A 216,862-nucleotide genomic window follows, 5' to 3' on the forward strand; every position below is an offset into this window, starting at 1 on the left:
CTTCCCGTGCCATAGAGGCTGAAGGGCAACGCGCCCCTGCCATCGTCGTTGACTTCGACCCCGAGCGTGCGCAGGGAATCGATCGTCGTGCGCATGGGGCGGCGTCGGGCCGATTCGTCGCCGTCGAACGCGACCGGCCCGAGCGCGAGGGCCGCGACGGGCGGGATGAATCGCATGACCGTGCCGGCGAGTCCGCAGTCGACGGATGCCCCGCCCTCGAGTTCACCCGGCGTGACCTGCAGGTCGGGGCCGAAGGGTCCCGGCTCGCCCTCGTCGATCTGCGCCCCCAGTGCGCGCAGCGCCTCGACCATGAGCGCGCTGTCGCGGGAGTGGAGGGGGCGGCGGAGCACGGAGGGACCGTCCGCGAGCGCGGAGAGGACGAGTTCGCGGTTCGTCAGGGACTTCGAACCGGGGATCGAGACGCGGGCCGCGAGCGGGCCCGTCGCGGTCGGCGCGATCCAGGGTCCGTCGTCGGGCTCGCCGAGGGACTCGCCCTGGTAGGGGTCGAAGTCCGGATTGGAATATTTCGAGATCAGCATCGTTGTCCAAGGGTATCGGCTGCCCGTCAGGAGCGGGCAGGGGTGCGAGCGCAAGGGAGGTCGTGTGACACAGACTCTGGAACGGGTACTCACATCCACCGATCTGTCGCGCGAACTAAGCTGGGCGGCGATGGCAACAGAGACCCCCGCGCACGACGACGACGCCCCTTCTGCCGAGGATGGCGGCGAGCGTTCTGCCGCCGAGCTTCGCGACCTCTTCGAGGAGCAGGCGATGCCCCTCATGGACCAGCTCTATGCAGCGGCCATGCGGATGACGCGTAACCCCGCGGATGCTTCGGACCTCGTGCAGGAGACCTTCGTCAAGGCCTTCGCGGCTTTCGCCCGCTTCGAGCAGGGCACCAACCTCAAGGCGTGGCTCTACCGCATCCTCACCAACACGTACATCAATACCTACCGCAAGCGGCAGCGTGAGCCTTTCCAGGGCACGATCGACGAGCTCGAGGACTGGCAGTTGGGCGGTGCGGAGTCGACGACCTCGACGTCGGCGCGGTCCGCCGAGGCGGAGGCGATCGATCACCTGCCCGACAGCGCCGTCAAGGATGCGCTTCAAGCGATTCCCGAGGACTTCCGCCTGGCCGTCTATCTGGCCGACGTGGAGGGTTTCGCCTATCAGGAGATCGCGGACATCATGAAGACCCCAGTCGGCACCGTCATGAGCCGACTGCACCGCGGCCGCCGCCTCTTGCGCGGCCTGCTCGCGGACTACGCACAGGGACGCGGCATCCAGCCCGCGCCGACTACCGGGAGCACGAAATGACCGACTGCGGTTGCGAGAAAGCGAAGGCAGAGCTCGAGGAGTATCTGCACAACGAGTTGCGGGCCGAAGACGCCCAGGACATCTGCGATCACATCGCGAACTGCCCCGACTGCGCAAATGAGGCACACGTGGGTCAGGTCCTGACACTCGCCGTGAAGCGTGCCTGCCGCGAGACGGCGCCCGAGGACCTCAGGGAGCAGGTGCTCGCGAAGCTGCGAGAGATCCAGGCCACCCACTAGCGCCTGACACACGCCCAGAGAGAGAAGGGGCGGGCATCCGATCGGATGCCAGCCCCTTCTCTATGCCGACGTCGCTAGAGCGGCGGCTCTCTTTAGCGCATCAACTTCCCTAGAGCGTCAGTGCCCGGTCAATGAGCTCGACCTGCTCCTGCGCGCTCCGCTTGGTCGACCCGGTCGCGGGCGACGCGGATGCGGGTCGGCAGGCGACCTTCATCTCCCGGTTCGGGAGGTTGCGCTTGAGCTCCATATAGATGAACGGCCAGGCGCCCTGGTTCTCCGGCTCCTCCTGCGCCCACATGAGCTCGGCGTTGGGGTACTGCGACAGCACCCCCGAGAGCTCACGGAGCGGCAGCGGGTAGTACTGCTCGACCCGCACGAGGGCGATGTCGTTGATCTCCCGCTTCTGCAGCTCGTTCTTGAGGTCGTAGTGCAGCTTGCCGGCGTGCAGGATGACCCGCTTCACCGCGCCCTTGTCGACGCTCGTGTCGTCGATGACGGGCTCGAAGCGGCCGCTCGTGAAGTCCGCGATCTCGCTCGTCGCGCCGCGAAGGCGCAGCATGGCCTTCGGGGTGAAGACCACGAGCGGTCGGCGCGGTCGGGCGTAGGCCTGACGGCGCAGCAGGTGGAAGTACGACGCGGGCGTCGAGGGCCGTGCCACCGTCATGTTGTTCTCGGCGCACAGCTGCAGGAAGCGCTCGATGCGGGCCGAGGAGTGGTCGGGTCCCTGTCCCTCGTAGCCGTGGGGGAGCAGCAGCACGACGCTGGAGCGCTGGCCCCACTTCTGCTCGGCGCTCGAGATGAACTCGTCGATGACCGTCTGGGCGCCGTTGGCGAAGTCGCCGAACTGTGCCTCCCAGGCCACGAGGGCGTCCGCCCGCTCGACCGAGTAGCCGTACTCGAAGCCCATGGCCGCGTACTCGCTCAGAAGCGAGTCGTAGATCCAGAAGCGGGCCTGGTTGTCGCTCAGGTTGAGGAGCGGCAGCCACTCCTGGCCGTTCTCACGGTCGTGGAGCACGGCGTGGCGCTGCACGAACGTGCCGCGGCGCGCATCCTGTCCCGCGAAGCGCACGGGCGTGCCCTCGAGCAGGAGTGACCCGAGCGCGATGAGCTCGCCGAAGCCCCAGTCGATCTGGCCGTTGCGGCTCATCTCGACCCGCTTCTTGAGCAGGGCGTCGAGCTTGGGGTGCACCGTGAAGCCGGCCGGCTTGTTGGCGTGGGCGTCGCCGATCGTCGTGATGACCGACTCGGCGACCGCGGTCGTCTCCGGCTCGCCCGCGCGGTCATCCTGCTGCGAGTCGGGACGCTCCAGGTCGTGCTCAGCGTGACCGTCCTGCGTCACGATCGGCGTGGAGTTCGTCTGTGCCGCGTGGGTCTCGGCGAATGCCCGCTCAAGCCGGTCCTGGAAGTCGGCCTGCGCGGCGGCGTACTCCTCCTCGGTGATGTCGCCGCGGCCCACGAGCGCCTCGCCGTAGAGCGTGCGGACGCTGCGCTTCGCCTCGATGAGGTTGTACATGAGCGGCTGCGTCATCGAGGGGTCGTCGCCCTCGTTGTGCCCGCGACGGCGGTAGCAGACGAGGTCGACGACGACGTCCTTGTGGAACTTCTGGCGGAACTCGAGAGCGAGCTGCGCGACGCGCACGACGGCCTCGGGGTCGTCGCCATTCACGTGGAAGATAGGCGCCTGGATCGTCTTCGCGACGTCGGTCGAGTAGACCGAGCTGCGGCCCTCGCCGGGGGGCGTCGTGAAGCCCACCTGGTTGTTGACGACCACGTGGATCGTGCCGCCCGTGCGGTAGCCGCGCAGCTGCGACATCTGCAGCACCTCGACCACGATGCCCTGACCGGCCATGGCGGCATCGCCGTGCACCATGATCGGCACGACCTGGAAGGTGCCGATGGGCTTGCGGTCCTGCTTGGCGCGGACGATGCCCTCGAGCACGCCGTCGACGGCCTCGAGGTGCGAGGGGTTCGCTGCGAGGTAGACGGGGATCTGCTCGCCGCCGAGCGCCGTGAAGGTGCCCTCCGTGCCCAGGTGGTACTTGACGTCACCGGAGCCCTGGACCGTGCGTGGGTCCTGAGTGCCCTCGAACTCGCGGAAGATCTGACCGTAGGTCTTGCCCGCGATGTTGGTGAGCACGTTGAGCCGGCCGCGGTGGGCCATGCCGATCGCGACCTCCTCGAGGCCCTCCTCGGCGGCTCCCTGCAGGATCGCGTCGAGGAGCGCGATGGTCGACTCGCCACCCTCGAGGCTGAAGCGCTTCTGGCCGACGTACTTCGTCTGCAGGAAGGTCTCGAATGCCTCGGCTTCGTTGAGCTTGGCGAGGATGCGCATCTGCTCGTCGTGCGTCGGCTTCTCGTAGGGCGCCTCGAGGCGCTCCTGCATCCACTTGCGCTCTTCGGGGTTCTGGATGTGCATGTACTCGACGCCGACCTTGCGCGAGTAGGCGTCGCGAAGGATCCCGAGGATGTCACGGAGCTTCGCGGTGCGCTTGCCTGCCAGGTTGCCCGTGACGAACTCGCGGTCGAGGTCCCAGAAGGTGAGTCCGTGGGTCTCGATCTCGAGGTCGGGGTGCGAGCGCTGCACGTACTCGAGGGGGTCGACATCGGCCATGAGGTGGCCGCGGACGCGGAAGGAGTTGATGAGCTCCTGCACGCGGGCGGTCTTGTCGATCGAGGAGGCGAGATCGACGTGGATGTCGGGCGCCCAACGGATGGGCGAGTAGGGGATGCGCAGGTCGGCGAAGATCTCCTCGTAGAAGTTGTGCTTGCCGATCAGGCGCTCGTGGATGAGCTTGAGGAACTCGCCCGAGCCCGCACCCTGGATGACCCGGTGGTCGTAGGTCGAGGTGAGGGTGATGGTTTTGCCGATGCCGAGGTTGGCGAGGGCTTCGGGCGAGGTGCCCTGGAACTCGGCCGGGTACTCGAGAGCGCCGGCTCCGATGATGCAGCCGGCTCCCTTCATGAGGCGCGGCACCGAGTGCACCGTGCCGATGCCGCCCGGGTTGGTGAGCGAGATCGTGTTGTTCTGGTAGTCGGCCATCGTGAGCTTGTTGTCACGACCCCGCTTGACGACATCCTCGTAGGCGGCGAGGAACTGCCCGAAGCTCATCGTCTCGGTGCGCTTGATGCCGGGCACGACGAGACTGCGCGAACCGTCGGGCTTGGGCAGGTCGATCGCGATACCGAGGTTGATGTGAGCCGGCGCGACGATAGCGGGCTTGCCGTCGATCTCGTCGTAGTAGACGTTCTGGCTGGGGAAGTCGCGGAGCGACTTGACCATCGCCCATGCGATGAGGTGCGTGAAGGAGACCTTGCCGCCGCGCGCCCGCTTGAGGTGGTTGTTGATGACGATGCGGTTGTCGATCATGAGCTTCGCGGGGATCGTGCGCACGCTCGTCGCGGTCGGCACCGTGAGGCTCTGGTCCATGTTGGTCGCAAGCGACTTCGCCATGCCCTTGAGAGTGGTCACGACATCCTGGGGCTCGCTCGGCTCTTCAGCCGCGGCGGGAGCGGCAGGCGCCTCGGCGGGAATCGGCTGCGGCTTCGCCTGAATGGAGGTGGTGCGCGCGATCGGCTGGCTGCCCGTCGTTGTGGCCGGCTCGCCCGTCGCCTGCGCCTTGGACGTCTCGCCCGTCACCTCGGTGGGGATCTGCGGCTGCTGGTCTTCGGCAGGACCGCTCGAGTCGCTCGGCGCCGAGTCTGCAGGAGAGGAGCCCTGAGTGCCCGACGAGGAGGCAGGGTTCGTGTGTGAGGCGGTGCCTGTCGCAGACGCAGGCTCGGGGTTCGAGACCGCGCCCTTCGTCTGGTGGTAGTTCTCGAGGATGGGCCACCAGGACCTGTCCACCGAATTCCTGTCGACCTTGAACTGCTCATACATTTCGTCGACGAGCCATTCATTGGCTCCGAATTCGCCTGAAGACCCCTCTTCAGGTGCGATGCCGGTCACTTGGCTAGACACAGCCGCCCACTCTCCGTTGTCACTGGTTGTTGTTCGGCGCGGAACTGTGCGCCGATGGCCACATACAAGGGTCAAGCTTAATCGCATTGGCTGAGCGCTGCCGCCGAGACGAGGGGAGGGCTACCCTTAAAAACATGAAGTTTTACGAGACGTCACCGCGTCACGACCTGACCTATTCCGACGTGTTCCTGGTGCCGAGTCGGTCGGGGGTCGGCAGCCGGCTCGATGTCTCCCTCGTGCCCACCGACGGCACGGGCGCCACGCTTCCTATCGTCTCGGCCAACATGAACTCGGTCACCGGCCCGCGGCTCGCCGCGACCCTCGCGCGCCGGGGTGGGCTCGGGGTGCTTCCCCAGGACCTGCCGCTTCAGGAGCTCGACTCCGCGATCCGCTGGGTCAAGGACCAGGCTCCCGGCTACGACACCCCGCTCGAGCTCTCCGTTGACGACTCCGTGGAGCACGCCCTCACGCTGGTACCGCCCGTCGCCGGTCACGGAATCGTCGTCCGCGACCAGGCGGGCGACTACATCGGATGTCTCCCCGCGACGCGTCTTGCCACGGCCCTGCCCGACGCACGCCTCGGCGATCTCATCCACGGCGAGCTCGCCTCGATCGACGTCGATGACGTGGACCGGCCGCGGGCGGCGTTTGACCTCATGGTTGCAGCCGATCTCGACTTCGCGCCCGTCATGCACCACGGCCAGGTTGTCGGCACGCTCAGCCGGCGCAGTGCGCTCCGCGGCACCCTCTACGACCCCGCGGTGGACGCATCGGGGCGTCTCCGCGTGGCGGCCGCCGTCGGCATCAACGGCGACGTGGCAGCGAAGGCGCGGGCGCTCGTGGATGCGGGCGTCGACGTGCTCGTGCTCGACACCGCGCACGGCCACCAGGAGGGCATGATCGCGGCTGTCGAGCGCGTGGCGGCCCTCGACCTCGGCGTGCCCCTCGTCGCCGGCAATGTCGTGACGGCGCAGGCCGTGCGCGACCTCGTCTCGGCCGGTGCCAACATCCTCAAGGTCGGGGTGGGCCCCGGCGCCATGTGCACGACGCGCATGATGACGGCGGTGGGGCGCCCCCAGTTCTCGGCTGTCCTCGAGACGGCGGATGTCGCGGCGGAGCTCGGCGCGCACGTGTGGGCCGATGGCGGGGTGCGGTACCCGCGCGACGTCGCGCTCGCGCTGGCGGCGGGTGCGGCATCCGTCATGATCGGCTCCTGGTTCGCGGGCACGATCGAGGCGCCGGGTCGTCTGCAGGCGGATGCCGACGGCCGGCTCTACAAGGAGAGCTGGGGGATGGCATCGACGAAGGCGGTGCACGCCCGCTTCGGCAGGCTCGACCCCTACGAGCTCGCACGGCGTGAGCTCTTCGCCGAGGGCATCTCGAGCTCGAGTATCTACCTCGACCCGCTGCGGCCCTCGCTCGAGGACCTTCTCGACATGATCACCTCGGGGGTGCGCAGCTCCTTCACCTATGCGGGGGCGCGCACGCTCGCCGAGTTCCATGAGCGGGCGCTCGTCGGCGTCCAGTCGGCGGCCGGCTACGAGGAGGGCAAGGCGCTGCCCGTCAGCTGGTAGCGGATCCTCGGGGCATTCCCCGGGACGGGCTGTGCGCCGTCGGCTATAGTGGGCCCAAATGGACGACCCCCCCTCTAGTTGCCCTGCCGGTGAGCGATGCACGAGCTGATCCTGCTCGCCATCGGCATTGTCCTCACGGTCGGCACCGGCCTCTTCGTGGCGTCGGAGTTCGCCCTCGTCAACCTCGACCGGCAAGAGCTCGAAGCCCGGCAGGCGAGGGGTGAACCCCGCCTGACCATGACGATCGCGGCGCTTCGGCGCACCTCCACGCATCTCTCGAGCGCCCAGCTGGGCATCACTCTCACGACGCTGCTCACGGGCTACACGCTCGAGCCTGCGTTCAGCGCGTTCCTCGCCGAACCGCTGTCGGTGTTCGGGCTGCCGGAGCCTGTGCAACGGGGCGTGGCCGCCGTGATCGCGGTGACGATCGCGACGCTGCTGTCGATGATCATCGGCGAGCTCGTGCCCAAGAACTTCGCCCTCGCGCTGCCGCTCGGCACCGCGAAGATCGTTGTTCCGTTCCAGCTGGCCTTCACCTGGGTGTTCCGACCGGCTGTCGCGCTGCTCAACAACTCCGCCAACGTCATCCTGAGGGGCATGGGTATCGAGCCCAAGGAGGAGCTCTCATCGGCACGAACGGCCGAGGAGCTCACCTCCCTGCTACGCCGCTCGGCCATGGAGGGCACGCTTGAGCTCGACACCGCGACCCTTCTCGCGCGAACCCTCTCCTTCAATGAGCATGCGGCGGGGGATGTCATGACACCCCGCCCTCGCGTCTCCAGCGTCGAACGCACCGACTCGGCCCAGGTCGTGATCGATCTCGCGAAGCGCACGGGCTACTCTCGCTTTCCCGTCGTGGATGAAGGCATCGACGACGTCGTGGGCCTCGTGCACGTCAAGCAGGCCGTCGCAGTGCCGCGTGAGAAGCGCGCCGACGTGCCCGTCTCGGCACTGCAGAGCGAGACTCTTCGCGTGCCGGAGACGATGCGGCTCGACTCACTTCTCGGTGAGCTTCGCCAGCGCGGCTACCAAATGGCCGTCGTGCTCGACGAGTATGGCGGCACGGCAGGTGTCGTCACGCTCGAGGATCTCGTGGAGGAGCTCGTCGGTGAGGTCGCCGACGAGCATGACCGCACCCGCGCTGGCGTCGTTCGCTCCCGCAACTGGCTCACGTTCCCGGGAATGCTCCGCCCCGACGAGCTCCTGGAGAGGGCGGATGTCGCAGTGCCCGAGGACGGCCCGTACGAGACCGTCGCGGGGTTCATCATGAGTGAGCTGGGTCGCCTCGCGAAGGTCGGCGACACGGTCGAGGTCGAGGCCGGCGAGTTCCGCGTCGAGCGGATGGACGGCCGCCGAATCGACCGCGTCCGCTTCACACCCAGGCCCGAGACATCCGTGGAGGACGAGCGATGAGCGACGTCTGGGGAATCGTCTGGCTCGTGGTGCTGCTCGCCGCGAACGCCTTCTTCGTCGGTGCCGAGTTCGCGGTCATCTCGGCTCGACGCTCGCAGATCGAACCGAGGGCCGAGGCCGGCTCGCGCGCGGCCAAGACGACGCTGTGGGCGATGGAGCACGCGACCCTCATGCTTGCGACCAGCCAGCTCGGGATCACGGTGTGCTCGCTGCTCATCCTGAACGTGTCCGAGCCCGCCATCCACCACCTGCTCGAGGTCCCGCTCGAGCTGACAGGATGGTCCGCCGACGTCATCAGTACCGTCGCGTTCATCATCGCGCTCGTGCTGGTGTCATTCCTCCACGTCGTACTGGGCGAGATGGTGCCGAAGAACCTGTCCTTCTCGCTGCCCGACCGGATGGCACTCATCCTTGCCCCGCCGCTCGTCTGGGTCTCGCGTGTCTTCAAATACGTGATCTGGTCGCTCAACGCGATCGCGAACGGCGTACTGCGACTCGTCGGTGTCGAGCCCAAGAGCGAGGCGACGAGCTCTTTCACCTTCGACGAGGTGGCCAACATCGTCGCGCACTCGACGCGCGAGGGCGTGCTCACCGACACGACGGGTGCCCTGTCCAACGCCTTCGAGTTCACCTCCAAGAAGGCGCGCGACATCGCGGTGAGCCTCGACTCGCTCATCGCAGTGTCGGAGGCCGCGACCCCCGCGGAGGTGGAGCGGGCCGTCGCACAGCACGGCTTCTCGCGCTACGTGCTCGTCGATGAGGAGGGGGAGCCGAGCGGCTACCTGCACCTCAAGGACGTCATCGACCTGGACGACGACGGTGAGTTCACGGAGCCTGTGCCGCCCAAGCGCATCCGGCATCTCATCTCGATCTTCGAGGACACCGACCTCGAGGATGCCCTCGCGACCATGCGCCGCTCGGGCGTGCACATCGCGAGGGTTTTCGACACGGAGGGTGCCACCAAGGGCGTGCTCTTCCTCGAGGACATCATCGAGGAGCTCGTGGGCGAAGTGCAGGACGCCACTCGACGCCTCTGAGTCTGTCGTCAGCTCACCAGCGGTCGAGCGGGGCGAGCGAGCGCGCGTAGGCGGGCGGCCAGGCATCCGTCTCGACGCCCAGCTCCAGCGCGGCCAGTCGCGGGTAGTGCGGGTCGCGCATGAGCTTGCGCCCCATCATGACGGCGTCGGCTCGGCCCTGCTCGATGATCTGGTTCGCCTGCTGTGCCGTCGTGATGAGGCCGACGGCACTCACAGGTGCACCGGTCGCGCTGCGGAGTCCCTCCGCGAAGCCCACCTGGTACCCCGGCTCGGCAGGGATGCTGGCGTGCGGCAGGTTGCCGCCGCTCGACACGTCGAAGAGGTCGACGCCCAGATCGACGAGCCAGCGCCCGACCGTCTCCATCTGCTCGGGGTCCCAGGACGGGCCCTGCTCAGGGCTCGCCCAGTCCGTTGCGGAGAAGCGCACAAAGAGGGGCAGGGCCTCGCCGATCGCGCCGCGCACCGCCTCGACGACGCGGAGCAGCAGCGCTGCACGTCCCTCGAGGTCGCCACCCCAGGCATCCGTGCGGCTGTTGCTGAGGGGCGAGAGGAACTCGTGCAGCAGGTAGCCGTGCGCCGCATGCACCTCGATGACATCGAAACCGGCATCGACGGCGCGACGGGCGGATGCCGCGAAACCGTCGATCACGCGATGGATGCCCTCCTCATCGAGCTCGACGGGCGAGGCGTAGTCGCCGAAGGCGAGGGGGGAGGGCGCGACGGTCTGCCAGCCGCCCGCGTCCTGCGGCCGGGTGATGCCGCCGCGGGGGCCCCACTCGCGGAACATGGAGCCCTTGCGCCCGGAGTGCGCAAGCTGGATGCCCGCGACGGCACCCTGGGAGTGGACGAATTCGACGATGCGAGCCCACGCCGACTGCTGCTCATCGGAATACAGGCCCGTGTCCTCGGCGGAGATTCGCCCCTCGGGGAGGACGGCGGTCGCCTCCGTCATGACGAGGCCGGCACCGCCGCGGGCGAGAGCACCAAGGTGCACGACGTGCCAGTCGGTGGGCACCCCGTCCTCCCGGTCGACAGAGTACTGGCACATGGGGGCGACCCAGAGCCGGTTGCGGAACTCGACCGTGCGCAGCTTCAGGGGGGTGAACAGGGGTGCCGTGGGGGTGACGCTCATTCCCCCAAACTATCGTGGAGTCATGAACGCTCCCGACGAGTGGACGCCCGAGCGTGCCGCGCGCATGATCGCCCGTCCCTCCGCCGAGTCCGACAAGTATTCGCGCGGCGTGCTCGGCATCGTGACCGGCTCCGACGAGTACCCCGGCGCAGCCGTGCTCGGCGTCTCGGCGGCGCTTGCGACGGGTGTCGGCATGGTGCGCTATCTCGGCCCGGAGCGGCCCGCCGGGCTCGTGCTCGCCGCGTGCCCGGAGGTGGTGACGGCGGCGGGACGGGTTCAGGCGTGGCTCGCCGGTTCCGGCATGAGCTCCGCGTCGTCCTCCTCCTCCACTTCCTCCTCGGCAGTCGAGCATCTCGTCGGCGACGGCCTCCCGGTCGTGCTCGACGCGGGTGCGCTTGATCTCGTTCACGACGTACGCAGCCGCGCCGTGTTGACCCCGCATCATCGCGAGTTCGCCCGCCTGCGCGATCTCGATCCCGCCGAGGTCACCGCCGATCCGGCACGCTGTGCGAGGGAGGGCGCAGCATCCCTCGGGGCCGTCGTGCTGCTCAAGGGGCACCGCACGCTCGTGGCAGCTCCCGACGGCCACCTGATCGAATGCCCGCCCGCGAGTCCGTGGCTCGCGACGGCGGGCACGGGAGATGTGCTCGCGGGCATCCTCGGGGCACTTCTCGCGACGCACTCGGAGGCGCTCGAGGCCGATGAGGGCGGACGGATGCTCGCGCAGCTTGCTGCGACGGCATCCGTCGTCCACGCCCTCGCCGCTGAGCGCGCATCGGCGGGCGGGCCCATGACGACGCGAGCCCTCATCGAGGCCATCCCGGCGACGATCGCCGGCCTGCTCGCGTGAGCCGCCGGGGCTCCGCGCGCACCTGGCTCTGGTGCGCCTTCCTCGCGGCGAATCTCTGGGTCGCGTGGCTTGCCTACACAGGCCCGGGCTACCCGCTTGGCGACGTCTACCTCTACCGCTGGTGGGTCGAGCTCGGGCTTGAGGGCGGACCGTGGGTCGGCATCGACACCTCGTGGGTCTACCCCGTGCTCGCCCTCGCGCCAATGGTGCTTCCGGCGGTCGGTGGCGAGCTCTACCCGCTCGCCTGGCTCGTGCTCGTGGGCATCCTCAACGTCCTCGCATTGCTCACCCTCGTGGGAGTGCGGGGTCGTCCGCGTTCGCTCGCGGCCGGCTGGTGGTGGACGGCGTTCCTCATCGCCCTCGGACCGATCGCGGTGGGGCGCATCGACTCCGTGACGGTTCCCCTCGCCATCATCGGCCTCGTTTTCCTCGCGCAGCGCCCCTTCGTGGCGGGAGCGCTCCTCGCCGGGGCCACGTGGATGAAGGTATGGCCTGCGGCCCTCATCGCAGCGGTCCTCGTGGTGGCCCGGTCCCGGTGGAGCGTGCTCTTGGGTGTCGTCACGACGACGGCCTTCGTCATGACGGCCAGCGTGTTGCTGGGCGGAGCCGCCGCCCTCTTCAGCTTCGTCTCAACGCAGTCCGACCGCGGACTCCAGATCGAGGCGCCCGCGAGTGCGCCGTGGCTGTGGCGGGCGGCAGCGGGGGACACCGCTTCCGGCCTGTACTACGACGACAGCATCCTGACCTATCAGGTGTTCGGCCCCGGCGTCGACCTGCTCGCGCGGATCATGACACCCCTGTTGGCCGCCGCCGCGGTCGCGCTCGTCACGATCGCGGTCTGGCTCCAGGGTCGGGGCGTGCGGTCGGAGGCCCTGCTGCCGCCCTTCGCTCTCGCGCTCGTCACGACCCTCATCGCGGTCAACAAGGTCGGTTCGCCGCAGTTCGTCACCTGGCTCGCCACCGTCGTCGTGTTCGGGATCGTCGCCTCCCGCTCGGGAGGGCCGTCCTTCCGGGGGCCTGCCGTGCTCACGCTCGTGATCGCGCTACTCACGCAGCTCGTCTACCCCGTGCTGTACGGCTACCTGCTCTCGCTCGAGCCCGTCATGCTCGTGATCCTGACGCTGCGCAACGCTCTCTACTTCGTGCTGCTGGGCTGGTCAGTGCGGGCGATGCTCCGCGCTCCCCGCGGACGCAGACGCGCGTAGTAGCGCCATCGAGCGTCAGAACTCGCGCGGGCCGTCACTGCGCAGCAGGATGCCGTCGGCGATCGCGCGCTTGCGGAGCGCGACCTTCGTGCCCACGTCGATGCCCGCGATGCGGTACTTCTCACGGATGCGCTTGAGGTAGGACTTGGCGGTCTCCTCCGAGATGCCGAGCTGGTAGGCGACCGCCTTGACGGGCTCGCCACCGCCGTAGAGGGCCATGACGCGGCGCTCCTGAGCGCTCAGCTTCGGGGCGCCGCCGACCTCGGTCTGGTTGATCGCGAGATCGAGCTCAGCCGAGATGAAGGACTCATCGTTGGAGGCGGCGCGGATCGCCTCGACGATCATGGAGGCATCTTCCGTCTTGACGAGATAGCCGAGGGCGCCAGCGGCGAGAGCCTCACGCACGACGTTGGGCTCCGAGTACGTGCTCATGAGCACGGTCTTGACGCCCGTCGTCTTGAGCGTCGAGATCTTGAGCGAGATCGGCAGGTTGTCCTTGAGGTCGAGGTCGAGCAGGACGACATCGACGGGAAACTGGGGATGCGTGAGAAGCTCGGGCCAACTCGACACCGCCGCGACGAGATTGATGTCGGGAGCGGCGGACCTGATCCACTCCGTCAATGCCCCGAGGAGCATCTTGTGATCGTCGACGATCGCGAGATTGAGCGGCTCTGAAGCACTGGACACTTGCATCCCCTTAGTTTGTCTTCGCCATTGAATGCTACTGGTCCGCCGGATTTTCCACGAGGCATCCGATTTCGACACGCAGGCTCGAGTCCTGGGTCGAGTCGGTGTAGTGGCCCACCTTACCGATCGCCTCCCAGGTCGCGGGGTCCACGCGATTGCGCGGGATGCCCGTCGTCGTGAGTGAGATCGGCACGCTTACCCGACCATCGGTGCGCTGCGGGGCGTTCGTTCCGGCGGGTCCGATCGTCACCTGGACGGTGACGGGCTTGGTGCCCCGATCGCTCACAAGAAGCCATACCGCAGAGAGCAGGCCGTCGCGCTGTCGTCGGTCGAGCAGCCCCGCGAGACTGCTGCGGTCACTCAGCGTCACAGAACGCCCGAGCACCTCCGACTCTGTGATGGCGTGGTAGAGCCAGGTTTCGCGGCGCCCCTCGATCAGGTGCAGTCTCAGCTCGGTCGCGAGGGAGGCGGCACGCGATGCCATACTCGCCTCAAGGGGGAGGCTGAGCCGGCCGGTCGCGACCGAGTCCAGCAACTCCTCCGCCGCGAGGTCGAGACGGGCGAGCTCCTCCGAGGCGAGCATTCCCACCGCGAAGCGAGGAGCTGACACCGTGCTCTGCACGAGCACGCGGTCGAGCTCCTTCTGCACGAGCCTGCGGAAGCGCCGCACGATGACAACTCCGAAGAGCGTGGGCAGCACGGCGAGCGAGATGAAGGTGAGCAGCGTCGGCACGGTCGCCGGCGTGATGGGGGAGCTCGCGAGCACGCCCCAGGTCAGCACGACCGCGACCACCAGAGTCGCCGCGAGGACCTCGCGCGCCCGCCGCAGAGTGATCGACACAAGAAGGCCCGTGGATGCGCACAGCGATGCCGTGCCCATGGCCGCCGTGTTGCCAAGCGGCCAGATCGCCACGAAGTCGAGCGCGATGACGCCGAAGATCGCGACGAGCACGAGGAGGAACAACCAGTCGGGCATGTTCTCGCCGCGGGTTGCGATCGAGACCGCGACGCCGCCCAGCATCGCCAGCAGAAGCAACCAAGCAAGGCTCACGGGCAGCGTGTCGGGGTAGAGCTCCCAGTTCCAGACGAGGAGCGTCAGGCCATAGAGCACGATGATGCCCGCGATGACCCCCGCACCAACGCCGAGGTATCCCGTGCCCAGGCTCGCGCCGAGGGCACGAGCCTGGCGCATCGCCCGAGTAGGGGCGCCAGGCTGGCCCTTTCGCTTGCCGAAGATGACGCCGAGGGTGTTCTCGCCCAGATCGCCGTAACTCACGTGCGCGGCACCTCCAGGACGACCGTCGTACCTGCGCCGGGGGCCGAGAAGAGGCGCGCATTGCCGCCGACCTCCTTGAGCCGGCCCACGATCGACTCCTTGAACCCGAGACTGCTCTCACCGACCTCGTCGAGCACAAAGCCGACGCCCTGGTCGGTCACCATAGCCCGCACGGTCGTCTCGTCCTCCGTGATCGTGACGTGAGCATTCGAGACGCCGGAATGGCGGCGTACGTTCTCGAGGCACTCCGAGAGAGCGAGCAGGAAGGCGTCGAGCACCTCGCTCGGCAGCAACACGTGACCCGTGCCGTGCCAGGCGACCTCGAGTCCCATCCGGCCGAAGCGCTGCTTGACCGACTCGAGAGTCGTGCCGAGCGGAGTCTCCGAGACGGGCTCGCTCGTGTACACGATGGGGGTCGCCTGTGGGCCCGCGACACCGAGTCGGAGCTGGCGCAGGAGTCGCGCATCATCCGCTGCCTGCTGCCGCATAGACTCCGCCGACACGCCCACGCCGGAGTGAGCGAGGAGAGTGAGCGTCGCCAACACGGTGTCGTGGAGAAGGCGGGCACCCTGCCGCCGCTGCGCCTCCGTCTCGCTCGCCCGCCGCTCCGCACGGTGCGCGCGACCAATGCTGCTGATGCGGCGGGCGGCACGGGGAACGCTCGCGCCCAGCCAGTAGGCGAAGACCGTGACGATTCCCCAGCCGAAGGTCACGACGATCGCGGCCCGGGCAGCCGCGTCGGGGTTCGGTGCGGCAAGGAGCATGAGTGTGAGGGATGCCGCGAAGCCGAGTCCCAGCACGACCGCCCGTGCGCGCTCCATCACGAGCACCATGGCGAAGGAGGAGAGGCCGGCCGCAGCAAGGGGTGCCATGGCGCCGCGGATCGCCGCGCTCGTCTCCTCGGCGACCGGCACCTGCACGACCGCCAGGATCGCGCAGCCTGCGATGAGCCCCGCCAGGACGAGGAGGATTGATTGCGAAGTGCCCACGAGGATTTGCACGACGATCAGCACAAGGAAGAGTGGGATCACCGCGACGAGGATGTCGGTCTCGAGCACGCCGGGAACGAGGAAGCAGGCGAGCGAGACGAGAGTGGAACCCAGACCTATCATGCGGGCGGACCGGCGGAGGAGCCGATCGCGTTCCCGAGTCAGAGCGTCCACGTATTCATCGTCACACACCGTCACCCGATCGGGGGGAGCAACACTCCACCGGGGCGCAAGGCCGGCCTCTGCCGGTGCGTCTACTCCGAATCGACCCAGCCCTCGCGGATCGCGTGGCGTCGCAGCAGAGGACGGGTGCCGAGATCGACGCCCATCGCGCGGTACTTGCGTCGAGCGCGCTTGAGGTACGACTTCACGGTCTCCTCGGTGGTCGACATGAGCTCGGCGACCTCCCGCACGGTGCGTCCCGTCGCGTAGAGCATGAGGGCGCGAAGCTCCTGACGGCCGAGTCCGGGAGCCGCCCCGGTTGCGCCCGTGCCCTCGGAACCGCCGGTGGAATCCGCACGGTAGCGAACGCCCTCGGCCGCCGAGCGGATGGCCTGCACGAGCTGAGCGGCGTCATCCGTCTTGGGCACGAAGGCGAGGGCTCCCGCCTGGATGGCGGACTGCGCGGAGATCGCACCGGCGTGCCGGCTCATCACGACCGAGCGCACGCCCGCTGTCGTGAGAGCGCGAATCTTCGTCTCGACCGCGATGTCGTCGCCCAGCCCCAGGTCGAGCACGACGACGTCGACGGGGAACTCGGGGTGCGACAGGAGACCGACCCAGCTCGTCTCCGTCGCGACGACCTGCAGGTCGGGATGGCGGAAACGCAGGTGGGCGGCGATGCCGTCGAGCACGAGCCGATGGTCGTCGACGACGGCGACACGGATGACGGGAGCGACCGCGAGCGGGCGGCGCGAGGCATCCGTGCCCGGAGTCATGACGCGAGAAGCCTCTCGAGGTGGGGGCCCACGAGGTCGTCCTCGATCAGGAAGCCGTCGTGGCCGAAACTCGAGGAGATGATGACGGCCTCATCGCCGTCGATGTTTCCCGCGAGACCCCGCGCGATCACCTGTTGGTCCGGCACAGGGAAGAGTCGATCCGTGTCGATGCCGAGCACGAGGGCCCTCGCGGTCGCCCGCGAGAGGGCGGCGTCGACACCTCCGCGGTCGCGCCCGATATCGTGCGAGTTCATCGCCTCGACCAGCGTGATGTAGGAGTTCGCGTCGAAGCGGCGCGTGAACTTGTTGCCATGAAAGTCGAGGTAGCTCTCGACCGCGAAGCGACCGCCGTCTCCCAGGGGGCTTATGTCACTCTGCCAACTGCGCTGGAAGCGGGCGTTCAGCTCATCCGGTGAACGGTAGTTGAGCAGGGCCATGCGCCGTGCGAGCGCCAGCCCCCGGTGCGGACCGTCGCCGTCGGCCGCGTCGTAGTAGTCGCCTCCGCGGAAGGCGGGGTCCATGCGGATCGCCTCGATCTGCACCGAATTGAGTGCGATCTGATCGGCGCTGCTCAGGGCAGGCGCGGCGAGCACCGCGACGCGTTCGAGACGTGACGGATGCCCGACCGCCCACTCGATCGCATGCATCCCGCCCATCGAGCCGCCGATGACCGCCGCCCAGCGGGCGATGCCGAGCGAGTCGCTGAAGAGCACCTGCGCCGCGACCTGATCACGGATCGTGAGAAAGGGGAAGCGGGCAGCCCATTCGATGCCCTCGGTCGTGTGGGAGGCGGGCCCCGTCGTCCCCTGGCAGCCCCCCAGCATGTTGGGCGCGACCACGAACCAGCGATCCGTGTCGAGGTACTTGCCGGGGCCGACGATTCCCGACCACCACCCCGTCGTCGGATGCCCCAGGGTGGGTGGGCCGGCCAGATGGCTGTCGCCCGTGAGGGCGTGCAAAACGAGGATCGCGTTTGACCCTTCATCGTTGAGCTCGCCCCAGGTCTCGAATGCCATCCGGACGCCGGGAAGGTGGCCCCCGCGCTCGAGGCGCAGCGGGCCGAGGTTGGCGAAGCGCCGACGCCCTGCGGGGTCGCCTTCCCGCCACGCGCCGCTAGCGGGAGGCTTGCCGATGAGCGCCCTGTTGTTGGCCTCCGTCACGAAGCTCGAGGGGACGCTGTCTTCGGGTGTCTGCCAATCCATGTCAACGCCCAGTATCCCCGAAAATGCGAAGGAGCCCGCGTCCTGTTACGCGGGCCCCTCTCGCCGAGTAGGGCACTCAGTGCTGTCGCGCGGCCTCTGCCACGGTGCGGGCCGCCTGCAGCCCCGCGTCGAGGTCTGCCTTGATGTCCTCGATGTTCTCGAGGCCGACCGAGAGGCGCACGAGCCCCGGCGTGACGCCCGCCGTCAGCTGCTGCTCCGGTGTGAGCTGCGAATGCGTCGTCGAGGCCGGGTGGATGACGAGGCTGCGCACGTCGCCGATGTTGGCGACGTGGCTGAACAGGGAGAGGCCGTTGACGAAGGCGCGGCCCGCGTCGACGCCGCCCTTGAGCTCGAACGACAGCACCGCTCCGACGCCCTTGGGTGCGTAGGAGTTCGCCGTCGCGTACCAGGGGCTCGTGGGCAGCCCCGCGTAGTAGACGGTGTCGACATCGGGGTGGTTGTCGAGCCACTCCGCGACATCCTGTGCATTCTGCACGTGACGTTCGATGCGCAGGCTCAGCGTCTCGATGCCCTGGATGAGCCCCCAGGCGTTGTCGGGGGAGATGGCGGGTCCGAGGTCGCGCAGCAGCTGCACGCGCGCCTTGATGACGAACGCGATCGCGTCGCCCACGGCACCCGTGTAGCTGGCCCCGTGGTAGCTCGGGTCCGGCTCGGTCAGGCCGGGGAACTTCTCCACGTTCTTCGACCACTCGAAGCGGCCGCCGTCGACGATCACACCGCCGAGCGCCGTGCCGTGACCGCCGAGGAACTTGGTGGCGGAGTGCACGACGATGTCGGCGCCGTGCTCGAAGGGACGGATGAGGTAGGGCGTCGCGATCGTGTTGTCGACGATGAGCGGGAGCCCGTGCTCGTGCGCGACGGCCGCGACCGACTTGATGTCGAGGATGTTGATCTTGGGATTGCCGATCGTCTCGCCGAAGAAGAGCTTGGTGTTGGGTCGCACGGCCGCCGCCCACTCGGCGGGGTCGTCCTGGTTCTCGACGAAGGTCGTCTCGACCCCGAGCTTGGCGAGCGTGTACTTGAAGAGGTTGTAGGTGCCGCCGTAGATCGAGGAGGAGGAGACGATGTGGTCGCCCGCCTGCGCGATGTTGAGCACCGCGAGGGAGGTGGCCGACTGGCCGGAGGCGAGAGCGAGGGCCGCCGAGCCACCCTCGAGCGCCGCGATGCGCTGCTCGACGACATCCTGCGTCGGGTTCTGGATGCGCGTGTAGATGTTGCCGAACTCGGCGAGGGCGAAGAGGTTCTGCGCGTGGTCGGCGTTGTTGAAGACGTAGGCCGTCGTGCGGTAGAGCGGCGTCGCGCGAGCGTTCGTCACGGGATCGGGAACCGCCCCGGCGTGGATCTGCTTGGTCTCGAACTTCCAGTCGTCGCTCACTGCGGTGCTCCTCGTCCTGCGGCCCCGTACCTCGGTGCCCCCGCGATGAGCATAGGAAGAACGACGGGCACGGTCAAAGGGCGTGACATACGCGGTAACCCGGGCTGCGGCATCCGCGCTCAGCCGCCGCGGGCACGCTCACGCGACGCATCGGGAACTGTGCGGAGCGAGCCCGTCGGGTCCACCTTGGAGGGCCCCGGTGCGCGTTCTTCGCCGCGCGCGAAGAGCCAGCGGGGTTTCGGCTCGATGAGGGGACGGAAGATGCGCCGGACGGGCCCCGACGCCAGCGCGATGCTGATGAGCACGCAGACGACGATCATGCCGATGAGCCAGGGCACGCTCGAGTGCTCCCGGAGGAAGGAGGTCTGGCGGATGGGGTAGAGCACGAAACTGTGGAGCAGGTAGATGTACATGGTCGCCTGGCCAAGATGCGTGAACCACGTTGAGCGACGCGGGATGAGCACGAAGAACGCTGCCGAGAGCACGACCGCCGCGACGATCAGGGCGAGTCGCACGAGCCCCGCCCACCAGAACGTGCCGCCCAGCTGCACATACGAGTCGTCGTAGAAGAACCAGTTCTTGAGGTTCATCTCGCGCCAGCCCTCGATCTGGGTCCACAGCACGGTCGCCGAGAGCGTGAAGACGAGCACGGCGCCGCCGCGGAACCACCACAGCGCACTGCCCGCGACCCGCCAGCGCTCGATGATGTTCCACTCGTGCAGCTTCCAGCCGAGCACGAAGAAGGGGAGGATGCCGATGGCTCGCGAGAGAGAGAAGGTGCTGTCGACGTTCATGAGGTAGCCGACCCCGACCGAGAGCAGCACCGCCCACATGAGCGGCCAGCGCAGCAGCGCGAGGTAGGGGAGGATCAAGCGGAAGAAACCGAGGGCGAGCAGGAACCACAGGGTCCAGGAGGGCTGCGTGGGGTTGAAGCCGTCAGGGCCCTCCGTGATGGCCTTCACCGCCGTCCAGATCGTCTCCATGATGAGGTAGGGCACGAGGATGTCGGTGATGACCTTCTGCATCTGCTTCGCGCTCGGCGAGCCCGGCTTGGAGAAGTAGCCGCTGATGATGGCGAACGCCGGCATGTGGAAGGCGTAGATGAAGAGATAGACCGTGAGGGCCACATCGTCCTCGAGGGCGAGCCTCTGAATGCCATGCCCGACCACGACGAGGGTCACGGCGATGAAGCGCGCGTTGTCCCACAGCGGCACGCGGATGCGCTGGCGCGTCGACGCGGCGCGCCCCTCCGCAGGGGCAGATCCCACCATGCTCACAGCATATGAGCGGGGCGATAGCGTTGACCTGTGAAAGCGAGACGAGTGGTCATCACGGGCGCGAGCTCGGGCATCGGGGCAGCGACCGTGCGGGAGTTCCGCAGGCTCGGCTGGGACGTCGTGGCGGTCGCCCGGCGTGAAGAGCGCCTCGCGGCGCTCGCTGGGGAGACCGGCGCCGAGGCAATCGTGGCGGACCTCACGCGCCAGGAGGACGTCGACGCCCTACGCGAGCGGATCGCCGCCTCCGGCCCCATTCACGCCCTCGTCAACAACGCGGGAGGGGCCTTCGGGGTCGCGACCGTCGAGGAGAGCGCGGTCGAGGACTGGGCGCGCATGTTCGACATCAACGTGCTCGCGGTCAAGCGCGTGACGGAGGCGCTCCTGCCGCTGCTGCGGGAGGGGGCTACGGATGCCGCGGCCGACGACATGCCGCACGCCGACATCCTCACCGTGACCTCGACGGCAGGCCTCGCCGCCTACGAGGGCGGCGGCGGATACAACGCCGCCAAGTTCGGCGCTCACGCCCTCGTGGCGGCCCTCCGGCTCGAACTCGCGGGGGAACCCATCCGCGTGCTCGAAGTCGCGCCCGGCATGGTGCACACGGAGGAGTTCAGCCTCAACCGGCTCGGGGGCGACCAGGCGGCGGCCGACGCCGTGTACACGGGGGTCGAGCATCCGCTCAGGGCAGAGGATGTCGCATCCGTCATCGCGGGCGTCATCGAGCTGCCCGGGCACGTCAACGTGGACCTCACGGTCGTGCGGCCCGTCGCGCAGGCGGCGCAGCACAAGCTCGTGCGAGGCCCGCTCACACCGAAGCGGTGACCGCCGCGACCTGCTCCTCGTCGTCTGGTTCGGCATCCGAGAATGCCTGCCGCGGCACCGCGAAGAGCAGTAGCGCCGCCACGAGGGCCCCGAGGCCGCACATCGACCAGACCACCATGTAGCCGAAGAGGCTGCTCGCGGTCGACCCCGCGACCTGCACGGCACCGATCGTCAGCACGATCGCGAAGACGGATGAGGCGAAGGAGCCGCCGATCGTCTTGGTCGTGTTGGTGAGCGCCGAGGCGATTCCTGTCTGCCCTCGCGGTGCGGCGGCGGCGGCCGCGGCGGGCATCGCACCCATGAGCACCCCAGAGCCGATTCCCGCAATCGACATGTTCATGAAGACGTGCCACACGGCGGAGTGGAGGGGGAGGAAGAGCAGGTAGCCGAGCGCGACGAGTGCGGCGGCGGCGATGAGAGCCGTGCGCGGTGAGAAGAGGCGCGAGGCGACGGGGAACAGGAGGGCGCCGACGATCATTGACAGCAGGTAGACGCCGATGAGGATCGAGATGCTGCCCGAGGCCAGGCCGAGGCCGTAGCCGACCTCGCCCGGGTCGGTGCCCGCGAAGGTCGAGAGTGGCGCCTGCGCCCCCAGGATGCTGATGCCGAGGAGGAAAGCGGTCACCTGCACGGGCCACATGTTCGGCTGCGCGAGTACGCGCAGGTCAATGGCCGGATCCTTCTGCCGCAGCTCGAAGCGTGTGAAGGGCACGAAGGTGAGCACGCCGAGGGCGATGACGACCCAGACCCACCAGGTTTGCGGCCCGTTGAACTTGAGGAAGGTGAGCCCCGAGGTGATGAGGAGCAGGCCGATCGTGAGGATCGAGAAGCCCGCCCAGTCGAGGGAGCGTCCGGGTAGCGGCTCCGACTCGGGCACGCCGAAGAGGATGATGAAGAAGACGAGGGTCACGGCAATCGCGGGCACCATGAGGGTCGGGGGGATCGAGGAGGAAAGGACGGCTTCACCTCCGAACGCGCCGAAGACGGCGCTGCCGCCGAGCGCGCCCGCGATCGCCCCCGCTTCGAGGCCCACGATGAGCATCGCCGCGGCCTTGCGCGTCGCCGATGCGGCATGGCCGGATCGCCGTCCCTTGTCGAAGATGAGCGCGACCTCGAGCGGTAGCCACACGACGTAGAAACCCTGCAGAGTCCAGGCGATGAGGAAGCTCGTGAAGTCTCCCGCGAAGGCGAGCCACCAGGTCGCCCCTGCCGTGAGCACGGTCGAGATGAGAAGGATGCGCTTGTGCCCGTACATGTCACCGAGCTTCGCGAGAATCGGCACGACGAGGGCCGAGAGCAGCAGTTGCGACCCTTCGAAGACGTTGAAGTCGGCGTCGATGATGCCGAGGTGGTCGACCAGGTCGGGGATGAGGGGCACGTAGTAGCCCTGCAGGATTCCGCTCACGAACTCGACGAAGAAGAGGAATCCGATGAGGCTCGCGGTGACGGCGCCGGCTCGGGCGGGCATGGTGCGCATTCGCCGAGCGTAGCGGCCACAATGGGGGTGGCAGTATTCCCCTTTCGAGTGGTGGTGGCGATGGCGGTAGGCGTGGGAGCGTGACGCGGCGCCCGCTTGAGGAGCTCATCGATCGGGGGTGGGCGCGGGCCCTCGCCCCTGTCGCGGGCGACATCGCAGCCCTGGGGGAACGACTTCGTGCGGATGTCGCGGCCGGGGGTCGCTACCTTCCCGCGGGTGAGCACGTGCTTCGGGCCTTCGCGACCCCGTTCGACGACGTGCGGGTGATCATCGTCGGTCAGGATCCGTACCCCACCCCGGGGCATCCGATCGGCCTCTCCTTCGCGGTCGAACGGCACGTGCGGCCGCTCCCGCGCAGTCTCGCCAACATCTATCGCGAGCTCGCGGACGATCTCGGCATCCCGCCAGCACCCCACGGCGACCTGACGGCGTGGAGCGGGCAGGGAGTGCTGCTGCTCAACCGCGTGCTGACGGTGCGGCCGGGAGAGGCGGGCTCGCACCGCGGTATCGGCTGGGAACGGGTGACGGATGCTGCCATCTCGGCGCTCGCTGCCCGGGGCGGGCCGCTCGTGGCGATCCTCTGGGGCAACCAGGCGGCGACGGTGCGGCCGCTGCTCGGCGAGGTGCCCATCATCGCGTCAGCGCATCCCAGCCCGCTTTCGGCCTCACGCGGCTTCTTCGGGTCGAGGCCGTTCAGCCGGGCGAATAAGCTCTTGGAGGAGCAGGGTGCTACGGGCATCGACTGGCGGCTCGAGTGAGGCGACGAGGGGATCACACATGGTGACGGCGAGCGATCGCGACGGCCGCACGATCGAGGTGCGTGGTCTCACCAAACGCTTCGGGGCGGTCGCGGCCGTCTCCGACCTCTCCTTCACGGTCGCGCCCGGCACCGTGACGGGATTCCTCGGGCCCAACGGGGCGGGCAAGACAACGACCCTGCGTATGCTTCTCGGGCTCGTCGAGCCGAGCGCGGGCACCGCGACGATCGGAGGCGTGCGATACCGCGACCTGCCGCGCCCCATCACGACGGTGGGCACGGCGCTTGAGGCGGCCAGCTTCCACCCCGGGCGCACCGCGCGCAATCACCTGCGGGTCATGGCGGCGTCCTCGGGCGTCCCGTCGTCGCGCGTCGACGCGGTCCTCGCGCTTGTGGGCCTCTCGGACTACGCCACTCGCCGGGTCGGGGGGTACTCGTTGGGGATGCGGCAGCGACTCGGGCTCGCGGGCGCGCTGCTCGGCGATCCCGGCGTCCTCGTGCTCGACGAACCGGTCAACGGTCTGGATCCCGAGGGTATCCGGTGGATCCGCACGTTCCTGCGCGACCTCGCGGCAGAGGGGCGCACGGTGCTCGTCTCCTCTCACCTCCTGAGCGAGGTGCAGCAGAGTGTCGATCGGTTGGTCATCATCGCGGGCGGTCGGCTCGTCTATGAGGGCACGCTCGACGGCCTCGACACGGGCGGCACCGTGCTCGTCGACGCTCCGGATCGGGCCGCGCTCGCCGCGGCGATCCGTTCGGCGGGAGGCAGCGTCGAGCCGGGTGACGGAGGCCTCTCGGTGACAGGCCTCGATGCGACATCCGTGGGTGCTGCTGCCCTCGCGGCGGGCGTGCCGCTCTCCCTGCTCATGCCCAGGCAGGGTGGCCTTGAACAGTCGTTCCTGGACATCGTGGGCGGAGGGGGGTCCCGATGAGGTTCACCGGTGCACTGCGTTCCGAGTTCACGAAGCTTCTCACGACGCGCATGTGGTGGGTGCTCGCCCTCATCCTGGTGGTCTATGTGGCCTTCACGGCGGCCGCCCTCGGCGCGACCTTCGGCGGGATCCTGCCGGGAGGCGATGAGGCGGGCCTCGTCGGCGACGGCGCCCCCGCGCTCGTCTACAGCGTCGCCGTGACGGTCGGCTATGTCTTCCCCGTCATCCTCGGCACCCTTTCCATCACGGGGGAGGTGCGGCACCAGACGCTCACCCCGACCTTCCTCACCACGCCGCGGCGAGGCATCGTCCTCGCCGCGAAGCTCGTCGTGCTCTTCGTCTTCGGAGTGTTCTACGGGGTCGTCGCACTCGCCACATCTGTCGCGGTCGGGGCGGGGCTCTTCACGCTCGGTGAGGTATCGACGGGTCTCGATGACGGCGAGATCTGGCTCATGTTTGCGCGGGCCGTGCTCGCGATGGGGATCTGGGCGGTGATCGGGGTCGGCCTCGGCACGCTCATTCCCAATCAGATCGCCGCGATCGTCGTGCTTCTCGCGTTCACCCAGTTCGTCGAGCCCATCCTGCGCACGGCAGGCATGTTCGTCGAGGGACTATCGGAGGTGGCGAAGTTCCTTCCCGGCGCTGCGGGTGATGCGCTTGTCGGCGCGAGTGTCTTCGCCGCAATGTCGGGCCCCGATGCATCCGGTGCCCTTCTCGAGTGGTGGCAGGGCGGCCTCGTGCTGCTCGGTATCGCCGTCGTCGTTGCGCTCATCGGTTCACTCACGACGTGGCGGAAGGATGTCACCTGATGTTGGAAGAGGAATACCAGGAGCGGCGGGTCCTGCCCCCGCACCTGCGCCCCGCGCCTCCTGAGCCCGAGACCTTCACCTATGAGGTGCGCGCCGCCGAGGCGGAAGACCTGCCCTCGGTGCGGGAGATCTACAACCACTATGTCGCCAACACAACCGTGACCTTCGATGAGAAGCCCATGACGCTGAGGGCGCTGCGATCGAAGTTCGGTCACATGCAGAAGCTGAACTTCCCCTTCCTGGTGGCCGAGAGCCCCTCGGGCGAGATCCTCGGCTTCGCCTACGTCTACCCGTGGAAGGAGAAGGCGGCATACCGCTACACGGTCGAGAACTCCATCTACCTGGGGCCGGCCGCGACGGGAAAGGGGCTCGGCAAGGCGCTCATGGCCGAACTGATCGAGCGCTCCCGCGCCGCAGGCATCAAGGAGATCGTCGCCGTGATCGCCGACCGGGGTGCCGACGGTTCGATCCGCCTGCACGAGCAGTTCGGCTTCAAGGAGATCGGCCGCATGGGCCGAGTGGGCTTCAAGTTCGAGCGCTGGCTCGGCACGATCCTCATGCAGAAGTCGCTCAAGTAGCTCTGAGCCGTTTTCATGCCCGAAGCATCCCGTCGGCGTCCTGAGCCGCACCGTGTGCTCGTGACGCTACACGGACACGTGCGCGCGCGACCCCACGATGTCTGGGCGGCCATCGCCGCGCGGCTTGACCCGGGGGAGGCGGGACGCAGCCGCTTTCTCGCGGACGAGCGGGCGCTGCTGGTCGTGACGCAGGGCGGTCGCTGGTATCGCGGCGAGTACCGGGTCGTGGCCGACGACGAGGGCTCGCACGTCGTGCACGTCATCCTCGACGTCTCACGCAGCCAGCGCCCGCTCGGAAGGTTCAGCGGGAGAACCGTCATCGAGCGGGCACCGGGGGAGTTCGAGCGGATGCTGCGGCAGCTGCGTCTCGAACTCGAGGGCTAGGTGCGGGGCGTCGCCTTTCGCAGCAGGAAGAAGCCTGCGATGGCGCTCAGCAGGGTGGGGACGAGCAACCACAGGGCTACGCCGAGTGGACCGTTCGTCACGAACCACTGACCGACGTTCCCCCAGCTCTCGCTGAGAGTGATGACGGCGATGGCGGCGAGCACGATGAAGCTGAGCGCGGCGAAGAAGAAGATCATGCCGATGCTCTTCCAGCGCACATAGACGGAGGCCGTGGCTGCTCCCACGAAGAAGAAGAACAGCAGCACGAGGAAGAACTGCACGAACTGCGTCACGGCGTTCTCGGTCGAGAAGTAGACGACGTCGAACATGCGCCCGCCGAGACCCCATCCGTTCGTCGCCCTTTCGACGACGTTGAGCACCGTGAGGCCGAGCGCGTAGAGGGCGCTGAGCACGATGAACACGAGGCCCGAGCCCAGGTAGAAGTCGCGGCGGGTCACCCCGTAGCCGAGAGCGAAAGGGAAGGTCGCGTTCATCGCCTGCACCGCAACGACCATCATGTAGACGAAAATGAACGAGGATGCGCCCGAGAACTGCATCCCCTCGCCCGCGTCCTGCATTGCGGCGTCGCCGGCGACCGTGCGGATGAGCCACCAGATGACGAGATTCGCGGCGAAGATGATGCCGAGGATGATCCACGGCAGCACCAGCAGGGAGAACCTGTTGGTGAGGTGAAGCCGTGCGACGTTGACGATGCGCCGCAGCTCCTCGCCGCCGGCACTGCGATCGATGGGTGCTGTTGTCGTTGTCATGCGCTCTGCTCGAACTCTCGTGTCGTGGTTCCGGTCTTCCTGATGATGAGCTGCTGCAGCGACACGGGCGAGAGCTCGAGGCCGGCAGCGGCCGCGGCGGCACGGTCCTGCGCGTCGAGTGTGCCGACGGTGACGGAGGCGAGACCCCCGATGCTCTCCCTGTGCAGCACCTCGTGACCCGCGACGAAGGAATCGACGGCGGCACGGGTGCCTACGACGGTCGTCGCGGAGTTGCGCAGGTTCTCTGCGTCGTCATCGATCACGATGCGACCGTCATCGATCAGGAGCACATGCTCGAGCAGCATGCTGACCTCGTCGATGAGGTGCGTCGAGAGCACGACGGTGCGCGGATGCTCGGCGTAGTCCTCGAGGAGGCGATCGTAGAAGAGCTGCCGGGCGACAGCATCCAGCCCCAGGTAGGGCTCGTCGAAGAAGGTGAGAGGGGCGCGGGAGGCGAGGCCGACGATGATGCCGACGGCGGAGAGTTGTCCGCGCGAGAGCTTCTTCACCCGCCGGTCGGTGGGCAGGCGGAACTCGTCGATCAGCTGTGCAGCGAAGTCGGCGTCCCAGTTGGCGAAGAACCAGGGCGCGCTCGCGAAGACATGCTTGACGACGAAGTCCTCCGGGTAGCGCTGGCTCTCCTTGATGAAGCAGATCTTCTGCAGCACGCTCGCGTTCTCGACGGGCGAGGCGCCGAAGACCCGGATGTCTCCCCGGGTCGCGAACTCCTGCCCCGTGAGCAGGCTCATGAGCGTGCTCTTGCCCGCCCCGTTGCGGCCGAGCAGGCCCGTGATCTTGTTCTCTTCGAGGGTGAAGCTGACGTCGTCGACAGCGCGCACGCTGCCATACGTCTTGCTCAGGCCCGAGACCTGCACGATGGTGCTCATCGGCTGGTTCCTTCCGTGATGTTCTTTGTGATGAGGGCGGTGATCTCCTCGCGGCTCAGGCCGAGCTTGTCGGCCTCGAGGAGGAGGGGGCGTACGTAGTCGTTCTCGAAGCGCTCGCGTCGCTGGGCGACGATCCGGGCGCGGGATCCTGCGGCGACGAACATTCCGATGCCTCGCTTCTTGTAGAGGATTCCGGCGTCGACGAGCAGGTTGACTCCCTTGCCTGCCGTCGCCGGGTTGATGCGGTGGAAAGTGGCGAACTCGTTGGTCGAGGGCACCTGGGTTTCTTCGGGCAGCGCACCGCTCAGGATGTCGCTCTCGATCTGCTCCGCGAGCTGCACGAAGAGGGGGCGGCCTTCGTCCATGGTTCCTCCTACTTCAGTGGTTCATTACTTGACTAACTAACCACCTAGGCTGGCCGCTGTCAAGCCCTAGGCTTCTGGCATGTTCGAACTCCACCACCTCAGCGCGCAGGAACAGTGGGACTGGCTTCACCGCCGCGAGATCAGCCCCCGCGAACTCGTGAGCCACTACCTCGAACGCATCGAGCGCCTCGATCCGCAACTCGGCGCCTTCGTGACCGTGACGGGGGAGGCGGCCCTCGAGCGGGCCGACACCCTCGCACACGCCGAAGACCGCACCGCCGCTCTCTGGGGCCTGCCCTTCGCAGACAAAGACCTCACGATGCGCGCGGGGGTACCCGCGAAGTTCGGCTCCCGACTGCTCGCCGACTTCGTGCCGGATACGAGCGACGAGTTGCCGCAGACGCTCGATGCGGCAGGCGCCATCAGCCTCGGCAAGACCAACACCCCGGAGTTCGGGATGCCCTCCTACACCGAATCCCGCGTCGCGCCACCCGCCCGCACGCCCTGGAACACCGCGCTCGGGGCCGGCGGATCGAGCGGAGGCGCCGCCGTCGCGGTTGCCGCAGGCCTGCTTCCCTTCGCCCCCGGCTCAGACGGGGGTGGGTCCATCCGGATCCCCGCGGCAGCGACGGGGCTCGTGGGGCTCAAGCCCTCGCGCGGACTCGTGCCCGCAGCATCCGGCATCGGCTCGCTTGCGGGCCTGCCCGTCGCGGGGCCCATCGCCCGCACGGTCGCGGACGCGGCCATGCTGCTCGACGCCATGATCGGCGACGCGCCCTTCCCCTACACCCTGCGTGCGCCCCGCTCACCCGAGGGGCCCCTCCTCGGCAGCGCCGTGCGCGGCGAGGGGCGCTATCAGATCGCCGTCATGACAACGACGCCCTGGGATGAGGCCTACGAGATCACGATTGCCCCCGAGGCTCGCGACGCACTCGACCGCGCCGTGCGTGAGGTCAGCGCGATCGGCCACGGGCTCGAGGAGCTTGCGCTCGAGCCCTCGCCCGACTATGCCCCGAACTTCCGCACCATCTGGCAGGCGGGGGCCGCCTCGATTCCCGCCGAGGGCGACGCCATGGAACTCCTCGAACCCCTCACGCGCTGGCTCGTGCGCCGGGGTCGCGAGTTGAGCGCCCGGCAGCTCGCCGAGGCGCTCAGCTGGCTCACGGGCTTCGAGCGCTCCGTCATCCGCCAGTTCGCGCACGTCGATGCCGTGCTCACCCCCACCCTCGCGATGACGCCGCGCCCCCTCGGCTGGTACGACCAGGAGGACGGCGAGCGCAACTTCGAACAGCAGGTGCAGTACACGCCCTTCACCTCCTTCGTGAACGTCTGCGGCCTCCCCGCCATCACGCTGCCCGTGCACGAGACCGCGGAGGGAGTCCCCATGGGCGTGCAGCTCATCGGCCGGCCGGGGGGAGAGGCGACACTCCTCGCTCTGGGCGCGCAGCTCGAACGCCGGGTGGGCTGGCAGCGCCGGCATCCGCCTCAATGGTGATGCGGATGCTACTGCTCCCGCCGCGCGCGAAGGCTCAGCGGCGATCCGCGACCTCGCCGCGGATCTCGTCGACACCTTCTGGGTGGTTCGAGTGGTACCAGGCACCCGGCTCGAAGAGGTACGTGTCGTTGTGTCCCAGCATGTTGGTGCTCGGGTCGATCGTGTAGACGACGTCGCTGCCCTCCTCCGCGCGCAGGTAGCCCTCCGCCTCGAGGCGGGCCTGGGCCTCCGTGGCCTGCGTCTCGGTGATGGGTGAGTAGGCGGCAGTGAACCAGCCATCGCTGTTGGGCAGGTACCACATGCAGGCGAGGCCGCCGTAGTCGAAGAACAGCTCCTCGATGCTGCCCTCCGAGCGCACCTGGGACTCGTAGTCGACCTCGTGCACATAGCCGGCCGCCTCGAAGCCGTCGAGCGTCTCCTGAGTGATGAGCGTGTTGCAGGCGAGAGCGGGCGGACCCGTCGGCTCCGGTTCTGCGCTCGGCTCCACCGTTGCGGGGACCGACGCCGTGGGCTCGGTGCTGGGCGATTCCTCACCCGGAGCCTCGCCCGCGCATCCCGACAGGGCGACCGCGGCGAGAACCGCTCCGGCGACGGCGATGCGGAGCCTCATGATCCTCCAGTCGGGCATCGTGGTGACGCCGGGAAGTGTGCGCGGAACGTGATTACTGCCGAGAATAGTGCAGGCGGGCCGCGAGGTCTCCCATCGCCGGGCGGATACAGTGTGAGCATGAGGGGCACGGTGAGAAGGGTCGCCCTCGTGTCGATGCACACGCCTCCCGCGCAGCAGGCCGGCACGGGCGACTCCGGAGGTCTCAACGTCTCGCTGCTCGCGACGGCACACGAACTCGCCGCCCGCGACATCGAGGTCGAACTCCTCACGCGCGCGGAGGGAGCGCCGGCGGTCACGATCGTTGAGCCGGGGGTGAGCATCCACTCGCTGCCCGCGGGCCCTCAGGCCGCCGTCGACAAGGCACTCCTGCCGGAGCTCACGGACGAGTTCGGCGAGGCCGTCGCGCGTCTCGCGGGACGGACGGACCCCCGCTACGACATCATCCACGCGCACTACTGGCTCAGCGGAATCGCGACGCTGCCCGTGGCCCTCGAGCTGCACATCCCGCTCGTTCAGAGCTTTCACACGCTCGCCGCCATGAAGAACCGGAACCTCGCGGGGCAGCAGCGCCCCGAACCGGAGCGGCGGCTGCGCTCCGAGTCCTACCTCGCGGGGCAGGCGAGCGCCGTCGTAGCCGGCTCGAGCGCCGAGGTCGAGAGCCTCATCGACGATGTGCGAGCCCCCGCCGAGCGGCTCTGGGTGGTGCCGCCGGGCGTCGACGTCGAACTCTTCCGACCCGACCGCGGCGCCGGGATGCGCGTGCGGCGCGCCTACGACATTGAGGAGGGGCGGCCCGTGCTCGCGGTCGTGGGGCGCGTGCAACCCCTCAAGGACCAGGAGCTCGCCGTCCGCACCCTTGCGGCCCTACGCGAACTACGCGGCTGGACGCCCGTGCTCGTGATCGCGGGGGAGCCGACGCCCGGCGATGAGCGCTACCTCGCCTCCCTCCACGCACTCGCGGAACGGCTTGGTGTGGCATCCGACATCCGCTTCGTCGGCGCTCTCAACCGGGAGCAGCTGGCCGACCTGCTCTCCGTCGCGACCCTGACGCTCATCCCCTCACACTCCGAGACCTTCGGCCTCGTCGCCCTCGAATCCGCCGCGAGCGGCACCCCTGTCATCGGCTACCGCGGCACGGGACTCACGGATTCCGTCGCCCACGGCGCCTCAGGCCTGCTGCTCGACTCGCGGAATCCGCAGGAGTGGGCGGCCGCCGCCGCCCGACTGCTCGACGACAGCTCAGAGCGCACCCGCCTCGCCAATGCGGCGCGCGAGCACGCGCTCGGCTTCACCTGGGGTGCGACCGCGACCGCCCTCATCGGGCTCTACAGCAGCCTCGTCGACGCGCGGCGGCGCTGACACGGCGTTGGGGGTCAGCGCGTGAGCGCCCCGATGATGCGCAGGATCGTCGCGAGATCGTCCTCGGCGGCGTCGGGGGAGGCGGGTGCGAACTCGGTGAGGCCCGCTCCCGCGAGCGGGAAGCGCGAGACGACGGCCCGCAGCAGCTCGACGAGAGCCTCAGCCGAGATGCCGAAGGGCACGGGGGCGCCGAGGCCCGCGATGATGCCGGGGTCGAGCACATCCAGGTCAACGTGCACGTAGACCCTTGTCGCCCCCGTCGCGGCAACCGCATCGAGCACGGCCTGGGCGCTCACCTCCGCCCCGAGCATCCGTATGCCGGAGGCGCGCACGTATTCCTCCTCGGCGTCGTCGAGGGCACGCGCGCCCACCAGCACGACGCGGGAGGGATCGAGCGGACGCTCTGGCACGAGCGGCGAGGCGCCGTCGCCGAGAAGCGTCCGCAGCACCATCCCGGTGAAGGCGCTCGAGGGTGACGACTCGGGAGTGTTGAGATCCGGATGCGCGTCGAACCACAGCAGCGCGACGTCGTCCGCTACGACATGCGACACCGCCGCCAACTCCACACCGCAGTCGCCGCCGATCGTCACGGCCGGCCCGGGCCGCTGGGCGAGAGCCTCCGCCACTCGGTCGCGCACCGTCATGATCGACGAGCAGCGGGCGACACCGCAGCCCTGATCGTCGCCCGCCTCCGCGGGAACCTCGACCAGTGTCGTCGACGACGACGGCAGGTCGCGGCTGATCGCGAGCGCCCCATCGGCGAGACGCATGGCCCTCGCTGATGCGGAACCCTGCCACTGGGGGACGACGAAGAACGAGGCGGTCACGGCGTCAGTCTGCCACGAGCATCCGGATGCGGGCGCTCACTCTCCAGAGGTCACCGCCTTTGGCGCGTGGCCCGCCTTGAGGGCGGCGAGCCGCGCATCCAGCTCGGACTTCTCCTCCGCATCCTCCAACTCCTCAAACTGGGCGTCGAGGCTCGATGCGGCCAGCTCCTGCTTGCCAAGCACGCGCGCCTCCTCACGGCGCACCTTCTCCTCGAAGCGGCTGATCTCGCTCGTCGGGTCGAGCAGGTCGATGCTCTTCATGGCGTCGAGCACCTGCGACTGCGCCTGCGCCGTCTTGGCGCGCGCGACGAGTTCGTCCCGCTTGGCCGTGAGCTCGCGCAGCTTGCCCCGCATCGCGTCGAGCCCCGTCTTGAGCTGCGTCACGACGGCCGTTTGATTCGCGATAACCGGCTCTGCCTCGCGCGCCTCCTTCTCCGCCGCAAGCTGCCGGGCGAGGGCGATGCGAGCGAGATTGTCGAAACGGTCGGCGCCGCTCGTGTCCCCCGCGGCGCGCAGTTCGTCGGCCTTACGGCTCGCCGCGACCGCCTTGCGGCCCCAGTCCTCAGCGTTCGCGACATCCTCCGCGTGATCCTGCTCGAGCATGCGCAGGTTGCCGATCGTCTCGGCGATGGCCGCCTCCGCCTCTGAGATGCTGGCGGAGTAGTCGCGCACCATCTGGTCGAGCATCCGCGCGGGGTCCTCCGCGGCGTCGAGCAGAGCGTTGATGTTCGCCTTGGCGAGTTGCGCGATGCGACCGAAGATGGACTGCTTGGCCATGCGGGATCCTTTCGTCGTGGGCCCGGCCGTCGGGCGTCCGAGCCATCCGCTGCGACTGTATCGGAAGCGCCTTGGACGGCACAGGGAGCACGCTCGTCTGCCCGACTACTCGACCCGGACGGTGAGGGAGGGTGCGATCAGCAGGGTGCTGACGCTGCCCGGTTTCGTCGTGAGTTCGAGCACGGCGTCGAGCCGGTACTCGCCGGCCTCGAGCGGCGGCAGTTCGCTGCGGAAGGTTTCGCGTGCCTCATCCTCCGGACCGCACTCGACCGGCACGAGCGCGACCTCGAACGACATCGACTCGCCTGGATCCAGCTGCACTGCCTGGCCGGATGCGCTGCCGGCCTGAGTGTGCCAGACCGTTACGCCCTCGCGCGACAGCGTGAGCGCGGGGCCAGAGCCAACCCTCCCCGTGACGGTCTCCTCCCCGGAATTTTCGAGCGAAACCGTGCCGAACACTGGCGAGTCTCCCGCCGGGATGGGATCCGGGAACCGTGCCTCGAGCATCAGATCTCGTGCTGTCGCCGCAAGTGCCGAGACCGGCTCCCCGCACGGATTCAGCTTCTCGACGGGCGCGAGAGCTGCACCGCCCGCCGAGCTGTCAGTCTCCGCGCTGAAGGCGGAGGCGTCATCGCCTGCGTCGCCCCCCGCATCCGAAGACTCGCTCGCCGTCTGCAGCGGCGCGGGCGCCGGAATCCCGCCCGCAAGTGCCGCAGCGATCCCGACGACCGCGAGAGCGCCGACGGATGTCGCGGCGAGAGCCCGCACGCGGCGCCTGCGCCGGCTCTTCCGGATGATCGTGCCCGCGTCGAGCCGGCCGGGAGCCGCAGCATCCGCCAGCATTTCGCGGAGCCGCTTCTCCGTCCTCTCGTTCGGGGTGTGGTCAGCGGGCATGGGGACCTCCCAGGGAGACGGAAAGCTTGGCGAGGCCGTCGCTCAGATAGCGCTTGACGGCGCCCGAGCTGAGCTCGAGGGTCGCGGCGATGTCGTCGACCTTCAGATCTTCGTAATAGCGCAGCACGATGCAGGCACGCTCCCGCGGGGTGAGGCGTCGAAGTTCGCCCGCGATGTCGATGCGCTCGTCGCTGGCGGCGGAGGGGGAGGGCGCCTCTTCGCTCTCGGCAGCGAGGTGGGCGATACGACGCCAGCGCGAGACCCGGCGGCCCCCGTCGAGGTGTGCGTTGACGATGGCGCGGCGCACGTACGCTTCGGCGCTGTGGATACTCACTCCGCTGCGCAGTCGCCCGAAGGTCCTCACGAGAGCGTCCTGCACGAGGTCGGCGGCATCGTCAGGGCTGCCAGAGACGAGCGCGGCGTAACGCAGGAGGGCGTCACCGCGCTGGGCGACGAGATCGCTCACGACCCTCTCCCACGGTGCCGACACGGATGCCCCTTCCCGGCGCGCGACAAACGCCTCCGTCACAGCGTGCACCGTCATCACCCCCTTCACCCTTACAGACGCACGGTGCGCCTGAAAGGTTGGGTGGACATGCGGGAGGGGGTGCCGCACGGATGCGGCACCCCCTCCCGGTTTCTGACGTCTCGGCCTACTCGGCGGCGAGCCGCTCGCGCAGGTCCTTGAGCTGTTCCCGGAGTGCCGGGGGAACCCGGTCGCCGAAGGTGTCGAAGAAACGCTCGGTGTCGTCGAGCTCGTTCAGCCACGCCTCGGGGTCAATGGCGAAGAGGTTTTCGACCTGCTCGTCACTCAGCTCGAGACCGTCGACGTTGAGTGCACCCTCCGCGGGGGCGTAGCCGAGTGCCGTCTCGCGCGCGGTTGCGCGTCCATCGACGCGGTCGAGAATCCACTCGAGCACCCGAGCGTTCTCGGCGAAGCCGGGCCACAGGAACTTGCCGTCGACATCCTTGCGGAACCAGTTGACCTGGAAGATGCGGGGCATGTTGCCCGCCGAACGCAGGCCTTCGCCCACCCGAAGCCAGTGCGCCCAGTGGTCGGCCATGTTGTACCCGCAGAAGGGCATCATCGCGAAGGGGTCGCGGCGCAGCTCACCGACAGCGCCCTCGGCCGCCGCGGTGCGCTCCGACGAGACGGTCGCGCCGATGTAGACGCCGTGCTCCCAGTCGCGGGCCTCGACGACGAGGGGCACGTTGGTTGCGCGGCGCCCGCCGAAGATGATCGCGTCGACGACGACGCCCTGCGGGTCGTTCCAGGTCTCCGCGATCGACGGGGCCTGGTGGGCGGCCACCGTGAAGCGGGAGTTGGGGTGTGCTGCCGGCGTCCCGCTCTCCGGGCTCCAGGGGTTGCCCTGCCAGTCCGTGAGGCCGGCCGGCGGCTTGTCGGTGAGTCCCTCCCACCAGACGTCGCCATCCTCGCGGAGCGCGACATTCGTGAAGATTGTGTTGCCCCACAGGGTCTCGATCGCCGTCTCGTTGGTCTTGGGGCTCGTGCCCGGGGCGACACCGAAGAAGCCCGCCTCGGGGTTGATCGCGCGGAGGCGACCATCCGGTCCGGGGCGCAGCCAGGCGATGTCGTCGCCGATCGTCTCGACCTTCCATCCGGGGATGCTCGGCTTGAGCATCGCGAGGTTGGTCTTGCCGCACGCGGAGGGGAACGCCGCGGCGACGTGGAAGACGCGGCCGCGCGGGTTGGTCACCTTGAGCAGGAGCATGTGCTCGGCGAGCCAGCCCTCGTCGCGGGCCAGCACGGAGGCAATGCGAAGGGCGAACGACTTCTTGGCGAGGATCGCGTTGCCGCCGTAGGCCGAACCGTATGACCAGATCTCCCGCGTCTCGGGGAAGTGGCTGATGTACTTGGTGTCGTTGCAGGGCCACGGCACGTCAGCCTGTCCTGGCTCGAGCGGCGCGCCCACGCTGTGGACCGCGGCGACCCATTCGGTGTCCTCCCCGATGAGCTTGAGGGCCTCACTGCCCATGCGGGTCATGACGGCCATGCTCGCGACGACGTAGGGGGAGTCGGTCACCTGCACGCCCAGCTTGGCGAGGGGGCTGCCGAGCGGCCCCATCGAGAAGGGCATGACGTACATCGTGCGGCCGCGCATCGATCCGTCGAAGATCTCCGAGAAGGTTGCGCGCATCTCTGCGGGCGCGACCCAGTTGTTGGTGGGTCCGGCATCCTCTTCGCGCTCCGAGCAGATGAAGGTGCGAGACTCCACTCGGGCGACATCGCTGGGATTGCTGCGGGCGAGGAAGCTGTAGGGGCGGTGTTCCGGGTTCAGCTTGATCAGGGTGCCCGCCGCAACCATCTCCCGAGTGAGCCGATCCCATTCCTGCGGGGAACCGTCGCACCAGACGATGCGTTCCGGTTTCGTGAGCTCTGCGATGGTGTCGACCCACGCGACGACCTTGGGGTCGGCCCCTTCGGGGACAGCGTGATAGGCGGCTGACGAGATCTCTGTCGTGGCGGGGGTGGGGGTCGTCAGTGTCATGAGGCAATCCGTCCGCTCGGCGCATAAGACATGCGCAAAAATGTCTGGTGCATAACAGTGTGAAGCGGTGCATCGCGCCTGTGGTGCTCGATTTGGGAGTAAGAAGTTCGGATCTTTCGCTATGCTCAAGACGTGACCGATCTTGCGACATTGGGCCAGCGCATCCGCCATTTCCGTACCGGCGCGGGTCTCACGCTCGATCAGCTGGGCGCCGCCGTCGGCATCGCGGGCAGTCAGCTCTCCCTCATGGAGAACGGGCGGCGGGAACCCCGGCTCTCCCTCCTCCAGTCGATCGCGGAGGCCCTCGGCATCCCCGTCGCCGAGCTCCTCAGCTCGGAGCCGCCGACCAAGAGGGCGGCCCTCGAGATCGAACTCGAACGGATGCAGCAGGGCGCCCTCTACCGCGGGCTCGGACTTCCGAGCATCCGGATCAGTCGCTCCATGTCCGACGAGAACCTCGAGGCCCTCGTGGGGCTGCACCGCGAGCTCGCACGGCGTGCCCGGGAGGCGATCGCGACCCCCGAGGAGGCGCGCCGCGCCAACACAGAGCTTCGGCATCACATGCGGGAGCAGAACAACCACATCCCCGAGCTGGAGACGCTGGCCGAAGACGTGCTCAAGAGCGTGGGCCACACGACCGGCGCGCTCACGCACCGCTCGGTCGCCCTTATGGCCAAGAAGCTCGGCTTCGACCTCATCCACGTCGACGACCTACCGCACTCGACGCGCTCCGTCACCGACCTGGAGAACGGTCGCATCTACCTGCCCCCCGCCTCCATCCCCGGTGGGCACGGGCTCCGTTCAATGGCTCTGCAGGCGATGGCGCACCGCCTTCTCGATCATCACGAGCCGGAGAGCTACGCGCAGTTCCTGCGGCAGCGGCTCGAGATCAACTATTTCGCGGCCGCCTGTCTCATGCCCCTCGGTCCCTCGGTTGATTTCCTCTCCTCTGCCAAGAATGACCGCAACCTTGCTATCGAGGACTTCCGCGATGCCTTCGGCGTGACGCATGAGGCGGCGGCACTGCGGTTCACCAATCTCGCCACGACGCACCTCGGCATGACGGTCCACTTTTTGAGGGTCGGCGACGATGGCGCCCTCTACAAGGGTTACGAGAACGATGGCCTGCTCCTGCCGACGGATGTCACGGGCTCCACTGAGGGGCAGCTGGTGTGCCGGCACTGGAGCGCACGGCTCGCGTTCACGCGCACCAATCGCACGACGGAGTTCTACCAGTACATCGACACTCCCTCTGGCACCTACTGGAACTCGACCCAGACGGGCACGGGCACTCAGGAGGAGTTCTCGATCACATTCGGGGTGCCCTTCAACGATGCCAAGTGGTTCCGCGGACGGGACACGCGCAATCGCGACACCTCGACGTGTCCCGATGTGAACTGCTGCCGACGGCCCTCGGGGGAGAAGGCCGAGCGCTGGTCGGGACGCGCCTGGGCGAGCGCCAAGCTGCACGCTCATATCCTCTCGCCCCTGCCCTCGGGAACCTTCCCCGGCGTCGACGACACGGAGCTCTACGACTTCCTGGAGGCCCATTCGGGCGACACCGACTGAACGGTGAGGAGCTCAGGGGCGAGACCTCCGGCGACGCCCACTCTCGACCGTGTCGGGAAGTGAATCGACGGGGATCAGCACGATGTCCTGCACGCGCCAGTCCATGGCGGCGCAGGCCTCCCTTGCCTCGCTGAGGTGCTTGAGCGACGGCGCCCGGCCGAAACGCGGCACGATGAAGGCCTCCACGTGAAAGACGTGGCCCTCGTCGCGCACGCGCACGCCTGCATCCTTCACCCAGGCCAGCCCGCGCAGGTAGTCCTGCACCTCACCGGCCACGGGATGCGGCCGACGGTCGTCGAAAGTCTTGGCGCGCTCGTCCATCAGGTCGAGTACGGCGCCCTTCATGTTCTTGAGTCCGTCATGCAGGATGCTGCCCGAGATGAAGAGGGCGGCCGCCGAGTCGAGCCACCACAGGCCGAGGCCCACGCCGGCGACGCCGATGATGGTGCCGACCGCGGTCATCCAGTCGGCCTTGTTCATATCGGCATCGGCGTAGAGCACCTTGTCATGCAGCTCGTTCGCGAGTCCCATCTTGATGCGCCCGATGATGACGGGGGGCAGCGCCGTCAAGGCCATGACCGCCATCATGAGCCAGCCGAGCCAGATCACGTGCCCGAAGAGCACCACCGTGCCGATCGTCGGGTGCTCCGCCTTCACGAGTGACGAGCCGGAATCCACGATGAGAACAACGCCCATCGTGGTGAGGGCAACCGCTGCAACTAGGTGCCCCACGCCGACCGAGCGGTGGTAGCCGTAGGGGTGCTCAATCGTGGGGCGCCGGCTTCCCACCCGAACCGCGATGAGGAAGGCGATGGGTGGGATGAACGAGAGGATGTCCTCGATCCAGGCGGTCTTCATCGCCTGGGAGTTGCCGAGCACAAGGGCGACGAGGGTCACGGTGATCGCGAGGAAGCCCATCGTGATCCACTCGAGCCGGATCGCACGACGGAGAGTGGCGACCTGGGAGTCACTCAGGGCGTTATGGCCGAAGTGACGTGTCACGACGATGCCTCCTGCCCGCGCTGGGTCAGGAAGGTCTCGAGCTCCGAGAGGAAGGCGTTTTCACCCATCTGCACGAGCATCACCAGCTTGAGCTGCGTGCCGTCTTCTGTCGTGATCTCCGCGTACGGCCGGGTCACCCCCGTCTTGCTGCTCCACGGCGTTCTGTCGCTGATGCCGCCGATGATGAGGTCGAGCTCGTGGTCCTCCAGTGCGCGCACATGCTGGCCCTCCGAGCCGGACTGCCAGTCGACATCCGCATCCAGGGTCTCCGCGAAGTCCTTGACCAGTTCAACCTCGACCCCGCTGGGCGGGCCGTTCTCATGCAGGACAACCCGATCCTCGTAGGGAGTCACGCCCACTCGGAGCACCCCGCCGGTGACGCGATCGAGTGTGCCGTTCGGGTCGGTGGGCATAGTCAGCGAGCATCCGCCCATCACTGCAGTGACCAGTAAGCAGGATGCTGCCGTGACCACGTTTCGGCGAAACCGGCGTCTCATGCCACCGAGGCTAGACCCGCGACTTCCAGCCTTCGTGGAGCGGACGTCCAGCGTCAGGGATCACTCCGGCGGCTGTGCCTTCGGCAGCTTGCGCACCTTGGCCCGGCGCCGGTGGCTCGGGATGAGCGAGCGCATCTCCTCCGTCTTGCCGAAGCACAGCAGACGATCCTCGGCCTGCAGCAGCTGCTTCGACTTGGGGTTGGGGATGACAGAGGTGCCGCGGTTCAACGTGAGCACCGTGATGTCCCGCTCGAGCAGGCCGGATTCGCCGAGAGTCTTGCCCACGAGGTCGGCGCCCGAGTGCACGACGATCTCCGCGACGTGGTAGCCGGTGGAGACGGCGAGCCGCTGGCGGATGTCGATGTCGGGGAAGGCGACCTCGTTGGAGATGTAGTCGATGATGGCGCCCGCCACGTCGAGCTTGGTCGCCGTCTCGATCCCCTGAAGCCCGGGGGAGGAGTTGACTTCCATGATGAGGGGTCCGTCGGCGCCCTCGAGCATGTCGACGCCCGCCACCTTGAGTCCCATGATCTGCGCCGAGCGCACGGCGGCCCGCTGGTATTCGGCGCTCAGTTCGACGGGCTCGACCGAGCCGCCCCGGTGCACGTTGGAGCGGAACTCGTCATCGACCGCCCGCCGTCGCATGGCCGCCACGACGCGGTCGCCGACCACGAGGGCACGGATGTCACGGCCGCGGCTCTCTGAGATGAAGCGCTGGATGAGCACGTTCTGCTTCGTCGAGTGCAGGGTCTCGATGATCGCCTCGGCCACCTTGACGTCGGGCGCCAGGATCACCCCGATGCCCTGCGTGCCCTCGAGGAGCTTGATGACGACGGGAGCTCCGCCCACCTGCTGGATCGCGGGGCGCACGTCGGCGCGGTTGCGCACGAAGGCGGTCGCCGGCATGTCGATGTTGTGGCGCGAGAGGATCTGCGTCGCCCGCAGCTTGTCTCGGGCATTCGCGATGCCGTTGGCGGTGTTGGGCGTGTAGACGTCCATCTGCTCGAACTGTCGCACGACGGCCGTTCCGAAGTAGGTGATGGAGTTGCCGATGCGGGGCAGGACCGCGTCGTAGCTCGAGAGGGGGCGGCCGCGGAAGTGCAGGTCGGGCTCTGGGCCCGAGAGGTCGATCGCGAAGCGCAGGGTGTTGAGCACTTTCACCTCGTGCCCGCGCTGCAGTGCGGCGGAACGTAGCCGCTGGGTGGAATACGACTGACGCGCGCGGGAGAGGATTGCGAGTTTCATGGTGCGTGCCCTGAGAAGATGGGGGAATGAGACAGGATCCCCATTCAAGCACCACTGTGGGGTGGCGTGAATGGGTGAGCCTTCCCGATCACGGCGTCCCGTGGATCAAGGCCAAGCTCGACACGGGCGCGCGCACCTCGAGCATCCACGCTTTCGACATCGAGGTCGTCGAAGCTGAGCAGGGCGAGCGTGTGCGATTCTGGGTGCACCCCTGGCAGGAGTCGGCACGCGATGCGGTGCAGATCGAGTGCCCCGTGCATGACCGCCGCTCGGTCCGCAGTTCCTCAGGCCACGCCGCGACGCGCATCGTCGTGCACCTCGACGTCTCGATCCACGGTCGGGTCGTCACGGCGGAGTTCACTCTGGCAAACCGCGACTCGATGGGTTTCAGGATGCTCATCGGCCGGGAGGCGCTGCGCAAGGGCTTCGTCGTGGACTCGGCGCGATCGTTTGTGGGCGGGCGCGCTCCGCGGGAGGTGCGCCGCATCAACCGGGGACGGCACGGTCACTAGCCTGTTATGGAGATCGAGCGGAAGGAGTGACGGATGCGCAGCATCGTCGTGAGCGAACGAGGCGGCCCCGAGAAGCTGGTTCTCGAGGAGCGTCCGAATCCTGAGCCGAGGCCGGGCGAGATCCTTGCGCGGACTCACGCTGTGGGAGTCAACTTCTACGACACGTACGTGCGCTCGGGCGTGTACGACGCGAAGCTTCCGTTCACACCCGGGCGGGAGGCATCCGGCGTGGTGGAGGCGGTTGGCGACGGCGTCGAGGGCTTCGCGGCGGGCGATCGTGTCGCGACTGTCGACGCCTCGGGCAGCTACGCCGAGTACTTCCGCGTGAAGGCGGATGTTGCGGCCCATGTCCCCGACGATCTGGACCTGGATGTCGCGGCCGCCGTTCCCCTGCAGGGGCTCACGGCGCACTACCTGGCGACCTCGATCGCGCCGCCGGCTGCGGGGGACTCGGTCATCGTGCATGCGGGAGCGGGCGGCGTCAGTCTCCTACTCACGCAACTGCTCGTCGCACGGGGCGTCCGTGTCTTCACGACCGTGTCGACCCCCGAGAAGGCTGCGTTGAGTCGCGAGGCGGGCGCGAGCGCTGTCTTCGCCTACGAGGACTTCCCCGAGCGGGTGCGCGAGGCGACAGGCGGGGAAGGCGTCGCGGTCGTGTATGACGGGGTCGGTGCGACGACCTTCGACGGCTCGTTGAAGTCACTGCGCGTCCGCGGAACGCTTGCCCTCTTCGGGGGATCGAGCGGCCAGGTGCCCCCCTTCGATATCCAACGGCTCAACTCCGGGGGCTCGCTGTCGCTCGTCCGGCCGAGCCTCTGGCACTACATGCGCACCCCCGAGGAGCGTGCGTGGCGCTGGGAGGAGCTGTTCACGGCGCTTGCCGAGGGCTCGCTTAGGGTGCGCATCGGCGCGCGCTTCCCCCTCGCTGATGCGGCCGAGGCGCACGCAGCCCTTGAGGGGCGTCGCACGACGGGCAAGGTCATCCTTACGGTGTGACCCCCTGAAAGGGGGTCGTTTTCCTAGCACATCTCGCCACAATAAGACAGCCCTGTCTACTCCTGTGGGTCGGTCGCATACTGGCCGCCACAAGCTCAAGGGAGTGGACTATGACGACACGACGACACCTCATCCGCGGAGCTCTCGTGGCGGCGGCTCTCGGCCTCGCCGCGCCGTTCCTGAGTACCCCCGCCCCGGCTCAGGCGGCCGCAACGTGCTGGAGTGCAGGCACGGACGGTGCGCACGCGAGCGCGAACTGCAGTGGCTACGGCTACGCCCGCCTCATCGTGCAGTGCCATGCGATCTGGCCATTCTCGCCCTGGACCGATTACGGAGCCTGGGTGTGGGTCGGCGGGGCGGCCACGATCGTGAATGCACACGTGCACTGCGCCGCGCCCATCACGGTCTCGGTGCAGTATCGCTGACACGCTCGGCAGGGCAGTCATTAGGGCGCGAGCCTGAGTGACCTTCACGTTGGTGCCCTCGGAGGGATTCGAACCCCCGACCTTCGGTACCGGAAACCGGCGCTCTATCCCCTGAGCTACGAGGGCGGATGCACGTGCCGGGTGCTCCCGGAGTGCCTGACTAGGTTAGCAGCCCGCCGCGCTGCCGCTGCTCACCTCAGCCGAGGTGCGAGATCGCCGTCGTGGTGAGCTGCTGGGCGTCGGCGGCGGCCGTGAAGAAGTCCGAGGACGCGGTGACAAGGTAGGGGCCCGAGATGACTGTCGCGGTGCCGTCGCCGAACCAGCCCTCCCCACCGAGGCCCTCCGCCGGCGTGGCCGTGCCGGAGAGTTCCGAGCGCACCTGGGCGAGGGCGTCTGGCCCTGGGCTGGAGGCGGAGACGACGATGCTCTCGCCGCTCGTGAGATTCATGTAGTGGCAGGCGATGCCCTCGGCGGCGACAGCGCGCGCACCCGGCGAGCCGCTCTCGGGGGTCTGCCCGTCGACGAGGGTGAGGTTGGGGTTGTACGCGTAGATGTCGTCCGCCGTGATGAGCTGCGAACAGGTGATGCCGACCGGCGTCGCCTCGGCAGGCGGAGCGCTCGGCTCCGCGTTCGGCTCCTCGCTGGGGGAAGGGTTCGCCGAGGGTGAGGAGCTCTGCGTCTCGCTGGGCTTGGGGGCGGGGTCTTCGCCCGCGCAGGCGACGAGACTGAGAGCGAGCACGACGGCCACGCCGATGCCCGCGGTTCGGTGGAGCATGGATGCCCGCGGCGGGGTCGTGGCGAGGGAGTCGAGGCTGTTCACCCCTCCATCATGCCCTGCTAGGACCGGGGAGGCGGGATGCCCACCCGGTAGAATTGCGAATCGTGACTCCCGCCGAACTCTCCGCCGCCCTGCTCGACATCGTCACCGCAACGATCGCGGCCCGCGGGGGTGAGGCATCCGTCTCGATCGAGGATGTGCGTCTCGACCGTCCCAAGAATCGCGAACACGGCGACTGGGCGTCGAGCATCGCGATGAAGCTTGCGAAGCCGCTCGGCACGAACCCCCGGGAGCTTGCCACCGAGTTGGCGGGCGCCCTCGCGCGGGTCGAGGGTGTGGCATCCGTCGAGGTTGCCGGCCCCGGTTTCATCAACGTGACCCTCGACGCCGCCGCCGCAGGCACGCTTGCGAAGTCGATCGTCGAACAGGGGGAGGCCTACGGGCACGGAACAGGCCTCGCGGGGCAGGTCGTCAACCTCGAGTTCGTCTCCGCCAACCCCACGGGGCCCCTCCACATCGGCCACACGCGCTGGGCTGCCCTCGGCGACTCGCTCGGCCGCGTGCTGCGAGCCGCCGGCGCCGAGGTGACGAACGAGTTCTACATCAACGACGCGGGCAACCAGATGGACAACTTCGGGGCGAGCGTCCTCGCCGCCGCGAAGGGCGAGCCGACGCCCGAGAACGGCTACCCCGGCCAGTACATCGCCGACCTCGCGAAGGGTGTGCTCGAGCGCGAGCCGCGGCTCCTCGAGCTTCCCGCGGCCGAGGCGCTCGCGGTCGCCAGGGAGATCGGCTACGAGCTGCAGCTGCAGGAGATCAAGGACTCCCTCGCGCGCTTCAACGTGCACTTCGACGTGTGGTTCTCTGAACGTCAGTTGCACGCGGGCGAGCCGAGTGCGATCGACGCGGCCGTCGAGCGCCTGCGAGCGCAGGGCCACGTCTACGACGAGGATGACGCGATCTGGGTGCGCACGACCGACTTCGGCGACGACAAGGATCGCGTCATCAAGCGCGGCAATGGCGTCTACACCTACTTCGCCGCCGACGCCGCGTACTACCTCAGCAAGAGCGACCGCGGCTTCAGCCTCAAGATCTACCTGCTCGGTGCCGACCACCACGGCTACGTGCACCGCATCAAGGCGATCGCGGGCGCGTCAGGCGATGACCCCGCCAAGAATGTTGAGGTGCTGATCGGGCAGCTCGTCTCGATCAACGGGGCCAAGCTCTCGAAGCGCGCCGGCAACATCATCGAGCTCAACGACCTGCAGGCGTGGCTCGGAACGGATGCGCTGCGCTACTCCCTCGCGCGGTACCCCGCCGACTCGCCCCTCACACTCGACCCCGAGATCCTGCAGCGCCGCACCAACGACAACCCGGTCTTCTACGTGCAGTACGCCCACGCGCGCACCAATCAGGTGACCCGCAATGCCGAGAGCGCGGGCGTCACGCGCGACGCTTTTGATGCGGCCACGCTCGAGCACGAGACCGAGAGCGTGCTGTTGGGCGCTCTCGCGGAGTTCCCGCGGGTCGTACAGCAGGCGGCGGAGCTGCGGGAGCCGCACCGGGTCGCCCGCTATGCCGAGCAGTTGGCGGGCTCCTACCACCGCTGGTATGACAACTGCCGCGTCACGCCCCTCGGCGACGACCCCGTCACGCCTGTGCACCACTCCCGCCGCTGGCTCAATGACGCGACCGGTCAGGTGCTGCGCAATGCGCTCGGTCTCCTCGGAGTGACGGCGCCGGAGAGGATGTGATGATGGCGTCGCGGCCGCCTCGGCAGTACATCGGCCAGACCGGACCCAAGCCGAGCGTTGGCAGGCGAATCGCCAAGGCGGTCGTCGGGCTCGTGATCGCCGTCGCCATGCTGGCAGGCGCCGCCGTGCTCATCGACATGGGACTTCGCGATTTCGCGGAGACCCGCGCCGAAGCCGAGATCAAGCGGCGCGTGCCCGGCTCCGCGGTCGAGGCGGATGTCACGATCCACGGTTTCTCGATGCTGCAGCAGGTCGTGCAGGGTGAGCTCGACGACGTCGATGTGACCTTCACGCTCGGCGAGGAGGGTCTCGACCGCCTCGCCGACAATGCGGGCTTCACGGGCGCCGTGCGGATCGACGGTGGCGCGATCGCGCTCGACAACGAGATCGAGGTGCTGGGCGCCGTGATCCCCTTCTCGGTCGACCTCGAGCCGAGCCTCGATGACGACGGCTACCTCGTGCTGACGGCGGTCGGCATCACAGCCGCCGAGGATGTCACTGTCGACCTGACCCGCTTCGTCGATCTCGCGTCTGTAGGCGTGCGCGTCTGCTCCGCCTCGCTGCTACCCGAGTCGATTGTCCTCACGGGTGTCTCCGTCGACGGCGACACCGTGCGCTTCACGGCCCACGGCGCCGGTGTCCCCACCGATCTCGACGCCCTCGGCACGCGCGGTGAGTGCGCGAGCGAGGGGGCGGGCGAGGCCGGCGAGGAGGGGGCCGAGCCGAGCGCGTAATAGAATTCGCAGGAAGCGTGCTCGGCGCATCCGCCTTCAGGCACGCGCGGGGGCCGTCTCGGGCCCTACCGCGCATCCATCCACCAGCACCCGTATTTTGATCCGTGAGGCCCCTCGTGACCGCCAACCCGCTCGCACCCGACTGGCTCTCCCTACCCGGCGACGCCAATGCGCTCGAGCCCGCGATCTGGTCGGCGGGGGTCGAGCGCAGCGCCGAGGGAGTCATCCAGGTCGCGGGCGTGCCCGTGACGCAGCTCGCCCGGGAGTACGGCACTCCCCTCTATGTCATGGACGAGGCTGACGTCCGCACCCGCGCACGCGAGGCGAAGCTCGCCTTCGATCGTGAGTTCGCGGCGGTCGGCAGCTCCGCGAAGGTCTACTACGCGGGCAAGGCGTTCCTCTCGACCGAGGTCGCGCGCTGGGTGACGGAGGAGGGCCTGCACATCGACGTCGCGAGCGGGGGAGAGCTCGCGGTCGCGCTCGCGGCGGGTGTCGACCCGGCGCTCCTCGGCGTGCACGGCAACAACAAGTCCCTTCGCGAGATCGACCGGGCCGTGGCATCCGGTGCTGGCGTCATCGTGATCGACAGCGTCGATGAGATCGCTCGCGTCGCGGATGCGGCCGAGCAGCACGGCGTGCGCCAGCGGGTGCGCCTGCGCGTGAACAGCGGGGTGCACGCGAGCACCCACGAGTACCTTGCGACGGCCCGGGAGGATCAGAAGTTCGGCATCGCCCTCGCCGACGCTGAGGACGTCGTCGCCCTCATTCGCGCGCGTTCGTCTCTCGAGTTCATGGGTTTGCACGCCCACATCGGCTCGCAGATCTTCGAGGCCGTCGGCTTCAGCGAGTCGGCGCGGCGCCTCATGACGCTGCAGGCTCGGCTTCTTGGGGACGGGCCCGTGCCCGAGCTCAACCTCGGCGGCGGCTTTGGCATCGCCTACACGAGCGCCGACGAGGCGATGCAGGTCGCCGATATCGCGCGGGCGCTCGCCGAAATCGTGGCCGCGGAGGCTCGTCGGCTGGGCATCCCGGTCCCTGTCGTCGCGGTCGAGCCCGGCCGAGCGATCGTGGGCCCCTCCACCTTCACTCTCTACGAGGTGGGCACTGTCAAGGATGTGCTCGTGACGATCGGCGGCACGACGGATGACGCAACCGCCGTTCGCAAGTATGTGAGCGTCGACGGCGGGATGAGCGACAACGCGCGCACGGCACTCTATGAGGCCGACTACAGCGTGCGCTTGGCCGCGCGGGTGTCAGAAGCCGAGCCCGCCCTCGTGCGCGTGGCAGGCAAGCACTGCGAGAGCGGCGACATCGTCGTGCGTGCCGACTACCTGCCGGGGGACGTGCGGCCCGGCGACCTCGTCGCGGTGCCGGCGACGGGGGCCTACTGCTGGTCACTCTCCAGCAACTACAACTATCTGGCGCGTCCCGCGGTCGTCGCCGTCCGGGACGGCGTCTCGCGCATCATCGTGCGCGGCGAGACCGAGGACGACCTGCTCTCACGTGATGCGGGGATCGTCAGGGACACAGCGAGGAACGGAAATTGATGATCGAGTACCGCAATCTCCGGGTCGCCCTCCTGGGCGCGGGATCCGTCGGGGCGCAAGTCGTGGCCCAGCTCCAGAAGCACGGCGAGGAGCTCGCAAACCGCGCCGGCGCGGGCATCGAGCTCATCGGGGTGGCGGTGCGGGACATCGACGCACCGCGCACGGCGGAGATCCCGCGGGAACTCCTCACGACTGACGCTGAGGGCCTCATCGTGGGCGCGGACATCGTGGTGGAGCTCATCGGAGGCCTCGAACCGGCGCGCACGCTCATCCTCGAGGCGCTCAATTCCGGTGCCGACGTCATCACGGCCAACAAGGCGCTCATCGCGACGCACGGTCCCGAACTGTTTGCGGCGGCGGAGCAGGTCGGCGCGCAGCTCTTCTACGAGGCAGCGGTCGCCGGCGCGATCCCCATCATCCGACCCCTGCGAGACAGCCTCGCGGGCGACCAGGTGCACCGCATCCTCGGCATCGTCAATGGCACGACAAACTACATCCTCGACCGCATGGACCTCGAGGGGCAGAGCCTCGAGGAGGCCCTCGCCGAAGCGACAGCCCTCGGCTATGCGGAGGCCGACCCGACCGCTGACATCGAGGCCTATGACGCGGCACAGAAGGCCGCTATCCTCGCGAGCCTCGCCTTCCACACCTCGGTGCCGATCGAGGCTGTGTACCGCGAGGGCATCACGGCCATCACGGGCGAGCAGGTAGAGGCCGCGCGTCGCGCCGGCTACGTCATCAAGCTCCTCGCGATCTGCGAGCGGATGATCGACGCTGATGGCGACGCGGGTGTGAGCGCTCGCGTCTACCCCGCGCTCGTGCCCCGCGCGCATCCGCTCGCGGCCGTTCACGGTGCCAAGAACGCGGTCTTCGTCGAGGCGGAGGCGGCGGGCGACCTCATGTTCTATGGGGCGGGCGCAGGCGGTGTCGAGACGGCATCCGCTGTGCTCGGCGATCTTGTCTCGGCGGCGCGCCGCCACGTCATCGGGGGCCCCGGCATCGCCGAGTCGACGCACGGCGACCTGCCGATCCTGCCGATCGAGAGCGTCACGACCCGCTACCAGATCAGCCTTCTCGTCAATGACCAGCCGGGCGTGCTCGCGGCGGTCGCGACCGTCTTCAACGAACACGGCGTCTCTGTCGAGACGGTGCACCAGACGGTCAGTTCGCTCGGTGCGGAGGGCGAGTCCGCCACCGCTACCCTTGTCATTGGCACGCACGAGGCATCCGAGGCCTCTCTCGCTGACACGGTCGACGCCCTCGCGTCCAACGACACCGTTCGCGCTGTCACATCCGTCCTGCGAGTCGAAGGCTCCGAGTAGAAGGTTCAGGGAAAAGGTTCACCATGGCGCATCAGTGGCGCGGAGTCATCCGCGAGTACGCAGACCGGCTCGACGTGACGGATGCCACGCCCGTCGTGACCCTCGGCGAGGGCGGCACCCCGCTCATCCCCGCCCCCGCGCTCTCCGCCCGCACGGGCGCGAACGTCTGGGTCAAGTACGAGGGCATGAACCCGACGGGCTCTTTCAAGGACCGCGGCATGACGATGGCGGTCACGAAGGCTGTCGAGCACGGCGCGAAGGCTGTCATCTGTGCCTCGACGGGCAACACCTCCGCCTCCGCGGCGGCGTATGCCACCCACGCAGGTATCACGGCGGCCGTCCTCGTGCCCGAGGGCAAGATCGCGATGGGCAAGCTGGCCCAGGCCATCGCGCACAACGCCCAGCTGCTGCAGGTGCAGGGCAACTTCGACGACTGCCTCGACATTGCACGCGACCTCGCCGAGAACTACCCCGTCCACCTCGTGAACTCGGTCAACAACGACCGCATCGAGGGGCAGAAGACGGCCGCCTTCGAGGTCGTCGAGGTGCTGGAGGATGCGCCAGACTTCCACTTCATCCCCGTTGGCAATGCGGGCAACTACACGGCCTACTTCCGCGGCTACAGCGAGGAGCTCGAGCGGGGCGTCTCGACGCGGCTGCCCCGCATGTTCGGCTTCCAGGCGGCGGGCAGCGCCCCCATCGTCGAGGGCCACATCGTCAAGGACCCCGACACGATCGCGAGTGCCATCCGCATCGGCAACCCCGCGTCGTGGGAGCTTGCCCTGGCGGCGCGCGAGACGAGCGACGGTTATTTCGGCGCCATCAGCGATGACAAGATCCTCGAGGCGCACCGCATCCTCTCGGCCGAGGTGGGCATCTTCGTTGAGCCGGCGTCCGCCATCAGCGTTGCGGGGCTGCTGGAGCGCTCGGAGGCGGGCATCGTTCCCGCGGGCTCGACGGTCGTCTTGACCGTCACGGGTCACGGGCTCAAGGATCCGCAGTGGGCGCTCCGCGGCGCGGACGGCGCCGACGTGCAGCCGACCGTCGTGCCCGTTGATACGGCCGAGGTCGCCGGCGTGCTCGGTTTGGAGCGAGCGACGGCATGACCCTCATGCCCGCCCCGCCGGTCGGTCGATCGGTCACGGTCAAGGTTCCCGCAACCTCCGCGAACCTCGGCCCCGGCTTTGACACTCTCGGCCTTGCCCTGTCTCTCTACGACGATCTTGAGGTCCGGGTGCGCGAACAGCCCGGCGCCTCGGTCGAGGTCCGGGGAATCGGGGAGGGCGAAGTGCCGACCGACGAGACGAACCTCGTCGTGCGGTCGATCCGCTTTGTCTTCGACCGCTATGGCGTTGAGTTCCCCGGTCTCGAGCTCGTGGCGAGCAACCTCATCCCGCACGGCCGCGGCTTGGGCTCCTCGGGCGCGGCGATCGTCTCGGGCATCATGGCGGCGAAGGGCCTGCTCGAGGGCATCATCGAGCTGGACTCGAATGCGCTCCTCTCCCTCGCTTCTGAGCTGGAGGGTCACCCCGACAACGTCGCGCCGGCGCTGTTCGGCGGCCTCACGATTGCGTGGAGCGGCGAACACGGTCCCCAGCACAAGAAGCTCATGGTGCACCGGGGGGTCTCGCCCCTCGTGTGCGTTCCCGACTACACACTGTCGACGGAGCTCGCCCGCAGCCTGCGCCCTGTCTCGGTGCCGCACGAGGATGCCATCTTCAATGTTTCGCGGTCGGCGCTCCTGATCGCTGCCCTCATCCAGAGCCCCGAGCTCCTCCACGACGCAACGGAGGACCGGCTTCATCAGAACTACCGGGCGAGCGCCATGCCCGAGACGGTCGCCCTCGTCGAGGAGCTTCGCGGCCACGGCCACGCGGCCGTCGTCTCCGGTGCAGGACCTTCCGTTCTTGTGCTCTGCAGCGACCCCGCCGAGCGTCTCGTGGCGGCGGATCTGGTCGCCGCGCACGACGGCTCGCCGTGGCAGGCGCTCATGCTGGCCGTGGACTTCAAAGGTGCTACAGTGAACCTGCACCCGGCAAAGTCTTTGGCTTAGCCAGGCACGAATCACTCTTTTCGCGCCACGGGTTGCACCATCACCAGCATCGCTTCGCCGCTCCTCCACTCCCCGTTTAGCCTCTGAGGTCGAAGCCCGGAGTCGAGATCGTCGAGCGACAAGCTCTCCGTCAGGTTCACGCAACGTCATTCATCGATTCGGCGCCTGACTGGGAAAGGAACCCTCTTAGTGACTGATCCCACAGTCCGGGCCGAGCGGCCCGACTCCAGTGTCGACCTGGCATCGATGCGCCTCCCCGAGCTTCAGGCTCTTGCGGCGTCTCTCGGTATCACCGGCGCGACCAAACTTCGCAAAGGAGCACTCGTGGATGTAATCAACGAGACCCAGAACAGCAACGAATCCGCCGCGGCGGAGACTTCCCCCGTAGCCTCGACCGAGCAGGCTCCGGCCGCTCAGGAGGCGGCCCCCGAAAAGGCGCCGCGCAAGCGTGCGTCGCGTCGTGCCACAGCGACCGACGGGGTCATTACGACGACCTCCGCGGAAGCTACCGCCGAGCCCGCCGCGACCGCGGCACCGACCGCTGAGGCGCCCGCAGGGGAGTCCGCTGAGGCAGAGAAGCCTGCTCGCAAGGCTCCGGCGCGCAAGCGCACTGCGCCCAAGTCCGCGGCCGAGCACGCCAACGGCGGCGAGTCGGGCGTCGAGGCGAGCGGTGACAGCGAGCAGCAACCGCTTGCCGGCGACACGAACAGCGCCACGAGCGGCGACAAGGCCGGCGATAAGGCCGAGGGTGAGCCCACGGGGCGCTCCCGGCGGGGCCGCGGCGCCCGCGGTGAGTCCGCGCAGGCCGAGCAGGCCGAGCAGAGCGGCGAGGCGAGCCAGCCGAGCGGCAAGGGCGACAACAACGACGAGCGCCAGGATGCTGCAGCCGCGGCATCCGAGCGCAGTGGCGAGGAGTCGGGCGACGAGTCCAGCGAACGCCCCCAGCGCAGCCGCAATCGCAACCGTAACCGCTCCAAGGGCGGGGACAAGGGCGGTGACCAGCAGCGCGGCGACCAGCAGCGCGGCGACAAGGGCGGCGAGCAGCAGCGCGACGACCAGGAGAACGGCGGCAGGGGCAACCGGCAGCAGGACGACTCTGAGCGCGGCGGCCGTGGCCGCTACCGCGACCGCAAGCGCCGCGGTGGCGACGACTTCGAGCCCGAGATCACCGAGGATGACGTGCTCATCCCCGTCGCGGGCATCCTCGACGTGCTCGACAACTACGCCTTCGTGCGCACGACCGGCTACCTTCCGGGCAACAACGACGTCTACGTCTCGCTCGGGCAGGTCAAGAAGTACCACCTGCGCAAGGGCGACGCCGTCGTCGGCGCGATCCGCCAGCCCCGTGAGGGCGAGAACCAGGGCGGTCGTCAGAAGTACAACGCGATCGTCAAGATCGACTCGATCAACGGCCTTCCCGTCGAGCAGGCGGGGGAGCGCGTTGAGTTCGGCAAGCTGACCCCGCTTTACCCCTCGGAGCGCCTGCGCCTCGAGACGGAGCAGCAGAAGCTGACGACGCGCATCATCGACCTCGTCTCGCCGATCGGCAAGGGCCAGCGCGGCCTCATCGTGTCGCCGCCCAAGGCGGGCAAGACGCTCGTGCTGCAGGCGATCGCCAACGCGATCGCCAAGAACAACCCCGAGGTGCACCTCATGGTCGTGCTCGTTGACGAGCGCCCCGAGGAGGTCACCGACATGCAGCGCACGGTCAAGGGTGAAGTCATCGCCTCGACCTTCGACCGTCCGGCGGAGGACCACACGACGGTCGCGGAGCTCGCGATCGAGCGCGCCAAGCGCCTCGTCGAGCTGGGTCACGATGTTGTCGTGCTCCTCGACTCGATCACCCGCCTGGGCCGGGCCTACAACCTGGCGGCTCCCGCATCCGGGCGTGTGCTCTCGGGCGGCGTCGACTCCTCGGCGCTCTACCCGCCCAAGCGCTTCTTCGGCGCCGCGCGCAACATCGAGGACGGCGGCTCGCTGACGATCCTCGCGACGGCGCTCGTCGAAACCGGGTCCAAGATGGACGAGGTCATCTTCGAGGAGTTCAAGGGCACGGGCAACATGGAGCTCCGCCTCTCCCGCCAGCTCGCCGACAAGCGCATCTTCCCCGCCGTCGACGTGAACGCCTCCGGCACCCGTCGCGAGGAGATGCTGATGGGCACCGACGAGGTCAAGGTCACCTGGAAGCTTCGGCGTGCTCTCGCGGGCCTCGACACGCAGCAGGCGCTCGAGATCGTGCTCGGCAAGCTCCGTGAGACGCAGTCCAACGTCGAGTTCCTCATGCAGATCCAGAAGTCCCTCCCGGGCGCTGCGGCGACCAAGGAGGACTGATCGTGTTCGAGTCAGTAGCCGTGCTGCTGGCCGAGCACGAGGATCTGCAGAAGCAGCTGTCCGACCCCGCGGTTCACGCGGATGCGGCCAGGGCCAAGAAGATCAACCGGCGCTACGCCGAGCTCAGCCAGATCAAGTCCGCCCATGAGCACTGGGTGCAGGCCCGAGAGGACCTCGCGGCGGCTAAGGAACTCGCGAAGGAGGACGACGCCTTCGCCGAGGAGGTTCCCGGCCTCGAGGAGGAGCTCGCGTCGGCACAGGAGCGACTTCGTCGCCTCTTGATCCCGCGTGACCCGGATGACGGGCGCGACGTCATCATGGAGATCAAGGGTGGCGAGGGCGGGGCCGAGAGCGCCCTCTTCGCGGCCGACCTCCTGCGCATGTACCTCCAGTTCGCCAACCAGATGGGCTGGAAGACCGAGATGCTCGAGAGCGACGAGAGCGACCTCGGCGGCTACAAGAACGTGCAGGTCGCGATCAAGTCGAACGCGAGCGACCCATCGCAGGGCGTGTGGGCCAACCTCAAGTACGAGGGCGGCGTGCATCGTGTGCAGCGGGTGCCCGTCACGGAGACGCAGGGCCGTATCCACACCTCGACGACGGGCGTGCTCGTCTTTCCCGAGGTGGATGAGCCCGAGGAGATGCAGATCAACCAGAATGATCTGAAAATCGATGTCTACCGCTCGAGCGGCCCCGGCGGGCAGTCGGTCAACACGACCGACTCGGCCGTGCGCATCACGCACCTCCCGACGGGCATCGTGGTCTCGATGCAGAACGAGAAGAGCCAGCTGCAGAACCGTGAAGCGGCAATGCGTGTGCTGCGCGCGCGCCTGCTGGCCCGGCAGCAGGAGGAGCTCGCGGCCGCGGCATCCGATGCCCGCAAGAGCCAGATCCGCACGATGGACCGTTCGGAGCGCATCCGCACCTACAACTTCCCGGAGAACCGCATCGCGGATCACCGCACGGGCTACAAGGCCTACAATCTCGATGCCGTCATGAACGGCGCGCTGGGCCCCGTCATCGAGTCGTGCATCCGCTTCGATGAGGAGGCTCGACTCGCGGACCTCGGCGACCAGTCCTGAGGCGCTCCGCCGGTTGAGTTAGGCGCGTCAGCGCCGTATCGAAACCCTGTCCCCGAGGATCATGATCTTGCCCACGATCGCCGCACTCCGAGCATCCGCCGCCGCCTCGCTCACGGCGGCGGGCGTGCCCTCGCCTGACGCCGATGCGGAGCTGCTCCTGGGGCACGTCCTGGGCCTGAGCCGCGGTGAGGTGCAGGCCCGCGTGGTGATGGGATCACAGGTCTCCGACGCGGATGCCGCGGCCGTCGCCGAGCTCGTGGCGCGCCGCGCGGCTCGCGAGCCGCTGCAGCACATCACGGGGCGGGCGGCGTTTCGCTCCCTTGAGCTTGCCGTGGGGCCGGGCGTCTTCGTGCCGCGTCCGGAGACGGAGCAGGTCGTGCAGCTCGCGATCGACGCCCTGAACGCCTCCGCCACGCCCGAGCCCATAGCGGTGGATCTCGGTTCCGGCTCTGGGGCGATCGCATTGGCGATGGCGACGGAGGTTCCCCGTGCACGCGTCTTCGCCGCCGAGAACTCGCCGGAGGCGTACCCCTGGACCAAGCGCAACTTCGAGGAGAGCGGCGCGACGAACGCGCAGCTCGAGTTCGTCGACCTCGCCGAGGCCTTCCCCAATCTCGACGGCTCGGTCGACGTCGTCGCCTCGAACCCGCCCTACATCCCGTCGGCGGCGGTTCCGCGCGACCCCGAGGTGCAGCTCTTCGATCCGGAGCACGCGCTCTACGGGGGCGAGGACGGGCTCGATGTGGTGCGGCGAGTCTCGACGACAGGGTTGCGGCTGCTGCATCCGGGCGGCCTGCTCGTGATGGAGCACGGCGAGGAGCAGGCGGCGGCCATTGCCGAGCTGTTGCGGGCCGATGGCTGGTCGGGGATCTCCTGGCACCGGGATCTCCTGGGTCGCGACCGCGCGACGACGGCCATCCGCTGACGCGCGTCATCTCCCGCTACCGCAGAGGTCGCGCCCGCTAGGATTGGGGCGACATGGCGACGATTCACGACTGCTCGGACCCCTCCGAGCTCCTCACCGGCATGCGGCTCGCCAGGACGGCGATCGCCCGCGGCGGCCTCGTCGTCATGCCCACAGACACGGTATACGGCGTAGCGGCCGACGCCTTCAGCCCCGAGGCCGTGCAGCGGCTGCTGGATGCGAAGGGCAGGGGACGCCAGTCGCCCCCGCCCGTGCTGATCCCCGACCTGGCGACCCTCGATGCCCTCGCGGCGGAGGTTCCCGACGAGGTTCGGGCGCTCGTCGATGCCTTCTGGCCCGGCGGGCTCACGGTCATCCTTCCCGCACGCGAGGGTCTCACCTGGGATCTGGGCGACACGGCAGGCACCGTCGCGCTTCGCATGCCCGCCAACCCGGTCGCGCTCTCGCTCCTCGCCGAGACGGGCCCGCTCGCGGTCTCCTCGGCGAATCTCACGGGGGAGCCGGCGGCGACGACGGCCCAGGAGGCTGAGCGGATGCTCGGTGACTCCGTCGCGGTCTACCTCGACGGCGGCGAGGGGGGCACCCTCGGCTCGACGATCGTCGACGCTTCCCGCATCCGTTCGGAGGGCATCCGCATCGTCCGGCACGGCGCCATCACGGATGCCGCGATCTCCGAGGTGCTCGAGGGGCACGGCGACGGCGCTTCCGCATGAGGATCGTCTTCTATGTGCTTGTCGGCGGGCTCTCCGCCGTCGTGACGTTCGCGCTGTCGTTCATCATTCTCAAGCTGAGCCTGCGCTTCCGGCTCTACCCGAAGATCCGCGAGCGGGACGTCCACACGAGGCCCACTCCCAGGCTCGGTGGTGTCGCGATGTTCCTGGGGGTGCTCGTCGCCTTCGGGGTCGCGTCTCAACTCGACCGTTTCCATCTCGTGTTCGTCAATCCGGAACCCGTCCTCGGGCTCCTTGCGGCCGCCCTCCTGATCGTGCTGATCGGCGTCGCTGACGACATCTGGGACCTTGACTGGCTCACGAAGCTCGCGGGCCAGATGATCGCTGCGGGCCTGCTCGTCTGGCAGGGTATCCAGCTCACAACGCTGCCGATCGGCGGCGTCACGATCGTCCCTCCCGTAACAGGGCTTGTGCTCACCGTCATCGCGGTGGTGCTCGTCATGAACGCCGTCAACTTCATCGACGGTCTCGACGGTCTCGTCGCGGGCGTCGCGCTCCTCGCCAACGGCGTCTTCTTCATCTACACCTACATCCTCTCCAACGGCATGGGGGAGTCGGAATACTTCAACCTGGCCTCGCTCATCACGGTGGCCCTCGCGGGCGCGTGTCTCGGCTTCCTTCCCCTCAACTGGCACCCCGCCAGGCTGTTCATGGGGGATGCAGGCGCGCTCCTCGTCGGGCTACTGATGGCGGCATCCGCAATCTCGGTCACGGGCCAGGTCGACCCCGCCGCCCTCGAGTCGGGCCGGCAGCTGTTGCCCGCCTTCATCCCGATCCTGCTGCCCTTCGCGGTACTGATCGTGCCGCTGCTCGACTTCGCGCTCGCCGTCGTCAGGCGGCTCAGGGCGGGCAAGTCCCCCTTCTCGGCCGATCGGCAGCACCTGCACCACCGGCTGCTCGACATGGGCCACTCGCACTTTCACGCCGTGCTGATCTTCTACGCCTGGACCGCCGTCGTCGCGATCGGAACGCTCCTTTTCATGTTCGTGCCGTGGGGCTGGGCGCTGGCCTTCGTCGCGGCAGGTTTCACCCTGAGCGCGTGGTTCACGCTGGCGCCGCTCACCAAGCGCAAGGTCCTCGAGGCGAGCGTGCAGCTCGCCCGCCCCGGCTCGGACGCCTCGATCGACGCGAGACTCGACCCGCTCGACGAGGCCGCGAACGAATCCATCCTCGACGACGGCCGCCCCCTCCGCCCCCGACACCATTCGAAGGAACCATCATGAGTGCCGTCCCCGTCCTCAAGCGAGTGCTGCTCTTCGGCTCACTCCTCGCCCTCGTCATCGCCGTGGTGGGCTCGCTCGTGGGCTTCGCGATCGCCGGGATGAGCGGAGTCGCGAGCGCACTGGTCGGCACGGGAATGGCCATGGTCTTCCTGGGGGTCACCTCGCTCAGCATCATCATCGCCTCGCGTTTCGACCTCGCGGCGTTCTTCGGAATCGTGATGGGGGCGTGGCTGCTCAAGTTCATCGTGTTCCTCGTGCTCGTCTTCGTGCTGAGGGATCAGCCGTGGGTGCACACCCAGGTGCTCTTCTTCAGCCTCGTGGCCGCGGTCATCGGAACCCTCGTCGTCGATGTCGTCGTCATCGCAAAGGCGCGAATGCCCTATGTCAGCGATGTCACGCTGCCCGGGGAGAGCGACGAGCGCGAGGGGCGCTGAGTGTACTCCTGTCGCCTCAATTATTGATAGGGTTATTCCCGAAGCCCCCCTTTCTCGCCGCGTTCAACGACGCCCGGACTCTGGAGATAGAGCTGCTACTCAACGCTCTGACAACGTTTGTCCCCCTCGCCGTCGGTGATGATGGCGGGTTCCACTCACCGTCGATCATGGACTTCTTCCCGGAGATCGTCCTCTTCGCCGACACGCCCTTCGCGATCAACAGGCTCATGCTCATCCGCCTGCTCGTGGTGGCGCTGCTCCTTGTGATCTTCCTCGTCGGCACGCGCCAGATGCGCCTCGTGCCGGGTCGATTTCAGAGCCTCATCGAGTACGGCTTCGACTTCGTAGACAAGGGCATTGCCCAGGATCTCCTCGGCAAGAAGGACGGTCGACGGTTCCTGCCGATCCTCATGACCTTCTTCTTCCTGGTCTTGGCTTCGAACATCACTGGCATCGTGCCGTTCCTCAACATCTCGACGACGGGTCTGATCGGTCTGCCCCTCGTGCTGGCGTTGATCGCCTATGTCACGTGGATCTACGCGGGGATCAAGAAGCACCCCGGTGCGTTCTTCAAGAACGCGCTGTTCCCGCCCGGCGTTCCGCCCATCCTCTACATCATCGTGACGCCGATCGAGATCGTCTCGACCTTCATCGTGCGCCCCGTGACCCACACGCTGCGACTCATGATGAACATGGTCGTCGGTCACCTTCTGCTCGTCCTGTTCTTCGCGGCGACGCACTTCTTCTTCTTCTCCGCCGGCGGATTCTTCACGCTCTTCGGAGCGGGCACCCTCGCCTTCGGAATCGCTTTCTCGTTCTTCGAGATCCTGGTCGCGGTCCTGCAGGCCTATGTCTTCACGATCCTGACCGCCGTGTACCTCCAGCTCGCGCTGGCCGAGGAACACTAGCCCCACCCACAGCACCGAACACAGGGGACGGGCACCCGCCCGCCTCACCTACGGAAGGAAACACAACGTGGACGTTACAACCGTCGCCGAACTCACTGGCAACATCGCGACCGTGGGCTACGGCCTCGCAGCGATCGGACCGGCCATCGGTGTGGGCATCGTCGTCGGCAAGACGATCGAGTCCGTCGCCCGCCAGCCCGAGCTCCAGGGCAAGCTGCAGGTGCTGATGTACATCGGTATCGCCTTCACCGAGGCGCTCGCCTTCATCGGCATCGCGACGTACTACATCTTCGGCGCCTGATTCTCCCCTAAGGAATTTCAATGCTCAACGCACTGACTCTCGCCGCGGAGGCTGAGACGAAGAACCCGCTGATCCCCGAGGTCTACGACATCGTGTGGTCGCTGGTCGCCTTCGCCGTCATCCTCCTCGTCTTCTGGAAGGTCATCATCCCGCGGGTGACGAAGACGCTGGACGAGCGCGCCGAGGTGATTGAGGGCGGTATCGCCCGTGCCGAGAGCGCCCAGGCCGAGGCCAATGCCCAGCTCGAGAAGTACAACGAGATGCTCGCCGAGGCCCGCGCCGAGGCAGGCAAGATTCGTGAGCAGGCTCGTGTCGACGGCACCAAGATCCTGACGGAGCTCAAGGAGCAGGCCTCCGCCGAGGCGGCCCGCATCACTGCCAACGCGTCGGCCCAGATCGAGGCCGAGCGCCAGGCAGCGCTTGTCTCGCTGCGCAGCGAGGTCGGCTCGCTCGCACTTGACCTCGCGGCGGGCGTCGTCGGTCAGAGCCTCAGCGATGACAAGAAGGCGGCGGCACTCGTCGACTCCTTCCTCGCAGACCTCGAGGCATCCGAGAAGAACGGCAAGTAGATCATGGGATCAGCGACACGAGAGGCGACGGCGGCGTCCCGCGCAGCACTCGACGCCGCGGGAGCATCCGTCAACCTGGGCCTCGCCGAGGAGCTCTTCGCGGCGGGACGCACGATCGGCTCCTCGCTCCAGCTGCGCACGCTGCTGAGTGAGGCTGCGGGTGATAAGGAGTCGAAGCGCGCCGCGGTGCGCGCCGTCTTCGGATCCTCTCTCACGCCTACCGCTCTCACCTTGCTCGAGGCGGTCGTGTCGGGCCGCTGGTCATCCGTCGATGACATGCTTGCGGGCATCGAGGATCTCGGGCTTCGCGCCGTGGCGGCCTCGGCTCCCCAGGGTGCCGACCTCGAGGGGGAGCTCTTCTCCTTCGGGGCGACGGTGACGTCGAACGCGGAGCTTGAGCTGGCTCTCGGCAGCAAGCTGGGAGACTCGGCGGCCAAAGCGGCACTCGTGGACCGGCTGTTCACCGCCACGATGTCCCGCGAGGCGCTGGCGGTTGTCCGACACCTCGTGCAGCAGCCGCGCGGACGGCGTGTCGGCCAGCTGGTGCGCGACGCGGCTCGCACCATTGCGGATGCCTCCGGCTACATCATCGCGACCGTGACGGCTGCGGCTCCTCCGACGGAGAGCCAGAGCTCGAAGCTGCGGCAGACCCTCGCTGCACGCTACGGCCGCGAGATCAAGCTCAACGTCGTGCTCGACCCCGCGCTGATCGGCGGACTCCGAGTCGCCATCGGCAACGACATCATCGACGGCAGCGTCGCAACCCGCATCGCCGACCTCAGACTGCAACTCGCCGGCTGAGGCCGGCACTCAAGCCACGGTGCCATGAGGTGCCGCGAAGACAAGGAAACGCACATGGCAGACGTAACGATCAGCCCGGATCAGATCCGCGACGCGCTCAAGGACTTCGTCAAGTCCTATGACCCCGCGAAGGCGACGACCACCGAGGTGGGACACGTCGTCGACGCAGCCGACGGCATTGCACACGTCGAGGGTCTCCCCGGTGTCATGGCCAACGAGCTCATCAAGTTCCAGGACGGAACGCTCGGCCTCGCCCTCAACCTCGACGAGAGCGAGATCGGTGTCGTCGTGCTCGGTGAGTTCAGCGGCATCGAGGCTGGCCAGGAAGTGACCCGCACGGGCGAGGTCCTCTCGGTGCCCGTGGGCGACGCCTACCTCGGGCGCGTGGTCGACCCGCTTGGCACCCCCATCGACGGCCTCGGCGAGATCGCTGCTGAGGGACGCCGCGCCCTCGAGCTCCAGGCTCCTGGCGTCATGGCCCGCAAGTCGGTCCACGAGCCGATGCAGACGGGCATCAAGGCGATCGACGCGATGATCCCGATCGGTCGCGGACAGCGGCAGCTCATCATCGGCGACCGCCAGACGGGCAAGACCGCGATCGCGATCGACACCATCATCAATCAGAAAGCCAACTGGGAGTCGGGCGACGTCAACAAGCAGGTCCGCTGCATCTACGTCGCGATCGGCCAGAAGGGCTCCACGATTGCCGCCGTCAAGGGCGCGCTCGAGGAGGCCGGCGCGATGGAGTACACGACCATCGTCGCCTCGCCGGCATCCGACCCTGCTGGCTTCAAGTACCTGGCGCCGTACACGGGCTCGGCCATCGGCCAGCACTGGATGTACGGGGGCAAGCACGTGCTCATCGTCTTCGACGACCTGTCGAAGCAGGCTGAGGCCTACCGCGCCGTGTCGCTCCTGCTGCGCCGCCCGCCGGGACGTGAGGCTTACCCCGGTGACGTCTTCTACCTGCACTCGCGTCTGCTCGAGCGTTGCGCCAAGCTCTCGGACGAGCTCGGCGCGGGCTCGATGACCGGACTGCCGCTCATCGAGACCAAGGCGAACGACGTCTCGGCCTACATCCCCACCAACGTGATCTCGATCACGGACGGTCAGATCTTCCTCCAGTCCGACCTCTTCAACGCCAACCAGCGTCCCGCGGTCGACGTCGGAATCTCCGTCTCCCGCGTCGGTGGCGATGCCCAGGTCAAGTCGATCAAGAAGGTCTCGGGAACGCTTAAGCTCGAGCTCGCCCAGTACCGCTCGCTGCAGGCCTTCGCTCTCTTCGCCTCCGACCTCGACGCGGCCAGCCGCCGTCAGCTCGCGCGCGGTGAGCGTCTCACGGAGCTCCTGCGTCAGCCGCAGTACTCGCCGTACCCCGTTGAGGACCAGGTCGTCTCGATCTGGGCCGGCACGAACGGCAAGCTCGACGAGGTTCCTGTCGAGGACGTGCTGCGCTTCGAGCGCGAGCTGCTCGACTACCTGCGCCGCAACACGAAGGTGCTCGACACCCTGCGCGACACCAACGTGCTCGACGACGACACCGTCAGCGAGCTCGAGGCGGCCGTGGACAAGTTCAAGCTCGAGTTCCAGACCGGCGAGGGCAAGCCCCTGATCTCTGCCGGCAAGGAGGAGTTCGAGGAGCTCGAGGCCGAGGACGTCAACCAGGAGAAGATCGTCAGGCAGAAGCGCTGACGAACAGTCGACCGACACGTACCGAACCACTGACTGAGGACTGAGAGAAACATGGGAGCGCAACTTCGGGTCTACCGGCAGAAGATTCGTTCTGCCCAGACGACCAAGAAGATCACCCGTGCCATGGAGCTGATCGCGGCGTCCCGCATCGCCAAGGCGCAGGCCCGCATGGCCGCATCGACTCCGTACTCGCGAGCGATCACCCGGGCCGTGTCGGCCGTGGCCACGTTCTCGAATGTCGACCACATCCTCACGACGGAGCCGGAGAAGGTCGAGCGCGCCGCGGTCGTCATCTTCTCCTCCGACCGCGGACTCGCGGGCGCGTTCAACTCGAACGTGCTCCGCGAGGCGGAGGAGTTGGCCTCGCTGCTGCGCAGCCAGGGCAAGGAGGTCGTCTACTACCTCGTCGGCCGTAAGGCGGTCGGGTACTTCACCTTCCGCAAGCGCGACTTCATCGAGAGCTGGGTCGGCGAGACCGACAACCCCGTCTTCGACACGGCCCAGGACATCGGGCAGCGCCTGGTGGATGCGTTCGTCACGCCGGCCTCTGAGGGTGGCGTCGACGAGATCCACATCGTCTACAACCGCTTCGTCAGCATGCTGACCCAGAGCCCTGAGGTCGTTCGCCTGCTGCCGCTCGAGGTCGTGGAGGGCGTCGAGGAGCCGGATTCCTCCGACGTGTTCCCGCTCTACGAGTTCGAGCCCGAGGTGGGAGATGTCCTCGACGGGCTGCTCCCCGTCTACATCGAGAGCCGGATCTTCAACGCGATGCTCCAGTCGGCGACGGCCAAGCACGCGGCGACGCAGAAGGCCATGAAGTCGGCCAGTGACAACGCCGACAAGCTCATCCTCGACTACACCCGGCTGGCGAACAATGCGCGTCAGGCGGAGATCACCCAGCAGATTTCCGAGATCGTGGGCGGCGCTGACGCCCTGTCGAGCTCGAAATAGGAAGCAAGAGAGAACAGGGAAGCAATGACTACTACAGCCCCCGCTTCGAAGAAGCCCGCGACCCGCAAGCCGGCCGCGTCCAAGAAGGCCGCCGCTGAGGTGCCTCCCGTCGCCGAGGGCGGCGTCGGTCGCATCGCCCGCGTCACCGGCCCGGTCGTCGACATCGAGTTCCCGCACGACTCGATCCCGGCCGTCTACAACGCGCTCAAGACCACGGTCACGATCAGTGACGACTCGCAGGAGATCACGCTCGAGGTCGCACAGCACCTTGGTGATGACCTCATCCGTGCCATCGCGCTGAAGCCGACCGACGGTCTCGTTCGTGGCCAGGAGGTGCGTGACACGGGTGCACCCATCTCGGTCCCGGTCGGCGACGTGACCAAGGGCAAGGTCTTCAACGTCATCGGCGAGGTGCTCAACGCCGCACCCGACGAGAAGATCGAGATCACCGAGCGGTGGCCCATCCACCGCAACCCCCCGGCCTTCGACCAGCTCGAGTCGAAGACGGAGCTCTTCGAGACCGGCATCAAGGTCATCGACCTCCTTACCCCCTACGTGCAGGGTGGAAAGATCGGCCTCTTCGGTGGCGCCGGTGTCGGCAAGACGGTCCTCATCCAGGAGATGATCCAGCGTGTGGCGCAGGACCACGGTGGTGTGTCGGTCTTCGCGGGTGTCGGTGAGCGTACCCGTGAGGGTAACGACCTCATCCACGAGATGGAGGAGGCGGGCGTCTTCGACAAGACCGCCCTCGTCTTCGGCCAGATGGACGAGCCGCCGGGAACGCGTCTTCGCGTCGCCCTCTCGGCGCTCACGATGGCGGAGTACTTCCGCGACGTGCAGAAGCAGGACGTGCTGCTCTTCATCGACAACATCTTCCGCTTCACGCAGGCTGGCTCCGAGGTCTCGACGCTTCTCGGCCGCATGCCCTCCGCTGTGGGATACCAGCCGAACCTCGCGGACGAGATGGGTCTTCTCCAGGAGCGCATCACCTCGACGCGTGGTCACTCGATCACGTCGCTCCAGGCCATCTACGTCCCCGCCGACGACTACACGGACCCGGCGCCCGCGACGACCTTCGCCCACCTCGACGCGACGACCGAGCTCAGCCGTGAGATCGCGTCGAAGGGTCTTTACCCGGCCGTCGACCCGCTGACCTCGACCTCGCGCATCCTCGACCCGCGCTACCTGGGTGAGGACCACTACCGGGTGGCCACGACGGTCAAGCAGATCCTCCAGAAGAACAAGGAGCTGCAGGAGATCATCGCGATCCTCGGTGTCGACGAGCTCTCCGAAGAGGACAAGATCACGGTGTCGCGTGCGCGCCGCATCCAGCAGTTCCTCTCGCAGAACACCTACATGGCCAAGAAGTTCACGGGTGTCGAGGGCTCCACGGTGCCGCTCAAGGACACAATCGAGTCCTTCGACGCGATTGCTCGCGGTGACTTCGACCACGTGGCCGAGCAGGCCTTCTTCAACGTCGGTGCCATCTCCGACGTCGAAGAGCAGTGGGCAAAGATCCAGAAGGAGAACGGCTAGTCATGGCGAGGCCGCTCAGCGTCAGCCTCGTCTCGGCCGACAGCGAGGTGTGGTCCGGCGAGGCCACCATGGTGGTCGCCCGGACGACCGAGGGTGAGATCGGCATTCTCGCCGGTCACGAGCCGATGCTCGCGATCCTCGGCTCCGGCGAAGTGCGCATCACGCTCGTCGACGGGGGCACCGTCTCCGCCGACGCCGCCGACGGCTTCCTCTCGGTCGAGCACGACACGATCACGATCGTCGCGCGTCACGCGGCGCTCGCGAACGCCTGATTTCACGCACTCTCACGCCCCGGCGTCGATGCTGCTGATCCTTCCCCCCTCCGAGTCCAAACGGGCCGGAGGGGAGGGGGCAGCGATCGACCTGGGGCGTTTGAGTTTTCCCGAACTCACGCCGCAGCGCGCGAGCGTCCTGGCGGCGCTTGAGGAACTCGCCGTCGACCTGGACGCGATGGCGGCCGCGCTCAAAGTGGGGGAGGGGCTGAGGCAGGAGATCGAGCGCAATCGAGAGCTCGTGACATCCGCGACCCTGCCCGCTCTAGAGCGCTTCACGGGCGTGCTGTACGACGCCCTCGACGCAGCGACGCTCGGGGAGGGCGAGCGAGCGTTCGCGGGGCGTCACATCGCGATTCACTCGGCGCTCTTCGGGCTGATCGGCGCCAGCGACGCCATCCCGGCATATCGGCTCTCACACGATTCGCGGATACCCGGCGTCTCGCTCAAGCGCACGTGGGCGCGCGCCATCGCCGATACCCTCGAGCGGCGGGAGGGCATCATCCTTGACCTGCGCTCCGAGGCCTACGCGGCTCTCGGGCCCGCTCCACGCAGGCCCGATTCGTTCTTCGTCCGGGTGGTCGCGGAGGACGGAGGGGGGCGACGTCGCGCTCTCAACCACTTCAACAAGAAGGGCAAGGGCGAGTTCGTGCGGGCCGTGATCCAGTCTGGGCAGGTCTTTGCTGACGCGGATGCGCTCATGCGATGGTCAGCGTCGGCCGGGTTCCCCCTCGACCACGGGCGCGAGGGCGAGCTCGAGCTCGTTGTCGCCAACTCTCTCGCCGCCTGAACCGACAGGGGCCACTAGGCCTGGGTCCCATCGCCGCTACCATTGCGGCATGGCGGATGCGGCGACAGGCTCCATGGTCGCGCGGGTCGCGCTCATCCTCCGCGCCTTCGACGAGGACCACGATTCGCTGACTGTCTCGGAGCTCGCATCCCGCACAGGACTCCCGGTCGGCACGGCACACCGCATCGCGGGCGATATGGTCGCGGAGCGGCTTCTCGACCGCAACGGTACGAGGTACTCGATCGGTACGGGCCTGTGGGAGCAGGGGGAGCTCGCGGCAGTGAGCCTGCGCTTTCGTGAGATCGCCCTTCCCTTCCTGCTGTCGCTCTATGAGGCGTCGGGGGAGAACGTGCATCTGGCGATCCTCGACGAGGGCGAAGCGCTCTACGCCATGCGGCTGGTCGGCCATCGCTCCGTCCCGACGATCAGTCGGATGGGCGGCCGCCTGCCCCTGCACACGACGGGCGTCGGCAAGGCGCTGCTCGCGTTCCAGGACGAGGAGTTCCTTCGCGACTTCTTCTCACGTCCGCTCGAACGCCCGACCGTGCATTCCCGCGTCGATGAGGGATCGTTGCGCGCCGAACTCGAGGCAGTGCGTCGCCACGGCTTCAGCGTGACGAATCAGGAGATGACGCTCGGCAATGCCTCCATCGCGGTCCCCATCTTCGTCGCGGATGGTCCGCCCTACGCGGCGGTCGGACTCGTCTCTCACCTGACACGGGCCGACACTCGGCGAGTGGTCCCGATGCTGAAGGATGCGGCATCCGGGATCTCGGAGGCGCTCGGCGTCAGTCTCGACGGGGGAAGGCGACGCTGGCGGGATGTCTTCCACACGGCCATTCAGCGCTGATGGCCAGGATTCTTTCCACTGAGTGAGAAATAACCATTGGCGCTCGGCGTCCGCGCTGAAAGTCTTCCTTCGTGACCGATTCGAACAACCCCACCCCCCAGACTCAGGGCAGTGCAGCCCAGGACGCGGAGGAGACCCAGGAGGGCCCCATCCGCGCGACCGATCCTCTCGCCACAACGGCGAGCCAGGAGCAGATCACCGCCGAGATCGTCGAGATCGAGACGGAATACCGTAACGGTGTCGCGGCAGGCAAGCCGGTCGAGGAGCGCCCGCGCATCGACTACCCGCCCTACCGCAGCAGTCTCCTTCGCCACCCCACCAAGAGCCTCGCCCTTGCGGACCCCGAGACGATTGAGCTCCACTCGCCCGCCTTCGGCCACCGGGATGTCTCCTGGGTCGAGTCCGATCTCACGATCCAGCACAACGGGGACCCCATCGGCGAGAGGATGGTCGTGACCGGCCGTCTGCTCGACGGTGACGGGCGCCCCGTGCCCGGGCAGCTGATCGAGGTGTGGCAGGCCAACTCGGCCGGGCGCTACGTGCACAAGCGCGATCAGCACCCCGCCCCTCTCGACCCCAACTTCACGGGAACGGGGCGCACCATCACGGACGAGAACGGCTGGTACCGCTTCCAGACCATCAAGCCCGGCCCATATCCCTGGCGCAATCACACCAACGCCTGGCGGCCCGCGCACATCCACTTCTCGGTCTTCGGCACCGCCATCACGCAGCGCATCGTGACCCAGATGTACTTCCCGAGCGACCCGCTCTTCGCTCTCGACCCGATCTACCAGTCGATCGTCGATCAGGACGCCAGGGACCGGCTCATCGCAACCTATGACCACTCGCTCACCTCGCCGGAGTGGGCGCTCGGCTACCGTTGGGATATTGTGCTCAACGGTTCGAAGCGCACGTGGACCGAGCCCGAGGAGGGTGATCACTGATGACGACGCTTGCTGCGACTCCAGGCCAGACGGTCGGACCCTTCTACGGCTATGCCCTGCCCTTCGAGGGCGGTGAGAGCCTCGTCGACCGAAGCCACCCGGCTGCCGTGCGCCTGTACGGCCGCGTCTTCGACGGCAACGGCGCGCCAATCCCTGACGCCCTCGTCGAGATCTGGCAGGCGGATGAGCAGGGGCGCGTTCCGGCAGCCGAGGGGTCCCTTCGCCGGGACGGCTACACGTTCACGGGCTTCGGGCGCGCCGCCGTCGATGACAACGGCATGTTCTCGTTCACGACGGTCGAACCGGGATCGACACGGGAGGGCGCGCTGCCATTCTTCAGCGTCATTGTGTTCGCCCGTGGTCTTCCCGACCGCCTCTACACACGCGTCTACCTTCCGGAGGCCGTCGACAGCATTGCGGATGACGCGTTCCTTTCCTCCCTGGGGGAGCGGGCGGCCACCCTCATCGCTCGTCGCGACGCGCGCGGGGACCTGGTGTTCGACATCCATATGCAGGGCGATGACGAGACGGTGTTCCTCGAGCACCGGCAAAAGGACTGACGGGGTGACGACACCGGCCGATGCCGCGGATCACGGCCTGCTGTCTCCCCAGTGGGCGGGCCTCGAGATCGCTCAGGTGACATCCGATGCCGCGATCGTGCACGCCATGCTCGACGTTGAGGTCGCTCTCGCCTGGGCGTGGGAGGAGCTCGGCTTCGCCCCGACGGGCACGGGGCAGACGGTGGCAGGCGTGCGGGAGGGCTTCGACGTCGATGTCGCCGAACTCGCCGCCCGGTCGCGTTCGGGCGGCAACCCCGTCATCCCGCTTGTGAAGGACCTGCGGTCTGCCGTCGCCGAGACGGATGCCGCGGCATCCGTGTGGGTGCACCGGGGCGCGACCAGCCAGGACATCCTTGACACGGCGCTCATGCTCGTGGCCTCGCGCGCCATCCGGCAGATGCGGCGGGACGCCCGTGCGACCGTCGAGTCGCTCGTGACCCTCGCCGAGACGCACCGCGACACGCTCATGGTGTCGCGTACCCTGACGCAGCACGGTGTGCCGAGCACCTTCGGGGTCAAGGCGGCGGGCTGGCTGGCGGGGGTTGTGCGCGCCGCAGCCGCGCTCGAGCGCAGCCACGACGCCCTTCCCGTGCAGTGGGGCGGGGCGGGCGGCACGCTTTCGGCCTACGCCGTCATCGGTGGGGAGGGGACGGGCCTGCGTGTCGCCTCCCTCGTGGCGGAGAGGCTCGGACTCGCAGACAGCGTCCCGTGGCAGACCCAGCGCGCGCCCGTCGTCGAGCTCGGAGCGACTCTCGCTCAACTCGCGGGCGCGCTGGGCAAGATCGCGGTCGATGTGCTGCTTCTCGCGCGGCCCGAGCTCGGCGAACTGGGGGAGCCGAGTGCGGCGGGCCGGGGTGGCTCCTCGGCGATGCCGCAGAAACAGAATCCGGTCCTGAGCGTGCTGATTCACTCGGCCGCACGGCAGGCTCCTGGTCTCGCGGCGGAACTGCAGCGCAGCGCACTCGCGGTCGACGAGCGCCCCGAGGGGGCGTGGCACGCTGAGTGGCAGGCCCTGCGTCAGCTGCTGCGACTCGGGGGCGGGGCGGCCGAGGCGGCCGCGGAGTTGACGGGAGGTCTTCGGGTGTACCCGGAGGCGATGCGGCACAATCTGGGGATGAGCGGGCCCCTGGTCGTGAGCGAGCGGCTCATGATCGAGTACGGCCCCCGGCTCGGGCGCGATCGGCTTCAGGAGCTCGTGACGCGTGCCGCCGGTGACGCAGACGCCGATCTGGGTGCGCTCCTGCGTGCGGAGCCGGAGCTCGCGGAGGTCTCCGACTCGGCGCTCGCCGAATCCCTCGATCCCGCGCACTACCTTGGCGACGCCCGACTCATCGTTGATCGGGTCGTTGCGGGAGTGCGTGAGGGAGGCGAGGCATGACGCGGCCGACACTGGCGGGATTGCGGGTCGAGGGCAGCGCAGGTCCCGCGCTCGTGCTCGGGCAGTCGCTTGGCACTTCTTCCCTCCTGTGGGACCGCGCCATCCCACTCCTGAGGGAACACTTCGCGGTGCTCAGCGTCGACCTTCCGGGGCACGGCGAGTCGCCCGCGGCGCGCGAGCCCTTCACGGTCGGGGAGCTGGCGGATGCGGTGGTGGCGACCGCCACGGAGGCACGAATCGACCGCTTCTTCTACGCGGGGGTCTCGCTCGGAGGCCAGGTCGCGTTGGAACTGGCGCTGCGGCATCCGGACCGCGTCGAGGGCGTGGCGGTCATCTGCTCGGCGGCGAAGATCGGTTCCGAGGACGCCTGGCGAGAGCGCGCAGCGACGGTGCGTCGCCAGGGCACCCCTGTCATGGTGGAGGGTTCCGCGCAGCGTTGGTTCGCTCCCGGATTCATCGAGGCTCAGCCGGATGTCGCGGGGGCGCTCCTGCGGTCTCTCGCTTTCGCCGACGACGAGAGCTACGCGTTGTGCTGCGAGGCGCTCGCCGGGAGTGACGTTCGCCCGAGGCTCTCGGAGATCGCGGTTCCCGTGCTGGCGCTGTGGGGGCAGCACGACCCTGTCGTGAGCGTCGAGCAGGCGCGCGCGGTCGCGGAGTCCGTTGCGAATGGCAGAGGTATCGAGATCGCGGGAGCGGGGCATTTGGCTCCCGCCGAGAACCCCGAGGCCGTTGCGGCGGCCCTCATCGACAGCTTTCGTGAAAGGCAGTGACATGACGAAGGACAGCCGCAGCAACCAGGAGAGCTATGACGAGGGCATGGCCGTGCGCCGTCAGGTGCTCGGCGCGAACCACGTCGATCGCGCGACGGAGGGGATCACGGCGGCGACCGCCGACTTTCAGGATCTCATCACGCGTTACGCGTGGGGGGAGATCTGGACGCGCCCCGGCATCGACCGGCGCATGCGCAGCGCCGTCACGCTCACGGCACTCATCGCGCACGGCCACCTGGAGGAGCTCGCGATGCACTTGCGCGCGGCGCAGCGCAATGGGCTCTCCCGAGAGGAGATCGTCGAGGTCGTGCTGCAGTCGGCGATCTACTGCGGCGTGCCGTCGGCCAATTCCGCCTTCGCCGTCGTGAAGCGCGTCTTCGAGGAGGACCCGCCCACCGACTGATCCCGGAGCGGGTCATACTTGCGCTCCCGTCGCCACACCGATAGTTTCAATTCGCAATCATTGTTTGCCTGGAGAACATTTGTTCGCCAGGCGAACGGATGCCGCGGCTCGCGGCGAGGCGAACGACACGCACAACGGAGTGGTGACATGAGCGCTAGGTCTATCGCAGGGATCGGTCTCGTCGGCCTGCTCGCACTCACTGGGTGCAGCGGAGGCGCGGACGGCGAGGACGTCGCCGGCGGCGAAGGGGACCTCATCCCGGTCAGCGTCGCCGTCATCCCCATCGCCGATACTGCCCCGCTCTGGCTCGGCGTCGATCAGGGCTTCTTCGAGGACGAGGGTCTCGACCTCACGATCGAGACGGCGGGCGGCGGTGCCGCGATCGTTCCCGGCGTCGTGAGCGGCGACTTCGACTTCGGGTTCAGCAACTACGTCTCGCTCATGTTCGCGAACAGCCAGTTCGGGGCCGATTCGCCCATGAGCATGACGGTCGTCGCCAATGGCGTGACGGCGAGCGAGGACCTCGAGAGGGACTTCGGCTCCGTCGTCGTTCGTGCAGATTCCGACATCGAGACCGCCGCCGACCTCTCGGGCCGCTCCGTCTCGGTCAACACCCTGGCGAATATCGGGGATAGCACGGTGAGTTACATCGTCGAGGAGGATGGTGGCGACCCCTCGGCAATCGACTTCGTCGAGGTCGGCTTCCCGGATGCGCCCGCCGCGCTCGAGAACGCGGAAATCGACGCGGCGTGGATCGTCGAGCCATTCCTCACGCAGGCGGTTGACGCGGGGGCCAGGATCCTCTTCTCCAACTTCAACGGTTTCGACCCCGAGCTCGACATCGCCGGTTACTTCACGAGCGGGCAGACCCTGCAGGAGAGCCCCGAGGTAGTCGAGGCGTTCCGCGCCGCCATGAACCGCTCGTTGCAGTACGCGGAGGACAATCCCGACGAGGTAAGGCGCATCCTCAGCACCTACACGGAGATCAGCCCCGAGCTCATCGAGGAGATCGCTTTGCCGCGCTTCCGCGCCGAGGTCGACCTCGACGCGGCGCAGAAGCTCGCGGATGCCGCGGTGAAGTTCAGTGGGCTCGAAACCGCGCCCGATCTCGACAGCTTCTTCGTTCTGGAATGACCCGCCGCTCGGCGAACGCCGTGCACCCCCCACCAGCTCGACACACCCTGCACCACCTCGATGATGAGAGAGATGTAACGTGACAGCAGCCCAATCCCCGCCCGCCACACGGCGCAGCATCCCCTGGAACCAGCACCCGATCGCCAGCCCGATGCTGGGAATCGCGGGCATCCTCCTCTTCCTCGCCGTATGGGAGCTCGCATCCCGCACGGGGATTGTGAACCCACGCTTCCTCCCTCCCGCGAGTGAGGTGCTTCTGCAGCTCGGTCGCAACTTCGTCTCCGCCGACTTCTGGACAGCGGTGGGCCAGACAATGACGAGCTGGGCGATCGGCCTCGCGATCGCCGCTGCCGCCGCGACCGTGATCGGCTTCATCATCGGCGGCAGCGACTTCCTCCGGCGTGCCACCCACACGACGATCGAGTTCCTCCGCCCGATCCCCTCGGTCGCGCTCATCCCGCTCGCCGTGCTTCTCTTCGGCGTGAGCATCGAGTCGTCACTCCTCCTCATCGTCTACGCCTCGTTCTGGCAGATCCTGATCCAGGTGCTCTACGGAACGGCGGATGTCGACAACGTTGCAATGGACACGGCGAGGAGCTACGGCCTCGGTTGGTGGGCCCGCGTGCGGCACGTCGTCTGGCCGACGACACTGCCGTACCTCATCACGGGCCTGCGGCTCGGCGCCGCGGTCGCTCTCGTGCTGGCGATCACGGCCGAGCTCGTGATCGGCACAGAGGGGCTCGGCAAGCAGATCGAGCTCAACCGCTCGGGAGGCAGCGTCGTGCCCATGTACGCCCTTGTCATCGCGACAGGCCTCATCGGGGTCGTGATCAACATCGGGATGCGATTTGTGGAGCGTCGCGCGCTGCGCTGGCACTCCTCTGTGAGAGGGGATGTGGCGGTATGAGCCTCGCCAAGCGCTTGGCCTACTTCGTGGGCCTTCCGATCCTGCTTCTGGTGCTCTGGTGGGCGCTCACGATCGGCAACACCAACTTCTTCGTGCCCAAGCCGCTCCAGCTCTTCGAGATCTTCGGCGATGTCTGGTTCGGTGACCGGCTCGTGACCGACGTGCTCCCGAGCATCGGGCGCCTGCTGGCGGGCGTCGCGATCTCGATCGTGCTGGGGATCGTGCTCGGCATCGTGATCGGCTCCGTGCGCCTGCTTCGCCAGCTCACGGAACCGTCGCTCGAGTTCCTGCGCGCGATTCCGCCGCCCGTGCTGATCCCCGTACTCGCCCTCATCATCGGAATCAATGACCAGATGAAGGTCGCTGTCATCATCTTCGGCTGTATCTGGCCCGTGCTGCTCAACACGATCGAGGGTGTGCGCGCGGTCGACCCCGTGCTCAACGACACCTGCAGTGTCTACGGCATCTCAGGGGGAGCGAGGATGCGTTACCTGGTGCTTCGCTCGGCGAGCCCGCAGATCATGACGGGCATCCGGCAGTCGCTCTCGATCGGGCTCATCCTGATGGTGATCTCGGAGATGTTCGGATCCTCTTCGGGCCTTGGCTATGCCATCGTGCAGTTCCAGCGCACCTTCTCGGTGCCCGAGATGTGGACGGGCATAATCCTGCTCGGACTCCTGGGCGTCGCCCTATCCCTTGTTTTCCAGTTCACCGAGAAGCGGGTCCTCCGCTGGTACCACGGCCTGAGAGAGGTTGACCGATGAGCAACACCACCACGAAGACGAACCGCGGCCCCAAGACGGGTGTGATCGAGGTGCCCGAGGATGTCGCGCTCTCGGTGCAGCACCTGAAGAAGGTGTACCAGACCGATGGGGGAGAGATCGAGGCGGTCCGCGACCTGCACTTCGACATCAGGGCGGGGGAGTTCGTCTGCCTCGTCGGCCCGTCGGGCGCGGGCAAGACCACCCTTCTCAAGTGCATCGCCGGGCTGCTCGCGCCCACGTCAGGCCTCGTCGCGCTCGACGGACGGCTTGTGACGGGCCCGCCCAAGGGGCTCGCGGTCGTGTTCCAGGAGTACGGTCGCAGCCTCTTCCCGTGGATGAACATTCGCGACAATGTCGAGCTGCCCCTCAAGAACCAGGGAGTCGCCAAGGACGAGCGCGACCGGCTGGTGGACGACGCCCTTGAGGCAGTCGGGCTCGCTCATGTGCCGAAGAGCTACCCGTGGCAGCTCTCGGGCGGTATGCAGCAGCGCGTCGCGATCGCCCGCGCGATCGCCTACCAGCCCAAGGTGCTGCTGATGGATGAGCCCTTCGCCGCCGTCGACGCTCAGACGAGGGCCGACCTCGAAGACCTCGTGCGGCGCGTGTGGAAGCGGCTGGGCATCACGGTCCTCTTCGTCACCCACGATATCGACGAGTCGGTCTATCTCGGCGAGCGCGTGGTCGTGCTGTCGAGCTCGCCGACCGTCGTGCAGGAGGACCTCACAATCGACCTTCCGGCCGACCGTGACCAGCTCGAGACGCGATCCATGGCGCGCTTCACCGAGCTGCGCGGCCACGTCTACGAGCAGATCCAGCGGGCAAAGGCCGAGGCGCCGAACAGGACCTCGTCCACGCCGACCGTGTAGAGGTCGGTCGAGGTGACCCTGGCTGGGCAGGCGCCCACGGCGGATGCGGCGGACGAGGCAGCGCCAGCCGCCGTCGGCGTGCAGTCGCTCGTGCGCGGCCTCGCGGTGATCCGCGCCTTCGACGCCGAGCATCCGGAGATGAGCTTGAGCGAGGTCGCGCGGCGGACAGGGCTCACCCGCGCGACCGCCCGCCGCTTTCTCCTCACGCTCTGCGAACTCGGCTACGTTCGCACGGACGGCAAGGTCTTCGCCCTCACGGTGCGCGTGCTCGATCTCGGGTACAGCTACCTTTCGGGGCTGAGGCTGCAGGATCTCGCGATGCAGCATCTCGAGCGCCTCGCCGCCACTGTGCAGGAGACGACATCCGTATCGGTGCTCGACGGAACCGACATCGTCTATGTCGCTCGCGTGCCCACCAAGCGCATCATGAGCATCGGCATCACGATCGGGACGCGCTTTCCCGCGCACGCGACCTCCATGGGGCGCGTGCTACTCGCGGCGCTGCCGCCCGAGGAGGTGGCCACGCGCTACGCCTCGGTGCCGCTGGAACGCCGCACGAGCCGCACGATCGCGGCCCTCGCGGACCTGCTTGCCGAGCTCGAACGGGTGCGTGCGCAGGGCTGGTCGCTGACCGATCAGGAGCTGGAACACGGCCTGCGCTCCATGGCGATGCCGATCGCGGATGCTCAGGGGCGCGTCCTCGCCGCCGTCAACGTCTCCTCCCATGTGAGTACGCGGGACGCGGCATCCTTCAGGGCACTTGTCGCGGAGCCTCTCGCGGATGCCGTGCGCGGTATTGAGTCCGAACTCGCGCGCACGAGCGCCGTCTCGCGGCTCATGGCCTCCCACTGAACTCAGCCGGGCGCTACTTCCCCCTCGATCTCGCCGCCGATGTTGAGTCCGCGATAGAGCTGAGCGGCGGTCTCGTTGACCGTTTCGAGTTCGGCGGTGAGGGCGTCGTACTGATCCACGCGCGCCGTGATGGAGGCGTAGAGGGCATCGAGTTCCTGTCCGCGCGCCACGAGCCTGGCGCGCGCGAGGGTGAATCCCTGCTCGGTGTAGAAACCGCTCTCGGCGCGCTCGTTGAACTCCTCGATGTCGCTGTTGAGCTCGTCATAGCCGGCCGTGTAGCTCGCATAGTCGGCTTCCACGGAGGCTTTGAGCGCTTCGAGTTGCGACACGATGGCATCCGCCTGTTCCTGCAGTTCGACGAAGACAGCGTAGGAGGAGGCGTGCAGATTCGTCACGATCGCGCGGTCGACGAAGTACTGGGAGTAGTACTCCTCGAGCTCGGCCGAGAGATTTGCGACCTCAGTACCGATGATCGAGTGCAGTTCGTTGGCACGCTGCCCCGGGGAATGCCGGGCATAGAAGTCCATGCGCTTGGCGAACTCGGGGTCATCGACGAGTACCTCGAACTCGGCTTCGAGCAGCGTCGTGAGCCGCTCGCGTTCGCCGTCCCCCATCCGATCCCATGCGGCGTGGAGCATCTCGTGCGCCGCGACGACCTCCTCTGCGCCATCGAGGCGGGGGTCAGTCACGTCGAAGAGGTGGATGGTCTTGTCGGAGTGCACGTAGCATCCGAGCACGCCGAACTCCTGCTCGTTGTGGTCGATGGGGCACTGATCGGTGAAGGCATCACCGCTGCTCACGACCGGCTGGCTGGCGTAGTAGAGGAAGCGGCCGTGGTCGCTCAGCTGCAGGCGTTCGACGTGGGCGGCGATGACGGCGTCGGGCTCGTACTGCCACACGGTCACCTGGTCGATGATGGGCTGAGGGTTGCGGGCCACCCAGATGCCGGCGGCGGCGAGCACGCCCACGATGATGAGACCCGCGATGGTCGAGAGGATGCCGCTGCGCCGACGCCGCCTCGGTCGCCTGGGCAGGGCGGCGCGGTCGTCGTCGAGGTACTCCACCCGCTGTCTCCCTGCTGTGCCTGGCATGAGAATACCAGCCGGACCTGTGCGGTCCGGGCGGTGACGCGCTCGTCACACGCGGCAGGATTGGGGCATGAGCATCGAGTATCGAAACCTGGGAGATTCCGGTCTTCGCGTGAGCACGATCGGCCTCGGCTGCAACAACTTCGGGCGACCAGGCACGGCAACGGAGGGGCAGGAGGGAACGACCGCGGTGATCCACGCGGCCCTCGATGCGGGCGTCACCCTCTTCGACACGGCGGACGTCTACGGCTATGCCTTCGGGCGCAGCGAAACGATGATGGGCGCGGCGCTCGAGGGGCGCCGCGACGAGATCGTGCTGGCGACGAAGTTCGGGCACGCGGACTTCGACTCGCCGATTGCGAGCGGGGGAGCAAAAGCATCACGACGCTATGTGCGTCTCGCTGTCGAGGGGTCGCTGCGGAGGCTCCGCACCGACTGGATCGACCTCTATCAGCTGCACACTCCCGACCCCTTCACCCCCATCGAGGAGACGCTCGACGTGCTCGACGACCTCGTTCGCGAGGGAAAGGTGCGCTACATCGGTCACTCGAATCTCGCTGGCTGGCAGATCGTGGAGGCGGAGTTCTCAGCGCGGATCGCGGGGCATCCGCGGTTCATCTCTGCGCAGAACGAATACAGCCTGCTCGCGCGCGACGTCGAGCGGGAGGTCCTTCCCGCCGTCCGCGCCTTCGGCCTCGGCTTCCTTCCCTACTTCCCGCTGCACAACGGCCTCTTCACGGGCAAGTTCTCGCGCGCGGGCGGCCCCTCCGACTCGCGCATCATGAGGCAGCGCCCGCACATTCTCGAGAACGCACCGTGGGACATCGTCGAGGAATACGAGCGGATGCTCGAGAGCTGGGGCGTCTCGATGCTGGAGGGCACCTTCGGCTGGTTGCTGGCCCAGCCCGCTCTGACGAGCGTTATCGCCGGCGCGACGACTCCCGAGCAGGTGCGTCAGAACGCGGCGGCGGCGGCCGCGTGGACGCCCTCTCCCGAGCAGGTCGACGCCATCTCCCGGCTCTTCAGCACGTCGTCGTGAGGCGGCTGTCTGGGTCCTCCGCGAAGGAATAGGCTTTAGGTGTGGAGCAGGACACTGAGGAGACGGTTATCCGGCCGCCGCGTCGCGCTGCCGTCGACTCCCATGTCGACTCCGCCGATACGATCCTCCTGACGCGAATGCGTACGGGGGCGACGTCCCCAAGTCGTCCGTCGTCACCCGCCGTGAGCGAGCCACCTGCCGTCGCCGTTGCGCCGGCACCAGCCCCGCTCCACTATCGTTTCGCCGTCAACAGTCACACTCCCATTGACCTTGATCGTCCCGCCCACATCGGCCGCCGACCGAGCCTGCCGCGCGTGCCGCAACGGGTCCGGCCCCGCCTCGTGCGGGTGCCGTCGCCGCTTCAGGAGGTCTCCGCCACGCACCTCGAGGTGCGACAGGAGGGGGCATCCGTCGTCGTCACCGACCTGCGCTCGACCAACGGCACGATCGTTGCCGTCCCCGGGTCGAGGCCGCGCGCCCTACGGCCGGGGGAATCGCTCGTCGTGACGCCCGGGACTGTCATCGATATCGGCGACGGCAACCGTGTCGAGATCCTTCCGCTGCGGCGGGGGGCGGGGGAGAGTACCCCCAGTGAAGGAGCAGCTCTGTGACCGAGATCGGCCGAAACACCTCGCACCATCGTCTCGAGCTGCCCGACGGCGGTGAGGTCGAGCTGGCCTGGGGGGTCGCGACCCACACGGGGCACCGCCGGCGTCACAACGAGGACAGCTTCGTCGCATCTCCGCCCCTCTTCGCGGTTGCCGACGGTATGGGCGGCCACTCGGCAGGCGATCTTGCGAGCGCCGCCGTCGTGCGGCGACTTGCGGAGGCTACAGCGGACATCGTCGGCGCGCCGAGCGAGATTGGCGCCGCCCTCCACCTCGCAACGCAGGACATCGCCGAGGTGAGCGACGAGGCGAGCCTCGGGGTGGGCACGACCGTGACGGGCGCGATGTTGACGATCGAGGAGGGGGAGGCCTCGTGGCTCGTCTTCAACGTCGGGGACTCGCGCGTGTACGTCGTTGACGCGGGGGTGCTCGCGCAGGTAACCGTCGACCACTCCGTCGTGCAGGAGATGGTGGATGCCGGCATGATCTCGGCGAGCGAAGCCGAGGCGCATCCCGACAGCAACATCATCACGAGAGCCGTCGGGTTCAATGCCGACCCGGTTCCCGACTTCTGGCATATTCCACTGCGCACCGGGATGCGCCTCCTGCTCTGCTCGGACGGTCTCACGAAAGAGGTCGACCTGGAGACGATCGAGGGTGTACTCACGGCGGGTTCCGCCGCTGCCGTCGTCGTGGACGAGCTCGTGGAGCGAGCCCTTCAAGCAGGCGGCCGAGACAACGTGACCGCGGTTGTTGTCGACGTGCTTTCGGCGCCGGGAGGCGACGGGGAGGCGACCGGGCCGCGCGGGGACGACGACGCCGCCGACGAGGAGGACACGCTTCCGCCGACGGGGGAGCTTCCCGCCCCGGGGAGCGACCGCGAGGAGTAAACCCGAGTACTGCCCCCCGAACGGGGGTGGAAAAGTCGTCCTCATCGGGGATAAAGCGGGTAGTACTCGCAGGGTGCTGACCTAGAATGTAACCTCGCCGAGGACCCTGCGGAGCTCGGTAGTGTCCGTCTGGTCAGGGAATGCTTCCGACCCATATCCGCCAAGGGGGTGGCTGAATGGCGCGACGCCTGCCGTCTCAACCCCCTGTCTTGCCGGGCTTCAGCCACGTGCACATCCTCGGCTCGGGGGGCTTCGCCGACGTCTTCCTCTACGAGCAGAACATGCCCAGACGCCAGGTGGCGGTCAAGGTGCTGCTCAGCGAGGTCGTCAACGACCACGTGCGCCAGATGTTCCAGGCCGAGGCGAATCTCATGGCACAGCTGAGCTCGCATCCGTCGATCCTCACCGTGTACCAGGCGAGCGTCTCATCCGACGGGCGGCCCTACCTCGTCATGGAGATGTGTTCCTCAGCGCTGAGCGAGCGCTACCGGCGAGAGCCGCTGCCGGTCGCCGAGGTGTTGCGCATCGCCGTCAAGATCGGCAGCGCCGTAGAGACGGCCCACCGGGCGGGCGTTCTCCATCGTGACATCAAGCCCTCCAACATCCTGCTCACGGCCTATGGGCACCCCGTGCTCTCCGACTTCGGCATCGCGGCCACACTCGTGACTGCCGACGCCGAGGAGGCGGTCGGCATGTCGATACCGTGGTCGGCGCCCGAGGTGCTCCTGGGCGAGAACTCGGGTTCCGTCGCCGCCGAGGTGTGGTCTTTCGCCGCGACCGTATATTCGCTCCTGGCGGGGCGATCGCCCTTCGAGGTGCCCGGCAAGTCCAACAAGAGCGCTGACCTCATCGCGCGCATTGGACGGGGCCGCCCGCAGCCGATCGACAGGGCCGATGTCCCTCACTCGCTCGAGACGGCGCTCGCGCGCGCAATGTCGCGCAACCCCGAGCATCGCCCCCGCACGATCCTCGAGCTCGTGCACGAGCTGCAGGCGATCGAGTCGGAGCTGGGCCTCGCACAGACGCCCATCGAGGTGGCGATGGATGACTGGGCGCTCGGCACCGTCTCCGACCTGGAGGATCGCACGCGAGTGCGGGCACTCAACTCCGATGCCTCGACCTCTACGGGGCGTCCGCGACGTCGGCGTCGGCGGCGAGCGGCCACTGCCCCCGAGAGCGTTGTGCTTGAGAACGCTCAGCCGAGCCGCAGTGGCTCGATCACGCAGCCCGCATCCCGCAGTGCGACGGCTCTCACCTGGACCCTCGTCGTGACGGCCGTGCTCGTGCTGGCCCTCGCGGCGACGGCTGTCTATGTTCTCCTGCGCAACAACTCCTCGATCCCGGTCGTCACCGACATTGAGGCGCGCGAGCGTGCCGGCGACGTCGTCTTCACATGGCCGGACCCCGGCCTGCGCGAGGGTGACTCCTATCAGATAGAGACCTCCGACGGTGCGAGGAGCATGCAGACGAACCCCGCGTTTGTCGTGGCGGGCGACGTCGGCGAGGAGGTGTGTATCACCGTGACCGTGAACCGTTCGGGTACGACGGGTTCGCCGAGCAACCAGAAGTGCGCGACCGTCGGCCAATGATGCTTGATGTCCGCACCGTGGCAGAGGGACGCGGCCAATGCTGAGGGCCTGGGTCTCACGACACGTCTCGGCTGTCATCACGACGACGAGCATCCTTCTCATCGCACTGCTCGTCGCGATCGTGGCGTTCGTCTCCCAGGGCTACACGGCGCAGCGCCTTGACCTTGGCGACGGCTCCGTCTGGGTCGCCAACGGGCAGCAACAGGTGATCGGGCGTGCGAACACTGAGATCAACCTTCTGAACACGGTCGTGGAGAGCTCGGGAAGCGAACTCGAGGTGGTCCAGGAGGGCGGCACGGTGCTCCTCGTGGACCGCGCCAACACGCGCCTCGACATCGTCGACCCCGCGACATCCGAGGTCGTCGACAGCGTCGCGCTGCCGACTGAGGCGCCTCGGGTCGTGCTCTCCGGCAATTCGGCGATCGTGCGAGCGGAGGAGACGGGCGAGGTATGGATCGTTCCCCGCTCTGAGCTCGGCTCCTTCGATGCGGCGACCGAGCCTATCCTCAGCCTCGGCTCGAACGCTGCGGTCACGGTCGCCCCGGACGGAACCCTGCACGCCTTCTCTCCTGACACCTCCCAGCTCTACCGCGTGGACCTGAGTCGAGGCGCCGGGGCCGTGACGTCCGCCGCGGAGAGCCGCGTCATCGACTTTTCGGGAGAGGGGCAGGATGTCGCGATCACGGCTGTGGGGGAGCGCGCCGTCATCTTTGACTACTCCTCGCGCAGCCTCTGGCTCGACGGAACCGTCGTCGATCTTTCAGACGAGCTGAGCCCGGGGGAGCGGCCGCTGCTGCAGCATCCGGGTGACGCGGCCGACTCCGTGCTTCTGGCGTGGGAGGGCGGTCTCTTCGAGATCGGTTTCGGCGGCGAGGTGAGCGTCCTCGTTGAGGAGCGTTCCGCCACGGCCGCCGCCCCCATCGTCGTCGACGGATGCGCATTCGCGGCCTGGGCCGACGGTCTCGCGTGGCGTGACTGCGAGGGCGCTGCGCCCGTCGAGCTGGAGCTGGCGGGTTCGGATGCCGCGGCCGCCCGTCTGGACTTCGCCCTCAACGAGGACCGGCTCCTGCTCAACGACCCCAGCTCCGGACGCTCCTGGGCGGTCCAGGGTGACGGCGCGCTCATCAACAACTGGAGCGAGCTCATCACGGTCGAGGAGAACCAGGAGCAGGTCGAACAGAACGATACGGACACCCCGCCCGAGTTCGAGAAGACCCAGGTCCCTCCCGTCGCGGTCGACGACGTCTTCGGTGCCCGGCCGGGGCGCGCGACCGTCCTGCCCGTGCTCCTCAACGACTACGACGCCAACGGCGACGTCCTCGTCGTCTCGGAGGTCGGCGAGATCGACGAGACGCAGGGCCGACTCGATCTTGTGCGCGACCGGCAACAGGTGCAGATCACCCTGAGCGACACGGCGTCGGGCGTCATCACCTTCCCCTACACGATCACTGACGGTCGCGGCGGTTCGGCCTCGGCGACCGTCACGGTCGAGGTGCGCTCCCCTCAGGAGAATGGGGCCCCCGTGCAGGTGCGGCAGTCGCGCAGCAGCGTCGCACAGGGCGGGCGCCTCACCGCGAACGTCCTCGGTGACTGGGTCGATCCGGACGGGGACCCCTTCTACCTCGTCGGTGCCTCGACCGCCGACCCGGACGTGGTCAGCTTCAAGCCAGAGGGGGCCGTCGTCTTCCAGGAGGGCGGGGCAGCAGCAAGCCTCCGAACGGTTGCGCTCGCGGTGACGGATGGGGTCGCCCGGGGTTCGGGCTCACTCGCCATCACGGTCAGCGCGCCGGGCGAGGTGCCGATCATCGCCGACCCCTTTGCCGTGCGGGCCTACGCGGGCGGCGAGGTGCGGGTCGCGCCCCTCGAGCATGTGCGCGGCGGAACAGGCACCGTGCGCCTGAGCGCCGTGCCCTCGCGCACGGGGGCCACCATCACGACCAACCTGGACAGCGGCACATTCCGCTTCTCGAGCGAGCAGGTGCGCACCTTCTACGTCGAGTACGTCGTGACTGACGGCAGCCAGACGGTGACGGGCATCGTGCGCATCGACGTGGAAGCGCCGCCCGACGCAAACTCTCCTCCCATCACGATCCCCAAGACCATCTTCATCAAGACGCTCAGCGATGAGACGATCGACGTCGCCTCGATCGACATCGATCCTGCGGGCGGCGTGCTCATGGTGACATCCGTCTCGACCGAGCAGGCCATGGGCGTGCGAGCGGAGATCCTCGAGCAGAGGTCGATCCGGCTGACCCTGGAGGCGCCGCTCGACAGCGGGCCGGTGACCGTGTCGTACCGCATCACGAATGGGCTCGCGTCGGCCGACGGCGCCATCACGGTCATCGAGATCCCGCCCGCGCAGCTGCAGGCGCCCGTCGCAAGCCCCGACAGCGTCACCGTGCGCGTCGGCGACACGATCGACATTCCCGTGCTCGCCAACGACCTGCATCCCGACGGCGAGGCACTGACGCTCAACCCGCAGCTCGTGGAAGGGGCCGAGGGTTCCGGCCTCCTCTTCGCCTCAGGCGATCGCCTGCGCTACCTCGCCCCCGAGCAGACGGGTGACTTCACGGCGGTCTACGAGATCGCGGGGCCCGACGGGCAGACCTCTCAGGCCGAGGTGCGCATTGCTGTGCGGGAGGTCGTCGAAGCCACCAACGGTGCCCCGACGCCTACGACCGTGACGGCGCGCGTCATCGCGGGAGGCACCGTGAGCATCCGTATCCCCCTCACGGGAATTGACCCGGACGGCGACTCGGTGCAGCTTCTCGGGCAGGAGAGCGCGCCCGAGAAGGGGGCCGTGACGGAGGTCGGCACGGACTTCATCGAGTATGAGGCGGGCCAGTACTCGGCGGGAACCGACACCTTCACCTACACCGTCATGGACAGCCTCGGTGCTCGCGCGACGGGAACGGTGCGCATCGGCATCAGCCCGCCCCTTCAGGAGGCACGCAACCCCGTCGCTACGGCGGATGAGGTGACGACGAAGCCCGGCGGCACCATCTCGGTGCAGGTGCTCGCCAACGACATCGACCCGGACGGCGGCACGCTCAGCGTCATTGACGTCGAGCCGAACACGAGCGATGTCGAGGCGGAGATCGAGGGCGAGGTCGTGGTCGTCGTCGTGCCGGAGGAGCCGGGCCAGTACGGCCTCATCTACACGATCGAGAACGACTTCGGCGGAACCAGCTCCAACTTCATCACGGTGACGGTCGACGCGGAGGCGCCCTACGCACATCCGCTTGCGAACGACACCGTCCTCACCCTCTCGGACATCCTCGACCGGGAGACGGTGACGGTCGACGTGCTGCAGAACGTCTTCTTCGCCGACGGGCCCGTCGACACCCTGACGGTCGAGCTCCTCGACCGTTTCAGCGACAACGCCCAGGTGGACGCTGACGGCACCGTGACCGTCACGATCGTGGAGCGGCGGCAGATCATCCCCTTCGCTGTCATCCACCCCGCCGACCCCGATGTGGTCTCCTACGCGTTCATCCGCGTGCCGGGGCTCGACGACGCCCTACCGCAGCTCGATCGCCGCGCCGCGCCTCTCGTCGTCGCGAGCGAGTCGCGTCTCGTGATCGACATCAACGACCACGTCATCGCCGTCGGCGGCCAGAAGGTTCGCCTCACCGACCGCACGACGGTGCGTGCCACGAACGCCAATGGCGACCCGCTCGTGATCGACGACGACACGCTTGTCTTCACTTCGGCCGACAAATATTTTGGCCCGGCATCCATCTCCTTCGAGGTGACAGACGGCGTGACAGCGGATGCACCGGGCGCCCGCACCGCAACCCTCGTGCTCCCCATCCGTGTCACCCCGCGGGAGAACCAGCCCCCCGTGTTCGCGGGCGGAACGATCGAGTTCGAGCCGGCCGAGGAGAAGCCGCTCGACCTTCTCAAGCTGACGAACTATCCCTATCCCGACGACGTCGAGGAGCTCACCTACCGCGTGCTGGAACCCCTCCCGCGCGACTTCAGTTACACGCTGACGGGGAGCACGCTCACGCTGCGGGCCGCCGCAAACGCCATCAAGGGTTCCGAAACTGCGATCACGCTGGGGGTCCGCGACGACGTGAGCGACGGGCAGGCGGGCACGATCACTCTGCGGGTCGTCGCCTCGAGTAGGCCCCTCGCCCGGCCTGCACCCGACACGGCGATCACCCCGAGGGGCGAGACGACGACGATCGACGTGCTCGCGAACGACAACGCTGCGAACCCGTTCCCCGGCCAGCCGCTCACGGTAGTCGGCATCCGGGGCATCGACGGGGGCGCCCTGCCACCGGGGGTGACGGTCGTGCCGAGCGCCGACCGTAGCAGGCTCACCGTCAGCGTCGCCTCCAACGCTCAGGCCGCAGACACCCAGTTGCAGTACCAGGTGGCGGATGCGACGCGGGATCCGAGCAGATACACCTGGGGAACCGTGACCATTTCCGTGCAGGACGTGCCTGATGCTCCCGTCGCGCCCTCCCGGGTCGGCGGACACAGCAACGGCGCGGTGACCCTGCGCATCACTCCGCCCGCCGCCAACAACTCGCCCATCACCTCCTACGAGATCGTGAGCAGCAGCAATGGCGGCTACCGCAAGAACTGCGGCCTCGAGCAGCTGTGCACCCTCGACGATCTCGCGGTGGGGGCATCCTACGAATTTCAGGTCATCGCGACGAATGCTCTCGGTTCCTCAGCGCCAAGCCCCTCGAGCGTGCCGCTTCGGGTCGACTACCTTCCGGCGGCGCCGACAGGCGTGACCGCGAGGGCGACGGGCGGGGCCGAGGGTGAGCTCACGGTGACATGGTCTGCGGTTCCTGACCCCGTGCCGGGCACCCCGGTGACCGGGTACACAGTGCGGATCGCCGGCCCCGGTGTCGGTCAGGCCGACATCGCGACGACCGCTACGAGCCTCACGACGACGGCGGGCGGTCTCATCCAACCAGGCCAGGTGTATCAGGTCGTCGTTTTCGCGCGGAACTCGGCGCAGGCGACCGCTGAGGAGTGGAACCGTTCGGCCCCCGTCTCGGTCACCGCCGTCGGCCGGCCGCTCCCCGTCGCCGTGAGCGCCGCCGTGACAGGCAATGAGGGCGACATCCGCGTCACGTGGACGGGGGGAGGCTGGAACGGCGCAGGCACGGGAAGCTACCACGTCGCCCGCTTCCGCGGCGAGACCCCGCCCTCCACCTGCACGAGCGGCAACTACCCCAACAGAGTCGCCGGCCCGGTGGCGAGCGGCTGGGTCGACACGAGCGCACAGGACGGGGTTGCCTACGTCTATGCCGTGTACTCCGACAACGGCATGTTCTGCACTGTGAGCGTCTCGAGTCCCGTCGAAAGCATGCGGGCGCCGGGCCAGGCGAGCGCGAGCCTGCGAGTCGAACACCAGGGCGGCGGCTACTACGACGTGCGCGTGACCTCGCTCTCTGTCTCGCAGGGCACGGCCGCGCGCTACGAGGTATCCCTGGGCGGCAGCGGCACATGGAGTCCCGTCGTCCGAGGGCAGTTCGTGACCTCAGCCACGAGCTCCACACGCTATGGCGAGCCCGTCACGGTGCAGGTAAGGGCCTGCCGCAACGCCGGCACGGACCTCTGCGGACCGCCATCCGAAGTGCTCCAGGCGACCCCCATCGCGACGCGAGCGAGCGTGCTGAGCTGCGCCGAGGGTGAGGAGTTCACCCCTATCGCACCGCCGAACACGGGCGCCGTCGGCAGTGTGACCTACGAGGTGCTGTTCCGTGCCGCCACGGGGAACTGGCCGCCGGATGTGTTCTGGCAGCAGTGGAGTCCCGGCATGACGGTACCCGCCGGATCCACGGCCCTCCGCATCAAGGCGACTGTCGACAGCTACGAGGACCCAGAATATGGGGAGACCCAGTGCGAATGAGGATGCAGCGATGGACGGCACGACGAGAGGCGACAGCATGACAATGGCACCGGAACAAGCGGCATGGTTCTCCGACATCTTCGGTCGCCTCGTCGCCAACGTCGAGCAGGTGCTGCTGGGGAAGACCTTCGTCATCAAGCTCTCCTTCACAGCGCTTCTGAGCGAAGGGCACCTCCTGCTCGAGGACTACCCGGGCACGGGCAAGACCTCCCTCGCGCGCGCGATCGCGCAGAGCGTGCAGGGGACGAGCAATCGCGTGCAGTTCACCCCCGACCTCCTCCCGGGAGACATCACGGGCGTGAGCATCTACGACCAGCGCTCCGGCGACTTCGAGTTCCACCGCGGCCCCATATTCGCCAACATCGTGCTTGCCGACGAGATCAACCGCGCGAGCCCCAAGACCCAGGCGGCGCTCCTCGAGGTCATGGAGGAGGGCCGGGTGACGGTCGACGGTGTCACGCATCCCGTCGGTGCCCCCTTCATGGTCATCGCGACCCAGAACCCTGTCGAGCAGGCTGGCACCTATCGTCTACCCGAGGCACAGCTTGACCGCTTCCTCATGAAGACGTCGATCGGCTACCCCGACCACGCGTCGACCGTCCGCATCCTCGAGGGTGCGGGGGTGCGCGCCCACGACACGGTCGTGCCCTCCATCGTCCCCGCCGAGACCGTCGTCGAGATGGCGGCTCTCGCGCGCACCGTGCATGTCGACCCCTCGGTCAACGACTACGTCTCCAGGATCGTCGAGGCGACGCGCTCCTCCGAGGAGGTGCGATTGGGGGCGAGCGTGCGCGGCGCCCTCGCCCTCATCCGTGCTGCCAAGACGCTCGCGGCGGCAGGGGCGCGCCACTACGTGATTCCCGACGACATCAAGGCGCTCGCCGAGCCCGTCCTCGCCCACCGTCTCGTGCTCGACCCCGAAGCCGAGTTCGACGGCGTGACCGCCTCGAGCATCATGAGTCAGATCCTCATGGAGGTCTCGCCACCCAGCGACAGGCAGGCGGTGTGAGCCGGGATCGTCTCGCGCGCGGCGAGCGCACTCCGTCCGCAACGACACCGGGGACTGCGCGCGTCTCCTCGAGGACGGCCCTCACAGGCACGGGGCGGAGCCGTTCGCGCGGCGCGACCCGGACCTCGTATCGCGGGGATCCGGGCACCACGACGAGCACCGTCAGCAACACCCGCAGCCGCATCGTCGGCAACCGTGACGGCATTCTCGCTGACCTGATCGTCACCGTCGTCCGCTCCGCCCGAGCCCTTGCCGGCGGATTGGCGACCGTCTCCGCTCGCGTCGGCTCCGTCGTCACCCCGCTCGGCTGGAGTATGGTCGGCGTCGTCGTCCTCTCCTTCTTCTTCGCCCATCTCGTCGGATGGCCCGAGCTCCTGGCTGCCGCGTACAGCTCGCTCGTGCTCGTGCTCGTCGCCATCATCTATCTCGTCGGGCGAAACGCCTTCACGATCGATCTCTCCCTGCCGCACAGCCGTGTCGTCGTGGGGGAGACGGCGAGCGCCCGCATCACGATCGACAACCCCAGCCGCCACAGAGTCTTCGGTGTCAAGGCCGAGGTCCCGGTGGGCACGGGCATCGCCGAGTTCGCTCTGCCGGGATTGACGGGAGGCAGCTCCTTCTCGCACGAGTTCGCCGTGCCGACCTCGCGCCGCGGGATGCTTCCCATCGGTCCCGTGCGCACGGTGCGTGCCGACCCCATCGGCCTCGTTCGCCGCGAGATCGCCTGGACCGACGTGCACGAGCTCTACGTGCATCCGCGCACGACCGCGATCCCCAGCACGAGCACGGGCCTCATTCGCGACCTGGAGGGAAACCCGACGAGGGACATCACGAGCAGCGATGTCTCCTTCCACGCGCTACGCGAGTATGCGCCGGGAGACGAGCGCCGCTACATCCACTGGAAGAGCACCGCCAAGACGGGCACCTATATGGTTCGACAGTTCGAGGAGACCCGGCGTAGTCACCTCGTGATCTCGCTGAGTCTCGCGGCGTCGGACTACGCGAGTGACGAGGAGTTCGAGATGGCGGTCAGCGTAGCGGGGTCGCTCGGCATCCGCGCCATCCGCGACGTGCGCAACATCTCGGTCGTCGTCGGTGCCTCCACCCCCGAGTTCGCCCGTCACCGCGTCTTCGCCGTGCGCGCGCTCAGCACGCTCAATCCGGGGCGCCTGCTCGACGACCTGGCTCTCGTGGAGCGGGATGCCGCATCCCTTCCTCTCGGCGACATGGCCAGGGTCGTGGCGGACCAGGTGGCCGGCGTGTCTGTTGCCTTCCTCATCTGCGGCTCGACGCCGTCGCCCGGAGAGCTGCGGGCCGCCTCGACCCGCTTTCCGTCCGGCGTCGAGGTCGTCGCAATCGTGTGTGATCCGGAGACCGTGCCCGGACTCCGCCGCGTGCCGGGGCTCAGCGTCCTGACGATCGGCTACCTCGAGGACCTCACGCGGAGCCTCGCCCGCTCGGCGGCGGCCTGAGGCGCACATGAGAACGTTCGACCAGGGCTCTGGAGTCTTCACCCTCCTCTCGACGACCTTCTTCGTCGCGGCGACCGCCGTCGCGACGACGGCGTTCTGGCCGATCTATCAGACCGAACAGTTCATCCTCATGGCTGCCGCGACGATCGTCGTGGGCTGCGCCATCGCCATCGCGGGAGCGCGGTTCCGCTGGCCCGGGCCCGTCATGGTGGGGGTCACTGTCGCGACCTACCTCCTCCTCGGCGTGCCGCTCGCCATCCCGGACAGCGCGCTCTTCAGGGTCCTGCCCTCGGGTGAGGGCCTGCTGGAGCTGATCCGTGCGGCGGCGCTCGGCTGGCGGCAACTCCTCACGATCGCGCTGCCCGTGGGCAGCTACCAGTCGCTCCTCGTTCCCGCGTTCCTCATCATTCTCGTCACGGTCATCATCGGGCTGTCTCTTGCGCTGCGGATCGAGACGGGAGAGCTTGGCGTCCTCGCCCCGACACTCGTGCTCGTGCTCGGGCTCGCCTTCGGGCCCAGGGAGGCACCCACCGCCGTGCCTCTCGTGCTCGGCTTCCTTGCGGTCGTGCTCGGCTGGCTCAGCTGGCGTCGCTGGTATCGACGCCGGGAGAGCATCCGTGCCCTTGCGACGTCGCCTATGCCCGGCAGCGCTCGTCTTGAACGGCTGGGCGGGGTTCGCAGTGCCGCGGCCGCGATCGCCATCCTCCTCGTCGCTGTCGCGGTCGGGGGTCTGTCCGCGAACGCGGCGCCGCCCGAGCGCGAACGCGAAGTGCTGCGCGACATCGTCGACCAGCCCTTCGACCCCCGGGACTACTCGAGCCCGCTCAGCAGCTTCCGTCGCTACCAGCAGCCCTCCATCGCAGGCTCGGCCATGTTCACCGTCAGGGGACTTCCGGCGGGGGCTCGGCTCCGCCTGGCCACCCTTGACACCTACGACGGCGTCGTCTTCAGCGTCGGAAGCGACCTCGCGACGAGCGACTCCGGATCATTCACGAGGCTTCCCACCTCGATCGAGCGCGACCTTGCGGGCGAACGCGTCGAGCTCGAGGTGGAGATCTCCGGCTATGAGGGCATCTGGGTTCCCACGACAGGCCTGCTGAGCTCGATCTCCTTCTGGGGAACGGATGCAGCGGCTCTCACGGACAGCTTCTTCTTCAACGATGGGGGGCACTCGGGGGTGGTGCTCGAGGGGCTCGACGCGGGCGATCGCTACACTCTCGACGCGGTCATCCCCGCCGAGCCGAGCAGCGGCAGGATCGGCAGCCTGAGCCCCGGCGACGCCGCCGTGCCCCCTGCCGCGGTCGTTCCCGAGGAGCTGACGGTCGTGCTCGACACGTGGGTGCGGGGCGCCGAGACCGCCGGTGAGCGGCTCGAGGCGATGCTTTCGGCCCTCGCGGCTGAGGGGTACGTGAGCCACGGCATTCGAGACGACGAGCCGGTGAGCCGCTCGGGCCACGGAGCCGACCGAATCCAGGAGCTCCTCACGAGCCCCCGCATGATCGGCGACGAGGAGCAGTACTCCGTCACGGCCGCGCTCATGGCGCGCGCAATCGGCTTTCCCTCGCGAGTCGTCTTCGGCTTCGCGCCCGAGCCCTTAGGCGGCGAGGACGACACGACCGTCGTCCTCGGCTCCGATGTCTCGGCATGGATCGAGGTGGATACGGCTCAGTTCGGCTGGGTCGCGATCGACCCGACGCCGCCCGAGCGGGAGATTCCCGAGGAGGAGCCCGAGGATCCGACCGAGGTCGCTCGCCCCCAGAGCCCTGTACCGCCGCCCGCAGTTGAGCCAGACCCGAGCCGCGACCAGATTCCGCTCGATACAAGCCAGGAGGACGAGGAGCAGGACGACCCCTTCGTGGCGGCCCTGCTCGCAGCCCTCACGGTACTCGCCTGGATTGCCGCGGGCATCCTCGTCGTGCTTGCTCCCTTCCTCGCGATCGTCATCGCGAAGCTTCGCCGTCGCTATCTGCGGCAGCGCGCCGCATCTGCCGCGGCCCGGGTCAGCGGAGGCTGGCGGGAGTTCGAGGACATGACCGCGGACTACGGCTACAGCCCGCCGCCGTCACCGACGCGCAGCGAGGTCGCCGAGGCCGTGGGCGGGGTCCGCCCTCTCGTGCTTGCCGCAGTTGCTGACCGTGCCGTCTTCGCCCCCGAGCGGGTGGATGAGGATGAAGCGCGAGAGGTGTGGGTCGCGGTGCGGGAACTGGAGGAGGACATCTCGTCGAGCCGCACGCGCTGGCAGCGGGTGAAGGCGGCCGTCTCTCTGCGCTCCCTCGCTGGCTATAGTCTCAAGGAGTTGTTTTCCCGGGAGAGACGGCCCACATGACCTGCACGTATTGCGGAACCGCGCTGCCGCGCGGGGCGATCTTCTGCGGCGAGTGCGGCAGGCGCGTCGCCGCGGAAGCGGCGACCGGCGGCCCTTCCGCTCCCCTCGACCTGCCCGTGTCGCCGCCTCCCGCCCCTGAGCATGAGGGCACTCCCGCCCAGGCCCGCTCCTGGTCGCTTTCGGGGGAGGACGAGGGCGATGCTGCCCCCGAAGCTGAGGACGCCGCGGCGTTCAGGGGCTCGGGCGAGGCCGCCGTCGAAAGCGTCGCACCCACCGAGACAGCCGAGCAGCAAGACCTCGAGAGTTCCGCCGGGCAGAGCGCGGCGGAGGCGGCTCTCGAGGGCGTCCAGCGCAACCCGCTGGAGTGTGCCCAGTGCGGTTCGACTCTCGGTCCCGGCGACATCTTCTGCGGTGAGTGCGGTTCGGTCTCGAGATCCGTGAGCGCAGCATTCACCCGCAGCGTCCCTCAAATGCCGCCTCCTGCAGCGCCGAGTGATGACGGCGCCGGTGGAGAGGCTGGCGCTCCGGCTCCTCATGTCACACCGACGTCCGCGCCGGCCCCCGGGCCGGTCCCGCTGCCGACCATGCCGATCTTCGTGCAGTCCCCTCCTGGGGCGCCGCCGGTTCCGCTTCCCGTGGCGGACCACAGGCCGACTCCGCCCGCCCCGACGTCGAGCGCTGCGGACTCCGCAGCCGCCGAGGCGCCCGAAGCGGAGGACCTCGGCGACGTCGAGGAGACGCGCATTGTGCGCCGGGGCGGAGGCGAACGCTATGTTCTGCAGTTCAGCACAGGCGAGAGCGTCACGGTCTACGGCACTGGCCTGATCGGGAGGAATCCGCGGCCAGAGCCTGGGGAGTACTTCGATCAGCTCGTTCGCGTGCTCGACACCGGGCGTTCCGTCTCGAAGACCCACCTCGAGTTCGGCCAGGAGGACGGCTCCTTCTGGATCAAGGACCGCTTCTCCGGCAACGGCACAGTGCTGAAAGAGCCGGATGCTCCTCCGCGGCGCTGCGACGCCGACCGGCGGTGCCGTGTGGCCAGGGGTAGTCGGGTCGAGATCGGCGAACAGTTCTTCGTCGTGAGCTGACGACTCCTCCACGGCCCGGGCAACGGGCAGCTCTTCCACGGAGCAGGGCTCGATCGCGATCGACGCGGGCCGCGACATGGTGTCGTGGTCCCCGTGACAGCACCCCGTGACATCCCGCTGCCCCGCCCGCCGGAGCCTCCACCGCCGTATTCGTTCCCGCTCCTCGCGACCCTCGCGCCAGTCGTGGCGGCGCTCGGCATGTGGGTCGTGACGCGGTCTCCCTTTGCTCTCCTGTTCGCATTCCTGGGTCCGCTCATCGCGCTCGGCAGCCTCGTCGATGCGCGCCTTCAGGGGCGGCGGCGCTCGCGGCGTGAACACGAGCGCTTCCGCGCGGATGTCGCGGCCACCCGGGGGCGGATCGAGCGCGAGCACGATCGGCTGCGGGAGGCTCTGTGGCGGGCTGCCCGGGCGCCGAGTCGGCTGATCCCCGTGGCCCTCCACGACGCCGAGCGCTGGAGGTACCAGGGCGGGCCTCTTCCCCTTGTGCTGGGCGTGGGCGAGCGGCCGAGCGAGGTGCGGCTGAGCGGAGCGTCGGAGCACGAGACGGAGTGGGCGGATGGCGTCCCTCCCGGCCTGAGCCGGGCGCTCGGGCGGGGAGCGCGTCGACGGGGGCGAAAGGACCGTGCCGGTGAGCCGGTGGGGCGCGTGCTCCTCGAGCTGCGCGAGGAGGCGGCACTTCTCACGGGCGCTCCCGTCACTGTCGACGCGCGGCTGGGCGTCGGCGTGTGCGGCGCGCGGGTCGCTGCGTTCGCGCTCGCACGCTCGCTCGTCCTACAGCTCGCGGATGCGCTTCCGCCCGGCACTTTTGTCGCGCGGGGCGGCTTCGAGGGGTGGCATGCCGAGCTTCCTCATGTCGAGCCCGCCGCGGCGCCGCCCGCTTCCCTGCGCATCGACTTCACCGAGCGCGCAGGTTCCCGGCATGAGGGATCCGTCTCGATACCGGTCGTCGTGGCGGAGAGCGCGGATGAGCTGCCTCGTGAATGCCGCGTCGGCCTCGAGGTCTCGGGCGGCGAGGTGCGGATGCTGCGGCACCCGCAACTCGGAATGCGTGACGCCGACGGCCTCGCGGTCGTGCCGCGCCGATTCCGCGCCGATTTCGTCTCTGCACTCGACGCCGGCCGCTTTGCCGCCACGCTGGCGGCGGCGGCGCGGGCGGAAGGCATGATGCTCGGGGCGGGCGGGGTGCCCTCCTTCGCGGAACTCGCCTCGATAGGCCAGCCCGACGGCGAGCAGGCAGGGCTTCCCGCAGCCTTCGCGATCGCGGCAGAGGGGCCGCTCGTCGTGGATCTCGTGGCGGAGGGGCCGCACGCCGTCGTGGGCGGCACAACGGGCAGCGGCAAGAGCGAGCTCCTCATCTCGTGGGTGCTCGCGTTGGCGCGCTCCGCCTCGCCGCAGCGGGTCACGTTCCTGCTCGTCGACTTCAAGGGAGGCTCCTCATTCGGGGAGCTCGCGGCGTTGCCCCACTGCGTCGGCCTGATCACGGATCTCGACCGGGTGACCGCGGGCCGCGCCCTCGAAAGCCTCAGTGCGGAGTTGCGGCACAGGGAACAGGTCCTGGCTCGTCGGGGCGCGCGGGCAATCGAGGACCTCGACGACGGCCTGCTTCCCCGGCTCGTGGTCGTCGTGGACGAGTTCGCGGCGATGCTGAGCGACTTTCCCGAGCTACACGCCGTCTTCGCCGACATCGCGGCGCGCGGGCGGTCGCTCGGGGTGCACCTCATCCTGTGCACCCAGCGACCCGCGGGCGTCGTCCGTGACTCCCTCATGGCCAACTGCGCCCTGCGGCTCTCCCTGCGCGTCAACAGTGGCCACGACAGCACTGCCGTGATCGGCACGGATGACGCCGCCGCGCTGCCGCGCGAGCCGGCCGGGCGCTGCCTCGTGAGCGTCGCCGGCGGCACCGCCGTTCTTGCCCAGGTCGCCCGTGCGGCGCCCGGAGGGGCGGCTGCCGTCGCCGAACGCTGGGCCGGAGTGGCTCTTCCGCGTCGACCGTGGCTGCCGCCCCTCCCGGAGCGGCTCGACTGGCGCGCGGTCGATGAGATCGCCGCCGATGGCGTCGAACCGGCGGGTCATTCCGGCACCGCGTCGCAGCGGGGGGAACGCGGCATCCGCTTTGGCCTGCTCGATCTTCCGCAGGAGCAGCGGCAGGTCCCTGCCGTGTGGCGACCGCGCCGCGACGGCCACCTGCTCGTGATCGGCGGGCTGGGCTCAGGCAAGTCGACGGCGCTCGCCGCCCTTGCCGCGGCGGCCCGACGGGAGTCACTCGACGTGATGCCGATCGGCGGCGACATCGAGGAGGCCTGGGATATCGTCCTCGCGCTCTCTCGCGGCGACCGCGGCGTTTCGCCCGTCCTCGCCCTCCTGGACGACCTCGACGCTCTCCTGCCCCGCTTCCCTGAGCCCTATGCCGCGGCGTTCCTCGAGAACCTGACGGCCGTACTGCGCGAAGGGCCTGCGACCGGGGTTCATGTGGCGGCTTCAGTGCAGCGCCTGACACCGGGCGTCCAGACGGCAGCGGGGCTCTTCGACTCGCGCTTGATCCTTCGGTTGCCGTCCCGCCAGGAGCACGTGATGGCGGGCGGCGAGGGCGCTGGGTTCCTCGCGGGTGCCGTGCCGGGTCGCGCGCGCTGGCAGGGGAACGAGGTGCAGCTCGTGTCGGAGCCGCTGCCATCAACTCCGCTGGCTCGGATGCACACGCGCAGCGGTGTCGACCTTTCGGGGTCGGGCGTCGCCGCGATCGTGACGACGCGACCCGCAGCCCTGCGCGATCTCCTGCGCGCGCTCGGAGCGGGGGAGAGCATGTGTGCTCCCGGAGAGCTGGCGGATCGCCTCGCCGGGGGAGCCTCCCTCCCCGTCGCCGTCGGCGACCCTCACGCGTGGCAGGCCGCGTGGAGCGCCTTCGCGATTGCGCGCCAGCGGAGTGAGGTGCTCTTCGACCGGTGCAGCCCGAGCGAGTTCCGTCTCGTATCCGGCCTGAGTCTCCTGCCCCCGCCGCTCTCGCGTGTGCCGGGCGGCGTCTGGCGGCTCGCGCCGTCGGGCGAGGTGCTCCGCGGGCAACTACCCTCAGCGAGTCGCATTAGTTGACAAACTCAATGATTGAAAATACCGTGAGAATCTCGACCGTGGGGTCGGACGACGTGGTCTGGATTCGCAGGGGCGGGTCCGAAGGGTGGGTTCATTGCTGAATCAAGGCATCGGTTCGTGGCTCGAACGCCGACGCGAGAAGTCGGGCGATAAGCCCGCCGTCATCTTCGCCGAGAAGAGCACAAGTTACCGCGAGCTTCTCGACCGGGTGGAGCGACTCGCTGCTGCCTTGCGCGAGCGCGGAATCTCTCAAGGAGACCGCGTCGCTTACTTCGGCGAGAATCATGTCGCGTTCCTCGAGACGCTCTTAGCGGCCGCAACCCTCGGGGCCATCTTCGTTCCGCTCAATGCGCGCCTTGCCGCGCCGGAACTCGCCTTCGGCCTGACCGACTCGGGCAGCAGAATCCTCATCCATCCAAAGAGCCTCACGGTCGTCGCGGCGGCGGCCCTGCGTGGTACTCCCGTGACTCACCGCATCGTCGTCGACGACACCGCGCTCGGTGCCGCCATCACCGCCTCAGTGCCAGTCGTAGGTGGCGAGGACGACGACGAGCCGGGGGCGGATGACGCGGTCCTCGAGTCCTTCGAGGAGGTCCTGGCCGCGGCGAACCCCGAGTCGATCGACGTCGCGGTGGGGCTCGACGATCCGGCGATCATCCTTTACACATCGGGCACGACGGGCAACCCCAAGGGTGCCCTCCTCACGCACGGCAACCTCACGTGGAACGCGATCAACGTCATCATCGACTACGACTACCAGAGCACTGAGGTCGCACTCATGATCTCGCCGCTCTTCCATGTGGCCTCGCTCGGAATGGGGGTCCTGCCGACCCTGCTCAAGGGCGGGACGCTCGTGCTCGAGCCGCGATTCGATCCGGGCCGCGTGCTCGACGTTATCCAGCGCCACAGAGTCACGAGCATGAGCGGCGTGCCGACGACCTATCAGATGCTGAGCGAGCACCCGTTGTGGGAGTCCACCGACCTCTCGTCGCTCCGCCAGCTGACCTGTGGCGGCTCCGCCGTCCCCATCCGCGTCATCGACGCCTTCGAGGAGCGGGGGCTGCGCTTCTCGGGCGGCTATGGCATGACTGAGACGGCGCCGGGCATCACGAGCATTCCGGCAGCGCGGAGCCGCGAGAAAGCCGGCTCGGCGGGCCTTCCGCACTTCTTCACCTCTATGCGGGTCGTCGACGAGGAGGGCCGCCCGGCCGAGGTCGGCGAGCCTGGAGAGATCCAGGTGTCGGGGCCCAACGTCATCCGTGAGTACTGGAACCGTCCGGATGCCACATCCGAGGCCTACGCGCCGGATGGCTGGTTCCGCACGGGCGACATCGGCTACCTTGACGACGACGGATTCCTCACAATCTCCGACCGGCTCAAGGACATGATCATCTCCGGTGGTGAGAACATCTACCCGGCTCAGGTGGAGCAGGCGATCCGGGAGATCGACGCGGTCGGTGACGTCGCGGTCATCGGCGTGCCCGACGAGCGCTGGGGCGAGGTGCCGTGGGCGATCGTTTCACTTCGCGAGGGCCGTGAGTTGAGCGCCGAGGACGTGCGCCGTCACCTCCAGGGGCGTCTTGCCCGCTTCAAGGTGCCCAAGAACGTCCTCTTCGTCGATGAGTTCCCGCGGACCGCGAGCGGCAAGATCCGCAAGGCAGACCTGCGCCGCAAGTACGGCGCCTAGGCGACCGCGGGCGGCGTAGGGTGGAGGGGTGAACCTCGAACACCACTACGCTGTGTCCGTCGAGTGGACCGGCAATCGGGGCACCGGCACCAGCCACTACCGCGCGTACGGCCGCGATCACACGGTCTCGGCGGAGGGGAAGCCTTCCATCGAGGGTTCCTCCGACCGTGCGTTCCACGGTGACGCCTCCCGGTGGAACCCCGAGGAGCTCCTCCTCTCCGCTCTCAGTCAGTGCCACCTGCTCAGTTATCTCCACGTCGCGTCGTCCCGCGGCGTGGTTGTGACGGCCTACACGGATTCGGCCGTCGGTACGATGCGCCAGAGCGAGGATGGGGGAGGGCGTTTCACCTCAGTGACGTTGCGCCCCGTCGTCACGGTCGAGAGCGAGGACATGGTGGAGCGGGCGCGGGATGCGCACCATGAGGCGAGCACCAAGTGCTTCATCGCGGCATCCGTCAACTTTCCCGTCGAGCATGAGCCGGTCATCCGGGTGGCAGGGGCATGAGGTCATACCGTGCCGGGGCCGCCGTTGCGTTTGCCCTGACGGGCGCCGTGCTGCTCGCGGGCTGCCAGTCTCCGCCAGAGGTCGAGGATGCCGCGCCCGGGTGTGCTCCGGAGGGTGCGGCGGCGCGGAGCGTGAGCGCGGAGGGCGAGCTCTTTTCGCGGCCAGAGGTGCAGTTCGATGCACCCGTGAGTCCCGTGACGACCGAGCGAAGCGTGCTCGTCGAGGGTGACGGTGCCACCGTCGTGCTCGGCGCGACCGTCACGGTGGATTTCGTGGCGTTCAACGGCGCGACGGGAGACCCCCTCGAGGTGACGGGCTACGGCGCCCCCGGGGTCGGTCACACGGTTCTCACTCTCGACGGCGAATCGGCTATGCCGGGTCTCCGGCGCGCACTCCTGTGCTCCACCGTGGGGTCGCGGGTTGCTGCCGTCGTTCACCCCGACGACGGAATGGCGGAGTCCGGGCTTGCGCTCGGGCTCGGGCTCTCCGATCCGATTGTCTATGTCTTCGACATCGTGGCCGTCGCGCTGGATCGCGCCAATGGGGAACCTCAGACGCAGGAGGGTTCACTACCCGTCGTGGAGGAGGTGGACGGGGCACCCGTTGTCGCGATTCCGGCCGCTCCGCCCCCCACGGAGCTCATCTCCTCGACGCTCCTGCTCGGCTCCGGCCCCACCGTGCGCTCGGGTTCGGATGTATATCTGCGCTACCGGGCCGTCCTCTGGCGCAACGGCCTCTCGGTGGAGGAAAACTGGAGTGTCGCCCAGCCGACCCGTTTCGCCATGTCCGAGCTTCTCCCGGGGGTGGCTCAGTCCCTCGTAGGTCAGCCGACGGGCTCGCGGCTGCTCGTGATCGTGCCTCCCGCCTACGGGTACGGTGCCGATGGCGATGTGTCCTCCTCCGTCACGGGCACCGACACGCTCGTGTATGTCGTCGACATCCTCGCCACGACCTGAATCGAAGCTCCGCAGAAAGGGGTCCCATGCGCCGTGTCATCATCCTCGGGTCGACGGGGTCCATCGGTGTGCAGGCGCTCGAGGTGATCGAGTCCAACCGCGACCGCTTTGAGGTCGTGGGGCTGGCAGCGGGGCGCAATGCCGAGGCCGTGGCGGCACAGGCGGAGAGGTTCGGTGTGCGGGAGACCGCGCTCGGCGCCGAGGACGCGGCACGTCTGGTCGAGTCGGTCGAGGCCGATGTGGTGCTCAACGGCATCACCGGTTCAGTCGGTCTCGGTCCCACCCTTGCGGCACTGCGCTCGGGGGCGACGCTCGCTCTCGCCAACAAGGAGAGCCTGATCGTCGGCGGCTCCCTCGTGACGGATGCTGCGGGCCCCGGCCAGATCGTCCCCGTCGACTCGGAGCATTCCGCGATCGCCCAGGCCCTCGCCTCGGGTGCCGCGGGCGAGGTGCGGCGGCTCGTGTTGACGGCGTCGGGTGGACCGTTCCGCGGCCGCAGCCGTGAGCAGCTGGCATCCGTGACGCCTGGGGAAGCCCTCGCGCACCCCACCTGGGACATGGGGCTCGTCGTCACCACGAACTCCTCGACCCTCGTCAACAAGGGCCTCGAGGTGATCGAGGCCCACCTGCTCTTCGGGGTGCCCTTCGACGACATCGAGGTGACGGTGCATCCGCAGTCGATCGTGCACTCGATGGTCGAGTTCGTCGATGGTTCGACGATCGCGCAGGCGTCGCCACCGGACATGCGCTTGCCGATCTCACTGGGCCTCGACTGGCCGCACCGGGTGCCCGGCGTGGGCGTTCCCCTGGATTGGACTACGGCGCAGGAGTGGACCTTCGAGCCGCTCGACGATGAGGCCTTCCCCGCGGTGGAGTTGGCGAAGCGCGTGGGACGCTCGGGGGGCACGTTCCCGGCCGTGTTCAATGCCGCGAACGAGCAGGCGGTGCAGGCGTTCCACGCGGGACGGATCGGATATCTCGACATTCTCGAGGTTGTCGAGCGGGTGGTCGACGCGCACGAGACGGTCGAGATGACCCTCGAGGGAGTGCTTGAGGCGGAGCGGCAGGCGCGCGCGGAGGCGGAGCGGCTCATCGCACGCTGACGACTGCCCCGTCAGCTCGGCTCGTCAGCCGTTCCCATTCCCGTTGTTCCGGCCATTCCCCTGACCGGGATTCTCGGGCGGTCCTGCATCCTCGGGACGGCCGGAACCGTTCTCCTCGCCACCGCCACCGCCACCGCTCTCGACGTCGACGCTGCTGGCCGGGTCGGTCGGCTCGACCGTCGGCGCCGGCTCCTCCGCGGCTGTCGCAGCCTCCGCTTCGGCGCGTACGAGGGCGATCGCTGCCATGACTGCGTCGAAGCGAGTCTGCGTGATCTGACCGCGTGCCCGGGCGTCGTGCAGCTCGACCTCGAGCCGGTCGAGGGAGCTCAGCAGGCCCGTGTCGTCGGCGGATGCTGCGGCTGTCGTGACCGCGAGCACCCTCTCTTGCAGGCGCTCGGCGGCGCCCGGGTCGTAGTCGCTCGTGGGCGCGCAGCCGGCGAGGCCGATGGTGAGCGCGAGGACGCCGGCGGCGGCCGGTCCCCACTGGAGCGGTCGGGGCGCGTTCACGGTTCCACGCTCCTCTGCAACTGCTGGATGCTCTCGGCCAGGGGGCCCTCGACCGCGGGATAGTCCGGGATCGCGGGCGCCTCGTTGCCCGCCTGCAATCTCACTGCCGTGACGATCACGACGAGGAGTGCGATGACGAGCGCCGCGGTGAGTGCCGTGATGAGCGCGGGGCGTCGCCGACGACGGTCGCTGCCGCCGTCCGGTCCCGCGCTCGCGGTAGAGGCGCTGTCCGCAGCGTCGGAGGGTGCCTCCGCGGGGGGATAGCGCCGAGTGGGATCGAGCGGCTCGGTGTGCTCCTCGGTGAGCACGGCGGAGGGCTTCCCTACGAGCTGGGAGAGGTGCTCGGCGACCTCGAGGCCGTCGGGGCGGCGCTCCGCTTCTCTCGCGGTCATTTGGGTGAGGAGCGCCACCCAGTCTGCGCCGAGTTCGGAGGGGATGTGCGGGTCGCGGGCAATGCGAGCCGCCATGGACTCTTCGGCAGATCCGGGGAAGGCGCGCTCGCCGGTGAGCGCCTCGAGCAGCACGAGGCCGAGGGCGTAGATGTCGCTCGAGCCCGTGAGCGGCTGCCCGAGCGCCTGCTCGGGCGAGAAGTACCCCGCCGTGCCGATGACGGTACCGGTCGCGGTGAGGCGGGCCCCGTCGATGATGCGTGCGATGCCGAAGTCGGCGAGCTTGGCGGGCACGCCCGTGGGTTCGGCCTCGCGGCGGGGCAGCAGGATGTTGCCGGGTTTGACGTCGCGGTGGATGACTCCGCGCGAGTGTGTGTAGGCGAGCGCCTCTGCGACCTGTCGGCCGATGACGGCAACCTCTGCGGGCGGCAGCGGACCGTCATCGAGGCGGCGGCGCAGGTCATCGCCTTCGACGAGTTCCATCACGAGGTATGCCGCGTCGGTCTCTTCCTCAGTTGCGGCGTCGAAGAGGGTGACGAGACCGGGGTGGCTCATGCTGGCGAGAAGCTGCACCTCGTCCCGGTGACGGGCGAGGGTCTCGGCATCCGCGAGGCCGTGGCTGAAGACCTTGATCGCCACATCGCGGCCCAAAGATTCGTCGCGTGCGCGGCGCACGGTCGACATTCCACCGTGTCCCAGCACGGGTCCCAGGCGGTATCGGCCACTGAGCAGCGCTCCTTCGCCATGCACCGTTGTCACGTTGCGCGCACCCCTCCTCTGGCTCGCGCTCAGGGTAGCCCCGCTATCGGGTTCCGCACAGGGTCAGGCTCGACGGGACACAGCGGGTACCGACCATCCGGGCGGTATCCTTTGCCGGTGGAACCCGTCCTCCTTTACATCATCGGCATCCTCGTCGTCCTTGTCGGCCTCGCGGTGTCGATCGCGCTGCACGAGGTGGGTCATCTCGTGCCGGCGAAGCTCTTCGGCGTGCGGGTGAGCAAGTTCATGATCGGCTTCGGACCCACGATCTGGTCGCGTCGTCGCGGCGAGACCGAGTACGGCGTCAAAGCGCTCCCACTGGGCGGCTTTGTCGCGATGTCGGGCATGTATCCACCCGCGGCCGAGGGGGGCCGTGCCCGCGAGTCCAGCACGGGGTTCTTCCAGACGCTCGTGCAGGATGCCCGCGACGCGAGCGCCGAGACGGTCGAGCCGGGCGAGCAGGAGCGGGCCTTCTATCGGCTGCCCGTCTACAAGCGGGTCATCATCATGCTCGGCGGCCCCTTCATGAATCTCGTGATCGCGACGGTGCTGTTCATGGTCGTCCTTTCGGTCTTCGGTGTGCAGCAGCCCAGCACCACGGTTGGCTCGGTGAGCGAATGCATGGTGCCTGCGGGGTCCACGCAGGACGAGTGCGATGCGGATGCCCCGGCCGCGCCCGCGGCGGAGGCGGGGGTCTTGCCGGGCGACCGCATGGTGAGCATCGACGGGGAGCCCGTGACCTCGTGGGAGCAGGCGAGCGCCGTCTTCCGGGAATCACCGGGGGAGACCCTTGAGCTCGTGGTCGAGCGGGAGGGGGAGCGAGAGAGCCTCGAGGTGACCCCGTTCCTCAACGAACGCTACGTCTTCGACGAGGAGGGGCAGCCCGTCGAGGGCGCCGACGGGGAGCTGCTCACGGAGCAGGTGGGGATGGTCGGCATCACAGCCGCCTATGAGCTCACGCAGCAGCCCGTGACGGCCGCGTTCCCACAGGTGTGGGACAACACGGTAGCGGTCGCGAACGTCATCCTCAATCTGCCGCAGCGTCTCATCGATGTCGCGGAGGCGGCGTTCGGGCCCGAGGAACGCGACCCCAATGGGCCGCTCTCGGTCGTAGGGGTCGGGCGCATCGCGGGGGAGATCACGACAATCGACACGATTCCGATCGTGGAGCGACTGAGCTATCTGGTCGGCCTCGTGGCATCCGTCAATGTCGCCCTCTTCGTCTTCAACCTGGTGCCGCTCATGCCGCTTGATGGCGGGCATGTGATCGGCGCGCTGTGGGAGGGCCTGCGGCGCAGGCTCGCGAAGCTCTTCGGGCGGCGCGACCCGGGACCGGTGGACACGGCCAAACTCATCCCGCTGACGCTCACGGTCGTCGTGCTCCTCGGCGGCATGAGCGCCCTGCTCATCTACGCTGACATCGTCAAGCCCATCACGCTCTTCTAGAGGCTCATCGTCTAGAGGCTCAGCAGCAGCGCGTCGCCCTGCCCGCCCCCACCGCAGAGGGCGACGGCCGCGCGGCCGCCTCCGCGCCGCGCGAGTTCGTGGGCGGCGTGCACGACGAGCCGCGCGCCCGAGGCTCCGATGGGGTGGCCGATCGAGATGGCTCCACCGTGCGGGTTCACGACGGCGGGGTCGAGCTCGAGGTCGCGCATCGACTGCGCCGAGACGGCCGCGAAGGCCTCGTTGATCTCGATGTGGTCGAGTTCGGATGCCTCCCACCCGGCCTTGCGCAGTGCCGCGGCGATCGAGCGCGAGGGCTGGGAGTGCAGCGAGTTGTCGGGGCCCGCGGTCTGCCCGTGCTCGCCGAGCACCGCGAGGATGGTGAGTCCCTTCTCTTCCGCGTAGGCGCGGCTCGTGAGCACGACGGCGGCGGCGCCGTCGCTCAGGGGCGAGGAGTTTCCGGCGGTGATGGTCCCGTCGCTCGTGAAGGCGGGGCGGAGCTTGCCGAGCGTCTCGGGGGTGCTGTCGGGTCGGACGCCCTCGTCATCCGTCAGGGTGGTCACGTCGCCCTTGCGTCCCGCTATCTCGACGGGAGCGATCTCGGCGGCGAAGAGGCCCTCGTCGCGGGCGGCGGCGGCGCGCTGGTGGGAGCGGGCAGCGATCTCGTCCTGCTCTCCGCGGCTGAGTCCGAGCTTGCCGTTGTGCCGCTCGGTCGAGAGTCCCATGGACTCCTTGTCGAAGGCGTCTGTCAGTCCGTCGTTCGCGGCGCTGTCGACGGCCTGCATGGAGCCGTAGGTCCAGCCCTTGCGCGATCCGGGCAGCACGTGGGGCGCGTTGGTCATCGATTCCTGACCTCCCGCGACGACGACGTCGACCTCGCCGAGTCGGATCATGCGGGCGCCATCGATGATGGCGGAGAGCCCGGAAAGGCAGACCTTGTTGATGGTGACGGCGGGCACGTCCCAACCGATACCGGCGGCGATGGAGGTCTGGCGGGCAGGATTCTGCCCTGCGCCCGCCTGCAGCACCTGGCCCATGATGACGGCCTGCACGGCATCGGCGCTGAGGCCGGAGCGCTCGATGGCGGCCTTCACGGCGACAGTGCCGAGCTGCACGGCGCTGAGCGGTGCGAGCTGACCGAGGATCTTGCCCTGCGGTGTGCGGGCGGCGGCGACGATGACGACCTCGTTGGTCATGGGGGTGCTCCTTCAGCCTCGGTGGTGACCATCTGAGGCTAGCAAGTGAGGACTCCCGCGTGCTCAGACGCGGCGCATTCGCCCCGAAGTAGACTGGCCTCGTGGCTGCCATCAACCTCGGAATGCCGAGAACCCCCCAGGTCCTCTCCCCGCGTCGCAAGACGCGCCAGTTCTCCGTCGGCAACGTGCTGGTGGGCGGCGATGCGCCTGTGAGCGTGCAGTCGATGACGACGACGCAGACGACCAACATCAACGCGACGCTGCAGCAGATCGCCGAGCTCACGGCCGCGGGGTGCGACATCGTGCGCGTCGCGGTGCCTCACCAGGAGGATGCCGACGCCCTCAAGATCATCGCCAAGAAGAGCCAGATCCCCGTCGTCGCCGACATCCACTTCCAGCCCCGCTACGTCTATGCGGCGATCGACGCGGGCGTCGGCGCCGTGCGCGTCAACCCGGGCAACATCAAGAAGTTCGACGACCAGGTGGGGGAGATCGCCAAGCGGGCCAAGGAGGCGGGCGTGAGCATCCGCATCGGCGTCAACGCCGGTTCGCTCGACCGTCGCCTGCTGGAGAAGTACGGCAAGGCGACCCCCGAGGCGCTCGTGGAGAGCGCCGTGTGGGAGGCGAGTCTCTTCGAGGAGCACGACTTCCACGATTTCAAGATCTCGGTCAAGCACAACGACCCCGTCACGATGGTCAAGGCCTACCGCCTGCTCGCCGAGCGCGGCGACTGGCCGCTCCACCTCGGGGTGACGGAGGCGGGGCCCGCCTTCCAGGGCACCATCAAGTCGGCGACCGCCTTCGGCATCCTCCTGGGGGAGGGCATCGGCGACACGATCCGCGTTTCGCTGAGCGCACCGCCCGTCGAGGAGGTCAAGGTGGGGTTGCAGATCCTGCAGTCGCTCGGCCTGCGCGAGAAGAAGCTCGAGATCGTCTCCTGCCCCAGCTGCGGCCGAGCGCAGGTCGACGTCTACACGCTCGCGGAGGAGGTCACGGAGGGCCTCAAGCACGTGACGGTGCCGCTGCGGGTCGCCGTCATGGGCTGTGTCGTCAACGGCCCCGGTGAGGCCAGGGAGGCCGACCTCGGGGTCGCCTCGGGCAACGGCAAGGGCCAGATCTTCGTCAAGGGCGAAGTCATCAAGACAGTCCCCGAGTCCGAAATCGTCGCAACCCTCATCGAGGAGGCCGCGCGGCTTGCGGAGGAGATGCCGGCGGGCGAGGTCGGCACTCCCGAGGTCGTCACGGCGTAGCATCCGCTCGCCCTCTCGCCGTCGGCCGTTCAGGTCACGTCCAGCAAGTTCGGAGGTCACTCGTCATAGCGTCAACTCGTATGAGCACGAGTGAGCGCGAGGCGATCCGGTGAGCGGCAATGCCACATTCCGTCATGGGAATACTTCCCTGCTCTCGATCGCGACGACGACCGCTCCCATCGTGGTCACGTCCGAGGAGATCGACGACCGTCTGAGCGCCTCTCTGCGCCGACTTCGCCTTCCCCGCGGGCTTCTCGAGCGGGTGGCGGGGGTGCGGGAGCGTCGACAGTGGGATTCGAGCATGAATTTCGCCGAGGCGGCGACGGATGCTGCGGCTCGCGCCCTCGCCGAGGCGCAGGTCGACCCCTCCGACGTCGGTCTCATGATCAACACCTCCGTGACGCGCAAACATCTCGAGCCCTCCGTCGCGGTGAGCATCCACCACGGTCTGGGGTTGCCGTCGTCGGCCATGAATTTCGACGTGACGAACGCGTGCCTCGGCTTCGTCAACGGCATGACGCTCGCGGCACAGTTGATCGAGTCGGGGCAGGTGAAGTACGCCGTCATCGTCGATGGTGAGGACGCCGATGAACTGCACGTCAACACCCTGGAGCGGCTGTCGGGCTCTGACCTGACGAAGGCGGAGTTCGTGGAGGAGTTCGCGAGTCTCACGCTCGGCTCGGGCGCGGCCGCGGCGGTCCTGGGGCCGAGCGACATTCATCCCGAGGGCCACCGCATCCTCGGGGGCATCACGCGCTCCGCGACCGAGCACCACAACCTCTGCGTGGGTGACGTCAAGGGCATGTTCACCGACGCGAAGCGGCTCCTCGCGAGCGGCATGGAACTCGTCATGGCCGCATGGAACGAGGCCAAGCGCGACTGGGACTGGGGGTCGATGGACCGCTACATCACGCACCAGGTCTCGGCCGTGCACACGGGCGGCATCATCAAAGCGGCGAAGCTCGACCGTTCGCGGGTGCCCGTGACCTATCCGACCCTCGGCAATGTGGGCCCCGCCTCCCTGCCCATCACGCTTGCGATGGAGGCGCCCTCGCTCAAGCGCGGTGACCGGGTGCTCTGCATGGGTGTGGGCTCGGGCCTCAACACCGCGATGACCGAGATCGCCTGGTGAGCCGGGGGGCGCAGCATCCGCCGGCCGGGCTTCCCGGCCTCGACCCGCGCTTCTCACGTCTGGTCCGGGTGCCCTCGCGCAGTGGAGCGCAGCACGAGTGGCACCTGCTCGACAACGCGCATGTTCTCGCCGAGAGCGGCGTGGAGCCACAGGGCACGATCCTGTGCGTGCACGGCAACCCCACGTGGTCGTACCTCTGGCGTGGTCTCGTCGCCGCGGCGACCCGGCAGGCTCTCGCCGGCGGCCCCGCCTGGCGCGTCGTCGCGGTCGATCAGCTCGAAATGGGGTTCTCCGAGCGCACGGGCCGGATGCGACGGCTGGCCGACCGGGTGGCCGACCTGGGCGAACTGACGGACGCACTGGGGCTCGGGGGTCCCGTCGTCACGCTGGGACACGACTGGGGCGGCGTGATCTCCCTTGGCTGGGCGGTCGACCACCCCGAACTGGTGGCGGGGGTCATGGCGCTCAACACGGCCGTGCACCAGCCCGGGGATGCGCGCATTCCGGCCCCGCTCCGGCTCGCCCTCGCGAGGCCCGTCCTGGAGACGGGCACGAGACGCACGACCGCCTTCCTCGACACGACACTGCGGCTCGCGCACCCGCCCCTGCCGCGTGAGGTGCGGTCGGCGTATTCGACGCCCTATGCGAGCGCGGACCGGCGACGCGGCATCCGCGACTTCGTCGCCGACATCCCCGTCGACGAGAGCCATCCGAGTCATGCTGAACTCGAACGCATCGCGGAGGGCGTGCGCGAGCTCGAGGTGCCCGCCCTCTTCGTGTGGGGGCCTCGTGACCCAATTTTCGGCGACCGCTACCTCGCCGACCTGACCCGGCGGATGCCGCATGCCGACGTGCACCGCGTGGAGGGCGCCGGTCATCTCGTCGCCGAGGACGCCGACTACGCCGAGATCGTTCTCCGCTGGCTCGAAGGCAGGTTGAGCCACCCCGCCAGGGCCGTGTCGAAACCCGCGCCCACCAACGACCACCCGCCCCTGTGGTCGATGCTCGACTCCCTCCGCGACAGCGACGCGGCGGCCCTCGTCGAGATGGCGCCGCGCCGCGCGCCCGGGCCCCGCAGTGTGAGCTGGCGGCTCCTCGCCCGCCGCGTCGACGAGATCGCCTCGGGGCTCGTCGCTCACGGCGTGCGCAGGGGCGACCGCGTCTCGGTGCTCGTCCCGGCGGGCGCCGACCTCACGGCCGTGCTCTACGCCTGCCTGCGCATCGGTGCCGTCGTGGTCGTCGCCGACGCGGGGCTCGGCGTCGCGGCCCTCAGTCGGGCGGTGCGGGGGGCGTGGCCCGATCACGTCATCGGCATCGAACGGGCCCTGGTGGCGGCGCAGGTGCTCGGCTGGCCCGGGCAGCGCTTCTCGACACGGCGGCTCGCCACTCCCGTCGCCCGTGCGCTCGGCGTCACGGCGAGCCTCACGGAGCTCGCGGACGTGGGTCGACGCGACCTGCGCCTGCCGACCGAGCCAGGCCCCGGCGATCCTGCCGCGATCCTCTTCACCTCGGGCTCGACTGGCCCGCCCAAGGGTGTCGCCTACACGCACGGGCAGCTCTCGGCGCTCGCCGCCCTCTTGCGGGATCGCTACGAGATCGCGCCCGGCGACGGCCTTGTCGCGGGGTTCGCCCCCTTCGCTCTCCTGGGCCCCGCGCTCGGGGCGACCTCCGTCACACCCGACATGGATGTCACGGCGCCCTCGACCCTGACGGCGGTCGCTGTCGCGGAGGCCGCAGCGGCGGCCCGCGCCCGCGTCGTCTTCGCCTCGCCCGCCGCCCTCACGAACGTGCTCGCGACGGCCGAGCGGCTGCGTCCCGAGAACCACGCGGCGCTCGCGGAGGTCACGACGCTCCTCTCGGCGGGCGCCCCACTCTCGCCGCGCCTGCTCGAGCGGGTCGCGCGGCTCATGCCCGCGGCATCCGTGCACACGCCCTACGGCATGACGGAGGGCCTCCTGCTGACGGATGTGACGTTGGAGGGCATCCGCGAGGCAGAGGGCAGCGGCGAGGGGGTCTGCGTCGGCGTGCCCGCTGCATCCGCGCGCGTGCTGATCAGTGCCCTCGACGAGCGTGGCCGTGCGACGGGGGAGCCGAGCAACGCCCCGGGCGTGACGGGCGAGATCGTGGCGTCGGCACCGCACCTCAAGGATCACTACGACCGGCTGTGGGCGACGCAGGCGGCGAGCGAGGCGGATGTCACGGACTCCCGCTCCGGCGAACGCTGGCACCGCACGGGCGACGTCGGGCACCTCGACGCGCAGGGCCGCCTCTGGGTGGAGGGACGCCTGCCGCACGTGATCGTGACCGATGGGGCCGTGCTCACCCCCGTCGGCATCGAGCAGCGGGCGGAGGCGGTGCCGGGCATCCGCCGTGCGGCCGCCGTGGGCGTGGGCCCGCGGGGGACGCAGCAGCTCGTGATCGTCGCCGAGACAGAACCCGCCGTGCGCGGTCCCCGGCTCGCGGATGCACAGCTCGCGGGCCGACTGCGCGCGGCGACCCGGCTGCCGCTCGCCGCCGTGCTGCTCGTGCCGCTGCTGCCGACCGACATCCGCCACAACTCCAAGATCGACCGTGGGGCACTCGCCGAATGGGCGAGCGCGGTGCTCGCGGGCGGTCGCCTGAAGAGACCGGCACGGGGGAGGCCCGCATGAGGGTTCTGGTCACGGGCGCGAGCGGGGCGCTGGGGGGCGATGTCGCCCGCCTGCTGCTCGGGTCGGGGCACGAGGTGCGCACGCTGCAACGCCGGCCGTCGGGTGTCGAAGGCGCCGAGGACGTGCTTGGCAGCGTGACGGATGCCGCGGCTCGCGAGCGGGCGTGTGCGGGCGTCGACGCGGTCGTGCACCTGGCGGCGAAGGTTTCGATGGCGGGGCCGCTCGCCGAGTTCGAGGCGACCAACGTCGCGGGCACGGCGGAACTGTTGGCTGCTGCCCGGCGCGGCGGCGCCACTCGCTTCGTGCACGTCTCCTCGCCCTCTGTGGCCCACTCGGGCGACCCGATCATGGGGGAGGGGGCTGGCCCCGCCGACCCCGAGCGAGCCCACGGTCCTTACGCCCGCACGAAGGCGCGCGGCGAACTGCTGGCGCTCGCCGCCGACGCACCCGGCTTCGCCGTCGTCGCGGTGCGCCCCCACCTTGTCTGGGGTCCCGGCGACACGCAGCTCATCGGCCGCATCGTCGAGCGGGCGCGGCGCGGAACCCTGCCCCTGCTGGGTTCGGGCGCCGCACTCATCGATACGACGTACCGCGACAACGCGGCATCCGCTCTCGTCGCGGCCCTTGATCGGGCCGAGGCGGCGCACGGTCGCGCCTTCGTCGTGACGAACGGCGAGCCCCGAACGATCGCGGAGCTCTTCGAGGGGATCTGCCGCGCCGCGGGGGTCCGGCCGCCGCGCTGGAGGGTTCCCGCGTCGGCCGCCTACGGAGCGGGTGCCGCGGTCGAGGCACTCTGGTCGTTCCGGCCGGGCGCCGATGAGCCGCCCATGACGCGCTTCCTCGCCGAACAGCTCTCGACCGCGCACTGGTTCGACCAGCGCGAGACCCGCGCGGCCCTCGCGTGGGAGCCCGCCGTCTCGATCGACGAGGGCTTGGAGCGCCTCGCCGAGTCCTTCCGCCGCGCCTAACCTCACCGCCGCCCCGGTAAGTTAGAGGGCGTGTCTACACGCCTCTCCCAGCTCTTCGTCCGCACCCTCCGCGAGGACCCCGTCGATGCGGAGGTCGCGAGCCACCGCCTCCTCGTCCGCGCCGGCTACATTCGTCGCCAGGCCCCCGGCGTCTTCGCCTGGCTGCCGCTCGGCCTCCGGGTGCGTCGGCGCATCGAGCGCATCATCCACGAGGAGATGGCGGCGGCGGGCGCGCAGGAGGTCCTCTTCCCGGCGCTCCTGCCCCGCGAGCCCTACGAGGCGACGGGGCGTTGGGAGGAGTACGGCGACGGCATCTTCCGACTGAAGGACCGCAAGGGCGCCGACTACCTGCTCGCCCCCACGCACGAGGAGGTCTTCACCCTCATGGTGAAGGACCTCTACTCGAGCTACAAGGATCTCCCGCTCACGATCTACCAGATCCAGGACAAGTATCGTGACGAGGCACGCCCCCGCGCGGGTCTCCTGCGCGGCCGCGAGTTTTCGATGAAGGACGCCTACTCCTTCGACTACACGGACGAGGGGCTGGATGCCTCGTACCAGGCGCAGCGCGACGCCTACGAGCGCATCTTCCAGCGACTCGGCCTCGACTACGTCATCGTCAAGGCGGATGCCGGGGCCATGGGCGGGTCGCGCAGCGAGGAGTTCCTCCACCCGACCCCCATCGGTGAGGACACCTTCGTGCGCACGGACGGGGGCTACGCGGCCAACGTGGAGGCCTTCCACACGGTGCCGCCCGCGGCCCTCTCGATCGATGACGCGCCCGAGCCCACCGTCTTCGAGTCGCCCGACACCCCCACGATCGAGACGCTTGTCGCCCTCGCGAACGAGCGCCACCCGCGCGAGGACCGCCCCTGGACGGCCGCCGACACCCTCAAGAACGTCGTGCTCGCCCTCGTGGCGCCCGACGGCGGTCGCGAGCTCGTCATCGTCGGTGTCCCCGGCGACCGCGATGTCGACATGAAGCGCGCCGAGGCGGCATTCTCGCCCGCCGAGGTTGAGGCGGCGACGGAGGCGGACTTCGCCCGCAATCCCGGCCTCGTCAAGGGCTACATCGGGCCCTGGTCGCCCGAGGGCCCCGTGCTGGGCGAGACCTCGTTCACGGGCATCCGCTATCTCCTCGACCCCCGCGTCGTGGAGGGTACGCAGTGGGTCACGGGTGCCAACGAGCCCGAGCGTCACGTCTTCTCGCTCACGGCCGGTCGCGACTTCATCTCGGACGGCATCGCCGACATCGCCGAAGTGCGCGAGGGCGACGAGGCCCCGGATGGCTCGGGACCCGTCGAGCTCGCCCGCGGCATGGAGCTCGGCCACGTGTTCCAGCTCGGCCGCAAGTATGCGGAGGCGCTCGGCCTCAAGGTGCTCGACGAGAACGGCAAGCTCGTGACCGTGACGATGGGCTCCTACGGCATCGGAGTCACGCGCATCCTCGCGGCGATCGCGGAGCTCGGCAACGACGAGCGCGGCCTCATCTGGCCCCGCTCCGTCGCGCCCTTCGACGTGCACGTCATCGCCGCCACGAAGGATGAGACGGTGTACGGCGTCGCGGAAGACATCGTCGCGCAACTCGAGGCGACGGGCGCCGACGTGCTCTTCGACGACCGCCTCAAGGTCTCTCCCGGCGTCAAGTTCGGCGACGCCGAGCTGCTGGGCGTGCCGATCATCGTCGTGGTGGGCAAGGGCGCGGCCGACGGCACGGTCGAGCTGTGGGATCGCCGCACGGGCGTCAAGACGCCGACCCCCATCGCCGAGCTGACGGAAGCGTACCGGCAGCTCCCGTAGCGGCTGCAGGGTCGACGCGATGCTCGTCTTCCGACGCTACCGGCGGATGCTTCGGCCCTCGCTTCTCGTCGCGTTCGCCGTCACCGCTATCGTGACCGTGGCGTTCGGCGGCGGGTACCTGACAGGGAACCCGGCCGGCGTCCTGGGCATCGCGCTGCTCGCCGCGATGGTCAGCCTGGGCGTCACGCTTGCCTCCCTCGCGGGAGCGTTCGTTGCCGTCTGGATCGGGGATCGCCGCATCGAGAAGAGTCGAGCTCGCCGGGTGACGCTCGCGGGGTCGGGTGCCGGGTTCGCCGTGCTTGCCGTGACTCTCGTCCTCGTCGCGCTCGATCGCGGTGCGGGCATGGTCGACTGGAGCGGCGCCTACCTCTCGGTCGGTCTCTTCTGCGCGGTCGTTGCGGCAGGTTGCGCGGCCGTCATGGCCGCCATCATTGAGTTCCCGACCGTCTCACCCGAGGAGTGACGGCTATTCGGCAGGATGACGCCGCCCCGGCGCGATCACTCCGCCGGAAGCGCGTCATCCCCGCCGCGACGTCTTCACGGCCCTGAGCGGCCCCGTCACGGTGTCGGCGTCCTGCCAGAACTCGACGTTCTTGAGCCCCGGCACCTGGTCCTGCGTGAAGACGGGGTCGAGCCCACGCTTCCGCTGTTCCGTGTAGTTTCGCAGCAGCTTGATGGCGATTCGGGAGAGCAGTCCGATGGCGACGAGGTTGATGAGCGCCATGACGCCCATGATCCCGTCAGCCGTCGTCCAGATGAGGGAGGTGGATGCGACGGAGCCGCCGAGCACGGCGAGCACCACGAGCATCCGAAAACCCGTCAGGAGCGCGCGGTTGGTGCTGATGAACTCGAGGTTCGCCTCGCCGTAGTAGTAGTTGCCGAGGATGGAACTGAACGCGAGCAGGAAGATGATGACGCTCAGCAGCACGGCCGACCAGGAGCCGAGGCTCGAGACGAGGGCATCCTGGGTTGTGCTGATGCCCTCCTCGAGCGAGCCGAGGTCGGGGTTGGTGACGAGGATGATGAATGCCGTGATCGAGCAGACGAGGAAGGTGTCGAAGTAGACGCCGAGCGTCTGCACGAGGCCCTGCTTTACGGGGTGGGTCACGGCGGCGGCAGCCCCGGCATTGGGGGAGGACCCGAGGCCCGCCTCGTTGGAGAACATTCCGCGCTGCACACCCGTGAGGATGATCGTGCCGATGAGGCCGCCCGCGATCTCCTGAAATCCGAATGCCCCCGCGAAGATCTCACCGAAGACGCGCGGGATCTCCTGCACGTTCATCCCGACGATGACGAGGCCCACGAGCAGATACAGCACTGCCATCACAGGCACGACCGACTGCGTCACGGAGGCGATCCGGCGCACCCCGCCGAAGACGACGAGGGCGGTGAGCGCTGCGAGGGCGAGGCCCACCACCCAGTTGATCCCGGCACCGTCGCTTCCCGTCGTTGAGGCGATCGTCGCGCTGATGGTGTTGGCCTGCAGCGAGCTGAACGCGAGCGGGAAGCAGAGGATCAGCACGATGGCGAAGAGGATGCCCGCCCAGCGGGCGCCGAGCCCCCGCTGGATGTAGTAGGCGGGGCCGCCACGGAAGGCGTCCCGGTCGCGGGTCTTGTAGAGCTGTGCGAGGGTCGACTCGATGAAGCTGGAGGCGCCCCCGATGAAGGCCATCGTCCACATCCAGAAGATGGCACCCGGCCCACCGACCGCGATCGCGGTGCCGACGCCCGCGATGTTGCCGACGCCCACCCGGGAGGCGGCGGAGATCGTGAAGGCCTGGAAGGCGCTGACGGATTGGGCCCGCCCCGCGGCATCCGTTGGTGTCTTGTTGGCGAGGGTGCGGAACATCTCGGGGATGAGCCGGAACTGCACGACGCCGGACCTGATGGTGAAGTAGAGGCCGAGCCCCGCCACGACGGGAAGCACGATCCACGTCCAGAGTTGCCCGCCTGCCGTCCCGATCCAAGCTTCCAGCGTGTCCATGCGGCCGAGGGTACCCCCGGGGTGGGACGACTTGGAGGGCACGGCGAATATTCGGGGCGGACTCCGGTACCGTAGTCGGGACCCGTGTGGACGTTGCGCGGGAGGAGATCTGAATAGTGGAGGCCCTCGGTGGACATTGACCTGAGCGTGTTGCGGCACATGGAGCGCGAGCGCGAGATCCCGTTCGAGGAGCTTGTCACGATCATCGAACAGGCGATCCTCACGGCCTACCTCAAGCACACGGCGCCCGCCGATCAGAAGCATGAGCAGCACGACACGAGCCGCGCGCGCGTCGAGCTCGACCGCAAGACGGGGCACGTCACGGTGTACGTGCCCGAGTATGACGACGAGGGCAACATCGTCGGCGAGGCGGTGGACAGCCCGAGCGACTTCGGCCGGATCGCCGCCTTCGCCGCCAAGCAGGTCATCAACCAGCGCCTACGCGACATCGCCGACGATGCCGTGCTTGGCGAGTTCAAGGCTCGCGAGGGCGACATCATCGCGGGCGTCGTGCAGCAGGGCCCGAACCCGCGGATGATCCACGTCGACCTCGGCACGATCGAGGCGATCCTGCCCCCCGAGGAGCAGGTGCCGGGGGAGGACTACGCCCACGGTTCGAGGTTGCGGGTCTACGTCACGAGCGTGAGCAAGGGGCTCAAGGGCCCGCAGATCACGGTGTCGCGCACGCACCCCTCGCTCGTGCGCAAGCTCTTTGCCCTCGAGGTGCCGGAGATCGCGAACGGCCTCGTGGAGATCGTGTCGCTCGCTCGGGAGGCGGGTCACCGCACCAAGATCGCGGTCAAGGCGAATGAGCCGGGCATCAATGCGAAGGGTTCCTGCATCGGGGAGCTCGGCCAGCGCGTGCGGGCCGTCACGGCGGAGCTCAACAACGAGAAGATCGACATCGTCGACTACTCCGACGACCTCGCGACCTTCGTGTCGAACGCTCTCTCGCCCGCCAAAGTGAGCTCCTCCTTCGTGATCGACCAGTCGACCAAGGCGGTGCGCGCCCTCGTGCCCGACTACCAGCTCTCGCTCGCGATCGGCAAGGAGGGGCAGAACGCCCGCCTCGCGGCGAAGCTCACTGGCGCGCGCATCGACATCCAGCCGGACAGCATCCTCGAGGATTGATGGCGGGGCTCGCTGCCCTCTCAGCGAGGGAGTGTAGGATGGGACCCGTAAGAACGTGCCTCGGCTGCCGTCGTCGTGCTCCCGCATCCTCTCTTGTGAGATGTGTCGCGCGTGACGGTGCAGTGGTGGCGGATGCGTCCGCCACCCTTCCCGGTCGGGGCGCTTGGGTGCACCCCTCCGAGGAGTGTGTCGAGAAATCCATCAAGCGTAGGGCTTTCGGCCGGGCGTTGAGGGTGTCCTCGGCGCTCGACACCTCGGGCGTGCTGCAGGCTGTTCTTGCATCTCACCAGTCGGAGCCTCCCCATGGGGCTCCCTAACGAAACGGCTGAACGAAACAGTGACACACAATGCGTGACAACTGATGAGCGGCTCGAAATGAGTTCCGCACTCAAGTGATGGCCTGCTCCTGTCCGGGGCCGGCCCGAGACAGGAGAATTGTGGCAAAACCACGCGTGCACGAGATCGCAGCAGAGCTCGGCATTGAAAGCAAGCAGGCGCTCGAGAAGCTGAAGGAGCTTGGCGAGTTCGTCAAGGGTCCGTCGTCGAGCATCGAGCCCCCCGTAGCGCGAAAGCTTCGGGCGGCTCTCGAGGCCGACGGCGTCACGTCGAAGGCTGCCGAGAAGAAGGCGCCAGAGAAGAAGGCTCCGGAGCCGAAGGCTCCCCAGAAGCCGGGCCCGACCCCGTCGCCCGCTCCCGCTGCGGAGACGCCTTCCCCGGCGCAGGCCGCAGGCCAGGCGGACCAGGCGAGCCAGGCGGACCAGGGCAAGGCGCCCGAGAAGCCCGAGTCCCGGCCCACTCCGCCCGCGGGCGGAGCCGCGCCGACCCCGGGGATGCCTCGTCCCGGCGGTTCACGCCCCGGCAACAACCCCTACGCCAGCTCGCAGGGCATGCAGCGTCCCGGCGCTCCGCGCCCGGGCGCCCCGCGCCCCGGTAACAACCCTTACGCGAGCTCGCAGGGCATGAACACGCGGCCGAACCCGGGCAACATCCCGCGTCCTGCCGCGCCTCGTCCCGGTAGCCCCCGCCCCGGCGCTCCGCGTCCGGCGGGTGCGGGTCGTCCCGGTGGTGGCGGCGGTTTCCGTCCCGGCGGTCCCGGTCGTCCGGCCGGTGCTGGCGGTTTCCGTCCGGGTGCTCCCGGCGGTGCTCCCGGCGGCGGCTTCCCGGCTCGTCCGGGCGGCGGCGGTCGCGGTCGTGGCCCCGGTGGCGGTACGGCGGGCGCATTCGGTCGCGGTGGCGGCAAAAGCAAGGCGCGCAAGTCGAAGCGGACGAAGCGGGCAGAGTTCGAGATGCGGGAGGCTCCGTCGATCGGCGGCGTGAGCGTTCCCCGCGGCAACGGCGATACGGTCATCCGTCTTCGTCGCGGCGCCTCGATCACGGACTTCGCCGACAAGATCGACGCGAGCCCCGGAAACCTCGTGACGGTGCTGTTCCACCTCGGTGAGATGGCGACCGCGACGGAGTCGCTCGACGAGGCGACCTTCGAGGTGCTGGGTGCCGAGCTGGGTTACAAGATCCAGATCGTCTCGCCCGAGGATGAGGACCGCGAGCTGCTCGAGGGCTTCGACATCGACCTTGAGCAGGAGCTCGAGGAGGAGAGCAGCGAGGATCGCCTGCCCCGTCCGCCGGTCGTGACCGTCATGGGTCACGTCGACCACGGTAAGACGAAGCTGCTCGACGCGATCCGCGACACGAGCGTGGGCGCGGGCGAGGCCGGCGGTATCACGCAGCACATCGGTGCCTACCAGGTGTCGGCGGAGCACGAGGGCGTCGATCGCAAGATCACCTTCATCGACACCCCGGGTCACGAGGCCTTCACGGCCATGCGTGCCCGTGGTGCCCAGGTGACCGACATCGCGATCCTCGTGGTCGCGGCGGACGACGGCATCATGCCGCAGACGGTTGAGGCGTTGAACCACGCACAGTCGGCCGGCGTGCCGATCGTGGTTGCGGTCAACAAGGTCGACAAGGAGGGTGCGAACCCTGCCAAGGTGCGTCAGCAGCTGACGGAGTTCGGCCTCATCGCGGAGGAGTACGGCGGCGACACCATGTTCGTCGACGTCTCGGCGCTGCAGCGCAAGGGCATCGACACCCTGCTCGACGCCGTGCTGCTGACGGCGGATGCCGGTCTCGACCTGCGTGCCAACCCTGCGAAGGATGCCCGTGGCGTCGCGATCGAGGCGAAGCTCGACAAGGGCCGTGGTGCAGTCGCGACAGTGCTCATCCAGTCGGGGACGCTCAAGGTCGGTGACCCCATTGTGGCGGGCACGGCATACGGACGCGTCCGCGCCATGTTCGACGAGAACGGCGAGACCGTCACCGAGGCGACGCCCGCGCGTCCCGTCGCGGTGCTCGGACTCACGTCGGTTCCCCGCGCGGGTGACACCTTCATCGTCACGGACGACGACCGCACGGCTCGGCAGATCGCCGAGAAGCGTGAGGCCGTCGAGCGCAACGCGACGCTGGCCCGCAGCCGCAAGCGCCTCAGCCTCGAGGACTTCACGAAGGCTCTCGAGGAGGGCAAGGTCGAGTCGCTCAACCTCATCATCAAGGGCGACGTCTCGGGTGCCGTGGAGGCGCTCGAGGAGTCGCTCATGGACATCGAGGTCGACGAGTCGGTGCAGCTGCGCATCATCCACCGTGGTGTGGGTGCGGTGACGGAGAGCGACGTGAACCTGGCGACGATCGACAACGCGATCATCATCGGCTTCAATGTCCGGCCTGACACGAAGGCTCGCGAGCGTGCTGCCCGCGAGGGTGTCGACGTGCGGTTCTACAACGTCATCTACAACGCGCTCGAGGACATCGAGAACTCGCTCAAGGGCATGCTCAAGCCCGAGTTCGAGGAGGTCCAGTCGGGTGTCGCGGAGATCCGCGAGGTGTTCCGTTCCTCCAAGTTCGGCAACATCGCGGGTGTCATCGTGCGCTCCGGCACGATCACGCGCAACGCGAAGGCGCGCGTCATCCGCGAGGGCGTCGTGATCGCCGACAACCTGGCGATCGAGTCGCTGCGTCGCTTCAAGGACGACGTCACCGAGGTCAAGACCGACTTCGAAGCCGGTATCGGCCTTGGCAAGTACAACGACATCCAGATCGGCGACGAGATCGAGACGATCGAGATGAAGGAGAAGCCGCGCGGCTGACGCCAGCGGCAGGAGCGGGTGTCGTCGACGCGCGGCGACGGCGGCACCCGCTCACCCACTACTGAGGAGCAGGGCAATGGCTGATCCCACCCGGGCGGCTCGCATGGCCGACCACATCAAGCAGATCGTTGCGCGGCGCCTCGAGCGCGGCCTGCGTGATCCGCGTCTCGGTTTCGTGACGATCACGGATGTCCGTGTCACGGGCGACCTGCAGCACGCGAGCATCTTCTACACGGTGTACGGCAGCGATGAGGAGCGGGCCGATTCGGCTGCCGCCCTTAAGTCGGCGACCGGGATGCTGCGGAGCGAGGTCGGCAAGAACCTCACCTCGCGCCTCACCCCCACGATCGAGTTCATCCCGGATGCACTTCCCGAGAGTGCGAAGCACATCGAGGACCTGCTCGCGGAGGCACGCCAGCGCGACAGCGAGACGGAGCGCCAGAAGGGCTCAGCGAAGTACGCGGGTGACGAGGATCCCTACGTCAAGCCGCGCGAGGTCGAGCGCGACTGAGCGTCATGGCAGCGCGTAGCCGCCGCCTGTGTGCGTGACGAGACCGTCGCGCTCGAGGCCCGTGAGGGCTCGCGCCAGCTGCTCGGCGTCGGGCCAGAGCATCCGCAGTTCCTCGTCGAGCACGGGGATGTCGGCACCTCGCAGCTCGCGCAGGATGATGCCGCGCACCTGCCGGTCGCTGCCCTCATAGCGCGCCTGGGTACGTGCTCGCGGCCCCGTGTAGTCGGGGTATCCCGCGCGTCTCCACGCGCACTGCTCGGCAATGGGGCAGGTGTCGCAGCGGGGGCTGCGGGCCGTGCACACGATGGCGCCGAGCTCCATGACGGCGGCGTTCGTGACACGGGAGGCTGCGACATCCGTTGGCAACAGCGCCTCCATGGCGGCGAGGTCGCGCCGCGTGGAGGGCGGGCCGGCTTGGCCCTGCCCATCGATGGCGCGCGCGATGACACGGCGCACGTTGGTGTCGACAACGGGGTGGCGGTGGCCGTAGGCGAAGACGGCGACGGCCCGCGCGGTGTAGTCGCCGACCCCGGGCAGCGCGAGGAGTTCGTCGACGTCCTCCGGCACGATGCCGCCGTGACGATCCGCGATGGCGGTCGCGGCTGCGTGAAGGGCGAGCGCGCGGCGCGGGTAGCCAAGACGCTCCCAGGCGCGCACGGCGTCTCCAGGGGGCGATGCGGCGAGGTCGGCGGGCGCGGGCCAGCGCTCGAGCCACTGGGCGAGTCGAGGGATCACGCGGGCGACGGGCGTCTGCTGCAGCATGATCTCGCTCACGAGGGTGCCCCAGGGCGTGAAGCCGGGCTCACGCCACGGCAGATCGCGACCGTGATGCGCGAACCACTCGTTCACGGTCTCGCTGATCGTCACCGCACAAGCCTAGAGGCCTTCAGCATTTAAGCGCCGCGAGGGTCTCGGTGGTGCTGAGGAAGCGGCCGGTGCGCTCGACCTCGTGCACGAGCTCGGTGAGCCTTGCGTTGAGGGGCGCGTCGAGTCCGAGCTCGCGGGCGGCGGCGACGACGGCGCCGTTCAGGTAGTCGATTTCGCTCGGCTGGCCGCGGCGGATGCTCTGCAGCGTCGATCCCGGATTCGGCACGTCTCCGAGGTAGGCCCGCAACAGCAGGGGCAGCGTCTCGGCGTGGGCGGCGTCCCCTTCCCCGATGCCGACGAGCATGCTGTGGGTGACGCCCATGACCTCCTCGAAGCGCACATCCGAGGCGAGCGCGATCCGCGCGGCCTCACGCATGCTGAGCGCCATGATGCGCCGGAGCCCGTCGTGGTCGATGACCTCCTGCACGCTCAGGCCTGTGATGGCGGGCAGTGCGTTGAGCTGGTTGATCATGAGTTTGGTCCAGCGGGCGCCCGCGAAACCCTCGACGACCGTGACGGGCACGGCATCGGCGAGCACGGATGCGACGGCATGCGCGCTCCCGGCGTCGCCCGAGGTCACGCCGAGCCAGGTGCCTGCGGGGGTCGTGACGACGACCTCACCGGGGGAGCGGTAGGTCGCGGCGATGAGCGAGAGGGCGCCGATGACGGGTGTCCCCGGCAGCTCTGCGGCGACCGCCTCGAGACCGCCGAGCCCGTTCTGCACGACGACGACGGGGGTGCCGTGCAGGTGTTCAGCACTCGTGCGGACGGCGGCCGCAGCATCCATCGCCTTGGTCGCGACGATGGCGAGTTCGGGGCGCCGCGTGAGCACCTCACCCGCGCGGACGCGGGCCGTGTGTTCGCCCCACGCGCCCGAGAGTCGGATGCCGTGCTCGCGGATGGCGGCGAGCCCCGGCCCGCGCGCGGTCACCTCGAGGTCGTGGCCGGCCCGATCGAGTAGCGCCGCGAGGGTGCCGCCCATCGCCCCCGCGCCGAGCACCGCGATCCGCATGCCACCAGCCTACGGCGGTAGCGTTGTGGGCGATGACTGCTCCCGCCTCCCCACCGGCCCCCTCGGGCATCCTCCTCGTCGACAAGCCGCAGGGCATCACGAGTCACGACGCGGTCTCCCGCACCCGCCGGCTCGCCCACACCCGCAAGGTGGGGCATGCGGGCACGCTCGATCCCATGGCGACGGGCCTGTTGATGCTCGGCATCGGCAGTTCCACCCGCCTCCTCACCTACCTCGTCGGGCTCGACAAGCAGTACACGGCCACGATCCGGCTGGGGGTCGCGACGACGACCGACGACGCGGAGGGCGAGATCACCGAGACGACGGATGCCTCGGGCATCGAGCCCGCCCGCGTCGAGGGGGGCATCGCGGCCCTCACGGGCGAGATCGAGCAAGTGCCCAGCACTGTGAGCGCGATCAAGGTCGACGGCAAGCGAGCGTATGCGCGGGCGCGCGCGGGGGAGACGGTCGAGCTGAGGGCCCGCCCCGTCGTGATCTCCGAGTTCGCCGTGCTCGCCCCGCCGCGGCCGGTGGGCACCGCGCTCGACGTCGATGTGCGGGTGACGTGCTCCTCGGGCACCTACATCCGCGCACTCGCACGTGACCTGGGGGCCGCGCTCGGCGTCGGTGGGCATCTCACGGCCCTGCGTCGCACTCGCGTCGGGCCGTTCGCGGTCGAGGATGCCCTGCCGTTGCCCGAGCGGGGCGCCGAGCTCGATGTGGCCCCGCTCGTACTTGATCCGGCGGCGGTCGCGGGTGCCCTGTTTCCCACGGTCGAGGTCGACGCCGAGACGGTGCGGATGCTCGAGAACGGTCGCCGCGTCGCGCTGACGGGGGCCGAGGCATCCGCGGGGCCCCTCGCCGTCATCGCGCCCGATGGTCACCTCGTGGGGCTCGTCTCCTATGACGGGGTGCAGGCGCGGGTGCTCGTCAACTTTCCGACCGGTTCCTGAAGCGGCGCGCTTGCTGTAAGGATTGTCAGCATGGTCGAGTGGTTCACGGTGCTGCAGGTGGCGGTCGCGGTCGCGGCGGGCCTGCTCTGTCTCGTGCTGGGGCTCGTCGGTCGGCTTCCGAGCGATCTGACGTTGGGGGCGACGGCGGTCGTCTTCGTGTTCCTGCTGGGCCAGGTCGTCGTAGCGCTCATCGCCCCCGCAGTCGGCAACGTCGCCTCCGGCAGTCTGCTCGAGTTCTGGATGTACCTCGTCTCTGCCGTGCTCCTGCCGCCGCTCGCGGTCTTCTGGGCGCTCGTCGAGCGCAACCGCTGGAGCAATGTGATCCTCGGCGTCGTGTGCTTCGCGGTCGCCGTCATGGTGTGGCGGATGAACGAGATCTGGTTCGTGCAGGTCGCCTGATTCCATCGCCTAATCTTGAGAGGATGCCTTCCCAGTCCTCTTCCCGCGCCGTCGGCGTCGGCCGCGTGCTGATCGCCGTCTACGCGGTGCTCGCGATCGCGGCGACGGCCCGGTCGGTCGTGCAGATCGTTGAGCGTTTCGAGGAGGCGCCGCTCGCCTACTTGCTCTCCGCCGTGTCGGCGATCGTGTATCTGGCGGCGACGGCGGCACTGCTGGGCCGCGGACGCGTGTGGTACGTGGTGGCGCTCCTTGCGATCGTTTTCGAGCTCGTGGGTGTGCTCACGGTGGGCGTGTTGAGTCTCACGATGCCCGAGCTCTTCGCCCATCCCTCCGTCTGGTCGGGCTTCGGCTACGGCTATGCGTTCATTCCCCTCGTGCTTCCGATCCTCGGCCTCGTCTGGCTCGCCGTGCGGCGCCCGGGGGCGGATGCTCGTGGCACATCCGCTGAGCATGTGATGGTGGCACCGCGATGATGCAGTGCTTCCGCTCCCTCGGAGAGGTTCCTGAGGGCTTCGGGCCGAGCGCGGTCACGATCGGCAAGTTCGACGGTGTGCACGCGGGCCACCGGGCGGTCATCGATGAGCTCAGGAGCATTGCGGATGCGTCGGATCTCGTGCCGACTGTCGTGACCTTCGACCGCCATCCGCTCTCACTGCTCGACCCGGAGCACGCGCCCGCGGCGCTCATCAGCAACGAGCAGAAACTGGAGAGGCTCGAGGCGGCGGGGGTGCGCGCGACACTCATGCTGCCGTTCGACGCGGGCTTCGCCGCTCAAAGTCCCGAGGAGTTCGTCGAGCGGGTGCTCGTGGGAGCCCTCGCGGCGCGCATCGTCTTCGTCGGCAGCGACTTCCGCTACGGGCATCGAGGCGCAGGCTCGGTTGAGACTCTGGAGGCGGCCGGGCGGGAGCACGGCTTCGAGGTGCGCCTGGTCGACGATGTGCGCGCACGGGAGGGGCGGCGCGCCTCGTCCACGTGGATCAGGGAGGCTCTTGCGGCCGGCAGCGTGGGAGAGGCGGCTGAGGTTCTCGGCACACCCCCGACCGTGCGCTCGGTCGTCGTGCCGGGAGAGCGACGGGGGCGCGAGCTCGGCTTCCCCACTGCGAATCTCCGCCCGAACCCCGAGGGGCTCATCCCGGCGGACGGTATCTATGCGGGGTGGCTGACGGTCGATGGCACGACCTATCCCGCGGCCATCTCCGTCGGCGACAACCCGACCTTCGAGGGGGTGCCAGCGCGCCAGGTGGAGGCTTATGTGCTCGATGAGGACATCGATCTCTATGGGCGCACGGTCGAGGTCGCGTTCGTCGAGCGCTTGCGCGGCATGTTGAAGTACACGACGATCGAGGCGCTCATCGAGCAGCTCGGCCGTGATGTGGAAGACACTCGGCGGGTGCTGGGGCTCCCGTCCGCCCCGTGAGCCGCGAGGGCGGAAGCACACCGCCGCTTCCCCTGTGGGCGGGCCGGGCCGCGGCGTTGCTCGGCATCATGCTGGTGGCATTCAACGTGCGCACGGCGGTCTCGGCGATCGCACCCGTGGCCGAGCGGATCGCCGAGGAGATCGACCTCGGCGCGATCGAGTTGGGCGTCATCGGCACCGTGCCCCCCATCGCCTTCGCGGTCGCCGCTCTCTTCGGCGCCGCGATCGCGCGGCGTGTCGGCCTCGAGTGGCTCCTCGTCATCGCGATCGTCGCGATGGTCGTCGGCCACGTCGTGCGGTCTGTCGCGCCCGACTTCTGGGTCCTCCTCGCCGGCACGATCGCCGCCCTCGCGGGAGCGGGCATCGGCAATGTCCTGCTGCCGCCTCTCGTCAAGCGCTACTTCTCCGACCGCATCGGGCTCGTGACGGCCGTGTATGTCGGCCTCGTGTCGGTCAGCGCTGCCGTGCCGTCCACGCTCGCCGCCCCCGTGACGGATGCCGCGGGGTGGCGCTTCTCACTCGGCGTGTGGGCGATCGTGGCCGCCGTCTGCCTTCTGCCGTGGCTTGCAATCCTCGTGCGGGACCGTCGGGCTCGTGCCGCCGCGGATTCCTCGTCCTCACCCGTCGCGCCGCGTCTACCGCCTGGCATCTGGGGCTCCCGGGTCGCCTGGGCGGTCGCGCTGACCTTCTCGCTCTCGTCGGCTCACGTCTACGCCGCATTCGCCTGGCTGCCTCTGCTGCTGGTCGAGCTGACGAACGTCGGCGAGGCGGAGGCGGGAGCGATGCTCGGGGTGTACGCCCTCATCGGTCTTCCCGCCGCGCTTATCATCCCGCCGCTCGCTCAGCGCCTGCACGACGTGTCGCGCCTGCTCTATCTCGGCATCGCCTTCTTCATCTCCGGCTACGCTGGCCTGCTTCTCGCGCCCACGTTCGCGCCGTGGCTCTGGGTCGTGATCGCGGGCGCCGGGGCGATCACCTTCCCGCTCGCGCTGACCCTGATCAACCTGCGCACTCGCACCCAGGCGGGGTCGATCGCGCTGAGCGGTTTCGCTCAGGGGGTGGGATACACGATTGCGGCGGGCGGCCCGTTCCTCTTCGCCCTGCTGCACGATCTGAGCGGCGGATGGCACCTGCCGCTCTACTACCTCATCGGCACAGCCGTGCTGACGGGCATCGTGGGGCTGGAGCTGCGCCGCCCCCTCATGCTGGAGGACGAGCTCGAGGCGAAGTCTCGGCGCTGATCCGTCCGCGCTGATTCGCCCGCGCTGATTCGCCCGCGCTGACCCGCCCGCGCTGACCCGCCCGCTCCGACCCGCCCCTTCAGGGGCGGTGGATGAGCGCCGCCGCCCCCACGAGCGGACCCTCGTCGGAGAGCCCCGACGGCAGCACGCGAACTTTGCGCACGAACTCCCAGCTGGTGCGCTCGCGGATGGCGGCACGGATGTGGTCGAAGAGTTCGGGCGCGACGCGACTGAATCCACCGCCGATCGCGACGGCCTCGAGGTCGCAGAGTGCGGTGGCGGAGGCGATCGCGCGGCCGAGCGCGGTCCCCGAGCGGGCGACCGCCGCCTGCGCCACCTCATTGCCTGACGCATGGGCGGCGGCGAGGTCCTCGCCCGTGTCGCCACTCCAGCCCTGGCGGCGCGCCCACGCGACCGTCTTGGGTCCCGAGGCGATGGCCTCGAGGCATCCGATGCCCCCGCACGCGCAGGGGTCCTCGAAACCGGCGACCTCGACGTGCCCGATGTGCCCCGCGTTGCCCGTTGTGCCGTGCACGGGGCGGCCGTCGACGATGAGCCCGCCGCCAACGCCCGTCGACACGATCATGCCCATGCTGGTGCCGCAGCCGCGTGTGGCCCCGGTCCAGTTCTCAGCGAGGGCGATACAGAGTCCGTCGATCTCGAGCCGAACGGGCACTCCTGGCACGGCTGCCTCGAGTTGCTCCCGAAGCGGGTGGCCGCGCCACGCGGGCACGTTGAGGGGGCTTACGCGCCCCGCATCGCGGTCGATCGGTCCCGCCGAGCCGATCCCGACCCCGGCGAGGTTTGCCGTCGGTGGCAGGGCGGCGAGGGCTCCGGCAGTGACGTGCTCGACGGCGCTCTCGAGGACGGATGCTTCGGCCCGCGCCCCCGTCGCTTGACGGTGTCGGCTGCCTGCGAGCATCCGCCCGTCCTCGTCGATGAGGGCTGCTTCGACCTTGGTTCCGCCGAAGTCGACGGCGAGTGCGAGCGGCATGGGGCCAGCGTAGTCCCGCGGAGAGCGTCTCCCTATCTGCTCATATGAGCACCATTGGCAACTTATGTTGTTAGCCCCGTCGCTCCGGCGTAGCCTTGTCGGGACAGTGTGTGCAAGGCGAGAGGGCGGTGGCGACGTGTCAGATGAGCTCCTCATGGTGCGCGCCGCAGAGCTCTACTACGAGGACGGCAAGACCCAGGACGAGATCGGGGCCCTGCTGCGCACGACGCGCTGGAAGGTGGGGCGGCTGCTCGCGAAGGCCCGCGACCGCGGCATCGTGCGCATCGAGATCGTGCACCCGCGCGCACGCCGCCTCGCGCTCGAACGCCTTCTGCGGGAGCGCTTCGGACTCGCCGACGCGATCGTCGTGCCCGCCGCGGATGACTCCGAGGTGCAGGCGAGCGTCGCCCGCGCCGCCGCCGACTACCTCGCGGCCTTGCGACCCGTTCCGCGCGTGCTCGGCATCAGCTGGGGGCGCACACTCAGCGCGGTCGCCGAGCGGCTCGCGCCCGGCTGGGCGAGCGAGGTGCGGGTCGTGCAGATCAACGGCGGCATCTCCCTCAGCAGCAGTCCCGGCAGTGGGGCGGGCAGTGCCGCCTCGACGGCGGCGATGATCGCGCAGAAGGCCGGCGGGCAGGCGATCCTGTTGCCGAGCCCCGCCATCCTGGAGCATGCCGCGACGAAGGCCGCGATCGAGTCCGACCGCACGGTCGCGGGAGTCCTGCAGCTCGCGGGCAGTGCCACGGCATTCCTTTTCAGCGCGGGTGTCGCGGATGCGAGCAGCGTGCTGGTCGAGAGCGGCTACTTGACGGCCGACGACGTCGAAGCGCTCGTCGAGCGCGGCGCCGTGGGGGATGTCGTGGGCCGTTTCATCGACGCCTCGGGTCGCATCGTCGATGACGCGCTCGACGCCCGCACGGTGGGCATCGGCCATGACGCGCTGCGCGCCGCGAAGACCTCCGTGCTCGTCATCGCGGGGGAGTCGAAGCATCCCGTTGCCCGCGCCGTCGTCTCGAGCGGCCTGTGCTCTGTCATCGTGACCGATGAGGCGACGGCACAGGCGCTCACCCAGGAGCCCCAAAAGCAGCACTCCGCGGGGCCGCAGAACTCATCGCTTTCGCCACAGCAGACGCAGGGAGTCCCTCATGCCTGACCATTCGACGACGACCTCGCTCATGCCCGCCGAACGGGCGCTGCGGATCATTGGTTCCGATCTCAGCGAGTCGAGCCTCACGCGGCACCTCGACGGTCTGCCCGGCGTCGACGCTGTCGGGCTCGAGGCGCGGGCGGCCGCGCTCGGCTCGCGGTCGATCAAGACCAGTTCGAAGGCTTGGGCGATCGATCGCATCATCTCGCTCATCGATCTCACGACGCTGGAGGGAGCAGACACTCCCGGCAAGGTCTCCTCGCTCGTCGCGAAGGCCATCACGCCCGACCCCGCCGAACCCGCAACCCCCCGCGTCGCGGCCGTGTGCGTCTATGGCGACATGGTCCCGGATGCTGTCGCGGCGCTGGGCGCGCATCACGGCGACCCCGACGAGGGCGGTATCGCGGTCGCGGCTGTCGCGACTGCCTTCCCGAGCGGGCGCTCCTCCCTCGCAATCAAGCTCGCCGACACAGCCGACGCGGTCGCCGCGGGGGCGGACGAGATCGACATGGTGATCGACCGCGGCGCCTTTCTCTCGGGACGCTACGGGCTGGTCTTCGACCAGATCGTCGCGGTCAAGGAGGCGTGCCGCAAGCCCGATGGCAGCTACGCGCAGCTCAAGGTCATCCTCGAGACGGGAGAGCTGAACACCTACGACAACGTGCGTCGGGCATCCTGGCTCTCCATCCTCGCGGGCGGTGACTTCATCAAGACGAGCACGGGCAAGGTGCAGCCCGCCGCGACCCTCCCCGTCACGGTCAGCATGCTCGAGGTCGTGCGCGACTGGCACCGGCTCACGGGTGAGAAGGTCGGAGTGAAGCCCGCTGGTGGCATCAGCACCTCCAAGGATGCGATCAAGTACCTCGTTGCCGTCGCCGAGGTCGTGGGGGAGGAGTGGCTGCAGCCGCACCTGTTCCGCTTCGGCGCGTCGAGCCTGCTCAACGACGTGCTGCTGCAGCGCCAGAAGCTCGCCACCGGCCGGTACTCCGGCCCCGACCACGTGACCGTCGCCTAAGGAGCGCCATGAACTTCCTCGACTACGCCCCGGCTCCCGAGTCGACCTCGATTCTGAACCTGCGCGATTCCTACGGCCTCTTCATCGACGGCGAGTTCGTCGATGGCAGCGGTGAGGGCTTCGCCACGATCTCGCCCGCGACGGAGGAGCACATCGCGTCGATCTCCCACGCGGAGGCCACGGACGTCGACCGTGCAGTCGCGGCGGCCCGGCGCGCCTACGACACCACCTGGTCGCGCATGAGCGGCTCCGACCGGGGCAAGTACCTCTTCCGCATCGCCCGCCTCGTGCAGGAGCGCTCGCGCGAGCTCGCTGTCGCTGAGAGCCTCGACAACGGCAAGCCCATCAAGGAGAGCCGGGATGTCGACGTGCCGCTCGTCGCCGCCTGGTTCTTCTACTACGCGGGCTGGGCCGACAAGCTCGACCACGCGGGCCTCGGGCCCAACCCCCGCTCGCTGGGGGTCGCCGCGCAGGTGATCCCGTGGAATTTCCCGCTCCTCATGCTCGCCTGGAAGGTCGCCCCTGCTCTCGCGGCGGGCAACACGGTCGTGATCAAGCCGGCCGAGACGACGCCGCTCTCGGCGCTCATCTTCGCCGAGATCCTCCAGCAGGCGGAACTGCCTGGCGGTGTCGTCAACATCATCACGGGCGCGGGCGAGACGGGCGCCGCCCTCGTGAACCACCCCGACGTCAACAAGGTCGCCTTCACAGGCTCGACCGCGGTGGGCCGGGCCATCGCTCGCTCGACGGCGGGCACGAGCAAGAAGCTCACGCTCGAACTCGGGGGCAAGGCTGCCAACATCGTCTTCGACGACGCACCCATCGATCAGGCGATCGAGGGAATCGTGAACGGCATCTTCTTCAACCAGGGCCATGTCTGCTGCGCCGGGTCGCGCCTGCTGGTTCAGGAGAACATCCACGACGACGTCATCGAGCGTCTCAAGTCGCGCCTCGCGACCCTTCGCGTGGGCGACCCCCTCGACAAGAACACGGATGTCGGCGCCATCAACTCCCGCGCGCAGCTCGAGCGCATCCGCGAGCTCAGCACGATCGGCGAGCAGGAGGGCGCCGAGCGTTGGTCGCCCGCGTGCGACCTGCCCGAGAAGGGCTTCTGGTTCGCGCCGACGATCTTCACGAATGTCTCGCAGAGCCACCGCATCGCGCGTGACGAGATCTTCGGCCCCGTGCTGTCCGTGCTCACCTTCCGCACCCCCGCGGAGGCGATCGCGAAGGCCAACAACACGCCGTACGGCCTCTCTGCCGGCATCTGGAGCGAGAAGGGCAGTCGCATCCTCGCGGTCGCCGACAAGCTCCGCGCAGGCGTCGTATGGGCCAACACGTTCAACCGCTTCGACCCCGCGAGCCCCTTCGGCGGCTACAAGGAGTCCGGCTACGGCCGTGAGGGCGGCCGACACGGCCTCGCTGCCTATCTCGAGTCCTCGGGATGGGATGCGGCCATCCCCTCGCCCGACCAGGCGCGGGTCGGCCAGAAGAAGATCAGCAAGAAGGGCGCCGAGTAGATGTCGCATCTGACCATTCCCAAGACCTACAAGCTGTACATCGGCGGCAAGTTCCCGCGCAGTGAGTCGGGGCGAACCTATGAGGTCTCGACCGCGGGCGGGGAGTTCCTCGCCAACGCGGCCAAGGCGTCTCGCAAGGACGCCCGTGACGCCGTTGTCGCGGCACGCAAGGCCGTTGACGGCTGGTCGGGCACGACGGGCTACAACCGCGGCCAGGTGCTCTACCGCATCGCGGAGCTCCTCGAGGGGCGTCGCGCCCAGTTCGTCGACGAGATCCGTCGCTCTGAGGGACTGTCGGAGACGGATGCCTCGCGCCAGATCGATGCCGCGATCGACACCTGGGTCTGGTACGCAGGTTGGGCCGACAAGTATGTGCAGGTGGCGGGTAACGGCAACGCCGTGAGCGGGCCCTTCTTCAACCTCTCGACTCCCGAACCGACCGGCGTCGTCGCAATCGTGGCTCCCCAGGAGTCCGCGCTGCTCGGTCTTGTGAGCGTCATCGCCCCCGCCCTCGTGGCGGGCAACACGGTCGTCGTGATCGCGAGTGAGCGGCATCCGCTCAGTGCCATCAGTCTTTCGGAGGTCTTGGCGACGAGCGATGTGCCGGGAGGTGTCGTGAACGTGCTGACCGGCTCGCCGGGGGAGATCGCGCCGTGGCTTGCCGGGCACGCCGATGTGAACGCGATTGATCTCGCGGGCGCCGGCCATCTGGACTGGGTCGATCTCGAGATCGCCGCGGCAGAGACGCTCATGCGTGTGCGTCGGCCCGAGCCGGGCGTCACAGCTCCCTCGCTCGAGCGGATCGTCTTCTTCACGGAGACGAAGACGGTCTGGCACACGAAGTCCCTCATCTGACGCCGCAGGGCATTCCCGCAGGCCGCCCACAGGGTTCACCCGGTTTAGCCACGTAGCGTCTACCCCGTTTTTTGCTTACGGGGATGACGAGTGTGGGGTTTGGCAGTGTGGAGAGGTCTGCGACGGGTCATCAAACGCGCGGCGGTGGCGGCGGGGGTGGCGACTCTCGCCCTGACGGGCGCCATCAGCATCGCGACGCCCGCGGCTGCGGCGGAGGAGGGCACGATCCATGCGCTCGCGAACGAGAGCCGCGCCCAGGCCGGGCTTGCACCGCTCACCCTCAACGCCGCGCTCAGCCAGGTAGCCCTCGGCTGGGCCCAGCAGATGGCGGCGAGCGGCACGCTCTCCCACAATCCGTCCTATTCGGCACAGATCCCTCCGGGGTGGCAGGGCGCCGCGGAGAACGTCGCGCAGGGCTACCCGAGTGGGGCAGCGGTCCACGCGGGCTGGATGGCGTCGCCCGGCCATCGGGCGAATCTGCTGGGGGACTACACCGACATCGGCATCGCGCACATCGCCTCGGGCGGCACGACCTGGTCGGTGCAGGTGTTCGCGAAGTACGCAAGACCTGCCGCAGCTCCCGCTCCGGCTCCCGCTCCGGCTCCCGCTCCGGCTCCGGCTCCCGCTGCGCCTGAGCCCGCTCCGGCACCCGAGCAGGCTCCCGTGTCCAGTGCGACGGCGGACCCAGCTGAGGAGAAGGTGACGCCCTCACCCGACTCCTCTGCTTCACCGCGCCCGAACGACGAGGGGCGGGAGGAGACGACGGCCGACGAGGACGCGCGCGCCGAAGCATCCGACTCGCCTGCTGCCCCGCTCGCCGTCGGCGTCGGCGGGATGCTCGCGCTCGCGACGATCGTCACGCTCGCGTGGACTCGTGCCTCGAAGTGGGGCGGACTCGCAAGGTAACGAAAAGGTAACGGACGGGGGTAGGGTGAGGTCACGCCTCGCACACCGGCGGGGCGACCCGACCAAGGAGCGATGTCAATGGCGACCACCCTCCTCAGCCCACCGGCCAGGCGGGGGCTCACGGCCTCGGCCATCACGGTGGCCCTCGTGCTCGTGCTCATCCTCGGCCCCGCGGCCGCCCGCAGTCACGCCGCGAACATGTTCGGCACCCTGCGCGCGCCGGGGGAGGCCGCCTTCGTCGCCGGCCACCGCGGCGACCGCTCGCAGGCGCCCGAGAACACGCTCCCGGCGATCGAGCACGCCTTCGCCGGCGCGATGGTATTCGTCGAGGTCGACGTGCGGCTCAGCGCGGACGGCGTGCCCGTGCTCATCCACGACAGCACGGTCGACCGCACCACGAATGGGAGCGGCCGCGTCGACGAACTGACTGTCGCACAGCTCAAGACGCTCGACGCCGGTTCCTGGTACTCGGCCGACTATGCGGGAGTGCGCATCCCCACTCTCGCGGAGTTCCTCGTCCTACTCGCCGAGTCCCGCACGAAGGCCATGATCGAGCTCAAGGGCACCTGGGCGGAGGAGGACGCCGCCGTCATCGGGTCGCTCGTCGAGGAGCACGGCGTCGCCGACCGCACGGTCGTCGCGAGCTTCGAGGCCGAAACCCTGCAGGCGATGCTCGCCACCGCGCCGGATCTACCCCGGCTCGTCCTCGCCCGCGAGCTGCCCGCAGACCCCGTCGCCGAGGTGCACCTGCACCACGCGATCGCCCTGGTGACCAACCCAGACGCGCTCGACGAGGCACCAGAGACGGTCGACATCATGCATGAGGCAGGTCTCGGCATCCTGCTCTACACGCTCAATGAGGAGGAGAGCTGGGCGGACGCACTCGGGATGGGGGTCGACGGAATCATCACCGACACCCCCAGCTCTCTCGACGGCTGGCTCGCAGCGACCGCGCCTGGCACCTGATCCGGATGCCGCGTGTCTGGCGTTCTCCCAGCGTCCGGCGGCAGGATGGTGCGACCGGCAGGAGTAGTTCATGGGCGAGCAGGAGGAGGGCGCCGTGCATCGCGTCGCATACATCGGGGACAGCCTCACGGCGAGCGGCGACTGGGAGGAATGGTTCCCCGGCGAGGAGACCCTGAACTTCGGTGTTCCCGGCTACACGAGCGACGACGTGCTCGCCCGCCTCGACGAGATCGTTGCGGCCCAGCCCGACGAGATCATCATGCTCATCGGCACGAATGACCTGGGGCTTCGACGCTCGGTCGAACACCTCGTCCGAAACGTCGAGTTCGCGCTCGTGCACCTGCGCCGCGAACTTCCGGGAGTGCGGTTGTTACTGCAGTCGATCATGCCCCGCGGCGCGGAGTTCGCCCGCGACATCCAGGACGCCAACATCCACCTGCGACAGTTCTGCGCGACTGTCGGCGCCCACTACCTTGACCTCTGGCCCACCATGGCGACCGAGGACGGCGCACTGCGACCCGAACTGACGGACGATGGGCTGCACCTCACCTCGGCCGGCTACGACGCCTGGCTCGAGGAGCTGCGGCCCGGTATCGAGCGACTTCGCGACCTGCCGCCCATGAGCCGCCCGCTCAATGTCGTCTCGGCCGAAGAACCCCGACGCTAGCCCTTACGCAGCGAGCCGACCGAGCAGTCGGCGGTAGAACTCGATGCCGCGCAGGAACGTCGAGATGCGGATCCTCTCGTTCTTGGCGTGCAGGGTGCCGCGCTCATCCTTCGACATCTCGAAGGGGCTGAAGCGGTAGACGTGGTCACTGATGCGGGTGAAGTGGCGGCTGTCGCTCGCGGCGAGCATGACGTAGGGCGTCACGATCGTGCCCGGGTAGGTCTCCTCGATCGAGGCCTTGATCGCCTCCCACGCGAAGCCGTGCGTGGGTGAGACGGGGGAGGGCTCGGAGGGGTGCAGCGCCTCGAGGCGCACGAGTGGGTCGTCAACGGCGCGGCGCACGTGCTCGATGGCCTCCGTGACAGACGATCCGACCGCGATGCGGATGTTGACGGTGGCGACAGCTCGCTCGGCGAGGGCGTTGGCGGCCATTGCCCCGTCGAGCTGGGTCACGACGCTCGTCGTGCGGATGATCGCCGCCGTCTCATCGCTGAGCCGCCCGAAGAGCGCGAGAAGGAGCGGCTTCGTGAGCCAGAGGTTGCCGAAGACCATGCGCAGCGGCCCGCGAGTGTGGGCGCCGAGCGTGCGGATCATCTCGAGCGTCGTCGGGGTGAAGCCGGAACGGAAGGGGCGCCGGTTGAGGCGCACGATCGCCCGAGCGAGGCGGGCTGTCGCCGGCAGGCGGGGCGGGGTCGAGGCATGCCCGCCCTGCTGCTCGACCGTCATGGTGAGCGACATGATGCCCTTCTCCGCGACGCCGACGACCGCGATGGGGGCGTCGACGCCGGGGAAGATCCCCTCTACGATGGCACCGCCCTCGTCGCTCACGAGCCCCGGGCGCACGCCGCGCGCCTCGAGCTCGTCCACGAGCATCCGCGCACCGTCGCCCGCCGTCTCCTCGTTGTGGCCGAAGCACAGGTAGACGTCGTGGCGGGGCGTGACGCCCGCAGCGAGGCTCGACTCGACGGCCTCGAGGATCGCGACCATGCTGCCCTTGTCGTCGAGCGTGCCGCGGCCCCACACGAGGGCGTCCTCGCCCTCGCCCACAATGGCCCCGGAAAAGGGCGGATGCTCCCACCCCTCATCGCTCGCCGCGACGACGTCATAGTGCGCCATGAGCACGGCAGGGGGTCCATCCTCGCGGCCGCGCCAGCGGTAGAGCAGCGAGTGGCCGGCGACCAGTTCGCGCTCGAGGTTCTCGTGCGCGAGCGGATACAGCTCGGGGAGAGCGTCCTGGAGCCGCGTGAAGTGCTCCCACTCGATGCGGTTCTCGTCGAGGTGTGAGACGGTCGGGATGCGGATGAGGGCCTGAAGTCGGGAGACGGGACCCGCGGCATCCGTCTCGTGCGCTGTGCTCGTCACAGCTCGACTCTATTGGTCTGTGAGGCGTTGGTGTCCGCGACGCCGCGAGTGCACTAAACTGAATGCTGCGCTGACGATTCCGTTCACCGTCTCGACCGTGTCCGCACGTTGCTTGAGTCTGGAATCGCTGCCCCGAGGGCGACGCTGATCCCGCTTCGCAGCGACTCGACGGGCGCACCACCACGGTGCGGTGCTGCCGGGAGGGTTCCCGGCGCGAATACCTCGGCACATTCGCTGATTCAGGAGGAACATGGCCCGCTCCGGTCGCTCGGAAGGCAACACCATCAACGGCACGGCGCGCGGCGCCGCACGCTCATCTTCGCGGCGCAGCGCGCAGCGCCGCGTGCGCCCCGGCGACGACGCAGGCATCATCCCTGTGCTCGCCCGCGCCGTGCGGGAGATCGAGGGTGCCGCCGAACGCGGCAGGGTGTCGGCGTCCGGTCGCACCAAGTTCCAGGTCATTGCGCTCCTGATGCGGGAGGAGCGAGCCCGTGCCAAGCAGGACACGCAGGTCTCGGACGCCGACCGGGCCGAGATCCTCAAGCGCCTCGACGGGGTCGCGACCATCCTCGCGAAGGCGGCCGCTCGCGACACGTCCCTCATCTCCCTGCTGGGGGAGGACGCCCCCGTCTCCGATGCGGCGCGTGCTCTTCGCCGCGACATGCTCATGGCCTCCGGGGCGGAGCTGAGCCCCGACGAGCTCATCATCGCCGCTGAGGCGCCCGCTCCCGCTCCCGAGGTCGAGAGACAGGTGGTGCCCCAATCGGTCATCTCCCGTCAGCTGAGCAACCCCTTCCTCGCCCCCGACTTCTCTGCCGTGCCGCCGCCCCCTCCGCAGACGCGCAGGCTCGCAAACTGGGAGCTTCTCGACCCGCTGTTCCGCGCCTTCGAACACGGCTCCGGCGGCAACGTCGCGAGCATGGAGCTTCCCGAGCCGAGCGAGTCCGACCGTCGAGTGCCCGGCGGTCTCGAGCTGTTCCACCACCAGGCGGAGTTCGTCGCGAGTGCGCGTGCGGGGCACCGCACCTACCTGCTCGCGGACGAGCCGGGCCTCGGCAAGACGGCACAGGCGCTCCTCGCGGCATCCGCGACCCAGGCGTATCCGCTGCTCGTCGTCGTGCCGAACGTCGTCAAGATGAACTGGGCGCGCGAGGTCGAACGCTGGACGCCGAATCGCACCGCGACCGTGATCCACGGAGACGGCAACGACCTCGATGCCTACGCCGATGTGGTCATCGTCAACTACGACGTGCTCGACCGTCACGTCGGCTGGCTGCGCACCCTCGGCTTCCAGGGCATGGTCGTCGACGAGGCCCACTTCATCAAGAACCGCGAATCCCAGCGCTCGCGGCACGTCCTCTCCCTCGCAGAGAGCATTCGGATGCTACGGCCACGAGCCCTCATGATCGCCCTGACCGGCACCCCCCTCATCAACACGATCGAGGACTTCAGGGCGATCTGGCAGTTCCTCGGCTGGATCGACGGCGAGAAGCCCACCCGCGAGCTCATGGCGAAGCTTGAGGAGACGGGCCTGACGCCGGCCGACTTCGGCTTCTTCGCCGAAGCGCGTCAGGCGGTCATCGACATGGGGATCGTGCGGCGCAAGAAGCTTGACGTGGCCTCCAACCTGCCCGCAAAGCGCATCGCCGACCTGCCCGTCGAGCTCGACGACGACCTGGGCCGGGGCATCCGCGAGGCGGAGCGCGAGCTGGGGCAGCGACTCAAGTCGCGCTATCTCGCCCTACTCTCTTCGCGGAGTGGAGCCGATCGCGAGACGCCGCACGACGAGCTCATGCGGATGGTCGCGCGGGCCGAGCTGGAGGAGTCGAAGGCCGCGAAGACGGGCGACAACGTCTTCACGATGGTGCGCCGGATCGGGCAGGCGAAGGCCGTTCTCGCGGCCGACTACACGGCGCAGCTCGCGCGCTCGGTTGGCAAGGTGGTCTTCTTCGCCAAGCACATCGATGTGATGGATGCTGCGGAGGAGACCTTCGCACGTCGCGGTCTCAAGACAGTCTCGATCCGCGGCGACCAGACGGCCGCGCACCGCCAGGCCGAGGTCGACGCCTTCAATAATGACCCCGAGGTTTCCGTCGTGGTCGCCTCCCTGACGGCGGCGGGCGTCGGACTCAACCTGCAGGCGGCCTCCAACGTCGTGCTCGCCGAGCTCAGCTGGACCTCGGCCGAGCAGACGCAGGCGATCGACCGCGTGCACCGCATCGGGCAGGAGGAGCCGGTGACGGCGTGGCGAGTCATCGCGGCGCAGACGATCGACTCCAAGATCGCCGAGCTGATCGACAGCAAGGCGGGCCTTGCCGCTCGAGCGCTCGACGGCAGCGACGAGGACGTTGTGGACGCCTCCGAGATCCAGGTCGAGGCCCTCGTCACGCTGCTGCGCGCCGCGCTCGGCGAGTAGCCCTCTGCGAGGGCCCGGCGCCGAGAAATCCCCGGTCAGCGTGTCCTCCTTTCTGCCGATCCCCGTTGGGGGGAGCCCCGAAGTGGGGGCATACGGAGGGTCGTGCCGCCGTCTAAAGTTGCAGCAACGCAACACGGGGCAATCCGGGTAGCGGGGCCGGTGTCACTCGGTCCGCGGAATACGGGGGTATTCACCGCGGTCGTCAGAGGGGCACCATGACGGCCCCCCTACCTGGCCCTCGTGAGCAGGTGCAGTAGGGAAAGAGGCCCGCTGATCCGCAAGGATCCTGCACTGGGGATTGCCGTTCGTCGTCGCGGTGATCGTGGCGAGGATGGATCCGCCACGATCCCGCCATGGCGTCCTCCCGACCCGGTCGAGCGACTCGCTCCCGCGTTCCGAGGCGCTTCTCGCATTCTGCACTAACGATCGTGCCCATCTCCGCGCGCTCTGTCGCTTCTCGAGATCGCTCTCGGCGCGCCGGCAGTTGGCATCGCGGGGGAGACGACGAAGGGGCCGCACCCTTTCGGATGCGGCCCCTTGCGTACCGGCTGGCTAGTTGAGCGCCCCCGACTGCCAGATCTGGGAGTCGACGCGCCAATCGATCCAGCCGTTGCTGCGCTGGAGGCTGACGTTGATCTCGACCGTGTTGCCCGACTCGGTGGTGCCGAGGCAGGTGAACTGCACGCCGATCTGCACCGCGGGACTCGGGCACTCGACATCAAGGGTCGTTCCGACGATCGCCGCGTCCTGGGCGATCGACTGCTCGACCTCCGCCTTGAACACGTCGGGCATGGCGGAGATGACGATTCCGGGAACCGCGATGACCGAAAGCATCTGCAGGATCGTGAGGGAGACCCACACGAGAATCGGCGTGATGCCCTTGCCGAACTCACGGTTGGTCGCAACCGACCGCACAATCAGGTAGACGGGGGTCGTAAGGAAGGCGAGCGCCCAGTGAGCGGGAGCGCGGTGCCCAGCTGCGAGGAGCGAGCGGCGGTCGAAGAACGCCAGGACGACGCCGGCGAGGTAGCTCGCACCGAGGATCCCGAAGGGGACGGCCGGAGGCACCGACTGCACGCCAGACGAGACGGTCAGCAGGATGACGACCATCTGCACCATGGGGAGCATCGCAAGCGCCCACACAGCGGGCGTGTAGATGACCTGCGAACGGTCGAGGCGGCGCTGCGTCGAGCGCGAGTAGTCCCGAGCGTAGGCGTGTTGTGCCGCAGGGTCCGCGTAGGATGCCTGGGGCGCTCCCTGCTGGCCAAAGCCGGGCGCCTCCGTGTAGTTGACGGAGGAGCGCGCCGAGCGAGGCTCCTGTGTCGGCTGACCGAAATCGGCGAAGGGGTCGGCGGGCGCACTCTGGAAGGACTGCGGCTGTGAGAAGCCCTGCGGGGGCGGGAAGCCCTGGGCTGCCTGCTGCTCCGCGCGCTGCTGCGCGGCCTGCTGTTCAGCGGCGCGCTGCTGCGCGGCCTGCTGTTCAGCGGCGCGCTGCTGCGCGGCCTGCTGCTCGGCGGCGCGCTGCTGTGCCGCGCGCTGTTCGGCGGCGCGGCGCTCCGCGGCCTCCTGCTCCGCGCGGCGGGCGTTCTCCTCGGCCTCGGAGCTGCTCGTGTTTGCGAAGCTCGGGGCGGGCTGGTTGCGCTCGATCTGCTGCGGCTTCGGCGGCTCCAGCTCGCGGAGGGTCGACATGAGCTCGGCCTTCGACATGGGCTGCTGGCGCGCTCCGTCTGCGGCGCTGCGTTGCTCGCGCTGCGAGCGGCGCGAGGGAAGGTCGTCGTCGGCATAGGCGAGCCGCGGCTCGTCCTGCACGATCAGCGGGGTGCGCGCGGCTGAGGTGAACTCCGTCCACGAGTGGTTGTCCCACCAACGAAGTTGTGGGAGACCCATGGGATCCGGGTACCACCCGGCAGGTACGGTCACAACATCATCATCTAGCAAGGCGTTAACCCTCTCTGTGTGGCCCGTTCCGTCTGGAACGTGCCGCTGTCCCCCAGGAAAACTGCTGGCTGATCCTTCCAACTCGTGTCCCTGCGAGGTGCAGGAGAGTGAGAAAGACTAATAACTCGGTGCTTCCTGAGAATAGTACTGGCTGGGAGCGCCCGAGCGACATGGTTAATTTCGCGGATGCCACGGCGTCCCGCACACGGGGGATAGGGCTCCGACCGCCATCCTGAGGGCTTCGCTAGCTCGCTGCCGCCGCGGTTCCCGCCCTTTGCTCGGGCCTGCGAGCCCCGGATTGATAGGCTCGTGGTGGGTTATCAGCCGCATGCGCCGGTCACGAGGGAGTCGAGTGCCGTGAAGAGAGCGAATGACGCAGGGAAGCCGGCTACGACCGCCCCTGTCACCATTATTGGGGGAGACCCCGCGGGGCCTCCAGAGGGGGCCACCCGCTCGGATCGCGACTCTCTCGGTGCCCTCGAGGTTCCCGCCGACGTCTATTGGGGCATCCACACGGCACGTGCGCTCGAGAACTTCCCCATCACTCGACGGCCCATCTCCGTGTACCCCGACCTGATCAGGGCAATCGCGCGCGTCAAGCAGGCTGCGGCCCGTGCCAACCGGGAGATCGGCGTCCTCGAGGCGGAGAAGGCAGACATCATCGAGCAGGTCTGCGAAGAGATTGTCGCTGGCGCCCTGCATGAACAGTTCGTCGTCGGGGTGATCCAGGGGGGTGCGGGCACCTCGACCAACATGAACGCCAACGAGGTGATTGCGAACCGCGGTCTCGAGATCATGGGTTTCGGACGCGGCGACTACTCCCACCTGCATCCCCTCGATGACGTCAATCGCAGCCAGAGCACGAATGACGTCTACCCGACGGCCGTCAAGCTCTCTCTCATCTTCGGCATCCACCGGCTGCTTGAGGAGCATCGCCTGCTCGCCGACTCCTTCGGGCGCAAGGGCGAGGAGTTCGCCGGCATCGTCAAGGTGGGCCGCACGCAGTTGCAGGACGCCGTGCCGATGACGCTGGGGCAGGAGTTCACGGGCTTCTCCAACACCCTCATCGAGGATCACGACCGGCTTCGCGAGACGATCCCTCTCCTCAGCGAGATCAATATGGGGGCGACCGCGATCGGCACCGGCATCACCTCCCCTCCGCACTACACGGAGGCCGTGTGCCGGCACCTCGCGGAGCTGACGGGCATCGACACCGTGACGGCCAAGGACCTCATCGAGGCGACGAGCGACACGGGCGTCTTCATGACCGTCAGCGGCACTCTCAAGCGTGCAGCGGTCAAGCTCTCCAAGATCTGCAACGACCTGCGCCTGCTGAGCTCCGGACCCCAGTCCGGACTCGGGGAGATCTTCCTCCCCGCGCGGCAGGCGGGCTCATCGATCATGCCGGGCAAGGTAAACCCGGTCATCCCCGAGGTCGTCAACCAGATCGCTTTCAGCATCGTGGGGGCGGATGCGACCGTGACGGCCGCGGCGGAGGCGGGGCAACTGCAGCTCAACGCCTTCGAGCCCGTCATCGCCCACAGCATCCTCCAGTCCCTGGCGTGGTTGACGAACGGATGCCGCACTCTCCGCGTCAACTGCGTCGACGGCATCACCCCCAATGTGCAGCGTCTCGCCGCCGAGATGGAGACCTCGGTGAGTGTCGTGACGGCTCTGACGCCGTACATCGGCTATGCGGCATCCGCCTCGCTTGCCCACACGGCGCTGACGACCAGCGCATCGATCGCCGATCTGGTGGTGGAGAACGGCTACATGTCGCAGGAGGAGGTGCGGCGCGTGCTGAGCCCCGAGCGCCTCAGCGGACTCGTGCCGACGACCTCCGCGATCCCGATCATTCCTCGCCGTGACCTCGACGGCCGGGCAGAGCGAACCAGAGAATGACGACGACGGCGATGCAGGCGATCGCCGCCATGATGCCGGGGGCGCGACCGAGCACGATGTCGACTATGAGCGAGAGAGTGCCCGCGAGCACGAAGGCGACGCCGACGAGGGTCACCTTGACGAAGCGGTTCGCCCAGGTGACGACACGGTCCTTCTCCCCGCTGCGGAAGAACCTGCGGTGGAGACTCACGGGCGCTAGGCCGAATGCGGTCGTGGCGATGGCCGCGAAGATGAGGGTCATGTAGAGAGTGACCTGGTAGCTGTCGAGTTCGGAGAATCGGGGTTGGAACGCGATCGTCAGCAGAAAGCCGGTGAGGATCTGCGACCCCGTCTGCGTGACTCGGAGCTCCTGCAGCAGCTCGGCCCAGTTGCGGTCGAGTCGCTCGCTCGTCGACTCGTCGCGGTTGTAGTCCATGGCTCGAATGATATGGGCGCGACGGATGCCGCGGCGGTCTGTTCCCGCTTTCTTGCAACCTCGGTGCGCCCGCTCGACTCTGCCGCGCGGTCGCGGTAGCTTGTGCGAAATGAACATCTGGTGGGATGCCGCGCTGTGGCTGCTCGTGCTGTGGCTCAGTGCGCTCGTGTTCCAGGTGGCCGACCTCGGCACGGCGTGGTACGACGTGCGTTCGGCCCGCACGCGCACGGTGCAGTTCGCCGGTCGGCGCGCGCATGAGATCTTCTGGGTCGTCCCCGTGGCGGCGCTCTCGGCGCTCGTGCCTGCTTTCGGCGTCGCCGTGGGCGCGGGGATGGTGCTCGATCGCGGCTGGCAGCTCGCGGGTGGTGTGCTGCTCTCCCTCGCGGTCATCGTGCTCGTCTCCGTCGGGCTTGTGGTTGGCCTTGTGCGTCTGCTCACGCGTGATGTGCAGGGTTACGCGGTGCTGCGATTCCGCGTGCGCGACGCCAAGGCGCGCAAGGTCACGAAGGACGACATCGCCCGGTGGCGATCCGAGCTCGAGGCGATCGATACGCGTGAGGCGGTGCGGCACGAGGATGTCGCGCGCTGGCTCCGTCTCATCCCCATCGCCTTCGGCCTGCTCGCCCTCGCGGCGGTCTGGGTCGCGATCGCTCAGGACCTCTCGGTGTCGATGTGGCCGCTTTTCGGCCTCCTGGCAGTGCTGCCCCCAGTCGTCAGCGGGATCCTTGCGGCGCGCGGCGCCCGCCTCTCCCTCCGGGCCCGTGCGGCGTGGGCTCTTGTGAACGGGCGACAGCGCGAACTTGTCGTCCAGGCCATCGAGGAGCTCGAGCGGCGCACCAATCGGGGCGTTGCGGGGCTCAGCGACCGTGTGAACCGGGCCCTCAGCATCCTTCGGGAGCAGCAGCTGTGACCGGCCCGGCGCCGGCCTCGACCCTCGAGCAGCCCGCCCAGAACCCCGAACCCGTTCTGGAGTCGACTCAGCCGATCGCCTCCGGTCGGGAGCGTCGCGACAACACGGTCTTCGTGCTCGCCGTGATCGGCTACAGCCTTTTGTCGCTCATCGCCCTCGCCGTCATGGTGTACCTGCTCTCCTTCCTCGGGGCGACAGCGTTCATCGTCGCGGGACTCCTCGCAGTCATTCCCCTTGCGATCGTGCTCGTGGGCATCACCTGGATCGACCGGTGGGAGCCGGAACCCCGGGGAGCGCTCGTCTTCGCGTTCCTGTGGGGAGCCGCGGCATCCGTGGCCATCGCTCTCATCTTCGATCTCGGCGTGCAGCTGATCGCTGCCGTGGTGGGCGTTGGGGATGGCTTCTGGACGCTGTTCTTGGGGCTCGTGGTTCAGGCTCCCATCGTGGAGGAGGCGGGCAAGGGGCTCGGGCTGCTGATTCTCTTCTGGACGGTGCGTCGCCAGTTCGATGGCCCCGTCGACGGCATCGTCTATGGCGCGATGATCGCGGTGGGTTTTGCCTTCACCGAGAACATCCAATACTTCGGGCTCGCCCTCGGCGATGCGCAGGGGCCGGGTGACGTGGGCGAGATCTTCCTCATGCGGGGTCTCATGTCGCCCTTCGCGCACGTCATGTTCACCGCCTGCACGGGCATCGTCGTCGGGCTCGCCTCGCGTCGCTCCTCGCCACTCGGCATGGTGGGGTGGCTGGTGCTCGGGCTTGTGCCTGCCATCCTGCTGCACGCCTTCTGGAACGGTTCCGCGCTCTTCGTGACCGACTTCTACGCCTACTACTTCGCGGTGCAGGTGCCCCTCTTCATCATCGGGTTCCTCATCGTCTACTTCCTGCGCACGCAGGAACGCGCTCTCACCTGGCGTCACCTGCAGGAGTACGCTGCGGCGGGATGGTTCACCGCCCAGGAAGTGGGGATGCTCTCGACCGGACAGGGCCGTCGTGCCGCACTGGCGTGGGCGAAGAGCCACGGCGTGGGCGACGCCTTCGAGCAGTTCTCCCGAAGCGCGACGCGTCTCGCCTTCGCGCGCCACCGCATCGTGCTCGGGCGTGACCGGGCCGTAGCCCACTACGACGAGGGCGTGCTGCTCGAAAAGATCGTGGACGCGCGCCGCAGGATGCAGGGCTCCACCCGCTGAGACGGAGCCGCCGCCACCGTGCCGTAGACTGGGGGGCCGGATTTTTCGGAGGGGCTGCGGGTGATCCAAGACGGGCTGGAGCATGAGCGCGACTACGTCGCAGGGCTATACCGGCGCCTTGACGACCTGAAGGCCGAAGCGGAACGTCAGCTCGCCTCCATCCGGGCGCAGGGTGGTGGTGGCACTCATCAGAGTCGAACCGAGCGAGACACATTCGCTCGCCTCTACGAGGACCGCATCGCCCAGCTCCGCGAGGTGACGGAGCGTCTCGCCTTCGGACGGCTGCAGCTCGCGGCATCCGCGCAGGAGGAGGCGGTCGACCGCTACATCGGTCGCATCGGTCTGCGCGATGAGGAGCAACACCCCCTCCTGCTGGACTGGCGAGTGCCACAGGCCAGCGCGTTCTACCAGGCGACGGCGGCCGAACCGATGGGGGCGCGGGCACGCCGGCACCTCATCACGCGCGGCCGCGACGTGGTCCGGGTGGAGGACGAGATCTTCGACCCCGAACTGCTCGACGAGGCGAGCGAGCACCAGGGTGAGGGCGCCCTGCTCGCGGCGCTGGGGGCCGAGCGCACGGGGCGGATGAACGATATCGTCGCGACCATCCAGGCGGAGCAGGATCGAATCATCCGCTCTGAACTGGCGGGAGTCCTCGTCGTGCAGGGCGGTCCCGGTACAGGCAAGACCGCGGTCGCCCTTCATCGTGCCGCCTATCTCCTCTACTCCCACCGCAAGCGGCTGGGCAACGCGGGCGTTCTCATCGTCGGGCCGTCCGCCTCGTTCCTGCACTACATCGAGTCGGTCCTGCCCTCGCTCGGCGAGACGGGGGTCGTGCTGGCGAGCCTGGGCGGGCTCCTGCCCGGCATCGCGGCGACCGTCAACGACGAACCCGCTGTCGCGGCGCTCAAGGGGCGTTCCGCCATGGCCGAGCTGATCGCCCGCGCGGTTCGGTCGCGGCAGCGCGTTCCCGATTCACCGGTGGCGATGATCGTCAATGGCGACACCGTCATGCTGGAGCCGGCGACGGTCGAGCGAGCGATCGCCCGCGCCCGGGAGACCCGCAAGCCCTACAACGAGGCCCGCGTGACCTTCGTCAAGACGGCCCTCGCCGAACTCACGAAGCAGTGGGCCGCACAGCTGCGCGCCCAGGGCAACACGATCGACGGTTCGGACATGCCGATGCTTCAGGAGGACCTGCGCACGGCGCATGATGTGCGGGTGGCTCTCAATACGGCGTGGCTCCCGCTCACGCCCGAGAAGCTGCTGCAGGACCTCTATGCTCGGCCGCACTGGCTCGCCGAGTTGACCCCCGCGTGGTCGGACGAGCAGCGGGCGCTGCTGCGCCGCGGCCGGGATGCGCCCTTCACGGTCGAAGACGTCCCGCTCCTCGATGAGGCCGCCGAGCTGCTGGGCGAGTTCGATCCCGTGGGGGCTGCGCGGCGGCGTGAGGAGAAGCAGCAGCGCAAGCGGGACATCGAGAACGCTGAGGCCGCCATCGAGAACATGCAGGTCGAGGGGATGATCGATGCGAAGTCGCTCGCCGCGAACTTCGCCGAGACGGGCATCCGAGCGACGACCTCGGAGCGGGCGGGCAGCGACCGCACGTGGACCTATGGGCACATCGTCGTCGACGAGGCGCAGGAGCTGTCGCCCATGCAGTGGCGGCTGCTGTTGCGCCGCTGCCCCTTGCGCTCCTTCACAATCGTGGGTGACATCGCGCAGGCGTCCGCCGCCACCGCCTCCTCCAGCTGGCGCCAGGCACTGCGTCCGCTGATCGGTCGCAGCGCGGAGTCGCAGCGCTGGCGCCTCGAGGAGCTTTCGGTGAACTATCGCACGCCGCGACAGATCGCCGAGGTCGCGGAGGAGTGGGCGATCGCATCCGGCCTTCCCGTCACACCGTCACAGGCCGTGCGCAGCACGAGGTGGCCGGTCGAGGAGGCCGAGAGCCTCATGGCGGCCGTCTCGCGGCATCGGGAGGAGGGGCAGCGCGGCACTCTCGCCGTGATCGCCCGTGGCGAGCGGCTCGAGCAGATTCACTCCGAGCTTCGCGAGCGCTTCGGTGAGCTCGTGGCGTTCGGCAGCGAGAGCCTGCTCGCCCCTATTGTCGTGCTCGCCCCCCAGGAGGCGAAGGGGCTGGAGTTCGACGATGTCGTCATCGTCGACCCCGCCTCCATCGCGGCGCTGCCGAGGGGCGCCGGCGCGCTCTATGTCGCGATGACGAGGGCCACGCAGCGCCTCACCCTGGTCGGCCAGCTCCCGCCGACGGGGTGAGTCGCCGAGCCATGCGGCCTGCCTTCGGCTGCGCGGTGCCCTGCGTCGGTGACATGCTGGAGGCATGATCCTCGCCGACGACGACCTCGCACGGTTCCGGTCTCGGGCGGGCGCCCTCGACCGCGAGAACGCCTTCCCGCACGACGATCTCGCCGAGCTCGCGGCATCCGGTTATCTTCGGATGCTCGTGCCGCGCGAGCTGGGCGGTCTCGGCTTCGGCCTGCAGCAGGCCATGCGCGAGCAGTCGAGGCTCGCTTCGGCGGCACCCGCGACGGCGCTCGCCGTCAACATGCATCTCGTGTGGACGGGGGTGGCCCGGCTGCTGCGCGAGCAAGGGGACGCCTCGCTCGACTACGTGCTTCGGGAGGCGGCCGAGGGCGAGATCTTCGCCTTCGGCATCAGCGAGCCCGGCAACGATCTCGTGCTCTTCGACAGCGCCACCCGCGCCGAGCCGCAGACCGACGGTGGCTACGCCTTCACGGGCACCAAGATCTTCACGAGTCTCTCACCCGCCTGGACGCGCCTCGGCGTGTTCGGACGGGATGATTCGGGGCCGGAGCCGGTTCTCGTCCACGCCTTCCTCGAGCGTGGCACGGAGGGCATCGAGATCCTCGATGACTGGGACACGATCGGCATGCGTGCCAGTCAGAGCAATACGACGCGTCTGGGTGGGGCGAAAGCTCCCGCTGACCGCGTGTTCGGTCACCGCCCGCCGGGTCCGGTGCCGCATCCGCTCGTCTTCGCGATCTTCGCCAACTTCCTCCTCCTTCTCTCCTCCGTCTACGCGGGGCTCGCCCAGCGCGGCCTCGAACTGGGTGTGGATGCTGCCCGCTCCCGCCGTTCGGCGCGCACGGGTCTCACGGGCGACCAGCACCCCGAGACACGGTGGAAGCTTGCCGACGCCGCGATCGCACTCGACGGGCTTCTGCCGCAGCTCGAGACCCTCGCGCGCGACCTCGACGAGGGTGTGGATCGGGGCGACCAGTGGTTCCGGGCACTCACGGGGGCGAAGCTGCGCGCGACGGAGACGGCGCGATACGTCGTGGAGCAGGCGGTCCGGGTTGCGGGCGGGCGCTCCTACCGCGCGGGCGACGAGTTGGGGCGTCTGATGCGTGATGTCATGGCGGGGGCGTTTCATCCGAGCAACGAGGACTCCGTTCATTCGACGGTCGCTGCGGCGCTTCTGGGGCCGATCGCGGCAGGCTCGACAGGGGAGGACGAATGATGGCGGAAGCGCTCGAGATCGACGATGCGGTAGTCGCGTGGTCGGAGCCGAGGGACGTGCTGGGGGAGAGGCCTCTCGTCGTACTCCTCCACGGCCGCGGCTCGCACGAGCACGATCTGATGCAGCTCGCCCCCATGCTTCTCCCCGACGCGGTCTATGCGTCGCTGCGCGCCCCGCTTCCTTTCCTAGGTGGGGGTGGCTACAGCTGGTTCCCGCCCGCCGCTCCGGGTCTTCCTTCGGCGGAGGGCGCTGAGGCGGCAACGCGTGCCATCCTTGCCTGGCTCGACCGCGTCGCCCCTGCTGGCCCCGTTGCGGTGCTCGGCTTCAGCCAGGGCGGCGCCCTCGCGACGCACCTCATGCGCTTCTCACCGGAGCGTTTCGTGGCCTTCGTGAACCTCTCGGGCTTCATCGTTCCGGGGGTGTGCCCCGCGGATGCCACGCTCCCGCAGGTGCGCCCCCCGATGTTCTGGGGCCGGGACCTTGACGATCCGATCATTCCGAGCGAGGCGACGGAGGCGACGGAGGCGTGGCTGCCCGGCCACTGCACTCTCACGCGCCGCCGCTACTCGGGCGTGGGGCACGGGATCTCGATTGAGGAGGTCGCCGAGGTGCGCGACTTCCTCGCGCAGGCGTTCGCGGGTCGTTAACGGACTCATCGCCCGGTGCGGCACTTGGTGCGGCTCTTCCGGGCGATGAGTTGATCTTGCTCAAGCATGCGCCTCGGCAGCGGCGGAGATCAAGACTTTTGGCAGAATTTTTGCTGAGAAGCGCGTGTTCTGATCGCGAGCGGCGCGTTCGCTGCGCGTTCCCCGAAACCCCCTGGGGGCACGGATGTCGAGACGTAGCGTCTGAGGCATCCAGCAGAGTGCCTCGGGCGTGAGGGCCCGGGGCCACGAGAGTAAGGAGTGCGCATGGCCACTATGACGCTCACCGGCAAGAAGATCGCCTTCCTCCTCACGGACGGGGTAGAGCAGATCGAACTCACGAGCCCGTGGGAGGCGGTGCAGGATGCCGGCGGCTCGCCCACGCTGGTCTCACCGGCCGGCGACTCCCTGCAGGGTTTCAACGGCACGTCGCCGGGCGACACCTTCACGGTGGATGCGAGCCCGCAGTCCGTCGAGGCGGAGGACTTCGACGCCCTCGTGCTTCCCGGCGGGGTCGTGAACGCCGACCACCTGCGCATGGACGAGGCATCCGTCAATCTCGTGCGGGCGTTCTTCGAGCAGCACAAGCCCGTCGCGGCGATCTGTCACGGCCCGTGGCTGCTCGCGGAGGCGGGCGTGCTCGGCGGCCGCACCGTGACGTCCTATCCCTCGCTGCGCACGGATCTCAGCAACGCGGGCGCCGAGTGGGTGGATGAGGAGGTCGTGGTCGACAACGGGCTCGTCACGAGCCGGAACCCTGATGACCTTCCGGCTTTCAACGCGAAGCTCGTCGAGGAGGTCAACGAGGGCACCCACGCGGGGCAGACGACCTGAGGCGCGCCTGTCAAAGCTCGCCCTTGTTAGCGCGGGTGCAGTGACCCGGCGGCGGCGATCCGTGCGGGCAGCACCCGCGCGAGTCCCACGATGAGTTTGTAGCGCAGGCTCGGGATGACGATGGCACGCCCGCGTGCGGCCCCCGCGAGGGCCGCACGCACGACACCAGGCGCATCGAGCCACAGGGGGGCCGGGATGCCGTCGGTGCGGGCCCGCATCCGTTCATGGAACTCAGTGCGGACGAAGCCGGGGGGCCACCGCCGTGACGGTCACGCCGTCGCGGCGATATTCGAGGTTCGCCCACCGGCTGAAGCTGAGGATCCACGACTTGGCGGCTTCATAGCTGCCGCGCGGCGTGTATGCCGCGACGCTTGCGACGGAGATGATGGCGCCGTCTCGCCGGTCGCGCATGGCCCGAAGGGCGGCGTGGGCGAGGCGCATGGGTGCGGTTACGAGCACATCGAGGTGACGCTGCTCCTCCTCGACGTCGTTGACGTGGAAGGGCTTCGTGAGGCCGAAGCCCGCATTGTTGACGAGCATCGTGACGGGGGAGACGTCATCTCCTAGGCGGTGAGCCACGGCGTCGACCTGCTCTCGCACGGACAGGTCCGCGGGCAGCGATTCGACATCGACTGCGTAGGCCCGCGTGAGTGCCTGCGCGGTCGCGGCGAGGCGGCCCTCGTCCCGGGCCACGAGCACAAGGTCGTGTCCTGCAGCCCCGAGTTGCCGTGCAAATTCCAGCCCGAGGCCCGCTGTCGCTCCCGTGATGAGGGCGCGGGGGCGTGTCACGGGCGATCCAGAGGTGGTCATTCGTCCACGTTAGCCCGCGCAGCCCCGCCCACGTCGCCCGTGGCTGTCGGTGGCGCTACGCTTCGCTCATGCGCTTCTCGCCGCGAGCTCGCGCACGGCTCGCTTTCCTCCCCTATGCGGTGGTCGCCGTGCTGCATCTGCTCGCGCTCGTGGCGACATCGATGGGGGCGGATGTCGCCGCCACTGACGTTTCGAGCAAGGCGCTGCTCATGCCGGCCCTGCTGCTCGGGTTCCTCGTGGGGGTGCCGCGGCTGCGCTCTCGCGCCGCGGCCCTCGGTGTCGTCGCGATCATCTCCTCCTGGGTGGGGGATCTCGCCCTCATGGTGCCGGGAACGGATGCGTTCCTTCTGGGGCTGGCGGCGTTCTTCATCGCGCATGCCGCCCTTCTCCTGCTCATGGTCTTCCACCTGGGGGTGCGCAGGCTTCCGCTCGCCGCCTTCGCGTATCTCGGCTGGTGGATCGCGCTCGTGGCGTTGCTCGCCCCGCACGCGGCCTGGCTCGTGTGGCCATTGGCCGCCTACGGCGTGGTTCTCGGGCTCATGGCGATGGCCTCGACTCGTGCGAGCGCGCTTGTCGTGCTCGGCGGGTTCCTCTTCGCCGTCTCCGACAGCATGCTGGGTGTCGACCGCTTCGTGCCGTCGATCCAGATCTGGCAGGCGGATGTCGTCATCATGCTCGCCTACACGCTCGCTCAGGGCCTGGTCGCTTTCGGGGCCGTCGAGCAGCTCCGTCGGGCCCGGGAGGAGGCATCCGCAGCGGAGCATGCCTCGGGGGGCCCGACCCTCACGGTCCGCGAGGATGCGCTGCACTGATTCGCCGGACTCACGAGAGGGACGGCGCGGTGGTAAACTCTTTTGGTTGCCGTCAGAACGGCCGCGGATAAAGAGAGCTGGCACATCCTGTGACCGGCACCGCGCAACGAGAGAAAGGGGATCCCATCTATGGCTCTTGAAGCAGACGTCAAGAAGGCGATCATCGAAGAGTACGCAACCCACCCGGGCGACACGGGTTCCCCCGAGGTTCAGATCGCGATTCTGTCGCAGCGGATCAAGGACCTCACGGAGCACCTCAAGCAGCACAAGCACGACCACCACTCGCGTCGTGGCCTGCTTCTCCTGGTCGGCCAGCGTCGTCGACTGCTCGGCTACCTGCAGGACGTGGACATCAACCGCTACCGTTCGCTCATTGAGCGCATCGGACTGCGTCGATAACAGCGCAGCGTCGATAAACAGCGCAGCGTCGATAAGACACCAGCCGGATGCCGTGAGTCGGTCCCTCCTCGGAGGGTCCCGATGACACCGCGATCTTCTTGGACGGGCCGTCACCTTCGGGTGGCGGCCCGTTTCGTGTCTCCGCTCAATCTGCTCCGCGCAGTCCGCTCCGCTCAGCCTGCTTCGCTCACTCCGGGGTGTCGCGGACGCGGTCGAGCAGCTCCTGCCAGGGCCCCGTGAAGTTTCGTTCGGGAATCTCGCAGCGCCACTCGTCTGTTTCCGGATCGGACGCGCACACGACCAGGTAGATGAAGCGGTCGGCGCCGTCAGCGCCGCCCTGCGCAGCATCCCGAGGCAGGCGATCGAGCAGCTCGCGCCAGCCCTCTTCCTCCGCGTCGACGGTTGCGCTCCACTCGCGGGAGATCCCGGCCATTCCGCCCGTGCGCCGCACGGTGATCCTCATGGCAGCACCCCGACCTCGCTCCAGCCGCTGCGGACGGCACGCTCCTCCTCGGAACCTGCGCCGAAGCGGCGAGCCGCGGCATCCGTCGTCGCTTCGGCGAAGGCAACGAAGTCGCTCGTGGGGGAGAGCGGCCCCGTGAGCGTGTCGTACCAGATGTGGCCCGCCCGCTCCCAGGCGGGGCCGCCCAGCGCGAGTGCTGTGAGGGCGAAGGCACGGTTGGGGATGCCCGAGTTGAGGTGCACGCCCCCATTGTCGTCGGTCGTCCTGATGTAGTCGCGCATGTGAGCGGGCTGAGGGTCCTTGCCGATCACATCGTCGTCGTAGGCGCTGCCCGGCTCGAGCATTGAGCGCAGCGCCCGGCCCTCGACCAGGGGGGTGAAGAGCCCTTCGCCGATGAGCCAGCTCGCCTCCGCTGCCATCTCGCCGCGCGCGTACTGCTCCACGAGGGAGCCGATGACGTCGGAAACGTGCTCCGACAGGGCCCCGCTCTGACCCTCATAGATGAGGCCGGCCGTGAACTGGGTCAGGCCGTGCGCGAGTTCGTGTCCGATGACGCTGAGGGAGCGGGTGAAGCGGTCGAACACCTCGCCGTCGCCGTCGCCGAAGACCATGCGGCTGCCGTCCCAGAAGGCGTTGTCGTAGCGAACCCCATAGTGCACGACGGCGTCGAGTCGCATGTTGCGACCGTCGATCGATGCGCGTCCATACACGTCGAGCAGTAGCCGGTGCGTCTGCCCGAGGCCCTCGTAGGCCTCGTCGACTGCGACATCCCCCGTGGGAGCCTCGTTCTCTTGCCGGACGACCTCGCCGGGGAGCTCGGTCTCGCCGCGCGCATCGTAGATGGTGCGGTGCGGCCCCGCGGCGGCCCGCACGCCGGGAGCAGTCGGTGCGCCCTGGGCGGATGCGGGCGTTTCACAACGTCCCCGGCGCAGCGGTTCATCGATCAGCAGGGCGCGGCGCGCCGCACCCGCCGCCACGGCGTATCGGGGGTCCTCGGCGGTCGCGAGCCGGGCGAGCAGGTAGGGCGGGACGACGGAGCATGGCATGGGATGATCCTCACATCCGCCACTGTCATCCACATTGGGTTCCCCGGGGATGCTCAGCGGGAGGGAATATCTGGCGGGTCGCTGCGTTGAGCACAGTACATGCAAACGTATAGAAGAGAGGTTCCCGCCATGAGCGGCATGCAGTTCGGCATCTTCAGTGTCGGTGACATCACGACCGACCCCACGACGGGTCGGACGCCGACGGACGCCTCGCGACTCCAGGACATTCTGACGATCGCGCGCCACGCCGAGGAGGTCGGCCTCGATGTCTTCGCGATGGGCGAGCACCACAACCCGCCCTTCTTCCCCTCAAGCCCCGTCGCCATCAACAGCTGGGTGGCCGCGAAGACCGAACGCCTCATCCTCTCGACCGCGACGACGCTCATCACGACCAACGATCCCGTGCGGCTCGCGGAGGACTACGCCACTCTGCAGCACCTCTCGGGCGGCCGCATGGACCTCACGCTTGGCCGCGGCAACACGGGCCCCGTCTACCCCTGGTTCGGGGAGGACATCCGCCAGGGCATCCCGCTCGCGCTTGAGAAGTATGCGCTCCTGCGTCGGCTCTGGCGTGAGGACTACGTCGACTGGAGCGGTAAGTTCCGCACCCCGCTCCAGGGCTTTCAGTCGACGCCGCGCCCGCTCGACGGCGTGCAGCCCTTCGTCTGGCACGGCAGCATCCGCAGCCCTGAGATCGCCGAGCAGGCCGCCTACTACGGCGACGGATTCTTCGCCAATCACATCTTCTGGCCCGCATCGCACACACAGAAGATGGTGCAGTTCTACCGCCAGCGCTTCGAACACCACGGGCACGGCACGGCTGAGCAGGCGATCGTGGGGCTCGGCGGCCAGGTCTTCATGCGCAAGAACTCGCAGGATGCCGTGCGGGAGTTCCGTCCCTACTTCGACAACGCACCCGTCTACGGCCACGGGCCGAGTCTCGAGGACTTCACGGAGCAGACGCCGCTGACGGTCGGCAGCCCGCAGGAGGTCATCGACCGCACACTCGGCTTCCGCGACTATGTGGGCGACTACCAGCGCCAGCTCTGGCTCATGGACCACGCGGGCCTGCCGCTCAAGACGGTCCTCGAGCAGCTTGACATCCTCGGGGGAGAGGTCGTCCCCGTGCTCCGCGAGGAGTTCGCCAAGAACCGGCCGACGACGGTGCCGGATGCTCCCACTCACGACGCCCGCCTGGCTGCCGCCGCGGTCGCCGAGGCCGAGGAGCGGGCGGAGGTCGCATCATGACGGTGACGCGCAGGCTCGCCGTCGTCTCGGGCGGGCTGAGCCAGCCTTCCTCGACGCGAATGCTGGCGGATCGTCTCGCCAAGACGACCGTCGCCGAGCTCTCGCGCCGTGGGGTGGAGGTCGACCTGACGGTCGTCGAGTTGCGAGATCACGCCCGCGACCTCACCAGCATGATGCTTACCGGTTTCGCCTCCCCGGCCCTCGAGGCCGTCATCGAGTCGGTGACGGGTGCGGATGGGGTGATCGCGGTGACGCCCGTCTTCAGCGCGTCCTACAGCGGTCTCTTCAAGTCCTTCTTCGACGTGATCGATCCGGCCGCGCTCGAGGGGATGCCGGTGCTTGCGGCCGTAACCGCGGGCACTCCACGGCACTCGCTCGTCATCGACCACGCCCTGCGTCCGCTCTTCGCCTATCTGCGCGCGGAGGTCGTGCCGACGGGAGTCTTCGCGGCGACCGACGACTGGGGTTCCGATGCGGGCGACGAACTCGCCGTGCGCATCGAGAGGGCCGCGCGTCAGCTCGCTGATCGAGTGGAGGCGACTGAGCGCTCAGGCCTCAATGGCGACCCGTGGGGCTTCGGCAGTGTCGCGAGCGGATTCGAGGGTTTCTCGCCGGGGTGAGCCGGGGCCCGCTCAGGGCACGATCACCGCGCGCCCCCTCAACGTGCCCTCGTGCAGACGCTCGTAGGCCTTGGGGGCGTCATCCAGGCTGAAGCGCTCCGTTTCGACGTGGATCTGTCCCCGGCGGGCCAACTCAAGCACCTCGATCAACTCGTCGCGCGTGCCCCAGTACGGCGCTCTCACGGCCACGTCGTACGCGGTCGTACCGAAACCGACGGGCACGGCGCCGCCGCCGACACCGATCATCGCGATCTCGCCCTCGTGCCCCGCCATGGGGGCGGCCAGATCGGCTGTCGCCTGGATGCCCACGCAGTCGAAGATCGCGTCGGCCCCGCGTCCGCCCGTCAGTTCCCGAACGGATGCGACGGCCTCCGGATTGCTCAGGAATGTCTCATGTGCGCCGACGTCTCGAGCGAGGGCGAGCTTGTCTTCGGAGACATCGAGCGCGACGACAGTAGACGCGCTGATCGCCCGGAGGATCTGGATCGCCACGTGACCGAGCCCTCCCGTGCCGATCACGACGGCGGTGCTGCCGGCGCCCAGCTTGTGAAGGCTGCGCTTGATGGCGTGGTAGGGGGTGAGTCCCGCATCCGTCAGTGAGACGTTGGCGACGGGGTCGAGGTCGCCAAGGGGCACGAGATGCCGGGCGTTGTCGACGAGCAGGTACTCGGCCATGGCGCCGGGTGCGCCGAGCCCGGGCGGCTGGATGCCCTGTTCCACCGCGTTGAGGCAGATTTGCTCCTTACCCTGGGCGCAGTTGTGGCAGTGGCCGCAGCCCCATGGCCCGTAGACGGCCACGGAGTCGCCGACGGCGACCTCGGTGACGCCCTCTCCGAGCGCGTGGACGATGCCCGCGCCTTCATGGCCGAGCGTGAGCGGGAGCGCCCACCCGGCTGCCAGGAAGGCCTCCTCGCTCTGCGACATGACGAACTCGTCGGAGTGGCAGACGCCCGCAGCCGTGACTTTGAGGAGAACCTGCCCGGGGCCGGGCTCAGGGGTGGGCACCTCGACGACCTCGGGAGCGGCTCCGATTTCTCGATACTGGAGGGCTTTCATGGCATGTCCTTCCGTTCGGTGATGGTGCGTCCAATTCCACCCCGCACACCTGAGAGTCGGCGCACCGTCCCGCTTGACCCCTCTGCCCGTGGGAGCATCGGAAGTGACAGCAGCACGAAAGGAATCCGACCTCATGAATGACCCCATCGTTCTTCCCGGGCTCGCAGGCAAGGTCGTCGTCGTCACGGGAGCGGCCGGGGGGCAGGGCAGGGCCGCAAGTCTCGTGCTCGCAGCATCCGGCGCGGTCGTCGTTGCCACGGACCTCGCCGACGGCGAGGCCCCCGATCTCGCGGATGCCGCGGCACATCTCGCCGGCACAATCGAGTATCACCGCCTCGACGTGTCGAGCGAGGGGGACTGGGCACGGCTGGCGCGGGAGCTGGCGGCCCGTGGACCCGTACATGGACTGGTGAACAATGCGGGGATCCCGTTCCGCTCCCGGCTGGGTGAGATGGCGCTCGCCGATTGGAACCGAGTGCTGGGCATCAACCTCACGGGCCCCATGCTCGGCATCCAGGCGCTGGCGCCCCTCATGACGGAGGGTGGCTCGATCGTCAACGTCGGTTCTCTCGCGGCGCTCAACGCGCACCACACCGTGTCCTACACTGCGAGCAAGTGGGGGCTGCGGGGGCTGACGCACGTCGCCGCGACGGAGTATGGGGGCCGTGGCATCCGGGTCAACATCGTGCACCCGGGGTATGTGGAGACGCCAATGATGGCGTCGGCACCCGCCATCATGACGCAGGCCCAGCTCGCACTCACGCCGCTCGAGCGAACAGCGCAGCCTGAGGAGGTCGCCTCGGTCGTCGCCTTTCTCGTCTCGGACGCCGCGTCCTATGTGACGGGCGCGGAGATTCCTGTCGACGGCGGTTTCTCTTCCTCGGCCGGCGTCAAATACATGTCGGACACTATCCGGGCGGCGCAGGAGAACCCATCGACCTGAGTGATTGCGGTCATCAGTTGAATCGTCTTCCCTGATGACCTCGTGCGCGGCTAGCGTGGCAAGGCCCCGCGGGGTCGAACACGCACGAACGATAACGGAGTCACACGCATGTACATGTATTTTCCGACGAACTATGTCTGGAGCATGGCGGTCGTCGCATCGCTCAACAATGGGGGGTTGATCGACGAGATCGATCGGGCGTGCAAGCCGGTCCTTGAGGCATCCCGCAATGGTGACGACGCGGGCACCGACCTGCTCTACGCCTCGTGGGAGGCGGTTGCCAACCGGCTCATTCGTGAGGCCGAGGCCGACGAGGCCGCGGGACGGCGCATCACGGCGGGCGACAAGTTCTACCGGGCGAGTCTCTACACCTCGCAGGCCGAGCGCCTGCAGTCGCCCAAGTGGGAGGGGCGCAACGCCGCATACCAGAAGTCGATCGACCTGCTCTTCAAGCACATCGAGCTCGCGGGCGCGCCCGTCCGCAAGATCGAGATCCCCTTCGAGGGCTCGTCGATGCCCGGCTACTTCTACCAGGCGGAGAGCCTCGACGGCCGCCCGACACCCGTCGTCATCCAGTGGAACGGCCTGGACTCCACCAAGGAGATGATGTACTACTCGCAGTTCCCTCAAGAACTCGCGCGCCGCGGTATCTCGACCCTCATGGTCGACACCCCCGGCTCGGGAGAGGCCCTTCGCCTGCGGGGTCTCAAGTCCCGCTTCGACACCGAGGTGTGGGCGGCGGCCTGCGTCGACCTCATCGAGTCGGCTGCGGCATCCGGTGACATCGCGGTCGACCCCGAGCGCATCGGGCTCGTCGGCTGGTCGCTCGGCGGCTACTACGCGCCGCGCGCCGCCGCGTTCGAGAAGCGGATCAAGCAGGTCGTCGCCTGGGGTGCCAACCACAACTGGGGCGAGGTGCAGCACGGCCGCGTCAACCGTGAGGGCGAGAACCCCGTGCCCCACTACTGGGACCACGTCATGTGGGTGTGGGGTGCCGACACCAAGGAGGAGTTCCTCGCGACGGCTGACAAGGTCACCCTCAACGGCGTCGTTGAGCACATCACCGTGCCCTTCCTCATCACGCACGGCATCGGCGACCGCCAGATCAACGTCAAGTACGCAGAGCAGAGCTATGAGCAGGCGGTCAACAGTCCCAAGCGCCAGCTGCGTATCTTCGACGAGAGCGAGGGTGGCACCGAGCACATCTCGATCGACAACATGCTCCCCGTTGCGGGCTACATCGCCGACTGGGTGCAGGAGACCTTCGCCGAGCAGGCCTGATCCACTTCGCGGTGCAACTAGCAGAGCGCCCGGGAGCCGCGTAGGCTTCCGGGCGCTCGTACGTCTCGCGGATGCTGCTGTCTCAGGTCTCCAGCTCGAAGCGCAGCATCGCAGCGATCCCCTGCTTGCCGGGCAGGTCTCGCTTCTGCACGGCGCGCACTGTGCCGCCCAGGCGCAGCACTCGCACGGCGATCTCGTCGAAGATGCCAAAGCTCGTGGCACCGGGGACGGGCGCCGGGGTGATGTCGCCATCTGCGTCGATGATTCCCTCGCTATCATCGGCGACATCGAAGTGCAGCTCCTCGACCGCCCCCATGCTCGCGGCGCGCGCGATGTCGGCGACATTGACGCTGGCCCGGCCGTGGTTGAGCCTGGTCCCGAAGGTCTCGCGCCACTCGGCGAGGGAGTTCTCGTAGTCCTTCCGCAGTGCGCCCCTGGCCTTGTCCTCGAGGTCCTGAAGGCTGAGGGAGGAGGGGTTGACGTCGACGCACTCCTCCAGGAGCAGCGGGTAGCTGTTGACTTCGCGATAGGCGGAGAGCATCTCATTGGAGGCGGCGAGCACGAGGGGAGCCTGCCGTCCGTTGATCGCCCGGATGACGGCTTCCTGCACGATGCGGCAGTATTTGCGCAGCTCGACCTTGTCGCCCGTCGCCCCTTGCGCTCGGTGCATGTCGGCGGCCCCCGAGTTCTCGGCGCGTTCGAAGACGGAGTGGATGTCGTCGGGCAGGTCGAGCGGGATCTCGGTCGGGCCGACGTCTGCCGAGATGGAGGCGAGGCGCGCGCTGCCCTCCGTCACGGCGAGCACGTATCCCGTGCGGGCGAATGCGAGCGAGCGCAGCAGCGGGCCGATGTCGAAGCGGTCGCCCACCGCGACCCGTGAGGGCACGGGAGTTTGCACGCGGTACTCCCGCGCGAAGTCGGGGGTCGCGAAGATCACGGCGCCTTGCGCGAGGTGCGTCCAAAACTCTCCCTCAACGACCTCGTCGAGGCGGCGGCGGACCGCCGTCCGCACATCCGTGTCGATATCGGCCGCCTCAAGCTGCCGGTCGGCCTCCTTCATCGCGTTCTTGTACTCGAGCCTGAGGCGCTCGACCTCGCTCGCGACGGGGGACGTCGGCAGCGAGATCATGACACTCGCGTCGGAGCGCCGGTCGGCCAGTTCTGTGATGTCTTCCAGTGTGGGTGTGGCCTTCATGCCTCCACGGTAGGCGTGACGTCCCCACCGTGTTCCGACGCTCATGCGATTCAAAGGGAAGGCGTCGCCTCGGCGCGCCCCTAGGCTCTCGCGGGTCGCACTGTTAGACTACCGACGGTCGCCTCAGTGCGACCGAAGCAACAAAGAGCACGAAAATCAACGGAGCAGGCCGGCACGAGGCTGGTCACCGGTGGTGAGCTTCCAGTCCCTCTTCGAGGTCCTGGCGCCTTTCTACTGTTGGCCAGAGCCCGGCGCACGCGCCATCGCGCGCGCCCCTGACTGCCCGCTCCTGCTCCGATGTTCGAGTCGCGCCCACACGGGGGGCGACGTTAAACAAAGGAGAGAGCCCTTTATGGAGGGTCCAGAGATCAAGTTCGCCGAAGCCGTACTCGACAACGGCAAGTTCGGCACCCGCACCGTCCGGTTCGAGACGGGCCGGCTCGCGCAGCAGGCCCAGGGCGCCGTCGCCGCCTACCTCGACGAGGACACGATGCTGCTGAGCGCCACGAGCGCCGGCAAGCACCCGCGGGAGGGCTTCGACTTCTTCCCGCTCACGGTGGATGTCGAGGAGCGCTCCTACGCCGCCGGCAAGATTCCCGGCTCGTTCTTCCGTCGTGAGGGCCGCCCCTCGACGGAGGCGATCCTCGTCTGCCGCCTCATCGACCGGCCGCTGCGTCCGTCGTTCGTCGACGGCCTCCGCAACGAGGTCCAGATCGTCATCACCGTCCTCAGCATCGCTCCCGGCGAGTTCTACGACGCGCTCGCGATCAACGCGGCCTCCGCGTCGACCCAGATCTCGGGCCTGCCCTTCAGCGGCCCGATCGCGGGCATCCGCCTCGCCCTGATCGACGGCCAGTGGGTGGCCTTCCCCAACGCCGAGCAGCTCGAGCGCGCCGTCTTCGACCTCACCGTCGCGGGCCGCGTCGTGACCGACAAGGACGGCAACGAGGATGTCGCGATCATGATGGTCGAGGCCGAGGCAACGGAGGCCTCGTGGGGTCTCATCCAGGGTGGTGCGACCAAGCCCGACGAGACCGTCGTCGCGCAGGGCCTCGAGGCGGCCAAGCCGTTCCTCAGCCAGCTCGTCAAGGCGCAGGCGGAGCTCGCGGCCCAGTCGGCCAAGGAGATCCAGGAGTACCCCGTCTTCACGGCGTACGACCAGGAGACCTACGACGTCGTCTCGGGCCTCGCGCACGAGCGTCTCACTTCGATCTATCAGATCGCCGACAAGACCGAGCGCCAGAATGCGGATGACGCGCTCAAGGACGAGGTCAAGGCCGCTGTTGCCGCCAAGATCGAGGCCGGCGAGCTTCCCACGGATGCCGCGGCGCAGGTGTCGGCGGCATACAAGTCGGTCACGAAGAAGATCGTGCGCGGTCGCATCCTCACGGAGGGCGTCCGCATCGACGGCCGTGGCCTGGCGGACATCCGTCCGCTCGACGCCGAAGTGCAGGTCATCCCGCGCGTGCACGGCTCCGCGATCTTCCAGCGCGGTGAGACCCAGATCCTCGGTGTCACGACGCTCAACATGCTCAAGATGGAGCAGCAGATCGACTCGCTGAGCCCCGTCACGCACAAGCGCTACATGCACCACTACAACTTCCCGCCCTACTCGACGGGTGAGACGGGTCGTGTGGGCTCGCCCAAGCGTCGCGAGATCGGCCACGGCTTCCTCGCCGAGCGGGCCCTCGTGCCGGTCCTCCCGGGCCGCGAGGAGTTCCCCTACGCGATCCGCCAGGTGTCCGAGGCACTCGGCTCCAACGGTTCGACCTCGATGGGTTCGGTCTGTGCCTCGACGCTCTCGCTCCTCAACGCGGGTGTGCCGCTGCGCGCTCCCGTCGCGGGCATCGCGATGGGTCTCGTCTCCGACGAGGTCGACGGTGAGACCCGCTATGCGGCGCTGACCGACATCCTGGGAGCCGAGGATGCCCTCGGTGACATGGACTTCAAGGTTGCGGGCACGAGCGAGTTCATCACGGCGATCCAGCTCGACACGAAGCTCGACGGCATCCCCTCGTCGGTGCTCGACGGCGCGCTCAAGCAGGCGAAGGATGCCCGCACGGCAATCCTCTCGGTCATCAACTCGGCGATCGACGAGCCTGACGAGATGGCGCCGACGGCGCCGCGCGTGATCTCGGTGCAGATCCCGGTCGACAAGATCGGCGAGCTGATCGGCCCCAAGGGCAAGACGATCAACCAGATCCAGGACGACACGGGTGCCGACATCTCGATCGAGGATGACGGAACCGTCTACATCGGTGCTGTCGACGGCCCCTCGGCCGAGGCCGCCCGCGCCGCCGTCAACGCGATCGCGAACCCCCTCAACCCCGAGGTGGGCGAGCGCTTCCTGGGCACGGTCGTCAAGATCGCCACCTTCGGTGCCTTCGTCTCCCTCATGCCCGGCCGCGACGGCCTCCTCCACATCTCGGAGGTGCGCAAGCTCGCGGGCGGCAAGCGGGTCGAGAACGTCGAGGACGTTCTCGGAGTGGGCCAGAAGATCCAGGTCGAGATCACCAAGATCGACGACCGTGGAAAGCTCTCGCTCGCGCCCGTCATCGACGAGGCTGAGGCGGCCTCCGGCGACAGCGAGTCGCAGGAGGGCTGAGTCCCCGCGTCATCCGGATGCCCGTCCCGCTCGTCGCGGGGCGGGCATCCGTCGTTTCGCGGCCCTACACCGACACGATCGTCATCCACGCCACGACGGCGAAGATGACGACGATCGCGATAGTGAGGGTGGCGAGCAGGCCGAGACGCAGCCGGTCGCGGCTCACGCCGAAACGGATCGCGACCATCGCGAGGTAGGCCACGACGATCGCGACCATGCCCGTTGTGGCAGCACCGACTGGCGGCAGCTCGCGCATGAACCACAGCAGCACGAGGCACAGGATCGAGATGAACGCCGCGACGATGAGCCAGATGCGGCCCGAGTCGCTCGTGAGTGCCTTCTGCTGCGTCACCTTCTGAGATTCCGACATGTGACACCTCCTGCGTCAACGCTGCCACCGTCACCTGCGCGGCGCCAGTCTTCGGGGGTGGAGGATCGCGACTTAGGGAATATCGTGGACGAATGAGGCGGATCGGGGGCACGGGTCTCGCGGTCGCACCGATCGGTTTGGATGGCGGGGTCTTCGGATGGGTCTCGGGCTCCAAGGAGGCTGCCGCAATGCTCGACGCCTTCGTGGGAGCCGGGGGAGGCCTTGTCTACACTGCGGACCACTTTGCTGGCGGCCGCAGCGAGGTCATGATCGGCTCTTGGCTCCGCTCGCAGCGCGACACCTCGGGTGTCGTGGTGGCGACGACGATCGGTCAGCACGCGGATGCTCGGGGTCTGTCACCTCGCATGGTGGCGCGTGCGACCGAGGCCTCCCTTCGCCGCCTCGGCACTGACCGCATCGACATTCTCACGCTGGATGGGCACGACTCGAGTGTTCCCATCGACGATACGCTCGAGGCGGTCGACCTCCTCGTGCGGGCCGGAAAGGTGGGGCATGTCGCGGTACTGGGGCATACGGCCGCTCGGGTTCGCGCGATGCAGGGGCGTTCGGCCGAGGCCCGCTACCCCCATGTGATGGGCGTCTTCGAGGAGTACTCCCTCATGGCTCGGGGGGTTTTCGAGCGCGAGTTCGCGCCTTTCGTAGAGCAGACGGGCACGGCATTCTTCGCACTGCGTCCTCTCGCGCATCGCTTCCTCACGGGGGGAGTGAGCGGGCGGGCGGATGTCGCGGACTCGCCGCTGTGGGGGCGCGCTCTCGATCACGTCGGGCGGAAGGGGTCGAGAGTCCTCGACCGCCTCGCTCAGGTGGCACAGCAGTTGGGGGCGTCCCGCGCTCGGGTGGCGGCCGCGTGGGCGATCTCAAAGCCGGGTGTCACGGCCGCCATTGTGGCGGCGCGGTCGACAGAGGAGCTTCTCGATGTGCTCGAGGCCAGGGGGCTGGCGTTGACCCGACAGCAGATGGCGAGTCTCGACGACGTCTCGTCGTGAGGTTGGGCGAGGCGTGAGCCGTCAGATGCCGATGAGGCAGTGATCGCTGAGGCGCGAGAGCGCCGCCGCCGTTGCAATGGGGTCGCCCACATAGCCTCCGACCATGGCGCCGTCGCGCAGCAGGATGAACTCGTCTGCCGCATCGCCGGGGAGGCTGTGCCCCGCGAGTCGGAACTGCTCGGCGATGAACGCGGCATACCAATCGCGATGCGCCGTGACGACCTTGCGGACCTCGTGCGTGCGGTCGGGGTATTCGCTCGCCGCGTTGGCGAAGGGGCACCCCCGGAAGTCGTCCCGCTGCGTGTCGCGTTGGATGCCGGCGACGAGGGACCGGAGCACCTCCGCCGGGTCGCTGATCTCCGCCTCGATGGCATTGACAGCGGCGACCGTCTCCTCGTGCACCGACTGGATGTAGGTGAGGATAAGGGCGTCTTTCGACCCGAAGTGCTTGTAGAACGTCGCCTTGGTCACGCTCGACTCGGCGATGAGCCGGTCGATGCCGACGGAGCGGATGCCCTCGTAGTAGAAGAGGCGCATGGCCGTTGCGAGGATGCGGGCGCGGGCGCCGGGGCCCGAGGTGAAGGCGGGCGCGGTTGAGTCGGCCGGGATCGAGATGCCCGCCACGGGCGTCGTGACGGGAACACCTGCGGGGTCACGCTGCGCGGCGCGACTTTCTGAAACCGTCACAGCGTGACTCCCTCGGGCATTCGGCTAGGTGTTGAACAGTGGCGAACGCGCACCCCGGCGGTGTTCGGGTCATCCGCCGGAGTGCTTCGCGATTCGGGTTCGCGTTCGTTCGCTCTCAGTGGTGCAGGCCTTGGTGCAGGCCATCCATCTTCGGGTGATGGAACCGGGCCGGTGGGGTTGGGGGTCCTTTCCTGACCTGGTGCATTCAGGCTAGCAAGATTAACGGGGACAGACAGCTCTGTATGTCGGCTTTTTGGGGTACATTTTCCGCATTCCGGGGGGCATTTCCTTTTCGGGAGACGGGCTGCGACTCCGCGCGGAGGCACGGGCAGCGAAGTCCGAGTGGCTTAGGCTCGACTCTTGATGAACGGTGCTCTGGAGCTTCCCCTGACCGTGGGAGAGACAACCTTCGCGGCAGCGGGGGAGTGTCTGGTTCGCCGTACCGTCCTTCCCTCTGGCGTACGAATCCTCACTGAGTCCGTTCCATCCGCACGCAGTGCGACGATCGGCTTCTGGGTCGCGGTGGGGTCACGCGACGAGGAGGGCAGCGCCCTCGGCTCGACTCACTTCCTCGAGCACCTTCTCTTCAAGGGCACGTCGCGGCGCAGCGCACTCGACATCGCGGTGAGCTTCGACGAGGTCGGGGGTGAACACAACGCCGCCACCGCCAAGGAGTACACCTGTTACTACGCGAAGGTCCGCGACACGGACGTCCCCATGGCCGTCGATGTACTGGCGGACATGGTTACGTCCTCGCGCCTCGATCCCGGCGAGTTCGAGACGGAGCGCGGCGTGATCCTCGAGGAGCTCGCCATGGCCGAGGACGACATCGCCGACTTCGCGGGGGAGCGATTCTTCGAGGCACTCTTTGCGGGGCATCCGCTCGGCCGTCCCATCGGGGGCAATCCGGGCACGATCTCGGCGGTGACCCGCGATGCCGTCCACGCGCACTACCGCCGCTACTACGCGCCCCACGAGCTCGTCGTGACAGTTGCGGGGGCGATCGACCACGACCAGCTGGTCGCGGCGGTGGAGGCGCACCTGCGCCGGGGCGGCTGGAATCTCTCGGTTGAGCGCGAGCCTGCCGCGAGGCGCCGTCCGAAGCCGCCCGTGAGCGGTGAGTCCTCGCAGCAGGTCATCGCGCGGCCGAGCGAGCAGGTCAATCTCTATCTTGGAGTTCCCGGTCTCGCAGCGGCGGACGAGCGCAGGAATGTGCTCTCGGTGCTCAGCTCCGTGCTGGGAGGCGGCATGTCCTCGCGCCTCTTCCAGGAGGTGCGTGAGCGTCGCGGGCTCGCCTACTCCGTGCACTCCTTCGCCTCGAGCTATTCCGACGCGGGCGTGCTCGGCATGTACGCCGCCTGTTCTCCCGGGCGCGCCCGTTCCGTCGCGGAGCTCATGCTGGCGGAGTTCCGCGCGATCGCGCGCGACGGCGTCACTCAGGAGGAGCTGCGTCGCGCCCTCGGCCAGCTCGGAGGAGCTTCGGCCCTCGCGCTCGAGGATTCCGACACGCGCATGTCGCGGCTCGGGAGAGCCGAGATCACGACGGGGGAGTTCATCGACCTCGATGAAGCCCTCAGCCGCCTCGCCCGCGTCACGACAGCGGATGTCGCGGCTCTCGCCTCTCAACTCGCGGAGGGTCCCCTCACCGTGACGGCCGTCGGCCGTGTCGATGAGTCCCTCGCCGGGGAGTCCCTGATCGGCGAGACAGCACTGCAACGAAACGAAGGAGCGTAGGACGACGATGTCCCACTTCATCTACCTTGTCAGGCACGGCGAGCAGCAGGATGCCGAGCATGGCCTTCCCGACGGCCTGCTCTCTCCGCGCGGTCGCCGCCAGGCCACCCTCATCGCCGACCGCTTGAGCGGCGTGCCGTTCACAGGCGCGTGGCATTCGCCGCTGCAGCGCGCGGCAGACACGGCCAACACCATCACGGAACGGCTGCCCGGCATCACCTCAGAGCCCTCGGCGCTCCTCTTCGACTGCATCCCTTCGGGGCCCGGCGTCGACATGCCCGCCGCCTTCGAGCCCTTCTTCGGTTCCGTCACGGAGGCGGAGATCGAGGCGGGGGAGGCGCAGATGACGGATGCGGTCGCCGAGTGGATGACCCCCTCGCTCGACGACAAGCACACGCTTCTCATCACCCACAACTTTGTCATCGGGTGGTTCGTGCGCGAGGTCTTCGGCGCACCGTCGTGGCGCTGGATGGGCATCAATCAGGCGAACTGCGGGCTCACGATCATCCGGGTTCGCACGGTCAAGGCGCCTGAGCTCATCACTCACAACGACCTCGGTCATCTGCCGCCGGAGCTGAGGACGGGCCTCCCGGTCGACCAGCCCTACTGAGCCTCGGCTTGCACGTCCTTGCCGTACCAGTTGGTCGCGTTGGGGTTGTCGTTGTAGGGCTCGATGGGGCGGTAGCCGGCGCGGGCGTACAGGCGCCCTGCCGCCTCGAGGCTCGCGTTGGTGTCGAGCACGACCTCGTCGGCACCGAGTTCGACGGCACGGCGTTCGAGCTCGGCGAGGAGGGCCGCCCCGAGCCCCGTGCCGCGCGTGTGGGGCTGCACATAGAGGTGCTTGATTTCGAAGCGGGCCGCGCCCGTGTCGGATGGGGCGATTCGGCGGATGCCGCCGCACCCGACATCGGCGGCATCGCCCGCAAGGTCCTCCCCCTCGACGATGAGGAAGACGCCCCGCGGGGGCACGAAGTCGTCGGGGGAGGGGAACACGGTGCGATAGGCCTCTGGTCCGGCGGGAAAGCTCTCGGCGCGGGCGGAGAAGTACTCGGTGAGCAGGGCGAGGGCGGCATCGTCGGCCACCCCGGATTCGCGGAACACGGCCATGATCAGAAGTCTACGGCCCGTAGTCCACGAGCCACTGACCTGTGCTCCGGGCCCTTGCTAGATTTGCTGCATGGCAGTCACAGTCGCCGTCGTCGGCGCGAACGGCAGGATGGGCACCCTCGTCTCCCGCATCGTGGAGGAGGATCCCGAACTCGAGCTCGTCGCATCCCTCGGGTCTTCGTCGCCCTGGGAGGAGATGCTCGCGGCGGACCTCGTCGTGGATGTCACGCAGCCCGGTGTGACGGGCGATGTCGTGCGATTCGCGGTTGAGCACGGGCGCAAGGTTCTTGTCGGCACTTCGGGCTGGTCGGCCGAGCGCATCGACGAACTCAGGGGGAGCCTGGCCGCCAGCCCGGAAGCGGGGGTCATCATCATTCCCAACTTCTCCCTCGGCTCTGTGCTGGCGACGCGTCTCTCGAGTGTCGCCGCCCGGTTCTACGACTCGATCGAGATCATCGAGGCTCACCATGCGGGCAAGGTCGACTCTCCCTCGGGCACTGCCGTGCGGACGGCGGAGCTCATGGCCGAGGCCCGCGGTGCTCTGGGCCCCGTTGCCGCACCGCATGTGGACCAGCTCGCGCGAGGCCAGCAGGTGGCGGGCATCCCCGTGCACAGTCTGCGACTGCAGGGGGTCGTGGCGCGTCAGGAGGTCGTGTTCGGCGGCACGGGAGAGCTCCTCTCGGTCGTGCATGACACGATCTCGCCGGCGGCCTATGAGAAGGGCATTCGGCTGGCCCTTGCCGCGCTTCCCGCCGCCCACGGCGTGACGGTCGGTCTCGAGTCTCTCCTCGATCTCGGATCGCTCACCTCGTGAGCAAGAAGGTGGGCGTCGTCGTGATGGCGGCGCTGCTTCTGCTCTACATCGTCGCTGTCGGTCGGCTCGCCGTCACCCTCCTGGGGAGCGGAGACGGGGTCGCGATCGCGATGGGCGCCGCGCTCGCCGTGCTGCCCCTCCTCGCTGTCTGGGGGCTCATCGTCGAGGTGCTCTTCGGTGTGCGCAGCGAGCGCCTGCTAGGCCGCCTCGAGGACGAGGGCCGCCTTCCCGCGGAGGTGCTTCCCGCACGGGCGAGCGGACGACCAGACCGAGCGGCAGCTGATGCTGCCTTCCCCACCTATCGGGCTGAGGTGGAGGCGCACCCGGAGTCGTGGCAGTCGTGGCTGCGTCTCGCGCTCGCCTACGACGCCTGCGGTGACCGGCGTCGCGCCCGCCACGCGGTGCGGCGCTCGATCGCGCTTTCCCGTTCTGCATCCGATCAATAGCCGGGCAGGGCCTGCGCGCGATAGCATCGAGCCGATGAGCGCGTCGATCCCCACCCCCTACGAGGACCTGCTTCGGGACGTCTTCGACAACGGCGTCCACAAGTCCGATCGCACGGGCACGGGCACGCGAAGTGTCTTCGGTCGCCAGATCCGTTTCGACCTCGCGAAGGGCTTCCCGCTCATCACAACCAAGCGGGTGCACTTCAAGTCGATCGCGGTCGAGCTGCTCTGGTTCCTGCGCGGCGAGAGCAATGTCGCGTGGTTGCGTGAGAACGGCGTGACGATCTGGGACGAGTGGGCGGATGCCGCGGGCGAGCTCGGTCCCGTCTATGGCGTGCAGTGGCGCTCCTGGCCCACGCCGAGCGGCGAGCAGATCGACCAGATCAGCGACGTCATCGAGCAGATCCGCAGCAACCCCGATTCGCGTCGACTCATTGTGTCGGCCTGGAACCCGGCGGACGTGCCCATCATGGCCCTCGCGCCGTGCCACGCGCTCTTCCAGTTCTACGTGGCCGAGGGACGGCTCTCCTGCCAGCTCTACCAGCGCAGCGCCGACATGTTCCTCGGCGTTCCCTTCAACATCGCGAGCTATGCCCTGCTGACGCATCTCATCGCGGCGCAGACGGGGCTCGAGCCGGGCGATTTCGTGTGGACGGGCGGTGACTGCCACATCTACGACAACCATGTCGAGCAGGTCCAGGAGCAGCTCGCGCGCGACCCCTATCCCTACCCCACGCTCCGCATCGCCGCAGAGCGTGACAGCATCTTCGACTACCGATACGAGGACTTCATCGTGGAGAACTACCAGCACCACCCGGCAATCAAGGGGGCGGTCGCCGTATGACGACGCCGCGCATCGGACTCATCTGGGCTGAGGCAGAGGGCGGCATCATCGGCCGTAACGGCATCATGCCGTGGAACGTGCCCGAGGATCTCGCTCACTTCAAGCAGACGACCCTCGGAGGTCCCGTCATCATGGGACGCAAGACGTGGGATTCGCTGCCGCCGCGGTACCGTCCGCTGCCGGGGCGCCGCAACATCGTCGTGACGCGCCAGGCGCGGTGGGCCGCAGAGGGGGCGGAGGCTGCGCCATCCGTCGCCAACGCGCTCGCCCTGGCGGCAGACGACGCGGGCGACGACCGGCTGATCTGGGTCATTGGTGGCGGCGAGATCTACGCGGCCGTGATCGACGAGGCCGAGCGTCTCGAGGTCACGGAGATTCGCGCGGCATTCGAGGGGGATGCCCGTGCCCCGCGCATCGGCGAGGAGTGGGCCGTCGTCTCCCGCGAACCCGCCGAGGGCTGGTTCGAGTCCCGGTCGGGCCTGTCGTATCGCTTCGTGAGCTACGAGCGCGCTGAGTCATCCTGAAGGGCATGATGCGCGTTAGTGACTCGCGACGAGTCCCCGCGCGTAGGTAATCGCCTGCGGCGTGTTCTCGAACACCCTTCCTGCCTGGCGCAGGTGGGGGGCGACGTTGAGCGTGCGCAGCACGCGGCTGTGCACGGGGTGCACGCCCGAGATGAGCACCGCGATCCCGCGGGCCTCGAGGCGCCGCACGGCATCGTCGACGATAGTTGCTCCTGTCGCGTCGAGGGTCGAGATTCGCGACATCCGGAGGATGACCACATCGACATCCGAGACTTCAGTGAGCTCGAGTAGGAATCGGTGCGCTGCTCCGAAGAACAGGGGGCCCTCGAAGCGGTATGCAACGATGCGGTCCGCGAGCAGGGCCAGTTCCTCAACGCTGTGGTCGCCGCGGTCTTCGTCGAGCGGCACCTGTTCCAGCCTGGCGCTGCGGGAGACGCTGCCGAGGGCGAGTAGGGCAGCCACGATCACCCCGACGACGACCGCCGTGACGAGATCGACCGCGACCGTGATCGCGAAGGTGAGGAACAGTACGATCGCGTCTGCCCGCGTCGAACGCACGAGTGCCGAGAGAGAACCGACGCCCACCATCTGGAGGCAGGTGGCGAGGAGCACGCCGGCGAGTGCCGCGAGCGGGATATGGCCGACGAGATCTGATGCCGCGTAGATAACGACGAGCAACACGAGCGAATGCGTGATCGCCGCGACGCGAGACCGGGCGCCCGCCCTGACGTTGACGGCGGTGCGGGCGATGGCGGCTGTGGCGGGCACGCCGCCGAAGAACGGCACGACGATGTTGGCAAGTCCCTGTCCGAGCAGTTCCCGGTCCGGGTCGTGCCGTTCACTGACGCTCATGGAGTCGGCGACGGTTGCACAGAGCAGGCTCTCAAGCGCGGCGAGGGCGGCGACCGCAAGGGCGGAGGGGAAGAGCGCTGGTACTGCGGCGAGGTCGATGAAGCTGCTCGTGGGTGCGGGGATGCCTGCGGGGATTTCGCCGATCGTTGGCAGACCGAGGCCGAGGAACTCCGCAAGTACCGTCGCGACGATGATCACGAGGATGGACGCGGGAACGGTCGGCAGCAATCTGGTGCCGGTCAGGATGACCGCCGCAACACCAAGCGTCATGAGTAGCGGTGCCACGTCGATGTCGCTGGTCCAGCGCGCCACGGCATCGCCAGCGATAGCCCAAACCTGTTCTCCTTCGCCGGGGTCGAGTCCCAGCATGGCGGGAACCTGCTGCAGCACGATGACGACTGCGATCCCCGCGGTGAAGCCTTCGACGAGCGAGGTCGGCAGTAGGCGCACAGCCTTGCCGATGCCCGACACGGCGAGGGCGACGAGAACGACGCCGGCCATGACGCCGACGAGCAGCACCCCCTGGGTGCCGAAGTCGTGCACGACGGGCAGTAACACGACGGTCATGGCGCCGGTTGGCCCGGAAATCTGTAGGTTGCTACCGCCGAAGACGGCAGCAATGATCCCTGCGATGACGGCGGTCGTGAGCCCCGCTTCTGCTCCAAGGCCGGATGCGACGCCGAAGGCGAGCGCGAGCGGTAGCGCCACAACTGCGACAGTGAGTCCCGCGACGAGGTCTCGTCCGGGGGACCGGCGGGCCGTGCGCAGGTCCGCGGGCCCTGGTAGCAGCGAGAGCAGCCGTCGCAGTTCCTTCGGCAGTCGCCCGGTCATGGTCTGCCGTCGAGGCTCTCGAGCATTTCGCGGGAGTCGCGGAGGCTGCTCACAATGATCTGTCTCGCGACCGCGAGGAGCTGCGACATCCGCTCATCCCGAAGCGCGTAGTGGATACTGTTGCCCTGCCGCCTGGTTGTGACGACTCCGGCTCGGCGCAGCACTGCGAGCTGCTGCGACAGCGTGGACATCTCGAGGTCGACCAGGCTGGCGATCTCACCGACAGTTCGTTCGCCCTCCGAGAGGGTTTCCAGCACGCGGATACGGGCGGGGTGCCCCATCGCCTTGAAGAGTTCTGCCTTGACCTGCGCCACGGGGAGATCGGAGGTCGAAGGGTTCATCTCTCCATCATATATGAATATTCACAACTAGCGAAGCTGGCCCGGGGGCCTTCCCGACGACGTGAACGCCGCGTGCGAGCGGTAATCTCGGTGTGTGAGCTCTCTCGAGAATCCCTTCGGCCAGGTCCTGGTAGCCCTCGTCACGCCGTTCACGGCAGACGGTGAGGTCGCATGGGATGACGTCGAGAAGCACATCGACGATGTCGTGTCGGGGGGTGCCGATGGCGTCGTCGTGACCGGCACGACGGGCGAGACGAGCACGCTCACCGACCGTGAAAAGATCCGGCTCGTGGAGGCCGCCAAGGCGGTCGCGGGCGACCGGGCGAAGATCATCACGGGCGGCGGCTCCAATGAGACTGCACACGCGATCGAGCTCTACAAGGCGAGCGAGAAGGCGGGCGCCGACGGTGTCATGATCGTGACGCCGTACTACAACAAGCCGACGCAGGCGGGCATCCTGACGCACTTTCGTCTCATTGCGGATGCCACAGACCTTCCTGTCATCCTCTATGACATCCCCGGCCGCACGGGGGTTCCGATCCGTTACGAGACGATCCTGCGGGCCGCGCAGCATCCGAACATCCTGGCGGTCAAGGATGCCAAGGGCGACTTCAGCGAGGTCAGCCGCGTGCTCAATCAGACCGACCTCATGTATTTCTCGGGTGACGACGCAAACGTCCTGCCACACCTCTCCATCGGCGCGACAGGGCTCATCGGGGTGACGGCGAACATCGCGCCGGCCCCCTACCGGGTCATCGTCGACGCCGTCAACGCTGGTGACCTTGCCACGGCGACCGCGGCCCACAAGTCCCTCGAGCCGCTCGTGCGCGCCGTCATGACTCACGTGCCCGGCACGGTCGCCGCGAAGTACATCCTTCACGGCCTCGGCCGCATCGGCTCACCGCGAGTGCGACTGCCGCTCGTCGGGCCTGAGGACTTCGAGGCCGCCGTGATCGAAGACGAGATCGCCCTCGTGGGTGAGATTCCCGGTCTCGACCTCAGCAACTTCCGTCCCGACCGCAACGCTGCGGCGGGTGGGGCTCTTCCCAAGGTGGCCGGCACGACCCGCTGAGCGCCTCCCGACAACTTCACACCGGGGGCTAGCGGCCCTACACTCTGGCCCGACGGGCCGCGACACCACAGGACGCCATGAACTCACACATCTATGCACCCGCGAAGCTCCAGCCGGGGACCCTTCGCATCATCCCGATCGGCGGTCTTGGCGAGATCGGCCGCAACATGACGGTCTTCGAGATCGACGGCAAGCTGCTCATCGTTGACTGCGGTGTGCTCTTTCCCGAGGAGCACCACCCCGGTGTCGACCTCATCCTGCCGGACTTCACGCCCATCCGCGATCGGCTCGACGACGTGTTGGGCGTCGTGCTCACGCATGGGCACGAGGACCACATCGGGGCCGTGCCCTACCTGCTGCGTCTCCGCCAAGACATTCCGCTGATCGGCTCCAACCTCACGCTCGCCCTCATCGAGGCGAAGCTCAAGGAGCACCGCATCACGCCCTACACGCTGACGGTGACGGAGGGGCAGAAGGAGACCTTCGGGCCCTTCGATCTCGAGTTCATCGCGGTCAACCACTCGATCCCCGACGCGCTCGCGGTGCACATCTCTACCGCGGCCGGCACGGTCCTGCACACCGGCGACTTCAAGATGGACCAGCTCCCGCTCGATGACCGCATCACCGACCTGCGCGCGTTCGCTCGGCTCGGCGAGGCGGGGGTCGACCTGTTCCTGCCCGATTCGACCAACGCGGATGTCCCGGGGTTCACGGCGCCTGAACGTGGCATCGGCACCGTGCTCGAGTCCGTCATCGCGAAGGCGCCGCGTCGCGTCATCGTCGCGAGTTTCTCGAGCCACGTGCACCGGGTGCAGCAGGTCCTCGACGCGGCGCACGCGAACGGGCGCCGCGTCGCCTTCATGGGGCGGTCGATGGTGCGCAACATGTCGATCGCGGCCGAGCTCGGCTATCTAAAGGTGCCCGAGGGGGTGCTGATCGACCAGAAGAAGGCGCACGAGCTTCCCGACGATCGCATCGTCTACATGAGCACGGGCTCCCAGGGTGAGCCGATGGCCGTCCTCGCGCGGATGGCCAACATGGAGCACAAGATCGAGATCGGCCACGGAGACACCGTGATCCTTGCGTCGAGCCTTATTCCGGGCAACGAGAACGCCGTCTACCGGGTCATCAACGGGCTGACCAAGCTGGGTGCGAACGTCGTACATAAGGGCAACGCCAAGGTGCATGTCTCGGGGCATGCGAGCGCGGGTGAGTTGCTGTACTGCTACAACATCCTCAAGCCGAAGAACGTGCTTCCCGTGCACGGCGAGTACCGCCACCTCGTTGCGAACCAGCAGCTCGCGGTGCAGACGGGGGTCCCCGAGGAGAACACGATCATCGCGGAGGACGGCACCGTGATCGACCTCCGCGACGGCGAGGCGGCGGTCGTAGGGCAGCTCGATCTCGGTTACGTGTACGTCGACGGCTCGACCGTGGGCGAGATCACGGATGCCGACCTCAAGGATCGTCGCATCCTCGCTGAGGAGGGCTTCATCTCGATCTTCGCCGCCGTCGACGCACAGACGGGCCAGGTGATCGTGGGGCCGGAGATCCAGTCGCGAGGCTTCGCTGAGGATGAGGCGGTCTTCGACGCCGTCAAGCCGCAGATCGTCAAGGCGCTCGCGGAAGCGGCGGAGAACGGAACGCGCGACACTCACGCCTTCAGTCAGGTCATCCGGCGCACGGTCGGGCGCTGGGTCAACACGCAGCACCGCCGTCGGCCCATGATCGTCCCGGTCGTCATCGAGGCGTAACGCCCGAGTGGGCTGCTCACCCGCTGCTTGAGTAGGTGCGCAGGGGCAGTATCGAAACCACGCCGACCGCCTAACCCGCCATCGTCGGTGCCCGCCGGTACCGTTGTCGCATGGCTACGAGCACCAGGTCGACCTCGCGCGCGCGCTCGAATTCGACGCGCCAGACGAAGTCCCCCACGCGCACGGCGGCCACCAAGAAGCTGCCGGCGCAGAAGGCTTCGGCCCCGCTTACCCAGGAGCAGGGCGTCATCACTCGCGCCTGGCTGGGGATGGCGCACTTCGTCGGGGGAGCTGCGCGGCTCTTCGGCAAGGAGTCGCTGGCCCCCGAGGAGCGCCGCGACGGCGTTCCCTTCCTCATTTTCCTGCTCGCGATCGCTGGGGCAGCGGTCGAGTGGTTCCTGCCCAACGACCCCGTAGCCGCGGCACTCAACGCCTGGACCTTCGGCGGACTCCTCGGCCGGGTGGCCTACGGACTCCCCGTCATCATGGTCGTGTTCGCGCTGTGGCTATTCCGCCACCCCGCGTCGGTTCACGACAACGGGCGCATCGGTATCGGCCTCGGTGTCCTACTCGTGAGCGTGAGTGGCCTCTGCCACATCTTCGGCGGGGCGCCGAGCCCGAGCGAGGGCACGGTAGCGCTCGCCGGCGGCGTCGTTGGCTGGGTCGCGGGGCAGCCTTTCGTCCATCTGGGAGTCGCGTGGCTCGGCGTCGTCGTGGCGTCGCTCCTACTCATCCTCTCGATCTTCATCATCACGAAGACGCCGCCCAACCGCATCGGCCGCCGCCTGCGCGAGCTCTACGCCTACCTCTTCGGCGAGCAGCTGCCGGAGGGGGCCGAGCGCCCGGCGAAGACTGACGGAACGGTCGAGTTCGGCGACTTCGATGATCTCGGCATCGATCCCGCCGAGGCGGCGACCCTGCCATGGTGGCGCCGCAACAAGACCCAGCGGGAGACGGACCCCGCCTTCGATAGCCCTGTTCTGGCGCGGGAGGAGGAGGCCGAGGCGTCCGGCACCGAGGTGATCGAGGCATCCGACGAGCACTTCGGCGTCGAGTTGATCGAGGAACTGACGAAGGCCGAGGACGCCGTCAAGCGCTTCACGGGCGAGGTGGACCCGGCGGCGCAACACGGCACGGGCATCCGGGATGATGGGGAGGCCGCGGGCGAGCTTCTCCCAGGATTCTCCGACTCCGCCTCAGAGCGGGGACGGCAGGGCGAGTTCGACGAGCAGCACGAGCAGCCGGAGCGGCCCTACCGCCTGCCCGCCTCCTCGGTGTTGAAGCAGGGCACGCCGCCGAAGTCGCGCTCCAAGGTCAACGACGATGTCGTCGCTGCCATCACAGAGGTGCTTGCACAGTTCTCGGTCGACGCGAAGGTCACGGGGTTCACGCGCGGTCCGACCGTCACCCGCTACGAGATCGAGCTCGGCCCGGGCGTCAAGGTCGAACGCGTGACGGCGCTCAGCAAGAACCTCTCCTATGCCGTCGCGAGCAATGAGGTACGTATTCTTTCGCCGATCCCCGGCAAGAGCGCTATCGGCATCGAGATCCCTAACACCGACCGCGAAATCGTCTCTCTCGGCGATGTGCTGCGTTCCAAGGCGAGCAGCGCAAGCCGCCACCCCATGACGATCGGTGTCGGCAAGGATGTCGAGGGCGGCTTCGTCGTCGCCAACCTTGCCAAGATGCCCCACCTCCTGGTCGCCGGATCGACCGGCTCGGGCAAGTCGAGCTTCGTCAACTCCATGATCACGTCGTTGCTCATGCGGGCGAAGCCCTCTGAGGTGCGCATGGTGCTCATCGACCCCAAGCGAGTCGAGCTGGCCCCCTACACGGGCATCCCGCACCTCATCACGCCCATCATCACGAACCCCAAGAAGGCCGCCGAAGCGCTCGCCTGGGTCGTGAAGGAGATGGACATGCGCTACGACGATCTCGCAAGCTTCGGCTACCGCCACATCGACGACTTCAACGCTGCCGTCATCAACAACGAGATCGTGCTGCCGGAGGGCAGCCAGCGCAAGCTCAAGGCCTATCCCTACCTCCTGGTCGTCGTGGACGAGCTCGCGGACCTCATGATGGTCGCGCCGCGCGACGTCGAGGAGTCGATCGTGCGCATCACCCAGCTCGCCCGCGCCTCGGGCATCCATCTCGTGCTTGCGACGCAGCGGCCGAGCGTCGACGTCGTCACTGGGCTCATCAAGGCCAACGTGCCGAGCCGCCTCGCCTTCGCCGTGAGCAGCATGACCGACTCCCGCGTCATCCTCGATCAGCCGGGAGCCGACAAGCTGATCGGTCAGGGTGACGCCCTCTTCCTGCCCATGGGGGCGTCGAAGGCGATCCGCGTGCAGGGCGCCTGGGTCGGTGAGGAGGAGGTCAACGCCGTCGTCAAGCATGTGACGCAGCAGGCGCGGCCCGAATACCGCGACGATGTCGCCGCCGTCGCCGAGAAGAAGCAGATCGACAGCGACATCGGAGACGACCTCGAGGTGCTGCTTGCGGCGGCCGAACTCGTCGTCAGCACTCAGTTCGGCTCGACCTCCATGCTGCAGCGCAAGCTTCGCGTCGGCTTCGCGAAGGCGGGCCGGCTCATGGACCTGCTGGAATCCCGCGAGATCGTGGGGCCCTCCGAGGGCTCCAAAGCCCGCGACGTCTTGGTCACGCCTGAGCAGCTGCCCGGCGTGCTCGCAAAGTTGCGTGGGGAGGAATCGCCCGCTCCCGCGAGCGCCTCGGCCCCCGTCGACCCTGTCGCTGAGATGACGAGCGGCTACGATGAGGTCGAGGCGTCGGATAACGAGGATGCCTGGCAGCTGACCGACAGGGAGTAGGCACGTGAGGCTCCCTCTGGCACTGCGCGGGCGGATGATCCGTGCGGGCGACTCCGCCCCGAGCATCCTCAATGTTCCCAACCTCATCACGATCGCGCGCATTCTCATGGCGCCCGTCTTCTTCTGGATGCTGCTGGCCGACGCCGGTGAACTCGGCCCGCTGCGCTGGGCGGCGGCGGCCGTCTTCGTGATCGGCATTGCCACAGACAGCATCGACGGGCATCTGGCGCGAAGCCGCAACCTCGTGACGGACTTCGGCAAGCTCATGGACCCGATCGCCGACAAGGCGCTCACGGGCGGCGCCCTTGTCTGTCTCGCTCTCCTCGGTGAGCTGGCGTGGTGGGTCGTGATTGTGATCCTGGCGCGCGAGATCGGCATCACGATCTATCGGATGCTGGCGCTGCGCGACCGTGTCATCCCCGCGTCGCGCGGCGGCAAGCTCAAGACCGTGCTCCAGGCGGTCGCGATCTCCTTCTTCCTGGCTCCGCTCTGGATCGTCCTCGGCGATTGGGTGCACTGGCTCAATGGAGCCCTCATGACGGCCGCGGTCGCCGCCACCCTCGTGTCGGGGCTCGACTATGTCGTCGCGGGCATCCGCGAGAGGCGCAGGGCGTGAGCCGGTCCGCCGAGCTGGTGCGCCGGCTCATCGAGCGCCGGCTCACAATTGCCGTCGCCGAGTCGCTCACGGGTGGGCTCCTTGTCTCCGAACTGATCGCCACCCCTGGCGCTTCCGAGACGGTCCTCGGTGGTGTCGTCGCCTACAACACGGAGCTCAAGCAGACGCTGCTGGGGGTGGACGCAGGCATCTTGAATGTCCACGGGCCCGTGCATCCGGATGTGGCGGCGCAGATGGCGGCCCGCGTGCGGGATGCCCTCGCGGTCGGCGGAGTCTCGGCCGACGTCGGGGTTGCGACGACGGGGGTCGCGGGTCCGGACCCCCAGGACGGGCATCCACCCGGCGAGGTGTACGTCGCCGTCGCGATCAATTCTGACGTGCGTGTCACGGCGCTGACGCTCCAGGGTGATCGGGCTTCGATCCGCCGCCGGGCGATGGAGGCCGCTGTCGATGCGGTGCTCGAGCGCCTCGCCTGAGGTGGGCCCTCGCGTGCCGCGTCCGGGGGAGTGCCCCCGGGAATAGGCGCCGCTACGATCGTGTTACAGACGGTGTATTCACAAGCACCGTACAGACTGCGATGGCTAGAGTTTCACGCACGCTAGGCTTTCAGTCACGACATCTTTGGGGAGGGTCCAATGGTTCTCGTTCGTCAGGAAATCGGGGACGTTCTGCGGGACTTTCGCCTGCAGAAGGGGCACACCCTTCGCCAGGTCGCGAGCCGCGCGAGTGTCGCGCTGGGCTATCTGAGCGAGGTTGAGCGGGGCCAGAAGGAGGCCAGCTCTGAGATTCTCGCCTCGGTCGCGGAGGCGCTCGACACGCCCATCTCTGTCATCATGCACGAGGTCGGCGACCGGATGGCGATCATCGAGGGTCTCAATGTCATTCCAGACACGGTTCCCGAGCACTTCGGTTTCGAGCCGTCCGAGGCCGACATGGCGGTCCGCTGATCCGTCCGCGATCGGCCCCTCATTCTCGGTTGTCGTTCTCATGCGCTGCGGGTGATGCCCTTGCGTCTCAGTGAGTTCTGGATCGCGGTTTCGGAGGAATTCGGCGAGGCCTACGGGCGGATGCTCGTGCACGACCTCGTGCTGACGGAGGTCGATGGCTTCACGGGCGAGCAGGCGTTGGCCGCGGGGCGGCCCCCGCGAGAGGTGTGGCACGCGCTCTGCCGTGCGGCCGATGTTCCCGAGTCGCGGCGCCACGGGGTGGGGCGTCTTCGGGAGGCCTGAGCTTTTTCTGCGCTCGGCGCGAGAGATGGGGCGATTGCCGCGACACGCCGGCCCAGGATGCTTCGAACATCTGTTCGGATGGGAGTAGGCTCCTTCACAGCGGAAGGTCGAAGGCAGTTCTCACACTGTCGTCCTGTGCGCCGATGCAATGTCGGTGGTGGGACCTAGTGTCTGAGGTGCTGGCGATAGCCGTCAACCAGCCTTGTCGTACGCGGTCAGACCTTGCACCATCGGTCGGTTCGTCAGGCGACAGAAGACAGGCACACCACCCCCAGTCACGACCGAGCATCGCCCGGGAGTGCGATACGACAGGAGCTTTGAAATGGCATCAGCAGCCGACCGCGAGAAGGCGCTCGACACCGCCCTCGCACAGATCGACCGTCAGTTCGGCAAGGGCTCGGTCATGCGCCTCGGCAGCGACGAGCGCGCTCCCGTTCAGGTCATCCCGACGGGCTCGATCGCTCTTGACGTCGCCCTCGGCATTGGCGGGCTCCCGCGGGGTCGCATCGTCGAGATCTACGGCCCGGAGTCATCGGGCAAGACCACGCTCACGCTGCACGCGATCGCCAACGCTCAGCGCGCCGGCGGCATCGCAGCCTTCATCGACGCGGAGCACGCCCTCGACCCTGAGTACGCCAAGTCGCTCGGTGTCGACATCGACTCCCTTCTCGTCTCCCAGCCCGACACGGGTGAGCAGGCCCTCGAGATCGCGGACATGCTCGTGCGTTCCGGCTCGATCGACCTCATCGTCATCGACTCTGTTGCCGCGCTCGTGCCGCGCGCCGAGATCGAGGGCGAGATGGGTGACTCCCACGTGGGTCTCCAGGCCCGTCTTATGTCGCAGGCCCTGCGCAAGCTCACGGGTGGTCTCAACTCGACCGGCACGACAATGATCTTCATCAACCAGCTGCGCGAGAAGATCGGGGTCTTCTTCGGTAGCCCCGAGACCACGGCGGGCGGCAAGGCGCTCAAGTTCTACGCCTCGGTGCGACTGGACATCCGACGCATCGAGACCCTCAAGGAGGGCACCGAGGCGGTCGGTAACCGCACCCGCGTGAAGATCGTCAAGAACAAGATGGCTCCGCCCTTCAAGCAGGCCGAGTTCGACATCCTTTACGGCGTCGGCATCTCTCGTGAGGGGAGCCTCCTAGACTTCGGTGTCGAGCATGAGATCGTGCGCAAGTCGGGGGCCTGGTACACCTACGACGGCGACCAGCTCGGACAGGGCAAGGAGAACTCGCGGCGCTACCTGAGCGAGAACCCCGAGGTGGCGAAGGAAATCGAAGACAAGATCAAGGTGAAGCTCGGCATCACCAAGGACCCAAGCGCGGCGGTCGACGATTCCAACGTCGAGCCGATCGCCTCGAAACTCTCGGGTCGCAAGGCCGCGAGCGCCTGACGGGGTGTCCTCCGAGAAGATGTCGTCGGCAAAGGCCGGTGACGGGGGCGAGCACCTCGCTCCCGTCACCTACCTTCCGAGTGCCCGCGAAGCGGCATGGGCTGTTCCGGGCGTCACGGAACCCTCACACGACGCGGCAGAGAGCCGGGGCGACGAGGCACGGGTACCCGAGCGGCAGGCCAGGCGGGCGAGCAACGTCAGCATGGCCGGCCTGGGGCGGCGCAACATGTCGCGCTGGGAGCTTGAGCGACTTCTCCGTGCGCGTGAACTTGACGAGCTTGCGATCGAGAGTGAACTGGCTCGGCTTGAAGGAGTCGGCCTGATCGACGACGCGGCGCTGGCTCACACGCTCGTCCGCACGCAGCACGAGCGAAAGGGCCTGGGGCGTCAGGCCATCGTCGCCGAGTTGCGACGGCGACACATCGACCAGGAGATCATCGACGCCGCCCTGGCGGAGCTCGACGGCGACGACGAACGCGAGCGTGCCTTCGCCCTCGCAGAGAAGCGCGGTGCCCAACTCGCGGGCTACGACCACGAGACCGCGACGCGGCGGCTCACGGGATTCCTCCAGCGCAAGGGCTACAGCAGCGGCATCATACGCGACGCGGTGACGCACGCGCTCGGCACGTCGCGGCGGGGCGGGAGCACCGTTCGCTTCGAGTGACCTCCCGAGGTAGCATCCGCGCGTCTACCATGGACGGATGCGCGAGCGTCGACGGGCCACGACTGTTGCGGGCGTCGGGATGCTCGCGGTACTTCTCGTCGGCTGCATGGGAGGATCCCCGCAACCGACATCGTCACCAGAGCCTCCCTCGCCCACCCCGATAACCGAGGAGCTGCGAGCGGAACAGTCCCTCGTCGAGAGCACGTGGACGGGAATCGACAGCGCGGGGGACACGACGAGCTTCACCTTCGAGGCCGACCACACGGTGACCGTGAACTACAACGGCCGGCAGTGGGACGACGCATCCGACACCTGGTCCTTGAGCGACGGGGTGCTGACAGTCACCGTTCATATCGACGAGACTCACGGCGACATCGTCTACCGGGCTCCCTACGACGAGGGAGCTGCGTCCCTCGCCTTCGATGGCACCGCGAGCATGAGCGGACGCACCCTCAACGTGACGCTCGAGCGCCGCTGAAGGCGAAGATCGCCAGGGCGGCCCGCACCCGCGCGCTCGGGTTAGGCTTGCTGGCATCATGACGACCCTCGCACCACCTCAGCACGCACCATCGGCCGAGACGATGGGCAAGCGCACCTATGAGGTGCGCACCTACGGCTGCCAGATGAACGTCCACGACTCGGAGCGTCTGAGCGGAGCGCTCGAGGCCGCCGGCTATGTGCGCGCGGAGGACGAGCAGGCCGACGTCGTCGTCATCAACACATGCGCCGTGCGGGATAACGCCGACAACAAGCTCTACGGCAACCTGGGGCAGCTTGCCTCGATCAAGCGCGGCCACGAGGGCATGCAGATCGCGGTTGGCGGCTGCCTCGCGCAGAAGGACAAGAGCGTCATCCTCGAGAAGGCGCCCTGGGTCGATGTCGTCTTCGGCACCCACAACATGGGCTCGCTTCCGGCGCTCCTCGAGCGGGCGCGACACAACGGCCGAGCCGAGATCGAGATTCTCGAGTCTCTCGAGGTCTTCCCCTCGACCCTGCCGACCCGTCGCGAGTCGACCCACAGCGCGTGGGTGTCGATCTCGGTCGGCTGCAACAACACCTGTACCTTCTGCATTGTCCCCTCGCTCCGCGGCAAGGAGAAGGATCGCCGTCCCGGCGACATCCTCGCGGAGATTCAGGCGCTCGTCGACGACGGGGCCATCGAGGTCACGCTTCTCGGGCAGAACGTCAACTCCTACGGCGTCGAGTTCGGCGACCGTCAGGCCTTCGGCAAGCTCCTTCGCGCGGCGGGGCAGATCGAGGGGCTTGAGCGCGTTCGCTTCACGAGTCCGCACCCCGCGGCCTTCACGGATGACGTGATCGACGCGATGGCTGAGACGCCGAATGTCATGCCGCAGCTTCACATGCCACTTCAGTCCGGCTCGGACCGCATCCTCAAGGCGATGCGCCGCAGCTACCGCTCCGAGCGCTTCCTCGGCATCCTTGAGCGGGTGCGCCATCGCATCCCTCACGCCGCGATCTCGACCGACATCATCGTCGGCTTCCCGGGGGAGACGGAGGAGGACTTCCAGGAGACGCTCCGGGTGGTCGAGCAGGCGCGCTTCGCCTCAGCCTTCACCTTCCAGTATTCGATCCGCCCAGGCACGCCTGCCGCGACCATGCCCGACCAGGTGCCGAAGGAGGTCGTGCAGGAGCGCTACGAGCGGCTCGTCGAACTGCAGGATCGCATCTCGTGGGAGGAGAACCAGCGGCTCGTCGGCACGACGGTCGACGTCATGGTTTCCGCGGAGGGAAGCAAGGATGCCGCCACTCACCGGCTCTCGGGACGCGCGGAGGACAGCCGCCTCGTGCACTTCTCGCTGCCGGAGGGTGGCCCCGCACCACGTCCGGGCGACATCGTGACGGTCACGGTGAGCGATGCCAAGCCGTTCTACCTGATTGCGGATGCTGCCCCCGGCGTTGTTCCGCCGGTGCGGCGCACCCGCTCTGGCGACGCGTGGGATCGTGCGCAGGCCGCCTCGTGTGGGACGCCTTCGGCGAACGAGGCTCCCGGCCGTGTCTCGCTCGGCCTGCCGTCCCTGCGGGTCGCGACGGTTCCCATCTACGATTCGGCTGATGGCGAGCGCTGAGCGCCCACTCATCGTCATCGTCGGCGCGACCGGCACGGGCAAGAGCGAACTCTCGCTCGACATCGCTGAGCGTCTCGGGCAGGCGGGGGAGCGCTCGGAGATCGTCAACGCTGATGCGATGCAGCTCTACCGGGGCATGGATGTCGGCACGGCCAAGCTCGCCCCTCACGAGCGCCGCGGCATCCGTCACCACATGCTCGACGTTCTCGAGGTCGATGAGGAGGCGAGCGTCGCGGCATACCAGGAGGAGGCGCGCTCCGCGATCGCCTCGATAGCGGCACGTGGCGCGACGCCGATCCTGGTCGGCGGCTCGGGTCTCTACATCTCGTCGGTGCTCTTCGACTTCCGCTTTCCCGGCACCGATCCCGTCGTCCGGTCGCGGCTCGAGTCCGAACTCGAAAGTGCAGGGCCGGGCGTGCTCTTCGCGCGGCTGCGGGAGCGCGATCCGGAGGCTGCGGCATCCATCGGCCCGCACAATGGGCGCCGCATCGTCCGCGCCCTCGAGGTCAACGAGATCACGGGGCAGCCCTTCGGGGCGGGCCTCCCCGAGGATGCACCGTGGTGGCCCGATACGCGCATCATCGCGCTTGAGGCGCCCCGTGACGCCCTCGTGCGGCGACTTGATGACCGTGTGGAGCGCATGTGGAGCAGCGGCCTGCTGACGGAGGTCTCGCACCTGATCGAGGCGGGGATCGAGCGCGGAGTGACGGCGCGACGCGCGATCGGCTACGCCCAGGCGATCGGTCAGTTGCGGGGCGAGCTCGACGAGGCGACGGCGATCGAGCAGACGCAGTCCCTCACGCGCCGTTACGCTCGTCGGCAGGTCGGGTGGTTCCGTCGCTACCGCCACGCCTCCTGGCTTGGGCACGACGATCCCGAGCGGGTGGATGCCGCGATGCGCCTCGTGCTCGCATCGAGCTCTTCCCCCGTATCCTTGAGGGATGCCTGAGATCCACTTTACGAAGGGCCACGGCACGGGCAACGACTTTGTGCTGTTCGCCGACCCCGAGGGCGCCATTGACCTGAATGCCGAACAGCTCGCGGCGATCGCGGACCGCCATGTGGGCGTCGGGGGTGACGGCGTCATCCGTGCAGTCCGCTCCGCGAATCTGCCGGAGGGTGAGGCGGCCCTTGCGGAGGACGAGGGGGCCGAGTGGTTCATGGACTACCACAATGCGGACGGTTCGCCCGCCGAGATGTGTGGCAACGGCATCCGGGTCTTCGCGGAGTACCTGACGGCCTCGGGCCTCGTGGATCTGGGTCGCAGCGATACGCTCACGGTCGCCACCAGGGGCGGCGTGAAGGATCTGCAGCGCAATCAGCGAGGCTTCCAGGTTGACCTGGGGTCGTGGCAGCTTGACGGCAGCGATCCGCTCGTCCGAGCCCGCGGGGTGTCGGTGGCCCGTCCTGGCCTTGGTATCAATCTCGGCAATCCGCACGTCGTCGTCGCGCTCTCCTCGCTTGAAGAGCTTGCGGCCGCCGACCTCACGGTCGCTCCCGTGCTGGAGCCCGCCGCGCCCGAGGGGGCGAACGTGGAGTTCGTCGTGCCGCACGACCCGCTGGTGGCCGACGGCGTCGGGCACATCACGATGCGCGTGCACGAGCGAGGGAGCGGCGAGACGCTCTCGTGCGGCACGGGGGCGGCGGCCGCGGCCCTCGCCACGCGGCACTGGGCGGGGGAGGGCGCTCCCCACCACTGGCGTGTCGAGGTTCCCGGTGGGACCCTCGGGGTGCGGATGTGGCCTGCTGAGGATGGCGAGCACGTCTCGCTGAGCGGCCCGGCCGTGCTCGTCTACGAGGGCACGCTGTCGATCTGACAGCTCGGCGGTGAAGTCAGCGCCGCCGCACCCGAAGCACGCGGTAGCCCTTGTTGGTGGCGGCTCGCGAGACGGTGAAGCCCTCGGGCAGCGCCCCCTCCATCCAGCGGTGGAGGGAGTCGGAGCCGAGGTTGCGCTGAACGACGAGCCAGGCATCCGTCGCAGCGTCCATCCGCGGCAGCCAGTGCAGCAGCATGTCGTGGAGCACGCTCTTGCCCACCCGGATGGGCGGATTCGAGCGGATGCCCATGAATGTCACGTCGGCGGGAACATCCTGAGGCAGCACGGCGTTGACATTGTCGAGGCCCAGCGTCTCGGCGTTGCGGCGCACGAGATCGAGGGCGCGCTCGTTGACGTCGACGGCCCACACGGTCGCGTGCGGCGACTCGAGGGCCATCGTGAGTGCGATCGGCCCCCAGCCGCAGCCGAGATCCAGTAGGTTCCCGCCAGGAGGCGGCGGGGGCGTGTGGGAGAGCAGCACCTGCGTGCCGGCGTCGATCCGATCGGGGCTGAACACACCACCGGCCGTCGTGAGCGTTCGCGGCAGACCCGCGAGCGTGACGACGAGTGGACGGAGCTTGAGCTCACTCTCCGGGGCAGCGGAGAAGTAGTGCTCATTAGACATGGAGAGAAACCTATCGAATTGGCAGGAGCTAGGGTTAACCCAATGACTGAACGTGAGACTGACGAGCGTCGCGACGATGATGTTATCGACCGCGTTCTCGCGAGCGCCGAGAGGCGCGCAACCGGGTCGACCATCTTCACGAGCGGCCGCGCCCAGGCGCTCCAGCAGGCGGATGCCTCGCTCAGGATCGACGCGGATGGCGAGCAGTTCGATCGCGAGGAGCGCGAGGCACTGCGTCGCGTCTCCGGGCTGTCGACCGAGCTCGAGGATGTCACCGAGGTCGAGTATCGCCAGTTGCGGCTCGAGAAGGTCGTCCTGATCGGCATCTACGCCCAGGGGAAGCTCCAGGAGGCGGAGAACTCGATGCGCGAGCTCTTCGCGCTCGCGGAGACGGCGGGTGCCGTCGTGCTCGACGGCCTGCTGCAGAGAAGGACGACGCCCGACCCGAGCACCTACTTCGGCAAGGGGAAGGCGGAGGAGCTGCGCGGCGTGGTCGCCGCGGTCGGCGCCGATACGGTCATCGTGGATGGTGAGCTTGCCCCGAGCCAGCGTCGCGCTCTCGAGGACGTCATCAAGGTCAAGGTCATCGACCGCACGGCCGTCATTCTCGACATCTTCAGCCAGCACGCGAAGAGCCGCGAGGGCAAGGCTCAGGTGGAACTCGCCCAGCTCGAATACCTTCTTCCGCGCCTGCGCGGGTGGGGTGAGTCGATGTCTCGCCAGGCCGGTGGGCAGGTCGGCGGTGCGGGGGCCGGCATGGGCAGCCGTGGTCCGGGTGAGACCAAGATCGAGCTCGACCGCCGCCGCATCCATTCCCGGATGGCGAAGCTGCGTCGACAGATCAAGGAGTTCGCCCCAGCCCGGGAAGCGAAGCGGGCGAACCGCAACCGCTTCGAGGTGCCGAGCGTGGCGATCGCCGGCTATACCAACGCGGGCAAGTCGAGCCTGCTCAACCGCATCACTCGTGCGGGCGTGCTCGTCGAGAACGCTCTCTTTGCGACGCTCGATGCGACCGTCCGTCGCTCGGAGACGGCTGATGGGCGGCAGTACACCCTCACCGACACGGTGGGCTTCGTGCGCAATCTGCCCCACCAGCTCGTCGAGGCGTTCCGCTCGACGCTCGAGGAGGTCGCGGAGGCGGATGTCATCGTGCACGTCGTCGACGCCTCTCACCCTGACCCGGCGAGCCAGCTCTCGACCGTACGCGACGTCATCGGCGAGGTGGGCGCGCGCGACATCCCCGAGATCGTCGTCTTCAACAAGGTGGACCTCGCCGACGACGATCAGCGTCTGCTGCTGCGCGGCCTCGAGCCCGACGGCATCTTCGCCTCCGCCCGCACGGGGGAGGGCGTGGAGGAGCTTCTCGCGCGCATCGCCGAGCTTTTGCCGTCGCCCGATGTGGAGCTCGAGCTTCTCGTGCCCTTTGATCGCGGTGAGGTCGTGGCATCCCTACATGACAGGGCGATCATCGACTCCACCTCCTACGAGGAGGGCGGCACTCGCCTTCGCGTGCGGGTGCGCCAGCAGGATGTCGCGGGGCTGTCGGAGTTCCGCGCGGGCGAGTAGGCGCGCCTCCGGCCGCAGCCGAAGGCGCGCCCTGCCTCACGCGTCGCGCCCCTTGAGGGCGAGAGCGCCCAGGACGAGGGCTACCGCGGCCCAGGCCGATGCGACGAGCGCGGCGACGGGCGGTGCGAGCACGGTGGGGGCCTCCATGCCGGGTGGCAGGGCCGCCTCGGTGTCGCTCGGAATCGTCATCATGGCGTTGCCGGCCGAGTCGAGCATGTAGGGGACGATGTCCTCGATGCCATCGATCCAGATGCTGAGCACGCCGAGGGCCATGGGGATCACCATGAGCACAGCGACTGTGATCGCTATGCCGCCGGCTGCCGAGCGCACGAGGGTGCCGATTCCGAGCCCGAAGAGGCCGACGATGCCCAGGTATGCGGCGGCGCCGAGCATCGCGAGCAGCTCCTCGCTCCCGAGCGGCACGGCAAGGTCGTAGGAGCCGAGGAACGGGAGCGCCACGAGGTAGGCGCCCAGGGAGCTCACGGCGCCCAGCAGGAACATCCAGACGAAGACCACGACGGCCTTCCCGAGGAGCACGGCGAGGCGGCCAGGCACTGCGGCGAGACTCGAGCGGATCATCCCCGTCGAGTACTCGCCGGAGATCGTCAGCACGCCCTGGATCGCGGCTACGAGCATCCCGAAGAACGCGCCCGTCGTGACGGCGGTCATCGTGACGCTCTGGCGCATCTCGTCGTTGGGCTCGATCGGCTGCCCGTCGGGCCCGACTGCCGTGAAGTTGGCGGTGAGGGCGAAGAGGAGCGCGATGCCCAGCCAGAGCACGAGGATGATGCCCGTGGTCCAGTAGGTCGAGCGCAGGCTCGTGAACTTGATCCACTCGGAGCGCACGACGCGGCCGAGTGTGAGGTGTGCATCCTGGCGCACGGTGGCGGATGTCGCGGTCATCGGGTCTCCTCCACGGCGGCGGGTGTTCCGCCCGCGCGATACTCGATCTCGTCCTGCGTGAGCGCCATGTAGGCCTCCTCGAGGGAGCTGGCGACGGGAGTGAGCTCGTGCAGCACGACGCCGCTCCGCGCGGCGGCCTCGCCCACCTGCTCCGCCGTGGCTCCGCTGACGCTGAGCGCGCCGTCGGACAGCGTGCTGTGCTGAGCCTCCGGGAGGGCTGCGGCCAGCAGGTCGGGGCGCGGGGTGCGCACGCGCACGGTCGCTCCGCCCGCCCCCGCAATGATCTCGTCGACGGGGGCATCCGCCAGCACGCGACCACGGCCGAGCACGATGATGTGGTCGGCGGTCTGTGACATCTCACTCATGAGGTGGGAGGAGAGGAGCACCGTCCGCCCCTCCCCGGCGAGGTGGCGCACGAGCTTGCGCACCCACTGCACACCCTCGGGGTCGAGGCCGTTGACGGGTTCGTCGAGGATGAGGGTCGCGGGGTCGCCGAGTAGCGCTGCGGCGATTCCGAGCCGCTGTCCCATGCCGAGGGAGAAGCCGCCGACGCGCTTGCGGGCGACGCTCGAGAGACCCGTCAGTTCGATGACCTCATTCACCCGCTGCTTGCCGATGCCGTGCGTGGCCGCCATGGCGAGCAGGTGGTGGTACGCGCTGCGTCCTGTGTGCATGGCCTTCGCGTCGAGGAGCACGCCGACTTCGCGCAGGGGAGCTCGCTGCTCGCGGTAGGCCTTGCCGTTGACGGTGACCGCTCCTGCCGTCGGGCGGTCGAGCCCGACGATCATTCGCATCGTCGTCGATTTGCCGGCGCCGTTGGGGCCGAGGAAGCCCGTGACGATTCCGGGTCGCACGGTGAAGTCGATTCCATCGACCGCCGTGCGGCTGCCATAGCGCTTGCTGAGCGCCGTCGCCTCGATCATGTGCACCTTCCGTTCACGTCGCGGGGCGGTCGCCCCGCCGAGACGACGCTAGGGCACGCGCGGGCATGGGGGCATCCTCCTGTGGAGGGATAACCGGCGATGGATGCGGAGGTTGCGCGGGTGGCGGTTGAAGCGTGAAAGCCGGCGTCTAAACGGAGCGCAAGACGGCGACGACCTTGCCGAGCACCTCGGCGTAGTCGCCCAAGATCGGCGCGAAGGCGCTGTTACGGGGCAGGAGCCACGTGTGGCCGTCGCGCTGCTGGAACACCTTGACGGTCGCCTCGTCGTCGAGCATGGCGGCGACAATGTCGCCATTCTCGGCCGTCTTCTGCTGCCGCACAACGATCCAGTCGCCGTCGCAGATGGCGGCGTCGATCATCGAGTCGCCCACGACCTTGAGCATGAAGAGGTCACCCTTGCCCACGAGTTGGCGCGGCACGGGGAACACCTCGTCGATTTGCTCCTCCGCCGTGATCGGGATGCCGGCCGCGATGCGCCCGACGAGCGGCACCATGGCGGCATCGCCGAGGGGGGCGGATGCCGCGGCATCCGTGCTGGCGTCCGCCTCGTCGCGATCGCCCTGGGGTAGGTCGATGAGCACCTCGATGGCGCGGGGCCGGTGCGGGTCTCGGCGAAGGTAGCCGCTCAACTCGAGCTGCCCGAGCTGGTGCGTGACGCTCGAGAGGGAGGCGAGGCCGACAGCGTCACCGATCTCGCGCATGCTCGGCGGGTATCCGCGCGTCGCGACGGCCCGCTGGATGAACTCGAGAATTGCGAGCTGCTTCTCGCTCAGGCTCTTGCGGCGCCGGGGTGATGCCTTCTCGTCCATGGGCTCCTCGTCGGCCGAATGTCGGTGGGTGCTGCTTGGCTCTCAAGCAGTAATCGAAACTGTATCCGCCCCAGCGGTGTGAAACAAACATGTGTTCGAGTGTGTCGCCGCATTTTTCGGGACGCATGCGCCAGATCGGGACTTGCGCCCGGCGACATTCGAAGATATGTTCGGTACAAAGATCCGCCCCCGGGGTTCCCGGCCGAATCCCGGGGCGGATTCTTGCCAGGCCGCAGTTCACGCAGCACGACGGGCGAAAGGAGCAACCTCATGAGCACGACCGCCACCAGCAGCGCCTCCTCCTCGGCGGCCCCCCGACTGCGCCTCACGCGGCGCGGCCGCATCGTCTTCACGACGCTCGCGGCGACGCCCCTTGTCGTGATCGCCCTCCTGCTCGGGCTCAACGGCGGTATGGCGACGGCGACCAACTCCTCGGGCGCTCCTCTCGAGTCCGTGACGATCTCGGCGGGCCAGTCCCTGTGGGCGGTCGCAAGCGAGGTCGCGCCTAACGAGGATCCTCGTGAGGTCATCGCCCGTTTCGTCGAGGTGAATCAGCTCGACTCGGTTGAGGTCGTTCCCGGCCAGCGGCTCTTCGTGCCCGCCGCCTACTCCGGCTGAGTCCTGGCTCTCTCAGGCGAGGACTGGCCCTGTCGGGCGGCATTGCGCGCCGCTGCGGCCTGCTCCGCCACGGGTTCACCCCTCCTAAGATGATGGGGTGGCTTCACTGGCAGACCTTCCCCTCCGCGACAACCTCAGGGGACTGACCCCCTACGGCGCTCCTCAGAAGCAGGTGCGGGTCGCCCTCAACGTCAACGAGAACACGCATCCGATCCCGGAGGGCGTCGCGCATGATGTCGTGACCTCTCTTGCCCAGGCGCTCCTGGGCATCAACCGCTACCCGGACCGCGAGTTCACAACGCTGCGCGAACGCCTCGCGCGCTATGTCGGTCACGAGATGACGGCGGATCATCTCTGGGCGGCGAACGGCTCCAACGAGGTGCTCCAGCAGATCCTCCAGGCTTTCGGCGGGCCGGGCCGCACCGTTCTCGGATTTCCGCCCACTTACTCCATGCACTCGATCATCGCGGCGGGAACCGACACCACCTGGATCGCGGGGGAGCGGGATCCGGGCTTCGAACTCACACCGTCGCTCGTCACGGAGTGGATCGAGAAGACCTCTCCCGATCTGATCTTCCTCTGCGCCCCCAACAACCCGACGGGCACGCCGCTCGACCTCGATGCGATCACGGCCGCGTATGACGCGACGAATGGCATGGTTGTCGTCGACGAGGCCTATGCCGAGTTCGCCCCGGACGGAACCCCCAGTGCCCTGACGCTTCTCGAGGGACGCGAGCGGTTGATCGTCTCGCGCACCATGAGTAAGGCCTTCGCCTTCGCCGGTGCCCGCGTGGGCTATATGGTGGCCGATCCCGCCGTGTGCGACGCCATTCGGCTCGTGCGCCTTCCGTACCACCTCTCCGCGTTGACGCAGGCTGCGGCGATCGCGGCGCTCGACCACACGGATGAGATGCTCGCGATGGTCGACGACATCCGTGGGCAGCGCGATCGTCTGCTTGCTGAGCTGCCGAAGCTCGGCTTCACGGTGTGGCCGAGCGAGGCCAACTTCGTGCTCTTCGGCGGAGTGCACCAGCCGCACGCGCTCTTCGAGGCACTGCTGGAGCGGGACATCATCATCCGTGACCTGGGCATCCCGCACCATCTGCGAGTGACGGCGGGCACGGAGCAGGAGACGACGCTGTTCCTGGAGACGCTCCAGGACCTTGGTGGCGCTGAGTTCGGCCGTCAGTGAACGCCCGGCGGCGGATCGGGCGCCGTCGCTAGACTGGGGGGCCGGGGCTGGAGCTCCGAAACGGTGGCGTGACCGACCTGTCGCGCCGGTGCGAGACGAGGAATCACGAATGGCAGAGCAGGCCGCAGGCCAAGGGCGCAGGGTGGCTCAGCTGAGCCGAGAGACGAGCGAATCGAGCATCGAGCTCTCGCTCGACCTCGACGGCACGGGTCGCGCCGACATCGACACCTCGGTGCCCTTCTTCGACCACATGCTGACGGCCCTCGCCAAGCACTCCCTTATCGACCTCACCGTGCGCGCGAAGGGCGACATCGAGATCGATGTGCACCACACGGTCGAGGACATCGGCATCGTCCTCGGCAAGGCTCTGGGTCAGGCTCTCGGCGACAAGGCGGGCATCTCGCGGTTCGGCGACGCCATGGTGCCGCTCGACGAGGCGCTCGTGAGCGCGGTCGTCGATGTCTCGGGGCGCCCGTTCCTTGTGCACGACGGGGAGCCGGCCGGTTTCGAGTTCCACCTCATCGGTGGTCACTTCACGGGTTCCATGGTGCGCCACGTCTTCGAGGCGATCACGTTCCACGCGGGCCTCACGGTGCACATCCGCGTGCTGGGCGGGCGCGATCCGCACCACATCGCCGAGGCAGAGTTCAAGGCGTTCGCCCGTGCGCTGCGCAAGGCGATCGAAGCGGATGCCCGCGTCAGCGGCATCCCGTCGACGAAGGGGGCGCTGTGACCGCTGCCCGTCCGAGCGTTGCCGTGCTCGATTACGGCAGCGGCAACGTGCACTCGGCCGTCAAGGCGCTCGAGCTGGCGGGTGCCAACGTCGAGTTGACGGCGGATGCCGCGAAGGTGGCGGCGGCTGATGGCCTGCTCGTGCCAGGAGTGGGTGCGTTCTCGGCCGTCATGAAGGCGCTGGAGGGCGTGAACGGTGCCGAGATGATCGACCGTCGCCTGGCGGGAGGTCGCCCGGTGCTCGGCATCTGCGTGGGTATGCAGGTCATGTTCGAGCGCGGTATCGAGCGCGGCCTCACGACGGAGGGTCTGGGGGAGTGGCCGGGCACGGTCGACCAGCTCGACGCCCCTGTCGTGCCGCACATGGGCTGGAATACCGTCGACGTTCCCGAGGATTCGGTTCTGTTCGACGGCGTTGCCGACGAGCGGTTCTACTTCGTCCACTCCTACGGCGCCAAGGAGTGGGGCATTGATGCGATGCCCCCGTTCCCGGCGGCGCGTCTCACGTGGGCGGAGCATGGCGGTCGCTTCCTCGCGGCGGTCGAGAACGGCCCTCTGAGCGCCACGCAGTTCCACCCGGAGAAGTCAGGAGAGCCGGGCATCCGCGTGCTCTCCAACTGGCTCCGCACGCTCTGACGCCGGCGAATTCGCGCGGCTTGGGATCGGGAGTAGTATCGGTGTCTTGTTGCGCGAAATCGCGCTCGAATCCCCCTCTTGCAACCTGGCGATCACGCCGAGAAAGCCCTAGATGAGCGAGTTCAACAAGACCCCAGGCCTCACGCTGTTCCCCGCTGTGGATGTCTCCGATGGCAAGGCCGTGCGTCTGACGCGGGGCGAAGCGGGCAGTGAGACAAGCTACGGGGATCCGATCTCCGCGGCGGAGTCGTGGGCGGCGCAGGGCGCCGAGTGGATTCACCTCGTCGATCTCGATGCGGCCTTCGGGCGCGGCAGCAATCACGGCGTCATCAAGAAGGTGATCCGGCAGGTGCGCGGCGTGCTCAACATCGAGCTTTCGGGCGGCATCCGTGATGACCGCTCGCTCGAGTCGGCGCTTGCGACGGGCGCGAAGCGTCTCAATCTGGGCACTGCGGCCCTGGAGAATCCGGAGTGGGCGGCGCATGTCATCTCCGAATACGGGGAGGCGATCGCGGTCGGGCTGGACGTGCGCGGCACGACGCTCGCGACGCGCGGCTGGACTCAGGATGGCGGCGACCTGTGGGCGGTCATGGACCGACTCGAGGAGGCGGGATGCGCCCGCTATGTCGTCACGGATGTCACGAAGGACGGCACGATGCAGGGCCCCAATGTCGGGTTGCTTCGCGAGGTGCTCGAGCACACACCCAAACCCGTCATCGCCTCGGGCGGCATCTCGAGCCTCGACGACCTGATCGCGTTGCGCGAGCTTGTCCCCCTCGGGCTTGAGGGCGCCATCGTGGGCAAGGCCCTCTACAACGGCGCGTTCACGCTGGCCCAGGCGTTGGACGTCGCCGGCGCGTGACCTCGGGTCCGCACCACGAGCATCCGGTCGGTGGCACCGACTCGGCGGGCCAGCCGTGGGCGGGGCGCTCCTTCGGTGAGACCCCTTTTGCCGACGATGACGGCTCGGCTCCGCCCGAGTATCTCCGCGCCATTGGCGCGTTTCGGGCCGGGCGTGCTGCCCAAGCGGATGTCGTGGACGCGCTCCGTGGGGTGCGCCTGCTGATTCCGCTCGTCGCATCGCTCGGGGAGTCCGGCACGAATGAGCGCGGCGTCACAGTGGACAAGAGCGCCGATCTCGCGATCGTGACGGTCGCGGGGCCCGACGGGCGCTCGGTGCTGCCCGTCTTCAGCTCTGTGGCCGCGATGCAGGCGTGGAATCCGAAGGCCCGCCCGGTTCCCGCCGATGCGGTGCGCGTGGCCCTTGCTGCGGCCGACGAGTCGACCGATCTCGTCGTGGTCGACCCGACGAGCGACACGGAGTTTGTGGTTCGGCGACCCGCACTGTGGGCGGTCGCCCAGTCCAAGGACTGGCGTTCTCCCCTCGATGACGAGGCGGTGAGTGCAGAGTTCGCGTCGTCAGCCCAGGGCGAGGCGGATGTCGCGGGCGTCTCCCTGCGCGCGGGGGATCCGGCTGCCCAGCTCCACGGTCCGGAGCTCGTGGTGGAGCTCGCACTGCGCCCGGGCCTCGACGAGGCGGCGCTCTCGACGCTGCTGTCCCGCCTGCAGGACCGCTGGTCCCGCAGCGAGGTCATCGCGACGCGGGTCGACTCCCTCGCCCTTAGGGTCGTCGCTGCGACCTAGCTCACGGGCCCCGTGAACTTCTCGCCGGGGCCCTTGCCCGGGGCATCCGGAATCGACGACGCCTCGCGGAAGGCGAGCTGCAGTGAGCGCAGCCCGTCGCGCAGGGGGCGCGCGTGTGAGTCGGAGAGGTCGGGCGCGGCGGCCGTGATGAGGCCTGCGAGGGCCGTGATGAGCTTGCGCGCCTCGTCGAGGTCGGTCTCTGCCCCGGGGTCGTCGGCAAGGCCGCACTTGACCGCGGCGGCGCTCATGAGGTGAACGCAGACGGTGTTGATGACCTCGACGGCGGGTACCTCGGAAATGTCGCGGGCGGCGCCGAGCGGCAGGTCGTAGATGTCGTTGCCGTGGGGTTCGGCGGACGGGGTATCGCTCATCAAGGGTTCCTCTGTTAGAATCGTTCGGGCTCCGGAGCCGATGTCGGTTTCGGATACGAAAGTGGAGATTCTCCCACCCGCGCTTGACCGCCCTGCTTCACAAGGTTACCGGGTTGTTGGCACCCCGCCGACGTGCACGTGAGTGCTCGCCGGTAGCAGTTCAGGGTGCCGTACCAGTGCTGTTCTCGTCGCCTGACGCAGCAGGCTGGTGTGAATCCTCACTCTCGTCGCCACGGCATCCGCCGCAGGCCAGGCACACAGTTTTTGCAGACGAGTACACGAGGAGCACCGCATCAGCGATCCCAGAACCAACGAGCGCATCCGCGTTCCCGAGGTCCGCCTTGTCGGCCCCGGGGGCGAGCAGGTCGGCGTAGTCCGCATCGAGGAAGCGCTTCGTCTTGCCCAGGAGGCCGATCTCGACCTGGTTGAGGTCGCGCCGAACTCCCGGCCGCCCGTCGTCAAGATCATGGACTTCGGCAAGTTCAAGTACGAGACGGCGCAGAAGGCCAAGGAGGCCAAGCGCAACCAGTCGAACACGATCCTCAAGGAGGTTCGTTTCAGGCTGAAGATCGACACCCACGACTACGAGACGAAGCGCAAGCGCGCCGAGGGCTTCCTCAAGCAGGGTGACAAGGTCAAGGCCATGATCCTGTTTCGCGGCCGTGAGCAGTCGCGCCCCGAGCAGGGCGTCCGTCTGCTGCAGCGTTTCGCGGAGGATGTGGCGGAGTTCGGTTCGGTCGAGTCGACGCCGACGATCGACGGGCGCAACATGACGATGGTCATCGGGCCGCTCAAGACCAAGGCTGAGGCGAAGGCTGAGGCGGATGCTCGCAAGCCGAGCAAGTCGCGTGAGCCCCAGGCCGAGGCCGGCCAGTCGGCGGAATAGTCCGCCCCACGAGTTTCGCCCGTTCGGGCGTCATCGAGCACGACAGCAACAAAGGAGAGAAATGCCCAAGCAGAAGTCCCACTCCGGGGCCAAGAAGCGGTTCAAGGTCACCGGCAGCGGCAAGGTCATGAAGCAGCAGGCCGGCATGCGCCACAACCTCGAGGTGAAGTCGGGTCAGCGCAAGCGCCGCCTCAACGCCGACCAGGTGCTGGCGCCGCAGGACGCCAAGGTCATCAAGAAGCTTCTCGGCAAGTAACGCCGAGCCAGATCAAGGAACATAGAAAATGGCAAGAGTAAAGCGGGCTGTCAACGCCCACAAGAAGCGTCGCGTCATCCTCGAGCGCGCCAGCGGTTACCGCGGCCAGCGTTCGCGCCTCTACCGCAAGGCGAAGGAGCAGGTCACCCACTCGCTCGTCTACGCGTACCGCGACCGTCGCGCCCGCAAGGGTGACTTCCGTCGCCTCTGGATCCAGCGCATCAACGCCGCGTCGCGCGCCAACGGCCTGACCTACAACCGCTTCATCCAGGGTCTCGGCCTCGCGGGCATCGAGGTCGACCGTCGCATGCTTGCCGACATGGCGGTCAACGACCCCAAGACGTTCACGGCCATCGTTGCGACCGCCAAGGCCGCTCTGCCGTCCGACACGTCGGCCCCCAAGGTTTCGGCGTAGTCCGAGCCTTAGCGGCCCTAGACTTGGGGCCATGCTTGACAACCCGCGCTCACCCCGTGTGCGTGGCGTAGCGAAACTTCGCAAGAGAGACGCCCGGTCTGAGACCGGGCTCTTTCTTTTGGAGGGACCCCAGGTGGTCTCGGAGGCGCTCGAGTGGCGCCCCGAGCTGCTGGTGGAGCTCTACGTCACGCCCACGGCGCTTGAGCGGTATGAGGGGCTGGCGGATGCAGCATCCGCTGCCGACCTCGATGTGCAGTTCGTGACCGAGCAGGTGCTCGACGCGATGGCCGACACGGTGACGCCGCAGGGTGTTGTCGCGGTGTGCCGGCAGTTTCCTGTCGCGGTGAAGGACCTGCTCGCCGAGGAGCCCCGTCTCCTGGTCGTGCTGGAGGAGGTGCGGGATCCGGGCAACGCGGGCACGATCATCCGTGCTGCGGATGCCGCCGGCGCCGACGGCGTCATCTTCAGTGGCCGCGCGGTCGACCTGTACAACCCTAAGGTCGTGCGTTCGACGACGGGATCGCTCTTCCATGTGCCCATCGCGGTGGGGGCTGACTTCCCGTCGCTTCGGGAGCGTCTTCGCGACTCCGGTCTGCAGGTGCTGGCTGCGGACATCAAGGGCGATGACCTCTTGGCGGCGCGCCAGGACGGCGTGCTCGCGGCGCCGACCGCCTGGCTCTTCGGCAACGAGGCGCGGGGTCTCAGCGACGACTTCCTCGCCCTCGCGGATCGCGCCGTCTCGGTGCCGATCTACGGCCGGGCCGAGTCGATGAACCTCGCGACCGCAGCATCCGTGTGCCTCTACGAGAGTGCCTTCGCGCAGCGCAGCTGAACGGCTTATCGCGTTACAAACAGATAACGCATGCGAACGGTCACACCCGTAGTTGCTCCGCCCAGTAGGTTTGTCTTCATGACCCTGAACGATGGTGGCGCTCATCCTGCCCCGGCATTCGAGACGACGAGCAACCCGATCCTGGCAAAGAAGGGGCAACCCCTTGTCGTCGTGGAGAACGTCGACAAGTTCTACGGCGACTTCCAGGCGCTCAAGGACATCAACCTGACGGTCAACAAGGGTGAGGTCGTTGTTGTCATTGGCCCTTCGGGCTCCGGCAAGTCGACGCTGTGCCGCGCCATCAACCGTCTTGAGACGATCTCCTCCGGTGAGATCCGCATCGACGGCAAGAAGCTGCCGGAGGAGGGCAAGGCTCTCGCCGCCCTCCGCGCGGATGTGGGCATGGTCTTCCAGTCCTTCAACCTCTTCGCTCACAAGACGATCCTCGAGAACGTCACGCTCGGTCCCATCAAGGTGCGCCGCCGCCCCAAGAAGGAGGCGGAGACGGATGCTCGCGCCATCCTCGACCGCGTCGGCGTGGGCGTGCAGGCGGAGAAGATGCCCTCCCAGCTCTCGGGCGGCCAGCAGCAGCGGGTCGCGATCGCCCGCGCTCTGGCGATGAAGCCCAAGGTCATGCTCTTTGACGAGCCGACCTCGGCCCTCGACCCCGAGATGATCAACGAGGTGCTCGATGTCATGGTGGGCCTCGCGAAGGAGGGCATGACCATGGTCGTCGTCACGCACGAGATGGGCTTCGCCCGCAAGGCTGCCGACCGCGTCGTGTTCATGGCTGACGGCGAGATCGTCGAGGAGAGCGACCCCGAGTCATTCTTCACCAACCCCCAGACTCCGAGGGCGAAGGAATTCCTCTCGAAGATCCTCGACCACTAACCGGTGGCGAGCTGACACAGCACAAAAGGAGACAGGCATGCGAATCACCAAGAGCATGACTCTCGGCGCGGCGGCGATTGCTGCAGCGCTCGTCCTGAGCGGATGTAGCGACTCTGGCGCGGGCACCGAGCCCGAGGTCGACGAGAGCGTCGAGTTCGAGGCCGGCACGACCATGGCCGAGCTCAACGAGGCCGGCAGCATCACGATCGGCACGAAGTTCGACCAGCCGCTCTTCGGCCTCCAGGGCCTCGACGGCGAGCCGGTCGGCTTCGACGTCGAGATCGGCAAGATCATCGCGGCAGAGCTGGGCATCGCGCCCGAGGACATCGATTGGGTCGAGACTGTCTCCGCCAACCGCGAGCCCTTCATCCAGGATGGCCAGGTCGACATGGTCGTGGCGACGTACACGATCAACGACACCCGCAAGGAGGTCATCGACTTTGCGGGCCCGTACTATGAGGCAGGTCAGGACCTCCTCGTGCTCGAGGGGAACCCCGAGGGGATCGAGGGTGCTGAATACTTCGAGGAGAACCCCGACGCGGCCGTCTGCACCGTGACGGGCTCGACGTCCCTGGCCAACATCCAGGAGTACACGTCCAACGTGCTCCAGGCCGAGACCTACTCCGCCTGCCTTGAGCCGCTTCGCCGCGGCGAGGTCGTCGCCGTGACCACTGACAACGTCATCCTCGCGGGTCTTGCAGACCAGAACGAGGGCGAGTTCGAGGTCGTCGGCAACCCCTTCACGGCTGAGCCCTACGGCATCGGCATCGAGAAGGGCGACGACGCGTTCCGCACCTTCATCAACGATGTGCTGGAGGAGGCCTACGAGGACGGCCGTTGGGCCGAGGCCTGGGAGGCCACGGCCGGCAGCGTGCTCGAGACGCCCGAGCCCCCGGCGGTCGACCGCTACTAGGCACCATTCGCAGGCCGGCGGCCCTTCCTCGCGGAGGGGCCGCCGGCCCTGCACACCACTCCATCACGACACCACCCGAGGAGGCCCCGCCAGTGGATGCCATCATCCAGTTCCTGCCGCAGTTCGGCGAGGCATTCCTCGTCACTTTGAGCCTGCTGGTCTTCTCGGGCCTCGGCGCTCTCGTGATCGGCCTGATCATCGCGGCCATGCGGATCTCGCCGGTCGCCTCCCTACGGGCCTTTGCGACCGCCTACACCGAGATCCTGCGCAACACGCCGCTGACGCTCGTGCTGTTCTTCTGCGCGACGATCCTCCCGTATCTCGACTTCTATCCCGGGTATTACCCGCTGGCGCTCATTGGCCTCATGGCATACACCTCGCCCTTCGTCGCTGAGGCCCTGCGCTCCGGGATCAACGGCGTTGCGGTAGGTCAGGCCGAGGCGGCACGCAGCATCGGCCTCCCCTTCGGGCAGGTCGTGACCCTCGTGGTTCTCCCGCAGGCGATCCGGATGGTCATCCCGCCGCTCATCAATGTCTTCATCGCCCTGACGAAGAACACGTCCGTGGCAGGAGCGTTCTTCGTGGTCGAGATCTTCGCCGTCGCCCGCACCGCGGCAAACGAGCGAGGGGATTCGGTCATCGCTCTCCTCCTCGCCGCCGCTGCCCTTTACCTCCTAATCACGATCCCGCTCGGCATCGCTGCCGGTCGGGTCGAGAAGAAGCTGGCGGTGATCCGATGACCTCCGTTCTCTATGACGCTCCCGGCCCCAAGGCCCGCCGTCGCTCGCTCATCATCTCGATCGTGGGCGTGATCGTCATCCTCGGCGGGCTTGCGGCCCTCATTGCCGGGCTTGCCGCCCCTCGGGTCTCCGCCAATGGGACGGAGCAGCCAGGGCTTTTCGACGCCTCTCGCTGGGACATTTTCCTCGACGTGCAGGTCTGGCGGTTCATCGGCGAAGGCGTACTCAACACGCTCCGCATGGCCGCGGTCGCAGCCGTCTTCGCGATCGTCGTCGGCATCCTCTTCTCCTTCGGTCGCTCGGCGCTGACGCCCTGGGTTCGCACACCGTCGACCGTACTGCTCGAGTTCTTCCGCGGCATGCCCGTGCTTCTGTTGATCCTCTTCATCCTTCTCGTGTTCGGCGTCGAGCCCTACTGGGCGGGCGTCGGCGCCCTCGCCCTGTATAACGGCGCAATCATCGGTGAGGCGCTGAGGGCAGGCATCCAGTCCCTCCCCAAGGGACAGCGGGAGAGCGGACTGGCGATCGGCCTCACCCCTCTGCGCACGCGATTCATCATCGAGTTCCCGCAGGCATTCCGGCAGATGCTGCCGATCATCATCGCGCAGCTTGTCGTACTGCTGAAGGACACAGCGCTCGCCTACATCGTGGGCTACCCGGAACTCCTGCGCACAACGACCACCTACATTGCCAACTTCTTCGGCAGCCGCTACGTCTTCTCCCTCTTTTTTGTGGCCCTCGCGATCTACCTCACGATGAACCTCCTGCTTTCGTGGGTGGCGCGTCTCATCGCGAAGCGCAGCGGCCCCAAGCTGGGCAAGACGATCGGCGCTGCAAGTGACAAGGGCGAGGACGACCCGCAGTTCATCGGGGGCCGAGTGAAGGCTGAGAATTACGGCGCGACCGGTGGCTGGGGGCCACGCTGACCGCGACGGCATGACTCCGCCTCGCCGGTAGACTCGTCTCTCGTGTCAGAACCCCTCATCACCGAGTCCCGAGTCGCCGAGGCGGTGGATGCCGCGCTCGCGGCGATCGCCGACGCCGGCGACACGTCCGCGCTCAAGTCGGTCCGCTCCGCCCACCTCGGTGAGGCATCGACGCTCGCGAAGCTCAATGCGAGCCTGCGCGATGTGCCGAACGAGCAGAAGGCTGCTCTCGGCAAGCTCGTGGGGCAGGCCCGCGGCCGGGTGAACCAGGCCTTCGCGAGCCGCGAGGCGCAGGTCGCGGCTGAGGAGGAGACCGCGCGGCTCGCCGCGGAGGCGGTGGATGTCACGGCTCTTCCGTCGCGCTGGAACCCGGGCGCGCGGCATCCGCTCACCCTGCTCATGGAGCAGATGTCGGATGTCTTCGTCGGCATGGGCTGGGAGGTCGCGGAGGGCCCCGAGCTCGAGAACGAGTGGTTCAACTTCGACGCCCTCAACTTCGACGAGGATCACCCGGCGCGCGCGATGCAGGACACGTTCTTCATCGACCCTGTCGCGTCGCACCTCGTCATGCGCACGCACACCTCGCCCGTGCAGATCCGTTCGCTGCTCGAGCGCCCGCTTCCGGTCTACGTCGTCGCCCCGGGCCGCACGTACCGCACGGACGAGCTCGACGCGACGCACACCCCCGTCTTCAACCAGATCGAGGGCATCGCGATCGACCGCGGCCTCACGATGGCGCACCTGCGCGGCACGCTCGAGCACCTTGCCCGGGCGATGTTCGGCGAGGAGGCGAAGATCCGCCTGCGCCCCAACTACTTCCCCTTCACAGAGCCGAGCGCAGAGATGGACGTCTGGCAGCCGAACGCCAAGGGCGGCGCGCGCTGGGTCGAGTGGGGCGGATGCGGCATGGTCAATCGCAACGTGCTGCGGGCGGCCGGCATCGACCCCGAGGAGTACCAGGGCTTCGCCTTCGGAATGGGCATCGAGCGCACGCTGCAGTTCCGCAACGACATGAATGACATGCGCGACATGGTCGAGGGCGACATCCGCTTCTCGCAGCAGTTCGGAATGGTGGTCTGATGCGCGTCCCACTCTCGTGGCTCCGTGAGTTCGTCGACGTCCCCGCGGAGGCGACGCCCGAGGAGATCCACGCGGCACTCGTGCGCGTGGGCCTCGAGGAGGAGGACATCCACCGCGGCGAGCTTGTCGGCCCCATCGTTGTCGGCACCGTCCTCGAGTTTGTCGACGAGCCGCAGTCGAACGGCAAGACGATCCGCTGGTGCCAGGTCGACGTGGGGGAGTCTGAGCCGCGTGGCATCGTCTGCGGCGCCCACAACTTCTTCCCCGGTGACAAGGTCGTCGTGTCGCTGCCGGGCGCCGTGCTGCCCGGCCCGTTCCCGATCTCGGCCCGCAAGACCTACGGGCACGTGAGTGACGGCATGATCGCCTCCGCGAAGGAGCTCGGCCTTGGGGAGGAGCACTCCGGCATCCTGCGCCTCACCGAGCTGGGTCTCGACCCCGCACCCGGCACGGATGCGATCGCCCTCCTCGGCCTCGACGATGTCGCGGTCGAGGTCAACGTGACGCCCGACCGTGGCTACGCCTTCTCGATCCGCGGCATCGCCCGCGAGTACTCGAACTCGACGGGCGCCGTCTTCCGCGACCCCGCCCTCGCCCCCGCGCTGCTCGAGCTCGTCGAGGCCCCGCACACGGGCTTCCCCGTCACGGTCGCCGATCAGGCTCCCATTCGCGGGCGGAACGGATGCTCGGTCTTCGTCACGCGCGTCGTGCGGGGTATCGATCCGACCCGCCCGACCCCCGCCTGGATGGTGTCGCGCCTGCGGCTCGCGGGCGTGCGCTCGATCTCGCTCGCGGTCGACGTGACGAACTACGTCATGTTCGAGCTCGGCCAGCCGATTCACGGCTACGATCTCGCGAAGCTGAGCGGCGGCATCACGGTGCGCCGGGCGAACGCGGGGGAGACCCTCACGACCCTCGACGACCAGGTGCGAAAGCTCAGCACGGAGGACCTGCTCATCACTGACGAGTCCGGGCCGATCGGGCTCGCTGGCGTCATGGGCGGCGCCGCGACCGAGATCTCGGATGCCACGAGCGACGTGCTCATCGAGGCCGCGAACTTCGACCCCGTCTCGATCGCCCGCACGGCGCGTCGTCACAAGCTGCCGAGCGAGGCGTCGAAGCGCTTCGAGCGCGGCGTGGACCCGCTCGTCGCGGAGGCCGCAGCGGCGCGGGTTGCCCAGCTCCTCGTGGAGCTCGGCGGCGGCACGATCGACGAGCTCGGATCGTCCCTCATCGAAGCGCCCGCTCCCTCTACCATCACCCTGCGCGACGGCCTTGTCTCGGCGCTGCTCGGTGTCGAGTACACGCCCGAGGAGGTGCGCGGCTCGCTCGAGGCGATCGGGGCGCGGGTCGAGGCATCCGAGGGTGCGTTCCTTGTGACCCCGCCCAGCTGGCGGCCCGACCTCGACGATGAGCCCACTCTCGCGGAAGAGGTCGCGCGCCTCGTCGGCTACGACCGCATCCCCTCGATCCTTCCCGTTGCGCCTCCCGGCCGCGGCCTGACCCGCGAGCAGCGGATGCGGCGTGCCGCATCGACCATGCTGGCGGCGGGTGGCCTCACCGAGGTGCAGTCCTACCCCTTCGTGTCGGCGGCGACGCACAAGCGCTTCTCGGGGGATGCCCCCGCCATGCGCCTTGCCAACGCGCTCGATGCCGAGGTGCCGCTCCTGCGCCGCAGCCTCATTCCCGGCCTGCTCGACACGGCGCGTCGCAACCTCTCCCGCGGCCTCACGGATCTTGCCCTCTTCGAGGTCGGCACCGTGTTCCTGCCGGAGGCGGGGAAGGCCTACGGCAGCGATTCACTCCCCGTCGGTAACGCCCACCCGGGCGACGACGTCGTCGCGGAACTGAATGCCGGCATCCCCCCGCAGCCGTGGCATGTCGCCGCGCTCTTCGTGGGCGACCGCGTCGTGCGTCAGCCCGGTGAGGCTGCCGTGCCTGCCTCGCTCGTCGATGCGATCGACGCTGCCCGTCAGCTGGGTGCGGGTCTCGCCGTGCCGCTGCGCGTCGAGCAGGGCAGCCACCCCGCGATGCACCCGGGCCGGACGGCTGAGATCTTCGCGGGCGATCGGGTGGTCGGGGTCGCTGGTGAGCTTCTTCCCGCGATCGCGGACGATCTCGACCTGCCGCGCGTCGTGGCGCTGCTGGAGCTCGACCTCAATGCCCTCATCGAGCTCGGTGCCCGGGAGGTCGTGACAGCGCCCATCTCGACCTACCCGGCGGCGACGCAGGACGTCTCGCTCGTCGTGCCGATGGAGGTTCCCGCGGGAGATGTGCTCGCCGCCCTCACGGAGGGGGCCGGCGCGCTGCTCGAGCATGCCGCGCTCGTCGACGACTACCGCGGCCAGGGCATCCCGGAGGGCAGCCGTTCGCTGACCTTCGCGCTGCGCTTCCGGGGGCCTGATCGCACGCTGACGGCGGCCGAGGCATCCGATGCGCGTCTCGCGGGCGTCGCACTCGCGGCGGAGCGTTTCAGGGCGTCCCTGCGCGAGTAGTCACGCGGGCGCCCGGTAGGCGCTACAGTGTTCGGGTGGACATGATCCGTGGAACCCGGCTCGGCGAGCGTCGCCCCGAGCTGTTCCGCGTGCGCCGACTCTCGGCGACGTCGCCTCGCTGACCGATTCGTTCAGCCGCCGCGTCGCCGCCTCCGGCCTATCATTGTCCGTTCCTCTCATAAGGTAGAACCCATGACCCTCTCCGTTGCCGTCGCCGGCGCGAGCGGCTATGCGGGTGGCGAACTGCTGCGCATTCTTGCGGCCCACCCGGATGTCACGATCACGACCGTCACCGCCCACTCCAACGCCGGGCAGCCGCTCGTCGCGGCGCAACCACATCTCCGCTCGCTCGAGCACCTCGCCCTCGTCGACACGACCCCCGAGAATCTCGCGGGTCACGATGTCGTCTTCGTCGCCCTGCCGCACGGCAAGTCGGGCGAGCTGACCGACCACCTGGGCGACGAGGCCCTCGTGATCGACTGCGGGGCTGACCACCGTCTCACCTCCGAGGACGACTGGGACAAGTTCTATGGCGGCGAGTTCTATGGCGCCTGGGCCTACGGTCTTCCCGAACTCCTGCTCACTGACGGTTCGCGCCAGCGCGAGCGGCTGGTCGGCGCGCGGCGGATCGCGGTGCCCGGATGCAACGTGACCGCGATCACGCTGGGTCTCGCCCCGGGCATCCAGGCTGGCCTGCTGCAGCCGCAGGATCTCGTGTCGGTGCTCGCGGTCGGCACGTCGGGCGCAGGCAAGGCGCTCAAACCCCATCTACTCGCGAGCGAGATCCACGGCTCGGCGATGCCCTATGCGGTGGGCGGCACCCACCGGCACACGCCGGAGATCGTGCAAAACCTAGCGGCAGCGGGAGGGGAGGGGGCATCCATCTCCTTCACGCCCGTTCTGGTGCCGATGTCGCGGGGGATCCTGGCGACGAGCACGGCGCAGATCGTGCCGGGGGTGGCCCTCTCCGACCTGCAGGCCGCGTGGGAGCAGGCCTACGCTGCGGAACCCTTCGTTTCTGTTCTGCCTGCGGGGGAGTTCCCGAAGACGGCCGATGTGCTCGGGGCCAACACCGCCCTCATGGGCCTCGCACTCGATGAGGCGACAGGGCGCGTCGTCGTCGTGAGCGCCATCGACAACCTTGTGAAGGGCACGGCGGGGGCCGCCGTCCAGTCGATGAACATCGCGCTGGCCCTTCCCGAGGCGACAGGACTGACGACGAACGGAGTGGCACCGTGAGCGGCGCGGGAGTCGAGGTCGGCACCTCCGACCCGGAGGGTGTGGGCGTGACCGCCCCAGCAGGTTTCGAGGCGGCGGGTGTCGCCGCCGGTCTCAAATCCTCGGGCGGGCTCGATGTCGCGCTCGTCGTCAACCGCGGGCCGTCGCAGGCGGCCGCGGCGGTCTTCACGAGCAACCGTGCCGTCGCCAACCCGATCATCTGGTCGCGGCAGGCGGTTTCCGATGGAGTCGTTTCGGCGGTCGTGCTCAATTCGGGCGGCGCCAACTGCTTCACGGGGTCCTTCGGTTTCCAGACGAGCCACCTGACGGCGGAGGCTGTCGGTCGCGCCCTCGAAGTGTCGGCGGGCGACGTGCTCGTGTGCTCGACGGGGCTCATCGGCGTCGGCGACCAGAGCTTCCGCGACCGGGTGCTCGCGGGGGTCGACGCGGCGGCAGCAGCCCTCAGCGCAGAGGGCGGGGCGAACGCCTCCCGCGCCATCATGACGACCGACACGCGCCCCAAGACGGCGGTGGTTCGCCGCGACGGCTGGACGATCGGCGGCATGGCGAAGGGCGCGGGTATGCTCGCGCCGGGCCTCGCCACGATGCTCGTTGTGATCACGACCGATGCCGAGCTCACGAGCGAAGAGCTGGATCAGGCGCTGCGCGCCGCTACCCGTATCAGCTTCGACCGCCTCGACTCCGACGGCTGCATGTCGACCAACGACCAGGTGACCCTGCTCGCGAGCGGGGCATCCGGTATCCGCCCGGATCTGGGCGTGTTCACGGCGGCCCTGCAAGCACTCTGTATGGATCTGGCGTTCCAGCTGCAACGCGATGCAGAGGGCGCGAGCCACGACATCATCATCGAGGTCATGAGTGCCGCGAGCGAGGACGACGCCGTCGAGGTGGGGCGCTCGATCGCGCGCAACAACCTCTTCAAGGCAGCGATCTTCGGCAACGACCCCAACTGGGGTCGGGTGTTGGCGGCGATCGGCACGACGACGGCCGATTTCGACCCCTACAACGTCGATGTCTCCATCAACGGCGTCCGCGTGTGTTCGAAGGGTGGCCCCGACCGGCCGCGCGAGGAGGTCGACCTGACTCCTCGGGAGGTCCTACTGCAGCTCGAGCTGAACGCGGGGCACTCGGGGGCGATCATCCTCACCAACGACCTCACGCACGACTACGTGCACGAGAACAGCGCGTACTCCAGCTGATGACCGACTCCACCGATCTCCAGGCAGTGCGGGCGCAGGCCCTCATCGACTCGCTCCCGTGGCTCAGGGCCTTCCAGGGGCGCATCATCGTCGTCAAGTTCGGCGGCAACGCCATGGTCGACGATGAGCTCAAGAGGGCGTTCGCGCAGGACATGGTCTACCTGCACCATGTGGGCATCCGGCCCGTCGTCGTGCACGGGGGAGGGCCGCAGATTTCCCGCGCCCTCGCGGAACGCGGCATCAGCAGTGAATTCCGCGGCGGACTTCGCGTCACAAGCCCCGAGGCGATGGAGGTCGTCCGGGAGGTGCTCACGCGCGAGGTGAGCGGCGAACTCGTCGACCTGATCAATGAGCATGGCAACCTTGCCCAGGCGCTCTCGGGGGAGACGCAGGGGCTCTTCACCGGTCAGCGTCGGGGCACGATCGTCGACGGTGAAGAGGTTGATCTCGGGCTCGTGGGCGACGTCGTCGGCGTCGACCCCGCCGTCATCACGGCGCTGCTCGATGCCGGCCGCATCCCGGTCGTCTCCTCGGTTGCTCCCGATGGGGACGTGCCCGGGCAAGTGCTGAACGTGAATGCGGATTCCGCGGCAGCATCCGTCGCGGTCGCCCTGGGCGCCGTCAAGCTGGTGGTGCTGACGGATGTCGCGGGGCTCTACTCGGACTGGCCCAACCGCGACTCGCTCGTCTCCCGGATTACGGCATCCGAGCTTCGTGCGCTCCTGCCCTCTCTCGAGTCCGGCATGATCCCCAAGATGACGGCCTGCCTTGAGGCGGTGGACGGCGGCGTCGACAAGGCCGCAATCATCGACGGGCGGGTGGCGCACTCGATTCTGACGGAGGTGTTCCGAAGCAGCGGCATCGGCACCGAGGTTGTGCCCGATGCCACCCCTCACGAGACCGCCCCCGGCGACGAGACGACGACAGCGAAGGCAGAGTAAGTGGAGAATCAGGACTGGATCAGCAGGTTCGGCGCGGCCATGATGGGCTCGCACGCGACACCCCTCACGATGCTGGAGCGAGGTGAAGGCTGCCACGTCTGGGGCACGAACGGCAAGCGCTACCTCGACTTCCTCGCGGGCATCGCGGTGAACTCTCTCGGTCACGCCCACCCGGCGCTCGTTGACGCGGTCTCGAGCCAAGTGGCGACCCTTGCGCACGTCTCCAACTATTTCGCCACACCGCCGCAGATTGAGCTCGCCGAGCGGCTCAAGCGCATCACGGGGGCGGGGGAGAGCGGCCGCGTCTACTTCGGCAACTCGGGCGCGGAGGCGATGGAGGCGGCCTTCAAGCTGGCTCGCCTCAACGACGGCGGCGGGCGGCGCAGCCGCATTCTCGCGCTCACGAATGCGTTCCACGGCCGCACCATGGGGGCGCTCTCGCTGACGGGCAAGGCCGCGCTCAGGGATCCGTTCGCGCCCCTCCTCGGCCAGGTGGAGCACATTGATGGCACGATCGAGGCGCTCGAGGAGGCGATGGACGACACGGTCGCGGCCGTCGTGTTCGAGCCCATCAAGGGCGAGGCGGGAGTCGTCGACCTGCCGGACGGTTTCATCCGCCGTGCGCGGGAGCTCACGGCGGAGCATGGCGCGCTGCTGATCCTCGATGAGATCCAGACGGGCGTCGGCCGCACGGGCACGTGGTTCACCTACCAGCAGTTCGGCATCGAGCCGGATGCGGTGGCGATCGCGAAGGGCATCGCCGGGGGGATGCCGATCAGCGCCCTCGTCACCTTCGGCGAGGCCTCGGAGCTCTTCAAGCGCGGCCACCACGGCAGCACCTTCGGTGGCAACCCACTTGCGACGGCTGCAGCGAATGCTGTGCTCACCGAGATCGAGAAGTCGGGGCTCATCGAGAACGCAGCCAAGCGGGGGGAAGAGCTGCGCGAGATCATCCGCGGCATTGATTCCCCCCTCGTGTCGGAGGTGCGTGGCCGCGGTCTGCTCATCGGGGTGGGCCTCACGGAGCCCGCTGCGAATCGCATCTCGGTGGCCGCCCTCGAGGCCGGACTGATCATCAATGCGGCGAACGAGTACAGCGTGCGTATCGCACCGCCGCTCATCGTGGGCGATGTTGAGATCGAGGAGTTCGCGCGGCACTTCCGCACCGCATTGGAGGCGGCACAGTGACCAGGCACTTCCTTCGCGACGACGACCTCAGCCCGGCCGAGCAGCGGGAGATCCTCGATCTCGCACTCGAGCTCAAGGCAGACCGCTTCTCGCGCCGGCCCCTCGAGGGTCCGCAGACCGTCGCGGTGATCTTCGACAAGTCGTCGACCCGCACGAGGGTCTCCTTCGCGGTCGGTATCGCCGACCTGGGCGGCGCCCCGCTCATCATCAGCATGGCGAGCAGCCAGCTGGGCGGCAAGGAGACTGCCTCCGACACTGCGCGCGTGCTGGAGCGGATGGTCGCGGCGATCGTGTGGCGCACCTACGCGCAATCGGGGCTCGAGGAGATGGCCGAGGGCACGACGGTTCCCGTCGTCAACGCGCTTTCGGATGACTTCCACCCCTGCCAGCTGCTCGCCGACCTGCTCACCATCCGCGAGCACCGCGGGGACCTTGCGGGGCAGACGGTGACGTTCCTGGGCGATGGCGCGAGCAACATGGCGCAGTCCTACGCGCTGGCTGGCGCAACCGCCGGCATGCATGTGCGTTTCGCGAGCCCTGAGGGCTACCACCCCGCCGAGTCCGTCATTGCGGATGCCACGAGGATCGCCGGGACGACGGGGGGCTCTGTTGAGTGCTTCTACGACCCGCGCGAGGCCGTCGCGGGCGCGGACGTCGTCGTGACCGACACCTGGGTCTCGATGGGCAAGGAGGAGGAGAAGGCTCAGCGCGTCGACATGCTCGGCGAGTACCGCGTCGACTCCGAGCTCATGGCGCTGGCGAAGGGTGACGCGATCTTCCTGCATTGCCTTCCCGCCGACCGCGGCTTCGAGGTCACGGCCGACGTGATCGACGGCCCCCAGAGCGTCATCTGGGATGAGGCGGAGAATAGGCTGCACGCGCAGAAGGCGCTCCTCGTCTGGCTTCTGGAGCGCAGCGACGGAGGGAGGGCGTGATGGCGCGCGGCACCAACACGGGCTCGCTCTGGGGCGGCCGTTTCAGCAGCGGACCCTCGCCTGAGTTGACTCGGCTCAGCAAGTCGACCCACTTTGACTGGCAGCTCGCCCCCTATGACATCCTCGGCTCCAAGGCGCACGCCAAGGCGCTCGCGGCCGCCGGGTACCTCGACGACAGCGAGCTTGAGGGGATGCTGGCCGCGCTCGATCGGCTTGGGGCAGAGGTAGCCTCGGGCGAGCTCGTCGCCGAGGAGTCCGACGAGGATGTCCATGGCGCCCTAGAACGACACCTCCTCGCGATCGCGGGGCCGGAGCTTGGCGGCAAGCTGCGTGCGGGCCGCAGCCGCAATGACCAGATCGCAACCCTCGTGCGGCTCTACCTCCTCGACCATGCCGCCGCGATTCGGCACCTGGTGGTTCAGCTCATCGATGCGCTTGCGGCGCAGGCGGCGGCACATCCCACGGCGATCATGCCGGGGCGCACGCACCTGCAGCACGCCCAGCCCGTCCTGCTGGCTCATCACCTGCTGGCGCACGCCTGGCCACTCGTGCGCGACCTCGAGCGTTTGCGGGACTGGTCGGTGCGAGCATCCGTCTCGCCCTACGGTGCCGGGGCGCTCGCGGGCAGCTCTCTCGGCTTGGATCCCTCGCTCGTGGCGCGGGAGCTCGGTCTTGCGGCGCCGAGCGAGAACTCGATCGACGCGACCGCCAGTCGTGACGTCGTGGCGGAGTTCGCCTTCATCGCCTCCACGATCGGCATCAACCTGTCGCGGCTTTCGGAGGAGATCATCCTCTGGAACACTCGTGAGTTCGACTTCGTGACGCTCGACGATGGCTACTCGACGGGTTCTTCGATCATGCCGCAGAAGAAAAACCCCGACATTGCGGAACTTGCACGCGGCAAGTCCGGGCGTCTCGTCGGCAATCTCACGGGTCTGCTCACGACTCTCAAGGGGCTCCCGCTCGCCTACAACCGCGACCTGCAGGAGGACAAGGAGCCTGTCTTCGACTCGGTGGAGACGCTCGAGGTGCTGCTGCCCGCGTTCACGGGCATGGTCGCCACGCTGCGCTTCAACACCGAGCGAATGGCAGAGCTGGCGCCGCAGGGTTTCTCGCTTGCGACGGATGTCGCGGAGTGGCTGGTCCGGCAGCGGGTGCCGTTCCGCGAGGCGCACGAGATCAGTGGGGCGCTCGTCGCTTTCTGTGAGGAGCGCGGGCTCGAGCTTCACGAGCCAAGCGATGAGGAGTATGCCGCGATCGACACCCGCCTCACGGGTGGAGTGCGTGAGGTGCTTTCCATCGAGGGTGCGGTGTCGAGCCGCAACGGCGTGGGCGGCACAGCGCAGGAGCGCGTGGCCGAGCAGCTCGGCGCCCTCACTCAGCGAGTGCGGGAGCTCGCCGAGCGGTGATGGATGCGGCGCTTGCCGAGCTCCTCGCGGGAGATGCGGTTACGGCGGCCCCGCGTCTGCTCGGCTCGCTTCTCTCGGTTGATTCCCCCGAGGGGCGCGTGTCGATCCGCATCACGGAGCTGGAGGCCTATCACGGCGCGGCCGACCCCGGGTCACATGCTTTCCGCGGCCAGACGAGGCGCAACGCCGTCATGTTCGGCCCACCCGGGCATCTGTACACGTACTTCACCTATGGCATGCACACGTGCTGCAACATCGTTTGCTCACCAGAGGGCGTGGCATCCGGATGCCTCATCCGCGCGGGCGAGGTCGTGGAGGGCCTCAACCTGGCGCGTGCCCGCCGCCACACGTCTCGCTCCGATGCCGACCTTGCGCGCGGGCCGGGGCGCGTGTGTGTCGCCCTCGGTGTCACCCTCGATGACGGGGGAGCCGATCTCGCGACGTCACGCATCCGGCTGACGTTGGGCGAGCAGGTGCCGGATGTTGCGACGGGCCCACGAACAGGCGTGTCCGGCCCAGGCGGCACCGAGGAGTTCCCCTGGCGTTTCTGGGTTCCCGGCGACCCGACCGTCTCGCCCTACAAGCGGCACGTGCCCAAGACCAGGAGCACCGTGGCGGGCAGGGCGACAAACGTCCCGAGGAATACATCCGACGGATGACCCGGTGTGGTCCGCCCGGTCGATGTGTCGGCCGAGGCCTGACGACAGGCTGGATGCATGAACTTCCACGACCCAGCAGCACTCCTGTCGGCCTCGCGCCTGACGGTCTCCTACCCCGGCACCCGGGCTCTCGACGGTGTCGATCTCACCGTCCGCGCGGGTGAGTCTGTCGCCATCATGGGGCCGTCGGGCTCGGGCAAGACAACCCTCCTCCACGCTCTCGCGGGCATCATCACCCCGACAAGTGGCGAGGTGATCGTGACGACCGAGGCGGGTCTGGTCACCGTCAGTGCCCTCTCCGAGTCGGATCGATCGCGGCTGCGTCGCGAGGACTTCGGCTTTGTCTTCCAGCAGGGCCTCCTCATCCCGGAGCTCACCGTCATCGAGAACGCGTCGTTGCCGCTCCTCCTCGCGGGCCAGTCCAGGGCGACGGCGGAGGCACACGCGGTCGCGTGGCTCGCTCGGCTCGGGCTCGCCGGGCTCGAGCGTCGCCGCATCGGTGAGCTCTCGGGTGGGCAGGCGCAGCGCGTTGCGATTGCCCGGGCGCAGGTCACGGGGGCGCGCCTCATCTTCGCCGATGAGCCGACGGGAGCGCTCGATTCGGCCACTTCACGCGAGACGATGACCGCCCTTCTCGAGGCTGCGACGGATGGCGGCCGCGCGCTGGTCGTTGTCACTCACGACGAACAGGTGGCAGCTCGCTGTTCACGCATCGTGAGGTTGCGCGACGGACGCCTCGACGGGGCCGAGCGCGCGGGTTCTGAGGAGGCAGCATGACCGCGACCACTACAACCACAGGCATCCCGGCTCGTCCCGCGCGGTCGCGCCGCGGCGCGCCCATTGCCCGTCTCACATGGATGCTGGCGCGCCCCGGTGCCGACTCGCTGTCGACATTGTTGCTCCCGGGGGTGGCGTTCGCGGTCACGACCGCGCTGCTGCTCACAGTGGCGGGGGGCGGCGCCATGTTCTGGCGCTGGCCCGATGAGGAGTGGGCTGCCACGTATCAGTTGCTGAGCGGTCTCGCCCTCGCCTTGCTCGTCATTCCTCTTGCCAGTCTCAGCGGCGCCGCGGCGCGTCTGTCGGCCCGCCGTCGTGATGACCGGCTAGCGACCCTCCGCCTGCTCGGAGCGACGGGCCGCGCGGTTGTCGCGATCACGGTCCTGGAGTCTGCCCTCATTGCGTCGGCGGGAGCCGTCATCGGCGTCGTGCTCTACCTGGCGGCGACCCCTCTCGTGGGGCTGATCCCCTTCGGCGGCGCGCCAATCGGCGCCGCCGCGATTCTTCTTTCGCCGCTGTGGGTCGCCGCGATCGTCGTCGCTATCGTCCTGCTCGCGGCCGTCAGCGCGGTCGTGGGCCTGCGAAAGGTCGTCATCTCCCCGCTGGGTGTGCGTCTCAAGCAGTCGGCGCCCCGCGTTAGCTGGCTGCGGATGCTCGTGGGCGCGGTCGTCGTGATCGTCGCGTTTGTCACGCTCCAGAGCTTCGGGGTGCTGCCGAGCTACACGGCGATCGCGGTCGCGATCGCCGCGGCATTCGCGATCGGTGTCGGCGTGCTCAATCTTGTCGGTCCGTGGGTGATCTGGCTCATTGCCCGCGTTCAGCTCTCCCGCGCCGGCACGGCTCAGAAGCTCATCGCCGCGAGAACCATGCTGGAGGCACCCAAGGTCGCATGGCGTCAGGTCAGCGGGCTGGCGATGACGAGCTTCGTCGCGGTGGTCGGCGGCACGGGTGTGTCGTTCCTCATCAAGGAGGGTGGGCCGGCAGATCAGGTCGTGCTCTTCAGCGACGTGCGCACGGGCATCATCATCACTCTCGTGGCCTCCTTCCTGATGGTCGCGTGCTCTGTTGGGGTGAACCAGGCCTCGGCGGTGCTTGATCGGCGCGATCTCTACGTCGGGCTCGACCGCGTCGGCATGCCTCGCGGGGTTCTCGAAGCAGCTCGGGCGCGCGGCATCATGGTGCCCCTCGCCTGGGTTTCGCTCGGGTCCGCGGCGCTCGGCGCGCTTCTGGTGTTTCCCCTGGCCGGCTACGCGCTCATCACGGCGCCGGCCTCGCTCCTTGTCATTGCTCTGGCCTTCGCGGTCGGCATAGCCCTGGTCAGCCTCGCGCTCGTAGCGACGAGGCCGGTTGTCACGAGGGTGCTTGAGCATCCGGAACGGGCTCAGTAGAGCAGGGGCTTCGCCAAGCTGCGGGTGGTACCGTCCGGCGCATGAAGAGTGCAGACGCAGGCCGGGCATCGCTGAGCGAGGAGGCGTCCGTGCGCCTGCGGCTCGTGGCGGACGTCATCCGGGAGATGCCATCCGCCGCCTTCATCACCGATGCGGGGCAGGCGACCGGTCGTCCCAGCATCCTTGCTGCCAACGCGGCCGCGATCGAGTTGACGGGGTATTCCTTTGCCGAAATGGAGGGCAAGTCGCCCATCATGTTCTCTCGGGAGACGGTGGACGAGGAGAAGCTGGCCGCCGCCCTTGCCGCGTTCCAGGCCGGCGAGGCTCATCGCTCGCGCACCGTGCAGAAGCGACCGGATGGCGCGCTCTACTACGTCGACTGGAGCATGACGCCCGTGCGTAACCAGGCGGGCGAGGTTGACTTTTTTCTCTGGCTTCAGGGAGACGTGAGCCAACGGGTCGAGGCGGAGGGTATGCGCGACACTCTTTTCGAAGCGCTCGACCTCGCGGAGGACTCGGTCATCATTTCGAGCGACGAGGGAATCGAGTTCGTCAACCGAGGGTTTCGGCGACTGAGCGGGCTTGACGAGGCCGACGTGCTGGGAAATGAGATAAACGCGCTCGAGATGGTGCCCATCGATCCGCGCACCCTTGAGCCCACGGATTTGGTGGCGCCCGACACACCGAGGATTCTGATTCGAGGACGAAGCACAGCTGGCGCGAGCGTTTACCTCGACATCGCAACGACGGTCGTGGTGGACAAGACGACGGGTGCACGTCGCCTGGTCCATGTGGGCAAAGACGTGACTGAGGACATCATGCGTCGCTCGGAGGAGAGAGCCAGGGCAAATCGCGATCCTCTCACGGGCCTTCTCAACCGTCGCGGGGGCGAGGCGATGCTCGACGCAGCCCGTGCTGAGGCCCAAGCACGTGGAGGAACCTTCTCGGTCGTCATGGGCGACATCGACCGCTTCAAGAGCGTCAACGACCGCTACGGGCATCCCGTCGGTGACGCCGTGTTGCAAGCGGTCGCCTCGGCGCTCGAACAGAACGTGCGAGCGGAATCCTCGGTCGTGCGATGGGGCGGCGAAGAATTCCTCGTAGTACTACCGGCGATGGCTCTTGACACGGCGGTACCTCTCGCCGAGCGGCTACGGGCGCTTGTAGCGGAAGCCGAGACGGAGCCGGCGGGCGCGGTGACCATCTCGCTCGGCGTCGCGGAGTGGTTTCCAGGAGAGGGGCTCGCGAGCGTTGTCTCTCGGGCCGACAAGGCACTGTACTCCTCAAAGACGCACGGGCGAGACAGGGTCACCCGTGCGGCGCCGCCGCACTCGCCCGCCTGACGCGCTGGTACCGTTGACGTCGTGTCAACGACCGGGCAACTCCTTGAGCAGCAGAGCAACGACGATTCCTTTCCCTCTCTGTGGGACGAGCTGCGCTGGCGTGGCCTGATTCACGTTTCGACAGACGAGTCGGCCCTTCGGGAGCTTCTCGCTGGGCCACCGATCGTCTATTACTGCGGCTTCGATCCGACGGCCCCGAGCCTTCACCTGGGCAATCTGGTCCAGCTCCTCCTGCTGCGCCGCCTGCAGCTGGCAGGCCACCGGCCGCTGGCGCTGGTCGGCGGGTCTACGGGCCTCATCGGCGATCCCAAGCCGACGGCGGAGCGCACCCTCAACACTCCCGAGGTTGTGGCGGAATGGGTCGGCTACCTTCAGGGGCAGGTGTCGAAGTTCCTGAGCTTCGAGGGCGAGAATGCGGCTCAGCTTGTCAACAATCTGGACTGGACCGCCCCGCTCTCCGCGATCGACTTCCTGCGCGACGTGGGCAAGTACTTCCGCGTCGGCACGATGCTCAAGAAGGATGCTGTGAGCGCCCGTCTCAACTCAGACGCGGGCATCAGCTTCACCGAGTTCAGCTACCAGATTCTCCAGGGTATGGATTTTCTCCAGCTCTACCGCAATTACGGCTGCGTGTTGCAGACGGGTGGCTCCGACCAGTGGGGCAATCTGACGAGCGGCACTGACCTCGTGCATAAGGCCGAAGGGGTGAGCGTTCACGCGATCGGCACCCCTCTCATCACGAATTCCGACGGCACCAAGTTCGGCAAGAGTGAGGGCAATGCGGTGTGGCTGGATGCCTCGCTCACAAGTCCCTACGCGATGTACCAGTTCTGGCTCAACACCGACGACGCCGACGTGGTCGCGCGGCTGAAGGTCTTCACGTTTCTGTCGCGGGCGCGCATCGAGGAGCTCGAGCGCGCCGTGGCGGAGGAACCTTTCCGGCGGGAGGCCCAGCGCACTCTCGCGTTTGAGGTGACGTCGCTTGTCCATGGCACGGCGGCGACCGAGGCGGCGATCGCGGCGGCGCAGGCGCTCTTCGGTCAGGGCGAGCTTGAGTCGCTCGATGCGGCGACGCTTGAGTCGGCGCTCGCCGAGCTTCCTCATGCGGCAGCATCCCCAGGCGCAACGATCGCCCAGCTGCTTGTCGATGCCTCTCTCGTGAAGAGCCTGGGAGAGGCCCGTCGCGCGATCGAGCAGGGTGGTGTCTATGTCAACAACGTGAGCGTGACGGATGCCGCCGAAACGATCGACTCACACCTGCTTGCGGGCCGTCTCGCTGTGCTGCGGCGCGGCAAGAAGACGCTCGCGGGTGTCGTCGCGGGCTAGGTTCGGTCGGCCTCGTTAGGATGGGGCGAGCCAGCGAGGGGAGAGCGTGGAAGAAAAGCCTGATGTCAGCCGGGGCACCGGTGAGGCAGACCGTGCAGGGTCGGAGGGTTCGGCGCCGAGCGCGTTTTCGGCGGGAACGCCTGGCGGCGAGTTGAGGCGCGACCGTCGTCGCCTTCGCGAGGCGGCACGAGCCGAAGCTGAGGTGGACCCTTCGGTCGATGGAGGCCCCGCATCGGATTTCCGCGAAGCGAGCGGTCCTTCGGGCGACACGCCACGTCCCGAGACGGGCGGTTTCAGCGCGTTCGAGGCTCTCGGTTTCGATCGCGAGACGTTCGGCGCAGCGGCCGCAAGCGCGCCCGCATCTGTCACTCCTGAAAGCGGGCTGCCGGCGGCGTCCATCACACCCCCGCAGTCGTTCGGCGTGGCACCGCCGGTGTACGGCACTCCGGGCGTCTCTGTTCACGACGAGGTCGCGGGTCTTCCGGTCGGCGATGTCGAGCCGTCGCCGCCGCCTCTCTTGGAGCCGCCCCGTCCTGATCCTTCGCCCGCAACGCAAGCGTTCTCGACGTCGAGCCTGCAGACGTCCGGCCTGCTCGCCTCCGATGCCGGCGTGGCCGGGGCGGATGCCGCCTCGCCCTTCGCCCCGCCCGCTTCCCCGGACACCCCGCCTACACGGGCGTTCGATGCAGCGCAGCCCGCCGAGCCTTGGGTGCCCGAGCCCCTGGCATCCGAGCCCCTGGCGCCAGAGTCCCGGGCAGCAGAGCCCCTCACACCAGAGCCCCTCACACCAGAGCCCGCGTCGCCGGAGCCCTCGCCGCTGTCGACCTCTTCTCCCTGGTCCACCGACGAGGGGGATTCGGATGCTGCAGCCACTACGGCTTTCGCGACTCAGTTCCCCGCTTCCGCCTCGTCTGCCGCATCGCCGGCGGCGGACCGGTCCGCGCCTCCCGCTCCCCACGTTGGGGGAGCGGCGCCTGGTTCCCGTCCCGAGGGCGGGCATCCGGTCTTGGGCCCGCTCGCCCCGCGCGTTCGTGAGGTTCCCGGTGATCTGCGCATCATCGACATCGCGGCCATCGTGTTGGCGTTCCTCCTGCCGCCGGTCGGCTTCGTGGTGGCGCTCGTCGCGATGGCTCGGGGCCGGGACTTTCGCGGGTGGCCGTCGCCGCTCGCGAGGGCCGCGACGTGGGTCGCGGTCGTGATGACGTTCGTCATGGCGGTGGCGGGAGCCTTCCTGTGGTTCGAACTCGAGGAGCAGCGCGAGGCGCAGGCGGCTGCGGATGCTGCAGCAGCGGCTCACGCCGCGGTCGTGGCGGAGAGCGAAGAGTTCTGCGCAACCCTCGCGGCGACACCGACGATCTTCGGGACGGGCGACCCGGACTACGGTTGGCCCCAGCTCGAGGACCCGGCGGGCTACGTGCCGGCGATCTCGGCGTATGCCGCGACCTGGCAGGGCCTCGTTCCTGTGGCTCCCTCGGGAATTGCCGAGCAGGTGACGTCGTTCAGTGCTCGGGTCGACGGCATTGTCGCGGTGGCGAATAGCCTGCCGAGCCCGAATCGCGCCGGCGATCTTCTTGACCTGCACTCACAGGCCGACATCGCGACTATCGATGGTTTTGTCGCGGAGTACTGTTCCCCCGAGATTTCGGGGGAGTAGGGCGCGCCACGCCCGGGATTCCATTTGGATTTGCCCGGGCTCCCGAAACTACGTAAAGTACTTACTCGTCACCCCAAAGGTGCGGAAAGCGGAAGTGCTTCCCGGCCTCAAGCGGGACTGAATCCTCAGGCGAAAGCCACCGAAGAGCTCCTCGCGGAGATGTTCTCTTGCAGAGTCGAATCTTCGGGCTTAGGATAAAAAACCCACTTTCTGATCGACCCGATCGATCACCCGGTCAGTGAAACCTGGCATCTCGAGTGCGCCTGTCGGCGGTTTCGGGAAGACAGCCGGTCGATTTGACACGGACACAGAAGGTGGTAGCTTAGAGAAGTTGCCCCGGCAGCGTCACCGGAAGGTGGAGCACCGGGAGCGTCCGATCCTTGAGAACTCAACAGCGTGCACTATGTCAAATGCCAAAAACCTCGTA

Annotated in this window: 201 protein-coding genes, 1 tRNA gene and 1 pseudogene (1 of these 203 only partly in view); 152 read left to right on the plus strand and 51 right to left on the minus strand. The window is 68.3% G+C overall.

Going from position 1 to position 216,862, the window contains the following annotated elements; all coding sequences use genetic code 11:
• On the minus strand, positions 1–539 hold the beginning of the coding sequence (aroA, locus tag OH146_RS12570; protein WP_265161309.1) for a 3-phosphoshikimate 1-carboxyvinyltransferase. It extends 865 nt beyond the left edge of the window; the window shows 539 of its 1,404 coding nt (coding positions 1–539); the start codon lies at positions 537–539; its stop codon lies off the left edge, out of view.
• A gap of 130 nt (positions 540–669) precedes the next feature.
• Here aroA and OH146_RS12575 point away from each other — a divergent pair, with 130 nt between their 5' ends.
• On the plus strand, positions 670–1,317 hold the full coding sequence (locus tag OH146_RS12575) for a sigma-70 family RNA polymerase sigma factor (RefSeq protein ID WP_265161310.1): 648 nt from the start codon (positions 670–672) through the stop codon (positions 1,315–1,317).
• Positions 1,314–1,556, plus strand: coding sequence for a zf-HC2 domain-containing protein (locus OH146_RS12580; RefSeq protein WP_265161311.1), 243 nt, complete (start codon positions 1,314–1,316; stop codon positions 1,554–1,556). The genes OH146_RS12575 and OH146_RS12580 overlap by 4 nt, the downstream gene beginning before the upstream one ends.
• 109 nt (positions 1,557–1,665) lie before the next feature.
• Here OH146_RS12580 and OH146_RS12585 read toward each other — a convergent pair whose 3' ends face one another.
• Positions 1,666–5,514 (minus strand): multifunctional oxoglutarate decarboxylase/oxoglutarate dehydrogenase thiamine pyrophosphate-binding subunit/dihydrolipoyllysine-residue succinyltransferase subunit, encoded by a 3,849-nt coding sequence (locus tag OH146_RS12585; protein ID WP_265161312.1) that lies wholly within the window; start codon positions 5,512–5,514, stop codon positions 1,666–1,668.
• A 134-nt stretch (positions 5,515–5,648) separates the two neighbouring features.
• On the opposite strand from OH146_RS12585, the gene guaB1 reads away from it, so the two are divergent.
• The 3 genes from guaB1 to OH146_RS12600 all read left to right on the plus strand — a co-directional run bounded on the left by guaB1 (position 5,649) and on the right by OH146_RS12600 (position 9,538).
• Complete coding sequence (gene guaB1 / locus OH146_RS12590; protein WP_265161313.1) at positions 5,649–7,088, plus strand: GMP reductase; 1,440 nt, start codon at positions 5,649–5,651, stop codon at positions 7,086–7,088.
• Positions 7,089–7,184: 96 nt separating this feature from the next.
• The gene (locus OH146_RS12595; RefSeq protein WP_265161314.1) at positions 7,185–8,501 is read left to right on the plus strand and encodes a hemolysin family protein; all 1,317 of its coding nucleotides are present in this window, start codon (positions 7,185–7,187) and stop codon (positions 8,499–8,501) included.
• Entirely contained in the window at positions 8,498–9,538 is a 1,041-nt protein-coding gene (locus OH146_RS12600) for a hemolysin family protein (protein WP_265161315.1), read from the plus strand. The genes OH146_RS12595 and OH146_RS12600 overlap by 4 nt, the downstream gene beginning before the upstream one ends.
• A 13-nt stretch (positions 9,539–9,551) precedes the next feature.
• On the opposite strand, the gene OH146_RS12605 is transcribed toward OH146_RS12600, so the two are convergent.
• Positions 9,552–10,670 carry an NADH:flavin oxidoreductase/NADH oxidase gene (locus OH146_RS12605; protein ID WP_265161316.1) on the minus strand — a complete coding sequence of 373 codons (1,119 nt, stop codon included), beginning with the start codon at positions 10,668–10,670 and terminating at the stop codon, positions 9,552–9,554.
• Between the two features lie 22 nt (positions 10,671–10,692).
• On the opposite strand from OH146_RS12605, the gene OH146_RS12610 reads away from it, so the two are divergent.
• Positions 10,693–11,520 carry an NAD(P)H-hydrate dehydratase gene (locus OH146_RS12610; protein ID WP_265161317.1) on the plus strand — a complete coding sequence of 276 codons (828 nt, stop codon included), beginning with the start codon at positions 10,693–10,695 and terminating at the stop codon, positions 11,518–11,520.
• Positions 11,517–12,725 (plus strand): glycosyltransferase 87 family protein, encoded by a 1,209-nt coding sequence (locus OH146_RS12615; protein WP_265161318.1) that lies wholly within the window; start codon positions 11,517–11,519, stop codon positions 12,723–12,725. The genes OH146_RS12610 and OH146_RS12615 overlap by 4 nt, the downstream gene beginning before the upstream one ends.
• A 15-nt stretch (positions 12,726–12,740) precedes the next feature.
• Here the strand turns inward: OH146_RS12615 and OH146_RS12620 are convergent, their stop codons facing one another.
• The 7 genes from OH146_RS12620 to OH146_RS12650 all read right to left on the minus strand — a co-directional run bounded on the left by OH146_RS12620 (position 12,741) and on the right by OH146_RS12650 (position 20,484).
• Entirely contained in the window at positions 12,741–13,412 is a 672-nt protein-coding gene (locus tag OH146_RS12620; RefSeq protein ID WP_265161319.1) for a response regulator transcription factor, read from the minus strand.
• A gap of 34 nt (positions 13,413–13,446) precedes the next feature.
• Complete coding sequence (locus tag OH146_RS12625) at positions 13,447–14,688, minus strand: hypothetical protein (RefSeq protein WP_265161320.1); 1,242 nt, start codon at positions 14,686–14,688, stop codon at positions 13,447–13,449.
• A complete protein-coding gene (locus tag OH146_RS12630) occupies positions 14,685–15,851 on the minus strand; it encodes a sensor histidine kinase (RefSeq protein WP_265161321.1) in 1,167 nt (388 codons plus the stop codon). Before OH146_RS12630 ends, OH146_RS12625 begins: the two co-directional genes overlap by 4 nt.
• 80 nt (positions 15,852–15,931) lie before the next feature.
• On the minus strand, positions 15,932–16,615 hold the full coding sequence (locus OH146_RS12635; RefSeq protein ID WP_265161322.1) for a response regulator transcription factor: 684 nt from the start codon (positions 16,613–16,615) through the stop codon (positions 15,932–15,934).
• A complete protein-coding gene (metX, locus tag OH146_RS12640; RefSeq protein WP_265161323.1) occupies positions 16,612–17,817 on the minus strand; it encodes a homoserine O-acetyltransferase MetX in 1,206 nt (401 codons plus the stop codon). Before metX ends, OH146_RS12635 begins: the two co-directional genes overlap by 4 nt.
• Positions 17,818–17,893: 76 nt before the next feature.
• Entirely contained in the window at positions 17,894–19,213 is a 1,320-nt protein-coding gene (locus tag OH146_RS12645; RefSeq protein WP_265161324.1) for a bifunctional o-acetylhomoserine/o-acetylserine sulfhydrylase, read from the minus strand.
• Positions 19,214–19,332: 119 nt separating this feature from the next.
• The gene (locus tag OH146_RS12650; RefSeq protein ID WP_265161325.1) at positions 19,333–20,484 is read right to left on the minus strand and encodes an acyltransferase family protein; all 1,152 of its coding nucleotides are present in this window, start codon (positions 20,482–20,484) and stop codon (positions 19,333–19,335) included.
• A gap of 36 nt (positions 20,485–20,520) precedes the next feature.
• Between OH146_RS12650 and OH146_RS12655 the strand changes: the two genes are divergently transcribed.
• Entirely contained in the window at positions 20,521–21,312 is a 792-nt protein-coding gene (locus OH146_RS12655; protein WP_265161326.1) for an SDR family oxidoreductase, read from the plus strand.
• Here OH146_RS12655 and OH146_RS12660 read toward each other — a convergent pair.
• Complete coding sequence (locus tag OH146_RS12660) at positions 21,296–22,780, minus strand: MFS transporter (protein WP_372508506.1); 1,485 nt, start codon at positions 22,778–22,780, stop codon at positions 21,296–21,298. The two genes, OH146_RS12655 and OH146_RS12660, sit on opposite strands and share 17 nt — an antisense overlap.
• An 89-nt stretch (positions 22,781–22,869) precedes the next feature.
• Between OH146_RS12660 and OH146_RS12665 the strand changes: the two genes are divergently transcribed.
• From OH146_RS12665 to OH146_RS12685, 5 genes are read left to right on the plus strand one after another with little or no spacing between them, the layout of a single operon-like run.
• Positions 22,870–23,547: a uracil-DNA glycosylase gene (locus tag OH146_RS12665; protein ID WP_265161328.1), complete on the plus strand. Its 678-nt coding sequence runs from the start codon at positions 22,870–22,872 to the stop codon at positions 23,545–23,547.
• Between the two features lie 19 nt (positions 23,548–23,566).
• The gene (locus tag OH146_RS12670; RefSeq protein ID WP_265161329.1) at positions 23,567–24,478 is read left to right on the plus strand and encodes an ABC transporter ATP-binding protein; all 912 of its coding nucleotides are present in this window, start codon (positions 23,567–23,569) and stop codon (positions 24,476–24,478) included.
• A complete protein-coding gene (locus OH146_RS12675) occupies positions 24,475–25,287 on the plus strand; it encodes an ABC transporter permease (protein ID WP_265161331.1) in 813 nt (270 codons plus the stop codon). The genes OH146_RS12670 and OH146_RS12675 overlap by 4 nt, the downstream gene beginning before the upstream one ends.
• Positions 25,287–25,865, plus strand: coding sequence for a GNAT family N-acetyltransferase (locus OH146_RS12680; RefSeq protein ID WP_265161333.1), 579 nt, complete (start codon positions 25,287–25,289; stop codon positions 25,863–25,865). Before OH146_RS12675 ends, OH146_RS12680 begins: the two co-directional genes overlap by 1 nt.
• 15 nt (positions 25,866–25,880) lie before the next feature.
• Positions 25,881–26,249: a hypothetical protein gene (locus OH146_RS12685; protein WP_265161335.1), complete on the plus strand. Its 369-nt coding sequence runs from the start codon at positions 25,881–25,883 to the stop codon at positions 26,247–26,249.
• On the opposite strand, the gene OH146_RS12690 is transcribed toward OH146_RS12685, so the two are convergent.
• The 3 genes from OH146_RS12690 to OH146_RS12700 are packed head-to-tail and all read right to left on the minus strand — an operon-like array spanning position 26,246 to position 28,271.
• Positions 26,246–27,019 (minus strand): ABC transporter permease, encoded by a 774-nt coding sequence (locus OH146_RS12690; protein ID WP_265161337.1) that lies wholly within the window; start codon positions 27,017–27,019, stop codon positions 26,246–26,248. The genes OH146_RS12685 and OH146_RS12690 overlap by 4 nt on opposite strands.
• Positions 27,016–27,906 carry an ABC transporter ATP-binding protein gene (locus tag OH146_RS12695; protein ID WP_265161339.1) on the minus strand — a complete coding sequence of 297 codons (891 nt, stop codon included), beginning with the start codon at positions 27,904–27,906 and terminating at the stop codon, positions 27,016–27,018. Before OH146_RS12695 ends, OH146_RS12690 begins: the two co-directional genes overlap by 4 nt.
• A complete protein-coding gene (locus OH146_RS12700) occupies positions 27,903–28,271 on the minus strand; it encodes a GntR family transcriptional regulator (RefSeq protein WP_265161341.1) in 369 nt (122 codons plus the stop codon). Before OH146_RS12700 ends, OH146_RS12695 begins: the two co-directional genes overlap by 4 nt.
• Positions 28,272–28,350: 79 nt before the next feature.
• Between OH146_RS12700 and OH146_RS12705 the strand changes: the two genes are divergently transcribed.
• Complete coding sequence (locus tag OH146_RS12705) at positions 28,351–29,766, plus strand: amidase (protein WP_265161343.1); 1,416 nt, start codon at positions 28,351–28,353, stop codon at positions 29,764–29,766.
• A gap of 34 nt (positions 29,767–29,800) precedes the next feature.
• On the opposite strand, the gene OH146_RS12710 is transcribed toward OH146_RS12705, so the two are convergent.
• Positions 29,801–30,376 carry a hypothetical protein gene (locus OH146_RS12710; RefSeq protein ID WP_265161345.1) on the minus strand — a complete coding sequence of 192 codons (576 nt, stop codon included), beginning with the start codon at positions 30,374–30,376 and terminating at the stop codon, positions 29,801–29,803.
• A 117-nt stretch (positions 30,377–30,493) separates the two neighbouring features.
• Between OH146_RS12710 and OH146_RS12715 the strand changes: the two genes are divergently transcribed.
• A complete protein-coding gene (locus OH146_RS12715; protein WP_265161347.1) occupies positions 30,494–31,735 on the plus strand; it encodes a glycosyltransferase in 1,242 nt (413 codons plus the stop codon).
• A gap of 14 nt (positions 31,736–31,749) precedes the next feature.
• On the opposite strand, the gene OH146_RS12720 is transcribed toward OH146_RS12715, so the two are convergent.
• The 5 genes from OH146_RS12720 to OH146_RS12740 form a co-directional block, all read right to left on the minus strand.
• Entirely contained in the window at positions 31,750–32,562 is an 813-nt protein-coding gene (locus tag OH146_RS12720) for an arginase family protein (RefSeq protein WP_265161349.1), read from the minus strand.
• Between the two features lie 36 nt (positions 32,563–32,598).
• Positions 32,599–33,339, minus strand: coding sequence for a PspA/IM30 family protein (locus tag OH146_RS12725; protein ID WP_265161351.1), 741 nt, complete (start codon positions 33,337–33,339; stop codon positions 32,599–32,601).
• Positions 33,340–33,444: 105 nt separating this feature from the next.
• Positions 33,445–34,233, minus strand: a complete 789-nt coding sequence (locus tag OH146_RS12730; RefSeq protein WP_265161352.1) for a hypothetical protein — start codon at positions 34,231–34,233, stop codon at positions 33,445–33,447.
• A complete protein-coding gene (locus tag OH146_RS12735) occupies positions 34,223–34,777 on the minus strand; it encodes a sigma-70 family RNA polymerase sigma factor (protein ID WP_265161695.1) in 555 nt (184 codons plus the stop codon). Before OH146_RS12735 ends, OH146_RS12730 begins: the two co-directional genes overlap by 11 nt.
• 109 nt (positions 34,778–34,886) lie before the next feature.
• Positions 34,887–36,743, minus strand: coding sequence for a phosphoenolpyruvate carboxykinase (GTP) (locus OH146_RS12740; RefSeq protein ID WP_265161354.1), 1,857 nt, complete (start codon positions 36,741–36,743; stop codon positions 34,887–34,889).
• Between the two features lie 132 nt (positions 36,744–36,875).
• Here OH146_RS12740 and OH146_RS12745 point away from each other — a divergent pair, with 132 nt between their 5' ends.
• A complete protein-coding gene (locus OH146_RS12745) occupies positions 36,876–38,312 on the plus strand; it encodes a helix-turn-helix domain-containing protein (RefSeq protein WP_265161356.1) in 1,437 nt (478 codons plus the stop codon).
• Positions 38,313–38,324: 12 nt separating this feature from the next.
• On the opposite strand, the gene OH146_RS12750 is transcribed toward OH146_RS12745, so the two are convergent.
• The 3 genes from OH146_RS12750 to OH146_RS12760 form a co-directional block, all read right to left on the minus strand.
• Complete coding sequence (locus OH146_RS12750) at positions 38,325–39,314, minus strand: cation diffusion facilitator family transporter (RefSeq protein ID WP_265161358.1); 990 nt, start codon at positions 39,312–39,314, stop codon at positions 38,325–38,327.
• Positions 39,311–39,727 carry a transporter substrate-binding domain-containing protein gene (locus OH146_RS12755; protein ID WP_265161360.1) on the minus strand — a complete coding sequence of 139 codons (417 nt, stop codon included), beginning with the start codon at positions 39,725–39,727 and terminating at the stop codon, positions 39,311–39,313. The genes OH146_RS12750 and OH146_RS12755 overlap by 4 nt, the downstream gene beginning before the upstream one ends.
• 144 nt (positions 39,728–39,871) lie before the next feature.
• Positions 39,872–41,056 (minus strand): RimK family alpha-L-glutamate ligase, encoded by a 1,185-nt coding sequence (locus tag OH146_RS12760; protein ID WP_265161362.1) that lies wholly within the window; start codon positions 41,054–41,056, stop codon positions 39,872–39,874.
• A 26-nt stretch (positions 41,057–41,082) separates the two neighbouring features.
• Between OH146_RS12760 and OH146_RS12765 the strand changes: the two genes are divergently transcribed.
• The 3 genes from OH146_RS12765 to OH146_RS12775 all read left to right on the plus strand — a co-directional run bounded on the left by OH146_RS12765 (position 41,083) and on the right by OH146_RS12775 (position 42,989).
• Positions 41,083–41,568, plus strand: a complete 486-nt coding sequence (locus OH146_RS12765) for an ATP-dependent zinc protease family protein (protein WP_265161364.1) — start codon at positions 41,083–41,085, stop codon at positions 41,566–41,568.
• A gap of 33 nt (positions 41,569–41,601) precedes the next feature.
• A complete protein-coding gene (locus tag OH146_RS12770; RefSeq protein ID WP_265161366.1) occupies positions 41,602–42,564 on the plus strand; it encodes a quinone oxidoreductase family protein in 963 nt (320 codons plus the stop codon).
• Positions 42,565–42,674: 110 nt separating this feature from the next.
• A complete protein-coding gene (locus tag OH146_RS12775; RefSeq protein WP_265161368.1) occupies positions 42,675–42,989 on the plus strand; it encodes a hypothetical protein in 315 nt (104 codons plus the stop codon).
• 50 nt (positions 42,990–43,039) lie between these two features.
• On the opposite strand, the gene OH146_RS12780 is transcribed toward OH146_RS12775, so the two are convergent.
• Together OH146_RS12780 and OH146_RS12785 are read right to left on the minus strand one after the other, a co-directional pair.
• Positions 43,040–43,115, minus strand: a tRNA-Arg gene (locus OH146_RS12780).
• Positions 43,116–43,185: 70 nt separating this feature from the next.
• A complete protein-coding gene (locus tag OH146_RS12785) occupies positions 43,186–43,809 on the minus strand; it encodes an arginyl-tRNA synthetase (RefSeq protein ID WP_265161370.1) in 624 nt (207 codons plus the stop codon).
• Positions 43,810–43,871: 62 nt separating this feature from the next.
• Between OH146_RS12785 and OH146_RS12790 the strand changes: the two genes are divergently transcribed.
• The 32 genes from OH146_RS12790 (at position 43,872) to OH146_RS12945 (ending at position 75,151) form a co-directional block, all read left to right on the plus strand.
• Positions 43,872–45,521, plus strand: coding sequence for an arginine--tRNA ligase (locus OH146_RS12790; protein ID WP_265161372.1), 1,650 nt, complete (start codon positions 43,872–43,874; stop codon positions 45,519–45,521).
• 2 nt (positions 45,522–45,523) lie between these two features.
• Entirely contained in the window at positions 45,524–46,255 is a 732-nt protein-coding gene (locus OH146_RS12795; protein WP_265161374.1) for a DUF2993 domain-containing protein, read from the plus strand.
• Positions 46,256–46,371: 116 nt separating this feature from the next.
• Positions 46,372–47,802 carry a diaminopimelate decarboxylase gene (gene lysA, locus OH146_RS12800; RefSeq protein WP_265161698.1) on the plus strand — a complete coding sequence of 477 codons (1,431 nt, stop codon included), beginning with the start codon at positions 46,372–46,374 and terminating at the stop codon, positions 47,800–47,802.
• Positions 47,802–49,124 (plus strand): homoserine dehydrogenase, encoded by a 1,323-nt coding sequence (locus OH146_RS12805; protein WP_265161376.1) that lies wholly within the window; start codon positions 47,802–47,804, stop codon positions 49,122–49,124. The genes lysA and OH146_RS12805 overlap by 1 nt, the downstream gene beginning before the upstream one ends.
• Before the next feature lie 23 nt (positions 49,125–49,147).
• Positions 49,148–50,230 carry a threonine synthase gene (thrC, locus tag OH146_RS12810; RefSeq protein ID WP_265161378.1) on the plus strand — a complete coding sequence of 361 codons (1,083 nt, stop codon included), beginning with the start codon at positions 49,148–49,150 and terminating at the stop codon, positions 50,228–50,230.
• Entirely contained in the window at positions 50,227–51,177 is a 951-nt protein-coding gene (gene thrB, locus OH146_RS12815; protein ID WP_265161380.1) for a homoserine kinase, read from the plus strand. The genes thrC and thrB overlap by 4 nt, the downstream gene beginning before the upstream one ends.
• A gap of 189 nt (positions 51,178–51,366) precedes the next feature.
• The gene (gene rho / locus OH146_RS12820) at positions 51,367–53,508 is read left to right on the plus strand and encodes a transcription termination factor Rho (RefSeq protein ID WP_434056245.1); all 2,142 of its coding nucleotides are present in this window, start codon (positions 51,367–51,369) and stop codon (positions 53,506–53,508) included.
• Between the two features lie 2 nt (positions 53,509–53,510).
• Entirely contained in the window at positions 53,511–54,590 is a 1,080-nt protein-coding gene (gene prfA, locus OH146_RS12825) for a peptide chain release factor 1 (protein WP_265161381.1), read from the plus strand.
• Positions 54,591–54,651: 61 nt separating this feature from the next.
• On the plus strand, positions 54,652–55,515 hold the full coding sequence (gene prmC, locus OH146_RS12830; RefSeq protein WP_265161383.1) for a peptide chain release factor N(5)-glutamine methyltransferase: 864 nt from the start codon (positions 54,652–54,654) through the stop codon (positions 55,513–55,515).
• Positions 55,516–55,568: 53 nt separating this feature from the next.
• Positions 55,569–56,228, plus strand: a complete 660-nt coding sequence (locus tag OH146_RS12835) for an L-threonylcarbamoyladenylate synthase (RefSeq protein ID WP_265161385.1) — start codon at positions 55,569–55,571, stop codon at positions 56,226–56,228.
• Between the two features lie 2 nt (positions 56,229–56,230).
• Positions 56,231–57,469, plus strand: a complete 1,239-nt coding sequence (locus OH146_RS12840; protein ID WP_372508507.1) for an MraY family glycosyltransferase — start codon at positions 56,231–56,233, stop codon at positions 57,467–57,469.
• Positions 57,466–57,903 (plus strand): Cg1360 family ATP-synthase-associated protein, encoded by a 438-nt coding sequence (locus OH146_RS12845; protein ID WP_265161389.1) that lies wholly within the window; start codon positions 57,466–57,468, stop codon positions 57,901–57,903. The genes OH146_RS12840 and OH146_RS12845 overlap by 4 nt, the downstream gene beginning before the upstream one ends.
• A gap of 167 nt (positions 57,904–58,070) precedes the next feature.
• Positions 58,071–58,811, plus strand: a complete 741-nt coding sequence (gene atpB / locus OH146_RS12850) for a F0F1 ATP synthase subunit A (protein WP_265161391.1) — start codon at positions 58,071–58,073, stop codon at positions 58,809–58,811.
• Positions 58,812–58,878: 67 nt separating this feature from the next.
• A complete protein-coding gene (atpE, locus tag OH146_RS12855; protein ID WP_265161393.1) occupies positions 58,879–59,112 on the plus strand; it encodes an ATP synthase F0 subunit C in 234 nt (77 codons plus the stop codon).
• 20 nt (positions 59,113–59,132) lie between these two features.
• The gene (locus tag OH146_RS12860; protein WP_265161395.1) at positions 59,133–59,681 is read left to right on the plus strand and encodes a F0F1 ATP synthase subunit B; all 549 of its coding nucleotides are present in this window, start codon (positions 59,133–59,135) and stop codon (positions 59,679–59,681) included.
• Between the two features lie 3 nt (positions 59,682–59,684).
• Positions 59,685–60,482 (plus strand): F0F1 ATP synthase subunit delta, encoded by a 798-nt coding sequence (locus OH146_RS12865; RefSeq protein WP_265161397.1) that lies wholly within the window; start codon positions 59,685–59,687, stop codon positions 60,480–60,482.
• Between the two features lie 54 nt (positions 60,483–60,536).
• The gene (atpA, locus tag OH146_RS12870) at positions 60,537–62,174 is read left to right on the plus strand and encodes a F0F1 ATP synthase subunit alpha (RefSeq protein WP_265161399.1); all 1,638 of its coding nucleotides are present in this window, start codon (positions 60,537–60,539) and stop codon (positions 62,172–62,174) included.
• A gap of 51 nt (positions 62,175–62,225) precedes the next feature.
• Positions 62,226–63,125, plus strand: a complete 900-nt coding sequence (locus OH146_RS12875) for a F0F1 ATP synthase subunit gamma (protein WP_265161401.1) — start codon at positions 62,226–62,228, stop codon at positions 63,123–63,125.
• A 24-nt stretch (positions 63,126–63,149) separates the two neighbouring features.
• A complete protein-coding gene (gene atpD / locus OH146_RS12880) occupies positions 63,150–64,661 on the plus strand; it encodes a F0F1 ATP synthase subunit beta (protein ID WP_265161403.1) in 1,512 nt (503 codons plus the stop codon).
• A gap of 2 nt (positions 64,662–64,663) precedes the next feature.
• Positions 64,664–64,933: a F0F1 ATP synthase subunit epsilon gene (locus OH146_RS12885; RefSeq protein WP_265161405.1), complete on the plus strand. Its 270-nt coding sequence runs from the start codon at positions 64,664–64,666 to the stop codon at positions 64,931–64,933.
• A gap of 28 nt (positions 64,934–64,961) precedes the next feature.
• Positions 64,962–65,723, plus strand: a complete 762-nt coding sequence (locus OH146_RS12890) for a YaaA family protein (RefSeq protein ID WP_265161407.1) — start codon at positions 64,962–64,964, stop codon at positions 65,721–65,723.
• Between the two features lie 49 nt (positions 65,724–65,772).
• Positions 65,773–66,573, plus strand: coding sequence for an IclR family transcriptional regulator (locus OH146_RS12895; protein ID WP_265161409.1), 801 nt, complete (start codon positions 65,773–65,775; stop codon positions 66,571–66,573).
• Between the two features lie 194 nt (positions 66,574–66,767).
• Positions 66,768–67,517 (plus strand): protocatechuate 3,4-dioxygenase subunit beta, encoded by a 750-nt coding sequence (gene pcaH / locus OH146_RS12900; protein WP_372508509.1) that lies wholly within the window; start codon positions 66,768–66,770, stop codon positions 67,515–67,517.
• Positions 67,517–68,077, plus strand: a complete 561-nt coding sequence (gene pcaG, locus OH146_RS12905; RefSeq protein WP_265161428.1) for a protocatechuate 3,4-dioxygenase subunit alpha — start codon at positions 67,517–67,519, stop codon at positions 68,075–68,077. Before pcaH ends, pcaG begins: the two co-directional genes overlap by 1 nt.
• A 4-nt stretch (positions 68,078–68,081) precedes the next feature.
• Positions 68,082–69,455, plus strand: a complete 1,374-nt coding sequence (locus tag OH146_RS12910) for a class-II fumarase/aspartase family protein (RefSeq protein WP_265161430.1) — start codon at positions 68,082–68,084, stop codon at positions 69,453–69,455.
• Positions 69,452–70,225, plus strand: coding sequence for an alpha/beta fold hydrolase (locus OH146_RS12915; RefSeq protein ID WP_265161432.1), 774 nt, complete (start codon positions 69,452–69,454; stop codon positions 70,223–70,225). The genes OH146_RS12910 and OH146_RS12915 overlap by 4 nt, the downstream gene beginning before the upstream one ends.
• A 1-nt stretch (position 70,226) precedes the next feature.
• Positions 70,227–70,628: a 4-carboxymuconolactone decarboxylase gene (gene pcaC, locus OH146_RS12920; protein WP_265161433.1), complete on the plus strand. Its 402-nt coding sequence runs from the start codon at positions 70,227–70,229 to the stop codon at positions 70,626–70,628.
• A 147-nt stretch (positions 70,629–70,775) separates the two neighbouring features.
• Complete coding sequence (locus OH146_RS12925) at positions 70,776–71,762, plus strand: ABC transporter substrate-binding protein (protein ID WP_265161435.1); 987 nt, start codon at positions 70,776–70,778, stop codon at positions 71,760–71,762.
• 151 nt (positions 71,763–71,913) lie between these two features.
• The gene (locus tag OH146_RS12930; RefSeq protein ID WP_265161704.1) at positions 71,914–72,669 is read left to right on the plus strand and encodes an ABC transporter permease; all 756 of its coding nucleotides are present in this window, start codon (positions 71,914–71,916) and stop codon (positions 72,667–72,669) included.
• Positions 72,666–73,433: an ABC transporter permease gene (locus OH146_RS12935; RefSeq protein WP_265161437.1), complete on the plus strand. Its 768-nt coding sequence runs from the start codon at positions 72,666–72,668 to the stop codon at positions 73,431–73,433. The genes OH146_RS12930 and OH146_RS12935 overlap by 4 nt, the downstream gene beginning before the upstream one ends.
• Entirely contained in the window at positions 73,430–74,299 is an 870-nt protein-coding gene (locus OH146_RS12940; protein ID WP_265161439.1) for an ABC transporter ATP-binding protein, read from the plus strand. Before OH146_RS12935 ends, OH146_RS12940 begins: the two co-directional genes overlap by 4 nt.
• 138 nt (positions 74,300–74,437) lie before the next feature.
• On the plus strand, positions 74,438–75,151 hold the full coding sequence (locus tag OH146_RS12945) for an IclR family transcriptional regulator domain-containing protein (protein ID WP_372508510.1): 714 nt from the start codon (positions 74,438–74,440) through the stop codon (positions 75,149–75,151).
• Between the two features lie 2 nt (positions 75,152–75,153).
• On the opposite strand, the gene OH146_RS12950 is transcribed toward OH146_RS12945, so the two are convergent.
• Complete coding sequence (locus tag OH146_RS12950) at positions 75,154–76,215, minus strand: hypothetical protein (RefSeq protein WP_265161441.1); 1,062 nt, start codon at positions 76,213–76,215, stop codon at positions 75,154–75,156.
• A gap of 94 nt (positions 76,216–76,309) precedes the next feature.
• On the opposite strand from OH146_RS12950, the gene OH146_RS12955 reads away from it, so the two are divergent.
• The 14 genes from OH146_RS12955 (at position 76,310) to dxr (ending at position 99,473) form a co-directional block, all read left to right on the plus strand.
• Entirely contained in the window at positions 76,310–77,278 is a 969-nt protein-coding gene (locus OH146_RS12955; RefSeq protein ID WP_265161443.1) for an aldo/keto reductase, read from the plus strand.
• Positions 77,279–77,319: 41 nt separating this feature from the next.
• Positions 77,320–77,889 (plus strand): FHA domain-containing protein, encoded by a 570-nt coding sequence (locus tag OH146_RS12960; protein WP_265161445.1) that lies wholly within the window; start codon positions 77,320–77,322, stop codon positions 77,887–77,889.
• Positions 77,886–78,776 carry a PP2C family protein-serine/threonine phosphatase gene (locus OH146_RS12965; protein ID WP_265161447.1) on the plus strand — a complete coding sequence of 297 codons (891 nt, stop codon included), beginning with the start codon at positions 77,886–77,888 and terminating at the stop codon, positions 78,774–78,776. The genes OH146_RS12960 and OH146_RS12965 overlap by 4 nt, the downstream gene beginning before the upstream one ends.
• A 176-nt stretch (positions 78,777–78,952) precedes the next feature.
• On the plus strand, positions 78,953–80,365 hold the full coding sequence (locus tag OH146_RS12970; RefSeq protein ID WP_265161448.1) for a serine/threonine-protein kinase: 1,413 nt from the start codon (positions 78,953–78,955) through the stop codon (positions 80,363–80,365).
• A 37-nt stretch (positions 80,366–80,402) separates the two neighbouring features.
• On the plus strand, positions 80,403–86,243 hold the full coding sequence (locus tag OH146_RS12975; protein WP_265161450.1) for an Ig-like domain-containing protein: 5,841 nt from the start codon (positions 80,403–80,405) through the stop codon (positions 86,241–86,243).
• 37 nt (positions 86,244–86,280) lie between these two features.
• A complete protein-coding gene (locus OH146_RS12980) occupies positions 86,281–87,252 on the plus strand; it encodes an AAA family ATPase (protein WP_265161452.1) in 972 nt (323 codons plus the stop codon).
• Positions 87,249–88,724 carry a DUF58 domain-containing protein gene (locus tag OH146_RS12985; RefSeq protein WP_265161454.1) on the plus strand — a complete coding sequence of 492 codons (1,476 nt, stop codon included), beginning with the start codon at positions 87,249–87,251 and terminating at the stop codon, positions 88,722–88,724. Before OH146_RS12980 ends, OH146_RS12985 begins: the two co-directional genes overlap by 4 nt.
• 7 nt (positions 88,725–88,731) lie before the next feature.
• Positions 88,732–91,050 carry a transglutaminase domain-containing protein gene (locus OH146_RS12990; RefSeq protein ID WP_265161455.1) on the plus strand — a complete coding sequence of 773 codons (2,319 nt, stop codon included), beginning with the start codon at positions 88,732–88,734 and terminating at the stop codon, positions 91,048–91,050.
• Positions 91,047–92,138, plus strand: coding sequence for an FHA domain-containing protein (locus OH146_RS12995; protein WP_265161457.1), 1,092 nt, complete (start codon positions 91,047–91,049; stop codon positions 92,136–92,138). Before OH146_RS12990 ends, OH146_RS12995 begins: the two co-directional genes overlap by 4 nt.
• A gap of 93 nt (positions 92,139–92,231) precedes the next feature.
• Positions 92,232–95,222, plus strand: a complete 2,991-nt coding sequence (locus OH146_RS14040) for an FtsK/SpoIIIE domain-containing protein (protein WP_265161459.1) — start codon at positions 92,232–92,234, stop codon at positions 95,220–95,222.
• Between the two features lie 94 nt (positions 95,223–95,316).
• The gene (locus tag OH146_RS13005; protein ID WP_265161461.1) at positions 95,317–96,909 is read left to right on the plus strand and encodes an acyl-CoA synthetase; all 1,593 of its coding nucleotides are present in this window, start codon (positions 95,317–95,319) and stop codon (positions 96,907–96,909) included.
• Between the two features lie 28 nt (positions 96,910–96,937).
• A complete protein-coding gene (locus OH146_RS13010; RefSeq protein WP_265161464.1) occupies positions 96,938–97,414 on the plus strand; it encodes an OsmC family protein in 477 nt (158 codons plus the stop codon).
• Positions 97,411–98,370 (plus strand): FKBP-type peptidyl-prolyl cis-trans isomerase, encoded by a 960-nt coding sequence (locus OH146_RS13015; protein WP_265161466.1) that lies wholly within the window; start codon positions 97,411–97,413, stop codon positions 98,368–98,370. Before OH146_RS13010 ends, OH146_RS13015 begins: the two co-directional genes overlap by 4 nt.
• A gap of 26 nt (positions 98,371–98,396) precedes the next feature.
• A complete protein-coding gene (gene dxr / locus OH146_RS13020) occupies positions 98,397–99,473 on the plus strand; it encodes a 1-deoxy-D-xylulose-5-phosphate reductoisomerase (RefSeq protein ID WP_265161468.1) in 1,077 nt (358 codons plus the stop codon).
• Between the two features lie 24 nt (positions 99,474–99,497).
• On the opposite strand, the gene OH146_RS13025 is transcribed toward dxr, so the two are convergent.
• Together OH146_RS13025 and OH146_RS13030 are read right to left on the minus strand one after the other, a co-directional pair.
• Entirely contained in the window at positions 99,498–99,980 is a 483-nt protein-coding gene (locus OH146_RS13025) for a hypothetical protein (protein ID WP_265161470.1), read from the minus strand.
• Complete coding sequence (locus OH146_RS13030) at positions 99,977–101,128, minus strand: serine/threonine-protein kinase (RefSeq protein ID WP_265161472.1); 1,152 nt, start codon at positions 101,126–101,128, stop codon at positions 99,977–99,979. The genes OH146_RS13025 and OH146_RS13030 overlap by 4 nt, the downstream gene beginning before the upstream one ends.
• Positions 101,129–101,245: 117 nt before the next feature.
• Between OH146_RS13030 and OH146_RS13035 the strand changes: the two genes are divergently transcribed.
• Positions 101,246–102,574, plus strand: coding sequence for a M50 family metallopeptidase (locus tag OH146_RS13035; RefSeq protein ID WP_265161474.1), 1,329 nt, complete (start codon positions 101,246–101,248; stop codon positions 102,572–102,574).
• An 11-nt stretch (positions 102,575–102,585) separates the two neighbouring features.
• Here OH146_RS13035 and OH146_RS13040 read toward each other — a convergent pair whose 3' ends face one another.
• Positions 102,586–103,767, minus strand: coding sequence for an acetyl-CoA C-acetyltransferase (locus OH146_RS13040; RefSeq protein ID WP_265161476.1), 1,182 nt, complete (start codon positions 103,765–103,767; stop codon positions 102,586–102,588).
• A 101-nt stretch (positions 103,768–103,868) separates the two neighbouring features.
• On the opposite strand from OH146_RS13040, the gene ispG reads away from it, so the two are divergent.
• The 6 genes from ispG (at position 103,869) to OH146_RS13070 (ending at position 112,031) form a co-directional block, all read left to right on the plus strand.
• Positions 103,869–105,017 (plus strand): flavodoxin-dependent (E)-4-hydroxy-3-methylbut-2-enyl-diphosphate synthase, encoded by a 1,149-nt coding sequence (ispG, locus tag OH146_RS13045; RefSeq protein ID WP_265161478.1) that lies wholly within the window; start codon positions 103,869–103,871, stop codon positions 105,015–105,017.
• Positions 105,018–105,126: 109 nt separating this feature from the next.
• On the plus strand, positions 105,127–106,149 hold the full coding sequence (locus OH146_RS13050; RefSeq protein ID WP_265161480.1) for a 3-oxoacyl-ACP synthase III: 1,023 nt from the start codon (positions 105,127–105,129) through the stop codon (positions 106,147–106,149).
• On the plus strand, positions 106,146–108,800 hold the full coding sequence (locus tag OH146_RS13055; RefSeq protein ID WP_265161482.1) for an alpha/beta fold hydrolase: 2,655 nt from the start codon (positions 106,146–106,148) through the stop codon (positions 108,798–108,800). The genes OH146_RS13050 and OH146_RS13055 overlap by 4 nt, the downstream gene beginning before the upstream one ends.
• Complete coding sequence (locus OH146_RS13060) at positions 108,797–109,768, plus strand: NAD-dependent epimerase/dehydratase family protein (RefSeq protein WP_265161484.1); 972 nt, start codon at positions 108,797–108,799, stop codon at positions 109,766–109,768. The genes OH146_RS13055 and OH146_RS13060 overlap by 4 nt, the downstream gene beginning before the upstream one ends.
• Before the next feature lie 30 nt (positions 109,769–109,798).
• A complete protein-coding gene (locus OH146_RS13065; RefSeq protein WP_265161486.1) occupies positions 109,799–111,568 on the plus strand; it encodes a proline--tRNA ligase in 1,770 nt (589 codons plus the stop codon).
• Positions 111,569–111,587: 19 nt separating this feature from the next.
• Entirely contained in the window at positions 111,588–112,031 is a 444-nt protein-coding gene (locus tag OH146_RS13070) for a hypothetical protein (RefSeq protein ID WP_265161488.1), read from the plus strand.
• 54 nt (positions 112,032–112,085) lie between these two features.
• Here OH146_RS13070 and OH146_RS13075 read toward each other — a convergent pair whose 3' ends face one another.
• Positions 112,086–113,552, minus strand: a complete 1,467-nt coding sequence (locus OH146_RS13075; protein WP_265161490.1) for an alanine/glycine:cation symporter family protein — start codon at positions 113,550–113,552, stop codon at positions 112,086–112,088.
• Positions 113,553–113,681: 129 nt separating this feature from the next.
• Here OH146_RS13075 and nusA point away from each other — a divergent pair, with 129 nt between their 5' ends.
• The 4 genes from nusA (at position 113,682) to rbfA (ending at position 118,334) form a co-directional block, all read left to right on the plus strand.
• The gene (nusA, locus tag OH146_RS13080) at positions 113,682–114,683 is read left to right on the plus strand and encodes a transcription termination factor NusA (RefSeq protein ID WP_265161492.1); all 1,002 of its coding nucleotides are present in this window, start codon (positions 113,682–113,684) and stop codon (positions 114,681–114,683) included.
• A 38-nt stretch (positions 114,684–114,721) separates the two neighbouring features.
• A complete protein-coding gene (locus OH146_RS13085) occupies positions 114,722–115,000 on the plus strand; it encodes a YlxR family protein (RefSeq protein WP_265161494.1) in 279 nt (92 codons plus the stop codon).
• Positions 115,001–115,120: 120 nt separating this feature from the next.
• Complete coding sequence (gene infB, locus OH146_RS13090; RefSeq protein WP_265161496.1) at positions 115,121–117,823, plus strand: translation initiation factor IF-2; 2,703 nt, start codon at positions 115,121–115,123, stop codon at positions 117,821–117,823.
• A gap of 76 nt (positions 117,824–117,899) precedes the next feature.
• Entirely contained in the window at positions 117,900–118,334 is a 435-nt protein-coding gene (rbfA, locus tag OH146_RS13095; protein WP_265161498.1) for a 30S ribosome-binding factor RbfA, read from the plus strand.
• 3 nt (positions 118,335–118,337) lie between these two features.
• Here rbfA and OH146_RS13100 read toward each other — a convergent pair whose 3' ends face one another.
• Positions 118,338–119,201, minus strand: coding sequence for an HhH-GPD family protein (locus OH146_RS13100; RefSeq protein ID WP_265161499.1), 864 nt, complete (start codon positions 119,199–119,201; stop codon positions 118,338–118,340).
• 19 nt (positions 119,202–119,220) lie between these two features.
• Entirely contained in the window at positions 119,221–120,213 is a 993-nt protein-coding gene (locus OH146_RS13105; protein ID WP_265161501.1) for a ketopantoate reductase family protein, read from the minus strand.
• Between the two features lie 32 nt (positions 120,214–120,245).
• Between OH146_RS13105 and truB the strand changes: the two genes are divergently transcribed.
• From truB to OH146_RS13130, 5 genes are read left to right on the plus strand one after another with little or no spacing between them, the layout of a single operon-like run.
• Complete coding sequence (gene truB / locus OH146_RS13110; protein ID WP_265161503.1) at positions 120,246–121,166, plus strand: tRNA pseudouridine(55) synthase TruB; 921 nt, start codon at positions 120,246–120,248, stop codon at positions 121,164–121,166.
• A gap of 30 nt (positions 121,167–121,196) precedes the next feature.
• Positions 121,197–121,565 (plus strand): hypothetical protein, encoded by a 369-nt coding sequence (locus OH146_RS13115; RefSeq protein ID WP_265161506.1) that lies wholly within the window; start codon positions 121,197–121,199, stop codon positions 121,563–121,565.
• Positions 121,566–121,588: 23 nt separating this feature from the next.
• A complete protein-coding gene (locus tag OH146_RS13120; RefSeq protein ID WP_265161508.1) occupies positions 121,589–122,038 on the plus strand; it encodes a hypothetical protein in 450 nt (149 codons plus the stop codon).
• Complete coding sequence (locus OH146_RS13125; protein ID WP_265161708.1) at positions 122,038–122,982, plus strand: bifunctional riboflavin kinase/FAD synthetase; 945 nt, start codon at positions 122,038–122,040, stop codon at positions 122,980–122,982. The genes OH146_RS13120 and OH146_RS13125 overlap by 1 nt, the downstream gene beginning before the upstream one ends.
• Positions 122,979–124,223 carry an MFS transporter gene (locus OH146_RS13130; RefSeq protein ID WP_265161510.1) on the plus strand — a complete coding sequence of 415 codons (1,245 nt, stop codon included), beginning with the start codon at positions 122,979–122,981 and terminating at the stop codon, positions 124,221–124,223. The genes OH146_RS13125 and OH146_RS13130 overlap by 4 nt, the downstream gene beginning before the upstream one ends.
• A 79-nt stretch (positions 124,224–124,302) precedes the next feature.
• Here OH146_RS13130 and OH146_RS13135 read toward each other — a convergent pair whose 3' ends face one another.
• On the minus strand, positions 124,303–125,217 hold the full coding sequence (locus tag OH146_RS13135) for an ROK family protein (protein ID WP_265161512.1): 915 nt from the start codon (positions 125,215–125,217) through the stop codon (positions 124,303–124,305).
• 136 nt (positions 125,218–125,353) lie between these two features.
• Between OH146_RS13135 and OH146_RS13140 the strand changes: the two genes are divergently transcribed.
• The 7 genes from OH146_RS13140 to OH146_RS13170 all read left to right on the plus strand — a co-directional run bounded on the left by OH146_RS13140 (position 125,354) and on the right by OH146_RS13170 (position 132,293).
• Positions 125,354–126,370, plus strand: a complete 1,017-nt coding sequence (locus OH146_RS13140; protein WP_265161514.1) for a sugar-binding transcriptional regulator — start codon at positions 125,354–125,356, stop codon at positions 126,368–126,370.
• A gap of 22 nt (positions 126,371–126,392) precedes the next feature.
• Positions 126,393–127,379, plus strand: coding sequence for a deoxyribose-phosphate aldolase (deoC, locus tag OH146_RS13145; RefSeq protein ID WP_372508511.1), 987 nt, complete (start codon positions 126,393–126,395; stop codon positions 127,377–127,379).
• 8 nt (positions 127,380–127,387) lie between these two features.
• Positions 127,388–128,899 carry an aldehyde dehydrogenase family protein gene (locus OH146_RS13150; RefSeq protein ID WP_265161517.1) on the plus strand — a complete coding sequence of 504 codons (1,512 nt, stop codon included), beginning with the start codon at positions 127,388–127,390 and terminating at the stop codon, positions 128,897–128,899.
• The gene (locus tag OH146_RS13155; RefSeq protein WP_265161519.1) at positions 128,900–129,754 is read left to right on the plus strand and encodes an aldehyde dehydrogenase family protein; all 855 of its coding nucleotides are present in this window, start codon (positions 128,900–128,902) and stop codon (positions 129,752–129,754) included. It begins immediately after the preceding gene.
• 105 nt (positions 129,755–129,859) lie between these two features.
• On the plus strand, positions 129,860–130,660 hold the full coding sequence (locus OH146_RS13160; RefSeq protein WP_265161710.1) for a CAP domain-containing protein: 801 nt from the start codon (positions 129,860–129,862) through the stop codon (positions 130,658–130,660).
• Positions 130,661–130,738: 78 nt separating this feature from the next.
• The gene (locus OH146_RS13165; protein WP_265161521.1) at positions 130,739–131,626 is read left to right on the plus strand and encodes a glycerophosphodiester phosphodiesterase; all 888 of its coding nucleotides are present in this window, start codon (positions 130,739–130,741) and stop codon (positions 131,624–131,626) included.
• Positions 131,627–131,696: 70 nt separating this feature from the next.
• Positions 131,697–132,293 (plus strand): GDSL-type esterase/lipase family protein, encoded by a 597-nt coding sequence (locus OH146_RS13170; protein WP_265161523.1) that lies wholly within the window; start codon positions 131,697–131,699, stop codon positions 132,291–132,293.
• A gap of 3 nt (positions 132,294–132,296) precedes the next feature.
• On the opposite strand, the gene OH146_RS13175 is transcribed toward OH146_RS13170, so the two are convergent.
• Positions 132,297–133,655 (minus strand): M20/M25/M40 family metallo-hydrolase, encoded by a 1,359-nt coding sequence (locus tag OH146_RS13175; protein ID WP_265161525.1) that lies wholly within the window; start codon positions 133,653–133,655, stop codon positions 132,297–132,299.
• Positions 133,656–133,905: 250 nt separating this feature from the next.
• On the opposite strand from OH146_RS13175, the gene OH146_RS13180 reads away from it, so the two are divergent.
• On the plus strand, positions 133,906–136,071 hold the full coding sequence (locus OH146_RS13180) for a DEAD/DEAH box helicase (protein WP_265161527.1): 2,166 nt from the start codon (positions 133,906–133,908) through the stop codon (positions 136,069–136,071).
• Between the two features lie 552 nt (positions 136,072–136,623).
• Here OH146_RS13180 and OH146_RS13185 read toward each other — a convergent pair.
• Positions 136,624–137,991 (minus strand): DUF2510 domain-containing protein, encoded by a 1,368-nt coding sequence (locus tag OH146_RS13185; protein WP_265161528.1) that lies wholly within the window; start codon positions 137,989–137,991, stop codon positions 136,624–136,626.
• Positions 137,992–138,417: 426 nt separating this feature from the next.
• On the opposite strand from OH146_RS13185, the gene OH146_RS13190 reads away from it, so the two are divergent.
• The gene (locus OH146_RS13190; protein ID WP_265161712.1) at positions 138,418–139,911 is read left to right on the plus strand and encodes an aspartate ammonia-lyase; all 1,494 of its coding nucleotides are present in this window, start codon (positions 138,418–138,420) and stop codon (positions 139,909–139,911) included.
• On the opposite strand, the gene OH146_RS13195 is transcribed toward OH146_RS13190, so the two are convergent.
• A complete protein-coding gene (locus OH146_RS13195) occupies positions 139,862–140,326 on the minus strand; it encodes a DUF6328 family protein (protein WP_265161529.1) in 465 nt (154 codons plus the stop codon). The two genes, OH146_RS13190 and OH146_RS13195, sit on opposite strands and share 50 nt — an antisense overlap.
• 109 nt (positions 140,327–140,435) lie before the next feature.
• On the opposite strand from OH146_RS13195, the gene OH146_RS13200 reads away from it, so the two are divergent.
• From OH146_RS13200 to OH146_RS13225, 6 genes are all read left to right on the plus strand, one after another.
• Positions 140,436–141,236, plus strand: coding sequence for a hypothetical protein (locus tag OH146_RS13200; protein ID WP_265161530.1), 801 nt, complete (start codon positions 140,436–140,438; stop codon positions 141,234–141,236).
• Positions 141,233–142,426, plus strand: a complete 1,194-nt coding sequence (locus OH146_RS13205) for a PrsW family intramembrane metalloprotease (RefSeq protein ID WP_265161531.1) — start codon at positions 141,233–141,235, stop codon at positions 142,424–142,426. Before OH146_RS13200 ends, OH146_RS13205 begins: the two co-directional genes overlap by 4 nt.
• Positions 142,427–142,486: 60 nt before the next feature.
• Positions 142,487–144,700 (plus strand): HelD family protein, encoded by a 2,214-nt coding sequence (locus tag OH146_RS13210; RefSeq protein WP_265161532.1) that lies wholly within the window; start codon positions 142,487–142,489, stop codon positions 144,698–144,700.
• 64 nt (positions 144,701–144,764) lie between these two features.
• Positions 144,765–145,925, plus strand: coding sequence for an acyl-CoA dehydrogenase family protein (locus tag OH146_RS13215; protein ID WP_265161533.1), 1,161 nt, complete (start codon positions 144,765–144,767; stop codon positions 145,923–145,925).
• On the plus strand, positions 145,925–146,572 hold the full coding sequence (locus tag OH146_RS13220) for an alpha/beta hydrolase (protein ID WP_265161535.1): 648 nt from the start codon (positions 145,925–145,927) through the stop codon (positions 146,570–146,572). The genes OH146_RS13215 and OH146_RS13220 overlap by 1 nt, the downstream gene beginning before the upstream one ends.
• Positions 146,573–146,845: 273 nt before the next feature.
• Positions 146,846–147,403 carry a type 1 glutamine amidotransferase domain-containing protein gene (locus OH146_RS13225; RefSeq protein WP_372508512.1) on the plus strand — a complete coding sequence of 186 codons (558 nt, stop codon included), beginning with the start codon at positions 146,846–146,848 and terminating at the stop codon, positions 147,401–147,403.
• Between the two features lie 26 nt (positions 147,404–147,429).
• Here the strand turns inward: OH146_RS13225 and OH146_RS13230 are convergent.
• Positions 147,430–148,213 (minus strand): annotated as a pseudogene (locus OH146_RS13230) (SDR family NAD(P)-dependent oxidoreductase).
• A gap of 68 nt (positions 148,214–148,281) precedes the next feature.
• Between OH146_RS13230 and OH146_RS13235 the strand changes: the two are divergent.
• Positions 148,282–149,025 carry a lysoplasmalogenase gene (locus tag OH146_RS13235; protein ID WP_265161538.1) on the plus strand — a complete coding sequence of 248 codons (744 nt, stop codon included), beginning with the start codon at positions 148,282–148,284 and terminating at the stop codon, positions 149,023–149,025.
• A 129-nt stretch (positions 149,026–149,154) separates the two neighbouring features.
• Positions 149,155–149,424: a 30S ribosomal protein S15 gene (gene rpsO / locus OH146_RS13240; RefSeq protein WP_265161539.1), complete on the plus strand. Its 270-nt coding sequence runs from the start codon at positions 149,155–149,157 to the stop codon at positions 149,422–149,424.
• A gap of 187 nt (positions 149,425–149,611) precedes the next feature.
• On the opposite strand, the gene OH146_RS13245 is transcribed toward rpsO, so the two are convergent.
• The gene (locus OH146_RS13245; protein WP_265161540.1) at positions 149,612–149,887 is read right to left on the minus strand and encodes a protealysin inhibitor emfourin; all 276 of its coding nucleotides are present in this window, start codon (positions 149,885–149,887) and stop codon (positions 149,612–149,614) included.
• Positions 149,884–150,933: a M4 family metallopeptidase gene (locus tag OH146_RS13250; protein ID WP_265161542.1), complete on the minus strand. Its 1,050-nt coding sequence runs from the start codon at positions 150,931–150,933 to the stop codon at positions 149,884–149,886. Before OH146_RS13250 ends, OH146_RS13245 begins: the two co-directional genes overlap by 4 nt.
• A 138-nt stretch (positions 150,934–151,071) precedes the next feature.
• On the opposite strand from OH146_RS13250, the gene OH146_RS13255 reads away from it, so the two are divergent.
• Both OH146_RS13255 and OH146_RS13260 read left to right on the plus strand, forming a co-directional pair.
• On the plus strand, positions 151,072–152,181 hold the full coding sequence (locus OH146_RS13255) for an LLM class flavin-dependent oxidoreductase (RefSeq protein WP_265161715.1): 1,110 nt from the start codon (positions 151,072–151,074) through the stop codon (positions 152,179–152,181).
• The gene (locus OH146_RS13260) at positions 152,178–152,801 is read left to right on the plus strand and encodes an FMN reductase (RefSeq protein ID WP_265161543.1); all 624 of its coding nucleotides are present in this window, start codon (positions 152,178–152,180) and stop codon (positions 152,799–152,801) included. The genes OH146_RS13255 and OH146_RS13260 overlap by 4 nt, the downstream gene beginning before the upstream one ends.
• A gap of 12 nt (positions 152,802–152,813) precedes the next feature.
• Here OH146_RS13260 and OH146_RS13265 read toward each other — a convergent pair whose 3' ends face one another.
• Positions 152,814–153,857, minus strand: coding sequence for an NAD(P)-dependent alcohol dehydrogenase (locus OH146_RS13265; RefSeq protein ID WP_265161544.1), 1,044 nt, complete (start codon positions 153,855–153,857; stop codon positions 152,814–152,816).
• A gap of 103 nt (positions 153,858–153,960) precedes the next feature.
• On the opposite strand from OH146_RS13265, the gene OH146_RS13270 reads away from it, so the two are divergent.
• Positions 153,961–154,800, plus strand: coding sequence for an SDR family NAD(P)-dependent oxidoreductase (locus OH146_RS13270; RefSeq protein WP_265161546.1), 840 nt, complete (start codon positions 153,961–153,963; stop codon positions 154,798–154,800).
• Between the two features lie 114 nt (positions 154,801–154,914).
• The gene (locus OH146_RS13275; protein WP_265161548.1) at positions 154,915–156,081 is read left to right on the plus strand and encodes an alpha/beta hydrolase family protein; all 1,167 of its coding nucleotides are present in this window, start codon (positions 154,915–154,917) and stop codon (positions 156,079–156,081) included.
• Between the two features lie 82 nt (positions 156,082–156,163).
• On the opposite strand, the gene OH146_RS13280 is transcribed toward OH146_RS13275, so the two are convergent.
• Positions 156,164–157,276, minus strand: coding sequence for a baeRF11 domain-containing protein (locus tag OH146_RS13280; RefSeq protein WP_265161550.1), 1,113 nt, complete (start codon positions 157,274–157,276; stop codon positions 156,164–156,166).
• Between the two features lie 352 nt (positions 157,277–157,628).
• Between OH146_RS13280 and OH146_RS13285 the strand changes: the two genes are divergently transcribed.
• Positions 157,629–159,881: a polyribonucleotide nucleotidyltransferase gene (locus tag OH146_RS13285; protein ID WP_265161552.1), complete on the plus strand. Its 2,253-nt coding sequence runs from the start codon at positions 157,629–157,631 to the stop codon at positions 159,879–159,881.
• 64 nt (positions 159,882–159,945) lie between these two features.
• Here the strand turns inward: OH146_RS13285 and OH146_RS13290 are convergent, their stop codons facing one another.
• Positions 159,946–160,251 (minus strand): hypothetical protein, encoded by a 306-nt coding sequence (locus OH146_RS13290; RefSeq protein ID WP_265161554.1) that lies wholly within the window; start codon positions 160,249–160,251, stop codon positions 159,946–159,948.
• Positions 160,252–160,343: 92 nt separating this feature from the next.
• Between OH146_RS13290 and OH146_RS13295 the strand changes: the two genes are divergently transcribed.
• A complete protein-coding gene (locus tag OH146_RS13295) occupies positions 160,344–161,258 on the plus strand; it encodes an aldo/keto reductase (RefSeq protein WP_265161556.1) in 915 nt (304 codons plus the stop codon).
• Positions 161,259–161,279: 21 nt separating this feature from the next.
• On the opposite strand, the gene OH146_RS13300 is transcribed toward OH146_RS13295, so the two are convergent.
• On the minus strand, positions 161,280–161,945 hold the full coding sequence (locus OH146_RS13300) for a TetR/AcrR family transcriptional regulator (RefSeq protein WP_265161558.1): 666 nt from the start codon (positions 161,943–161,945) through the stop codon (positions 161,280–161,282).
• A 363-nt stretch (positions 161,946–162,308) separates the two neighbouring features.
• Between OH146_RS13300 and OH146_RS13305 the strand changes: the two genes are divergently transcribed.
• Both OH146_RS13305 and OH146_RS13310 read left to right on the plus strand, forming a co-directional pair.
• Positions 162,309–163,679 carry a M16 family metallopeptidase gene (locus OH146_RS13305; RefSeq protein ID WP_265161560.1) on the plus strand — a complete coding sequence of 457 codons (1,371 nt, stop codon included), beginning with the start codon at positions 162,309–162,311 and terminating at the stop codon, positions 163,677–163,679.
• A gap of 7 nt (positions 163,680–163,686) precedes the next feature.
• Entirely contained in the window at positions 163,687–164,289 is a 603-nt protein-coding gene (locus OH146_RS13310) for a histidine phosphatase family protein (RefSeq protein WP_265161562.1), read from the plus strand.
• Here the strand turns inward: OH146_RS13310 and OH146_RS13315 are convergent.
• Positions 164,283–164,786: a GNAT family N-acetyltransferase gene (locus OH146_RS13315; protein ID WP_265161564.1), complete on the minus strand. Its 504-nt coding sequence runs from the start codon at positions 164,784–164,786 to the stop codon at positions 164,283–164,285. The genes OH146_RS13310 and OH146_RS13315 overlap by 7 nt on opposite strands.
• 70 nt (positions 164,787–164,856) lie before the next feature.
• Here OH146_RS13315 and dapB point away from each other — a divergent pair, with 70 nt between their 5' ends.
• From dapB to OH146_RS13335, 4 genes are read left to right on the plus strand one after another with little or no spacing between them, the layout of a single operon-like run.
• On the plus strand, positions 164,857–165,600 hold the full coding sequence (gene dapB / locus OH146_RS13320) for a 4-hydroxy-tetrahydrodipicolinate reductase (RefSeq protein ID WP_308214961.1): 744 nt from the start codon (positions 164,857–164,859) through the stop codon (positions 165,598–165,600).
• Positions 165,597–166,046 (plus strand): hypothetical protein, encoded by a 450-nt coding sequence (locus OH146_RS13325; RefSeq protein ID WP_265161566.1) that lies wholly within the window; start codon positions 165,597–165,599, stop codon positions 166,044–166,046. The genes dapB and OH146_RS13325 overlap by 4 nt, the downstream gene beginning before the upstream one ends.
• A gap of 34 nt (positions 166,047–166,080) precedes the next feature.
• A complete protein-coding gene (locus tag OH146_RS13330) occupies positions 166,081–166,890 on the plus strand; it encodes a thymidylate synthase (protein WP_265161568.1) in 810 nt (269 codons plus the stop codon).
• Positions 166,887–167,414, plus strand: a complete 528-nt coding sequence (locus OH146_RS13335; RefSeq protein ID WP_265161570.1) for a dihydrofolate reductase — start codon at positions 166,887–166,889, stop codon at positions 167,412–167,414. The genes OH146_RS13330 and OH146_RS13335 overlap by 4 nt, the downstream gene beginning before the upstream one ends.
• 15 nt (positions 167,415–167,429) lie before the next feature.
• Here OH146_RS13335 and OH146_RS13340 read toward each other — a convergent pair whose 3' ends face one another.
• Together OH146_RS13340 and OH146_RS13345 are read right to left on the minus strand one after the other, a co-directional pair.
• The gene (locus OH146_RS13340; protein WP_265161572.1) at positions 167,430–169,097 is read right to left on the minus strand and encodes a SulP family inorganic anion transporter; all 1,668 of its coding nucleotides are present in this window, start codon (positions 169,095–169,097) and stop codon (positions 167,430–167,432) included.
• Entirely contained in the window at positions 169,094–169,438 is a 345-nt protein-coding gene (locus tag OH146_RS13345; RefSeq protein WP_265161574.1) for an ArsR/SmtB family transcription factor, read from the minus strand. Before OH146_RS13345 ends, OH146_RS13340 begins: the two co-directional genes overlap by 4 nt.
• A 94-nt stretch (positions 169,439–169,532) precedes the next feature.
• Between OH146_RS13345 and dapA the strand changes: the two genes are divergently transcribed.
• From dapA to dapF, 13 genes are all read left to right on the plus strand, one after another.
• Entirely contained in the window at positions 169,533–170,510 is a 978-nt protein-coding gene (dapA, locus tag OH146_RS13350) for a 4-hydroxy-tetrahydrodipicolinate synthase (RefSeq protein ID WP_265161576.1), read from the plus strand.
• A 77-nt stretch (positions 170,511–170,587) separates the two neighbouring features.
• Positions 170,588–172,264 (plus strand): ribonuclease J, encoded by a 1,677-nt coding sequence (locus OH146_RS13355; RefSeq protein ID WP_265161578.1) that lies wholly within the window; start codon positions 170,588–170,590, stop codon positions 172,262–172,264.
• Positions 172,265–172,374: 110 nt separating this feature from the next.
• Positions 172,375–175,092 (plus strand): FtsK/SpoIIIE family DNA translocase, encoded by a 2,718-nt coding sequence (locus tag OH146_RS13360; RefSeq protein ID WP_265161580.1) that lies wholly within the window; start codon positions 172,375–172,377, stop codon positions 175,090–175,092.
• A gap of 34 nt (positions 175,093–175,126) precedes the next feature.
• Positions 175,127–175,708, plus strand: a complete 582-nt coding sequence (pgsA, locus tag OH146_RS13365) for a CDP-diacylglycerol--glycerol-3-phosphate 3-phosphatidyltransferase (RefSeq protein WP_265161718.1) — start codon at positions 175,127–175,129, stop codon at positions 175,706–175,708.
• A complete protein-coding gene (locus OH146_RS13370) occupies positions 175,705–176,184 on the plus strand; it encodes a CinA family protein (protein ID WP_265161582.1) in 480 nt (159 codons plus the stop codon). The genes pgsA and OH146_RS13370 overlap by 4 nt, the downstream gene beginning before the upstream one ends.
• 159 nt (positions 176,185–176,343) lie before the next feature.
• Positions 176,344–176,655, plus strand: a complete 312-nt coding sequence (locus OH146_RS13375; protein ID WP_265161584.1) for a helix-turn-helix domain-containing protein — start codon at positions 176,344–176,346, stop codon at positions 176,653–176,655.
• A gap of 54 nt (positions 176,656–176,709) precedes the next feature.
• Positions 176,710–176,937 carry a DUF3046 domain-containing protein gene (locus OH146_RS13380; RefSeq protein WP_265161586.1) on the plus strand — a complete coding sequence of 76 codons (228 nt, stop codon included), beginning with the start codon at positions 176,710–176,712 and terminating at the stop codon, positions 176,935–176,937.
• Between the two features lie 322 nt (positions 176,938–177,259).
• Positions 177,260–178,336 (plus strand): recombinase RecA, encoded by a 1,077-nt coding sequence (gene recA, locus OH146_RS13385; RefSeq protein ID WP_265161588.1) that lies wholly within the window; start codon positions 177,260–177,262, stop codon positions 178,334–178,336.
• Positions 178,337–178,340: 4 nt separating this feature from the next.
• Positions 178,341–179,000 carry a regulatory protein RecX gene (locus OH146_RS13390; RefSeq protein WP_265161590.1) on the plus strand — a complete coding sequence of 220 codons (660 nt, stop codon included), beginning with the start codon at positions 178,341–178,343 and terminating at the stop codon, positions 178,998–179,000.
• A 37-nt stretch (positions 179,001–179,037) separates the two neighbouring features.
• Positions 179,038–179,478 carry a hypothetical protein gene (locus OH146_RS13395; RefSeq protein WP_265161593.1) on the plus strand — a complete coding sequence of 147 codons (441 nt, stop codon included), beginning with the start codon at positions 179,038–179,040 and terminating at the stop codon, positions 179,476–179,478.
• Between the two features lie 58 nt (positions 179,479–179,536).
• Complete coding sequence (gene miaB / locus OH146_RS13400; RefSeq protein WP_265161595.1) at positions 179,537–181,087, plus strand: tRNA (N6-isopentenyl adenosine(37)-C2)-methylthiotransferase MiaB; 1,551 nt, start codon at positions 179,537–179,539, stop codon at positions 181,085–181,087.
• Positions 181,074–182,036, plus strand: a complete 963-nt coding sequence (gene miaA, locus OH146_RS13405) for a tRNA (adenosine(37)-N6)-dimethylallyltransferase MiaA (protein ID WP_265161597.1) — start codon at positions 181,074–181,076, stop codon at positions 182,034–182,036. The genes miaB and miaA overlap by 14 nt, the downstream gene beginning before the upstream one ends.
• Positions 182,029–182,904 (plus strand): diaminopimelate epimerase, encoded by an 876-nt coding sequence (gene dapF, locus OH146_RS13410; protein WP_265161599.1) that lies wholly within the window; start codon positions 182,029–182,031, stop codon positions 182,902–182,904. Before miaA ends, dapF begins: the two co-directional genes overlap by 8 nt.
• A gap of 16 nt (positions 182,905–182,920) precedes the next feature.
• Here the strand turns inward: dapF and OH146_RS13415 are convergent, their stop codons facing one another.
• On the minus strand, positions 182,921–183,529 hold the full coding sequence (locus tag OH146_RS13415) for a class I SAM-dependent methyltransferase (protein WP_265161601.1): 609 nt from the start codon (positions 183,527–183,529) through the stop codon (positions 182,921–182,923).
• A gap of 42 nt (positions 183,530–183,571) precedes the next feature.
• Between OH146_RS13415 and hflX the strand changes: the two genes are divergently transcribed.
• Positions 183,572–185,095 (plus strand): GTPase HflX, encoded by a 1,524-nt coding sequence (gene hflX / locus OH146_RS13420; protein WP_265161603.1) that lies wholly within the window; start codon positions 183,572–183,574, stop codon positions 185,093–185,095.
• 36 nt (positions 185,096–185,131) lie between these two features.
• Here the strand turns inward: hflX and OH146_RS13425 are convergent, their stop codons facing one another.
• The 3 genes from OH146_RS13425 to lexA form a co-directional block, all read right to left on the minus strand.
• Positions 185,132–185,998, minus strand: coding sequence for an ABC transporter permease (locus OH146_RS13425; RefSeq protein ID WP_265161605.1), 867 nt, complete (start codon positions 185,996–185,998; stop codon positions 185,132–185,134).
• Positions 185,995–186,921, minus strand: coding sequence for an ABC transporter ATP-binding protein (locus tag OH146_RS13430; RefSeq protein ID WP_265161607.1), 927 nt, complete (start codon positions 186,919–186,921; stop codon positions 185,995–185,997). The genes OH146_RS13425 and OH146_RS13430 overlap by 4 nt, the downstream gene beginning before the upstream one ends.
• Before the next feature lie 148 nt (positions 186,922–187,069).
• Positions 187,070–187,750 (minus strand): transcriptional repressor LexA, encoded by a 681-nt coding sequence (gene lexA / locus OH146_RS13435; protein ID WP_265161609.1) that lies wholly within the window; start codon positions 187,748–187,750, stop codon positions 187,070–187,072.
• 270 nt (positions 187,751–188,020) lie between these two features.
• Between lexA and OH146_RS13440 the strand changes: the two genes are divergently transcribed.
• From OH146_RS13440 to OH146_RS13465, 6 genes are all read left to right on the plus strand, one after another.
• Positions 188,021–188,368, plus strand: coding sequence for a hypothetical protein (locus OH146_RS13440; RefSeq protein WP_265161611.1), 348 nt, complete (start codon positions 188,021–188,023; stop codon positions 188,366–188,368).
• 97 nt (positions 188,369–188,465) lie between these two features.
• The gene (locus OH146_RS13445; RefSeq protein WP_265161613.1) at positions 188,466–189,560 is read left to right on the plus strand and encodes a histidinol-phosphate transaminase; all 1,095 of its coding nucleotides are present in this window, start codon (positions 188,466–188,468) and stop codon (positions 189,558–189,560) included.
• A gap of 109 nt (positions 189,561–189,669) precedes the next feature.
• The gene (gene hisB, locus OH146_RS13450) at positions 189,670–190,293 is read left to right on the plus strand and encodes an imidazoleglycerol-phosphate dehydratase HisB (RefSeq protein ID WP_265161615.1); all 624 of its coding nucleotides are present in this window, start codon (positions 189,670–189,672) and stop codon (positions 190,291–190,293) included.
• Complete coding sequence (gene hisH / locus OH146_RS13455; protein ID WP_265161617.1) at positions 190,290–190,928, plus strand: imidazole glycerol phosphate synthase subunit HisH; 639 nt, start codon at positions 190,290–190,292, stop codon at positions 190,926–190,928. Before hisB ends, hisH begins: the two co-directional genes overlap by 4 nt.
• Before the next feature lie 112 nt (positions 190,929–191,040).
• The gene (gene priA, locus OH146_RS13460; RefSeq protein WP_265161619.1) at positions 191,041–191,790 is read left to right on the plus strand and encodes a bifunctional 1-(5-phosphoribosyl)-5-((5-phosphoribosylamino)methylideneamino)imidazole-4-carboxamide isomerase/phosphoribosylanthranilate isomerase PriA; all 750 of its coding nucleotides are present in this window, start codon (positions 191,041–191,043) and stop codon (positions 191,788–191,790) included.
• Positions 191,787–192,572 (plus strand): SseB family protein, encoded by a 786-nt coding sequence (locus OH146_RS13465; protein WP_265161621.1) that lies wholly within the window; start codon positions 191,787–191,789, stop codon positions 192,570–192,572. Before priA ends, OH146_RS13465 begins: the two co-directional genes overlap by 4 nt.
• Here OH146_RS13465 and OH146_RS13470 read toward each other — a convergent pair.
• Positions 192,569–192,943 carry a DUF1844 domain-containing protein gene (locus tag OH146_RS13470; protein WP_265161623.1) on the minus strand — a complete coding sequence of 125 codons (375 nt, stop codon included), beginning with the start codon at positions 192,941–192,943 and terminating at the stop codon, positions 192,569–192,571. The genes OH146_RS13465 and OH146_RS13470 overlap by 4 nt on opposite strands.
• A gap of 292 nt (positions 192,944–193,235) precedes the next feature.
• Between OH146_RS13470 and infC the strand changes: the two genes are divergently transcribed.
• The 22 genes from infC (at position 193,236) to OH146_RS13580 (ending at position 216,435) form a co-directional block, all read left to right on the plus strand.
• Complete coding sequence (gene infC, locus OH146_RS13475) at positions 193,236–193,829, plus strand: translation initiation factor IF-3 (protein ID WP_265161721.1); 594 nt, start codon at positions 193,236–193,238, stop codon at positions 193,827–193,829.
• 61 nt (positions 193,830–193,890) lie between these two features.
• Positions 193,891–194,085, plus strand: coding sequence for a 50S ribosomal protein L35 (gene rpmI / locus OH146_RS13480; protein WP_265161625.1), 195 nt, complete (start codon positions 193,891–193,893; stop codon positions 194,083–194,085).
• A 28-nt stretch (positions 194,086–194,113) separates the two neighbouring features.
• The gene (gene rplT, locus OH146_RS13485) at positions 194,114–194,500 is read left to right on the plus strand and encodes a 50S ribosomal protein L20 (RefSeq protein WP_265161627.1); all 387 of its coding nucleotides are present in this window, start codon (positions 194,114–194,116) and stop codon (positions 194,498–194,500) included.
• Positions 194,501–194,531: 31 nt separating this feature from the next.
• The gene (locus OH146_RS13490; RefSeq protein WP_265161630.1) at positions 194,532–195,332 is read left to right on the plus strand and encodes a TrmH family RNA methyltransferase; all 801 of its coding nucleotides are present in this window, start codon (positions 194,532–194,534) and stop codon (positions 195,330–195,332) included.
• Positions 195,333–195,410: 78 nt separating this feature from the next.
• Positions 195,411–196,223, plus strand: a complete 813-nt coding sequence (locus OH146_RS13495) for an amino acid ABC transporter ATP-binding protein (RefSeq protein WP_265161632.1) — start codon at positions 195,411–195,413, stop codon at positions 196,221–196,223.
• Between the two features lie 37 nt (positions 196,224–196,260).
• Positions 196,261–197,136 (plus strand): glutamate ABC transporter substrate-binding protein, encoded by an 876-nt coding sequence (locus tag OH146_RS13500; protein WP_265161633.1) that lies wholly within the window; start codon positions 196,261–196,263, stop codon positions 197,134–197,136.
• Positions 197,137–197,228: 92 nt separating this feature from the next.
• Entirely contained in the window at positions 197,229–197,876 is a 648-nt protein-coding gene (locus OH146_RS13505) for an amino acid ABC transporter permease (RefSeq protein ID WP_265161636.1), read from the plus strand.
• Positions 197,873–198,802, plus strand: coding sequence for an amino acid ABC transporter permease (locus OH146_RS13510; protein ID WP_265161639.1), 930 nt, complete (start codon positions 197,873–197,875; stop codon positions 198,800–198,802). Before OH146_RS13505 ends, OH146_RS13510 begins: the two co-directional genes overlap by 4 nt.
• Positions 198,803–198,844: 42 nt before the next feature.
• Positions 198,845–199,882, plus strand: a complete 1,038-nt coding sequence (pheS, locus tag OH146_RS13515; protein ID WP_265161641.1) for a phenylalanine--tRNA ligase subunit alpha — start codon at positions 198,845–198,847, stop codon at positions 199,880–199,882.
• Positions 199,882–202,377: a phenylalanine--tRNA ligase subunit beta gene (gene pheT, locus OH146_RS13520; protein WP_265161643.1), complete on the plus strand. Its 2,496-nt coding sequence runs from the start codon at positions 199,882–199,884 to the stop codon at positions 202,375–202,377. The genes pheS and pheT overlap by 1 nt, the downstream gene beginning before the upstream one ends.
• A 192-nt stretch (positions 202,378–202,569) precedes the next feature.
• Positions 202,570–203,616, plus strand: a complete 1,047-nt coding sequence (argC, locus tag OH146_RS13525; RefSeq protein WP_265161645.1) for an N-acetyl-gamma-glutamyl-phosphate reductase — start codon at positions 202,570–202,572, stop codon at positions 203,614–203,616.
• A gap of 41 nt (positions 203,617–203,657) precedes the next feature.
• A complete protein-coding gene (gene argJ, locus OH146_RS13530) occupies positions 203,658–204,815 on the plus strand; it encodes a bifunctional glutamate N-acetyltransferase/amino-acid acetyltransferase ArgJ (RefSeq protein ID WP_265161724.1) in 1,158 nt (385 codons plus the stop codon).
• Positions 204,815–205,756: an acetylglutamate kinase gene (gene argB, locus OH146_RS13535; protein WP_265161647.1), complete on the plus strand. Its 942-nt coding sequence runs from the start codon at positions 204,815–204,817 to the stop codon at positions 205,754–205,756. The genes argJ and argB overlap by 1 nt, the downstream gene beginning before the upstream one ends.
• A complete protein-coding gene (locus tag OH146_RS13540; protein WP_308214962.1) occupies positions 205,757–206,944 on the plus strand; it encodes an acetylornithine transaminase in 1,188 nt (395 codons plus the stop codon). It begins immediately after the preceding gene.
• A complete protein-coding gene (gene argF / locus OH146_RS13545; RefSeq protein ID WP_265161649.1) occupies positions 206,941–207,879 on the plus strand; it encodes an ornithine carbamoyltransferase in 939 nt (312 codons plus the stop codon). Before OH146_RS13540 ends, argF begins: the two co-directional genes overlap by 4 nt.
• Entirely contained in the window at positions 207,879–209,288 is a 1,410-nt protein-coding gene (gene argH / locus OH146_RS13550; protein WP_265161651.1) for an argininosuccinate lyase, read from the plus strand. Before argF ends, argH begins: the two co-directional genes overlap by 1 nt.
• Positions 209,288–209,947, plus strand: coding sequence for a DNA-3-methyladenine glycosylase (locus OH146_RS13555; RefSeq protein WP_265161654.1), 660 nt, complete (start codon positions 209,288–209,290; stop codon positions 209,945–209,947). Before argH ends, OH146_RS13555 begins: the two co-directional genes overlap by 1 nt.
• Positions 209,948–210,004: 57 nt before the next feature.
• The gene (locus OH146_RS13560) at positions 210,005–210,724 is read left to right on the plus strand and encodes an ABC transporter ATP-binding protein (protein ID WP_265161656.1); all 720 of its coding nucleotides are present in this window, start codon (positions 210,005–210,007) and stop codon (positions 210,722–210,724) included.
• The gene (locus OH146_RS13565; protein WP_265161657.1) at positions 210,721–212,112 is read left to right on the plus strand and encodes an FtsX-like permease family protein; all 1,392 of its coding nucleotides are present in this window, start codon (positions 210,721–210,723) and stop codon (positions 212,110–212,112) included. The genes OH146_RS13560 and OH146_RS13565 overlap by 4 nt, the downstream gene beginning before the upstream one ends.
• A gap of 41 nt (positions 212,113–212,153) precedes the next feature.
• Complete coding sequence (locus tag OH146_RS13570) at positions 212,154–213,455, plus strand: GGDEF domain-containing protein (RefSeq protein ID WP_265161658.1); 1,302 nt, start codon at positions 212,154–212,156, stop codon at positions 213,453–213,455.
• Positions 213,456–213,476: 21 nt separating this feature from the next.
• Positions 213,477–214,781 carry a tyrosine--tRNA ligase gene (tyrS, locus tag OH146_RS13575; RefSeq protein ID WP_265161660.1) on the plus strand — a complete coding sequence of 435 codons (1,305 nt, stop codon included), beginning with the start codon at positions 213,477–213,479 and terminating at the stop codon, positions 214,779–214,781.
• Positions 214,782–214,827: 46 nt separating this feature from the next.
• The gene (locus tag OH146_RS13580) at positions 214,828–216,435 is read left to right on the plus strand and encodes a hypothetical protein (RefSeq protein ID WP_265161661.1); all 1,608 of its coding nucleotides are present in this window, start codon (positions 214,828–214,830) and stop codon (positions 216,433–216,435) included.
• The last annotated feature ends 427 nt before the right edge of the window (positions 216,436–216,862 follow it).

The sequence above is a fragment of the Homoserinimonas sedimenticola genome, assembly GCF_026094475.1.
GTDB lineage: Bacteria > Actinomycetota > Actinomycetes > Actinomycetales > Microbacteriaceae > Homoserinimonas > Homoserinimonas sedimenticola.

Excerpts from the sequence above, each read along its gene's own strand:
- OH146_RS12575 (WP_265161310.1), top strand. The coding sequence starts at position 670 with ATGGCAACAGAGACCCCCGCGCACGACGACGACGCCCCTTCTGCCGAG.
- OH146_RS12580 (WP_265161311.1), top strand. The coding sequence starts at position 1,314 with ATGACCGACTGCGGTTGCGAGAAAGCGAAGGCAGAGCTCGAGGAGTAT.
- guaB1 (WP_265161313.1), top strand. The coding sequence starts at position 5,649 with ATGAAGTTTTACGAGACGTCACCGCGTCACGACCTGACCTATTCCGAC.
- OH146_RS12595 (WP_265161314.1), top strand. The coding sequence starts at position 7,185 with ATGCACGAGCTGATCCTGCTCGCCATCGGCATTGTCCTCACGGTCGGC.
- OH146_RS12600 (WP_265161315.1), top strand. The coding sequence starts at position 8,498 with ATGAGCGACGTCTGGGGAATCGTCTGGCTCGTGGTGCTGCTCGCCGCG.
- OH146_RS12605 (WP_265161316.1), bottom strand. The coding sequence starts at position 10,670 with ATGAGCGTCACCCCCACGGCACCCCTGTTCACCCCCCTGAAGCTGCGC.
- OH146_RS12610 (WP_265161317.1), top strand. The coding sequence starts at position 10,693 with ATGAACGCTCCCGACGAGTGGACGCCCGAGCGTGCCGCGCGCATGATC.
- OH146_RS12635 (WP_265161322.1), bottom strand. The coding sequence starts at position 16,615 with ATGACTCCGGGCACGGATGCCTCGCGCCGCCCGCTCGCGGTCGCTCCC.
- metX (WP_265161323.1), bottom strand. The coding sequence starts at position 17,817 with ATGGATTGGCAGACACCCGAAGACAGCGTCCCCTCGAGCTTCGTGACG.
- OH146_RS12650 (WP_265161325.1), bottom strand. The coding sequence starts at position 20,484 with ATGGTGGGATCTGCCCCTGCGGAGGGGCGCGCCGCGTCGACGCGCCAG.
- OH146_RS12660 (WP_372508506.1), bottom strand. The coding sequence starts at position 22,780 with ATGCCCGCCCGAGCCGGCGCCGTCACCGCGAGCCTCATCGGATTCCTC.
- OH146_RS12670 (WP_265161329.1), top strand. The coding sequence starts at position 23,567 with ATGGTGACGGCGAGCGATCGCGACGGCCGCACGATCGAGGTGCGTGGT.
- OH146_RS12675 (WP_265161331.1), top strand. The coding sequence starts at position 24,475 with ATGAGGTTCACCGGTGCACTGCGTTCCGAGTTCACGAAGCTTCTCACG.
- OH146_RS12680 (WP_265161333.1), top strand. The coding sequence starts at position 25,287 with ATGTTGGAAGAGGAATACCAGGAGCGGCGGGTCCTGCCCCCGCACCTG.
- OH146_RS12685 (WP_265161335.1), top strand. The coding sequence starts at position 25,881 with ATGCCCGAAGCATCCCGTCGGCGTCCTGAGCCGCACCGTGTGCTCGTG.
- OH146_RS12690 (WP_265161337.1), bottom strand. The coding sequence starts at position 27,019 with ATGACAACGACAACAGCACCCATCGATCGCAGTGCCGGCGGCGAGGAG.
- OH146_RS12695 (WP_265161339.1), bottom strand. The coding sequence starts at position 27,906 with ATGAGCACCATCGTGCAGGTCTCGGGCCTGAGCAAGACGTATGGCAGC.
- OH146_RS12700 (WP_265161341.1), bottom strand. The coding sequence starts at position 28,271 with ATGGACGAAGGCCGCCCCCTCTTCGTGCAGCTCGCGGAGCAGATCGAG.
- OH146_RS12705 (WP_265161343.1), top strand. The coding sequence starts at position 28,351 with ATGTTCGAACTCCACCACCTCAGCGCGCAGGAACAGTGGGACTGGCTT.
- OH146_RS12710 (WP_265161345.1), bottom strand. The coding sequence starts at position 30,376 with ATGAGGCTCCGCATCGCCGTCGCCGGAGCGGTTCTCGCCGCGGTCGCC.
- OH146_RS12715 (WP_265161347.1), top strand. The coding sequence starts at position 30,494 with ATGAGGGGCACGGTGAGAAGGGTCGCCCTCGTGTCGATGCACACGCCT.
- OH146_RS12725 (WP_265161351.1), bottom strand. The coding sequence starts at position 33,339 with ATGGCCAAGCAGTCCATCTTCGGTCGCATCGCGCAACTCGCCAAGGCG.
- OH146_RS12730 (WP_265161352.1), bottom strand. The coding sequence starts at position 34,233 with ATGCCCGCTGACCACACCCCGAACGAGAGGACGGAGAAGCGGCTCCGC.
- OH146_RS12735 (WP_265161695.1), bottom strand. The coding sequence starts at position 34,777 with ATGACGGTGCACGCTGTGACGGAGGCGTTTGTCGCGCGCCGGGAAGGG.
- OH146_RS12740 (WP_265161354.1), bottom strand. The coding sequence starts at position 36,743 with ATGACACTGACGACCCCCACCCCCGCCACGACAGAGATCTCGTCAGCC.
- OH146_RS12755 (WP_265161360.1), bottom strand. The coding sequence starts at position 39,727 with ATGCCCACCGACCCGAACGGCACACTCGATCGCGTCACCGGCGGGGTG.
- OH146_RS12760 (WP_265161362.1), bottom strand. The coding sequence starts at position 41,056 with ATGAAACTCGCAATCCTCTCCCGCGCGCGTCAGTCGTATTCCACCCAG.
- OH146_RS12765 (WP_265161364.1), top strand. The coding sequence starts at position 41,083 with ATGAGACAGGATCCCCATTCAAGCACCACTGTGGGGTGGCGTGAATGG.
- OH146_RS12770 (WP_265161366.1), top strand. The coding sequence starts at position 41,602 with ATGCGCAGCATCGTCGTGAGCGAACGAGGCGGCCCCGAGAAGCTGGTT.
- OH146_RS12775 (WP_265161368.1), top strand. The coding sequence starts at position 42,675 with ATGACGACACGACGACACCTCATCCGCGGAGCTCTCGTGGCGGCGGCT.
- OH146_RS12795 (WP_265161374.1), top strand. The coding sequence starts at position 45,524 with ATGGCGTCGCGGCCGCCTCGGCAGTACATCGGCCAGACCGGACCCAAG.
- OH146_RS12805 (WP_265161376.1), top strand. The coding sequence starts at position 47,802 with ATGATCGAGTACCGCAATCTCCGGGTCGCCCTCCTGGGCGCGGGATCC.
- thrC (WP_265161378.1), top strand. The coding sequence starts at position 49,148 with ATGGCGCATCAGTGGCGCGGAGTCATCCGCGAGTACGCAGACCGGCTC.
- thrB (WP_265161380.1), top strand. The coding sequence starts at position 50,227 with ATGACCCTCATGCCCGCCCCGCCGGTCGGTCGATCGGTCACGGTCAAG.
- prmC (WP_265161383.1), top strand. The coding sequence starts at position 54,652 with ATGATCTTGCCCACGATCGCCGCACTCCGAGCATCCGCCGCCGCCTCG.
- OH146_RS12835 (WP_265161385.1), top strand. The coding sequence starts at position 55,569 with ATGGCGACGATTCACGACTGCTCGGACCCCTCCGAGCTCCTCACCGGC.
- OH146_RS12845 (WP_265161389.1), top strand. The coding sequence starts at position 57,466 with ATGAGTGCCGTCCCCGTCCTCAAGCGAGTGCTGCTCTTCGGCTCACTC.
- atpB (WP_265161391.1), top strand. The coding sequence starts at position 58,071 with ATGGACTTCTTCCCGGAGATCGTCCTCTTCGCCGACACGCCCTTCGCG.
- OH146_RS12860 (WP_265161395.1), top strand. The coding sequence starts at position 59,133 with ATGCTCAACGCACTGACTCTCGCCGCGGAGGCTGAGACGAAGAACCCG.
- OH146_RS12865 (WP_265161397.1), top strand. The coding sequence starts at position 59,685 with ATGGGATCAGCGACACGAGAGGCGACGGCGGCGTCCCGCGCAGCACTC.
- atpA (WP_265161399.1), top strand. The coding sequence starts at position 60,537 with ATGGCAGACGTAACGATCAGCCCGGATCAGATCCGCGACGCGCTCAAG.
- OH146_RS12875 (WP_265161401.1), top strand. The coding sequence starts at position 62,226 with ATGGGAGCGCAACTTCGGGTCTACCGGCAGAAGATTCGTTCTGCCCAG.
- atpD (WP_265161403.1), top strand. The coding sequence starts at position 63,150 with ATGACTACTACAGCCCCCGCTTCGAAGAAGCCCGCGACCCGCAAGCCG.
- OH146_RS12885 (WP_265161405.1), top strand. The coding sequence starts at position 64,664 with ATGGCGAGGCCGCTCAGCGTCAGCCTCGTCTCGGCCGACAGCGAGGTG.
- OH146_RS12890 (WP_265161407.1), top strand. The coding sequence starts at position 64,962 with ATGCTGCTGATCCTTCCCCCCTCCGAGTCCAAACGGGCCGGAGGGGAG.
- OH146_RS12895 (WP_265161409.1), top strand. The coding sequence starts at position 65,773 with ATGGCGGATGCGGCGACAGGCTCCATGGTCGCGCGGGTCGCGCTCATC.
- pcaG (WP_265161428.1), top strand. The coding sequence starts at position 67,517 with ATGACGACGCTTGCTGCGACTCCAGGCCAGACGGTCGGACCCTTCTAC.
- OH146_RS12915 (WP_265161432.1), top strand. The coding sequence starts at position 69,452 with ATGACGCGGCCGACACTGGCGGGATTGCGGGTCGAGGGCAGCGCAGGT.
- pcaC (WP_265161433.1), top strand. The coding sequence starts at position 70,227 with ATGACGAAGGACAGCCGCAGCAACCAGGAGAGCTATGACGAGGGCATG.
- OH146_RS12925 (WP_265161435.1), top strand. The coding sequence starts at position 70,776 with ATGAGCGCTAGGTCTATCGCAGGGATCGGTCTCGTCGGCCTGCTCGCA.
- OH146_RS12930 (WP_265161704.1), top strand. The coding sequence starts at position 71,914 with ATGCTGGGAATCGCGGGCATCCTCCTCTTCCTCGCCGTATGGGAGCTC.
- OH146_RS12935 (WP_265161437.1), top strand. The coding sequence starts at position 72,666 with ATGAGCCTCGCCAAGCGCTTGGCCTACTTCGTGGGCCTTCCGATCCTG.
- OH146_RS12940 (WP_265161439.1), top strand. The coding sequence starts at position 73,430 with ATGAGCAACACCACCACGAAGACGAACCGCGGCCCCAAGACGGGTGTG.
- OH146_RS12945 (WP_372508510.1), top strand. The coding sequence starts at position 74,438 with ATGAGCTTGAGCGAGGTCGCGCGGCGGACAGGGCTCACCCGCGCGACC.
- OH146_RS12955 (WP_265161443.1), top strand. The coding sequence starts at position 76,310 with ATGAGCATCGAGTATCGAAACCTGGGAGATTCCGGTCTTCGCGTGAGC.
- OH146_RS12970 (WP_265161448.1), top strand. The coding sequence starts at position 78,953 with ATGGCGCGACGCCTGCCGTCTCAACCCCCTGTCTTGCCGGGCTTCAGC.
- OH146_RS12975 (WP_265161450.1), top strand. The coding sequence starts at position 80,403 with ATGCTGAGGGCCTGGGTCTCACGACACGTCTCGGCTGTCATCACGACG.
- OH146_RS12980 (WP_265161452.1), top strand. The coding sequence starts at position 86,281 with ATGACAATGGCACCGGAACAAGCGGCATGGTTCTCCGACATCTTCGGT.
- OH146_RS12990 (WP_265161455.1), top strand. The coding sequence starts at position 88,732 with ATGAGAACGTTCGACCAGGGCTCTGGAGTCTTCACCCTCCTCTCGACG.
- OH146_RS12995 (WP_265161457.1), top strand. The coding sequence starts at position 91,047 with ATGACCTGCACGTATTGCGGAACCGCGCTGCCGCGCGGGGCGATCTTC.
- OH146_RS13015 (WP_265161466.1), top strand. The coding sequence starts at position 97,411 with ATGAGGTCATACCGTGCCGGGGCCGCCGTTGCGTTTGCCCTGACGGGC.
- dxr (WP_265161468.1), top strand. The coding sequence starts at position 98,397 with ATGCGCCGTGTCATCATCCTCGGGTCGACGGGGTCCATCGGTGTGCAG.
- OH146_RS13040 (WP_265161476.1), bottom strand. The coding sequence starts at position 103,767 with ATGACCAACGAGGTCGTCATCGTCGCCGCCGCCCGCACACCGCAGGGC.
- OH146_RS13060 (WP_265161484.1), top strand. The coding sequence starts at position 108,797 with ATGAGGGTTCTGGTCACGGGCGCGAGCGGGGCGCTGGGGGGCGATGTC.
- OH146_RS13070 (WP_265161488.1), top strand. The coding sequence starts at position 111,588 with ATGCTCGTCTTCCGACGCTACCGGCGGATGCTTCGGCCCTCGCTTCTC.
- OH146_RS13075 (WP_265161490.1), bottom strand. The coding sequence starts at position 113,552 with ATGGACACGCTGGAAGCTTGGATCGGGACGGCAGGCGGGCAACTCTGG.
- OH146_RS13085 (WP_265161494.1), top strand. The coding sequence starts at position 114,722 with ATGGGACCCGTAAGAACGTGCCTCGGCTGCCGTCGTCGTGCTCCCGCA.
- rbfA (WP_265161498.1), top strand. The coding sequence starts at position 117,900 with ATGGCTGATCCCACCCGGGCGGCTCGCATGGCCGACCACATCAAGCAG.
- OH146_RS13105 (WP_265161501.1), bottom strand. The coding sequence starts at position 120,213 with ATGCGGATCGCGGTGCTCGGCGCGGGGGCGATGGGCGGCACCCTCGCG.
- truB (WP_265161503.1), top strand. The coding sequence starts at position 120,246 with ATGACTGCTCCCGCCTCCCCACCGGCCCCCTCGGGCATCCTCCTCGTC.
- OH146_RS13115 (WP_265161506.1), top strand. The coding sequence starts at position 121,197 with ATGGTCGAGTGGTTCACGGTGCTGCAGGTGGCGGTCGCGGTCGCGGCG.
- OH146_RS13120 (WP_265161508.1), top strand. The coding sequence starts at position 121,589 with ATGCCTTCCCAGTCCTCTTCCCGCGCCGTCGGCGTCGGCCGCGTGCTG.
- OH146_RS13125 (WP_265161708.1), top strand. The coding sequence starts at position 122,038 with ATGCAGTGCTTCCGCTCCCTCGGAGAGGTTCCTGAGGGCTTCGGGCCG.
- OH146_RS13135 (WP_265161512.1), bottom strand. The coding sequence starts at position 125,217 with ATGCCGCTCGCACTCGCCGTCGACTTCGGCGGAACCAAGGTCGAAGCA.
- deoC (WP_372508511.1), top strand. The coding sequence starts at position 126,393 with ATGCCCGCCGAACGGGCGCTGCGGATCATTGGTTCCGATCTCAGCGAG.
- OH146_RS13150 (WP_265161517.1), top strand. The coding sequence starts at position 127,388 with ATGAACTTCCTCGACTACGCCCCGGCTCCCGAGTCGACCTCGATTCTG.
- OH146_RS13155 (WP_265161519.1), top strand. The coding sequence starts at position 128,900 with ATGTCGCATCTGACCATTCCCAAGACCTACAAGCTGTACATCGGCGGC.
- OH146_RS13165 (WP_265161521.1), top strand. The coding sequence starts at position 130,739 with ATGGCGACCACCCTCCTCAGCCCACCGGCCAGGCGGGGGCTCACGGCC.
- OH146_RS13170 (WP_265161523.1), top strand. The coding sequence starts at position 131,697 with ATGGGCGAGCAGGAGGAGGGCGCCGTGCATCGCGTCGCATACATCGGG.
- OH146_RS13180 (WP_265161527.1), top strand. The coding sequence starts at position 133,906 with ATGGCCCGCTCCGGTCGCTCGGAAGGCAACACCATCAACGGCACGGCG.
- OH146_RS13195 (WP_265161529.1), bottom strand. The coding sequence starts at position 140,326 with ATGGACTACAACCGCGACGAGTCGACGAGCGAGCGACTCGACCGCAAC.
- OH146_RS13200 (WP_265161530.1), top strand. The coding sequence starts at position 140,436 with ATGAACATCTGGTGGGATGCCGCGCTGTGGCTGCTCGTGCTGTGGCTC.
- OH146_RS13215 (WP_265161533.1), top strand. The coding sequence starts at position 144,765 with ATGATCCTCGCCGACGACGACCTCGCACGGTTCCGGTCTCGGGCGGGC.
- OH146_RS13220 (WP_265161535.1), top strand. The coding sequence starts at position 145,925 with ATGGCGGAAGCGCTCGAGATCGACGATGCGGTAGTCGCGTGGTCGGAG.
- OH146_RS13225 (WP_372508512.1), top strand. The coding sequence starts at position 146,846 with ATGACGCTCACCGGCAAGAAGATCGCCTTCCTCCTCACGGACGGGGTA.
- OH146_RS13235 (WP_265161538.1), top strand. The coding sequence starts at position 148,282 with ATGCGCTTCTCGCCGCGAGCTCGCGCACGGCTCGCTTTCCTCCCCTAT.
- rpsO (WP_265161539.1), top strand. The coding sequence starts at position 149,155 with ATGGCTCTTGAAGCAGACGTCAAGAAGGCGATCATCGAAGAGTACGCA.
- OH146_RS13245 (WP_265161540.1), bottom strand. The coding sequence starts at position 149,887 with ATGAGGATCACCGTGCGGCGCACGGGCGGAATGGCCGGGATCTCCCGC.
- OH146_RS13250 (WP_265161542.1), bottom strand. The coding sequence starts at position 150,933 with ATGCCATGCTCCGTCGTCCCGCCCTACCTGCTCGCCCGGCTCGCGACC.
- OH146_RS13255 (WP_265161715.1), top strand. The coding sequence starts at position 151,072 with ATGCAGTTCGGCATCTTCAGTGTCGGTGACATCACGACCGACCCCACG.
- OH146_RS13260 (WP_265161543.1), top strand. The coding sequence starts at position 152,178 with ATGACGGTGACGCGCAGGCTCGCCGTCGTCTCGGGCGGGCTGAGCCAG.
- OH146_RS13265 (WP_265161544.1), bottom strand. The coding sequence starts at position 153,857 with ATGAAAGCCCTCCAGTATCGAGAAATCGGAGCCGCTCCCGAGGTCGTC.
- OH146_RS13275 (WP_265161548.1), top strand. The coding sequence starts at position 154,915 with ATGTATTTTCCGACGAACTATGTCTGGAGCATGGCGGTCGTCGCATCG.
- OH146_RS13280 (WP_265161550.1), bottom strand. The coding sequence starts at position 157,276 with ATGAAGGCCACACCCACACTGGAAGACATCACAGAACTGGCCGACCGG.
- OH146_RS13285 (WP_265161552.1), top strand. The coding sequence starts at position 157,629 with ATGGAGGGTCCAGAGATCAAGTTCGCCGAAGCCGTACTCGACAACGGC.
- OH146_RS13290 (WP_265161554.1), bottom strand. The coding sequence starts at position 160,251 with ATGTCGGAATCTCAGAAGGTGACGCAGCAGAAGGCACTCACGAGCGAC.
- OH146_RS13295 (WP_265161556.1), top strand. The coding sequence starts at position 160,344 with ATGAGGCGGATCGGGGGCACGGGTCTCGCGGTCGCACCGATCGGTTTG.
- OH146_RS13305 (WP_265161560.1), top strand. The coding sequence starts at position 162,309 with ATGAACGGTGCTCTGGAGCTTCCCCTGACCGTGGGAGAGACAACCTTC.
- OH146_RS13310 (WP_265161562.1), top strand. The coding sequence starts at position 163,687 with ATGTCCCACTTCATCTACCTTGTCAGGCACGGCGAGCAGCAGGATGCC.
- OH146_RS13315 (WP_265161564.1), bottom strand. The coding sequence starts at position 164,786 with ATGGCCGTGTTCCGCGAATCCGGGGTGGCCGACGATGCCGCCCTCGCC.
- dapB (WP_308214961.1), top strand. The coding sequence starts at position 164,857 with ATGGCAGTCACAGTCGCCGTCGTCGGCGCGAACGGCAGGATGGGCACC.
- OH146_RS13330 (WP_265161568.1), top strand. The coding sequence starts at position 166,081 with ATGAGCGCGTCGATCCCCACCCCCTACGAGGACCTGCTTCGGGACGTC.
- OH146_RS13335 (WP_265161570.1), top strand. The coding sequence starts at position 166,887 with ATGACGACGCCGCGCATCGGACTCATCTGGGCTGAGGCAGAGGGCGGC.
- OH146_RS13340 (WP_265161572.1), bottom strand. The coding sequence starts at position 169,097 with ATGACCGGGCGACTGCCGAAGGAACTGCGACGGCTGCTCTCGCTGCTA.
- OH146_RS13345 (WP_265161574.1), bottom strand. The coding sequence starts at position 169,438 with ATGAACCCTTCGACCTCCGATCTCCCCGTGGCGCAGGTCAAGGCAGAA.
- OH146_RS13355 (WP_265161578.1), top strand. The coding sequence starts at position 170,588 with ATGAACTCACACATCTATGCACCCGCGAAGCTCCAGCCGGGGACCCTT.
- OH146_RS13360 (WP_265161580.1), top strand. The coding sequence starts at position 172,375 with ATGGCTACGAGCACCAGGTCGACCTCGCGCGCGCGCTCGAATTCGACG.
- pgsA (WP_265161718.1), top strand. The coding sequence starts at position 175,127 with ATGATCCGTGCGGGCGACTCCGCCCCGAGCATCCTCAATGTTCCCAAC.
- OH146_RS13375 (WP_265161584.1), top strand. The coding sequence starts at position 176,344 with ATGGTTCTCGTTCGTCAGGAAATCGGGGACGTTCTGCGGGACTTTCGC.
- OH146_RS13380 (WP_265161586.1), top strand. The coding sequence starts at position 176,710 with ATGCCCTTGCGTCTCAGTGAGTTCTGGATCGCGGTTTCGGAGGAATTC.
- recA (WP_265161588.1), top strand. The coding sequence starts at position 177,260 with ATGGCATCAGCAGCCGACCGCGAGAAGGCGCTCGACACCGCCCTCGCA.
- OH146_RS13395 (WP_265161593.1), top strand. The coding sequence starts at position 179,038 with ATGCGCGAGCGTCGACGGGCCACGACTGTTGCGGGCGTCGGGATGCTC.
- miaB (WP_265161595.1), top strand. The coding sequence starts at position 179,537 with ATGACGACCCTCGCACCACCTCAGCACGCACCATCGGCCGAGACGATG.
- miaA (WP_265161597.1), top strand. The coding sequence starts at position 181,074 with ATGGCGAGCGCTGAGCGCCCACTCATCGTCATCGTCGGCGCGACCGGC.
- dapF (WP_265161599.1), top strand. The coding sequence starts at position 182,029 with ATGCCTGAGATCCACTTTACGAAGGGCCACGGCACGGGCAACGACTTT.
- OH146_RS13415 (WP_265161601.1), bottom strand. The coding sequence starts at position 183,529 with ATGTCTAATGAGCACTACTTCTCCGCTGCCCCGGAGAGTGAGCTCAAG.
- hflX (WP_265161603.1), top strand. The coding sequence starts at position 183,572 with ATGACTGAACGTGAGACTGACGAGCGTCGCGACGATGATGTTATCGAC.
- OH146_RS13425 (WP_265161605.1), bottom strand. The coding sequence starts at position 185,998 with ATGACCGCGACATCCGCCACCGTGCGCCAGGATGCACACCTCACACTC.
- OH146_RS13430 (WP_265161607.1), bottom strand. The coding sequence starts at position 186,921 with ATGATCGAGGCGACGGCGCTCAGCAAGCGCTATGGCAGCCGCACGGCG.
- lexA (WP_265161609.1), bottom strand. The coding sequence starts at position 187,750 with ATGGACGAGAAGGCATCACCCCGGCGCCGCAAGAGCCTGAGCGAGAAG.
- OH146_RS13440 (WP_265161611.1), top strand. The coding sequence starts at position 188,021 with ATGAGCACGACCGCCACCAGCAGCGCCTCCTCCTCGGCGGCCCCCCGA.
- hisB (WP_265161615.1), top strand. The coding sequence starts at position 189,670 with ATGGCAGAGCAGGCCGCAGGCCAAGGGCGCAGGGTGGCTCAGCTGAGC.
- priA (WP_265161619.1), top strand. The coding sequence starts at position 191,041 with ATGAGCGAGTTCAACAAGACCCCAGGCCTCACGCTGTTCCCCGCTGTG.
- OH146_RS13470 (WP_265161623.1), bottom strand. The coding sequence starts at position 192,943 with ATGAGCGATACCCCGTCCGCCGAACCCCACGGCAACGACATCTACGAC.
- rpmI (WP_265161625.1), top strand. The coding sequence starts at position 193,891 with ATGCCCAAGCAGAAGTCCCACTCCGGGGCCAAGAAGCGGTTCAAGGTC.
- rplT (WP_265161627.1), top strand. The coding sequence starts at position 194,114 with ATGGCAAGAGTAAAGCGGGCTGTCAACGCCCACAAGAAGCGTCGCGTC.
- OH146_RS13490 (WP_265161630.1), top strand. The coding sequence starts at position 194,532 with ATGCTTGACAACCCGCGCTCACCCCGTGTGCGTGGCGTAGCGAAACTT.
- OH146_RS13495 (WP_265161632.1), top strand. The coding sequence starts at position 195,411 with ATGACCCTGAACGATGGTGGCGCTCATCCTGCCCCGGCATTCGAGACG.
- OH146_RS13500 (WP_265161633.1), top strand. The coding sequence starts at position 196,261 with ATGCGAATCACCAAGAGCATGACTCTCGGCGCGGCGGCGATTGCTGCA.
- OH146_RS13510 (WP_265161639.1), top strand. The coding sequence starts at position 197,873 with ATGACCTCCGTTCTCTATGACGCTCCCGGCCCCAAGGCCCGCCGTCGC.
- pheT (WP_265161643.1), top strand. The coding sequence starts at position 199,882 with ATGCGCGTCCCACTCTCGTGGCTCCGTGAGTTCGTCGACGTCCCCGCG.
- argC (WP_265161645.1), top strand. The coding sequence starts at position 202,570 with ATGACCCTCTCCGTTGCCGTCGCCGGCGCGAGCGGCTATGCGGGTGGC.
- argB (WP_265161647.1), top strand. The coding sequence starts at position 204,815 with ATGACCGACTCCACCGATCTCCAGGCAGTGCGGGCGCAGGCCCTCATC.
- argH (WP_265161651.1), top strand. The coding sequence starts at position 207,879 with ATGGCGCGCGGCACCAACACGGGCTCGCTCTGGGGCGGCCGTTTCAGC.
- OH146_RS13555 (WP_265161654.1), top strand. The coding sequence starts at position 209,288 with ATGGATGCGGCGCTTGCCGAGCTCCTCGCGGGAGATGCGGTTACGGCG.
- OH146_RS13560 (WP_265161656.1), top strand. The coding sequence starts at position 210,005 with ATGAACTTCCACGACCCAGCAGCACTCCTGTCGGCCTCGCGCCTGACG.
- OH146_RS13565 (WP_265161657.1), top strand. The coding sequence starts at position 210,721 with ATGACCGCGACCACTACAACCACAGGCATCCCGGCTCGTCCCGCGCGG.
- OH146_RS13570 (WP_265161658.1), top strand. The coding sequence starts at position 212,154 with ATGAAGAGTGCAGACGCAGGCCGGGCATCGCTGAGCGAGGAGGCGTCC.